The sequence below is a fragment of the Phenylobacterium sp. LjRoot225 genome (assembly GCF_964252855.1).
Classification (GTDB): Bacteria; Pseudomonadota; Alphaproteobacteria; order Caulobacterales; family Caulobacteraceae; genus Phenylobacterium.
In genome coordinates this window covers 1,108,670-1,334,130 of sequence record NZ_CAXUPL020000001.1, presented here as the reverse complement: position 1 = coordinate 1,334,130, position 225,461 = coordinate 1,108,670, and the positions used below count along the sequence as shown (strand labels likewise).

The window sequence follows — 225,461 nt, the reverse complement described above, 5'->3', positions numbered from 1 at the left end:
TCGGACCGGTGAAGGTGGAGTCGGACTATTCGGGCGTGCTGCCGGCGTTCAACGCCGTCTTCGAGGCGAGCGACAGCCTTCAGATCCGTCTGTCGGCGGCCCAGAACATCAACCGGGCGCCGCTCACGGCCTATGCGATGAACGGCACGGTCTCGTTCGACAGCACGACCAACTTCCTGTCGGTCAATGTCGGCAACGCCGACCTGAAACCCTACACCTCGGACGAGTTCGACATCGCCGCGGAGTGGTATTTCGGCGATGTCGGGATGGTCGCGGTCGGCGCCTTCTACAAGGACATCGACGGATTCGTGGTGAGCCAGAAGGTCACCAACGTCAGCTACGCCACGACCGGGCTGCCGGACAACCTGGTCGCCGGCGTGACGCAGTCGAGCACGGTCAACGAGTTCACGCGGCCGATCAACCTGAACAAGGCGAAGCTTTCGGGGGTGGAGGTCAGCATCCAGAGCGATTTCGTCTTCCTACCCGGCCCCCTGAAGCACCTGGGCGTGGTGGCCAACGCCACCTTCATCGATTCCAAGACCACCTACGCCAACGGCGCGACCGGGCCGATCTACGGCATGTCGGACCTCAACCACAACGTCACGCTGTACTACGAGACGTCCCGGTGGGGCGCGCGGGTCTCGTCCAACTACCGCTCGCGCTACCCGATCGACGGCGGCGGCTTCAACGCCACCACCTATGTCGACGCCGCGGCCTTCATCCAGCTGACGCCGCGCGTCCGCCTGACGCTCGACGCCGTCAACCTGACGGACGAGCGCGAGGAGCAGTTCCAGGACGCCGCCGCCCGCCGCCTATGGAACACCACCACCAGCGGCCGGACGTTCTTCGTCGGCGTCAACATGCAGTTCTGAAGTCGCGGCGGACGAGCGTCCGCCGCGATTTCGCGAGCGCGATCGAGGCTGACCGCTGCGCTCGGCGCGCAGCGGAGTCAGCCTGTCGACGCCAAGGCGGCGGCAGGGATGATTCGACTTATCGAGGCTTGGGGCTGCGAACCTTGGGGTCGCCGCGTGGGCTCACCTCGGCGGGCAGCCCTTGAAGTTGCCGACCTTGACGGCGCTTAGGGTCGCGAGGTTCAGGGCCTTGATCGGGTTCATCGAGGCGGCGCTGAAGCCGGTGAAGAGGTCGATGCGCTGGCCCTTGATCGCCCCGCCGGTGTCGGAAGCGTACCAGTAGCCGTCGTGGGGCGAGCCGTCGGGCATCTTCAGGCCGACGGTTTCCTTGATGAACAGCACCGAGCCCTTGGGGATCAGGTTCTTGTCGACGGCGGCGGTGCGCATGGCGACGACCTTGCAGCCGAGGGAATCGAGGTTGCCCACGCCCTTGGCGCCGGCATGGTAGAGCGTGGCCTTGACGCTCCAGCCCGGGGCGCCCGGCATCGAGCCGGTGACCACGGACATGATCATGTCGCCAATGGGGTCGGGAACGCCGGCGCTTGCGGTCGTGGTCAGAGCGAAAGCCGAAACTACGGCCAGGGCGGCGAGGCGGCGTCGCAAGACGGGCGTCTCCTTCGTCGTTAACTGGGCACCGTGAGTCTTAACGGCCACATGCCGACGGGGCAACCCCGTGCGGCAGAATGATGTCGCGTCCCAGATAGGTCGCAATGATTGACGCCGGGTTACGCAGCGGCTCTGCTGAAGATCAGCGTATTAATCCGTTCAGTGGAGCACGGGTGGTGATCACGATCTACGGCGACTCGATTTCAGGTAACTGCCTGAAGGTGAAATGGACCGCGGATCATCTCGGCGTCGCCTATCGATGGCTTGAGACCGGGGTCCTGAATGGGGAAACCCGCACCGCGGAATTTCTCGCGATGAACCCCGCCGGGCAGGTCCCGCTGGTGCTGCTGGCGGATGGACGGCCGCTGGCCCAGTCCAACGCCATCATCCTGCACCTGGCCGAGGGCTCGCCGCTGATTCCCGCCGACGCCTATGAGCGCGCCCGGATGTTGGAGTGGATGTTCTGGGAGCAATACAGCCACGAGCCCTATGTCGCCGTGGCCCGCTTTCAGGTGCGCTACCTGGAAAAGCCGGTGGGCGATCTCGAGCCGCGAATCGTCGAGCGCGGTCTCCAGGCCCTGCAGCGGCTGGAGGGCGGGCTCGCGACCTCGTCCTTCCTGGTCGGCGAGCAGCCGAGCCTCGCCGACGTGGCCCTGGTCGCCTATACCCGCGTGGCCGGGGAGGGCGGCTTCGACCTTGACGCCTTTCCGCGCGTGCAGGCCTGGATCGCCCGCGTTGAGGCGGCCCTGGGCATCGCCTGAGGGGTGCGTGAAGATGGCGTGACGCCGGCTTGCGCGGGCGATGATCTGGACGCACAGGGGAGGGATGCGCCGTTTGCTCGCTCTCCCGCTCGCCGCCGCCCTCATCGCGGCCGCGCCGGCCCAGGCTTTGGCGTGGGGGGCGACCGGGCATCGGATGATCGGGCAGCTGGCGGTAGAGACCCTGCCGGCCGACGCGCCGGCCTTCCTGCGCACGCCCAAGGCCGCCGACGACGCGGGCGAGCTGTCGCGCGAACCGGATCGCTCCAAGGCCTCCGGCAAGATCCACGACAGCGACCGCGACTCGGCGCACTTCCTCGACCTGGCCGACGACGGGACGGTGCTGGGCGGGCCGCGGCTCGACGCCCTTCCGCCCACCCGTGCGGACTATGAGACGGCGCTGCGGCCCGCCGGCGTCGACAGCTGGAAGGCCGGCTATCTGCCCTATGCGATCGTCGACCGCTGGCAGCAACTGGCGCACGACTTCGCCTACTGGCGGGTGCTGACCGCCGCCGAGAAGAACCGCGCCTGGGCCGGCCATCGCGCCTGGTACGCCGCCGACCGCCGCCGGCGCGAGGCGCAGATCCTTCGCGACATCGGCGAGCTGTCGCACTTCGTCGGCGACGGCGCCCAGCCGCTGCACGTGACCCTCCACTTCAACGGCTGGGGACCGTATCCGAACCCCGCCGGCTACACCCAGGCCAAGGTGCACGGACCCTTCGAGGGGGATCTGGTGCGCGCGGCGGTGCGCAAGTCCGCCGTCGCGCGACGGATGGCGCCGCTCCGGCTCTGCGGCTGCGCGATCGAGCAGCGGGCGGTCGACTATCTGGCCGAGACCAACCGCCGGGTGGTCCCCTTCTACGAGCTGGAGAAGGCCGGGGCCCTGCAGCCGGCCGATCCGCGCGGTCCCGCCTTCGCCCGCGAGCAGCTGGCGCGCGGCGCCTCGGAGCTGCGCGACCAGATCGTCGAGGCCTGGAACGCTAGCGCCGGCCTGCAGGTCGGTTGGAAGCCGGTGGCGGTGGCCGACGTCGTCGCCGGCCGCGTCGATCCCTATCCCTCGCTGTACGGAGCCGACTGATGAGCACGCCCCAGTTCGGCGCGGCGGAGCCCGGCCGCGACTATCCCGATCGTCCCGCCGCCTTCGTGGTGCTGGAACACGAGGGCCGCATAGCCTGCATGCGCGTCGCCTTTCGCCGCGACGGACCGAAGATCGACCTGCCGGGCGGCGGGCTCGACCCGGGCGAGACCTATGTCGAGGCCGCCGCCCGCGAATGCGGCGAGGAGGCCGGGTTGAAGGTGACCGTCGAGGACCAGCCCTTCGTCTGCGCCGACCACTACTTCATCAACGGCCAGGGCAAGAGCCACAACACCCGCGGCCAATTCTTCGTCGGGCGGCTGGAGGCGGAGGCCCCGGAACTGCAGATCGAGGACGACCATGAGCTCGTCTGGCTGGAGCCGCTGGACGCGCTGCGTCAGCTCGACCGCGAGTCGCACGCCTGGGCGCTGGCGGCCTGGCTGCGGCGGTAGCGGCGCCTAGCCTGCGGCCCGCTTCGCGCTGGGTGTCGCCGGCTTGCGCGAGCGGCCGACGGCCGGGCGCTTGCCGTGACGACTGCTGGCCCGGGCGCGCTTGAGGACCTCCGGGCGGTGCTTCTCGCACTGCGCCAGGATGTCCTCGAGCTCCTTGTCCGAGAGGTGCTCGATGCCGATGAACTCGTTCTTCGCCTTGGTCACCAAGATCAACTCGTCGAGTTTGGCCTGCAGGGCGGCGTTGTCGCGGTTCTGGGTGTTCTGGATCAGGAAGACCATCAGGAAGGTGACGATGGTCGTGCCGGTGTTGATGATCAGCTGCCAGGTGTTGGAATAGCCGAAGACGGGTCCGGTCATGCCCCAGATCACGACGATCAGGCAGCAGGCCAGGAAGGTTAAGGGCCGACCCGCCCAGCGGGAGACTTCGCTGGCGATCGTGGCGAAGGTTTCGCTGAAGCCGCTCATGGAGCCGACCACTCCTTCCAGAGGTTTGCGTCGTCCAGCCTGAACGGCTACTTCGGGGCCACGTTCCGGAGGTCCCATGGCTGAGCTCGCGCTTCCCGCGAAACTGATCGACGGCAAGGTCTATGCGGAGCGCCTGCGCGGCCAGGTCGCTGAGCAGGTGGCCGAGCTGAAGCGCCTCCACGGCATCCAGCCGGGCCTGGCGGTGGTGCTAGTGGGCGAGGACCCGGCCAGCCAGATTTACGTCCGCTCCAAGGGCGAGCATTCGCTGGCGGCCGGCATGCATTCGGTGACCCACCGGTTGCCAGACAATACCGAGCAGCACGAGCTGCTGCGGCTGATCGCCGAGCTGAATGAAGACCCGCTGATCCACGGCATCCTGGTGCAGCTGCCGCTGCCCAAACACCTCGACGAGAAGTCGGTGCTGGCGGCGATCAACCCGGACAAGGACGTCGACGGCCTGCACGTGGTCAACGCCGGGCGCCTGGCGAGCGGCCTGCCGGGCCTCTATCCCTGCACCCCCATGGGCAGCATGATCCTGTTGCGCGAGACCCTCGGCGACCTGACCGGCAAGCGCGCCGTGGTCGTCGGCCGCTCGGTCCTGGTCGGCCGGCCGATCGCCCAGCTGCTCCTGCAGGCCGATTGCACGGTGACCATCGCCCACTCCCGCACGGTGGATCTGCCGGCCGTCTGCCGCGAGGCCGACATCCTGGTCGCCGCCGTCGGCCGCCCGCGGATGATCCGCGGCGACTGGATCAAGCCGGGCGCGACGGTGATCGACGTGGGCATCAACCGCGTCCCCTTCGACGACCCGGAAAAGGCCGCCGCCGGCCGCACCAAGGTGGTCGGCGACGTCCACTTCAAGGAAGCCAGCCAGGTCGCCGGCGCGATCACCCCGGTGCCGGGCGGCGTCGGCCTGATGACCGTGGCGGTGCTGCTGCAGAACACCGTGACCGCGGCGAAAAGGCTGGCGGGCCTGGAATAGGGGGCGACGCCGAACGCCTCAGGGCGAACGACCGCATTGAATTCATTAGTCCGTCATCCCGGCCGAAGCGCAGCGTAGAGCCGGGACCCAGGGCGGTGCGCACGGCCCTGGGTCCCGGATCGGTCTTGCAGACCGTCCGGGATGACGCGCGTTTTGTGTAGGGCGTTTGGCGAGCCTACGCCCGCGTCTCCCGCCCGGTCCGCTCTGCCCAGTCGGAGATCAGCTCGTCGTAGAGGTCCTGTTCGATCAGGGCGTTCTTGCCTTCCAGGTTGAGGTCGGCGGTGACCTTGCCGGTCTGCATCAGCTCGGTGGCGCGCTCCAGGTGCAGCTTGGCCGCGCCCAGCCAGCCCCAGCCGGTGTGCAGGGTGCAGGCCGTGCCGGGAATCGGCAGGCCCAGCACGACGATCGGTTTCGACAGCGCCTTGCCGAGCTCGGCGGTCTGCTCCGGGCTGGCCATCGGGAACACCAGGGCGTCGGCGCCGGCCTCGATGTAGGCCTTGCCGCGTTTGATCGCTTCGTCGAGCGAGCCGCCGCCGCCGCCGCGCCGGGCCTGGGTGTAGAGCTCGTCGCAGCGGGCGATGATCACCAGGCCTGAGTCGCCGCGGCCCTTGACGGTGGCCTCCAGCCTAGCCTGCATGTCAGCGATGGACGCCAGGGGCGCCGCATAGGTCGAGTGTTTGGGATTGATCTCGTCCTCGACATGGATGCCGGCGACGCCCGAGCGGGCGTAGCGGCGCGCGAAGTGGAAGGCGTCGGCGATCGTCTCGCCCAGGGTGTCGGCGTCGGCGATCAGCGGAATGTCGATGGCCGCGGCGATCCGCGAGGCCTGCTCGAGCTGCTCGACCTGGGAAAAGACTCCGTTGTCCGGCACGGCGTAGTGGAAGGCGCTGCAGGCGTGGCCGCCCAGATAGGCCGCCTTGAAGCCGACCTTCTCGACGATGCGCGCGGTCAGCGCGCTGTAGGCGTCGGCGGCGATGAAATGCTCGCCGCTGGCGAACAGGTCGCGGAGTTTCTGCGCCTGGGTTGTCATGTGTCTCTCCTCCCGAGTTTGGCGGCATAGTTGCGCGCTCGCGCGCCGCTGTCAGCCGTCGGGCGCCAAGATCGCCGCCGCGGTTTGGGCGGCGCGTGGGGCTAGGCGCCGGACGGGTGCTTGGCGCCGGTGGCGCAACGCTCCCCGCCCTTCGGGTCGAGACGGCAGAGAAAGGTCCAGGCCTCCTTGGTCCATCGCGCGTCGGCCAGGGCATGGTGCCGGGCGCCCGACTGATGCGGCAGCTCCGGGTCGCCGAGCGCGATGGCCCACTGCTTGATGTCCAGGCAGAGCTGGGGATAGCGGAACGGCAGCTCGGTCATGCCGCCGAACAACCAGCTGAAGGCGACCCAGTCGTAGGCCGGAAAATAGCCCCAGAAGACCGGGTGCTCGTCGCCATCGGTGAACCGGCGCACGGCGTAGCCGATCTCCTCGCGCGGCATGCCTGCGCCCTCGAGCTGGGGTCGCACCTGCTGCTGCGTCCAGAGGCTGGCCTTCGACCAGTCGACCTCGCTGCTCTCGGCGTAGAATTCGCGCCCGTCCTCCGCCACCAGGCCCAGACTGATCAGGTCGATGCTGTAGGGGCGCTCGATGAACTCGGTGTCGATCCAGTATTTCACGGCGCGGCGGCTCCCGGACGGCCGGCCGGTTTTACGCTTCGGAGGTGGGCCTGTCCGCCGAGGCCGTCGGGGATCGCCCACAGATCGTCGAAGCTGCCGCCGGATTGATCGCGCTCAGGCCGTGGTCGCGGGACCGGCGCCTCGGCCTGGGGGCGGCGGCTTGATGCGGATGTAGACGCCGCCGGCGTCGTTGCGGCTGACGTCGAAGCCGCCGGCCTGTTCCACGAGATCGCCGAGCTTGGCCTGGCCGTAGGTCCGGGGGTCGAAGTCGGAGGCCAGGATCGCCAGCCGCTGGCCGACCCGGCCGAGCGTCACCCAGCCGTCGTCGCCGTCGTCCAGCTGGGCGATGGCGGTGCTGATCAGGTCCTTGGCCGCGCTCGGCGGCTTCAGCGTGGGGGCTCGGCGCGCGTCGGCGCGGACCGGCCGGTCGGGCGCCGGCGCCTCGGGCAGCAGGTTCTCCGTGTAGACGAACCGGCGGCAGGCCTGGCGGAAGCTCTCCGGCGTCTTTTGTTCGCCGAAGCCGTAGACGTCGACGCCCTGCTCGCGGATGCGGGCGGCGAGCCGCGTGAAGTCGCTGTCGGACGAGACCAGGCAGAAGCCGTCGAACCGGCCCGAGTGCAGCAGGTCCATCGCGTCGATGACGAGGGCGATGTCCGAGGCGTTCTTGCCGGTCGTATAGGCGAAGTTCTGATGCGGCATGATCGCGTGGGTCGCGAGCACGTCGGCCCAGCCCTTCAGGCGGGTCCCCGAAAAGTCCCCATAGATCCGCCGCACGCTGGCTTCGCCGATCTTGGCGATCTCTTCGAACAGTCCAGGCGCGATGCGCGGCGAGGCGTTGTCCGCATCGATCAGAACGGCGAGGCGGGGTGTTCTGGGTTCGGCCATCCGCAAGGATAACGCCAATGGGGCGCGGAGCCACGGCTTTCGATCGTCTGCGCCACTCGTTCTGGCCCGAAGCGTCGCCATATAGAGGCCGAGGGGCGCGAGGCCCCTGCGGCCTGGGAGGATCCAATGAGCTTCACGATCTATGACGCGTCCGCGCCCGTGTTCATCGCCAGCCTGACCAGCATGCAGGCCTGGCTCGACAAGGCGCTTGGCGAAGGCAAGGACGAGGCGGCCCTGCTGGCGGCGCGGCTCGCGCCCGACATGCGGCCCTTCACCGCCCAAATCCAGATGGCCTCCGACAGCGCCAAGGGGGCGGTGGCGCGGCTCGCGGGCGTGGACGCGCCGTCCATGCCGGACACCGAGGCGAGCTTCGCGGAGCTCAAGGACCGCTGCCAGCGCACCATCGACTTCATCCGCAGCGTCGACCGGTCCGCCTTCGACGGCGCCGAGGATCGCCAGGTCGAGCTGAAATTCCCCAACGGCTCAGGCTACCGGTTCAAGGGCGGCGACTACCTGACCGGCTTCGCCCTGCCGAACTTCTTCTTCCACGTCACCACGACCTATGCGCTGCTGCGCGCGGAGGGCGTGGCCCTCGGCAAGCCGGACTTCCTGCAGCACCTGGGTCCGCCGAACATCAGCGCAGCCGCCTAGGCGCCGAGAGACGCGCCGGCCCGCAGGCGAGGTCGGCGCGTCGTCCTGCGACGCCAGGCCGGGGCGTTGACATCCTGCCGCCGACGTCTCATCTAGCGTCCATGATCCGCACTGCCGGCCAATATTCGTTTTGGTATTTCGGCTATCCGACGCTCCTGGCGCCGGCAGTGGATCGTTCGGCCTAAGCGCAAGCTCTCCGCCGAAGTCCAGCAGCCGCCAGGGATTGGCGGCTTTTTTCATGGCCGCATTCCCCAAAAGATCCCCCGCCGAACCTCACGGGAACCGCCATGCCTTCCAAGACCGACGACCTCCGCATCGAACATCTCGAAGTGCTCTCGCCTCCGGCCCAGGTGATCGGCGAGCAGCCGGCCACCTCGCTCGTCGAAGAGACGGTGAGCGGTGCGCGCCAAGCCATCCAGCAGATCCTGCATGGTCCTGACGACCGACTGCTGGTGGTGGTCGGGCCGTGCTCGATCCACGATCCGGCCGCAGCGATGGACTATGCGCGCCGCCTGAGCGAACAGCGCCGCCGCCATGCCCGCGAGCTGGAGATCCTGATGCGGGTCTATTTCGAGAAGCCGCGCACCACGGTGGGCTGGAAGGGGCTGATCAACGACCCGGGCCTGGACGGCAGCTTCCGCATCGACGAGGGACTGCGGCTGGCGCGCCGGCTGCTGCTGGACATCAATGCGCTGGACCTGCCGGCGGCCTGCGAGTTCCTCGACCTGATCACCCCGCAGTACCTGGCCGACCTGGTGGCCTGGGGCGCGATCGGCGCGCGCACCACCGAGAGCCAGATCCACCGCGAGATGGCGTCTGGCCTGTCGTGCCCGGTCGGCTTCAAGAACGGCACCAACGGCGACGTGAAGATCGCCGTCGACGCGGTGCTGGCGGCGGCTCATCCGCACCATTTCCTGGCTGTCGACAAACAGGGCAGGGCGGCGATCGCCGCCACCCGCGGCAACGCCGACGGCCACGTGGTGCTGCGCGGCGGGGCCAGGCCCAACTATGACGCGGGCGCCATCGCCGCCGCGGCCGCCGAACTCGCCAAGGCCGGCCTGCCGACGCGTCTGGTGGTCGACGCCAGCCACGCCAACAGCGGCAAGAACCCCGCCAACCAGCCGGCCGTGATCGCCGATCTCTCAACCCAGGTCGCCGCCGGCGCGCAGCACCTGCTGGGCGTGATGATCGAGAGCCACCTGGTCGAGGGCCGCCAGGACCTCGTGCCCGGCCGGCCGCTGACCTACGGCCAGTCGATCACCGACGGCTGCGCCGGATGGGACGCCACCGAAGCGATGCTCGACCAGCTGGCCGGGGCGGTGCGAACCCGCCGCGGAACGGCGGCGCGCCGGCCTGAGGCGGCCGCCTCAGGCGGCTGAGCTGTTGGTCCAGGCTACGATGTCGCCGAGCACCTTGCCGAGGGCGGTGTTGTAGGCGGCGACGATCGCGGCGACGCGATTGCGCTCCGCCGGCGCCCGGGCCTCGAAGATCCGCTCGGCGACCGCGGCGCGGTCGCGCACCAGCACGGCGCGAATGCGGATCAGCACCACCGGATCGCGGCCCTCGCCGTAGCGGGTCTCGAAGTTGCGCACGTCCAGCCTGAGCGCCAGGTTGGCGTGCGCCGGTTCGCCGCGCGGGATCAGCCGCACGCGACCCGGCGCGCTGTCGAAGGCGGCGGAGACCGCCTCGTCGAACAACGCCTCGGAGGGCGCGACCCAGCGGGTCTCGGCGATGTAGGACGCCCGGTCGCCGGTGATGGTGAGGATCCGGTCGCCCGCCGCTTCGCGCTGGAAGAGGCCGCCGGCGCGGAACACGCCGATGGCGTCCGGTCGGTCCGGCGCCTCGGCCACCGGCACGCCGAAGCGATAGAGCTGTGAAGCCTTGACCTTCGGCAGCAGCGAGATGCAGCCCGAGAGGCTGAACGCCAGCAGGCCCGCAAAGGCGAGTTTCAGGAGGGCGGGTCGGGTCATGGCTTCACCTTCATTTCCTCGCCGGCCGGCTTGCCGAGCGCGCCCGTCGGGCTGGACTGCACGTCGTTGAGCAGGCGCTGGAGCGACTGGGCGGCGTTCTGAAGCTCGATCACCGCCTGGGTGATCTGCGGCAGGCCGTTGTTGGCGAAGTCCTGGGTCGGCCCTTGCAGCTTGGTGATCATGGCGTGGGCCTCGGCGGCGGTGGCCTTGGCCTCCTCGGCGGCCTCGGCGACGTTCTTCAGCGTGCGCCGGCCATCGCCGTTCAGCATGTCGTCGGCGTCGGCGGCGATCTTGGTGATCTGCTGGGCGGTGGCGTCGATGTCCTGCAAGGTCTTCTGGGCGTCGGCGAAGAGCGCCTTGCGCTGGCGCAGCTCCGCCGTCACCGCCTGGGCGTCCGAGACGACGGCGGAGAAGTTCTTGATGTTCTGCTCGGAGAGCACGCGGTTGACGCGGTCCAGCGCCTCGATCGTCCGGGTCAGCACCGTGCCGCCGCCCTCCAGCAGGTCGGAGAGCGCGCTGCGCTGGCTGCGGATCACCGGGATCTGGTCCTTCGGCACGGTCTTCTTCAGCAGCGGCCGGGACGGCGAGCCGGCGGTGATCTGGATGTAGTTCACCCCGGTGATGCCCTGCGGCTCCAGGGTGGCGTAGGAATCCACCCGGATCGGCACGTCGGAGGTCACCCGTGTCCGGGCGATGACCCGCGATGGATTGGTCCGGTCCAGCGCGATCTTGGTCACGTCGCCGACCTTGATGCCGTTGAAGTGCACCTCGCCGCCCTGGGTGAGTCCGCGGACCGGGCCCTGGAACAGGATGTCGTAGGTGTCGTAGTCGCGGGTCAGCTGCAGTCGGGCGAGCCAGACCACGAAGACCAGCATGCCCACGAAGAGGATCAGCGATGACGCGCCCACCAGGGCGTAGTTGGCGTTCTTTTCCATCAGGCTTTCGTCCTCGCCGCGCCGGCGGCGCGGCCGCGGGGTCCCAGGAAGTATTCGCGGATCCAGGGGTGATCCGACTTTTCGAGCTCTTGAACCGGGGCGACGGCGACCACCTTCTTGTCGGCGATCACGGCGACCCGGTCGGTGATCTCGTAGAGGGTGTCGAGGTCGTGGGTGATCATGAAGACGGTCAGGTCGAGGCTGTCCGAAAGATCCCTGAGCAGCTCGTCGAAGGCCGCCGCCCCGATCGGGTCGAGGCCGGCGGTGGGTTCGTCGAGGAACAGGAGCTCGGGGTCGAGCGCCAGGGCGCGGGCCAGGCCGGCCCGCTTGCGCATGCCGCCGGACAGCTCCGCCGGCTTCAGCGACCCGGCGTCGGCGCGAAGCCCCACCAGGGCGATCTTCAGGTCGGCCAGCTCGTAGATCTGCTTCTTCGGCAGCCGGGTGTGCTCGAACATCGGAGCGGCGACGTTGTCGCGGACGCTGAGGTTGGAGAACAGCGCGCCCTGCTGGAACAGCACGCCCCAGCTGCGGTTGATCGCGCCCCAGCGCCGGCGTGTGGCGTGCTCCAGGTCCTGGCCGAAGACCCGCACGGCGCCGCCCTGCGATCGGCGAAGCCCGATGATGGTGTTCAACAGCACCGACTTGCCGGCGCCCGAGCCGCCGACCACGCCCATCACTTCGCCGCGCTCGACCGTGAGGTCCAGGTGGTCGTGCACCACGTGGTCGCCAAAGGCGTTGACCAGGCCGCGGACCTCAATCGCCGGGCCCTGGCCGTCCAGCAGCTCGGCGTCGGCGAGCGCGTCGTCGTGCGCCTGGCCGCTCAAACGTCGAGCTCCATGTAGACCAGGGCGAAGGCGGCATCGATGACGATGATGGCGAAGATGGCGTGCACCACCGCGGCCGTCACACGCCGGCCAAGCGATTCGACGTCGCCGCCGACTTCCAGGCCCTGGCGGCAGCCGATGCCGGCGATCACCATGGCCATGACCGGCGCCTTGGAGAGCGCCACCCAGAAGTGGGTGACGCCGACGTTGTCGACGATCCGCTGGAAGAAGAAAGCGGGCCCCAGGCCCAGCACGGACCAGGTCACCACCAGGCCGCCGAACAGGCCCGCCACGGTGGCGACGAAGGTGAGCAGGGGGATGGTCAGGAGCAGGGCGGCGAACCGCGGGAAGACCAGAGCCTCGTAGGGGTCGACGCCCATCACCTGCATGGCGTCGATCTCCTGCTGCATCTTCATCGAACCGATCTCGGCGGCGAAGGCTGAGGCGGAGCGGCCGGCCAGCAGGACGGCGGTGATGATGATGTTGAACTCGCGCGTCACCGCGATGCCGATCAGCTCGACGGCGAACACCTCGGCCCCGAACTGCCGCAGCATGTTGGCGCCCAGCAGGCCGACCACCGCGCCGATGAAGAAGGAGGTGGTGGCGACGATCGGCAGGGCGTCGAATCCAGCCCGCTCCATCAGCGACACCAGGGCCGGGAGGCGGATGCGGCCGGGATTGAAGACGGCGCGGACCACCACGACCAGCAGGTGGCCGAGGAAGACCATGGTCTCGGTGGCCTCGCGGGCCATGTCCACCACGGCCTTGCCGATGCGGATCGTGAGCTGGTGAAGGCTGTGCGGTTCCGGCGGCGGCGTCGCCTTGGCGGTGCGCGCGGCGCGCACCAGCTCGAGAAGCCTGAGGTTCTCGGGCCGGGCGCTGACCTGGGCCAGGTCGAAATCCTCGCCCAGCGCCCGCAGGACGGCGTAGGCGCCGGCGGTGTCCAGCCGGTGGACGCCCTTGAGATCGATCGAGACGCCGGTCGCGGCTGCATCCTTCGCGGCGTCCGCCAGGCGCGCGTCGGCCCCGGCCATATGGGCGGCGGTCCAGTCGCCGCTCAGGGTTAGTTGCGAACCTTGCGCCGAGGTGCTGAGGCTGAAGTCGGCGGCTCTGTCCATCAGCGGCTGGAAACTCCGTGGGCGCGGCGCACAGCCGGCCCGTCACGCCCGCTTGCAAGGCGCACGTTAGCAAAAGGGGTGCAAGCGGCGAACGCCCCATGGCCCAGGTTGTTCCGTCGGGCTCCCCGGCCCGCTAGGCGCGACATCGAGTCACGGTCTCGCACACGACGGGCTTGCGGCCAAGGTGAGCCACCTTTTGGCCCCACTCCCGCAGGAAGCATGCCCCAATCGGGCGTCGGCAGGACGCCCGGGCCGACAAACAGGGGTGGAGAGTAGCTTTGAGCCGCCAGATTGAACTCGCCGGCAAGTCCGGCGCCCGTTACCGCTACACGCCGCTGGAGGAGGATCGCTCCATTCCGCCGGCTGGCGCCAACTATGTCATCGCCGAGCTGACGCCCCAGGGACCCAGCGTGGTCTATGCGGGCGAGACCGACAACCTGGCGAACCGCGCCTGGCGGGAGGCCCTGGACGAGGCGCGCAAGACCCACGCCGAGGCCAAGGTGCTCACCCGCCTGAACGTCACCCGGGCGGTGCGCGAGGCCGAGCGTGCAGATCTGGTCGAGCAGTATCAGCCGCCGATGAACCAGGACGTCCCGAACTAGCAGCGGCCCGACCGCCGCCGGCGATCGGGCGACTGTCACGCGTGGGCTGATCATCGCGTCGGACACGTCACGCCTCTTCGCAGGCCCCCGCTCGGGCCCGGTTGGAAAACATCGGGCCGACGTCTAGCCGGCCTGTGTTGAGGCGGCATGGAGGCTCTGCGGACCTTCAACCTTTTGCGCCGGCCTCGGCCTTCCTCGCCGCAGCAAGACCGACGAAGTCGAAGAGGACGTCGCAGACCCGCGGGTCCGAAGCCGGACCACCTCGCCCAGGTGGTCGGCGCGCCGGCCCCCGGCGGCGACCTTTCGGCCACGACGACGTTGGGCCCATCAGAGACGACGCGAACCTGAGCGCCAGATGAACGAGCTGGACGGATCTCAGTCAGGCTCGGCGGCGCAGGATGGCGGCAATGGAAATGGAGATCACGATGAAGAAGCTAGTCATCGCCGTCATGGCGGCGACCACGGCGCTTACGGGGGTGATGTCCGCTGGCGTCGCCGCTGCGCAGCCCGGCTACTACGGCGACCGCGACCGCGATCGTGGCGACCATGACCGGCGCGACCATGATCGGCGCGACCGTGACCGCCGCGATTACCGCGACCATCGCGACGACCGCCGGAATTATCGCGACCACCGCAGCTATGAGCGGAATTGGGACCGCTGGTACCGCCACGACCGCTGGTCGCGCGGCGACCACCGCTATTACGGCGGCCGCTACGGCTATAACGGCTACCGCGGTCATTGGCGGAGCGGCGAGCGCTACCCCTACTGGCGCGAAAACCGCTACGTCATCAGCGACTACCGCGCCTATCGCCTGCCGCCGCCGCGTCCGGGCTACCGCTACTATCGCGACGACAACGGCGACATCGTCATGGTGGCGATCGCCTCCGGCATCATCGGCATGATCATCGGCAGCTCCCTCAACGACTAGAGCCGATGACCAGGGAGCAAGGGACGGCGCGGTGGCGCCGTCCCTTCGCATGTCTACAGATTCCCACTGGCGAGGGCTGGCCGACGGATGTTAGGCGCGGGCCATGACGACGCCGATCACCCTGTGGCTCGAGATCTCCCATCACGCCGCCTTCCGGGTCGGCGGCTGGGCCCATGTGCGGCGCGAGCCGGACGGCGCGGTCCAGGGCTACGCGGGCGGTGAGCGGCGTATCGACGCCGAACGCGCCGCGCTGCTCGGCCTGATCGCCGCGCTGAAGGACACGCGCGGCGCGGCGCCGGTCCAGGTCCGGACCACCTCGCCGCTGGTGGCGGCGATCCCGGCGCGCCTCAAGGCCGCCCAGGCGGGAGAGGATGCGCCGTCCGAGAATCTCGACCTCTGGGCGCAGCTGACGACCGCGCTGTCCGCGACGCGCGTCGAGGTGGTCGCCGGAGCGGCCCAGGACCGCCCCACAGTCTTCGCCGCCGCCTGGGCCGAGGTCGGGCGCGACCGGGCGAAGGACAAGGGAAACTTCACCGCGGCCATCCCCAAGCCCAATCTCGCGAAGGCCGGCGTCGGCTAATTTGGAGCCGCTCCTGGTTTCGTCTTTGCGAAAAAGACGAGCCGGATCAATGTCGGGCGAGATGAGTCCGGATGCCCCGATATCAACCCTGCGCTTCGCCCTGCGCGTCGCGAACGCCTTTATCGTGGATATGCTCGTCGTTTCTCGGGGGACGCGCGACTTCACCGACGCCCTGATCCTGACCACGCTGGTGCAGAGCAATTCGGCGCCGCTGGCCGGGGACTATGAGCTGCAGCAACGCTATGCGGCGTTCGACACGCCGCCGCCGGAAAGTCTGCTGCGGCCGATCAGCATCAATGCGGTCGCCACCTCGCTTGGCCTGCCCTTCGAGACCGTGCGGCGCAGGACCAAGCGGCTGATCGCCGACGGCGTTTGCGAGGCCGTGGCCGAGGGGATCCGGTTCCGGGAAGAGGCGCTGCGCTCGCCGGAGCAGCGGCGAATGATCGACGCCACCTATGCGACGGTGCGCAACCTCTATCACCGTATGAAGCGCAACGGCTGTCTCGACATCATGGAGCTGCCGGGCCGCCGGGCGGCGATCCGGTCGGAGGAGGGGGCGCCCGTACGGATCGTCTGGCGTGCAGCTTCGGCCTACACGCTGCGGATGATGGAGCATCTGCTGCCGGCCGTTCCCAGCCTCTCGCGAGCCTTCATCATTCTGGCGGTGTTCCGCACCAACACCGATGAGCTGCCGGACGGAATTCGCGGCGGCGAGGGCGTCGCGGTCGAGGATTTCGTGCCGGACTCCTTCCGCAGGCCGGCGCGCGCCAGCGACGTCGCCGCCATGCTCGGCCTGCCGCACGAGACCGTGCGCCGCCACCTGGCCGCCCTGATCGAGAACGGCCGTTGCGTCAGGGTCCGCGACGGCGTGGTGGTGCCGGCCGCGGTGCTCGCCCGGCCCAATGTGCTCAGCGCCTGGGGGGCGAACTTCCGCTACCTCAACCGAATGTTCGCCGAGCTCGCCGAGATGGGCGTGCTGGCGCTCTGGGACGCCGAGCTGGAAGCCCAGAACGCCGCCTGAGCTCAACTCCGCCCTGGTCGCCGAAGACGCGGCTCAGCGCCCCAGCACAGCGGCCGTCATCCCGCCGTCCACGAGAATGTCCCGGCCGCTGATGAATGAGGCGCCCGGCGAACACAGGAAGATGGCCACCGAGGCGATCTCGTCGGGCGTTCCCAAGCGGCCGAGCGGGGTCTTCTCCAGCATGACCTTCATCTGCGGGCTCGCCGCCTGTTCGGCGCGGCTCATCTGGGTGTCGATGAGGCCGGGCGCGATCGAGACGATGCGCGCCTTGCGCTCGCCGAAGGCGGCCGCCTGCCGCGCCACCAGCTTGATCACAGCGCGCTTGGAGATCGGATAGGCCATCTCAGGCTTGGTCGCGAACTTCATCAGCGAGGCGGAATCGTCCTCGTCGGACAGTTGGTCGATGGCGGCATCGATCTCCGGGACGTTGACCAGATAGGCCGACGACGAGCTGATCAGCACGGCGCAGCCGCCTTCCGCCATCCTCGGCCGGGTCGCATTCACCAGCCGCACCGTCGCGTCGTAGTTGACGGAGAAGATCCGGACGGCGTCGCCCATGGTCGGCGAAAGCCCGGCGGTGTGGATCAGGGCGCCGATCGGTCGATCCCCAAGCGTCGCCAGAATGCGGGCGGGGAAGGCCGGGTCGGCGATATCGCCGGCCAGAACATCCACCTGCTGACCAGGCGCGCGCAATGCGCCGGCGCTTTGCTCCAGCCGCCCGAGATCGATGTCGCACAGGATCAGCGACCAACCCTGGGCCGCGAGCTGGGCGGCGGTCGCCGAGCCCATTCCGCCGGTGGCGCCGGTGACGATGGCCAGGCCCGGCTTGCCTTGCTGCTGGGTCATTTGGATCTCCCCCCTAGGGTCGCGAAATGGTTGGCGCCTCCAGGGCGAACGGCCTGGCTGGCCTCGACTAGGGTGAGGAGAAGCCGGGGTCTTCACAATGGCGGACAATGTCGAATGCGGGTCGTGCACGCCCGGAGCGGCCGAAAACCGCCGCGATGGCGCTGGACCGCCGGCTCAGTTCTTCTTCACGAACTCCGCGCGCAGCACGAGCCCCTTGATGCTCTCGTGGCGGCAGTCGATCTCCTGGGCGTCGCCGGTCAGGCGAATCGAGCGGATCACCGCGCCGCGCTTCAGGGTCTGGCCGCCCGCGCCCTTGACCTTCAGGTCCTTGATCAGGGTGACGCTGTCGCCGTCGGCCAGCAGGTTGCCGACCGCGTCGCGGACCTCGACCTGGGCTGATGCGGCGGACCGCTCGGCGGCCTCGGCCGCGCTGATCCATTCCCCCGTCGCTTCGTCGTAGACGAAGTCCTCGCCGCCCCCGGTCATTGGAGTCTCCTCTGTAGGCCGCCGGCTTAGAGGCCCGGCCGGGTCGGGACCAGCGGATTCGACTGAGAGGGCGGGCTCAGCGCTTGGCCTTGCCGACCACCACGCCGACCCCGGCGCCCACGGCTGCGCCGATGGGACCGCCCACCACCAGACCCGCCGCAGCCCCGGTCGCGGCCCGCTGTTCGGTGTTGTGCCCGCAGGCGCCGAGCGCCAGCAGCGCCGCGCCGGCCGCCAGGAACGTCAGGGTCTTGGGCATCGTCCGTCATCCTCCGAGCTGTCGATGCGGCTTGACCATGAGATTGGGTCAGGAATCCGGCGGGGTCTCCCGGCGGCGGCTATTCGCCCGGCGCGAGGCCGGGTTGCAGCCGCCGCGCCGGTCGCCAGCGCTCGGCGACAGCGAGCAAGACCTGGGTGATGGCCGGCAGCACCACCAGGGTGAGGGCGGTGGCCGTGATCAGCCCGCCGATCACCACCATCGCCAACGGCTTCTGCACCTCGGCGCCGGTTCCATGGGCCAGGGCCATGGGAATGAAGCCGATGGCGGGCACGAGGCCGGTCATCACGACCGGACGGACTTTCTCCAGCATGCCGTCCTGGATCGCTTCGGCCGGTGGAAGGCCAAGGTCCAGCCGGCGCCGGATGGCGCTCATCACCACAAGACCGTTGAGCACCGCGACGCCCGCCAGGACGATGAAGCCCACGGCGGCGGACACCGAGAAGTTGATCCGGGTGAGCGCCAGGGTGAATACGCCGCCGGCGAGACCCAGGGGGACTGCGGTGAAGATGGCCAGCGCCAGAGCGAGATTGCCGAGCGCCAGGTAGAGCAGGGCGAAGATGGCGGCGAAGGCGATCGGGATGACGATCGACAACCGCTGCGAGGCCGCCTGCAGGTTCTGGAACTGGCCGCCCCATTCGATGTAGGCGCCCGGCGGAAGCGCGACCGCCGCGACCTTGGGTCTGGCGGCATGGACGAAGGAGCCGACGTCACGCCCGCGCACGTTCGCCTGCACCACCACCACCCGCTTGCCGTTCTCGCGGCTGACCTGGTTCAGCCCCTCGGTGTAGCGGAACTGGGCCAGCTGACTGAGGGGCGCCGAGCCGCGAGGGTGTCCGTCCGCCCCGCCTGGCAGCATGACCGGCAGGGCGCCGAGCGCGGCCAGGTCGTTGCGGCTGCTCAACGGCGCCCGAACGACGACGTCGAAGCGGCGATCGCCTTCGAACAGCAGCCCCGCCTCACGCCCGGCCATGGCGGCGGCGGCGGTGTCGGCGACCTCCTTCACCGTAAGGCCGTAGCGGGCGATGGCCGCACGGTCGAACTGCACGTCGAGGGTGGGGGCGCCGTTCACCTGTTCGGCGCGGACATCGGCGGCGCCGGGGACGGACTGCAGCGCCGCCGCGACCCGGGCGGCGGCCGCGCTCATCTTGTCCAGATCGTCGCCGTAGATCTTCACGGCCACGTCGCCGCGGACGCCGCCGATAAGCTCATTGAACCGCAACTCGATGGGCTGGCTGAGTTCGTAGCCCTGGCCGATCAGGGCGCCGGCCTTGCTCTCGACCCGCGCGATGACGTCCTCCTTGCTGTCGACGCCCTTGGGCCAATCCCTCCGGGGTTTGAGGATCACGAAGCCGTCGGAGATGTTCGGCGGCATCGGGTCGGTGGCGACCTCCGCCGTGCCGGTCTTGGAGAACATCATCTCGACCTCGGGCAGGCTCTTCACGGCGCTCTCGACCTGCCGCTGCATCCCCAGGGACTGTTCCAGCGACACCGAGGGGATGCGCTGGGACGCCAGGGCGAGGTTCTTTTCGTCGAGCTGCGGAATGAACTCCTGGCCAAGGAAGCTGAAGGTGATGGCGGAGAGGGCGAAGACGCCCGCCGCCGCGCCGATGACCGGCCATGGGCGCGCAACGGCGCGCGTCAGAAGCGGCGCGTAGCGCGTCTTGAGCCAGGCGATCGAGCGGACGTCCTTCTCCGCCACCTTGCCGCGGATCAGCAGCGCCACCATGGCCGGCACGAAGGTCAGCGACAGGATGAAGGCGGCCGCCAGGGCCAGCATGAGGGTGATGGCCATGGGGCCGAAGGTCTTGCCCTCCACGCCCTGAAAGGTGAGCAGGGGGGCGAACACCAGGAGGATGATGGCCTGGCCATAGATGGTCGGGCGGATCATTTCCTGGGAGGCGAGCACGGTCTCGTCGAGCCGTTCCCGGAGCGTCAACAGCCGTCCTTCCTGGTGTTGTCGCTCGGCCAGCCGCCGCAGGCTGTTCTCGATGATGATCACCGCGCCGTCGACGATCAGGCCGAAGTCGAGCGCGCCCAGGCTCATCAGATTGCCGGAGACCCCCAGGGCGTTCATCCCGATCGCCGTCATCAGGAATGAGACCGGAATGATCAGCACGGCGATCAGGGCGGCCCGGGCGTTTCCAAACAGCAGGAACAAGGCCGCGGCGACCAGCACCGCCCCCTCCGCCAGGTTGCGCTGGACGGTGGCGATGGTGGCGTTGACCAGCTTCGAGCGGTCCAGCACCGGTTTGACGGCGACGCCGGCCGGCAGGCTGCGCGTTATGGTCTTCAGCCGCGCGCCCGCGGCCTTGGCGACCGTCCGGCTGTTCTCGCCGATCAGCATCAGGACGGTGCCGACCACCACCTCGTGACCGTTCATGCTGGCCGCGCCCATGCGCAGCTCGCCGCCCAGCCGCACATTGGCGACGTCCCGCACGCGCACCGCCACGCCGCCGCGGGTGGCGATCACCGCGTCGGCGACGTCGTTGAGCGAGCGGATCCGCGCATCGGCCCGCACCAGGTAGGCCTCGCCGGCTCGTACCAGGAAGTTCGCGCCGACCGACAGGTTCGACGCTTCGAGCCCCTCGGCCAGGTCGGTGAAGGAGATCCCGTAGGTCGTCAGCCGAACCGGGTCGGGTTCGACCACGTATTGCTTTTCGAAGCCGCCGATCGAGTCGATGCCGGCGACGCCCTGCACGGTGCGCAGCTGGGGCGCGATGATCCAGTCCTGGACCGTGCGCAGATAGGCCGCGCGGGAGACCTCGTCGGTGAGATGCTCCCCCTCCGCCGTGAGGAAGCTGCCGTCCGATTGCCAGCCGGGCTGGCCGTCGCGCACCGGGGCGCCGCGACCGCCAGGCTGGGCGAAGTCGACGCTGTACATCAGCACCTCGCCCAGGCCGGTGGTGACCGGGCCGACCTGCGGCAGAACTCCCTCGGGAAGGCTGTCGCGCGCCTGGTTGAGTCGCTCGCTGACCTGCTGGCGTGCGAAATAGAGGTCGACGTCCTCCTTGAAGACGGCGGTGACCTGCGAGAAGCCGTTGCGCGAGATCGAGCGGGTGCTTTCGAGCCCGGGAATCCCGGCCAGCGCCGTCTCCACCGGGAAGGTCACACGCTTTTCCATCTCCGTGGGCGAGAGCCCCGGATCGACGCTGTTGATCTGCACCTGCTTGTTGGTGATGTCGGGCACGGCGTCGATCGGCAGCCTGCCGAGCTGCCAGACGCCGACCGCCGAGATCAGGGCGACCACGAAGAGCACCGTCCAGCGCGCCCGGACGGAAAGGGCCATGAGGCCGGCGATCATTGGAAGCCTTCCATGAGCATGTGTCGTGGGCCTGCGCCTCCGGCGAGGCTGGGCGCCGTCAAGGCGCGGCCTGGCGCGCCGTCAGGGTCAGTGCGCATCGCCGCCTTCCGCCTTTCCGAGCTCGGCCTTGAGCAGGAAGGCGTTGCGGATGGCGATCGCCTGGCCCGGGGCCAGGCCGGCGACAATCTCCGCGCGCCCGGCGCTGCGCTGCCGGACCGTGACCGGTCGCGCCTGAAATCCCTGGGCTGTGCGGACGAACACCACGTCGCGGCCGTCGACGGACTGCACCGCCTCTTCCGGGACGATGAGGGTGGTCGGTCCGTGCGCGGCGTCGGTGACGATGCGGGCCCGGAGCTGCTGGCCCGGCTGCAGGCTTGCCGCGGGGAGATCGAGCGTCGCCGTGGCCGCGCCCGTCTCCGGGTCCAGCGCCGGCGTAATGGCGCGCACGCGCCCCTGCAGGGTCTGGCCGTCCGCCGTCTCGACGATCGCGCGATCGCCGGGGCGCACGCGCGGCGCGTCGGCGCCGCTGATCGCCGCCTCGATCTGCAGCCGGGATGGATCGGTGACGCGGAACAGCTCGGTCTCGGGCTGAACGAAGGCGCCGAGGGTCACCGGCGCGGCGGTGATCCGTCCGGCGATCGGACTGGAAGCCGTCACGCCGCCGCCGTCGGCCGTCACCTTCGCCGCGCCGGCGGCCATCCGCGCCCGGCGGACTTCCGCATTGGCGGCGGCGGCCTCAGCCTCGGCCTGCTCATAGTCCTGACGCGCCGAGACCCGCTGCTCGAACAGCCGGCGCTCGCGGGCGAGGGTCTTGTGGGCCAGGTTGGCGCGCGCGGCCGCGGTCGTCCGGTCGGCCGCCAGCTGGGCGGCCTCGCGGCTCTCGACGACCGCAAGGACCTCGCCCGCCCGGACGGAATCGCCGATGCGCCTGTGGATCCGCGTTACCGCGCCTGTGGCGCGGGCGGTGAGCACGGCCTGGCCATCGGGCGCTGCGGCGACGGTCGCCTGGGCGATGATCTCTCCCGCCAGGCCGCCCGCGGCGGCGGCCTGGACGACGATGCCCGAGGCGCGAACCTGGTCGGCGCTCATCACCACGGCGCCTTCTGGCCCCTCGTGGTGGGCCTGCGCCGCCTCGGCAGGCGCGGCGGCGGCGTCAGCGTCCATCAATCGGGCGAGCCCGAAGCCGCCGAGGCCGGCGACAAGCACCGCGCCGGCGACTGCGCCATAGAGGCGAGTCCTGTCGTGTCTCATGGCTGGTCTCCTAGGAGGGCGCCGCCGTTCAGGCGCGCGAGCGCGGCCTGGGCGCTCACGCTCTCGACGGCTGCGGCGATGGTCTGGGTTCGGGCGTCGGTCAGGGCGCGCCGGGCGTTCAACAGTTCAATGAGGGCCAGCTTGCCGCCCTCGTAGCCGATGCGGGTGAGCCGGTACGCCTCGTCGGCGGTCCGCTCGCCCTCCTGGGCGGAGGCCAGGCGGCTCTCGGCGGCGGTGAGGCGCGCGGCGCTGGAGCGGGCGGAGGCTTCCGCGTCCAGGCGCGCGGCGTTCAGCCGGGCCTCCGCCGCGGCCACCTCGGCGCGGGCGGCGCTGATGTTCCCGCGATTGCGATCGAACAGGGGCAGGGGCGCAGACAGGCCGGCGACGAAGGCGGTGGCGTCGTCGTCCTGGAAACGTCGCAGGCCGACGGAGACGGACAGGTCCGGAACGGCGCGGGTGCGCTCGACCCGGAGCCGGCGCGCAGCCGCGTCGCGTTCGGCCTCGGCCGCCAGGTAGGCGGCTGTTCCGCTCGCGGCGGGGTTGGCTGTGGCGAACAGCGGTCGGCGCTGATCGAGAAGGCTGACCGGGACGGAGGTGATCGGCGCAGGTGCGCCGGCCAACGCCGTGAGGTTGTCGAAAGCGGTCGCTCTGGCCGCGCGGGCTTCGTCGATGCTGGCGCGCGCCGCCTGCAGGGCGCCCCGCGCCTGGACCCGGCGAAGATCAGCTTCGCGGCCTGCGTCCACGAGCGCGCCGGCGACCCGCGCGTCTTCCTCCGCCAGGGCCGCGGAATCCGTCGCCAGCCGCAGACGGCGATCGGACGCCTCGGCCTCGGCGTAGGCGACCGCGAGGTCGAAGGCGTACTCCCCGCGGATGCGAACGGCGCGGCGGCGCGCCGCCTCGACCTCCGCGCGACCAGCGCTCGCGCGGGCGCGCCGCTTTCCGCCGAGCTCGAGGGTCTGTTCGAGGGTGGCGGTGGTCTCCGCCAAGTCCGCGCCGCGGAACGGGCCGGAACCGGAGAAGTTCTCGACCTCCAGCCCGAGCGTCGGGTTCGGACGGGTCCCCGCCTGCTGCGAGAGCCCCTCGGCGCGCGCGATCTCGGCCAGGGCTTCGGCCAGCCGCGGCGCGCGCTGCTGGGCTTCGCGCAGCAGTTCCGCAAACGGTGGGGCGGGCTCTGCCGCGGCTGCGCCGGCGCAGAGTCCCAGGGCGCTCAGCCCCAGGGCGGCCGCGCGAAGCGGCCGTCGATGATGGATCGGATGCATGAACCTTCTCGCCAATGACAACGGAGCGCGCAGGGCGCGCGTCGGTCGTCAGGCGCGAGGGGGTCGCTTCAATCCAAAGCGCGGGTCCGAGGTCGGCAGGACGTCCGTGAGGCGCTCATGCAGCACCGACGGCGGCAGAGGCGCATCGGCGGCGACGGCCTCGACCGGGACGTAGGGCGAGGCGTGGTGACAATGCCCGTGCAGGCAGGTCCCGACCCCGTCGTCGTGGCTCGCCCCGGAGCGTTCGGCGTCCGGCATGGCGACGACGGTCGATTCGGCGGCGACGGCGCTCAGGCCGCCCCCTTCGTCATGGCAGACGATGCGGTCGAGGCTCGGGCCGAGCGTGAGCACAACGAGCGCCAGGGCGAAGAAAATCCGCCCCAGCCTGCGCCATGTGCCGCGTCCAACCATGCGCCCCTATACCCAAGGTGGGGCTCCACGGGAATGCGTTACAAAATCACATTGCGGACCCGCGCAGGCGACAGCCTCAGGCTTCGATGTCGACGTCCTTGGTCTCGCGCAGGAACAGGATGCCGACCACCGCGGTGATGGCGGCGACCACCACCGGGTACCAGAGGCCGTAGTAGATGTCGCCGGTGGCCGCCACCATGGCGAAGGCGGTGGTCGGCAGGAAGCCGCCGAACCAGCCGTTGCCGATATGGTAGGGCAGGCTCATCGAGGTGTAGCGGATGTTGGTCGGGAACATCTCGACCAGCATGGCCGCGATCGGCCCGTAGACCATGGTCACCAGGATCACCAGGGCGGTCAGCACGCCGATGGCCAGCGGCACGTTGACCTTGGCGGTGTCGGCCTTGGCCGGATAGCCCGCCTGTTTCAGCGCTCCGCCGACCTCAGCCTCCCAGGCCTTGTTGCGGGCCGTGAAGGCGGTCTTGTCCATCTTGTCGCCGGCGAAGGAGGGAATGACCGTGGTCCCGATCTGCACCTGGGCCACCGATCCCGCCGGGGCGGGGCGGTTGACGTAGGTGACGCCGGCCTTGGCCAGGTAGGACTTGGCCAGGTCGCAGGAGGTGTTGAAGACCGTCTTGCCGACGGGGTCGAACTGGAAGGAGCAGCTGGCCGGGTCGGCCACAACGGTGACCGGCGAGCTCGCCGTGGCCGCGGCCAGGGCCGGGTTGACCGCCGTGGTCAGGGTCTTGAACAGCGGGAAGTAGGTCAGGGCCGCGATCAGGCAGCCGGCCATGATGATCGGCTTGCGGCCGATCTTGTCCGACAGCCAGCCGAAGACCACGAAGAAGGGGGTGCCGATCAGCAGGCTGCCGGCGATCAGGCCATAGGCCATCGTCCCATCCAGCTTCAGCATCTTCTCCAGGAAGAAGAGGGCGTAGAACTGGCCGGTGTACCAGACCACCGCCTGCCCGGCGGTCAGTCCGACCAGGGCCAGCACCACCAGCTTCAGGTTGGCGGCCTTGCCGAAGGCGTCGGCCAACGGCTGTTTCGAGCCCTTGCCCTCGGCGATCATCCGCTGGAAGGCCGGGCTTTCGTTCAGCTGCAGGCGGATCCAGACCGAGGCGGCCAGCAGCACGATCGAGACCAGGAAGGGCAGGCGCCAGCCCCAGGACTTGAAGGCGTCTTCGCCGAGCTGGGTGCGGGTGATCAGGATGACCACCAGCGACAGCAGCAAGCCCACCGTGGCGGTGGTCTGGATCCAGCTGGTGTAGAAGCCGCGCTTGCCGTGGGGCGCGTGCTCGGCGACGTAGGTCGCCGCCCCGCCGTATTCGCCGCCCAGAGCCAGGCCCTGCACCAGGCGCATGAAGACCAGCGCCACCGGCGCGAGCACGCCGATCTGCTCGTAGGAGGGCAGAAGGCCGACGACGAAGGTCGAAAGCCCCATCAGGACCATGGTGACGAGGAAGGTGTTCTTGCGGCCCCAGAGGTCGCCCAGGCGGCCGAACACCAGGGCCCCGAACGGCCTGACCGCGAAGCCTGCGGCGAAGGCCAGCAGGGCGAAGATGTAGCCGGTGGTCTCGTTCACCCCGGAGAAGAAGTGGTGGGTGATGAAGCTGGCCAGGGAGCCGTAGAGATAGAAGTCGTACCACTCGAAGACGGTGCCGACCGAAGAGGCTGCGATCACCAGACCGTCCTTGCGGTCGACCTCGTGCTCCTCGGTCGCGGGGGCCGAATATGTGCCTGTCGTCGCCATCTTTGCTCCTTGGCGGCGTCGCCCCGCCTTCTGACCTGCCGGCGCAGATTTCCGATGGCGTGACCTTGACAGCTTCGCCGTCAGTCGGGGAGGCCGACTTTGGTCGAAATCCGGCGGGCGGGCGCGTGCGGCCTATTCCGCTGGCTGCGGCGCGCCGGCGGGGGCGCCCTGGACCACGCGGCGGCGCTGGCGCAGCACCCGCGCCTGGCGCTTCTTCCACCAGATCACCACCCCGGTGACGCTCAGCGCCGCCACCACCAGGCCGGTGAAGGAGATCAGGATACGGCCCGGCAGGCCGAGGATCCGGCCCGAATGCAGCGGGAACTGGGCCTGGACGAAGATGTCCGCCGCCGTGCCCTTCCAGGGCTGGCGCTGGCCGAGCAACCGGCCATCGACCCCGTCGTAATAGAGGTAGGGCGGGCCGACCCCGCCGGCGCCGTGATCGCCACCAGGCGCATAGAAGCCGACGCCATAGATGCCGAAGTCGGGCGAATAGAAGACGCCGCCGGCCGGCGCGGGCCAGCCGCGCCGCGCCGCCTCGGCCCGGGCGGTCTCGATCACCGGCCCGTAGGCGATCTTCGGGACGACGGGGTCGTGGCGGTCGTGCGGCGTGCGCTGGTCGAACGGGGTCGGCGTCACCTGCGAGACCTTGGACATCACCGGATAGAAGACTTCGCTGTAGAGGTTCAGCGAAAAGGCGGTGAAGGCCACCGTGAACAGGATCCCCCACAGCCACAGGCTGAAGGCGCGGTGGACGTCGACGTTGACGCGGTAGGCGCTGCCGGAGGTCTTGATCTTCCAGGCCGGCTTCCAGCGGGTCCAGAAGCTCTGCCGGGCTGCGCCCTTGGTCGCGGCGGGCAGGGTCAGGTAGAAGCCGACGAAGCAGTCGATCGTCCAGAGCAGGGCGATGACGCCCATCAGCCAGACGCCCCAGCGGTCGATGCCCCACATCTCCGGAATGTGCAGGCTGTAGTGCAGCACATAGAGGAAGGAGACGAAGGTCTCGGTGGTGATCGGCCAGACCGCGCCCCAGTTGCGCCGGCCGAGCTCCTCGCCGGTCGCCGGGTCGAGGAAGACCTGGTTGTAGCCCGGCTCGATCTGGCGGCCGGTCTTCGGATCCACCCGCCCGGTGACTCCCAGCGCCAGAGACTCGCCCGGCTCCGGCGCCAGCGGCAGGAAGGTGACCTGCACCCGCGGGTCGCGCGCCTCGACCTGGGCGGCGAGCGTCAGCGGCGCGAGCGGCGCCCCCGCGACCTTGGCGTGCATCAGGTGCGGATTGAGCAGGTCGTCCAGCTCGTGGTCCCAGGAGATCACCGCGCCGGTGACGCCGGAGACGAACAGGAAGCCGGCGGTCAGCAATCCGACCCAGCGGTGCAGGAAGCCAAAGACTGGGCGCATGGTCGTTCGCTCGGCTCGGGACTGCAGGACGCGTCTCCCAATACAGGGTTGTTTATGCGGTTGCGAGTTGTTTGCAACTCCTCCTAATTCGCCGATGGCTACGGCTGGCGCGAGATCGAACCAGCGTGCGGGGATTACCGTCTCAACTGCGCGTCGGGACGTGGCCATAGGCGCTCCCTGTTTCTCCTCCAAATTCAATGCGAGGTAGCGCTATGCCTAAGACCAACAACATCGTCCTCGTGCATGGCGCCTTCGCGGACGGCGCCGGCTGGCGGGGCGTCTACGACATCCTGAAGAAGGCGGGCTTCAACGTCAGCGTCGTCCAACACTCGACCGAGTCCCTGGCGGCGGACGTCGCCAGCACCCGACAAGTCATCGACGCGCAGTGATCCTCGTCGGCCATTCGTATGGCGGCGTCATGATCACGGAAGCGGGGACCGATCCCAAGGTTGCCGGCCTGGTCTACGTCGCCGCCTTCGCCCCGGACAAGGGGGAGTCCGTCAGCAGCCTCATCGCCAATCCCGTGCCCGGAAACGACGCGCCCCCAATATTGCCGCCGACGGGCGGATATCTCCTGCTCGACAAGACGAAGTTCGCCACGGCGTTCGCCGCTGATGTGGACGCGGAAACCGCGGCCTTCATGGCCGACGCACAGGTTCCGTGGGGCGTCGACGCCCTTTCCGGCGCGGTCACCGAGCCTGCCTGGAAGTCCAAGCCAAGCTGGTACCTCCAGGTGCGCGACGACAAGATGATCCCGCACCCCGCCCAGGAATTCATGTCGAATCGGGCCGGCGCGATCGGCGTCGAGGTCCCTGGCAGTCACGCCATCTACGTTTCCAATCCGAGAGCGGTCGCCGACATCGTCCAGCAAGCGGCCAGCAGCGTGGAATCGGCCGAGACGTAAGCATTTGACGCCGTAAGCCTCGGCGGATCAGCCGGCTGAACAACGCGGCCGTGCGACGCTTGCGTGCCGGCCGGAGGCCGCGGCTTGAGTTCAATCTTCAGGTGGCGTTCAGCCGGCGCGCCGGGCCCGGGGGATCACGCGCAAACCGGAGCGTGTTCCTATCCGAAGTTGCGGGAGCGGTACGAAGCAGGGCAGGGCCCGGCGCCGCGGATCCAGGCCCTGCCGATCAGCGAAACGCCGAGCGGCCCGGGGAAGGTCTCGGGGGGAGCTTTGCCTTCACCAGCTTGTGTGGGCGCGCGGAATTGACCGGGGCTGGCCGCGGCACCACAATCTATCCGATAGTCCGATCAAAAAACCCGCCCGCAGATCTCGGGCGCCGACGCGTTCATGAGGTGGGTTTATGGCGGCTGCGGAGCCCTTTGCGGCGTCCAACTTCATCACGGGTAAAATCCTCAACAAGGAGAGCGGGCAGGGCGTCCCCGACCTGCTGGTCGAGCTCTTCGACCTGGAGGCCTGGCCGGATCCGGAGGGACGCGAGGGAGGCGACCGCGTCGCGGCGCCGCCCGCCTTCGACGGTGATGTCGGCAACCTCTACAAGTTCGCCGAGCGGATCGGCTCGGAGATCACCGACCGCAACGGCCTTGTCAGCTTCCAGATCTCGCCGGCCGACTTCAATCTGCCGGGCCGCACCGAGCAGAAGCCCGACCTGATCATGGTGGTTCTGGCGCCCGACGAGCCGGGGCTGACGCTGGCTGAGCGGCTGCTGCACCTGACCCGGGACGTCTATCTCAATGCCGGCCGCCGCGAGGCCTACGTCATCCGGCTGCCGTCGGCGCTGCTCGTCAAGCACGAGATCGCCACCGGCCAGCCCCGGGCCGAGAGCGAGGCGGAGGGCCGGGCGCGCGCCGGCGTGTTCCTCGGCGCGCGCGAGGGCGAGCGGCTGTTCGACCAGGAGGTGGCCGCTGCCCGGGCGGTGCAGGTCCACATGGAAGGCGAAGCGCGCAAGGCCTTCCGCAACGAGATCAAGGCCGCCATCACCCGCGACCTCGCGCTTGCGCCGCCGCCGGGCGAGGTGGCCGACGACACCCACACCATCGCCGAGAAGAACGAGACCACCACCGCCAGCGGCGTGCAGCGGCTGAACAAGGTGCTGGGCCCGCAGAGCGACGCCGGCGTGCCGGTGAACCTCTATCTGACGCCGAAGGACCTAGCCGACCTCGCCCCGCATTTCGCCAACCCGGTCGACGGCCTCGTGACCATCGACGCGGCCGAGATCGACGGCCTGCTGTTTCGCACCAACAGCTCGGAGAACATCGGCACGCTGCTGGTCAACGCCAACCCGATCGCGGCCTTCTGCGCCGAGGGGAGCTTCGACGAGACTTGCGCGCGCCGCCACACCGGCATGCCGGGTGGCGAGCACCACGAGGGCGAGGAGGGCTCGGAGGAAGAGGAGGCGGAAGAGGTCGAGGCCGGTTCGGACGTCGAGACGATCGGCGACGACGATATGCCGACCTATATCGCCCGGCTGATCGGCAACATGCCGTCTCCGGATCGGGTGCTGCAGCCGGAGCTGATCAGGAAGCGGGCGACGCCGGAGGATCTGCAGGCGGACGTGGCCAGGTTTACTCTTCCCAAGGGCCCGGCCGAGGATCCGGCGAAATACCACTTCTCGACGCTGGAGATCGCCTTCGAGCACGTCTGGAAACAGCTGTTCGACGAGACCATCCCCGACCTCGCCTTCACCGCCAATACCTTGGGCGAAAGTCGGCTGGGGGTTCCCAACCTGGTGCAGTCGGCCTTCCTAAGGGGGGCGCTGATCAACGCCCTCTTCACCGTCACCCCGACCGAGGTGCCGCCGGAGGTCGCCAAGCACTTCGACGTCACCAAGAACGAGTACAACGAGCTATCGCACAGCCACCGCGATGAGCTGGCGAAGATCGCCGGCGAAATCAGCCGCCGGCTCGCCGGACGGGCGGCGCGCGCGCCGGGCGGGACGATCATCAGCATCCTGCCTGTTCCCGACGGGCCGACGGCGCTGGATCTGCGCCTTATCCAGCGGCTGACCGAGCAGGGCGACCGGCTGATCGAAGCGGTGCGTCACGACGACCACCACACCCTGCACAAGACCCTGCGCGAGCTGAACGACCGCCTCAACGGCGCCTACGAGTTTACCGTGTTCGCCGCCGACAAGGACTTTCACAGCGTCAACTTCGGACTGATCTGCACCTTTGAGCAAGAGTGGACGCCGCTGGCGATCCAGCCAGGACGGCTGGTCAAGACCATCCCGCTGACGCCCAAGGAGGAGCGCCGCTACGTCATCAAGACCAAGCGGACCGAGAAGCGCGCCAGCAAGGAGGCCAAGAAGAACAACTCGGCGCTGACCAGCGAGCAGACATCGATCTCGCGGGTCGAGGCCGAGATCATGGCCAAGGCCCACACCAAGACCAACTTCGGGCTGACGGCGGAGGGCGACTACGACATCGGCTTCGCCTCGGGCAAGTCGACGACCACCTTCGGGGTCGAGGCGGCCAACGATTCCTCCCAGACCCGCAAGGACTTTCGCGAGGCGGTGCTGAAGGCGGTGCAGGAATACCGCAACGAGGTGAGCTTCGAGGTTTCGACCGATACGGAGCTGACCGTCGAAACCGAGGAGAGCGGCCTGATCACCAACACCAACGACGAGTTGTCGGTCACGCACCTGTTCTACGAGCTGCAGAAGCTCTACCGGCTCGCCGAGCGCCTCTACCGGGTGATGCCGGTTGTGCTGGTGGCCCAGGAGGTCCCCTCGCCCGACCAGATCACCCCGGCCTGGGTGCTGGCCCACGACTGGATCCTCCGCCGCTCGCTGCTGGACGACAGCTTCCGCCCGGCGCTGGACTACCTGGCCAACAACAGCGTCGGCGATGACTTCGCGCTGCGTGAGATGCGCAAGAACCTGCGCCAGCAGCGCAACTTGGTGGAGACGCTCAGGGTCGAGTTCTCCGTCGCCAGCGTCGAGGCCGACAACCGCTACACGGCGCTGGCGCGGACGATCGAGGCGCGGATTGAGGAGGAGCACGCCGAGCGCAGCGACGGCTTCTTCTCCGACGTCGGCGACTTCTTCGGCGGCGGCGGCCAGGACCCGGAGGCGGCCAAGGCCCGCGAGCTCGCCGCCAAGGACGCCCACCAGTATGCCCTCGAGCGGGCCGAGAAGGCGGCCGCGGCGCTGCGCGAGGAGATCAACACCCTCCATTCGCTGACCACCGCCTACAACAAGACGGTGCAGACCCGGCTCGACAACGAGACCAAGGTCAAGCGGCTGCTCGTCCATATCCGCAACAACATGCTCTACTACATGCAGGCGATCTGGAGCCTGGAGCCGCCGGACCAGCGCTTCCTGCGCCTGCACAAGGTCAAGGTGCCGGTGCTGAAGCTGGCCAGCCGCAGCTACAAGGTGGCGGTCGATCCCGAGCCCGCCGACATCTTCGCCCGCTTCCGCGAGCCGGGCACCCAGAAGCACAAGGCCTTCCTCAAGGGCACGCTGGAGGAGCTGCCGGACGAGGGGGGCTTTGCGACCGCCTCGCTGGTGGAGGTGGCCGACATGACGCCGGTGGGCGCCTTCGGCAACTACCTGGCCTTCCGGCTGAAGGCGCACAACGCGCTGACCGAGTTCATGGCCGCGCCCTACATCGACCGCGCCTTCGGGGCGATGGACCCGGACGAACTCGCCAACGTCAGCCTCGACCAGTTCAGCAAATACATCTGTTGCCTGCACGACCGGCTGACGCCCGAGGCGTTCGACGAGCTCAAGGACGAGTTGCGCGAATGGCTCGAGAAGCTGATGGCCTCGCCGCTGCGCAACGGCGACGAGATCGTTGTTCCCACCGGCTCGCTGTTCATCGAGTCCCTGGTCGATCCCAACCCGGTGCTGGAGGACTTCAAGCTCAAGCACCGCGAGCTCGACGTCTACAAGGTGCAGGAAGAGGTCAGGAAGGCCGGGCTGGAGAACCTCAGGCTGGCCGCGCGCCTGCTCAACGACGAGCGCGAAGACCCACAGATCGACAAGAAGATCCTGGTCGAAGGCGGCCTGATGCCCAGCATCGACGTCGACGGGCCGCCGTAGGGACGCCGCCGCAATGGCGCCCCGGCCGTCCGCCAAGCCGCCGCCGGTCCCGGCCTCGGTCAAGGCCTTCGAGGCCGGATATCAGCCGGCGCTCACCTCCGAGGCCGGCCACCGGCGGCTGGTCGGCGTCATCGGCAAGATCGCCTCGCCCGCGGAGATATCGGCCTGCCTCGATGCCTACTGCCGGCGCTACGATCCGGCCCGTCCGCCGAGCGGCCGGGGGCCGGCGACCTACGCCCGGGTGATCGGCTATCTGCTGTTCGGCAAGGCGGCCGACCTGCTCGGCCCGTTGAACGCGCTGCGCACCCAGCTGGCGGCGGTGGACGCGATCAAGCCCCCGCCGCCCGACGACGCCGGCCGTGGCCAGGTCGAAATCTGGGCCCGCCGCTGGTGGAGCCTGGAGGACGGTGAGCGCAGCCTCGTTCGCCAGCGGCTGGTTCTTGCCCTGGAGAAGCTCGCCAAGGCCCGCCCCGTCCACATGCTGCCCCACCTCATCGAGCGGTTCGGCAAGGACAAGCCCGGGGTCAAGCCGACGGTCGAGGCGCTGATCGACTTCGATCCCGGCACGTCTCAGCAGAAGGCCGATTTCGAGGCCTGGGCGGCGCCGGTGAGGACCGCCTGGGGCGCCTATCAGAACCTCAAGGGCCGGCCGCCGCTGGCGCAGAACTTCGAGGAGATCGAGGCGGCCTTCGCCGCTTTCCGCAAGCAGATCGACAAGGCGATGACGACGCCGATCGACTTCTTCCGGATGCTCAAATATGTGCGCGACCGCCGCCTGGAAGGCGACGTCTGGGGCTTCGACCACGAGATCTACCTGGAGGTCGCCGCCATGGGCCTCCACAAGGCGCTCGCCCAATGGATCATCAAGAGCGCCGACGCCTCACGCGCCTTCGTCGGCGACGACGACGCCTTCGTCTTCGAGGGCATCCGCCGGGGCCAGCACGGCCGCGCGCGCCAGCTGATGCGCCTGCGCCTGGAGTCGATGAAGAAGGGCCCGGCCCAGATCCAGGCCGAGAGCCAGGCACGCCGTCGCGTGATCATCGCCGGCGCCTATCAGTCGCTGACCTGGCTCGACGAGTTGGACACCCGCGACCTGCTCGACGTCATGAACCTGGCCTGGACGGCCAATCCGCTGGAGGTCGTCGGTCGCTGGATCTATGCGCCCAGCGGCCGCGAGGTCTTCAAGCAGCGCTACTGGATCAACCAATCGGTCGCCGACGGCTTCACCATCGTCTGGATCGATCTCGCGAGAGACGGCAACCGCTGGGCTTTCATCGAGATCCATTCCCTGCCGGGCTGCATCTATCGCTGCAATGGCGGGGCGCTCACTGCGCTCAACGAGAAGGCCTTCTACAAGGCGCTCGCCAAGAATGCCCAGGCCCTGGCCGCCTTCCTGCTGGCCTACCTGGAGGTGTTGGGTTGGGTGGCCGACATCGCCACCGCCGGCATCTCCGGCGGCTTCCGCCATATCCTTTGGGAGTTCGCCAAGGAGCGGATCAAGGACAAGGTCCTCGAGAAGGGGATGAGCGCGCTCGGCGTCGACAATCCCTGGCTGCAGACGGCGGCCGGCTTCGGCGTCAACTTCGTCCACCTGCTCAGGCGTCGCCCCAAGATTTCCGGCGCTGTCGAAGCCCCGTCGCCGACGCCGAGCCGCGGCGTGCCGGACAGGCCCGACACCAGGCCCAGGGGGGCCGACGAAGCCGCCATCGCCCGGACCGAGACGGTCGACCCCGGCGGCGGCGTCGCCGGCAAGACAGGCCAAACGTCCGTCGCCGAGCCGCCTCGGCGCAAGGCGCTCGAGGACGAGACGTCCCGCCAGCCGGAGCCGGCCGACTGGGTCAAGGCGCTGAAGGATCAGGGCGTCATCGATCTCGCCGCGCGCCGCCGCCAGAGGGCCAAGCCCGAGCCCGAACCCGTCGCCGATCCGGCGCCCGCGCCCACCTCCGGCGCCGACGAGGCGCTCGACGCGCGGGCCAGGGCGACCGGCCAGAAGCCCTGGAGCGAAGCCGACCGGGTGCGAATGGACCAGAGCAAGGTCAGCGACATGAGCCAGTTCGAGGCCCGGCGGGCGCAGGCCCAGCAGGCCGAAGTGGCGGTCGGCGAGCAACCGGTGGCCATGGGCCAGGCGGGCGGCGGCGGCCAGGCGCGGGTCGGACACGCGGCCCCGGCCCGGGGCGGCGGCGGATCGTCGAACGCTTCGCGCGGGATCCCGGACAGGCCGCCGGTCAAGCCGGCCAAGCCACTGCCGCCACCGCCGTCGATGAAGAAGCTGCTGACCGCCGAGCGCTGGCCGCACTACGACACCTACGGCGCGCTCGCGAGCGACGCGGGCAAGGAGCTGGTCAAGCGGGGGCTGCGCAAATCCCGTATACCGAAGAAGAAACTCAGCCAGGACGGCTACAAGTACCAGCGCGCCGTCTGCGGCGAGGTGGAGTACGAGCTCAAGATAGAGCCCGGCGGCTACTGGAAGAAGAGGGAGCGCATCGTGCAGCCGGACGGTGTTGCGCACGCCAAGGACGCGCCCGGCAAGCTCGACCTGGTGGAGGCCAAGTGGGAGGCGGACCACGTCACCCACGACAACTTCGACTTCGTCTCGCAGAACTGGCGCAACCACGGCGACAAAGTCGACCAGATGACGCGCTACGCAGAGGCTGTGCGGCAGAATTTCGACATCTTAGACAAGGCCCGCTACTGCTGCAGCTCGAAGGTGGTCCACGACGCCTTCGTGATCCTGCGCGACCAAGCCCTTCACCCGAACCTGCGCAAGTACGTGGTGATCGAGCTCGATCGGCGGCACTTCCCTCCGTCGGCCCGCAAGTGAGCTGCGACGCCGGCGCTCTCGGCGCGTTCGCAGCTGCAGCATCAGACGCTGCCGGCGGGCGCGGACCCTCATGAGGCGCCGAGCCCGACCGCCGCGCGACAGACGCGTCGCCGACGATGAGTTGCCGGATCATGGGGCGGGTGAAGAACCGGGCCGGAAAGATCGGCGTCGGCGCGCGCGCAGCCGGGGCCCGGGCGATCGGAGCTCAGGCCCGTGTTCCGCGGGCGAAGAGGCGGCTCGTCAGCGTGTCGTAGCTGGCGTCCTGGCCCGGCTCCCGATTGGCGATCTCCACCTTCTCCGCCGGGCGGGTCCTGCGCATGTCGAACTCGACGACGCGTTTGGCGAACTTCCAGCGGCCGTCTTCCTTGCGGTAGCGGTCGACGTAGCGGACCGCCTGCAGGTCCTCGAGCAGGCCGCCCTTGCCGTCGGGGATGATGTGGTAGGCGAGCGCATAGACCTCGCCTTCGCCCTCGTCGCCGTCCACCGAGACCAGGTGGTTGCAGATGTGGTGCCCGGCGTAGGGCATGTGCGGCATCGAGCGTTCCAGGAAGTCGCAGTAGGCCTCGGCCGTCCCCTGGAAGAACTGGCCGTGAAGGTCGACGCCGTCCTTCGTATAGAGCGAGCGCAGCAGCGCCGGATCCTTGCGGTCCACGCCGCGCGAATAGAGCATGGCGAGATCGCGGATTTCGTCCTTCGCGATCAGGATTGAGAGCGCGTCTTGGCCAGAGCCCATGGTGTCCTCCCGTTTTTCCGCGGCTCTCCGACGGAGCCGGTCGCCGATCAGTCGGCGGTGATGCCCTTGTCGATATTGATGCAGGCGCCGTGGAAGCTGCTGGCGGCGGGCGTGGCGAGGAAGGCGGTCATCTCGGCGACCTCCTCGACGTCGACCATCCCCCGCAGCGGTGCGACGCGGCCGAACAGCGAGCGATCGATGTCGGCCGGCAGCTTCATCTTCATGGCGATGTTGGTCATCATCCCGCCGGGCGCGATGGCGTTGAAGCGGATCGGCCTGTTCATGTATTCCATGGCCAGCGCCTTGGTCATGTGGCTGAGCCCGGCCTTGGCGGCGCAATAGGCGGCCGAATAGGCCTGCGCCCGGTGGGCCGCGCAGGAGGTCACATTGACCACCGCGCCGTTCGCTTCGAGCAGGTGCGGGATCGCCGCCTGGATCAGGTAGAAGGGCGCGGACAGATTGACCGCCAGCGTCTTCTCCCAATCGGCCGACGGCATGTCGGCCGCGTGATCGGTGAAAAGCACGGCCGCGACGTTGCAGAGCGCGTCGAGCCGGCCGAACGCCTCGACGGCGGCCGCGACCGCGGCGGGGCAGGCTTCGCGCCGCGAGAGGTCGGCGGCGTGGGGGAGGGCCCTGACGCCCAGGGCCCGCACTTCCGCGGCGACGGCGTCCAGCCCGTCAGCATTCAGATCGACCAGGCAGAGGTCGGCGCCGGCCTTGGCCAACTGGATCGCCGTGGCGCGTCCCAATCCCCCGGCGGCGCCGGTCACCAACGCTGCACGGCCGTGCATGTCACCCGGCTGGGGCATTCCGTTCCTCCGTGACGCCTTCCCGTCTGTCACGCGAACGCGTGGTCGGCAGGCCTTGGCGGGAACTTACGGCATCTCGGCGAAATTCCAACACCATCGTGGAATAATGCCGGCGCCTCCCGGGCGCCAACAATGACTCGCCGAACGAATCCCCTGACGCTGCAAAGCCAGACATGACCAGTTCCAAAGCCCTCCCGCAGCGACGTCACAAGTCGTTCGAGGCCACCCACCAGGAAATCATCGAGACGGCCGTCCGTCTGATCTCCGAACAGGGTGTGGGATCGCTGTCGATCTCGGCGGTGGCGCGGGCTCTGGGGATCGACCGAACGACGGTCTACTACCACTTCGACGGCCGCGAGGCCCTGCTGGCCGCGGTGAAGGTCTGGTCCTCCGCGGAGCTGGCCAAGGCCTTCAACCAGCCCGATGTGACCCAGCAGGAGCGGATCGACTACACCACCCGCTATGTGCTGGAGAACCCGGAGCTGACCAAGCTCTGGATGGACGACTTCCTCGCCGGCGTGGACATCCGCAAGAGCTATCCCTTTTGGGACGAGTTCGTCGCGGTCGTCCGGGACTCCGGCGCCTACGAGGGCCGTGATCCCGTCGACGCGGAGGTCTACTGCATCAACATGCTGACCAGCGCCGTCTTCGGAGCCTGGGCCTTCCGCAACAGCATCTGTCCGACCGCGTCCACCGAGACCATCGTCCGGCGCTTCGGCGACGAGCGCCGGCGCGTGCTGCGGCTCAGCTCGCTGCTGCGCGATTAGGGGGAATGGCCCTCTTCCCGCTTGCGGGGAGAGGGCTCAGCTATGCGGCGACCGCGCCCCATTGGCGGCGCTGAGGATCGCCCGGACCGAGGCGGTCGCCACGTCGGCGTCGACGCCGACCCCGAAGACGACGCCGCCGTCCTGGGTGCGGCACTGGAGATAGGCCGCGGCCTGGGCGTCGCCGCCCGAGCCGATGGCGTGCTCCTGGTAGTCGACGACGTCGAGGGCGAGGCCGCAGTCGCTCTCCAGCGCCGCCAGGCAGCTGGAGATCAGGCCGTTGCCGCGCCCCTGGATGGTCACGGGCTTGCCGTCGACCTTCAGTTCGCCGACGAACACCCGCTGCTGGTCGGCCCTCGAGGCGCCGGTTTCCTCGAAGCCGATTAGTTCGAAAGGCTGGCCGGGCGTCAGGTGGTAGGCCCGCTCGAAGGCTTCCCAGATGTCGGCGGTGGTCAACTCGCGGCTGGTCTCGTCGGCCAGCTGCTGGACCACGCGGCTGAAGTTGGCCTGCATCGGCTTGGGCAGCTTCAGGCCCTTGTCCTGCTGCAGGACCCAGGCGACGCCGCCCTTGCCGGACTGGGAGTTGACCCGGATCACCGCCTCATAGGTGCCGCCCAGGTCCGCCGGATCGATCGGCAGATAGGGCACGTCCCAGAACTGGTCGTTGCGCCGGCCTTGAGCCTCGAAGCCCTTCTTGATGGCGTCCTGGTGGCTGCCGGAGAAGGCGGTGAACACCAGCTCGCCCGCATAGGGGTGGCGCGGATGGACCGGCAGCTGGTTGCAGTACTCCACAGTCTTCACGACCGTCTCGATGTCGGAGAAGTCGAGGCCCGGCGAGATCCCCTGCGTGTAGAGATTGAGCGCCAGGGTCACCAGGTCGACGTTGCCGGTGCGCTCGCCGTTGCCGAACAGGCAGCCTTCGACGCGGTCGGCCCCGCCCATCACCGCCAGCTCGGCGGCGGCCACGCCGGTGCCGCGGTCGTTGTGCGGATGGACCGAGATGACCACGCAGTCGCGGCGCGAGATGTGGCGGCACATCCACTCGATCTGGTCGGCGTAGATGTTGGCGCTGGCCGCCTCGACGGTGGCCGGCAGGTTGAGGATCACCGGCTTCTCGGGCGTCGGCTGCAGCACGTCGAGGACGGCCTCGCAGACCTCCAGGCTGAAATCGAGCTCGGCGGTGGAGAAGGTCTCGGGGCTGTATTCGAAGCGCCAGTCGGTGTCCGGCCGCTTCTCGGCCTGCTCACGCAAGATCTTGACGCCCTCGACGGCCAGGGCCTTCACGCCCGCGCGGTCGAGGTTGAAGACGATGTTGCGCCAGGCCGGGGAGACGGCGTTGTAGAGGTGCACGACCGCGGTCCGTGCGCCCTCGAGGCTCTCGAAGCTCTTCTCGATGAGGTCGCGCCGCGACTGGGTCAGGACCTGGATGACGACATCGTCGGGGACTTTGTTATCGCGGATCAGGCCCTGGATGAAGTCGAACTCGGTGGCGCCGGCGGAGGGAAACCCGACCTCGATCTCCTTCAGCCCGACCTTCAGCAGCAGGTCGAAGAAGCGCTGCTTCTTCTCAGCGTTCATCGGGTCGGCGAGCGCCTGGTTGCCGTCGCGCAGGTCGGTGGAGAGCCACCTGGGCGCCTTGGTGATGGTCTTCGACGGCCATTGGCGGTCGGGCAGGTCGACTTGGGGGAAGGGGCGGTACTTGACCGAAGGGTCGCGCAGCATCGGGTGCAGCTCTCGCTGAAAGGCGAATAGGACGTCGGGTCAGCCTGTTGCGTCGCCGCCGGAGCAGCCGTCTAGATCCGGCGGCCGCCGGTAAGTCGCGCACGCGCGCGGAGCTGGGCTGCGAAGATGCAGGGCATGGGCCGCTTTTAGCTGCGGAAGGCGGCCAAGGCTAGTGTTCCGATGTCTCGGCGAAAGGCGACGGGCCCTTCTCGTCTCGCCGCACATTCAAATCAAATTACGCTTATGGGAATTATAGAAAAATTCCGGTGTGTCCCGGCGCCGCTTCGGTCAAGTAGCCGAGGGCGAACCCGCACTTACGGGGCGACGCTCAGGCTGAAATACTGATCGCAACACGCTGAAGAGCTGCGCTGAATCGCCTTGGCGCGGCCGTCTGGGAGGAAAGCGCCGTGACGGCCGACACCCTCGAACCGCGGCCCGATGTCCGAAGACCGCCGGGCGCCATCTCCAGCCGCATCCGCGCCGGATCGGAGCGGCTGATCCGCGAGCCGCTGGTCCATTTCTTCGCTGCGGGCCTCGTCCTGTTCGCCGCCTATGAGCACCATAGGGCGGACACTGACCTCTATCGCATCGAGGTCACGCCTCAGCGGGTCGCGCAGCTGGTCGCCGGCTACCGCGCCGAGTTCGGCGGCGAGCCGTCGCCGCAGCGGGTGAACCAGCTCGTCGACCGCTACGTCGACGACGAGGTGCTCTACCGCGAGGGCTTGGCGCGCAAGCTCGACCGCGACGACGAAATCGTCCGCCGCCGGGTCGTGCAGAAGATGCAGTTCCTGCAGCAGGACCTCGCCGCCCCGGCCGAGCCGACGGAGTCCGAGCTCGCCGCCTACTACCGCGCCCACCGCGCCGATTACGTGGCGCCGGCCGCCGTCGGCTTCAGCCACATCTTTTTCGCCGATGGCGCCGGCGGCTCGGAGATCGCGCGCCGCCGGGCGCTGGCGGTGCTCGCAAGCCTTTCGGACGCCGCGACGCGGGCGCCGGACCGCGGCGACAGCTTCCCCGACCTCTACGACTACTCGGGCTTCAGCCCGGACGCGGCGCGCCGTCTGTTCGGCGACAGCGAGCTCAGTCGCCGGCTGTTCGCCCTTCCGCCGGGCCGCTGGGCGGGACCGTTCCGCTCCAGCTACGGCTGGCACCTGGTGCGCGTGCAGACGGTCGAGCCGGCGAAGATTCCCGCCTTCGACGCGGTGCGCCCGCGGGTGCGCGACGCGATGGTCGCCAGCCGTCAGGCCGCCGCCAACCGCGAGAGCTTCCAGGCGCTGCGCGCCCGCTTCACCGTGGTGCGGGACGGACCGGTCCGATGAGGCGGCGCCTGCTCGCCCTGCTGGCCGTCCTGTCGCTCGGCCTCTTGGCGGCGCAGGCCGCGGCCGCCCACGAGGTGCGCCCGGCCTATCTGGAGATCCGCCAGGAGGCGCCCGACCGCTTCCTGGTCACCTGGAAGCAGCCGACCGCCGGCGACGTGGCCGTTCGCCTCGCGCCCCGCCTGTCGAACGGCTGGCTGGAGACGGCGCCGGCGGAATCCTTCGCCAGCCCCGGCTTTCTGATCCGCGCCTGGCGGGTGCGCGACGAGGGCCCCGATCCGCTCGCCGGCCGCACCCTGGCGATCGAGGGGCTCGACCAGACCATCACCGACGCCCTTGTGCGGGTGGAGCTCGCCGACGGCCGCAGCCTGGAGACCATCCTGCGGCCCGACAGCCCGCAAATAACGCTCGCCTTCCAGGGCGGGCCGGGGCTGGCGGTCCCGGCCTATTTCCGGCTGGGGATGGAGCATATCCTCACCGGCATCGACCATCTGATGTTCGTCCTGGGTCTGCTGCTGCTGGTCGGCGTCCGCTGGCGGATGCTGCAGGCGATCACCGCCTTCACCGTCGCCCACAGCCTCACGCTCGGCGCCAGCGCCCTTGGGTGGGTGACCGCGCCCTCGGCGGTTATCGAGGCGCTGGTGGCGCTCAGCATCGTCTTCGTCGCCTGCGAGCTGGCCAACAGGCTTCGCGGCCAGGCTGGGCTGACGGCGCGTTTCCCCTGGCTGATCGCCTTCACCTTCGGCCTGCTGCACGGCTTCGCCTTCGCCGGCGCCCTGGTCGAAGTGGGCCTGCCGAAGGACGCGATCCCGCTGTCGCTGCTGCTGTTCAATCTCGGCGTCGAAGCCGGCCAGCTGATCTTCGTCGGCGCGGCGATCCTGGCCATCCTCGCCCTGCGCCCGGTGCGGGCGAGGCTGCCCGCCATCGCCGACCGGCTGGCCCTGCGGCTGCCGCCCTACGCCATCGGCTCTTTCGCGGCCTTCTGGGTGCTCGAACGGACGGCCGCCGCCTTCGCCTGACCCCCGCTCAGTGGCTCAGCAGGACGAAGCGCTCGGGATTGTTCAGGAGGTCGCGGGTGACGCCGCCGAAGATCCATTCGCCCAGCCGGGTGTGGCCGTAGCCGCCGGCGACGATGAGGTCGGCGCCGATCGCCTGGGCCGCGACGTGCAGCTCGGTGGCGACGCGCTCGATGGGCGCGACCACGACGCCGGCCTGGGCCTTGATGTCGTGACGCTGCAGCCCGGCGACCACGGACTTGGTGCGCTGGTCGGCGTCGCCCGCCTCGTCCTTGCCGCAGACCTCCATCACCAGGACCGCCTCGGCGAGCGCCAGGAGGGGCAGGGCGTCGGCTAGGGCGCGGCGGGATTCTCGGCTGTCCTTCCAGGCGACCACCACGGCCTTGGCCTTGAGTTCGCCGCCCTCGGGCGGGGCGATCAGCACCGGTCGGCCGGAGAGCAGCATGGCTTCGGCGGCTTTGCAGGTGCGGTAACGGTCGTCCTGGCCGAGCGGCTGGCCGCCGACGAGGATCAGGTCGGCGGCGCGCGAGGCCCGCGCGAGCGCCGGAGCGGGCATGTCCTCGATCCAGGCGAAGTCGGTCTTCACGCCCTTGGCGGCCGCACGGAAGGTCTCGCGGGCGAGCTCGAGGTTCCTCTGCACCTGGCCGCGCATCTCCAGAAACCACTCGCCCTCCACCAGGCCGGTGGGATCCATCGCGCCGAGCGGCGGGATCATCTCGGCGGCCAGGCCGAAGAGGGTGGCGTCCAGCTTGCGGGCCAGGGCGACGGCGCTCGCCAGCCGGGGCGCCGCGTGCGCGTCGGGGGAGACATGCACCAGCAGGGTGCGGATCGAGGTGGGGACCGCCTTCTTCGCCGGCGAGGCCTTGGGCGCGTCCTTTGCGAGAGTGGTCATCGGGGGGTCCTTTGCAGATCCAGCGCGGAAGGAGGTCTGGAGCGTCAGGCGGCCATCTCTTCGAGGGCCTCCCAACGCTTCACCTTGAACTTGCGGCAGCCGTCGAACTCGACGACCGAGGCGCCCTGCAGCTGCGTCAGCATGCGCGAGACGGTCTCGATGGTCAGGCCGAGATAGTCGGCCATGTCCTGGCGGCTCATCGGCATGGAGACGCGGCCGGCGACGCCTTCGGGGCGCTCGCGCTGGGCCAGGCTCATCAGGAAGCTGGCGACCTTCTCGCAGGCGGTCTTGCGGCCGAGCACCAGCAGGTGGTCCTGGGTGCGCTCCAGCTCGCGGCGGGTGGCTTCCCAGATGGCGCGGTCGACCTGGTCGTCGCCGGCGAAGGCTTTCAGCGCCGCGCGCCGGACCACCAGGACGACGGCGTCGCAGATCGCCTCGGCCGAGAAGCGGTGGACCTCGCTGGTCTCCAGGCCGACCAGGTCGCTCGGATAGTAGAAGGCGCCCACCTGGCGGCGGCCATCGCTCAGCAGCCGGGTGGTGCGAACCGCGCCCGAGACCACCAGATGCACAAGGTCCGCCTCATCGTCCTGGGCGAAGATCTCCTCGTCCTTGGCGTAGGCCATCTTCACGCCCAGGCGCTGCATCACCTCGGCGATCGCTGGAGGAGCGGCGGTCCCGTCAGTGGCGTAAGCGAGGGTCATCGCAGTTCCTTCCAAGCCATGACTGGAAGGTGCCGGAGAGGCCCGGGCGGCGGTATTCGGGTCGTTCCCCTAAGTAGTCCTACGTAGGAGGGCCGCGCCTCGCGGACTTCTAGGCGACCGTCGTGGCGAGGCCCCAGACCACCAGCAGGGCGCCGGCGGCTCGAGCCGTCCAGCGACCCGCCGGCAGCAGCTTCTCGGCCATGACCAGCAGGGCCAAGGCCGCAATCCAGGCGAGGTTCATCACCCCGCCCACGAACAGCAGCGCCATCAGCGCCCAGCAGCAGCCGACGCAATAGGCGCCGTGCAGGATCCCGAGGCGCAGAGCGCCCGCGGCGCCGGGCCGCCAGTGGCGGCTGAGGAAGGCTGCCGGGGCGCGGCACTGGGTCAGGCACAGGTTCTTCAGCGGCGAGAACTGGTAGAGGCCCGCCGCGATGAGGACGCTGGCCGACAAGGCGCGGCTGGTGGAGCCCATCAGCGCCGCCGAGACGAGGGCGGACGCCTGCAGCGCCGCCTGCAGGCCCGCCGCGGCGACCGAGAAGAGCAGCCAGACGAAGAGATAGCCGGCCGCGAAGACGGCGCTGGGGGCGACGCCGGCGCCGCCCTGGCTGATCGTGTGGCGGCGCACCTGGGCGTAGAGCAGGATCATGGGCGCGGCGCTGGGCGCCATCATCGCCACCATCATGGTCCACCACATGACGACCGCCAGCAGCCACAGCCCGGGACCCCAGGGCGGTGCGGGCGTCATGCCCGACATGTCCATGCCGCCCATGTCCATGGTCATGGCTGCGGGCGGCATGGCGGGGGGCGCGGCGAGCCGGTGGGGAAACAGCGAAAGCCGCGTCATCTCCCAGGCGCTTGCCCCCATGCCGGCGCCGCTGAGCAGATAGACCCAGGCGAGCGCCGCCAAGGCCGCGAGGCCGGCGGCGACGATCACCCGGTCGCGCCGGAGCAGGCGCTCCAGGGCCGAAGCTTCCCCCACGCCTGCGCCCTAGGCCGCGGCGCGCGCGCGCACCACGCCGTGGTTGTTCAGATGAAGCCATGCGAACTGGCCGTATTTCTCGGCGATCTCGACGCGGACCGGGCCGCCCGTCCGGCTGCTGGCGCTGCCGATCTCGGCGACCTCGTACTCGAAGCCGTCGGGCAGATCGATCCGCGCGCGAGTCTCCGCGCCGGTCACCGGATTGCGGATCGGCCGGCCGGTCATCTCGATATAGTCTCGCACGAAGGCCCGGCCCGTGCGGCCGTCCACGTCGATGTCGAGCTCGATGTCGGTGAAGACCGGCGCGTGCATGACCGTCACCGTCGAGGCGTAGACGGCGAACATGGTGGCGAAGGGATCGGTGTCCTGGCCGGTCATGATGCGCAGCAGCGCCTCGCGCTGGGCGTCGTCTGCGTGCTGGTCGACGAAGGCGATGGCCTCGCCGTTCCCTTCATGGATGGGACCCGGCCATCTGAAAATCGCCGCGATCTTGAGACCATCCAGCCGCGTCTCGCCGAAATGGCCTTCGTCTAGGACGATCGCTGCGACGGCGTGACAGTGACCCTTGTCCGGCAGGGCGTTGAACTGGCAGTTGCAGCCGTATTCGCACGTGCAGTTGACGAGTTCGCGGCCCTTGAACTCCCACGGCGTCATCGTGGCGCTCCTCTCGTGACCCTACAGCGACTTGGTCTTCATAGAGAACGCCGTTATCGAGCAGCGGCAAGACACGACGGCGTGCGCAGGGCCGTCGTCGGCGCTCAGGGCTGCGTCAGCGGCAGGATCTCGTGGAGGCGCGTCAGCAGGGCGTCGCCCAGCAGCGGTATTTCGATCACGCTGGCCTGGACGCGTCGGGCGCGGAGATGCAGCTCCGGATGGGCGTAGCTGGTGATCAGGATCGCCGGCAGGGTCACCTGGCGCTGGCGCAGCTGCTCCAGGGCGTCGAGGCCGTTGAGCGTGGCCAGCTTGTCGTCGATCACCAGGCAGGCGGCCTGGGACGGCAGCTCCAGCTCGACCAGCTGCTCGCCAGTGCGGCAGGTCCCGACCTGGTAGCCCTCGATCTCCAGCGAGAACTTCAGGGCCTCGCGCAGGCCCTCGTCGTCGACGACGAGCACCACCAGCGGGGCGGGGCGCACCCGGGCGGTGGGCGTGTCTGTCGCAGCGTCGGGCATCGGATCCTTAGGCCAGATGCGCGGACGGACGGCTTTGATCCATCTCAATCGTCGATGCGACCCCGCGCCGAGGGCCGGAGCGGAGGCTCAGGGCATGCTCTCCCCCCTCAGGCCGCGCCGCCGACCTTCAGGCGCTTGGTGAGCCAGGCCTCGTCGGGGAACGGCATCTTGCCCAGCTGGGCCAGGCGGACGCCGGTGCAGGACATCTTGAGGTGGGTGAAGTCCTCGTACCATTCGACGTCGGCGGCGGAGATCCCGGTCAGTTCGCGCCAGAGCGCGATCGTCTCCTCCCGCGTGCCCATCCCTTCAAGCGGCCGGCCCGAGGCCGCGCCATGCATCGTCTCCGACAGCACCAGCCACCAGGCGAGGTCATGCAGGGCGCCGCCGAGCGACGGCTGCTCCCAGTCCATCACGGCGACCACCTCGAAATTGTCGTCGAACATCATGTTGCCGAGGCGCGCGTCGCCCCAGACCAGGCCCGGCGGCTGGTTGGACGGCCAATTCGCCCGCAGCCGTTCCAGGCCCTTCTCCAGCACGGGCCAGGGCCGGTCCCGGCTGACCCAGGCGACGAAGCGGACGTACTTGTCCCATTCCTGGGCGAGGCCTTCCTCCGCGCCCTTCGGGCCGCGCAGGAACTGGACGGAGTCCAGCGGCGTGCTCTGGACGGCGGCTAGTTGGCGCACGCCGTTCTCCCACATCCGGGCGCGCTGCGCCGGCGTCGCCTCCGCCACCCAGCCCTCCTTGGCGTAGGGCGGGACGCTGACCGCAACGCGGCCGCGCACCCGCTCCATGACGAAGAAGGGCGCGCCCAGGAGCGAGGCGTCGTGCTCGAACCACAGCGGCCGGGCCACGCGCACGCGTCCCTGCTCGTGCATCACCTGCATCACCCGGTACTGCTGCTCGAACAGGTCGTCGGGAAACACCGTGTGGCGCATCGGCTTGATGCGCACGACGCAGCTCTGCGTCTGAGGCCGCCCGTCAATCGACCAGCGGGCGTCGAACAGGATGGTCTCGTGCGACCGCCCGGCGCCGTGCGGGTAGGCGAGGTTCTCGACGCGCACGTCGTCCGAGCCGGGAATCCGCCGCGACAGCCAGGCGGCGAGCTGGACCGCCAGACCGTCGAGGTCGCGGGTTTCCGGCGCAACAATCACTCCCACCTGTCAAGCTCCCTGAATGTTCATGACCTGGACCTGCTGGTAGACCCGCAGCCCCTCGACGCCGCGCTCACGGCCCAGCCCGCTCGACTTCCATCCGCCGGAGGAGGCGTAGGGGCTGAACATGCCGCCGTTGATGTTGACCGTGCCGGTGCGCAGGCGCGAGGCGACCGCCAGCGCCTGTTTGGTATCCTTGCCGATGACGTAGCCGGACAGGCCGTAGACCGTGTCGTTCGCCATCTCGACGGCGTGGTCGAGGTCGCGGTAGCCGATCACGCTGACGACCGGACCGAAGATCTCCTCCTGGGCGGCCGGGTTCTTGTTGTCCGGCGTGTCCAGGATGGTTGGCTCGAAGATGAACCCCTTTGCCGGGCGGTCGGGCCGCTTGCCGCCGCAGACCACCTTGGCGCCCGCCGCGACGGCGAGATCGACGAAGCTCTGGCAGCGATCCCGCTGGGCGGCGCTGATCACCGGCCCAAGGGTCGTTTTCGGATCGGCGGGGTCGCCTGCGACCGCCCCTGAAAGGGCCGAGGCCATGGCGTCCATCGCCCGGGCCTTCTCGGCCTCGGGCACGAAGATGCGCGTGCCGAGCACGCAGCCCTGGCCGGCGTGGGCCAGGCACACCTGGGCTGCGGCCGTCGCCGCCTGGGCCAGGCTGTCGGGCAGGTAGATCTGCGCCGACTTGCCGCCCAGCTCCAGCTGGAGGCGCTTCATGGTGGGGGCGGCCTGCGCGATCAGCTGGCGGCCGACGGCGCTGGAGCCGGTGAAGGCCACCATGTCCACGTCGGGATGGGTCGAGAGCGTCACCGCGCCCTCGGCGCCCGCCTCGGCGATGACATTGAGCACGCCCGGCGGAAGCCCGGCCGCTTCGGCGGCCTCGGTAAAAATCAGGGCGGACAGCGGGGTGAGGGGGCTGGGCCTCAGGATGACGCAATTGCCGGCGATCAGCGCCGGCAGCACCTTCCAGACGTTGATGTAGAAGGGCGCGTTGTAGGCGGAGATCGCGGCGACCACGCCCATCGGTTCATAGCGCCTCAGGCTCTGGATCGCCCCCCCGCGCGGCGTGATCCGCTCGGCGAACGGCAGCGGGTTCTCCTCGAACTCCGGCAGCTTCAGAAAGAGGTCGATCACCTCGAGGCCGTGCTGCAGGGGCGCATGGACCTGGGCGAACATGGTTCCCGACCCGACCGGGCAGCCGCCTTCGGCGACCACCAGGCTGACGAGCCGCTCCCGTTGGCTGGCCAGATAGGCCATCAGCCGTCGCAGCGCCTGGGCCCGCTCGGAGGCTGGCAGGCCGCTCCAGACGCCGCTGTCGAAGGCGCGCCGGGCCGCCGAGATCGCCGCCGTCACCTGCGCCGCCGAGGCGCCTGCGATCTCGGCCACCACGGCCTCTGTGCCAGGATTGACGACGGTGAAGGTCTCGCCCGCGCCGTCGACCGCCTCGCCGCCGATGAACAGCCGGTGTCGGGAGGGATCGGGCATGGCGGACCTTTGGTTCTGCAGCGGCCTCGCCGCCATGGCGACGCGCCTATTGCGCAAAAGCCTATCGGCCAGCCGGCCCGGCCTCAATCCTTTTTCTTTATTGCGAATTTAAATTCTCTAAGATGGACCCCGAGGGGCGAGACGGGAACGGATCGACATGGACGAACCAACGCAGCCTGCCGCCGTGCCGGGAACGGACCTCAGCCTGCTGGGCGCGGAGCATGTCCGGCTCTACCGGGAGACCAACGGCGAGACGGGCTATCTCTGGAACGGGGTTCCGACGCTTCTGCTGACCACCACGGGGCGCAGATCGGGAGAGCCGCGAACCATCCCGATCATCTTCACCCCGCACGGGGACAGCTATGTGATCATCGCCTCGAAGGGCGGGGCCCCGACGCACCCGAAATGGTACCTGAACGTCGAGGCCGATCCGCATGTCCAGGTGCAGGTGAAGGCTGACAGGTTCGACGCCGTCGCCCGCACGGCGGAGCCGCCGGAACGCGAGCGGCTGTGGCGCGAGGCCGTGAAGGCCTGGCCGAACTACGACATCTACCAGTCGCGGACGTCGCGGCGGATTCCGGTCGTGGTGCTCGAGCGGCGCAGCTAGCGGGTCAGAGCGTCTTCTCCAGCTTCACGAAATCGAGGTCGTCGCGCAGCGGCTCCCCGAAGCGGCGGTCCTCGTAAGGGAAGGGATCGCGTTCGCCGGTGAGCGTGTAGCCGCGCCGCTCGTACCAGGCGATCAGGCTGTCGCGAACGCCCACCACGGTCAGGCGGATGCGGCGCGCGCCGAGCTCGGCGGCGTGGCGCTCCGCGGCTTCGAGGATCTCGCGCCCCAGGCCGCGGTCCTGCAGGTCGGGCCGCACGGTCAGCATCCCCAGGTACCAGGCCTCGGCGGCGTCCGGTTCCAGCCAGACGCAGCCCAGGAGTTCGCCTGCCGGCGCGTCGCGCCAGCCCAGGATACGTGCGCCGGGCGTCGTTCCCAGATCCTTCGTGAGCATGGCCAGGTCGGTGCGCTGACCGGCGAGGTAGTCCGCCTCGTGCGTCCAACCGGCCTTGGCCCCGTCGCCACGGTAGGCGGCGTTCACGAGGCGTACGATGTCAGGAAGGTCGGCGGAGGAGACGGCGAACAGAGGCATGGCGGCCTAAGGCCACTGCTCCATCGGCGAGTCCAGAGCCTGGCGCCCTGATTCCGGCGGATCGGATGTCAGGATCGCGCGAGCAGCACCATCCGGACGAGGTCGGATAGCCCGCGGGCGCCGGTCTTCGACATGACGTTGGCGCGATAGACCTCGACGGTCCGCGGGCTGATCCCCAGTTCGTGGGCGATGACCTTGTTCAGCTTGCCCTCGATCACGCCGTCCAGCACCTCGTGCTCGCGCGGCGAAAGGCTCTCCAGGACCCGGCGGATTCCGTCGCGCTCGGCCTGGTCCTCGTCCGCCCGGGAGCTGTCGGCCAAGGCCGAGCGGATCGCCGCCAGCAGGCTTTCCGCCTCGAAGGGCTTCTCCAGGAAGTCGACGACGCCGGCCTTCATCGCCTCGACCGCCAGGGCGACGTCGCCGTGGCCGGTGATCATGACGATCGGCAGGGCCACGTCGCGCGCCTGGAGCCGGCGCACCAGCTCCAGGCCGCTCATGTCCGGCATGCGGACGTCAGTGACGATGACGCCGGGCAGCGAGGCGTCCAGCTCGTCGAGAAAGCTCACCGCCGATTCATAGGTCCGCGCGGTCAGGCCCGAGGTGTCGAGCAGGAAGGCGAGCGACTCGCGCATCGCGTCGTCGTCGTCGATCACATGCACAACCGGCTTATTCATTCGGCTCCAACTCCTCCTTGCGGACGGCGCGCAGGGTGAAGTGGAACACGGTTCCGCCCCCCTTGCGAGGTTGGGCCCAGATCCGGCCGCCGTGCGATTCCACGATGGTGCGCGAGATCGACAGCCCCACGCCCATGCCGGTCTCCTTGGTGGTCATGAACGGCTGGAACAGGGTCTCGGCGATCTCCGGCGCGATGCCGGGGCCGCTGTCGGAGACCGTCACCTCGACCATGTCGTCCGGCGCCGGACGTGCGGCGACGATCAGCTCGCGCCGCGGGGAATGCTCCATGGCGTCGATGGCGTTGCGCATCAGGTTGAGCACCACCTGCTGCACCTGAACCTTGTCGGCGAGGACCAGCTCGATGGTGCGCGGGATGTCGAACCGCAGGTGCACGCCGCGCTCCTTCGCCCCGATCATCGCCAGCGCGCCCGCCTCCTCCAGGAGCTTGGGCAGGTTCTCGATGCGCCGCTCGGCTTCGCCCTTGGCCACGAAGTCGCGCAGCCGCCGGATGATCTGCCCGGCGCGGAGCGCCTGTTCGGCGGCGCTGGAAAGGGCGCCCTTGATCTTCTCCCTGTCCGGAGGATCGACCGCCAGCAGCCGCTCGGAGCCCTTCACATAGTTCGCGATGGCCGACAGCGGCTGGTTGAGCTCGTGGGCCAGGGCTGACGCCATCTCGCCGAGCGCGGTCAGGCGCGAGACATGCACCAGCTCCGACTGCATGTCGTGCAGCCGCCGTTCGGTCGTCTGGCGCTCGGTCAGGTCGCGGACGAAGCCGGTGAACAGCCGCTGGCCGCGGGACCGCACCTCGCCGACCGAGAGCTCCATGGGGAAGGTCGAGCCATCCCGGCGCTCGCCCACCACCACCCGGCCGATGCCGATGATCCGCCGCTCGCCGGTGGCCTTGTAGCGGTCGAGATAGTCGTCGTGCTGCTCGCGGTAGGGTGTCGGCATGAGGGTGGAGACATTGCGGCCGATCGCTTCCGCCGCGGTCCAGCCGAACAGCCGCTCGGCCGCGGCGCTGAACGAGCGCATGATCCCGCGGTCGTCGATCACGATCATCGCGTCGGGCACGGTGTCGAGGATCGACTGCAGATGGGCCTCGCGCTCCTCCAGGTGCTGCAGGGCCTCGCCGGCCTGGGTCGAGCGCAGGTTGAGCCGGCGCCCCGCCAGGCCGAAGGCGGGGCCCAGGGCCAGGAACAGCAGGGCGTCGATCAGGTTGGCGGTGTCGTTCACCAGCGCCCAGCCGCTGAAGAGGGCGGTCGCGGCGAGGCTGAGCAGGGTGGCGATCACCGCCGGCCCCATGCCGCCGAGCGCGGCGGAGAAGATCACCGCCGGCACGAAGACGATCATCAGCGTCCGCTCGTGGAACACCGGCTGGAGCGCCAGGCGGAAGCCGGCCGAGACCAGCGTCGCCAGGATCGCCAGGACGTAGGGGAACCACGGCTGCGCGCGGATCCGCTCCACGAGCCGGTTCGGCGGAAGGGGCGGGGCGCTGGGCGGCATGGCGGTGGTTTAAGCGCCGCCGCGGTCTTTTCAAAGCGCATCGCCCCCGTGCGGGCCCTCGGCGGGGCAACCGCCCCGCGGCTCAGGGGTTACCGTGACGACACAAGCCACGAGGAGCGTCTAATGCCCCACAAGCAGACCGAAGACGAAGCCGCGCGCTCTTTCAGCCACGGCTCCAGCGGCTCGACCGCGGACATGGCGGTCGAGGGCTTCCCGAAGACGGAAGACCGTCACATCGACGTGCCGCACGCCCGCGAGGTCCCGCCTCTCCCCGAAGGCGAGAAGGTCGACCATCTCGCCGACAAGAAGACCCAGGCCGAAAGCCACCAGGAAGCCCTGCTCGACGAAGCTCTCGAAGAGACCTTCCCCAGCAGCGACCCGATCAGCCCCAAGCACATCACCTGAGGTCGGATCCACCTTTCCCGCAGTGGCGAGGGAGGTGGAAGCGCCTCTACGATCTCCCCTGCGCCTTGCCGACCGTGTCCGCCATGGTCGCCCGGCGCAGGCCCATCGGCATGGGCGCGCCGGTGGTGGTGTCGACGGCGGTCTGGTGCTCGATCTCGGAGTTCAGCTCCGCCCCGGCCAGCATCACCACTGTGGACAGATAGATCCACATCATGAAGCCGATCACGGCGCCCAGCGAGCCGTAGGTCTTATCGTAATGGGCGAAGTTGCCGACGTAGGCGGAGAATAGCGCCGAGGCGGCCAGCCAGAAGAGGACGACGGCGCCGCTGCCCCAGGTGATCCATTTCCACCGCGCCGGATCGCGACTGGGCCCGAAGCGGTAGAGCAGGGCGAGACCCAGGGTCAGGGCGACCAGCAGCACCGGCCAGCTGACCCAGCCGAACAGCGCAGCCGCCCGCGGCCCGGCGAAGGCCTCGATCGTCGGTTGGGCGGCCAGCAGGGCGACGGCGGCGATCAGGAACACCAGCAGGCCGAGGGTGAAGGCCAGCGAGATCAGCGTCCTCCTCACCAGGCTGCGGCGCTCCTGTTCCTCATAGGCGATGTTGAGGCCGGTGATCAGCGCCTTGATCGCGCCGTTGGCGCTCCAGATCGAAGCCAGCAGGCCCAGCCCGAAGGTCAGGGTCTGGCCGCCCTCGCCGGCCTGCGCCAGGCGGATCATCTCCGCGCCGAGGAAGCCCACGGCCGCCGGCGGCAGGATGAAGGACAACAGGTGAAGATGGCGCTGGACCTCGGCGACGTCGGCGAAGAGGCCGTAGAGCGCGACGAAGGCCGCCAACCCCGGGAACAGGGCGAGCAGGGTGTAGAAGGTCACGCCGGCCGCCACCATCGGCGCCTGGTCCTCAGCGAATTCCGACCGGGCGCGCAGCAAGATGTCCTTCCAGCCGCGACGGGGGATCTCGCCCGGCGAGCGGGCCCTGCGGCCGCGGCCGGACTCGAAGCGCCGCCATCTTCCGTCGCCGGGCGGCTGCAGCAGCGCCACGCCGGCGCCGGCCAGCACCATCAGCGGCGCAAGGTCCCAGGCGAGGCTCAGGTCACGCCGACGCGCCGGCTGTTTCTTCGGCCCCCGCCTGCCCATCATCGCCGTTTCCCTCAAGCTCCGAACGGGGCGGCAATGCGCGAAGCTCGATCCGGGTTCCGGCTTGTAAGTCAGACGGTTGCGCGCAACGCCTCATAGGCTTCCTGGGCCTCGAGCCACTCGCGCTCGGCGGCCTCGACCGTGGCCTCGACCGCGTCGCGCCGACGCCCGAGTTCGGCCGCCTTGGAAGGGTCGCTGGTGAAGGCGCCGGGGTCGGTGAGCGCCGAGTCGATGCGGGCGAGCTCTTCCATCGCCCGGGCGAGCGCCGCCTCGGCGTTCTCGGCGCGGCGGCGCGCGGTGCCGGTCGGGACCTTGGCGCGGGGCTGAGGCGGCGGCTCGGGCGCCTTCTCCGGCTCCTGGCGAACCTGGGTGGGCGCGCGGCTGGCGACCCGCGCCCGGTCGAGGACGAAGCGGGCGTAGTCGTTCATGTCGCCGTCGAACGGCGTGATGGTCCCGTCGGCCGCCAGCCACAGCCGGTCGGCGACCAGCTCCATCAGCGAGCGGTCGTGGGTGATCAGGATGACCGCGCCCTCGTACTCGTTCAGCGCGTCGAGCAGGGCGCGGCGGCTGTCGATGTCGAGGTGGTTGGTCGGTTCGTCGAGGATCAGCAGGTGCGGCTTCTCCATGGCGACCATGTTGAGCAGCAGGCGCGCCCGCTCGCCGCCCGACAGGTTGGCGACGGTGGTCTCGACCTTCTCGACGCCGATCCCGAAGGAGGCGAGCACCGCCCGGCGCTTGGCTTCCGACGCCTCGGGGAGCGCGCGGCGGATGATGTCCAGCGGGGTGTCCGTCGGGTCCATCGCCTCGATCTGGTGCTGGTGGAACCAGCCGACCTTGAGCTTGCCCGAGCGGTGCAGCTGGCCGGACTCGAGCTTCAGCGCGCCGGCGGCGAGCTTGGCGAAGGTCGACTTGCCGGCGCCGTTGACCCCCAGCAGGCCGATCCGGTCGTCGATGTCGAGCCGCAGGTTCATCCGCTTCAGGATCGGCGGTCCGCCATAGCCGGCGACCCCGTCCTCGATGCGCAGGATCGGCGGCGGCAGGGGGCGTTCGGGGGAGGGCAGGACGAAGGGCGCGACGCGCTCCTCCACCACCGCGGAGATCGCCGGCAGCTTGGCCAGCATCTTCAGGCGCGACTGGGCCTGGGTGGCTTTCGACGCCGTGGCTCGGAAGCGATCCACGAAACTCTGCAGGTGGGCCCGCTTGGCGTCGACCTTGGCGCGATTGGCCTCCTGCAGGCGCAGCTTCTCGCTCAGCTGTCGCTCGAAGGAGTCGTAGCCGCCGACGTAGAGCTCGAGCTTGCCGTCCTTCAGGTGCAGGATGTGGTCGCAGGAATTGTTGAGCAGCTCGCGGTCGTGGCTGATCACCATCGCCGAGTGCGGGTACTTCTTGAGCCGCGCCTCCAGCCAGAGCGCGCCTTCCAGGTCGAGGTAGTTGGTTGGTTCGTCGAGCAGCAGCTGGTCGGGCGCGGCGAACAGGGCTGCGGCGAGCGCGACCCGCATCCGCCAGCCGCCGGAGAATTCGGCCATCGGCCGCGTCAGGTCTTCCTGGCTGAAGCCGAGGCCGCTGAGGATCTCGGCGGCGCGGGAGGGCGCGCGGTCGGCGTCGATCTCGATCAGCCGGGCCCAGATGTCGCCCATTTCGTCGGGCTCGGCGGTGTCCAGCCGGCCGAGCAGGGTGGCGCGTTCCTCGTCGGCGGCCAGCACCGTCTCGATCAGGGTGACCGGAGTGGCCGGATGTTCCTGGTCGACCGAGCCGATGCGCGCCGCCCGCGGCAGGCTGATGTCGCCGCCGCCGGACTGCAGCTTGCCAAGGATCAGCTTGAAGAGGGTGGACTTGCCCGCGCCGTTGCGCCCGACCAGGCCGACCTTGGCGTCCTTGGGAATGTTGACGCTCGCCTGGTCGAAGAACCGGCGGCCCCAGGCGTCGAAGGTGAGCTCGTTGATCTGCAGCATGGGTTTTTGGGTCGGTCGGAAAGGGGCGCACGCGTCCGCGCGCGCCGGAATTGCGGGGAGGGTAAGGAGATCAGGCGATTGGGGAGCCGCGCCCCTGATCGCGGGGGGGCATAGCAGAAGACCCGGCGTTCGTCATGCTGCAGTGCGGCCGTCTCCGCGGCCGCTGCGAACTGCCGACTTTGCAACCAAGGCGCGCGCGCTTGCGAATCTGCCGTCGACCGCCTTGGCGAGCGAGGGCCTTGACGCTATAGAGCCGGCCACTTCGCGGTCCGCCGCGCGCCTCCTATCAAAAGCGAATTTAGAGCCCATGACCGAACGCACCTTCTCGATCATCAAGCCGGATGCGACCAAGCGGAACCTGACCGGCAAGGTCAATGCGGTGATCGAGGACGCCGGCCTGCGCATCGTCGCGCAGAAGCGCATCCAGATGAGCCGCGCCCAGGCGGAGACGTTCTACGAAATCCACAAGGAGCGCCCGTTCTTCGGCGAGCTCGTGGACTTCATGATCTCGGGCCCGGTCGTGGTGCAGGTTCTGGAAGGCGAAAACGCCGTGGCCCGCTATCGCGAAGTCATGGGCGCCACCAACCCGGCCCAGGCCGCCGACGGCACCATCCGTAAGCTCTACGCCGAAAGCGTCGGCGAGAACTCGGTCCACGGCTCCGACAGCCAGGACAACGCCAAGCTCGAGATCGTCCAGTTCTTCACCGACGCCGAGATCGTCGGTTAAGCAGAAACCGGGGCGCGCCGAGGGGGTTTCCCCTCGGCAGTCCTTTCTAGCCTTTCTAACGAACAGTTTGAGATGAGAGAGCCCAAGATCGGGGGCTTCACCGAACGTCTGTCGGCCCAGGCCGAGGCGCGGAAGGCCCTACTCGCCAAGATGAAGCCGAAGCCGACGGTGCGTCCGGAGGTGTTCGAGACCAGCGCCCAGAAAAAAGAGCGCGAACTGGAAGAAGTTCGCGCCCGCCGGGCGGCTGAGAAGGAAGAAGCCCGCAAGCGCGCTGAAGACGCCGAAGCTCAGCGCCTGTTGGCGCTTGAGAACGACGAGCAGCATCAGCTCGAGCTGAAGCGGCAGGAACGCAAGGATCGCAAGGCCCAGGCCAAGGCCGACGCCCGCGCCAAGCGCGAGGCGAAGTCGTCGCAGCGGCGCGGCTAGCGCCTAGTCCTCGCCGCCGCCTGTCAGGCGGCGCGACAGGTCGCCGTAGTAACCCTGGATCAGGAGCTCGACGGCGTCGCCTCGCTCTTCGGCTTCGAAGGCGAGGTCCTTGGCCATCTGAATGGCGGTCGAGCGCGACATGCCGTGCTCGATCACCTTCCCGTCCTGGAAAACGGTCCAGTCGCCATCTTTCAGCGTCACCGCGTATTGGACCATGCGACTCAACCCTCGCGACAGAAGCTGCAGCGTACAAGCGTTCCAAAGGTTCCCGAAGCAGCATTGTTTCGATTGAGCGATTCGGCGAGTAACGGCGTTCCATCTGTTCCACGTCAGATTTCATTCTGGTGTGCGGTCAACCGCGACTGGACTACCGAAAGGCGTGCTGGGTTCCCGCGCTTATCTTCGGTGTAGTGGCGCGCGGCGTGCGGGAACACTTGGTCGACGTGCTCGAAGCAGCGGCCGCCTGTGCGGCAGGCCGCGCGGAAAGGTGATCGGCGGCCCTCCGGCGTGACCGTGACCTGGACGGCGCTGGCTGTAATGGTGCCCGGCGTCTTCGAAAGGCCGCTCCGTGGACGGACCGCACCTGATCTACTTCGCCGACCCGATGTGCTCGTGGTGCTACGGCTTCTCACGCGTGATCGACGAGATCCGGGCGGGCTTCGCCGGCGCCCTGCCGATCCGGCTGGTGATGGGCGGGCTTCGTCCGGGGGCGGAGCAGCCGGTGGCCGAGGCCGCGAAGGCGGAGATCGAAGGCCGCTGGCGTCAGGTGCAGGAGGCGACCGGGCTGACCTTCGACGCGACCGCCTTGCGGCGCAAGGGTTTCATCTACGACACCGACCCCGCCGCGCGGGCGGTGGTGGTGGCGCGGCGCGAGGATCCGGACCTGGCCGTGCGCTATCTGGGGCGGGTGCAGTCCGCCTTCTACGGCGAGGGCCGCGACGTGACCCGGGTCGAGGTGCTGGCCGAGCTGGTCGCCGAGTTCGGCCTCGACCCCGCCGCCTTCATAGACGCCTGGTCGAGCGAGGCGGCCCAGCAGGCGACCTGGCGCGACTACGCCATCTCCCAGCACGCAGGGGTCACCGGCTTTCCCACCCTGGTGGCGGGCCCCAATGAGGACGGCGTGTTCGGCGTGGTGACCCGCGGCTATGCGCCTCCGGCCCAGGTCGTGGGCGTGTTGCGCGACTGGATCCAGCGCATCGCGGCCTAAGAGAGGCGCGCCGCCTACTTCATCCTGGGCGGCGGGTTGGCGCCCAGCTCCATCATCAGCTTGGTCAGCAGGTAGAGCCTGGGCGTCAGCGTGCCGAGCTCCAGATATTCGGCGTCGGAGTGGAAGCCGCCGCCGACCGGCCCGAGCCCATCCAGCGCCGGCACGCCGGCGTCCGCCGCCAGCGCCGATTCCGAAGCGCCGCCGTTGCCGCCGCGTCCGAGCGTCAGGCCAAGGCCCGCGTAGATCGCCTGGGCCTGGTCGGCCAGGGCCTCGGTCGCGGCGTTGGAGGGCAGGGGCGGGTAGGCGCTCTCGCGGGTCACGGCGACGGTGGCGTCGGGCGTCCGGGGCTTGGCGGCGTTCGCCCGGTAGGTCTGCTCGACCTTTTCGAAGTCGGCCTTCTCGCGGACGCGCACATTGATCTGCGCCTCGGCGTCCTCGGGGATGATGTTGTGGCGCGTTCCGGCGCGCATCACGGTGAGGTTGGCGGTGAGGCCGGGCCCCGACTTCGGAAAGACGTCGTTCGCCTCGATCTGGTGGATCAGCTCGACGGCGGCGTTGCGGCCGTCCTGGGGCGCGACGCCGGCGTGGGCCGCGCGGCCCTTCACGGCGATGTGGAAGGTGGTCGAGCCCTTGCGCCAGACCGTCAGCATGTCCGGCGGATCGCCGGGCTCGAGGTTCAACTCGACGTCGGCCTCGGCCAGCAGGCGCGCGATCAGCGCCCGCGTGCCTGGCGAGCCCCGTTCTTCTGAACTCTCAATGAGGAAGGTGATCGACTTGAAGTCGGTGAAGCCCCGCTCGCGCAGCAGCCGGATCGCCTGCAGGCCCTGAACGACGCCGCCCTTCTCGTCGGCGACGCCAGGGCCGTAGGCGCGGGCCTGGTCGATACGGAACGGCCGTTTGGCCACCGTTCCAGGGCCGAAGACGGTGTCGAGGTGGGCGATCATCAGGATCCGGCCGCGGCCCTTGCCTTGCAGCCTCGCCACCAGATTGTCGGGCAGGCCGGGCGCTTCGGCCGGGACGGTCTCGACGGTCATGCCGAGCGCCTGCAGACGCGGCGCGAGGATGGCTGCGACCTTACGTCCTCCGTCGACGTCGCCGGTCCCGGAATCGATGTCGACGATCTGTTGCAGCAGGGCGATCTGGTCGGCGCGGGCGTTGACGGCTGCGCGCCACAGGGCGTCGTCGCGCTTCGCCGGGGCGGCCTGGCCGGGGCTCGCCAGAGCCGCTGCGGCCGCCAAGGCGGCGATTCCCGCGATCCTCATCCGAACTCCTGCTGCCGTCTCGAGCCTTGACCATGGCGGCCCGGGAGGCGCGCCGCCAGCGGAAACGGCGACCTGACGCCCAAGCCGCCTTGCGCGCGGCTCGCGGGCACGCGATATCCAATGCGGCGCGCGCCGTTCGGCAGGCGCGCGTGAGATTCCAGAAGGGCTTCCTCCATATGCGTGACCCCGTCACAACCGCGCTGGGCCTCGTGCCGATGGTCGTCGAGCAGACGAGCCGAGGCGAGCGCGCCTACGACATCTTTTCCCGCCTGCTGAAGGACCGGATCATCTTCCTGGCCGGCCCGGTCGAGGACGGCATGGCCGCCCTGATCTGCGCGCAGCTGCTTCACCTGGAAGCGGAGAATCCGAAAAAAGAGATCCAGATGTACATCAACTCCCCCGGCGGGGTGGTGACGTCCGGTCTCGCGATCTACGACACCATGCAGTACATCAAGAGCCCGGTGATCACCCTGTGCCTCGGCATGGCGGCCTCGATGGGCTCATTCCTGCTGATGGCCGGCGAGAAGGGCAGCCGTATCGCCCTGCCGAACTCGCGCATCATGGTGCACCAGCCGTCGGGCGGCTTCTCGGGCAAGGCCTCGGACATCGAGCGCCACGCCGAGGACATCATCAAGACCAAGAAGCGGCTGAACGAGATCTACGCCAAGCATACCGGCAAGCCGATCGAGGTCGTCGAGGAGACCCTCGACCGCGACTATTTCATGAGCGCCGAGGAAGCCCGCGACTGGGGCATCGTCGACCACGTCTGGGAAAAGCGCGAAAGCGAGGGCTGAAGTCCTGGTCTAACTCCGTCATCGCCCGACTCGTTCGGGCGACCCACCCCAAGGTCGATCTGCATCAGCTGCGGTCGGCGTTTTGGGCTGGGTGGCCCGGACGTACCGGGCCATGACGGAAATAGCGGAGCTATGAAAAAGGCCTGGGCGGCTCCGCTCGGCCTTTCGTCATTCAAGGGCGAGGCGGCCTCAGACCCAGGTGTCGAGGTTCTCGCCCGTGCCCGGCTCCAGCGTGCGGCCGCGGCGCGGCTGTTTGCGGTCGCTGGCCTTGCGAACGGACTCTTCGTCGACCTTGCGCGTCACCGGCTTGATCGGCGTTATCGGACGGTAGGTGACCGGCTGGAGCGCCACGACGAATCCTCGCGAATCTTACGCTTCCAGCATCGCGCAGAGCTGTTAACCGGTGGTTAGCCTGCGGCCGGCGGTCGAGCCTGGGCGCTAGCTGAAGACGAAATCGCCTGCGGACAGCTGGTCGACGGTCACGCCCCGGACGAGAACATCGTTGTTCGCGTCGAGGCTGATCAGGACGCCATTGGACGTGGCCTGGAAGTGGCTGGACAGGTCCGCAAAGTCGCTGAAGCCGAAGCCGTCGAGCTCGATCCGGTCCTTCCCCGCCTCGAAGTCCATGATCTGATCGTGCCCGCCGCTCGGGCTAAAGACGAAGAGATCGGCCCCGGTCGTCGCGGTCGCAGCGACGGTCGCGGCGTCGCCCCACATTTGATCGGCCCCGGTCCCACCGACCAGGGTGTCGTCGCCCCCTTGGGCGGCGCCCAACAGCTCCGCGCCGTCGCCGTAACGCAGATTGGCGCCGGGGGGCGGATTAATGGTGTCATATCCCAGCAGCAGATCGTTCCCGCCCTGGGCGTTGTCCGTCAGCGACTCGGCGTCTCCATAGGCCGTGCGGCCGGTCACCGTGTCGTCGCCGCCCTGCGCATGGCCCGACAGCGTCGCGCCGTCGCCGTAAGCAAGACTGTAGTTGAAGTTCGGGTAGGTGAAACCGCCCTGCACCAGATCGTCCCCGCCCTGGGCGTAGTCCGTCAGCGACTCGGCGTCTCCATACGCGACGATGCCCCCCACCGTATCGTCACCCCCCACGGCATAGCCGCTCATGGTCCTGGCGTCGCCATAGCCCCAGGTGTCGTGGCCGGCGTGGCCCAACCAGGTGGGCTTAACCAGGTCATTGCCCCCGTGGGCATGGTCCGTCAGGGAATTGGCGTCTCCGATCGCCACGGATCGCCTTAGGCCGAGCGCGACCACGTAGTCGTCGCCGCCGGTGGCGTAGCCGCTGAGCGTCAGGGCGTCTCCCAACGATGTCGCTATGCCGGCCCCATTGTCGGCCACGGCCTTGACGTAGTCGTCGCCGCCGCCTGCCTGGTCCGCGATGGAGAGGGCGTCTCCGATCGCCATGGCCGAGTTGGAGCGCCTAAGCTCCAGGTTGTCGTCGCCGCCCTGAGCCTGGTCCGAAAGGCCCCGCACGTCGCCCACCAGGCCGGTGGCTTGGGCGGTGCTCCAGGTTTGCCCTTCCGCGGCGGCGTCGCCGTCAAGAATGGTGTCGCCGTCGAGGAACCTTAGGAAGAGCCCGCTGACGGTCCAGGCGACCTCGGCTGGGGTGGTCGTCGTCCCGTCGAAGACGCCGTAGGCCACCCTCACCGTGGTCTCCTCGCCGGGCGCCAGCTGGTCGTAGACCGCTGCGGTCGAATCCAGCGTGAAACTGTGGGTCGCGGCGTCGTAGGTCACCCCCTCCGGCAGCACGGCCGGCAGGTTGACGACCGTGCCCGAGGGATCGGGCAGGGCCTCCAGCGTGGCTGCCGGACCGTCCGCTTGCACCGCCGCCACATTGAAGAGCGAGATCGCCGTCGCCTTGTTGCCCGCGGCGTCGGTCGCGGTGATGGTGAAGCTGTTGGGCTTGTAGGAGTAGCGACCAGCGTCTGCGCTCCAGTCGCCGTTGGCGTCGGCGATGACGGTGGCCACCTTTGTCCCGCCCTCGAAGATGGTCAGGACCGAGCCCGGTTCGCTGACGCCGCTCAACCTCACGTCCTCCCCCGGGGCCTCCATGTGGGCGATGACGACGGGCGCCTGGGTGTCGACGGTGAAGGCCAGGGCTGCGCTGGGCGCGCTGGTGTTGCCGGCCTGGTCGGCGGCCGTGGCGGTGAGGCTGTGGTCGCCGTCGGCGAGCTTGCCCAGGGTATAGCTCCAGTCCCCCGTGCCGCTGGCCTGGACCTGGCCCAGCTTGGTCGCCCCATCGTAGACGGTGACGAAGGCGTAGGCCTGGGCCTTGCCGGTCAGCGCCTGGTTGGCGACGTCGCGGGCGGCGTTGACATAGCCGCCGACGATCTTGGCGTCGGCGAGGTTGGTGGGGGCGCCCGGCGCATGGGTGTCGACCGTGAAGGCCAGGATGTTGCTGCGGTCGCTGGTGTTGCCGACGATGTCGGTGGCGGTCGCCGTCAGCTTGTGGGCGCCCTCCGAGAGCTGCCCCAGGGTGAAGCTCCAGGTCCCGTCGCCGCTGGCCTTGACGGTCCCCAGCTGGGTTTCGCCGTCGTAGACGGTGACCGTGGCGCCCGCGTCGGTCTTGCCGGTGAAGGCCTGGCTGGCGGTGTTGTGCTCGGCGTTGACGTAGCCCTTCGAGATCGCGGCGTCGGCCAGGGTGTCGGGCTTGGACGGCGGCCGGGTGTCGACCTTGAAGCTGAGGATCTCGCTCGCGGCGCTGACGTGTCCCGCCGCATCGACGGCGGTGGCGGTCAGCTTGTGCGGACCGTCCGCCAGCCGCCCCAGCGTGAAACTCCAGGCCCCGCTCGCGTCGGCGGTGGTGGACCCGAGCTGGGTCGCGCCGTCATAGACCCTGATCGTGACGCCGGCGTCGGCCAGGCCGGTCAGCGCCTGGCTTGCGGTGTCGCGGACGTTGTTGACGTAGCCGTTGACGATGGCGGAGTCCGCAAGGCCGCTCGGCGGCGCAGGCGTGGACGAGCTCGAAGTGGTCGTCGGCATCGTGGCCCCCCTCACGTGTTTTATTGCTAGTGAGGTTAATGCCGTGTGCAACTTATAATTGTCAAATCGTATCTATGTTGCCCTAGCTCAGAGCGAGACACATTTTGCTCTGTGAAAGACCTATTTTCGCCATGGTGTCGCCATGCTGGAACTCGCGTTCGCAGCAAACCTGCCAGCGAGCATGGCCATTTATCCCGCCGGGCGACAGTGCGAAAACGTCCGCTGAGCGTTTTCAGCGGCTTGCGGCGGCCCACTTGGGCGGCCCGGTCGAGATATCCGCTCGCGACCGGCGAAGACCGCGCTTAAAGGGACGCTGACATGAGCAAACCCTTTCGACCGACCTTCCTGCCGCGCCGCCTCCAGATGGCGTCCGCGGCTTGAGCGACCCCGTGACGGCCTGCGTGTACGGCGCGCCCCCGCCGGCCCTGGCGACGGCGCCCGCGGGCGCGCAGCAGGTCTCGCCCCTGGTTCCCGGGGCCGAGCCGATCGAGGCCCTGGCGCCGGCCAGCCTGTCCGCCGCCGTGATCGCCGCGCCGCCGGGCACGCTTGAGCGTCGCTATGCGCTGGCCCTGGCGCTGCGCGCCCTGCAGCCGGGCGGCGCCCTGACCGCTCTGGCGCCCAAGGAAAAGGGCGGTTCGCGCCTGCGCAAGGAGCTGGAGGCCTTCGGCTGCAAGGTCGAAGAGGAGGGCCGCCAGCACCAACGGATCTGCTACGCCGTGCGGCCCGAGACGCCAGAGGGTCTGGCGGCGGCGATCGCCGCAGGCGGTCTCCAGCGGCTCGGCGACAACGGCTTATGGACCCAGCCGGGCGTCTTCAGCTGGGACCGTGACGACGCCGGCAGCCAGCTCCTGATCGCCGCCCTGCCGGCCTTGAGCGGCAAGGTCGCCGACCTCGGCTGCGGGATCGGCGTGCTGGCGAGCGCCTTGCTCGCCAGCCCGAAGGTGAAGCGGCTGGAGCTGGTGGATCTCGACCGCCGGGCGCTGGAGGCCGCGCGTCGCAACGTCGAAGACCCGCGCGTCGCCTTTCACTGGGCCGACGCCCGCAGCGGCCCCGACCTGACCGACCTGGATTTCGTGGTGATGAACCCGCCCTTCCACGACAGCGGCCAGGAGGACAAGGCGCTGGGGCAGGCCTTCATCCGCAGAGCTCGCCAGATGCTCCGCAAGGGCGGGACGCTGTGGCTCGTGGCCAACCGGCACCTGCCCTACGAGACCGTGCTCGGCGAGCAGTTCAGCCGGGTTGCGCCGAAGAGCGAGGGCAAGGGCTTCAAGATCTACGAGGCGCGGACATGAGCACGACCATGCGGCTCGACCGACTGCTGGCGAACATGGGCTACGGCTCCCGGCGCGATGTCCAGCAGATGGTCCGCCACGGGTGCGTCGTGCTCGACGGCGCGGAGGTGAAGAACGCCGAGATGCGGCTGCCCATCGGCCCGGACCTGGTCGCGCGCATGCAGGTGAACGGGGCCGCCCTCGACCCGCCGCCCGGCATGGCGATCATGCTGCACAAGCCACTGGGGGCGACCTGTTCGCACAAGGAGGCCGGGGCGCTGGTCTATGACCTCCTGCCGGCGCGCTGGCGGTTGCGCGACCCGGCCGTCTCCACCGTGGGACGGCTCGACAAGGAGACCTCCGGCCTGCTGCTGCTGACCGACGACGGCGGGCTGCTGCACCGGATCATCTCGCCGAAAAAGCATGTGTCGAAGCGCTACCTGGCCACCCTGGCGCGGCCGCTTGAAGGTCACGAGGCCGGACAGTTCGCCTCCGGCGAGCTGATGCTGGAAGGGGAGGAGAAGCCGCTCCTGCCGGCGAAGCTGGAGCCCCTGTCCGAACGCCAGGCCTGGCTGACGATCACCGAGGGCCGCTACCACCAGGTGCGCCGGATGTTCGCCGCCATCGGCAATCACGTGGAGGCGCTGCACCGCGACCGGGTCGGCGGCCTCGACCTGCCGGCGGACCTGGCGCCGGGCGAGATCCGGCTGATGGGGCCGGACGATGTCGCCGCGGTCTTCGCAGGCGGCCCGGCATGATCCGCTGGGAGCAGCTCGACACGGCCAAGATCCCCGACGGCGGCGAGCTGAAGCTGATGCGGCGGGGGACCGAGCTTTCGATCATGTCCGGCTCCATCGAGCTGATGAACAGCCGCCTGAGCGGTTCGGAAGAGGCGCTTGCGAGCCTGACGTGCACGCCGCTCGCGACACAGCCGAAGCCGAAGATCCTGATCGGCGGCCTGGGCATGGGCTTCACCCTGCGCGCGGCGCTCGCCGTCCTGCCGCCCGGGGCCGAAGTGGTGGTGGCCGAGCTGGTGCCCGCGGTCGTCGCCTGGGCGCGCGGCCCGATGGCCGAGCTGTTCGCCGGCTCCCTGGACGATCCGCGGGTGAGCGTGCGCCTGGGAGACGTCGGCGAGGCCATCGCCGCTAGCCGGGGCGCCTACGACGCCATCCTGCTGGACGTGGACAATGGGCCGGGCGGCCTGAACCGCGAGGCCAACGACGGCCTCTATAGCGCCGCCGGCCTGGCCACGGCGCGCGCGGCGCTTCGCCCGGGCGGCGTGCTGGCGGTGTGGTCGGCGGCGCCGGACGCGCCCTTCGTCGGGCGCCTGCGCAGAGCCGGCTATGCGGTCGATGAGAAGCAGGTCCGGGCGACGCGCAGCGGGAAGGGCGGCCGCCACGTCATCTGGCTGGCTGCCCGCCCCTGAGCGATCGGGCTCCGGCGCGCGACCGGACGTTTCCCAAGATCGACGACCCCGTTCCCGCTTGGGGTGATGAGCCTTGGCCGCCGCGCGCCTATTCTGTAAGGGAACGGCTCTGGGCGGATGTGGCGGAACTGGTAGACGCACTGGATTTAGGTTCCAGCGCCGCAAGGCGTGGAGGTTCGAGTCCTCTCATCCGCACCAGGTGACGGGCTCAGGGGGCGCCAGCTGGGCCACGGCTTTTGGCTTTGACGCCGGGGCGGGCCATGACATAAGTCGCCGCCTTCCGCCCCGGCTTCCGTGGGCGGGTTCCTTTTCCATGTGAGAGGCGGTTCGCGGCGTGCAAGCGTCCGCACGAGCCCCGGAAGTCAAGAATGTCGATGCAGATCGTTGAAAAGTCTGGCGAAGGCCTGAGCCGCGTCTTTGGCGTGACCGTCCCCATGGCGGACCTTGCCGAAAAGCTGGAGGCGCGGATCGCCGAGATCACGCCGACCCTCAACATCAAGGGATTCCGCCCCGGCAAGGTGCCGACGGCCCACGTGCGCCGCCTCTACGGCAAGGCGCTGATGGGCGAGGTGCTGGAGCAGACCATCACCGAGACCAGCCAGAAGGTCATCTCCGACAACAACCTGCGTCCCGCGGGCGAGCCGGACCTGAAGCCGGAAGGCGACCTCAACGAGGTCGTCGACGGCAAGGCCGACCTCTCCTACGAGCTGGCCATGGACCTGATGCCGGACTTCACCCCGGTGGACGCCGCGACGCTGGAGCTGAAGCGCCCGGTCTATGAGCCGAGCGACGCCGAGGTCGACGAGGCCGTGGCCGAACTCGCCAAGCAGAACCGCACCTACGAGCCCCGCACGGGCAAGACCGTGAAGGCCAAGGACGGCGACATGGTCGTCATCGACTTCGTCGGCAAGCTGGACGGCGAAGAGTTCGCCGGCGGCTCGGCCACGGACGCCGAGCTGACCCTGGGCTCGGGCCAGTTCATCCCGGGCTTCGAAGAACAGCTGGTCGGCGCCAAGCCCGACACCGACGTCGAGGTGAAGGTCACCTTCCCCGAGGGCTATCAGGCCGCCCACCTCGCCGGCAAAGAGGCGGTGTTCGAGGTCAAGGTCAAAGAGGTCAAGGCGCCGGTCGACACCGTGGCCGACGACGCCTTCGCCGAAAAGCTCGGCATCGAAAACCTCGAGAAGCTGCGCGAGCTGCTGAAGGCCAACCTGGCCGAGCAGTACACCCGCGCCAGCCGCTTCAAGCTGAAGCGCGCCCTGCTCGACCAGCTCGACACCAAGCACGACTTCCCGCTGCCGCCGAAGATGGTCGAGGCTGAATTCGCCTCGATCTGGAACCAGGTCCAGCAGGACAAGACCAACGGCGCCCTGCCGGCGGACGACGCCGAGAAGACCGACGAGCAGCTGCAGACCGAATACCGTAAGATCGCCGAGCGCCGCGTGCGCCTGGGCCTGGTGCTGGCCGAAGTCGGCCGCGCCGAGAACGTCCAGGTCACCGACCAGGAGCTGGCCGAGGCCATGCGCCAGGAGGCCATGCGCTACGGCGCCCAGGCCCAGCAGATCTTCGACCTGTTCCGCCAGAACCCGAACGCGCAAGCCCAGCTGCGCGCGCCGATCTTCGAGGACAAGGTGGTCGACCTGATCGTGTCCAAGGCCAAGGTCGAGGACGAGCAGGTCTCCAAGGAAGAGCTTCTGAAGGAAGACGACCTGCCGGAAGGCTACGGCGAATAGGCCCCAGTCTCACCGATCGAAAAGAGCCCCGGTCTCCCGCGAGACCGGGGCTTTTTCTTTGGGCGTCAGCAGCTCGCCCTCGGCAGGATGCTCGCCGCGGCGATCTGGTCTCGGGAACTCAAGCGAAGCTCCGACATTCTGATGTGAGCTGGGCCATGGGGGATGGCTTCCGAAAAAAGCTGACGTTGGAGGAGACGATGATGAAGTCGGGCCTGATGGCGAGCGTCGCCATATTAGCGGCGCTCGCGACAAGCGGTTGCGCCAGCCACAAGTTCGTTCGAAAGCAGGTGGGCGTGGCCGAGGCCCACACCACCCGGGTCGAAGGCACCGCCCGCGACGCCCTCGACCGGGCGAACGCCGCGCACAAGCTGGCGGAAGGCAAGTTCCTCTACCAGGTCGTGCTGTCGGACGATTCCGTGAAGTTCCCGGTCGACCAGCACGCCCTGTCGCCGGAAGCCCAGGCGCGGCTGTCGGAGCTGGTGCAACGGCTGAAGGCGGAGAACCGCAACGTCTACCTGGAGGTCCAGGGGCACACGGATTCCACCGGCGACGCCGCCTACAACGAAACCCTGGGCAAGGCGCGGGCGGAAGCCGTTCGGCGCTATCTCAACGAACAGGGCGTGGCGCTGAACCGGATGGCGACGATTTCCTACGGGAAGGACGTGCCGGTCGCGCCGAACGATACGCCCGAGGGGCGGTCCCAGAACCGGCGGGTGGTCGTCGTCGTCCTGTCTTAGGCGAGGTGAGGAGATGCAGCCCTCGCGGGCTGCGTCTCAGACCTGCGGCGGGGCCGGCTTGGCCGCCGGCTCGCCCCACTGCGATGCGGTGACGGCCGCGCCCAGCGTCTGGCAGAGCCGCAGATTGTCCATCAGCTGCGGATAGAGCGGATCGGTCTGCGGGAAACTGCCGGGCTCCCAGGCCGCCGACGCGCTGGGCGTGGCGTCGCCCAGCACCAGGAAGGGACGGCGGGCCTGGCCAGGAAGGTCGTAGGCGCCGCAGAGCAACCGGAGCCCGCCGCCCGCGCTCAGCACCTTCAGATCCGAGATCTGCAGATCCTGCGGCGCGGACTTCCAGCGGTAGAAGAAGTCGACGAAGAGCGACGGAAGCGGGTCGGCGGCGCGCACGTCGGCCGGCGTGGAAGCCAGACCAGGAACGGCGCTCAGCAGGACGGCCACGGCCGAGCACACGGTAGGAATTCGACAGTTCATGTGGCGAGATTGCGGCCGCTCCGCGGCGCCGGCAATTCGCCGTTATGGTCAAGCTTCAAGATGACGCGGGTGGGCCGCCTTCCGCCGCTTCGCGGGGGAGGTAGCCGCGGCGCTAGGCGGCCGCCAGTTCCCCGATGACGAAGGCGTCCTCGCCGGCGCGCACCAGGCCTTCGAGCACGTCGGGAAGCTCGTGCGGATCGACGATCAGCATCAGGCCGACGCCGCAGTTGAAGGTCCGGCGCAGCTCGTGCTCGGAGACCCCGCCGGTCTCCTGCAGCCACTGGAACACCGGCGGCAGGGCCCAGGCGTTCCAATCGAAGCGGGCTTCCAGGCCCTCGGCGATGGCGCGGGGCGGGTTTTCGATCAGGCCGCCCCCGGTGATGTGCGCCAGACCCTCGACGCGGCCGGCCTTCAGGTGCGGCAGCACCGTCCGGACATAGATGCGGGTGGGGGCGAGCAGGGCCTCGGCGAGGCTCTTGCCGGGCTCGAACGGGGCGTCGGCCTCCCAGGCCAGGCCCGAGCGCTCGACGATGCGGCGGATCAGCGAATAGCCGTTGGAGTGGGGGCCCGAGGAACCCAGGCCGATCAGCAGGTCGCCGACCTTCTGGTCGCCCAGCCGCGGCAGCACCTTGTCGCGGTCGACCGCGCCGACGCAGAAGCCGGCCATGTCATAGTCGCCGGGCGCATACATGCCCGGCATTTCGGCGGTCTCGCCGCCGACCAGGGCGCAGTTGGCCTGCCGGCAGCCCTCGGCGATGCCGGCGACCACGGTGGCCGCGGCCTCCACGTCCAGCTTGCCGGTGGCGAAATAGTCGAGGAACAGCAGCGGTTCGCCGCCCTGGGCCAGGAGGTCGTTGACGCACATGCCGACGAGGTCGATGCCGACGGTGTCGTGGCGGCCGGCCTCGATGGCGACCTTCAGCTTGGTGCCGACGCCGTCGGTGGTGGAGACCAGCAACGGATCGTCGTAGCCGGCGGCCTTCAGATCGAAGAGGGCGCCGAAACCGCCCAGGGAGACCTCGGCGCCGGCCCGGCGCGTGGCCTTGGCCAGTGGCTTGATCCGCTCCACGAGAGCCGCCCCCGCGTCGATGTCGACCCCGGCTTGGGCGTAGGTGAGACCATTCGGCCGCTCGGACATTGAGGTAACGCCTTCAACGAAATAATGGACCGCGCACACAGCGGGCCTTGCAGACTCGCGCCCGCGCGGGGCTATAGCTAATCGATGACGCCTATTACCACCACCGCGGAACTTGCGCGGTATTGCGAGACGATCAAGGGCCAACCGTTCGTCGCCGTGGACACCGAGTTCATGCGCGAGACGACCTACTGGCCGAAGCTGTGCCTGATCCAGGCCGCGGCGCCCAATGCGCACGCCGTGATCGATCCGCTCGCCGAGGGCATGGATCTTGAGCCCTTCCTCGACATCCTGCGCGACGAGTCGATCCTGAAGGTGTTCCACGCCGCCCGGCAGGACGTGGAAATCTTCAACAATCTGCAGGCCATGCCGCGGCCCTTGTTCGACACGCAAGTGGCCGGTATGGCCGCGGGCTTCGGCGAGCAGATCGCCTATGACGCCCTCGTCCGGCAGATGCTGAAGATCGAGCTCGACAAGTCCAGCCGGTTTACCGACTGGGCGCGCCGTCCGCTGTCGGACAGTCAGCTGACCTATGCGCTCGCCGACGTGACCCACCTGGCCGACCTCTATCCCAAGCTGCGCCAGCGGCTGGAGCAGGACGGCCGCCTGGCCTGGGTGACCGACGAGATGGCCGTGCTCACCGATCCGGCGAACTACGACGTCGATCCGGAGAACGCCTGGCGCCGGCTGCGCCCGCGCAAGCACACCACCAAATATCTGGCGGTCTACCGGGCCGTCGCCGCCTGGCGCGAGCGCACCGCCCAGCTGCGCGACCAGCCGCGCGGCCGGATCCTGAAGGACGAGGCGATCGACGAGGTCGCCACCCAGGCGCCGATCGACGCCGACGGCCTCGACCGGCTGCGTTCGGTGCCGAAGGGCTTTTCCGGTTCGCGCTTCGGTCCGGACCTGCTGCTGGCCATTCGCGAGGCGCTGAAGGATCCCGAGGCCTATGCGCCGGTGATCGAGCGGTCCAAGGTCCCGGCTTCGCCGGCGGCCGGCGCGGTGGTCGAGTTGCTCAAGGTGCTTCTCAAGGCGCGGGCGGAGGAGGCGGGCGTCGCCTCCAAGCTGATCGCCACCGTCGCCGACCTGGAGCAGATCGCCAACGACGACGACGCCCCGACCTCGGCGCTGAAGGGCTGGCGGCGCGAGGCCTTCGGCGAGGACGCGCTGAAGCTGAAGCGCGGCGAGCTGGCCCTGGTGCTGGACGGCGCGCGCGTGCGGGTGGTGGAAGTCCGTCGTGCGCCCAAGGCGGCGACCGCCGAGTAGAAATCTGGAGATATTCGCAACCGATTGAAGTTGCGGATATATCTCTATCCGTCCACGGCCGGTCCACAGCCGTTCCACAGGCTTTTGCACAGGGCTGCTCCCCTGGAATAACGACGGTCTCTTGTCGCGCCGATCCGATCGATGGACGCTGTGTCCTGCAACGAGGGGCTGAGGCGCGGCGCACCGCAAGGGCGTCAAGCGGGCAGACGGTTCCGGCAAGCTGAAGGGCTCGGGGCGACCCGGCTTCCTCCCTCGCCGGATGCGTGGACGACCTTGACGCCTGCACGGGGGCGTTCAACTCGAGGCGCAGATTCCCAACGGATCTGTAAGAGCGGCGTTCGGGCTCCCCGGCGTCGCTCTTTTTCGTGGCGCCGAAAAAAATTCTGCTGCATCGCAGCAAATGCTGCGTTGCAGCATTATGTTTGGTCTGCCGAGAGCGTCGGCGTGGGGACCATGGAAATGTCTGGACTTGGTGAGACGACGGCCCGGCTCGCGGGACTCCGCAAGGCGATGGAGCACCCGCCGGGCCCGGGCGACGACGCCGGCCTGACCGAGGTTCGTGGCTTCGGCTTCAATCCGGGCGGTCTCAGGATGCTGGCCTATGTTCCCGCCGGCCTCGCCCCGAACGCGCCCCTGGTGGTCGTCCTGCACGGATGCACCCAACGGGCCGGCGCTCATGCCCGTTCCGCCGGCTGGATCACCCTGGCGGACCGCCTCGGCTTCGCGGTGCTCGCGCCGGAGCAGCGGAACGAGAACAACCCCAACCGTTGCTTCAACTGGTTCGAGCCCGTCGACATCGCCCGGGACTCCGGGGAGGCGGCCTCGATCCACGCCATGAGCCAGCACATGGTGCGGGCCCACAAGCTCGACCCGGCGCGGGTGTTCATCACCGGGCTCTCGGCGGGCGGCGCGATGACGTCGGTGCTGCTGGCGACCTATCCGGAGACCTTCGCCGCCGGCGCCGTGGTGGCCGGTCTCCCGTTCGGCGTCGCCCGCAATGCGCAGGAGGCGTTCGGCGCCATGCACGGCGGGACGCGCCTGGACGGCAAGGCGCTGGGTGGCCGGGTCGACCGCGCCGCCCCGCCGCCACGGCGCAGGCCGCGTCTGGCGATCTGGCACGGCGAGGCGGACGCCGTGGTCGTCAGCGGCAACGCCCAGGCGCTCGCCCGCCAATGGGCGGCCTACCTCAGGCTGGACGAGCAACCCGACGAGGTCCAGGCGCGGGCGCGCTGGACCCGCTCGGTGTGGCGCGGCTCGGACGGCGAGCCGATCATCGAGATGAACCTGCTGGCGGGCCTGGGCCACGGGACGCCGCTGGCGGCCAGCGGCGTCGATCCGATCGGTCAGGCGGCGCCCTTCATGCTCGAGGCGGGGGTCTCGTCGTCGCTGGAGATCGCCCGCTTCTGGGGCCTCGCCCCGCCGGAAGCCGCCGCGCAGGCCGAGGCCTGGAGCGATCTCGGCCCCGCGCCCAGCTCGCATGAACCGCGCTCTCGGCGCCTCGGCGACAAGATCATGGCGACCATCTCCCCGCACGTGCCCGAAGGCGTGCAGCAGGTCATCGCCAAGGCGCTGACCTCCGCCGGCCTGATGGGCTGAGCCTGTGGCGGCTCAGGCGACCTAGATTCGCAGCCGAAGCGCGGCGGCCAGCGTCTGGGCGCGCTTGGCCGTCTGTTCGCCGAGCAGCAGGTCTTCCCAGCCGGGCAGAGCTTTCAGCAACAGCCGGTCGCCGGAGATGGAGAGGGTGGCGTTGGGCAGGAGCTGGGCGTTGCGGCCGGAAAGGTCGCAGCCCAGCCGGATCGCCGCGCCGAGCGCCCGGGCGCGCTGGCGGCGCTCCGGCGTCAGCAGGCGGTTGATGGTCGAGGCTTCGGGCGGGGTAGCGGTTGCGGAGTGGCGCGCGAAGGCGGCGCAGGCCAGGAAGGCGCGCTCGGCGTGGCTCATGCCGGCGATCGGCGCGCGCAGCACCTCTTCGAAGGCGATGTCGGCGCGGTGGTCCGGGTGCAACCGCGCGCCGACGTCGGCCAGTCGGCAGGCCGCGGCGGTCAGCACCGGGTCGCGGCTGGCGAACAACGGCGGCAGCTGGCCGAAGGCCGGGCTGACCCAGGCTTCCAGCGCAGCGCCAAGCTCGAGCGACAGGCCGCGCACCGCCGTCAGCGCCTCGCAGCCCTCGATCAGGGGATCTCGCGCCCGCACGCTGGGGGACATGGCGTCGAGCAGCAGGCCTTCGCGCACGCCATAGGCTGAGATCGTCACCCGTTCGACGCCGAGCCGCTCGATCACCGCCTCCAGCACCAGGGCGGCGTAGGGCAGGGTGTCGAAGCGCTTCTTCGAAAGTCCTTTGATGCTTTCCAGCGACGATTTCGACAGCCGCTCGACGAAGCGGGCGACATCGACGGCGTCGCTGCGGCTCATCTCGTACTGGTGGGCGACGCGCAGCGGGTAGTGCGACATCTCCATGTGCAGCAGGGCGAGATTGCGCCAGGCGCCGCCGACGGCGTGGAAGCTGCGGGCGCGGAAACGGCCGGCCACCGGACCCAGCTCCGCCTCGATGGCGCGTCGCGTCCGGTCGATGTCGAGGGGGCGTGGCGCGCCGAGCGCGAACGGGCCCAGCGCCAGGGTCGCCCCATCCTGCGGCGCGCCGTCGGTCAGGCGCACCAGCTCCAGGCTGGACCCGCCCAGGTCGCCGACCACGCCGGCGGCCGTGGGATCGCCGGCGAGAACGCCGAGCGCCGCATAACGCGCCTCCTCCTCGCCGGAGAGGACCCGCACGTCGAGGCCGGTCTCGGCCTTGACCCGGCGCAGGAAGGCCTCGCCGTCGGCGGATTCGCGCACGGCGGCGGTCGCCGCGGCGGTGATCTCCTCGGTTCCCCAGCCGTTCAGCAGGGTGCGGAAGCGGTGCAGGGCGGCCAGCGCCACCTCCACCCCCTCGGTCGAGAGGCGGCCGGTGACGGGCAGGTCTCGGCCCAGGCCCGCGAGGGCCTTCTCATTGAAGACCGTCCAGATCGCCCGGCCCTCGACCCGGTAGATCACCAGGCGAACCGAGTTCGATCCGAGGTCGATGACCGCGGCTTGGCGCGCGTCGAGACGGTTATCCGCGCGGAGCCACATCTTCGATCGCGCGCGGCATGTCCTTAACCCTTTGGCCTCGACCCGACAGGCTGGGATTGGTCATGAAGTACTCATGCGCCGAGAAGGCGTCCGGATGATCCCAGGCCGGGTCACGCGTATAGCGGCCCTCGCTGTCCGCGGTCCAGCTCTGAGCTTCATCGCGCAGGTTGGCGACCATGATCTGATTGAGCACCTGGCGGTGCACGGTGGGGTTCTCGATCGGCGTCAGGGCCTCGACCCGGCGGTCCAGGTTGCGCGGCATCCAGTCGGCCGAGGAGATGAACAGCCGCGCCTCGGCCGAGGGCAGGGGCTTGCCGTTGGCGAAGGCGACGATCCGGCCGTGCTCCAGAAAGCGGCCGACGATGCTCTTCACGCGGATGTTCTCGGAGAGGCCGGGGATGCCGGGCCTGAGGCAGCAGATGCCGCGGATCACCAGCCGGATATCGACGCCCGCCTGGCTCGCTTCGTAGAGGGCGTCGATGATCTGCGGATCGACCAGGGAGTTCATCTTCGCCCAGATGCCGGAGGGCTTGCCCTGGCGGGCGTGCTCGGCCTCCTGGGCGATCAGCGCCAGAAGGTCGCGCTTCATCGTCACCGGGGAGAAGGAGAGCTTCTCCAGCCGGTCGGGCTGGGCGTAGCCGGTCACGAAGTTGAAGAGGCGGGTCGAGTCGCGTCCCATCGCCTGGTCGGTCGTGAACAGCGACAGGTCAGTGTAGATGCGCGCGGTGACCGGGTGATAGTTGCCGGTGCCGAAGTGGCAGTAGGTGCGAAGCGCGTCACCCTCGCGCCGGACCACGGTCGAGAGCTTGGCGTGGGTCTTGTACTCGACGAAGCCGAAGACGACGTGGACGCCCACACGCTCCAGGTCCCGCGCCCACTTCAGGTTCGCTTCCTCGTCGAAGCGGGCCTTGATTTCGATCACCGCGGTGACGTTCTTGCCCATTTCCGCCGCCTCGATCAGGGCGGCCACGATCGGGCTGTCCTTCGAGGTCCGATAGAGGGTCTGCTTGATCGCCAGCACGTTGGGGTCGCGGGCGGCCTGGCGGACGAACTGCACCACCACGTCGAAGCTCTCGAACGGATGGTGGACCAGGATGTCCTTCTCGCGGATCGCGGCGAAGCAGTCGCCGCCGTGGTCGCGGATCCTCTCGGGGAAGCGCGGCTCGAAGGGCTTGAACTTCAGCTCCGCCCGGTCCGGCGGGATCAGCTGGCTGAGCTCGTCGAGGCCCAGCAGGCCGTCGATCAGGATGATGTCCTCGGGCTGGGCGTGCAGGTTCCCGACGATGAAGCCGCGCAGCTCCTCGGGCATGGCGGCCTCGAGCTCGACGCGCACGACCGAGCCCATCCGCCGCTGCTTGAGGGCGGCCTCGAACTCGCGGACCAGGTCTTCGGCCTCTTCCTCGATCTCGACGTCGCTGTCGCGGATCAGCCGGAACACGCCCTGGCCCTCGACCTCGCAGCCGGGGAACAGGTGGTCCAGGAACAGGGTGACGAAACCCTCAAGCGAGAGGAACCGGCGCTCGGTGCGCCGGCGTCCGGCGCGCGGCAGCTCCCAGAAGCGCGCCACCTGGGCGGGGATGGGCACCAGGGCGTAGAGCAGTCGCCCGTCGCTCACCCGTTTCAGCTTGAGCACCAGCGAAAAGGCGAGGTTCGGGATGAAGGGGAAGGGGTGGGCCGGGTCGATGGCCAGCGGCGTCAGCACCGGGAACAGCTGGGCGGCGAAGATGTCCTCCAGCGCCTCCTTTTCCCGCTCGCTCACCTCGCTGGGCCCGACCAGCCGCAGGCCCTCGGCCGTGAGCTCGCCGCAGATCTGACGCCAGCGGCGCTGCTGGGCGTCCATCAGGTCGGCCGCTTCGGCGTTGACCCGCTCCAGCTGCTCGGCGGCGGTCAGGCCGTCCTGGCTGACGACGCGCACGCCTTCGCGCACCTGCGCCTTCAGGCCGGCGACGCGGACCATGTAGAATTCGTCGAGGTTGTTGGCCGAGATCGCCAGGAAGCGCAGCCGTTCGAGCAGGGGATGGCGCGGGTTCTTGCTCTCGGCGAGCACCCGGCGGTTGAACGACAGCCAGGAGAGCTCGCGATTGAAGAAGCGCTGGGGCGAGTCCGCCAAGGCGTGGGCGGCCGTATCCGGCGTGCGCGCCTCCTCGGGGATCGGATCCGAGGCGATGGGCGCGACATAGGTCATCGAGGAAACTCCAGAGGCGCCGGCGTGGGCCCGTTGTTGGGCCTGGTTCCATAGCCGGACAAGTCTTCACTCAAAAAGATCAAGGTTTTGAGACTCCTCCTCAAGGACCGCTCTGGCAAGCAGTCGCGAGATCGGTCCGTCTGCCGATTCATCCATCCGCCGGACCACCTCCTGCGCCTCCGGAATGGACCTCGGCATGCGCCGCAGCAGGTAGGGATAGACCTCCTGGGGCGGGCGGATGCTGCGTTCGCGGAACAGTTTGCGCAGCACGCCTTCCAGCACGTCGTCGTCCGGCGCCTCGATCTCGGCGACGAACAGGGCGTTCAGCCGCGAGCGCAGGTCGGGCAGGTCGGCCGGCCAGGCCGCCGGCCGGATGCGGGCGGTCATTAGCAGGCCCGCGCCCTCGCGGCCGGCCAGGTTGATCAGGTGGAACAGGGCCTCGGCCGGGACGCCGCGATCGACATCCTCCAGCAGGGCGGGACGGCCGTCGGCCGCCGCCAGGTCGGGCGCCTCCCGCGACAGGATCACAGCACCCGTCTCGGCCGCCCATGCGCGCGCCAGGTGGGTCTTGCCGACGCCTTCCGGTCCCGCCAGCACCAGGCAGCCGCCGGGCCAGCGCGGCCACGAATCCACGGCCGCCAGCGCCTGGGCGTTGGACGCCCCGGCGATGAACTCCTCGCGCGTGTGGCGGGGTTGACGCTGAAGCCTCAGGCGAAGTTGCTGGGCCATGCGCCGGATCCGAAGGTGGCGATCACGATGACAATCTAGGCGCCCGGGCCGGCCAAAGCCACAACCGACGGCCGGCGTCCCCGGGTTTCACAGGGGCAGGCCCCAGGCGCCCCTCCCGTCGCGCGGGAACTTCGCCGCGAGCGCGGGGTTCATCAAGCCGGCAGATCTCCGTCGCATCCTGGCGTCGGGGGAGGAATTGGCGGTCGATCTCCTGCAAGGGAAGGAACGACCATGCTCGAATCAAGAGCTTCATTCAGGACTTGGATTTGCGCGGCGCTCGCGGTCGGCCTGACGGCCGCGGCGGCTCCGGTGATCGCCCAGACGGTGGGCGAGCTCACGGTGACCGGCCGCTACGGCGTCGGCCCCGACGTTCGCAGCCTCTCGGCTCCGGTCAGCTACCGCGACCTGGACCTCACCACCCAGGGCGGCCGAGATGTTCTGCGCGAGCGCGTACGTATGACCGCGCAGGATCTCTGCCGCCGCCTGGGCGAGGCGGGGGCCGGCGGCACGGCGCTCCTGCCGTCCTGCGAACGGGACGCGGTCAACAGCTCCGCCGAACAGCAGCGCATGGCCTTCGCCGGCGCCAAGTCACAGGCCTATGCGGTCAACCCGCCCGCCGAGCCCTCTGCGGCTCCGGTCGGGCCGACCGCCGCGATCGAGCCTGCGCCCGCCGCCGAGACCTACGGCCAGACCGCCAGCGTCACGACACAGACGGTGACCAGCGGCCCGGTGCCGGACACGCCTGAGAATCGCGCGCGCTTCGGCGGCCCGATGTCCCGCCGCGGTCAGCACACGGCGCCTGCGGGGAATTGATGGCCTGCGGGGAATTGATGGAATGAGGCGAGGGCGGCGGGTTCTGGCGGAGGCGACGTTTGTCGCCTCCCGGCAGACATGACCCGACGTCCTCGTCGGAGGGCCGCTTCAGCCCTCCGTCTCGACCTTCAGGTCGCGGCTGGACATCAGGGTCCAGCCCTCGGGCTTCAGAAGCTCGATGGGGGAGAAGCGCACCTTGTAGTCCATCTTCTCCGAGCCGCGGACCCAGTAGCCCAGGTAGACGTAGGGCAGGTTGGTCAGGCAGGCCTGGATGATGTGGTCGAGGATCACGAAGGAGCCGATGCTGCGGCGCTTCTGGGTGGGGTCGTAGAAGCTGTAGACCAGCGACAACCCGTCGCCCATCAGGTCGACCAGGGCGCAGGCGATCAGGTCGCCGGGACCGCCGTCCTTCGACTTGGCGCGGTATTCGATGATGTGGGTGCGGACCGCGGTGTCCTCGACCATGGCGACGTAGTCGGGCCAGGTCATCTCGGCCATGCCGCCGTCGGCGTGGCGGGTGGTGAGGTAGCGCCGCAGCAGGTCGAACTGCTCCATGGTGGCCTCGGCCTCCACCAGGTGTCGCTCGAGGTCGTCGTTGCGGTTCAGCACCTTCCGCTCGGAGCGGGAGAAGATGTAGTCCGTCGCCGGCAGCCGCGCCGAGACACAGGCGGTGCAGGCCTCGCAGGCGGGGCGATAGGCGATGTTCTGGGACCGGCGGAAGCCGACCTGGGTCAGGCTGTCGTTGACCGTCGCCCCATCCGACAAAGGCAGATGGGCGAAAACCTTCCGCTCGAACCGCTCGGGCAGATAGGGGCAGGGAGATGGGGCAGTCAGGAAAAACCTGAGCTGTCTTGTCGCAAAATGCTGCGTCACGGACTCCGGTCGCCCTTAACCCTGTTTGAGATGATTAGGGGGCATGCGCGGCGCTTGTGCAAGACGGTTCGCATGCTCCCTGGTCACAGTGCCGGTGATGGCGGAAGCACCGGGGCTTCGCGCAGCAGCACAATGGCGATGCGGCGGTTGCCGGGAAGGCCCGGATCGTCCGGATACAGCGGCTCGGACGTGGCCTTTCCCGAGACCTGATAGACGCGGTCAGGATCGACGCCGGCGTCCTGCAGGATCTTCCGCGACGCATTGGCGCGGGCCGCCGACAGGGTCCAGTCGCTCTCGGCCTTGGAGCCGCCGGGGTTGGCGCTGGTATGGCCGTAAATGCTGATCCGGTTGGGCAGCTGGTTGATCACCTTGGTGATCGCCCGCAGCAGGATCTTGGCCCGGTCGTTCGGCTGGACCGAGTTCTCGTTGAACATCGAGCGGCCTTCCTGGTCGACCAGCTGGATGCGCAGCCCTTCCGGGGTCTGGTCGACGACGATGTTCTTCGACAGCTCCGCCAGCTCGGGCATGTCCTGCAGCGCCTGGCGCAGAGACTGGGCGGCGGAGGAGAAGGCGGCGTCGTCGCGGCGCTTCAGCGCCTCGCGCATCGCCTCGGTCGAGGCGTCCGCCGAGAGCGCGGCCTTGGCGCCGTCTGAGCTCTTGCCATCGTCGGGGTTGCGCGATTCCGGGGACAGCTCCTGGATCACCGAGCTGGAGCCCTTGGACTGGGCGCCGTCCTTGCCCAGAGCGGTGCCGCCGAGGATGCCGCCGGAGCCGGAGGTGGTCTCGGAGACGCTGGCCGGCGCGAAATAGTCGGCGATGCCCCGCTTCTGCTGCGGCGAGGTGGTGTTGATCAGCCACATCAGCAGGAAGAAGGCCATCATCGCGGTCACGAAGTCGGCGTAGGCGACCTTCCACGCGCCGCCATGGTGGCCGTCGCCGCCACCCTTCTTGACCTTCTTGATGATTATCGGGCGTTCGCCGGCGACGGCCATTGGGGGATCCCGAGTGAGGCTGTTAGGACGGCAGGGTGCGCGAGTCCCCGTTAAGATGGGGTTGCGCAAGGATCGATCGGGAGTTTGGCGGCGATGAAGCTGGCGTTCGCGGGGCTTGGGGTGATGGGCTTTCCGATGGCGGGACACCTCGCCCGGGCCGGTCACGAGGTGGTGGTCTACAATCGCAGCCCCGAGAAACCGGCGCGCTGGGTCGAGACCTATGGCGGCCGCTCGGCGGCCACCGTCGCCGAGGCCGCGCGCGAGGCCGAGGTCTTCCTGCTCTGCGTCGGCGCCGACGACGACGTGCGCGCGGTGGTCGGCGAGGCGCTGACGGTCCTGCCCAAGACCTCCGTGGTGGTCGACCACACGACGACCTCGGCGGTGGTCGCCCGCGAGATGGCCGAGCGCGCCGCCGCCGGCGGCCTGGCCTTCGTCGACGCCCCGGTTTCCGGCGGCCAGGCAGGCGCGGAGAACGGCCAGCTCACCATAATGTGCGGTGCAGACCCTGCGGACTTCGCCCGTGTGCAGCCGGTGCTGGAGATCTACGCCAAGGCGCTGAAGCTGATGGGCCCGGTGGGCTCGGGTCAGCTGACCAAGATGGTCAACCAGATCTGCATCGCCGGCCTGGTCCAAGGGCTCGCCGAAGGCCTGCATTTCGCAAAGAGAGCCGGGCTCGATCCGGCGGCGGTCTATGAGGCGATCTCCAAGGGCGCGGCCCAGTCCTGGCAGATGGACAATCGCTGGAAGACGATGAGCGAGGGGAAGTTCGACTTCGGCTTCGCCGTGGACTGGATGCGCAAGGACCTGGGTCTGGTCCTCGACGAGGCCGGCCGCAACGGCGCGGCGCTCGACGTGACGCGGCTGGTCGACGGGTTCTACGCCGAGCTCCAGGCCCAGGGCCGCCGCCGCTGGGACACCTCCAGCCTGGTGGCCAGGCTCGAGAAGCCGCAGTGACCGAGCTGCGGACCGCCCGCCTGACGCTCTCGCCCGTCGTCGAGGATGATGCGGCCTTCGTGCTCGAGCTGCTGAACGACCCGGGCTGGATCCGCAACATCGGCGACCGGGGCGTGCGGTCTCTGCAGGAGGCCCGGGCCTATATCCGCGACCGGTTCGGAAAGACGCTGTGGCTGGTGGCGCGCGACGCCGCCGGCGAGCGGCTCGGCATGTGCGGCCTCGTCCAGCGGGAGATCCTGGACAGCCCTGACCTCGGCTACGCCTTCCTGCAGCGTCACAGCGGCCAGGGCTACGCGACCGAGGCGGCCGCGGCGGTCCTGCAGCATGTGCGCGAAGTGCTGCGTCTGCCGAAGCTCGCCGCCATCATCGATCCCGAGAACCGCGCATCCCGGCGGGTCCTGGAGAAGATCGGCTTCCGCTACGTGGAGACGCGCGACCTGCCGGACCTGGGCGCCAGCGCCTACTTTCTCGCCTGAGCCGGCGTCAGCGAGAGCATCGCGCCCAAGTCCCAAGATTCCCGGTCTCAGCCGCCGGGGCCGAAGCCGGCGCGGGTGAGCCGAAGTTGGCGCAAGTCGACGCCCATCTCGTTTCGGAAGCGCGCGACCGCCGCGTCGGCCAGCTTGCGCTTTAGCGCGTCATCACGGGCGCCCATGGCGTGCTCGTAGGCCGCCTGCTGGGTGATGAAGTTCAGCATGAGCACCTCGGCCATTTCCTGCCGCTGGGCTTCGTTCAGGCGTGCGAACGTGGGGTTGGAGACAAGGGACCGTCGGATCTGCTCCGCGACGACGCGGCCGGAGGCGCCGCTGACGTCGACCAGGCCGTTGGCCATCAGATAGTTGAGCATCCAGTAGGCGGCGAGGGCGTCGGCGGCGTCGCCGGCGCGCAGGCCCTCCGGCGCGACGAGCTGCGCCCAATTGGTCACGAAGTCTCGCCGCGCCAGCGCGGTTTCGTACTCCCCCGCGGCTTGCGGCCCGAGCGATTTGCCGATGAAGGCGATGTACTGGCGCTTCACCCGATCTGTGACCGTGGGCGAGGCGCGATAGCGCGTAGAGGGGACGGAGGCGCGGGATGGCGGGGTTGCGGCGGCGGGGCCCGGTTTGGCCGCGCCCACGGCAGAGCGGCTGATCGCCTGGGCTACGGATTCCCGCACCGGCTGCATCATCAGCTGGTTCATCGCCATGGCCGGCGCGATGCCGCCCCCGGCGGTGAACATCTGGGCGGCCGCGGCGACGGGCGTCGTGATTCCAACAAGGGCGACGGCGGCCCTGAGCCAGACGTTGCGCACCGGAAACCTCCTCTGCCTCGGGCGCAATCCTCGGTCGTGAAAGCGGCGAAAGACAGGCGTGGGGCGTGCGGCCCGTCGGTTCAGGCGCTGGACCGGACGAGCTCGGCCATCACCGAGCGCCAGCCTTCTTCGTCGCCCGGCCCGGCGCGGTCGAAGGCCGACTGCAGCAGCTCCATCTGGGCGCCGGTGAGCTCGGCCTCCAGGCGCTCGCCTTCCGCGGTGAGGCGCAGGTTCTTCGAGCGGCGGTCGACCGGGTCGCCGACGGCGCTCACGAGGTCCATGTCGAGCAGCTGCCGCAGGGGCGCGTTCAGCGCCTGTTTGCTGACGGCCAGCAGATCCAGCAGGCCGCGGACCGAGACGTCCGGGCGGCGGCCGATGAAGTAGAGGATGCGGTGGTGCACGCGGCCGAGGCCGCGCCGCTCCAGGATCCGGTCGGCCCGGTCGGTGAATCCCCGATAGGCGAAGTAGAGCAGCTCGATCGCATTTCGCAGCTCCTCTGGGCGCAGCTCTTCCTGGCGCTTTAGGTCAACCATATTGACGTGGATAGCCGCTTCGGCTTAACGATGTCGATAGGTCAATATCATTGACATTGTGGAGCCCTCGATGGCGCGTCTCTCGATGCGGACCGGCGATCTGCACGCCTCGCCGGTCCGCGACATGCTCAATGTGGCGATGCGGCCCGAGGTGATCTCCTTCGCCGGCGGGCTGCCTGCGGCGGAGACCTTCGCCGGCCTCGATGTTCCCACGGCCCCGCGCGAGCTTCTCCAGTACGGCCCCACCGAGGGGGAGCCGGAGCTTCGCGCCCGCATCGCCGAGGAATTGAGCGGGCTGGGGATCGACGCCTCGCCCGAGCGGGTGCTGGTGCTGTCGGGGTCCCAGCAGGGCATCGACCTGGCGGCCAAGCTGGTCGTCGATGCGGGCGCTGGCGTCGCCGTCGAGGAGCCGGCCTATCTGGCGGCCCTGCAGGTGTTCCGCTTCTTCGGCGCGCAGTTTTCCGGGCTGGATCGGGCCGACCCAGCACGGGGCTGGGACCAGGCGCCGCCGAGGCTGGCCTATGTGACGCCGACCTTCCAGAACCCGACGGGGATCTGCTGGACCGCCGAAGAGCGGCAGGCGCTCGCCGGCGCCTGCGACCGCCATGACGTGATCCTGTTCGAGGACGATCCCTATCGCGATCTGGCCTACGAGGCCTGCGAGCGCCGGCCGGCCGTCGCGAGTTGCGAACGGGCGTCCTGGATCTACCAGGGCTCCTTCTCGAAGACGGTCGCGCCGGGGCTGCGGCTGGGCTTCCTGGCGGCTTCCGAAGACCTCTTCACCTATCTGGTGCGCCTGAAGCAGGCCGCCGACCTGCACACCAACCGGCTGAGCCAATGGATGGTGCTGCAATACCTGAACGCGCCGGACCGCGCCCAGCGGATGGGGCGGGTCACCGCCTTCTACCGTGAGCGGCGCGATACCTTCGACCGGGCGCTGCACCGCCACCTCGGCGGCCTGGCGGACTGGACCGCGCCGGCCGGCGGCCTGTTCTTCTGGGTGACCCTGCGCGGCGGGATCGACGCCCAGGCGCTGCTGAACAAGGCGCTCGAGCGAAATGTGCTCTTCACGCCCGGCGGCCACTTCATGGCCCAGGGCGGCGCCAGCGCCTCCATCCGCCTGAACTTCAGCCTGGCGGCCCCGGACGACGCCGAGCGGGGGCTGCGGATCCTGGGCGAGCTGCTGCGGGAGGCGGCGGCCTGACGCCGTAGCCGTCCTGCCGGGGCCGCCGAACCCGATCCCTGTGGGCGGCGTGGCGCGCACGCGCGCCCTATCGAGTCCCTGGCGCGAAATGTCGATACGTCTGCTCACTTTTAGGCGCCGCTTCATCGGATCAACGAGAAGCTGGCCAATCCGGAGAAACAATCCGGCACGGCGGCAAGGGGAGGGCTGCCTATGGACCGCCGTTCAAGCAAGCTGCGCCTGCTCGTGGGAGTCGCGCTTACGAGTCTGGGGCCTGCGATCCCGGCTCTGGCGCAGAGCCAGGAGGCTGCAACCACCCTCGGCGATGTCATCGTTACAGCGCGCCGCACGCAGGAACGCCTGCAAGACGTGCCGATCTCGATCACCGTCTACAGCGAAGAGCAGATCGCCAACCGCAACATCGTCACCGCGACTGACCTTGGAACCTATACGCCCTCACTGTCGGTCAACCAGAGATTCGGTCCGGAGAAGAGCTCCTTCGCCATTCGCGGCTTTGTCCAGGAACCGAGCACGGCGCCTTCGGTCGGCGTCTATTTCGCCGACGTCGTCGCCCCGCGCGCGCAGGGCGGCACGACGTCAGGCAACACAGCCGTCGTCGGCTCGTTCATGGACCTGCAGAACGTGCAGGTGCTGAAGGGGCCGCAAGGCACACTGTTCGGTCGCAACACCACCGGCGGCGCGGTGCTGCTGGTGCCCAACAGGCCCGTCGACAGCCTCGAGGGCTGGGTCGAGGGCCAGGCCGGCGACTACAACATGTGGCGCGCCCAGGGCGTGCTCAACGTACCGGTCAATGACAAGCTGAGGTTTCGTCTGGCCCTCGATCGCAACAAGCGCGATGGCTATATGAAGAACAAGTCGGGGATCGGGACCGACAACTACAATGACGTCAACTATTTCGCGGGCCGTCTCAGCGCCATTGTCGATCTGACGCCGGATCTCGAGACCTACACGATCGGAACATACAGCAATTCATTTTCCCGTGGCTACGGGACGCGTATCGCTGTGTGCAATCCCAATGTGACCCCGGCGAGCGGCGGCGCCATCTTCACCGCATTGCCGGCCTGCGACCAGATCGCGCGAGCGGAAGCCCGGGGTGACGGCCCGCTCGACGTCGACATCAACAACCCGGATCCGTATCTGAAGCTGCGCCACTGGGCGGTCATCAACACCACGACCTGGCGGGCGAGCGACACGCTGACGATCAAGAATATCGTCAGCTATCAGGAGTTCCGCGAACGGGCGAGCTTCAGCCTCAACGGCGACAACTTCACCTCCCGGTTCCCGGCCGGTTTGCCGGCCTCGCGGTTCCCGAACGGCGTGCCCTTCAGCTATATTCTGCTCAATCCAGCGGGCGACGGAAACAATTCGGCGCAGTCGACCTTCTCGGAAGAACTGCAGTTCCAGGGACGGGCCGCCGACGATCGCCTGACCTGGCAGGCCGGCGGCTATCTTGAGCAGAGCGATCCGATCGGCTTCAGTGCGGGCTATACCGGCATTCTGGCCACCTGCACGAACCCATCCATTCTGGCCTGCACCAATCCGTTCGGATCCGGACAGATCTCCGCCTCTGCGACCAAGTTCTGGTTCAGAAACAAGGGGGTCTATGCTCAGGCGACCTATGAGCTGACCGACCAGCTGAGCCTGACAGGCGGCATCCGCTATACGTGGGACAAGACCCGGGCGCTCGCCCAGAGCACCCGGATCGCCCCGCAGGCGGACGGCAGCTTTGTCGAGACCTGCAACGACGTCGTGCGCTTCTTCAACGGCGCGCCGGGTGTTCCGCTGGTCGTGACCGATCAGGCTCAGTGCCGCTTCCAGCCGCCGGCAGAGAAGTCGAAGAAGCCGACCTGGCTGATCGACGTCGATTACAAGCCGACTGACGATGTCCTGCTCTACGCCAAATATGTGCGCGGCTATCGCGCCGGCGGGATCAACATGACCTCGATCGGGCTGGAGGGCTGGGGGCCGGAAAAGGTCGACAACTATGAGGTCGGGGTGAAGACCGGCTTTCGCCACGGCGCGGTGCGCGGCAGTCTCAACGTCGCCGCCTTCTACAACAAGCTGAGCAACCAGCAGCTCAACGTCAGTGCGCCCTCCAGCGTAGCCGGCTTCGCGGGGGCCCAGCCCACTGTCAACGCCGGCAAGTCGAAGATCCAGGGCGTCGAGGTCGATGGCGTCGCGACCTTCTTCGACAGGCTCAGGTTCGAACTGGGCTACACCTACCTCGACACCGAGCTGATCAGCATCAACGTGCCGCCGATTCCCGCAGGCGCACCCTATTCGGCGTTGATCCCGACCGCCGTCGCGGGCGGACCGCTCGCGCTCGCGCCGAAGAACCGTGTGTCGCTGACAGGAACCTATACGCTCCCGCTGTCTGACAGAGTCGGGGAGGTCTCTCTGGCGGCGACGTTCGTTCACACCGACAAGCAGACGATTACGCAAGCCACGCTTCCCGACTTCCGGGAGGTGCCTGCCACCGACCTGCTCAACCTGAACGTCAACTGGAACAACGTCATGAGCAAGCCGATCGACCTGGCCTTCTTCGTCACCAATGTGACGAACGAGAAGTACCCGGTCTCCGTCGGCAGCACCTATAATTCGGCCGGCTTCGAGAACCTTCTCTATGGCGCGCCGCGCATGTGGGGCGTCCGGCTGCGCTACAGTTTCGGCGGCTGAGTGGGCGCTGGCGGTCCTGTTTGGACCTCATGCCTTTCCGGGCATGTAGCCGTCGCTCCGAGGTCTGTCGGGTCGACGGCCGCCGCCGTGAAAGCGCCCGCGGATGACGCCCCAACTGCGCCTCAGCGTTGCAGCAGGTCACGAAGTGAAGGGACGAGCGACACCACCAGAAGCGCAGCCATCGACAGGTTGAAGGCGCGCAGAACGCCCGGCCGGGTGAGCGCTCCCCTGAGCCCGACGCCGAAGCCCGTCCATGAGGCGATGCACGGCAGGTTGATGGCCGCGAACACGGCGCCGATCAGCAGCACATTGGCGACATAGGCGTCTTGCGGCGCAAAGGCGGTGACGGCTCCAAGAGCCATCGCCCAGGCCTTCGGGTTGACCCACTGAAACGCCACCGCTTCCCAGAATGTCTGTGGGCGCGCGGCCGACGCCTGGCTTCCGCCCAGGTGCTTCGAGGCGCCGATCTTCCACGCCAGCCATAGGAGATAGGCCGCGCCGATCACCGTCAGCACGTCGTGCAGGGCGGGGTAGGCGTGGAACAACCCGCCCAGGCCGAGGCCTACCGCGAGCACCAGCACCAGGAAGCCGATCGAAACGCCCGCAAGGTGCGGACGCGTGGCGCGGAACCCGAAATTTGCGCCCGAGACCATGAGCATGGTGTTGTTCGGCCCGGGCGTGATCGAGCTGGCGAACGCGAAGATCGCGAGCGCGCTCAGCAGATCGGGCGTCAGGGTCGGACTGGGAAACGTAGGCATCGGAAGCTCCTGGGCTGGAGACTCCGACTGCGGATCAGGATCGGAACCGAAGCCCCCCGCCGTCGGAGGGGCTGCGGACTCGTTCGGCTAAACCGAATTCAGATCCCGCCTTCCTCCCATGCGCCTGCCGTCCGCCAGGCGATTGCCGGGCGGCTCATAGCTTTGGCTACGGCGCGCTGGAGGGAGTGGATCATGCGCAGCCGCATAACACGGTCATGCAAGCTTGGCCACATGTCGCTTCTGGAATCCGGTGCGGGAGGGCGAAGATCTGCCTTCGACCCGGCCGGACTATGTCGGCCATTGGAAATCACGAGGCGCTACCTGCCCGCCGACCAGCTTCTGATGGCCGAGGCTATGCCGTGGGCGTCTTCCTCGAGCGCGAAATGTCCGGTGTTAAAGTACCGGATCTCGACGTCCTTGACGTCCCGCCGGAAGGCTTCGGCCCCAGCCGGGGTGAAGCCCTGATCGTTCTTGCCCCACACGACCAGCGTCCTCGGCTGGAACCTTCGCAGGTAGTCCTGCCACTGCGGATAGAGGCGGATGTTCGTGCGGTAGTCGGCAAGCAGGGCCGTCTGGATGCGGCGCGCCTCCGGCCTTTGCAGCGCCGCTTCATCCACCGTCCAGGCGTCAGGATTCAGCCCCGCGACGTCCCGGGCGCCGGTCTGGTACATGAACCGGATGAAGCTTGGGGATACGAGGCCGGCGTCTTCCGATCGGCCGGCCGGCTGTGGCGGAAAGCCCTCTACATAGGCGTTTGCATTCTGCACGATCAGGCCGCGGACCCGGTCGGGGCGGGCGACCGCCATCCTGAAGCCGACGGGCCCGCCAAAATCCTGGACGTAGAGCACGTAGGACTTGACCCCCACCGCCGCGACAAATTTCTCCATCATCGACGTCAGCTCGGAAAAGGTCGGTGCGAAGACGTCTGATCGCGGCGCATCGCTGTAGCCGAAGCCAGGATAGTCAGGCGCCACCAGGTGGAAGCGGTCGGACAGCAATGGCATCAGGTCGCGAAACATGTGCGATGATGAGCTGAAGCCATGCAGGAGCAGGATGGTTGGACGCTTGGGGTCTCCGGCCTCGCGGTAGAAGAGGCGGACGCCGTCGACCCCCACCCAGCGGTAGCGGATGCTCGTCTGATCCTCGATCCGCGTCACATCGCGGGCGGGGCGCTGCGCCTCGGCGGAGGCGGCCGTCGACACGGACGCCGCGGCGATCGCCGCGGCGAGCAGGAGGACGAGGGCTCTGGGACTCGGCGACGCAGGCGCGGCCATCAGCTGAATCTCCGACCGTGGCAGGGGTGCAAAAGGGAGCACGACCGCACGGGCGGACATATCCAATTCATCTTGTCGACTTGATCAGCGCGGCTGAGCGTAATCCGCGGCCGAGCCGAAGATCGGGGCGCCATCGCCGCTCACGTCAAAGCCTAGGCCCCCAGCAACCTCGCCGCCCGCGGGGCGAAATAGGTGATCACGCCCGCCGCGCCGGCGCGCTTGAAGGCGCCCAGCGTCTCCAGGATGGCGCGCTCCTCGTCCAGCCAGCCGTTCTGGGCGGCGGCCATCAGCATCGCGTACTCGCCGGACACCTGGTAGGCGAAGGTGGGGACCTGGAAGGCGTCGACCACCTGGCGGACGATGTCGAGGTAGGGCAGGCCCGGCTTGACCATGACCATGTCCGCGCCCTCGGCGATGTCGAGGGCGACCTCGCGCAGCGCCTCCTGATGGTTGGCGGAGTCCATCTGGTAGGTCTTCTTGTCGGACGGCGCGCCGCCTGTGCCCAGCTTGCCCGAGCCGATGGCGTCCCGGTACGGACCGTAGAAGGCCGAAGCGTATTTGGCGGCGTAGGACATGATCATGACGTCCGTCAGACCCTCGGCCTCGAGCGCCTGGCGCAGGATCCCACAGCGGCCATCCATCATGTCTGAGGGCGCAAGGATGTCGCAGCCGGCCTTGGCCTGCATCAGCCCCTGTTCGACCAGCCGCTCGATGGTGGCCTCGTTGTGGATGCGCCCCTCGCGGACGATCCCGTCGTGGCCGTGGTCGGTGAAGGGGTCGAGCGCCACGTCGCACATGATCCCGACCTCGGGGGCGGCGTCCTTCATCGTCTTGACCGCCCGGGCGATCAGGCCGTCGGGGTCGTGGGCCCCGGTTCCGACCGCGTCCTTCTTGGCGCCGTCGATGTGCGGGAAGACGGCGATCGCCGGAATTCCCAGGGCCTTGGCCTCCTTGGCCGCGGCGCCGACGTCCTTCAGCGACAGGCGCGAGACGCCGGGCATGGAGGCGACGGGGATCTGGCCTTCGCCCTCGTGCACCACCATCGACCAGATCAGGTCGGCCGGCGTCAGGACGGTCTCGCGGACCAGACGGCGGATCCAGTCGGCCTGGCGCAGCCGGCGCAGGCGCAGGGCGGGATAGGCGGCGAGGGGCGCTTTGCTCATCTTGCGGGTCCTGAACCTTCCGCCGTCGAGGTGCAAGACTTCCGTTATTGACAGGCGTCCAGGCTCGCGCCAGTTGCGACCCATGGATTTCAATCTCACCGAAGACCAGCGCGCGATCCAGGACATGGCTCGCGACTTCGCCGCGGCTGAGCTTGCGCCGCACTCGGCCCACTGGGACGAGGAAAAGGTCTTCCCGGTCGAGGCGCTGCGCGCCGCCGCCGCCCTGGGCCTGGCGGGCATCTATATCAACGAGGACGTCGGCGGCTCCGGCCTCGGCCGGATGGAGGCCTCGATCATCTTCGAGGCGCTGTCCTACGGCGACGTGGCGACGGCGGCCTTCCTGTCGATCCACAACATGTGCGGCTGGATGATCGACAAGTTCGGCGCCGACGAACTGCGCCAGCGATTCCTGCCGAAGCTGACCACCATGGAGCTGGTGGCCAGCTACTGCCTGACCGAGCCGGGCGCCGGATCGGACGCGGCCTCGCTGTCGACCCGCGCGGTCAAGGACGGCGACGCCTATGTGCTGACCGGCTCCAAGGCCTTCATCTCCGGCGGCGGCGTCTCGGACGTCTATGTGGTCATGGCCCGCACCGGCGGCCCCGGGCCAAAGGGGATCTCGGCCTTTGTGGTGGAGAAGGGGACGCCCGGCCTGTCGTTCGGCGCCCAGGAAAAGAAGATGGGCTGGAACGCCCAGCCGACCGCCCAGGTCAATTTCGACGATTGCCGGATTCCAGAGGCGAACCGTATCGGGGCCGAGGGCGACGGCTTCAAGTTCGCCATGGCCGGCCTCGACGGCGGGCGCATCAACATCGCCTCCTGTTCGCTGGGCGGGGCGCGTCTCGCGCTCGACACCGCCAAGGCCTATCTCGAGACCCGCAAGCAGTTCGGCCAGCCGCTGAAGGAGATGCAGGGGCTGCAATGGCGCATCGCCGACATGGCGACCGAGCTCGACGCGGCCCAGCTGATGGTGCGCCGCGCGGCCTTCTCGCTGGACAACAAGCTGCCGGAGGCGACCAAGCACTGCGCCATGGCCAAGCGGTTCGCCACCGACGCCGGCTTCGAGGTCGCCAATCAGGCGCTCCAGCTGCACGGCGGCTATGGCTATCTGAAGGACTATCCCCTGGAGCGGATCGTGCGCGACCTGCGCGTCCACCAGATCCTCGAAGGCACCAATGAGATCATGCGCGTGATCACCGCGCGCGAGATGTTCCGGCAATGAGCGAGCCCCCCATGAGCGCGATTGGCTTGAACGAAGCGGAAGTCCTGGTCCGCGTCGAGGGACGGGTGGGACGCCTCACGCTCAACCGGCCCAAGGCGCTGCATTCGCTGACCCTGAACATGTGCCGCCTCATGACTGAGGCGCTGCTGGCCTGGCAGGACGACGCAGGCGTCGAGCTGGTGCTGATCGACAACAGCGGCGAGCGCGGCTTCTGCGCCGGCGGCGACATCCGGGTGCTCTACGACAGCGCGGCCGACGACGGCCGGCTGGCCCGCGAGTTCTTCTTCGTCGAGTACCAGCTCAACGAGCTCCTGTTCCGCTACGCCAAGCCGGTGGCGGCGATCATCGACGGCGTCGTCATGGGCGGCGGCGTCGGCATCTCCATGCCGGCGACCTTCAGGGTGGCGACCGAGCGAACCACCTACGCCATGCCGGAGACCGGCATCGGTCTCTTCCCCGACGTCGGCGGCGGCTGGTGGCTGCCGCGCATGCCCGACCACATCGGCATCTGGCTGGCGCTGACCGGGGCCCGCATCAAGGCCGCCGACTGCGAGCTGGTCGGCGTCGCCACCGACTATGTGCCAAGCGCCCAGATCGAGGCGCTGAAGGCCGCCATCATCGCCGATCCGGCCGCGATCGAGACCCTGCTCACCGAGTTCGAAGGCGACGCCGGCCGGCCGACCATCGCCGCCCACCAGGACGAGATCGCCCGGATCTTCTCCCTGGACGGCGTCGAGGCGATCGTCGAGGCCCTGAAGGCCGCCGACACCGACTGGGCGCGCCAGCAGCTGGAAGTGCTGGCCACCAAGTCGCCGCAGACCGTCAAGGTCGCCTTCCGCCAGCTGCAGCTGGGCGGCCAGGCCAAGACCTTCGCCGAGAACATGGCGATGGAGTACCGCATCGGCGCCCGGGTGGTCATGCGGCCCGACTTCACCGAAGGCGTGCGCGCGGTGATCGTCGACAAGGACAATGCGCCGCGCTGGAACCCGCCGACCCTGGAAGGGGTGACCGAGGCGCTGCTGGACGAGATCTTTGCGCCCCTGCCGCCAGAACAGGAATGGACGCCGCTGCCGTAAACTGGCGTCCTGCACGGCGTCGTTTGGATCTTCGGAGACTTGGATGTCACGCAAGCTGTTGATGGCCGCCACCGCGGCGCTGGCTGTCGCCCTGAGCGGCGGCGCCTTCGCCGGACCGCACGAGGCCCACCATGGCGCGGCGGCCCAGGCGATCGCCGATCCGGGCCGTCCGGCCGCCGACGTGGCGCGTGACGCCGACCGCAAGCCGGCCGAGATGCTGGCCTTCGCCGAGGTGAAGCCGGGCGAGGTGGTCGCCGAGCTGCTGCCCGGCGGCGGCTACTTCACCCGGATCTTCTCCAAGGCCGTCGGTCCCAAGGGCCGCATCTACGCCGTGGTCACCGAGGCGCAGGCCAAGGCCGAGAAGCCGCCGGCGGTGAACGCGATCGCCGCGGATCCGGCCTATGCCAATGTGAAGGTGGTCGCCGCCCAGTTCGCCGCCCTGGCGCTGCCGGAAAAGGTCGACCTGATCTGGACGTCGCAGAATTACCACGACCTGCACCTGGCCAAGTACAACGACGACGTCGCGGCGGTGAACCGGGCGATCTACCAGGCGCTGAAGCCCGGCGGTCTCTATGTCGTGCTCGACCACGCCGCCGCGGCCGGGACCGGCCTCGACATTCCCGACAAGCTGCACCGGATCGACCCGGCGATCGTCCGGCGCGAGGTGGAGGCCGCGGGGTTCCGGTTCGAGGGCGAGAGCTCGGTGCTGCGAAATCCTGCCGACGACCACACGCTTCAGGTGTTCGATCCGGCGATCCGCGGCCACACCGACCAGTTCGTTTATAAATTTCGAAAGCCGAAGTAAGGCCTTGGGCGGACGATCGGCGAACCTTCGCGGCGCGATGCGGGCGCTGCTTCTGGACATGGGCCGCGCGCGGTGCGAAAAGCCCCGCAATTGCACGGGAATCCCGCCGCGCGCGAGATCGCCGAACGCTGGGCGGATTGCATAGGTCGATGGATTACAGAGACGCCTTCCGGGTTGCTTTGGACAAGGTCCGGGGCGAGGGCCGCTATCGTGTGTTTGCGGACCTGAAGCGCCACCGCGGGGATTTCCCGCGGGCGACCTGGACGCGTGGGGACGGGACGACGGCGGAGGTCGTGGTCTGGTGCTCGAACGACTATCTCGGCCAGGGCCAGAATCCGGTGGTGCTGGACGCCATGCAGCGGGCTTTGGAAGAGGCCGGCGCGGGCTCCGGGGGCACGCGGAACATCTCGGGCACCACCCACTATCACGTGGAGCTTGAGCGCGAGCTGGCGGACCTGCACGGCAAGGAAGCCGCGCTGCTGTTCACCTCGGGCTACGTCTCCAACGAGGCGACGCTGTCGACCCTGTTCAAGATCCTGCCGGGTCTGATCGTCTTCTCCGACGCGCTGAACCACAATTCGATGATCAGCGGCATCCGGCTGGGCCCGAAGGCGCAGCGGCGGGTGTTCCGCCACAACGACCTTGAGCATCTCGAGGAGCTGCTGCGCGAAGCCCCGGCCGACGCGCCCAAGCTGATCGCCTTCGAGAGCGTCTATTCGATGGACGGCGACATCGCCGACCTGCCGGCCACGGTGGCGCTGGCCAAAAAATACGGCGCGATGACCTACCTCGACGAGGTGCATGCGGTGGGCATGTACGGCCCCCGCGGCGCGGGCGTGGCCGAGCGCGACGGGGTGATGGGCGAGATCGACATCGTCGAAGGCACCCTGGGCAAGGCGTTCGGGGTGATGGGCGGCTATATCGCCGCCGACGCGGTGATCGTCGACGCCATCCGCAGCTACGCCGACGGCTTCATCTTCACCACCTCGCTGCCGCCGGCGCTGGCGGCCGGGGCGGCGGCCTCGATCCGCTGGCTGAAGGACCACAATGAGGTGCGCGTGGCGCACCAGGCGCGGGCCGCGACGCTGAAGGCGCGGTTCGCCCAGGCGGGCCTGCCGGTGATGGCCTCGGCCAGCCACATCGTCCCGGTGCTGGTGGGCGATGCGCATCACTGCAAGCTGATCTCGGACATCCTGCTGTCGGACCACGGGGTCTACGTCCAGCCGATCAACTATCCGACGGTGCCGAAGGGGACCGAGCGGCTGCGCTTCACGCCGTCGCCCGGCCACACCGACGCGATGATGGACGACCTGGTCGCGGCCATGGAAGCCCTCTGGGTCCGCTGCAACGTCGCCCGCATGGGCGGGATCGCCGCCTAGCCGCGGCGTCCCACCCGCGCCTGAGCCCGCCCACCTCAGTATCGATAGCCGTAGCCGTAGCCGTAATAGGGTTCGCGCTCGTACCGCCTCGAGTAGCTGTCGTGGCGGTGGTGACGACGGCGATTGTCATACCGATCCCATTGGTCCGGCCGACCGTCGCGGTCCCGATCCCGGCCCCATTCCACGCGGTCCGGGACGCCGTCTCGATCGCTGTCGCGGTAACCGCGGCGATAATGCCCGCCGCGGGATTCCCAGCCGTAACCGTAAGCCGGCCGATCGTAGTAGGAGCCGCCATAATAGCCATGGGGATGGGCCATCGCCGCCCCGCCCATGAGGGTCATTGCAGCCGCCGCTGCGGGCAGAAGCCACTTTTTCATCGGGAGACCTCCTCAGTGTCCGCCCGCAGACTGCGCCACCCCGCCTGAACGTGGGCGGGGTGGCGAATTCATCAGCCGTTCACCCCGTCGGCGGTGGCCTGTCGCCGCAGTGTCCACCCTTGGACTTGACCTGTGCAAAGATGAGGCGCCATTGCGCATCTCGTAGGCGATTTCGTGCGTCAGCACGGCTTCTCCATGACGTAGCTCGGATCAGGGACCTCACCTCTGCTTAGTCGCCCCGGTATGCGAGTCTTGGTGGTTGATCCTGATCCCGCCCGCGCCGCCCTGGTCGTGGAGGGCTTGGCCGGCGTGCATCCGCTTGAGGTGCGCCACGCCACCGTCTTCGACGAGAACGAGGCCGCGGTCTTCGAGCCGGACGTCGTGGTGGTGGCCGCCGACAGCCCTGATCGCGACACCCTGGAAAATCTGCAGGATGCCAGCGTCCTCAATCCGCGTCCGGTGGTGATGTTCGTCGACCGTTCGGAGCCGGGGCTGGCCGAAGCCGCCGTGCGAGCCGGCGTCGCCGCCTACATCGTCGACGGCCTGGCGCCGGCCCGGGTGCGCGACATCCTCGAGGTGGCGATGAGCCGCTTTCGGCTGATGCACCAGCTGCGGCAGGATCTGGAGAAGGCCAAGGCGGACCTAGCTTCTCGCAAGACGGTCGAGCGGGCCAAGGCGCTCCTGATGAAGGAGCGGGGCCTTGAGGAGGAGCAGGCCTACAAACTGCTCCGCAAACTTTCGATGGACACTGGCCGACCGCTCGGCGCGGTGGCCTCCGACCTGCTGGCGTTCGCGGGCGTGCTTAAGGGAGACGGAGCGTGAGCCGGGCGAGCGACCTTACCCTGGGCTTCGTGCCCCTCAACGACGCCGCGCCGCTGGTGGTGGCGCAGGAGCGCGGTTTCTTCACCGCCGAGGGACTGTCCGTGCGGCTGAGCCGCGAGGTTTCCTGGGCGACGGTGCGTGACAAGGTGGCGGCCGGCGCGCTCGACGGCTCGCACATGCTGGCCCCGATCGCGCTCGCCTGCACCCTGGGCGCCGGCGGCGATCCGCAGCCGATGATCGCGCCCATGGCGTTGAACCGCAGCGGGGCCGCCTTCACCCTGTCGCGACGGCTGACGTCGACGTTCGCGCCGGGCGAGACCCGGCGTGCGGCCCTGGCCCGGGTGATCGCCCAGCGCCGCGCCCAGGGCGAGGCGCCGCTCGTCTTCGCCGTGGTCTTTCCCTATTCGATGCACAACTACCTGCTGCGCTACTGGCTGGCGGATGGAGGCATCGACCCCGACCTGGACGTGCGCATCACCGTCGCGCCGCCTTCGCGCATGGCCAGCCGCCTGGCCGCCGGCGAACTCGACGGCTTCTGCGCCGGCGAGCCCTGGAACGCCGTCGCCGAGGATGGAAACCTGGGCGAGGTGGCGGTCCGCGCCTTCGAGGTCTGGCGGGATGGGCCGGAGAAGGTGTTCGGCGTCACCGCCGACTGGGCGACGCGCAATCCGGAGGCGCTCCAGGCCCTGTTGCGTGCGCTCTTGAAGGGCGCCGCCTGGGCCGACGATCCGGAGAACCGCGCCCAGCTGGCGCAGATCCTGGCCCAACCGGAATATGTCGACGCGTCGGTGGGCAGCATCGCCCGATCGCTGCCGACCACCAGCTTCCACCGCAACGCCGCCAACGCGCCCCTGCCGGTCCAGGCCGGCTGGCTGCTCAGCCAGATGATGCGCTGGGGCCATGCGCCGCCTGATCTCGACATCCGGGCCATGGCAGAGGCGGTTTATCGGCTGGACCTCTACAATCAGGCCGCCGCGGATCTCGGCTGGTCCACGGTCAGTGCGCCTGAAGCCGCCGACGGCTTCGCCGACGGCCGGGTCTTCCGGCTCGGCGAGGCGCAGGCTTACGCCCAAAGCTTCACGCTCGGCCGGCTGATCGGAAGCTGACGTCCTGACCCCTGGGGCGATCCCGGCGCCTGGCGGCCGAAAGGCGCCCTGGAGTCGCTAGGAGCAGCCTTCGGCGTAGCGTCGACGTCCTCCTCGGCTCGCCTTCGGCCGAACGCCTCGGTCTTCCGTCGCGAAGGACGGGCGACCTGCCAATCTCCGCACATCCTTGCGACGCCGGCCCGGCCGACTTGCGCGCGCCTGCGAACCTGCCCGCCTGCCGGTATTAGGTCGTTTCCCGATACTCTTTCACCTCGCGTCGGTGATCGTTCAGTGGGCTTTGATGGATCGGTTGGCGATATAATGAGCAACGTCGGCGCGGCTTGCCTGGGCGATTCTTGCTCACGCCGCGAGTTCCACCCCGGTTGTGCCTCAACATGAGTCAAAAATGCGCTCTCGAACCTTGGCGCCCACTTGGCGCCCACGATCTGAGCGCTGGAATCTGCATTATATTTGGGCGGCGCCGGCGTTTTCGGCGCCGCGGAGCTGGGCAGATTCGCCAAATACCCGCGGTTTGAGCGTTGCGGGTGCGAAGGAATATTGCCGTCCCCGTCGGGCCAGGGCGACATCACCCGGCGATCGCGGGGCAACGAAGTCTCGCGACGGCCAAAAGGCCTTCGGCGCAGCGATTGCGCCGAATTCATCGGACACCGACGTCCGCACGGGGCTTTACGCCCCGCGCGGGCGTTTTTTTTGGCTTGGGGGATAAGCCTTGAAACGACTGAAGACAGCGCTCGTCGCGAGCGCCGCCGGCGCCGCTTTGACCTGGGCGGGGCTCGCCCAGGCGCAGACTACGACGCAGGCCACGCCGCCGGAAGCGACGGCCACCGCGGACGCGGACGGCCTGGGCGAGGGGACGGCGGCGACCGCGCCGCCGGCCGCCGAGCCGGTCATTGCGACGCCCGAACCGGCCGCCGCGCCGGCCCCGCCGCCGACGGTCAGCGACGCGGTCGCCGCCGGGAAGGTGATCCTGGAAGTGCGGGCGCGCTACGAGTCGGTCGATCAGAAGAAGACCGCCACCCTGACCCGCGACGCCGAGGCCTACACGGTGCGCACCCGGCTGGGCTGGGAGACGGGCGCCTGGCACGATGTGAAGGGCCTCGTCGAGTTCGAGGACGTCCGGCTGATCGGTCCGGAGCACTATGCGGTCAACGTGCCCGGCGCGACGACCGCGCCGCTGAACGGGGCGAACAAGGCCAAATACCCGCTGATCAACGATCCGAAGGTCACCGAGCTCAACCGGCTGCAGCTGACCTGGACGCCGAACGCCGCCTTCTCCGCGACCATCGGCCGGCAGCGGATCCTGCTCGACGACCAGCGCTTCGTCGGCAACGTCGGCTGGCGCCAGGACGAGCAGACCTTCGACGCCCTGCGACTGGACGGCGCCTGGGGCCGCTTCAAGGGGACCTACGTCTACGTCAACCGGGTGAACCGGATCCTGGGCGAGCTCAGGGACTGGGACTCCGACAGCCATCTGGCCAACCTGACCTGGTCGCCGGCCGAGCAGCTGCGGCTGCAGGGCTTCGTCTACGCTCTTGATTTCGAGAACTCGCGGCCGAACACCTCGCTGACCTACGGGGTGAAGGCGGGGGGCAAGACCTGGGTCGGTCTCTACCAGCTGGCCTACAACGCCACCTGGGCGCGGCAGAGCGACTACCACAACGCCACCCCCAAGTACGAACTGGACTACTGGGGCGCGGACCTCGCCGGGACCTTCGACATCTACACCGCCAAGGTCTCCTACGAGTCGCTGGAAGGGAACGGGACGCGCGGCTTCACCACGCCTCTGGCCACCGTCCACGCCTTCCAGGGCTGGTCCGACGCCTTCGTCCAGCCGCTGGGCGGCAACAAGGGCTTCGTCGACGGGCTGAAGGACTTCAACGTCAGCCTGAACGCCAAGCCGCGCTTCAAGCGGACCTACTTCTTCAACTCCGACATCATCGTCCGCTACCACATTTTCGAGGACCAGCGGACCGGCGCCAGCCTCGGCAGCGAGTGGAACGTCCAGCTGCTGGCTGCGATCACGCCCAAGCTGACTGCGGCCCTGAAGTACGCCGACTTCGAGCGCGACAATTCGGTGCCGCTCGGCACGGCGGCCCCGCCGCCTTCCCGCACCAAGGTGTGGTTCACGCTGGAATACAAGCTGTGAACCGAAACGCCTCCAATTCCTCAAATTCGCAGGACATTTCCATGACCGATCCGAAACCGACCGGCCTCACGCGTCGAGGCGCGATCACCGCCGCGGCCGCCACCATCGCCGCCGCCAAGACCCTGCTGCCGTCGGGCGCCTTCGCCGCCGGGCCCGGGCCCGAAGTGGCCAAGGCCAAGCTGGGCTTCATCGCGCTCACCGACGCCTCGCCGTTGATCATCGCCAAGGAGCGCGGCCTGTTCGCCAAGTACGGCATGCCCGACGTCGAGGTGCTGAAGCAGGCGTCCTGGGCGGCCACCCGCGACAACCTGGTGCTGGGCTCCGGCGGCGGCGGCATCGACGGCGCGCACATCCTCTCGCCGCTGCCCTATCTGATCACCACCGGCCAGGCGACCGGCGGCCGGCCGATGCCGATGAACATCCTGGCCCGCCTGAACACCAACGGCCAGGCGATCAGCGTCGGCAACGACCTGAAGGCCGTGAAGGTCGGGCTGAACAGCGCCGGCGCCAAGGCCAAGTTCCTGCAGCTGAAGGCCGCCGGCAACATGGCCAAGGTCGCCATGACCTTCCGTGGCGGCACCCACGACCTGTGGATCCGCTACTGGCTGGCGGCCGGCGGCATCAACCCCGACGCCGACGTCTCCACCATCGTCATCCCGCCGCCGCAGATGGTGGCCAACATGAAGTCCGGGACCCAGGACGCCTTCTGCGTCGGCGAGCCCTGGAACGCTCAGCTGGTCAACCAGCGCGTCGGCTACACCGCCTGCCTGACCTCCGAAATCTGGATGAACCACCCGGAGAAGGCGCTCGGCATGCGCGCCGACTGGGTCGCCAAATATCCCCGCGCCGCCCAGGCCATCACCATGGCGGTGATGGAAGCCGCCATCTGGTGCGACAAGATGCAGAACCGCCCGGCGATGTGCTCCATCGTCTCTGGCCGGCAGTACATCAACGTGCCGATGAACGACATCCTGCCCCGGCTGCAGGGGAACGTCGACTACGGCGACGGACGCAAGGCCCAGGGTTCCGGCCACGTCATGAAGTTCTGGGCCGACAACGCCTCCTTCCCCTTCAAGTCCCACGACCTGTGGTTCCTGACCGAGGACGTCCGCTGGGGGGTGCTGCCGCAGTCGACGAACAAGATGGCCCTGGTCAACAAGGTCAACCGCGCCGACATCTGGCGCGCCTCGGCCAAGGCGCTGGGCGTTCCGGCGCCGGCCTCCGACAGCCGCGGCGTCGAACGCTTCTTTGACGGCAAGGTCTTCGATCCGGCGAACCCGGCTGCCTACTTGGCGAGCCAACCCATCAAGAAGCTGGTCTGAGAGGAGGCTGAGCCATGGCTCTACGCGCCGTTTCGATGAACCCTGACCCCGCGGCCAAGGCGCCGGCGGAGATCCTTCCCATGCCCACGCCCAAGCGCCCGTCGCGCCTCGTCGTCAAGTTCGGGGAGGCGACGCGTGAGACTCTTGGCCTCGTCCTTCCGCCGCTGGTGACCATCAGCATCCTGCTGTTCTTCTGGCAGATGATGGCGGTCAAAATGCCCGCCGGCCTGCCGTCGCCGACGACGATCTGGACCGACTCTCGCGAGCTGATCCTGCATCCGTTCTTCGACAACGGCGGGGTCGACAAGGGGCTGTTCTGGCACGCGCTGACCAGCCTCAAGCGCGTCGCCATCGGCTTCAGTTTCGCGGCGGTGGTCGGCATCGCCTTCGGCGTGCTGGTCGGCTCCAGCCGACTGGCGCACCGTGGTCTCGATCCGATCTTCCAGGTGCTGCGGACGGTTCCTCCGCTCGCCTGGCTGCCGATCTCGCTGGCGGCGCTGCACCAGGCCAATCCCTCGGCGCTGTTCGTGATCTTCATCACGGCGATCTGGCCGGTGATCATCAACACCGCCGTCGGCGTCCGCAACGTGCCGGAAGACTATCGCAACGTCGGCCGGGTACTGCGGCTCTCGCCCACGGGCTATTTCTTCAAGATCCTGCTGCCGGCGGCCACGCCCTACATCTTCACCGGCCTGCGCATCGGGATCGGCATGAGCTGGCTGGCCATCGTCGCGTCCGAGATGCTGCTCGGCGGCGTCGGCGTCGGCTTCTTCATCTGGGACCAGTACAACGCCTCCCGCATCTCCGACATCATCGTGGCCCTCGTTTGGGTGGGACTGGTGGGCTTCGCCCTCGACCGTCTCGTCGCCCTGCTTGGCCGTATCGTCTCCCGCGGCGCGTCGGCGGGCTGAAGGAGCACATCATGGTCAAATCCTATCTCTCCATCGAAAACGTCGGCGTGACCTTCAAGGGGCGCGGCGTGGTCTCCGAGGTGCTCCGCGGCATCGATCTGCAGGTCGATCAGGGCGAATTCGTCTCGATCATCGGCCACTCGGGCTGCGGCAAGTCCACCCTGCTGAACGTGGTGGCGGGCCTGGTGCCGGTCAGCATGGGAGCGGTGATCCTCGACAAGGTCGCGGTCGAAGCTCCGGGGCCCGAGCGGGCGGTGGTGTTCCAGAACCACTCCCTGCTGCCCTGGCTCAGCGTCTACGAGAACGTCCGCCTGGGCGTCGACCAGGTGTTCAAGGGGACCCGCAGCCGGACCGAGCGGCACGAATGGACGCTGCACAACCTCAACCTCGTGCAGATGACCCACGCCAAGGACAAGCGGCCGTCGGAGATCTCCGGCGGCATGAAGCAGCGGGTCGGCATCGCCCGCGCCCTGGCGATGGAGCCGAAGGTCCTGCTGCTGGACGAGCCGTTCGGCGCGCTGGACGCCCTGACCCGCGCCAACCTGCAAGACAGCGTGATGGAGATCCACGCCAAGCTCGGCAACACGGTGATCATGATCACCCACGACGTCGACGAGGCGGTGCTGCTGTCCGACCGGATCGTGATGATGACCAACGGACCGGCGGCCACGATCGGGCAGATCCTTCCGGTCGATCTGGCCCGTCCGCGGCGCCGGCTCGAGGTCGACATGACGTCGACCTATGTGACGGCGCGCCACGCGGTCGTGGCCTTCCTGCATGAACGAGCCCCTGGGGTTCGTGCGGCCGCGTGAGCCCAAAACGGAGGCGCCCGGTCTCGACCGGGCGCCGTCTTTTTGCGCTTCGGTAAGGAAGTGCTTGTGAATTGACGTTTGAGGCATGACCCGCCGCCGTGGGCATGCTTCTTCTTCAGTCAGGCCCAGTGAACAACGGCGTTCGCAGCCAGACCGGTTCGAAGACGAACCGATCAAACCCAGGCGACGCCGCCGCTCCACCGCAATCGCACGGGGCACTCACATGCTGAGCCGTTCATTCCTGAAAGCCGGCCACGCGCCGACACTGTTCTCCGCCTTCCTGTATTTCGACCTGTCCTTCATGGTCTGGGTGCTGCTGGGCCCATTGGGCGTGGCGATCGCCAAGGACTTCCATCTCGATCCCGCCCAGAAGGGCCTGATGGTGGCGCTTCCCGTGCTGTCCGGTGCGCTGCTGCGCCTGGTCGCCGGCGTCATGGTCGACCACGTCGGCCCCAAGAAGACCGGGATGATCGGCCAGCTCATCGTGCTGAGCGGCCTGCTGGTCGCCTGGAAGCTCGGCGTCCACAACTATAACCAGGTGCTGGCGCTGGGCGTGTTGCTCGGCGTGGCCGGCGCCTCCTTCGCCGTGGCCCTGCCGCTGGCTTCGCGCTGGTATCCGCCGGAGCACCAGGGCCTGGCCCTGGGCATCGCTGGCGCCGGCAACTCGGGCACGGCGCTCGCCGCCCTGTTCGCGCCGGGCCTCGCCCAGCACTTCGGCTGGAGCAATGTGATCGGCCTAGCCGCCCTGCCGCTGGCCGTCGCCTTCATCGTCTACATGATCTTCGCCAAGGACGCGCCGAACCGGCCTGCGCCCAAGAAGCTCGCTGAATATCTCGACGTGCTGAAGATCGGCGACGCCTGGTGGCTGATGTGCCTCTACGGCGTCACCTTCGGCGGCTTCGTCGGCCTGTCGTCCTCGCTGACCATCTACTTCAACGCCGAGTATGGCCTGCCCGCCGTCACCGCCGGCTTCTTCACCGCCGCCTGCGTGTTCGCCGGCTCCTTCATCCGCCCGGTGGGCGGAGCGATCGCCGACCGCATCGGCGGGGTGCGGACCCTGACCGTGGTCTATGTGCTGGCCGCCCTGGGCCTCGCGGTGGCGAGCTTCAAGATGCCGAACACCTGGATGGCGCTGGGCGTGATCATGTTCGTCATGGCGAGCCTGGGCGCAGGCAACGGCGCGGTCTTCCAGCTCGCCCCGCAGCGCTTCGGCAAGGAGATCGGCGTGGTGACCGGCTTCGTCGGCATGACCGGCGGCGTCGGCGGCTTCTATCTCGCCTCCAGCCTGGGCTGGGCCAAGCAGGTCACCGGCTCTTATCAGGTCGGCCTGCTCGCCTTCGCCGGCCTCGCCTTGCTGGCGCTGGCGGGTCTCACCGGGGTGAAGGCGCGCTGGCGCCGGACCTGGGGCGCCGACGCCACCGCAGCCGTTCGTCTCTAGCATCGGGGATCAAGCGTCATGACTAAGGAACGTCTGGTCGTAATCGGCAACGGCATGGCCGGCTGCCGGGCGGTGCAGGAAGTGCTCAAGCGCGACCCGAACCGCTACGAGATCGCCATCTTCGGCGCCGAGCCCCGGGTCAACTACGACCGGATCATGCTCTCGCCGGTGCTCGCGGGTGAGAAGGCCTTCGCCGACATCGTCATCAACGACGAGGCCTGGTACCGCGATAACGGCATCACTCTGCACTCAGGCCACAAGGTCACCGGCATCGACCGCGCGGCCAAGGTGGTCCGCGCCGAGGGCGGCGTGGAAGCGCCCTACGACAAGCTGCTGCTGGCGATGGGGTCGGACCCCATCCGCCTGCCGCTGCCGGGCGCGGACCTGAAGGGCGTCGTCACCTTCCGCGACCTCGACGACGTCGAGGCGATGATCGAGGCGGTCAAGCCCGGCGCCCGCGCCGTGGTGATCGGCGGCGGCCTGCTGGGCATCGAGGCGGCCTACGGCCTGGCCCGCAGAGGCATGGGCGCCACGGTCGTCCACCTGATGGACGTGCTGATGGAGCGCCAGCTCGACGCCTCGGCGGGCTTCCTGCTCACCCAGGCGATGGCCGAGCGCGGCGTCGACACGGTGCTGGGCGCCAATTCCGAGGAGATCGTCGGACAGGACGGCCGGGTCGCCGGCCTGAAGCTGAAGGACGGCCGCACGCTGCCCTGCGACCTGCTGGTGATGGCCGTCGGCATCCGCCCGGCGACTGCGCTCGCCAAGGCCGCCGAGCTGGAGACCGGCCGCGGGATCATCGTCGACGACGCGATGCGCACCTCCGACCCCTCGATCTACGCCGTCGGCGAATGTGTCGAGCACCGCGGTCAGGTCTATGGCCTGGTCGCCCCGATCTGGGAGATGTGCAAGACGCTCGGCCTGTCGCTGACCGGCGGCGACGGCGCCTACGAAGGTTCGGTGCTGTCGACGCGGCTGAAGGTCTCCGGCGTCGATGTCTTCTCGGCCGGCAAGTTCGCCGGCGGGGAGGGGTGTGAGGACATCATCTTCCGTGACGCCGGCCGCGGTGTTTACAAGCGGATCGTGCTGGAGGACGGCAAGGTCGCCGGCGCGGTGCTGTTCGGCGACGCCGCCGACGGCGGCTGGTACTTCGACCTGATGCGCTCGGGCGAGCTGGTCGGCGACATCCGCGAGACCCTGGTGTTCGGCCAGGCCGTCACGGAGGGCCTTCGGGGCCTCGACCCTAGCGCAGCCGTTGCCGCCATGGCCGACGAGGCTGAGATCTGCGGCTGCAACGGCGTCTGCAAGGGAACCATCACCAGCGCCATCGCCGAGCAGGGCCTGACCACGCTGGAAAGCGTGCGCGCGGTCACCAAGGCGTCGGCCTCCTGCGGCTCCTGCACCCCGCTGGTCGAGAAGATCCTGATCGCCAGCCTCGGCGACGCCTTCCAGGTCCAGACGGGACCGAAGCCGGTCTGCGGCTGCACCGAAAAGGGCCACGACGAGGTGCGCCGGCGGATCGTCGCCGAGGGCCTGAAGTCCATGCCCGGGGTGATGCAGGCGCTGGAATGGAGCACGGCCGACGGCTGCGCCTCCTGTCGTCCGGCGCTCAACTACTACCTCCTCTGCGCCTGGCCCGGCGAATACCGCGACGACAAGCAGTCGCGCTTCATCAACGAGCGGGTGCACGCCAACATCCAGAAGGACGGCACCTATTCGGTGGTGCCGCGGATGTGGGGCGGGGTCACCACGCCCGACGAGCTGCGCGCCATCGCCGACGTCGCCGACAAGTTCAAGATCCCGACGGTGAAGGTGACCGGCGGCCAGCGCATCGACCTGCTGGGGGTCAAGAAGGACGACCTGCCGGCGGTCTGGGCCGACCTGAACGCGGCCGGCATGGTCTCCGGCCACGCCTACGCTAAGGGCCTTCGGACCGTGAAGACCTGTGTCGGCTCCGAATGGTGCCGGTTCGGCACCCAGGACTCCACCGGCCTGGGCGTCCAGTTGGAGAAGATCATGTGGGGCTCCTGGGCCCCGGCCAAGGTCAAGCTCGCGGTCTCCGGCTGTCCGCGCAACTGCGCGGAAGCCACCTGCAAGGACATCGGCGTCATCTGCGTGGACTCCGGCTACGAGATCCACATCGGCGGCGCCGCCGGTCTCCACATCCAGGGGACCCAGGTGCTGACCAAGGTGGCGACCGAAGAAGAGGCGATCTGGGCGATCTGCGCGGTCATGCAGCTCTATCGCGAGAACGGCTGGTACCTGGAGCGGATCTACAAGTGGATGGCCCGCGTCGGGCTGGAGAGCATCCGCGCCGAGATCGAAAATCCCGAGCGACGCCGCCAGCTCTATGACCTCTTCGCCTACTCGCAACGGTTCGCCCGCATCGACCCCTGGGCCGAGCGTGTGGCGGGCCGCCACGCCGACGAGTTCAACCCGCTCTCGCGCCGCATGGAGTTCGCATGAACGCGCTCATGACCGACCTCGCCGACTGGATCCCCGCCGACTGGACGGACGTGGGCGCGGTGACCGACATACCGCTGCGCGGTGCGCGCCGCGTGCCTACGCCGAAGGGCGACGTGGCGGTGTTCCGCACCGGCGACAACCAGCTCTACGCCCTGGTGGATCGCTGCCCGCACAAGGACGGTCCGCTCAGCCAAGGGATCATCCACGGCCGGGCGGTGACCTGTCCGCTGCACGCCTGGAACATCGACCTCGCCACCGGCCAGCCGTTGGGCGCGGACGCCGGCAAGGGCTGCACCCCCGTGGTGCCGCTGCAGATCCGCGACGGCCGGATCTTCCTGGGGCAGGCGTAAACCGATGACCGAGGGGCTCGCGCGCTCGGTACGCACCACTTGCGCCTACTGCGGCGTGGGCTGCGGGATCTCGGCCCAGGCCGAACCCGACGGGCGCAGGCTCGAGCTCGTGGGCGACGGGGCGCATCCGGCCAACTTCGGCCGGCTGTGCTCCAAGGGCAGCGCGCTGGGCTCGACGGTCAGCCTCGACGGGCGGTTGCTGCACCCGATGATCGGGACCAAGCGGGCGGGCTGGAACGAGGCCGTCTCGCTGGTGGCGCGCCGCTTCAAGGAGGCAATCGCCAAGCACGGGCCGGACTCGGTCGCCTTTTACGTCTCCGGCCAGCTGCTGACCGAGGACTATTACGCCGCCAACAAGCTGATGAAGGGCTTCATCGGCTCCGGCAACATCGACACCAACTCCCGGCTCTGCATGGCCTCGGCGGTGGTGGCGCACAAGTTGGCCTTCGGGGCCGACCTGGTGCCGGGCTGCTACGAGGACCTCGACCTCGCCGACCTGGTGGTCTTCTCCGGCCATAACGCCGCCTGGACCCATCCGGTGCTGTTCCGCCGGATGGAGCAGGCCAAAGCCCGTGGCCAGAAGCATGTGGTCATCGACCCGCGCCGCACCGACACGGCCGAGGGCGCCGACCTGCATCTGCCGCTGAAGTCGCAGATGGACGTGCGGCTGTGGAACGGCCTGCTGGCGGACCTGATCCGCCGCGGCGTGGTGGATCGGGCTTACGTCGCCGCCCACGTGGCGGGCTTCGAGGCCGTCGAGGCCGAGTTGTCGGCCGCCGACCAGTCGGTCTCGGCGGTCGCCGCCGACTGCGGCCTCGCCGTCGCCGACCTGGAGCTCTTCTTCCGCTGGTTCGCCGAGACGCCGCGGACCGTCAGCCTCTTCTCCATGGGCGCCAACCAGTCGGCGCAGGGGGTGGCCAAGGGCTCGGCCATCATCAACGCCCACCTGGCGACGGGCCGGATCGGCAAGCCGGGCGCCTGTCCCTTCTCGATCACCGGCCAGCCGAACGCCATGGGCGGGCGCGAGACCGGCGGCATGGCCACGACGCTCGCCGCCCACATGGACTTCGACGCGGCGAGCCGCGCGCGGGTCGGCCGTTTCTGGGGCGCCGAACGGGTCGCCGAAAAGCCCGGCCTGAAGGCCGTCGAGATGTTCGAAGCGGTCCGCGAGGGGCGCATCAAGGCGCTCTGGGTGATGGCCACTAATCCGGCCGTCAGCCTGCCGGACGGCGAGCGGGTGCGCGAGGCGCTGGCCAAGTGTCCCTTCGTCGTGGTCTCCGACTGCATGGCCGAGACCGACACCACGGCCTATGCCCATGTGAAGCTGCCGGCCATGGGCTGGGGCGAGAAGGACGGCACGGTCACCAATTCCGAGCGCCGCATCTCGCGCCAGCGGGCGCTGTTTCCCGCCGTGGGCGAGGCCAAGGCCGACTGGCGGATCGTCGCCGAGGTCGGGACCGCCATGGGTTTCGCCGACGCCTTTTCCTGGCGCACGCCGGCTCAGGTGTTCCGCGAGTACGCGCGGATGACCGCCTACGAGAACCCGAACCGCTTCCTCAACCTCGGCCCCTTCACGGGCCTGACCGCCGACGGCTACGAGGCGCTTGAGCCGGTGCAGTGGCCGGTGACGGCCGAGGGCGGGACAGCGCGCCTGTTCACCGACGGCCGGTTCCAGACGCCGGACGGTCGCGCGCAGATGGTCCCGGTCGCCGCCGCGGGCCCGGCTGAAGCCGTCGATGCGGTCTATCCGCTGGCGCTCAACACCGGCCGCGTCCGCGATCATTGGCATACGCTGACGCGCACCGGCCTGGCCCCCGAGCTCTGCCGTCATACGCCCGAACCCTATGTCGAGATCCATCCTGAGGACGCCGCCCCGCTCGGCGTCGCCGACGGCCGGCTCACCCGGGTGCAGACCCGCCAGGGCGAGGCCATCGCCATCGCCCGGGTCAGCGACCGCCAGCGGCCCGGCTCGGTCTTCATGCCGATGCACTGGACGGCGGTCTACGCCGCTCAGGGACGCTCCAACACCCTGGTCGCGCCCAAGGTCGACGCCCGCTCCGGACAGCCGGAGTTCAAGCACACCCCGGCGCGGGTGCGGCCGTACCGCGAAACCTGGCGCGGCTTCTTCCTCGCCCGGCAGGGCTGGGCCGCGCCCGCGGGGCTCGACCTCGTCTGGCGGCGGATTCCCCAGGCCGGGTGCCAGCTGCACGAGTTCGCCGGTCGTGGCGACGAGGCCGAACGCGAGGCCCTGCGCCGGGCCCTGACCCGCGAGGCCGGCGCCGACGTGCTGCGCTTCGAGGACGCCAACAGCGGCGCCCTGCGCGAGGCCTATTTCTCCGGCGACCGGCTCGATCGCGTCCTCTTCACCACGTGTGGCGGCGCCCTGCCGCCCCGGGAGTGGCTGGCGGAGCTGTTCGCCGCCGAAGCGCTCACGCCGCTGGACCGCGCCGTCCTGCTGGTCGGCCGTGCGCCGGGCCAGCCGGTCGAGACCGGTCCGGTGGTCTGCGCCTGCCGCGGTGTGCGTCAGGTAAAGATCGAGGCCGCCATCGCCGGCGGCTGCGGCACCGTCGACGCCGTCGGCGACGCCACCGGCGCGGGGGCCGCCTGCGGCTCCTGCCGTCCCGAGATCGCCCGTCTCCTTGGCAAGGCCGCCAAACCGGAGGTGCGGCATGCCGCGTGAGGTGAAGCCCGGCTTCGTCCAGCTGGTGGGCGCGGGCCCCGGCGCGGCCGACCTTCTGACGCTGCGGGCGCTGCGGGCCATCGAAGGCTGCGAAGCGCTGCTCTACGACGCCCTGATCTCGGAAGAGGTGCTGGCGCTCGCGCCGAAGGACTGTCTGAAAATCCAGACAGGGAAACGCGCCGGACGCACCAGCATGAAGCAGGAGACCATCAACCGGCTGATGCTGCGCCTGGCGCGTCGCGGCCTGCAGGTGGTGCGGTTGAAGGGCGGCGATCCCTCGGTCTTCGGCCGGGTGGGGGAGGAGGCGGACTTCCTGAACGCCCACGGGATCGGAACCGCGGTGGTGCCGGGCGTCACCGCGGCCTGCGCTGCGGCCGCCCAGTTCAACTTCCCGCTGACCCATCGCAAACAGGCCCGGCGGGTGGTGTTCACCACGGCCCGGCTCGAAGCCGGCGCCTTGCAGGCCGACTGGTCGTCAGCAGCGGATCCCGAGACCACGCTGGCCATCTACATGGGCGGCGGGGCGGCCGCGGAGCTGAGCGCTCGGCTGATCGACGCCGGCCGCGCCGCCAGCACCCCGGCCCTGGCCGTGGAAAGCGCCGGCACGCCGCGCGCGCGGCTGCGGCGCGGCACGGTCGGCGAGCTCGCCCGGCTGGTCGAGGACGGCGAGGGCGGCCCGGTCCTGTTGGTCATCGGCGAGGTCGCAGCCCTGGCTGACGCGCGCGAGATCAGCGACGAGCTGGACGCCGCGCGGGCGCTGAGCGCGTAGCATTTCGCCCTTCTCCTATCAGGAGAGATAGTATGTCGAGCGTCGGCGTTCGTGCTTAGGTCGGCGCGTGGCGCTAGGCCATGACAGCGCTTGGCCTTTTCCGCAGCGGCGATGTCACAGGGTCGCTCGTGCGCGGCTCTGGACGGGAGCTGCGTCCAGGCTCTAAAGCGACGTTACGAATCGGAAATCCCGGCTTCCTAGAGCGCGGATAGCGTGACCGGGGGCGGGGATGTCAAAAGCGGGCGCGGAAACGCGTCCGGCGTCGGAGTAGATTGAGGCATGCACACCGCGCTCCTTCTCGAGATGGCGTCTGACGCCGCGCCGGAACGGATCATCCTGGGCGAGCTCAGCAGCGGCGTGACCCTGGCCGAGCTGGGCGCGCGCGCGCGCGGCGCGGCCGCCTGGCTCGCCAAACAGCCCGGCGAGACCGTGGTCTTCCTGGGTCTCAACAGCGTCTATCTGCCGGTGACGGTGTTCGCCTCCGGCCTGGTCGGCAAGCCGTTCGCGCCGATCAACTATCGCCTGTCCGACGAGGAGCTGCGCCGGCTGCTCGCACGGACCGCGCCCTCGGTGGCCGTGGTGGACGACGCCATGCTGCCGCGCGCCGAAGGCGTTCCCGGCGTCCAGACGGTGGCGCTGAGCGCATTCAAGAAGATCTGCGCCGACCCGGCGAACCGCGCCGAGGAACTGCCCTACGCCGATCCGGACATCGGCGTCCTGCTGTTCACCAGCGGCACCACAGGCGAGCCGAAGGCCGCGGTGCTGCGCCACCGCAACCTGACCTCCTATGTCATTTCGACGGTGGAGTTCCTGGGCTCGGACGCGCACGAGGCCGCCCTGGTCAGCGTGCCGCCCTACCATATCGCCGGGATCTCGGCGATTTTGACCGGGATCTACAGCGGCCGGCGCATCGTCCACATGCCCGCCTTCACCCCTGACGGCTGGGTCGGTCTGGCCGCCCAGGAGAAGATCAGCCACGCCATGGTCGTGCCGACCATGATGGGCCGGATCCTCGACCTGATCGAGCAGCGCGGCGAGAAACTGCCCCACCTCAAGGCCCTGTCCTACGGCGGCGGACGCATGCCGCAGGTGGTCATCGAGCGCGCGCTGAAGCTGCTGCCGCACGTCGACTTCGTCAACGCCTACGGCCTGACGGAGACCAGCTCGACCATCGCGGTGCTGGGCCCCGAGGATCACCGCATCGCCATCGCGTCGGACGACCCGGTCGTCCGCCGCCGGCTGGGCTCGGTCGGCAAGCCGCTGCCGACGCTGGAGCTGGAGATCCGCGGGCCGAACGGCGAGCTGCTGCCGGCGGGCCAGTCCGGCGAGATCTATGTCCGCGGCGAGCAGGTCTCCGGCGAATATCTGTCGAAGAAGGTGATCCGCGAGGACGGCTGGTTCCCGACCAACGACGGCGGCTGGATCGACGAGGAGGGCTTCCTCTACGTCGAAGGCCGGCTGGACGACGTCATCGTCCGCGGCGGCGAGAACATGTCGCCGGGCGAGATCGAGGACGTGCTGCGCGCCCACCCGAACGTCGCCGACGTCGCCGTGCTCGGCGTGCCGGACAACGAATGGGGCGAAAAGGTCGCCGCGGTCGTGGTGATCAAGGACGGCCAGCCGACGGCGGAGGAGTTGGCGGCCTGGGTGAAGGCGCGGCTGCGCTCGTCCAAGACCCCCGAGATCTGGGCGTTCCGCGAGGCTCTGCCCTACAACGACACCGGCAAGCTGCTGCGCCGCGTGCTCAAGGCCGAGCTGTCCAAGCCGGCGGGCGAGCTGGCGGGCGCCTGAGCAGGACGAAGCCCCTGTCCCCGGCGGTCGGAGAGCTTTTCGCAGCCCTGACCGATCTGGGCGGGGCGGGGCTGGTGACGGTCGACCTGGCGGCGGGGCGCGCCGCGCCGTCCCGGCCGGGCCCCGGCGTCGTCCATGTAGGCGTCCATCGCGGCGGCGCGCTTCCGGATGCCGCCCTGGACGATTTCGACATCCTGCTGAGCGTCGAGCCGTCGGCGCCGGCGCCCTGGGTCGGTCTTCCGCCCGAGCGCCTGGAGGCTGCGCTGCAGCGGCTGCGCGAAACGGTCGAGGCCCAGCCCGCCGCCGCCGCCGTGGCGGCCCAGATCCTGCGCATCTCGCTCGAGATCTCCTTCGACCAGGCCCTCGTCGTCGAGTCGCTCGGCTATTCCATGCTGCTGGCGACGGACGGCTTTCGCGCCTGGCGGGCGACCACCCCCGCGCCAGCCCGGAATGATCAGGACCAGTCCCGCGTCGCCGTCTCCCGCGAGGGCGAGACGCTCGCGATCCGGCTCACCCGGGCAGGCGCCCACAATGCGGTCGACGCGCGCATGCGCGACGCGCTCTGCGAGGCGCTTGAGTTCGCCCTGATCGACCCCGACCAGGCCCCGGTCGTGCTGAGCGGGGAGGGGCGCTGCTTCAGCGAAGGCGGCGACCTCGCCGAGTTCGGCAGCTTCGACGATCCGGGCCGCGCCCATCTGGTCCGGACGCTGCGCGCGCCCGCGGCGCTCGTGCGGCGCCTCGGCCCGCGGGCGACGGCGAAGGTCCACGGGGCCTGCATCGGATCTGGAATTGAGATCCCCGCCGCCGCGGGCCGGGTCGTCGCCAGGCGCCACGCCTGGTTCCGCCTGCCGGAGGTCTCCATGGGCCTGATTCCGGGCGCCGGGGGCACGGCGTCGATCCCACGGCGGATCGGCCGCCAGCGCGCCTGCTTCATGGCCGTCTCCGGGCTCGACATCCGCGTTTCAACGGCGCTCGACTGGGGCCTGGTGGACGCGGTGGAGAACCCCTGATGAGCCCCGTTGCGGGTCTGCTCGCCAAGCTGGCCGCACAGATCGCCGCGCTGAGCGGCGACCTCGGGCGCCGGGCCACGCTCGACCTGCCGGGCCTGACCGAGCGGATGGGCGACTTGCCGCTGGAGACGCCCGGGCTCTGGTCGCCGAACCGGGCCTGCCGCCTGGTCCAGGCGGCGGACGGCTGGATCGCCGTGAACCTGGCGCGTGAAGACGATGTGGCCCTGGTTCCGGCCTGGCTGGGTTGCGAGCCGACGGACGAGCCGTGGCCGGCGATCCTGGCGGCCGCGCGGCGGCGCGCGTGGCGCGACCTGGTGGACGGCGCGCGCCTTTTGGGCCTGCCTGCGGCCGGCGTCGGCGAGGTCGCGGCGGAGACCATGACGTCGCCGCTGCTGCCGGCGGGACGGGCCGCCGCGCACGGCGGGCGAGACCTGCGCGTGGTCGATCTCTCGACGCTGTGGGCCGGACCGCTCTGCGGCGCCGTGCTGGCGGCGACGGGCGCCTCGGTGACCAAGGTGGAAAGCCGTCGCAGGCCCGATCCCAGCCGTGTCTCGACCCCAGACTTCTTCCGCCGGCTGAACGGCGCCAAGGCCGATCTCGTCCTCGACTTCGCCGAGGCGAGCGATCGCGCCCGGCTGCGGGAGATGATTGTCTCCGCCGAGGTGGTGATCACCAGCGCCCGGCCGCGGGCCTTCGAGCAACTGGGCCTGGCGCCGGCGGACCTCTTCGCCGAGCGGCCGGACCTGACCTGGGTGGCCATCAGCGGCTACGGCTGGACGGGCGAAGCCGCCGAGCGGGTGGCGTTCGGCGACGATGCGGCCGCGGCGGGGGGCCTGGTGCGCTGGACGCCAAGCGGCGAGCCGAACTTCCTGGGCGACGCCCTGGGCGATCCGCTGACCGGACTTGCCGCCGCGGCGGGCGCGCTGCGGGCCCTGGCGCAGGGCGGCGGATTGATCGTCGATGCGGCCCTCGCCCGGACCGCCGCGGGAGCCGCGGCCGAGCTCGGCCTGCGGGCGGCCGCCTGATGGAAGATCGCGACCTGATCCTGCGCAACGTCGAGGTCGCCGGCCGGCCGGGGCAGGACGTGCGGCTGGCGCGCGGCCGGATTGCGGAGATTGGCGAGCGGCTCTGCGGGCCGGGCGACAGCCTCGACGGCCGCGGCGGCGCGCTGCTGCCGGGTCTCGTCGACCATCACATCCATCTGCTCGCCAGCGCCGCCCGGGCGCAGTCGGCGCTCCTCGAGCGCTCACGCGACGCCGTCGAGTTCGAACGAACGCTGCGCGAGGCGCTGGCCGCCCGGCCGGCGGGGGCCTGGCTGCGCGCCACCGGCTATCACGAGCGGATGGCCGGGGACCTCGACCGCGATGTCCTGGACCGTATCGCGCCCGGCCACCGGCTGCGCGTCCAGCACCAGACCGGATCGTTGTGGATCCTCAACAGCCTGGCCCTCGAGAAGGTCACAGCCCAGGGGGCACCCCCAGAGGCGGAGCGCGACGCCGCGGGCCGGCTGACCGGCCGCATCTGGCGCGGCGACGCCTGGCTGCGTGCGCGGCTGGCGAACGATCCGCCGGACCTGTCGGCGCTTGGCAAGACCCTGACGGCCCATGGGATCACCGGCCTCACCGACGCCAGCGCCACCACGGACGGCCAGGCGGCGGGGCTGCTCGCCCAGGCGCACCGCCTCGGCGTGCTGCCGCAGCGGCTGACCCTGATGAGCGCCGGTCCGCTGGCGGCGCCCGAGGACGGCGCCTTCGAGGTCGGGCCGGTGAAGGTGCTGCTCGACGACGCGCGGCTTCTCGACCTCGCCGCCTTCGTCGAGCGGATCGTCGAGGCGCGGCCGCAGGGGCGGGCCGTCGCCGTCCACTGCGTCACCGCCGGCGAACTGGCGCTGACTCTCGCCGCATTCGAAATCGCCGGCGCACGGCCAGGCGACCGGGTCGAGCACGGCGGGGTCATCCCGGCCGACGCGATTCCGGTCCTGAAGCAGCTGGGCCTGACGGTGGTCACCCAGCCGGCCTTCGTCTTCGAGCGCGGCGACCGCTACCTGGCGGAGGTCGATCCCGCCGAGCAGGGCGACCTCTATCGCTGCGCCTCGCTGCTGGCGGCGGGCGTGCCGACCGCGGCGAGCTCGGACGCACCCTACGCCTCTCCCGATCCCTGGAGCGGAATCCGGGCGGCGATCCGGCGGCGAACGCGCGACGGCCAGCCGATCGGGACGGCCGAGCAGGTGGGCCCGATGACGGCGCTCAACCTCTACCTCGGCGAGCGCCGCGCGCCGGGCGGCCAGGCAACCTCGATCGCGCCTGGCGCTGCGGCCGACCTGTGCCTGCTCTCGGCGCCGCTCGCCGAAATCCTCGCCGAGCCCAGCGCCGAGCGGGTGCGGGCGACGATCGTCGCGGGCCGGGTGGTCTTCGCGGCGAACTAGGCAGCAGGATTCCGGAGACGCCCTTGTCGACAGTCCAGGCTCGCGCGCCGCTCCGCTGGCTGGTCCTGCTCTGGCTGGGCTGGGCGGTGCTGATCCTGGGCTACCAGGCGGTGGCGGCCGGCCGGTTCGAGCCGCAACGGCCCGACCGTTCGACCCCCTGGACCGCGGGCGAGACCCTGGCCGGCAGCCACAAGGGCCAGCCGGACATCCTCGATCCCTTCCTCAACGCCCAGGTGGCGTGGGATTCCGAATTCTACATCTCCATCGCGCTCCACGGGTACGACGACCCGCAGATGCGCTCGGCGGCGCCGGGCTCCGACCTGGGCGACGAGACGCTCGGGCCGCATGGCGCCCACCCCCGCTGGACCTCGCTGAACGCGGCCTTCTTCCCGGCCTATCCGCTGGCGATGCGCGCCCTGGCCTGGCCAATGAAGCCGCTGGGCCTGACGCCGATCGCTTCCGTCACCTTGGCGGGCGTGCTGATTTCGCTCGCCGGGACGCTGGCGGCGATGATCGCCATCGCCGACCTCGCCGCCGAGGAGGACGGGGCGGGGGCGGGCGAGGGGATGCGGGCGGCGGCCTATCTGCTGGTCTGGCCGGCGAGCTTCTTCATGGCCCAGGTCTACACCGAGGGGATGTTCCTCGGGGTGTCGTTCGGCGCCCTGGCGCTGGCCCGGCGAGAGCGCTGGCTGTGGGCCGGGGCCCTGGCGGCGGCGGCGACCTTCACCCGTTCGACCGGCGCGATCCTGCTCCTGCCGCTCGGCTGGATGTGGCTGGCGGGCGGCGGGCTCGCGCGGCTGCGCGCGCGGCCCTGGTCGATGGAGCTCGCGAACCTGGCGGCGGTGGGGGCGCCGGCGGCCGCCTACCTCGTCTGGCGGGCGGTGTTCGGGGCGCATTTCGACTTCATCGAGACCCATTTCTTCGGCCGCGGCCTCTTGTGGCTGTCGCTCTCCTGGAGCTCCTGGCGCGAGGCGTTCGACCTGGTGGCGAGCGGCGAGCCGCAGGCCCGCGCCTACTATCTGGTGGAGGTCTGGGGCGTCCTGGCGGCGGGAGTCGCTTCGCTGCTGCTGCTCCGCGGCGATCCGGCCCTGGCGCTCTACGGCCTGGCCATCCTGGGCGTGGCGCTCACCAGCGGGGCGGCCCAGGGCATGCACCGCTATGTGCTGAGCCTGCCCGCGCTCTTCCTCATTCCCGCTCGCCTGGGCCGACAGCCGGTGTTCGATCGGCTGTGGACCCTCGGCAACACCCTGGCCCTGGCGGTCCTCGCCCTGGCCTTCTCCTGGGACTTCTGGGCAGGCTGAGCCCGGCCATCGTCAGGCGATCGGGGTGGGGACCACCTCGTCGAGCGCGGCTTCCTTTTCCGCCGCCGTCAGCTGGCCGTGGTGACGTTCCTTCAGCAGCAGGATCAGGCCGCCGCCGATGAGGACGACGACGCCGACGCCCAGCAGAGCCGGAGCATAGCTGCCGGTGACTTCCTGGGTCTTGGCGATGGCGAAGGGCACCAGGGCCGAGATCGGGATGAAGGCCATGGCGAGGCCGAAGGCCCGGCCGAAGCCCTCGGCGCCGAACTCCGCCGCCATCCCCGCGGCCAGCAGAGTCGCCCAGCCGCCGCCGAGGCCGATCAGGGCGGCGCCGATGAAGGCGAGCGGCAGGCTGGAGCCGAAGGCGAGGGTCGCCGCGCCGGCCGCGACCACCAAGGCGAGGCCCGCGAACGGGATCCGGTTGCCGAAACGGTCCGACAGAACGCCCAGCCCCAGGGTGGCGACCAGGTGCGCCAGGCTGAACACCGAAATCAGCGCCCCGGCCATGTCCGTGCTGAAGCCGTGGCTGGCGGCGTAGGGCGCCAGGTTCTGACCGACGCCGCCGTTGATCGCCATGATCGGCAGCCAGGCTGCGATGAGCAGCCAGAAGGCCTTGCGCTTGAGGACGTCGCGCGTGCCCAGCGTGCTGGGGCCGCCATGGCCGTGGCCGTGGTCAGCGGCCGCCGCGCCGTCGCCGGAGAGATAGTGCAGCCCCTCCTTCTCGGTCGGCTGGTTGCGGATGATGAGGAGGACAGTCGGAAGCACGACCACGACGGTGAGCAGCGCCCCGGCCTGCCAGATCGCCCGCCAGCCGATCGCCGGCAGGGCCGCGGCGATGATCGGCGGCAGCACGACGCCGGCCATGCCGATGCCGAAGGCGCTCAGGCCCAGCGCCAGGCCCCGGCGCTTCACGAACCAGCGCGAGATCAGCGCATTGGCCGGGATCGCCGTGGCGCAGCCGAGCGCGAACGGCACGAGGCCGGCGTAGAGGGCGATGAGCTGCCAGGTCGCCGTCGCGAAGCTGATCCCCACCATGAAGAGGGCCATGCCGAGCAGGCCGAAGGCGAAGATCCGACGCGGCGGCGTCTTGTCGGCCAGGGCGCCGATGAAGGGCGAGGTGAGGGCGCACATGACGCCCATGCCGGCGATCGGCAGCTGCAGCAGGCTGATCGGCGTATGCAGCTCCTCCGACCAGCTGCGCAGGAAGAGCGAGTAGGCGTTGTAGGTGAGGCCGTTGCAGGCCACCTGCGACAGAATGCAGGCCGCGACGATGTTCCAGCCGTAGTACCAGCCGCCCTTGGGCCCGGCTCCTGCCGCTGACGCCATTCCCATTCCCTCCCGAGCGCAGGTCGAGCCGCGCTATCCGATTTTCGTTGCCGGGCACTGTGCGACGGCCGTCGCGTAAAGCAAACCGTCGGCCGGCCTTGAGAGTCGAATGCGTCCGGATTTCGGCGCCCGTCCCGATCTCGAAACTTATCGAGTTTTGACGCCCAGGCTTGGGGCGATCGCGCGCGGCGAGCGAGATGGCTCAGGCGGGGAAGTAGTCCCGCATGAGGCGCTGAACCTCGTCATCCGGCGGATTGCCGTCGGTGGCCACCGCCCAGAGCTCGAAAGCGCGGCGACGTACGCCCACGCGGCCGAAGCCTGCGGCCAGCAGCGCCTGTATCAGGCTCGTGCGGGTGAAGCCGCAGCGGTGGGCCATGTGCAGATAGCCGCGGGCGAGCTGGGTTCCGAAGCCGTAGAGGGTGTCGTGGGGCGTGATGCCGCCGGCCCGGGATTGGTAGGCGGGCTCGTGCAGCTTGTCCTCGGCGATCAGCGCCGCCATCGACTGCAGGTCCGGACAGCCGATGACGGCGAAGCCGCCGGGCTTCAGCACCCGGCGGAATTCGCGAAGGGCGTCTGGCACCTGGTGGATGTAGAGGTGCTCGATGTTGTGCGAGGAAAACAGCGCCTCGACCGACGCCGAGGCGACCGCCGACATGTCGGTCATGTCCGAGACGACGTCCGGGGCGACGCCCGGATCGATGTCCAGGCGGATCTCCGACCACTCGGGCCGGTCGAAGCCGGCGGACGTCTGGGCCTTGCGCTTCTCGCCGCTGCCGACGTGCAGGAAGGTGGGCATGACTAGTTCACCGCCGCATGTTGTCTGGCCCAGAGCGGCGCGAGCGCCTGGGTGTCGTGGATGACTCGGTCGAGGACCGAAGTCCAGTCGCCGGGCGCAGGCTGCCGATAGAGCCGCATCGTCGGATACCAGCGCGAATAGGTCCCGCTCGCGCCCCAGCGCCAATCCAGCTTCTTGTGCGGCAGCAGCACCCAGCATCGCTTGCCCATGGCGCCGGCGAGGTGGGCGAGCGCGGTGTCCACCGTGACCACCAGGTCGAGGTCGGCGACGATCGCCGCCGTCTCCATGAAGTCCTTCGCTCCGGTGGCGTCCGGCGCCAAATGCCGACCGAGCGACAGAAGCCGTTCGGCGGCCTCCGGCGGAAGGGAGCGGTTGGCGTCGTTGCCCAGCAGGGGACTGCCGAAGGTCATCACGCCGATCCCGCCGCCGGCGCCCAAGGGAACATCCAGATAGACCGGCGGCGGCGGCAGGCTGAGGCCCAGCCGATAGGGCAGGGAGCCGATCAGGGCCCAGTAGTCGGTCTGCGGCAGCGGCGCGTTCGTGTAGAGCGTGGTGGTGGAGAAGCCGGCCTTGCCGAACACGGGCGCCACCAGCGGGTGGCAGGCGACGATGATCTTCGCCCCGCGCTGCCTGAGAATCGGCAGGTAGCGGCCGAACATCATCTGGTCGCCGAAGCCCTGCTCTGCGGAGACGGCGATGGTCCTGCCCTCGAGATCCTCGCCCGCCCACTCGGGGCAGAAGACCTGGGGCTCGAAGATCGGCGGCTTGCTGAAGCGCCGGCGCGCTTCGAACAGCGGCCAGGCTTCGGTGAACTTCCCGTCCGCGAGAAGGCGCATCGATTGTCCGTAGGGGCTCACGGGCGCGAACCTATCGGCCGCGCCTGCGTCGCTCAAGTCGCAGTGTCGCGGCCGTCAGAGCCAGCCGGCCCCGTGCACGCCGTCGTAGGCCGGTAGCAGGCCGTCCAGGATCCGGGTCCAGCCCTCGCGGTTGCCGTCGACGTAGTCTTTCGGCACGCCGTCGTTGGTCAAGGTCAGCCGGCAGCCGTCGCCGTCGGGGACGATGTCGATGGTCACGGTGGTCATTCCCGGATCGAACTGCGGAACCCCAAAGCTGAAGACCAGCCGGCGCGGGCGGTCGATCTCCAGGTATTCGCCGACGTGACGCACCTCGCCCATATCCGGCCGGCGCTCGATGAAGACGTAGCGGCGGCCGATCCTGGGATCGATCTCGGCGGCGATCATCTCGCCGGTGGCCGTGGCGAACAGGAAGCGCCGCGCGATGTTCACGTCGAGGAAGGCGTCGAACACCCGCTCCGGCGAGGCGGCGTAGCGGTGCGTCACCACCACGGACTGAGTGGTCGTTTCGGTCATGGCGTGTCCTCCTTAAGAATCCGGTCGAGCTCGGCCAGCCGCCAGGTCCACAACGCGCGCTGTTCCTCGATCCACGCCGCCGCAGCGTCGAGCGGCTGGGGATTGAGCGCCAGCAGATGCTCGCGCCCTTGCCGGCGTCGCCGCACCAGGTCGGCGCGCTCGAGAATGCGGATGTGTTTCGAGACCGAGTTCAGCGAAATCGGAAACGGGGCGGCGAGGTCGGTGACCCGCGCCTCGCCGGCGGCCAGCCGGGCCAGGATCGCCCGCCGCGTCGGATCGGCGAGGGCCAGCATGGTGTCGTCGAGTTGATAATATTCACCCATAGGGATGAATATGCGTCGGGATCGGCGCGCCGGCAAGCCCGGTCAGGTCTGCAGGCGTCCCCATGGGCCGGTGATGGCGAGCGTCAGGCCGGGCCAGTAGACGTTGAGGAAGAGGGTGGTCCCGTCCGGCGAGAAGCAGACCCCGGCGGTCTCTGTGTTGGCTCCGACGTCGCTGGCGCCGGGAGCGGCCTGGCGGCCGACGGTGTAGACCTTTCCCTGCGGCGTCACGGCGCGCAGGTAGTTGACCGAGTTCTCGCCCACCTTGTCCTCGCAGACGAACAGGTGGCCCCAGGGCGAGACGGCGATGTTGTCCGCCATGTCCATCACCTTGGGATCGGTCGGCTCGACGAAGAGCTGCAGGCGGCCCGGGTCGTCGCGTTCGCCCGGCTTGCCCTCCTGGGGGCTCGGCCGGTAGCGCATGATCTGGCCCTTCCGGTTCGGGCCGCCGATCGTGCAGGTGAAATAGAGCTCGTCCCGGCCGAAGAAGATCCCTTCGCCGCGGGCGAACCAGGCCGCGCCCTTGGCGTGGCCGCGCGCCCGGAGCGTTTCGTCGGGGTTGTCGGTCCCGTCGAGGTCGACCCAGAACACCTTGCGCCAGTCGCCGACGCGCCAGTCGGTCTGGTCCCAGTTGCGGCTGTCGCCGTATTCGCGGTTGTCGGCGAAGCCCAGGGCCTGCAGGCGGCCGCCCTTGTGCAGGTCCGTCCGGTCCTCGGGCAGGAAGCGGTAGAACAGGCCGTAGCCGTCGCCGTCGTCCTCGGTGAGGTAGACGACGCCGGTGCGGGGATCGTTGCACGTCGCCTCGTGGCGGAAACGGCCGAGGCCAAGGATCGGCCGCGGCTCGACCGGTCCGCGCGCGGCGCTGGGGACCTCGAACACCCAGCCGTGGGACTTCAGCACGCCACGCCCATTGGGCTGGATCCCGGCGGGCTGGGTGGTCTCCTCGCAGGAGAGCCAGGAGCCCCAGGGCGTCACCCCGCCGGCGCAGTTCTTCGACGTGCCGGCCAGGCTGAGGAAGGAGCTCTCCAGCGTCCGCTTGCGCAGGTCGTAGACCAGGGTGGTGGTCCCGCCGGTCAGCAGGCGGCCGTCCTGGTCGCGGTCGTAGACGCGTGCGGCGTCGACCTGATTGGCCAGGCGCTGGGAGACGCCGGCGGCGCCGTAGTCGACGTCCTCGGGGGCCAGCTCATGGTTGCGCACCAGGACGACGCGGTCGTTGTCCAGCCGGAAGCAGCCCATGCCGTCCATCTTGTAGGGCGTGACCAGGCCGTCGCTCATCCGGTCGCCGGCGCGGGAGATCACGGTGTAGGAGAAGCCCTCCGGCAGGTCGAAGACGCCGAACGGATCGGTCCGCAACGGGCCGTAGCCGGCGACCTCGCTGGCGTAGCTGTCGGCCTGGATGTCGGCCGGATAACCGGCGGCGGCGGCGAAGCGGGAAAAGCCGGCGAAGGCCGCGCTCGCGGCGACGCCGGACAGCAGATGACGACGGGATGTGAGCATGGCCGAGCTTATCAGGCAGCCCTGTGACGGCGCCATGACGGACGTCCGTCGAACGGGTTCCTGGGGGCGGGCCCGGAAAGGGCGCCGACTGCAGGGCAGCGCCGTGGTAGGTTTTCGGCTCGTCTCGCAAGGGTGGAGCCTTCACCCCGGGCGCGGCCGGAAAGGCCTCTCATGAAACCCCAACCTTCTTACGCCGCGACCCCGGTTCGTCGCGACCTGCTGGATTCGCGCTCCACTGGCGGCCCGGCGCCCCAGACCAACCGCAAGACCCTGCTGAACGACCGGCGCAGCACCCGCTGACGGGCCCTTCTTCCGGCCTGGGCGCGTCTCAGGTCGGGAACGGCGCCTCGTGGCTGGTGACCTCGAACTTGACGAGGTCCGCGACCCCGAAGGTGGCGGCGATGGGGACGTCGACGGCGTCGCGGCCGCGGGCGATCAAGACCCGCGCCATCCGCGGCATGTTGTTGCGCGCATCGAAGGTGTACCAGCGGCCGCCGAGGTAGACCTCGAACCAGGCGCTGAAGTCCATGACGCCGACGACGGGCACGCCGATGTCGCCCAGGTAGCCGGTGCAGTAGCGCGCCGGGATGTTCATGCAGCGGCAGAAGGCCACCGCCAGGTGGGCGTAGTCGCGGCACACCCCGGAAGCCTCGATCCAGGCGTCATAGGCCGTCTTGCTGGGGCGGGCGTGGGCGTAGTTGAAGACGATGTGGTTGTGCACATAGTCGGTGATCGCCTGAACCCGGGCCCAGCCTGGAGGCGTGTTCTGAAAGAGCGACCAGGCGGCTTCGGTCAACCGATCCGTCTCGCAGTAGCGGCTGCCCAGCAGGTAGAGCAGGGCGTCGTCAGGCAGGTCCTCGACCGGGTGCTGCACCGCCTCGGGGGCGTATTCGTCGATCAGCCCGGTGTCGCGGATGATGAAGTCGGCCGAGAGCGTCAGCCGGCCGGCGGGGGCCAGCACGCGGCTGCAGATGTTGCCGTAGCCGTCAATATATTGGCGCACGTCGAGCGGCGGCTCGGTGCGCAGCCAGTCGGGCGTCTCCAGGTCGTCGCGCCGGGAGGGATGCACGCTGAGCATCAGCAGCATCGGCACGGGCGCGGGGCATTCGTAGGCGATCTCGAAACCGGTGGTGATGCGCATCTACGGCCTCCCACGGCATGGACGGAAAAGTCGGGCGCGCTGAAGGTGTCGCGACGGCGGTCGATCCACTGTGGAATGGAATGCGGTCAACCGGTCAGCTTCCTCCGGATATCAGGGCGTCGAAATCGAGGATGCTTCTTTTGAGATCTGCGATGGCGGCTTCCGAGACATTCACATCGTTCGATCGCAGCGTCAGAGCGCCGGTCTCGAACATGTCGAGCTGCTGGATCAGCATTTCCCGCAGGTCCCGCCACCGCTTTGCGAGCTGCTCGTGAGTTGGGACGAAGGCGTCGCTCACGGACGCTGCAATTTGCCGACGCAGGCGCGCAACAGCGAGACGCGATGCGACGGCAGGCCCGGCGTCTTGAGTTCGTCGAGCGCACCTTCGAGCGGCCAACCCTGGTGGCGCGTTCCGAGATTCCAGATCTCAGCCCGGATCTCGGCGTCGGTGACTTGAGGGCCCGGAAGCCAGGAGAATAGGCTGGTCCCCGCGGCGGGCTTCTTCGGCCGGATGATTTTCCAGCCGCCTTGGAAAAACGCCAGCAGGCGGGCGCGGCGCAGCTTCGCCGCGTCGCGGGGATCTTGTGGCTTCAAGGCTTTTGCCTCCAGCCAAGGAGATCAAAGATGCGCGGCAGGACAAGGACGCTCAGCACGCTGAACGCGGACGCTAGAAAGAGCGTGGCCATCGGGTCTCTGGACAGCGTCGCGTCGGGAAGGATCGACCGCTTGCCTGGCGGCACACGCTCGACGGCGCGCCCTATAGGTGGGGGTTTCGCCGGGAAATAGCCAGCGTCGCCGCAGATCGTCCGCCCACGGCGAGGCAACTCGCCACGGGCGCAGGACTTCAAGCTGGTCTCATGGGCGCCGGTTCGTCGCGCGCGGGCAGGCGTAAGACTACATCCCCATTCGCTTGAGGATCAGCATCGCGCCGGCCACCACCAGGCCGCACAGGGCCGCGGCGACGGCGAAGCCGCTGGCCGAATGCTCGAACGGGATGCCCGGCACGTTCATGCCGAAGGCCCCCGTCACCAGGGTCGGCGGGATCAGCAGGGTGGAGATGATCGTCAGCGCCCGCATGCTGCGGTTGGTGGCGTTGTTGATCTGGGTGTCGATCTCCTCGTGCAGCAGCCGGCCGCGCTCCTGCAGGACGCCGGCGTCGCGGTCGACGTCCTCGACCGAGGCGATCAGGTCGGCGAGGTCCTCGCTGAGCGCCGCCACCCGACGCCCCTGGCGACCGGCGTGGGCGCGGGCGAGCGCGCTGCGCAGGCCCTGCAGCTCGCGGCGGCGTCGGGCGATGTCGCGCCGCAGCGGGCCAAGCTCGGTGTCGCGCGGGTTCGCAGGCTCGGTCAGCACATAGTCCTCGACGGCGGCCAACTGATGGCCGGTCGTCTCCACCAGCATCTCGACCTGGTCGATGTAGAAGGCCGTGCAGGCCACGACGGCGGCGGCGGGGGCCTCGAAGGTCTCGCCGCGCTCGACGGCGCGACGCAGGTCGTCGACGGCGCGCAAAGGGTGCAGGCGCGCGGTCACCAGCCGTGCGGCGTCGAAGGCGAAGACCAGCCGTCCGGCGTCCTGCGGCCGGCCGGAGAGGTCGCGCTCGAGGTCAGGCAGGACGCCGAAAACCCAGCCGGCCTCCTCCGCAATCTGCACCCGGGTCTCGCCGGTGAGGAACAGCTCCAGAGCGTCGGCCGGCAGGTCGGCGATCCCGCGGATCATCGCCAGGGCGCGGACGTCTCCCAGTCGAAAGTGCGTCCACGACCAGTCGCCGGGCGCGCCGACGACCGCGCTCAGCTCCGGCGTGCGCACGGCGCTTGCGGTTCCGCCGCTGAAGCGGAAGCTCCAGATCACGCCGGAGGCCGGCCCCTCCCAGGATTCGAAGCCGCCGAGGGACAGATCAGGCGCCCGTGGTCTGGCGGCGCCGAGCGGCGCGGTCGCGTCCTGACATCCTGGAGATTCGCAGCTTCACGGCGCGACCCTGCGCGCGCTGTAAGACACTAATGCGACAGGCGGCCAGGGAGGTTGCGGCGGCCCCTTCCTGCTCAGCTCGACCCGCTCGCCGCCACAGCGGCTATTCGGCGGCGCGCTTCGGGTCCTCGGCGCCGAGCTCGGCTGGGCGGTCGGCCAGCACCCCTTCGACATAGACCATCTTGGTCAGCACATAGACCACCACCGCCAGCGGCGTGGCGAACAGCACGCCCAGGGGGCCCAGCAACACGCCCATCGCCAGGACGGCGAACAGGGTCACCGCCATCGGCAGCTGCGCCAGGCGCCGCAGAATGAGCGGGGTGATGAGGTTGGCCTCCAGCTGCGAGGCGGCCAGATAGACCGCCCCGGCCCACAGGAAGGTCTGCGGCCCGGCCGCCAGGCTGACCAGCAGGCCCGGCACGGTGGCCGCCATCGGGCCCACGACCGGCACGAACTGGCCGATGCCGGCGATGACGCCGAGCGCGAAGGCCGAAGGGACTCCGACCAGAGCCAGCCCCACGCCGGTGGTCACGCCCACCAGGATCATCGAGAAAAGCTGGCCGACCAGCCACTGCTTCAGCGCCAGGCCGGTCGCTTCGAGAACCGTCCTGGCGCGCGCCCGAAGCCTGGGCGGAAAGAGCCGCAGGAACCCTCTGAGGTAGGACTCCGGATGATAGGCCAGGTAGAGGCCGGCGAAGAAGACGATCACCGTCCCCGCGACCGCTCCCGCCGCCTGAGCGGCCACCTTGGGGCCCAGGTCGATCAACCATCCCGCGCCAAAGCGGTCGTCCAGCTCGCGCAGCATCGCCGCGCCCAGGGGGGAGGCGCTCAGGCGGGCCTGCAGTTGCACCCAGGCGCGTGGCAGCAGATCGCTCAGGCTGGCGAACTGCGCCTCGACCTGGCGGCCGAACGTCCAGACGGTCGCGACCACGGCGAGGGCGACCACCAGCACGGCGACGGTGAGGGCGGCCGTGCGACCCATTTTGGCCCGGCGCTGCAGCGGCTCGGCGATCGCGTGCAGCAGCACCGCGATCAGCCCCGCGCCGAATGTCATCAGCAGCACATCGGCGAGGCGCACCGCCAGCAGCCCCAGCGCCACCAGGCCCAGGACCAGCAGGACGCCGCGCTGGAGGTCGTCGCGCGGCGACGATGAGCGGGGAGGCTCCATGCCGCCAGCCTTGCGGCCGCGCCCGCCCGGCCGCCTTGAGGCGTATCAAATCGTGTGATCCGGAAGTTGGATAGGATCCTCGTCTTGCGACTGGGGAACGATGCTGAGCAATACGGAGCCCCCGATGAGCCTCGCCGACATGCTGCTGCAGATCGACGCCTATCCGGACGTGACGCCGAACGCGTCGATCGACCAGGCGGTGGAGTTCGCCAGGCTCGTCGGCGGGGGGCTGGCCGCGCTCGCGGTGGCGGTTGACCTGCCGGTGAAAAGCAATCGGCTGGCGGACTATCTCGTGGGCTTGACCAAGCTCGAGAAGGACGAGGAGGCCAAGAGCCTCGCCGCCGCCCGCGGGGCCATCGACCATTTCACCGTCCAGGCCAAGACCGCCGACGTGTTCACCGCCGCCGTTGTCGAGAAGGCCGCGCTCTACCGCGTCCCGGAGCTCGTGGCGAAGCGGGCGAGGACCCGCGATTTTTGCATCGTGCCGCTCGGCGGCCGCTTCGATGGCCAGGCGGAGGTCGCCGTTACGGCCATCTTCGATTCCGGCCGCCCCGTCCTGGTCTACAAGGGCGAGAGGCAGAACTTCACCCGCGGCGCCCTGGAAGAGGTTGTCGTCGCCTGGGACGGCGGGCGGAGCGCGGCGCGCGCGCTGGCCGACGCCCTGCCGATCCTCCAGCGCGCCAAGGCGGTGCGGCTGCTGACGATCGCCGGCGAGAAGCCCGACCTGCCGCGTTGCGGCGGCGCCGATGCCGTGCGGCACCTGCGAAGCTATGGGATCGAGGCCGCCGCCGATCGGGTGGCAGGCGAAGGCCATCCGATCAGCACGACCCTCGGCGGTTATCTGGACGACCGTTGTCCGGACCTGCTGGTGATGGGCGCCTACGGCCATTCCCGGCTGCGCGAATTCATCCTCGGCGGGGCGACCGAATTTGCGGTGCAGAACGCCCCGGTCCCGATCTTCTTCTCGCACTAGGCGGTATCGACCTAGGCCGACGGCGCGTGGGCCTGGCCCCCGTCCTTAAGCCGAGGCGCAGCGATGGTCGGGCTGGCGCGAGGCCCGGACCGCGACCTGAACCGTCAGGATCTCCGCCGCGACAAGTCTGCGCCGTGAGACGTGATGCACAGTATTCGCCCGACTACAGCCTCGTCGAACTTTGCTCTGCATCCCCGCGAAACCGCAGCTGTCGCCCTGTCGCGGGGGCGACGCAGGTACTCGTCATAGTCGTAGTTTTACGTCTCCGCAACTTGAAGACATGAAGAGATGCCGGTCCGTCAGCCGCGGGAAGGATGGGCGCGGCGGGCGGTCGCGCTCCATTAAGAATGTCTATAGCATCCGATGTGAACGGTCACTTTGTGTGTCAGTCCCTCCCGACCGCCCGGAGGAAATTCACCAACCTATATCCCACGATAACTTGTTAACAAGTTCGTGAATTCAGTCTAACCTTTGGTTGTGACAAGCTCATGTCTGCTGGGTGGACGCAAAAAATAAGCACCTCGTGTCGAAGATTTTGCGTACGCGAGATCTGTGATGTTGCAATGCAACGAAAGTTTTTCGCGACCAAAGCCGTTGTCACTGGAAGGGGACTGCGATGTCTATGGTGCTCGAAGGCGAAATCAAGGCGCGCGGCCGATCCATTACTTCTCTCGGCGCGGAAGAATCTTCCGTCGACGTGAAGACGGCGCGGAGCTTCTGGCGGGCGGTTGAGAGAATACAGCCCGGCGCCAGCATCTCCAGCGGGCCAGCCGGTCGAGAGCGGACGATTGTCGTCGTGTCGGGCTGGGTGTCGGAAACCCGGATTTTGCCGGATGGTCGCCGGCAGATCTTCTCCTTCCTGTTGCCAGGCGACGTGGCGGCCATGACCCACGCCTCGAATATCGGCAACCGCGGACTGGTGGCGCTGACCAACGTGGAGATCGCCGACGCGGGCGCCTTGGGCGGCGGCGAGGCCGGGGAAGGTCCCGGCGCCTGGCTGACGGACGCTTCGCGGCGGCGTGAGGAGCGCCTCTTTGAACAGATCGTGCGCATCGGACGCCTGTCGGCGAAGGAGCGGGTGCTGAACCTGCTGCTTGAACTCTACGACCGGCTGGACGCCATCGGTCTTGTGAAGGAGTCCGCGTTCCGGATTCCTCTGACGCAGGAGGTCTTCGCCGACGCTCTCGGCCTGAGCGTCGTCCATATCAACAGGACCCTGCAGCAGTTGCGTCGTGAGGGCATGGTGACGATGGGGCGCGGAACGGTGATGCTCCACGACCGCCAAAGGCTCGCCAGCTTCGCCTGCTATCAAGCAGAGATCCATCATGGCGGCTTCGACCAGTCGCGGCGTGCGAGCGCGGCCCGATCCAATTGAGGGCCTGCGCCGGGGCGGGGGAAGGTAAACCCCCGCCAGGCGGCCAAACCACTGTCCGTATTGGCGAATGATAAGGAAGCTGCGCTCCGAAGCCTGATCTTGGAACCGTGTTCTGCAGGCGCAGGTGTCGCGCGCTGCAGCCGGATCCGACAGATGCAGCAGCCGAGCGGCCTCCACAGAACCGACGCCGAGCACGCCCTCGCGGGATTGGTGAGCGTCTCCGGGATGTCGGGCTTGAGCGCCGAGACCTTGCGGCGACTGATCGGTCCGATCGAACGCTATCCCGCCGGAGCCGTCCTGAGCTCCATCTCCCCCGCGCCAAGATTGAAGTGGATCCTCAGCGGCTGGGTCTGCGAAATGCGCGTTCTTCCCGACGGCCGCCGGCAGATCTTCTCCTTCTCCACGCCGGGCGACGTTGTGCTTTCCCGGCCCGTCAACGTCACCAGTCCCTGTTCCGTGGTCGCGCTCACCGGGGTGGAGTGCGTGGACGTGGCGCAGACCCTCGCCCGGGCGAAGGAAGCTGATCGCGCCGAACTCTGGCGGGCGATGTATCTCGCCCTAACGGTCGCGGAGGAGCGCCGGTATGAGGAGATCATCCGCCTGGGACGGCGATCCGCCCTCCAGCGCCTGGTGGATCTGCTGATCGAACTGCATGACCGGCTTGACCAGATCGGCATGGTGAAGAATGGCAGCTTTAGCCTTCCGATCACCCAAGAGCATATCGCAGACGTGCTCGGGCTGAGCGTCGTGCATGTGAACCGCAGCCTCAAGACGCTGCGCCTGAAGAACTTGGCGACCTTTCGCTTCGGTCGCGTCAGCGGGCTCGACCGGGCCGGCCTGGAGCAGTACCGCGAGGGCTGAGCGCAGGCCTCTAGTCGCGGTCCTGCGCCTGGTAGGCGGTGATGACGGCGCGCAGTCCGGCGTTCGGGTCGGTGGAAATCGACATCTGGGGCTGGTCTTCCACGGTCTTGAAGTCGCCGGCCGCGTAGGGTTCGCCGCCGAGGTCGAAGCCGCCGGCGAGAACGAGGATTTCCGCCATGCCAATCGGCCTGTGCAACGGAATCTTGGCGGCGGGAACGGCGCGAAGCATGTAGACGGTCTCGCCGATCCCGCTGGCTGAGGGAGCCGTCGCAACCTCCACCCCAGGGGCGATGCTGGTCCACGGTCCCTGAGGACCGATTGCGGTCGGCGACCCCGCCGCGCCCATCTGCTGTATAAGGCTGCGGCAGTGGGGGCAGATCTCGAAGTGCAGGCCCAGCAAGGCCGCCGTTCCCGAGGAGCAGTCGCCAATCAGGTAGTCCGCCAGCGCCTGGGGCGCGGGATGGTGATTGGGCGTCATCGGCAGGCCGTCGCCAAAGGGCCGGAAAAGCGCTTGGCTAACCGTCTGCACGTCCTGCTCCTGAGCGGTCTGTCGCGTAGCATCTGCCTCGATCATTTGGCGTTCGCAACCTCAAGGCTGTGGCGCAGGCCACATCTCGCAACCGGTGCTGCAGATAAGTCGTTCTGCGCCGTCCATCGCCGGGTTTGTGCTTATTCGCCAAAATTCGTCCAATGCAAAGGCCCCGCCCAAGCCGATTTCGGCACGCGCTGGAGGTAACTTTGTGTCCTTCGAATCCAAGCTGTGCAGTTTTCTGCCCTTTGGCCATGTTTCCCGGATGCGCGCCCGACCGCTTGAAACCTGCGGTGGGCGCCGGGCGGGGTGATGCGTCGTCGCCGCCGCCTTCTTCGGGATGGGTTCGCTGCGCCATTCGAACCGGGCGGCTGGGCTGGCGCTTAATCTCGAAACGCGATGTCCAGTCGCGCGGACGTCGCAGCAAGCCGGCCACTGATCTCTTGGCGGGTTCGGAAGATCCGCCTTCGGTATTCGTCCGGCACCAAGCTGTCGGCTGCTCTGGTTCTGATTTCCGAGCGATGTTCGAAGATTCGCCCCTGAAGCCGGGTCCTCGCTTCGAGAATTGATGAACAGCAACGGGCCGTTGGTTAGCGCTCTGGATCCCCGCAAAAGTCAAAGTGCACGGATTACGCGTGGTAAATTGGCGAAAGACAATTGTAGGTAATTATCATCACGGCTTGGTGAATTTGTTAGGATTGGAGGGGGTGACACTCTGAATCCCATACAAATGCTGCATTCAGGAAACCGGGGCTGTCGTCAATATCGCGTATTCGTAGCGTTAATCGGCGCTTCTCACGGTATTGGTGTGGAAGGGGTTGTTTATGGACATGTTGCGTGACGTCGGCGTCGTCTCGTGCGACGGCAGGTCTAGGTCCGTCGGAGGGCCTGACCTCCGAGAGGTTGACGTCGGACAGGTAAAGAACTTCTGGCGGACCGTGCAGAGGATCCCAGTCGGCGCCAGCGTGACCGCAGATCCTGGCGGTCGGAAGCGCCAGCTTGTGGTGGTCTCAGGATGGCTCTGCGAGGTGCGGATCCTTCCGGACGGCCGGCGGCAGATCTTCGCCTTTCACTTGCCCGGCGACGTCGCGAGCTTCAGCGGCGTCTCCGACGTGGGCGACCGTGGCCTCGTGGCCTTGACCAACGTCGAAATCGCCGACGCCATAGCCTTGGTCGCCGGTGAGCGGGCGTCCGCCTCCGTTGCCGATGCGGTCCGCCGAGGCGAGGACCGGCTCTTCGACCATATCGTGCGGATTGGGCGGTTGACGGCCCGGGAACGGGTGCTGAACCTTCTGTTCGAACTTCACGACCGGCTGGAGGTGATCGGGCTCGTCAAGGCGGGCGCCTTCCGCCTCCCCCTGACGCAAGAAGTGTTCGCAGACGCGCTGGGACTAAGCGTGGTGCACATCAATCGAACGCTGCAACGGCTACAGCGCGAAGGGTTTCTGACAATCGGGCGTGGCATGGTCACGCTGCACCAGCCTCAGAAGCATGCGGCGGCGGCCTGCTACCAGTCTGAGGTCGAGCAGGTTCGTCTCGAGCGTTAGCCGCGGCCCAGTGACATTTCGGGGTCAATCCAAGCCGACAGAGGACTGTTCGCCAACCGGGTGCAGTCCTTTGTTGTCTTCGTAAATATCCAAACGCCGAGTTGTATTCCTACGTTCAAGATGGCGAATGTTAGTGAGGTCGCCACCCCAGACTGCTCTTTCAGGACGCGCTCTGTCGCCCCGTTTCAAGCGCCAGAATCGGAAAGAAAGAGATGCCGACGTCGAGCGGGACTTCCGAATCCCTGGCGCACCCGGCGGCCGAGGGGCTGATCCGGAACGCTGGATTGCCGCAATCCATGGCGGAAACCTTCACCGAGCTGATCCGTCCCATAGAGCATTATCCCGCAGCCGCGGTGATCAGCTCGTTCGCCCGGACGCCGCGCCTGAAGTGGATCCTGAACGGCTGGACCTGCGAGATGCGCGTGCTGCCGGACGGAAGGCGGCAAATCTTCTCCTTTGGGATCCCCGGGGACCCGGTGCTCTCGCGCCCGGTGAATCGCGCCAGACCGTGCTGCGTGGTCGCATTGACCAGCGTCGAATGCATCGACGTGGCCCAGACCCTGGTCCGGGCCAAGGACGCGGAGCGGGTCGCGATCTGGAAGGCGATGAACGACGCGGTCGGCCTCGCCAGGGAGCGGCGCTACGAGGACGTGGTTCGGCTCGGCCGGCGCTCGGCGCTGCAGCGCCTCGCCGACCTTCTGCTCGAGTTGCATGATCGGCTGGACCAGATCGGCGTGGTGAACGAGCGCAGCTTCTACCTGCCGCTGACCCAAGAGCACCTCGCCGACGCGCTTGGCTTAAGCGTGGTGCACGTGAGCCGAAGCCTCAAGGCCCTGCGGCTTCAGGGTGGCGTGACGTTTCGCTTCAGCCGGGTCAGCCACGTTGATCGCGCCCGTCTGGTCGAACTGGCCCAGGGGCTGCATCGGGCGGACCACGCCGACGTGCTTCCGAGCCCCACGCAATAGCGGCAAGCGTGCCGCCGCTCGCCCTTAGGGGCTCTATCTTCTGATCGCCGAAGGCGTCGCCCGGGCGACGAGCGCGGCCCTTCAAGCTGTGGCGTCACGCCATTGAGCCGGCGCCGTTTTCCGTTTCACGCAGACGTGAGGGCGGCCCGCGGGGGCGCCTATCTTCTGGTGTGTCGGGGAAGATCACCGACGAGCACATCACATCCTTGGGTGCGAACTTGGCGCTGCCCAACGCCGCAGCTGTGCGCGAACGGCGCCGGCGCCGCAGCACTGGATGGGTAGATGGCGACCTACACGTTCGAGACGATCACCTCCGCCCAGGCCGCGAGCTACTCGGCGGCAAGCGACACGCTGCAGTTCGCAACCGCCGGGGCGAACGCCAAGCAAGCCAGTCTCGTCTTCAACCCTGATGGGGCGTTTGGTGGATCGCCACTGTACGTGACCATCACCCTGGGCGGCCGTTCCGTGGACTTCGGCTTCGGCATCCATGGTAGCGACGCTCGCTTCCCGGATGGAAGCCTGCTGTTCGTGGGGTGCCCGTTCAGAGAGGATTGGTGGCTCGGCAGTGCGGCCGGCGACGCAATGTATGGCGTCGAGGGCAACGACAGCCTCTCGGGTCTCGCAGGAGCCGACCACCTGCTGGGTGACGACGGGCGGGACACCCTGATCGGCGGAACGGAGAATGACACCCTCGACGGCGGAGCGGGCGCCGACACCCTGGACGGCGGCGCGGGCGCCCTGGACGTGGCGAGGTTCTCCGGCGACAGCACCGATTACGTGGCCAGCGACCTCGGCGGCGGCGTCCTGGGGATTTCAGGACCGGATGGCTTCGACCGGCTCACCGGGATTGAAAGGCTGGCGTTCGACGACGGCGTCTTCGGCGAGAACGAGGCGCCGTCCGGCGCGGACTTTAGCAGCACGCTCGCGGCCGGGACGTCGCACACGCTGGCGGTGAGCGACTTCGGCTTCAGCGACGGCCAGGGCGACGGGCTTGAGGCTGTCAAGGTCGCCACCCTGCCGGCCAGCGGCCAGCTTACGCTGAATGCGACGGCCGTGACCGCGGGCCAGGTGATCAGCGCGGACGACATCCAGGCGGGCGACCTGGTGTTCACGCCGAGCGGCGTCGGAACCACCTCCTTCACCTTCCAAGTGCGCGACGACGGCTTCGTCGGCTGGGGCGAGAACGAGGACGCCACGCCCAACACCATGACGTTCACCGTGCCGGAGCCGCCACCGCCACCTCCACCGCCACCTCCACCTCCACCTCCACCTCCACCTCCGCCGCCTCCGCCTCCACCGCCACCGCCACCGCCACCGCCGCCAACCGACGGCGGCCCGACCGTCATCACCGGCGGCTCCAGCGGCACCGCCGAATCCGACGTCGTCCAGCTGGGAGCCTCGTCGGACCACTTCTCCGCCGGGGAGGGGGGCGACACCGTCACCAGCGGCGGCGGCAATGACTGGGTGCACGGCAACGGCGGCTTCGACAGCATCGCGGGGGGCGCAGGCGACGACACGGTTCTCGGCGGCCGCGACAGCGACCGCATCTTCGGGGACGACGGTGGCGACCAGCTGTTCGGCGACGCCGGCGACGACAGCGTCTACGGCGGCCTGGGCGACGATCGGATCGAGGGCGGCGACGGGGCCAACTACCTGCGCGGCGAGGACGGGAACGACCTCGTCGTGGGCGGCTCCGGCGCCGACAACATCCACGGCAACATCGGCGAAGACACGGTCCGCGGCGGCCTGGGCGCCGACTGGGTGCTCGGCGGTCAGGGAAACGACCAGGTGTCCGGCGACGCCGGCGACGACATCATCAACGGCAACCTCGGCTCGGACACCTGCGCGGGCGGGGACGGGGCGGACATCGTCCGCGGCGGTCAGGGGGACGACCTGCTGGACGGCGGCGCCGGCGACGATTGGCTGTCGGGCGATCGCGGGAATGACGTCCTGACCGGCGCCGCCGGGGCGGATGTCTTCCACATTTTCGCCGGAGGCGGCGTCGACCGGGTGCTGGACTTCAGCGTCGCCGAGGGGGATCGGGTCCAGCTTGCGCCCGGTCAGTCCTACAGTCTGAGCCAATCAGGCGCGGACACGGTGATCGACCTCTCCGGCGGCGACCAGCTGGTCCTGGTCGGCGTGCAGCTCTCAAGCTTGCCGGGCGGGTGGATTTTCGGCGCCTAAGACACCCACCCCAAGCCGACGCTCCTGGATGATGTCCACAGTCTCCGCCGCCAACCGCGGCGAGACGCCTGAACGATAGTTCCCCCGGTCCTCTGATCCCCATCGAGACTGGCGCCGCACTCGCGGATGGAAGGCGTCTTGGCCGTCAGCATCGGGAAGATTTCGGTGCGTCGTGCTGCCTCATCCGGAGAAATACGGGGGCAATCCCCCGGAATTTCACCGGCACATCAATTGATGGACATTGGCTTCGACGGGCGCTGATCACCACGCCGATCAAGTTGAACCGTCAGTCGGGGAAATACAGGGGGTTGGTCATGTCTATGGCGAGTGAGGTTAGCGTCGTTTCGCATAGCGGGGGGTTCACGTTCGCCGCAGCAACTGACGTCCGACAGGTCAACGTTGGACGCGTGCAGAACTTCTGGCGGACCGTGGAGCGGATCCCGGCCGGCGTCGGCGTCTCCGCGGATCCCGAAAGCCGGCGCCGCCAGATCGTGGTGGTGTCAGGATGGATCGCCGAGACGCGGATCCTTCCGGACGGCCGGCGGCAGATCTTCGCCTTTCTCCTGCCAGGGGACGTCGCGAGCATCAGCGGCTCCTCGGACGTGGGCAGCCGCGGCCTGGTGGCCTTGACCAATGTCGAAATCGCCGACACAGCGGCCCTGGCGACCGGCGAGCAGGTCTCCGCCTCCATTGCAGACGCCATCTCTCGACGCGAGGCGCGGCTCTTCGACCAGATCGTGCGGATCGGGCGGCTGACGGCCAAGGAGCGGGTGCTGAACCTTCTGCTCGAACTTCACGACCGGCTCGAGGTGATCGGGCTCGTCAAGGCGGGCGCTTTCCGCCTCCCTCTCACTCAGGAGGTGTTCGCAGACGCGCTCGGGCTGAGCGTGGTGCACATCAATCGAACCCTGAAGCAGCTGCGGGGCGAGGGGTTGCTGACGGTCGGACGCGGCAGGATCACCCTGCACCAGGATCACAGGCTCGCGGCCCTCGCCTGCTACCGGTCTGACTCCGAGCAGGTCCGACCCGAGCGTCCGCGCTGGCCCAGCGCGGTTCGGGACTAAGCCCAGCCGGCCAAGTCCCAAATGCGGGTCGCCACCTCGCGTGGCCACAAAGCGGGCGGGCGCAGGGATCCAATCTTACGCGTGACGTGGGCTGAAGAATTATTTCCGCTCATTATTGTCGAACGTCTCACGCGGACGTCGTCCGAACTCCGTCGGGCGACGCTGACGGCGAGGTATCGGGTGATGTGCTGCAATTAATAGTCTGACGGAGCAGGTTCCACGGAACAGAAGCATCCGCGTCAGGGTTATGTGCTGCGTTGCCGCTCAACGTATCGTTGCGTCGGGCTAGGCAATTCGGCCCGCTGCGCGGGCGTTTCGCGAGGAGCTTCCCATGGCAGACGTTCAAAACACCGGCCCCACGCTCGCCTCGAAGAATGGCGGTGAAGATGCCGCGGAGGCCGCCCGTCGTGTCGCCAACGCAGGTGCGCGCCAGGCCAAGGAGGGCCTCCGCGCCGCCGAAACGGTGGCGGACAAGAGCGCCGAGGCGAACGGCGCCGCAGCCAAGGCCAACAGCGAGATCCTGCGCATCCAGCTCGAGACCGCCCAACAGGCCGTGCACTCGAGCCTCGAGGTGGGGATTCGCAGCTTCGAGGGCCTGACCCAGAACTTGACACGCGCACTCGACGTCGCGACGCCGAACCGGGATCTGAGCGAGCAGTCGGCGCAGAACGTCCAGGCGGTGTCGAAGGCGTCCAGCGCGCTCGCCAAGGGAGCCCAGGACGCGTCCCGCGCCTGGTTCGAACTGACCCAGAAGACGGTGCGCACCAACCTCCAGGCCTTCGGCCGGTTGGCCGGCTGCCGGACCCTGCAGGACGTGGCGGCCCTGCAGAGCAACCTGTTGCGCGACAACCTGCAGCTGGTGATCGAGAGCAGCGACATCGTCGCGCGGACCCAATCCGACGCGCTTAAAGAAGCCACCCGGGCGATCCAGCCGCGGGCCCAGCCCGCAGCCTGAAACGACTAAGGCGGCGGGTTCTGCGGGCCTTGAGGCGCCGGGCCCGCCTGCCACTGCGGCTGCACCGGCATAGGGCGGCCGGAACATCGCATTCATCCGACTCCGCGCTTTGCTTTTGATCGATCACCCCAGGTCGACCTGCGGCAGGCTGATGACTTCAGCCTATCCGGCCGCGCCCATGGATGCGCCGCGGCTTCCGGGGATTTGCCAATGGCGAAGAGATCGATCGATACGCTGCAGGACACCATCGCCGCCGCGCGCTCCGCCGCCCAGCACTCGGGCGCCGAACCGCGCCACGCCGACCTATCGCCCGCCGACGCCGGGCGCGATCACTTGGTAGAAGCGCGTCTGAAGCCTGAACCCGGGCGCGAGCGCGTGTGGGACGTCCGCACGGCGGTGCACAGGCGCTGAGCACATGCGCCTAAGCCGCGCTTCCGTGACATCTCGATTCTGAATGAGCAGCCGGGCTGGCTTCGCCGAAGCCGGCGAACGCATCGCCGCGACGGGTCAGCGGCGGAACGATCCGTGGAGAAACTCGACGTGAACGGACGACGAGACGTTGCAGATGAATCGGCGCCCAGCGGCGCCGTCGTCGCCACCCCCGGCAAGGCGCGGCCCTATGCGGTCGTGGTCTGCCTCAAGCGGGTGATCCTGCGCAGCGAGCCGGTCGAGAGCATCGACCAAGGCAACCGCCTCTTGCTGCGTCTGCTGACCGAGGCGGCGGGGGAGACGAATCCGCCCGTCGAAGACGCCGGCAGCGACGGCTGACCAGCGCCCGCCGCCCATAGGGTCCGGCCCGGCACAATCCCGCCGCTGTCGCCGAAAAAATCCTGCACGTCGCCGCCCGCGGGGCCTGGCCCATGATGTCTGGTTTCAGCGGCGCTACCTGCGGTGTTGCGGCGAGGTCCGCTCTGCGGAATGCTGTCGTCCATGCCCCCGGCTCGACCCGGCGGCGGGGAGGAAAAGATGACGGTGATGATGCAGGCCAAGGACGCCCGTACGGGGGACGTGCCGTTTCTAATCGACGATCCGGAGTTCATCCCGTCGCGGCGCTACTACGACGAAGCCTTCTTCAAGCTGGAGTGCGAGCGCCTGTGGCCGCATGTCTGGCAGATGGCCTGCCGGCTGGAGGAGGTTCCGAACGTCGGCGACTGGGTCGAATACACCCTCCTCGACAAGTCGATTATCGTGGTCCGGACGCAGACGGGGGTGAAGGCCTTCCACAACGCCTGCCGCCATCGCGGCGTGAAGTTCGCCAACGGCAGCGGCAACTGCGAGGTCCAGGGCTTCAACTGCCCCTTCCACGGCTGGCGCTGGAACATCGACGGCAGGAACACCTTCATCTACGAGCGCCGCTACTTCAGCGAGGACGCCCTGACGCGAGAGGACGTCAATCTGCTGCCCTGTCGGGTCGAGCTGTGGGGCGGCTGCGCCTTCATCAACTTCGACGACGATGCGCCGCCGCTGCGCGAGAGCCTGGGCTCCTTGGCGGACCGGCTGGAAGCGCACAATGTCGACAAGCTGAAGGTGGACTGGTGGCATTCGGCGGTGCTGCCGGTGAACTGGAAGCTCGCCATGGAAGCCTTCATGGAAGGCTATCACGTCATGCGGACCCACCCGCAGCTCCACGTCCTGACTCCGCCGGGCATGAGCCTCTACGGCTCCGAAGGGGCGAGCACCAAGGCGCCGCCTGGCCGGGTCAAGTCGGTTCGGGACTATGTCGAGCTGATGATCGACTTCATGCGCAGCCTGCACACCGGCATGGCCGGGATGATCGACCCCCGGGAGATGGCGATCATCGAGGGCCTGCGCGACGTCGAACTGCCCGACGACCTGGCGACGGCGCCACAGGCCTTTTTCGGCCGCATCAATGGCGAGATCACCCGGCAGGGCCGGGAGCAGGGGATTCCGACGCCCGACCTGAACACTGTGGCCGCGACGCATCCGATCTCGGCGGTCGAATACATCTTCCCGCATTTCTTCCTGCTGCCGTTCTTCAGCGCGATGTCGTCCTATCGGGTCCGCCCGCTCACGCCGGAAACCTGCCTGTTCGAGATCTGGGCGCTCTCGCTGCACCCCGAAGACGAAACCCGCGAGCCGCCCAAGGCGCCCGCGCCGAAGTCGCACGACGACCCGAGCTTCCCGGAGATCCCGCAGCAGGACTATTCCAACCTGCCGCTCCAGCAACTCGGCCTGCACAGCCAGGGCTTCAACTACATGCGCCTCTCCAAGGACGTGGAGGGCATGATCAGCAACTACCAGCGGCTGATCGACGGCTATCTGACCGGGGTGGATGCGGCCAGGCTGTCGAAAGCGACCCAGGTCGTCTGCAGCGGCTACGACAGCCCGATCCGCGACCTGGGGTTCTGACGCCCGCTGCGCCCCTTCCCGGGCCGGAGGGTACGGCGCTCAGCGCGCGGGGCGAAACTGGATCTGGGACACCGCCCGACGGCCTTCGCTGCGCGTGAGCTGGATGAAGATGTCGACAACGCCGCGGACGTAGGCGGCGATCTCCGCGCGTCCGAGGTTGAGCCCGGCCTGGAGGACCATGAGGCTGAGCTGTTCGACCGCGCCTTCCGGGCTGTCTGCGTGCAGGGTGGTGATCGAGCCGGGGTGTCCGCTGTTGACCGCGCGCAGGAAGCTCGCAGCCTCGCGGCCCCTGAGTTCGCCCAGGATGATACGGTCGGGGCGCATGCGCAGGCAGGCCTGCAGCAGGTCCTCGGCCGCGACCTTGGCCTCGCCGGTTTCGCCGCGCACCGCCAGCAGGCCGATCGCGTTGGGATGCTCGATCCGGATCTCGGCGGCATCCTCGATCAGGATCAGCCGCTCGTGGCGCGGGATCTCCTTCAAGAGCGCGTTGACGAAGGTGGTCTTGCCGGTGGAGGTGCCGCCGGCGACGACGATGTTCTTGCGCTGGCGGACGGCCTCGCGAAGGAAATCGGCGGTCAGGCCGCCGTCGAGCAGCCGGCGCAGCTCCGCATCCACCGCCTCGACCTGGGAAACCCCGTCGGTCCGCACGCGGGCGAAGAAGCCGTCGCGCGCGTAGTCGTCCAGGCTGAGGTCGGCGACCACATGTTTGCGCACCGCCACCGCCATCGGGCCGCGCGTCGCCGGTGGGGCGATGATCTGCACCCGGGCGCCGTCGGGGAGGGTGGCGGACAGTAGGGGGTGCTCGCGGTTCACCCCCTGGTGCGAGAGGCTGGCGATCTGGCGCGCCAGCCGCCAGAGCGTGGTCTCGTCGAGCCCTGCGGCCTCGTGGCGTTCGAGCCCGCCCTGAAGGGTCTCCACCCAGACCTCGCCCGGGCGGTTGACGTAGAGGTCGGTGACGTCGGGGCGGGCGAGCAGGGTCGCGATCGGCGCAAGATAGGTGGTCAGATAGACGGCGGCGGGCTGGGCGTTCACCACCCCGTTCCCGCATTGATCGGGCCCGCATTGACTGGGGCCACGGCGGAGAAGTCCAGGTCGCGGGCGACGAAGATCCGGATCGCCTCGCCCTGCGGGACCTTGATGGTCGGAGGAACGGATTCCGGCTGGACCAGGGAGGCGGCCGCAGCGGCCTGACCGGGGGAGCCGATGGCGACGGTGGTGGTCGGGCCCTTGGCGATCGAGGCGACCCCGGCGTTCAGCACCGACAGCAGGATCGAGCCGCCGAAACGGGTGAAGAAATGCCGGTCGACGTCGCCGGTAAGCCCGCCGCGGCCGAGCTGATCGGTTCCGGGCGAGCCGATCTGCACGGTGACGCCGTCGGGACGGGTGACACGCGACCAGATCACGAAGGCCCGGGATTGACCCAGTGAGACGGCGCTGCGGTATTGGCCGATCAGCCGGCTGCCGCGCGGGATGAGCACCGTCCGGCCGTCGAAGCTGCGCACGTCGCGGCTGACGATCGCGCGCGTGTAGCCCGGCAGGTCGGAGTTGATCGCCGTCTCCAGCACGGCTGGAATGACCGCGCCTTGCGGGATGACGAGGCCAAGGTCGCCCATCTGGGTGGCGATGGCGGCGCCCGGGGTCGAGCCGCCGAGCTGCAGCCGCTGGGCCATGCTTTCCACCGCGCCGGGACCGGGCTGGCCTTCCAGCGCCTGCGCCATGGCGGCGCTCGCCGAGGTCTCGCCGGTCGCCGCGGGGCGCGGCGGGGCCGCCGCCTGGGCCAGGGTGAGGGGCCGGTTCTGCCCGCTGAGATCGACGACCACGGCGGGCGCGCTGAGGCGGGTCCTGACATCGCTGGCGACGGCGGGCGGGGGCGAGGCGGGCGCTGGGGCCGGTGACGGCTGTGGGAGCGCAGGCTGGACGGGCGCGGCCGGCGGCGTCTCCGACGGTGCGGCGGGGAGTTGTAGCGGAGCGGCGGGCTCGCTGGGCGCGGCGTCGGGGGCGGGCGCCGTCAATGAGCGGGCCTCGGCCTGGCTGCGGCGGCCGTTGAGGACCAGGAAGAGCGCCACCGCCAGGACGATGAAGGCGGCGATGATCAGCGGCGTGGGCAGGCCGCCGCTGGTGCGCGCGACGCTCAGGCGGGGCTGCAGCTCGAGGGTTTCGGGATCGGCGCTCGGGGGCGTCATCGTCACCTCTGCGCCGTCTGTTGCGTGGGATAGCCGCCGTTGACCACCGTCGCGACCTGTTTGCCGTTGCGCAGGACGAAGCGCGGCGCCAGCTGCTGGACGACGACGTAGGGGCCGCGCACCGCGTAGTTGACCATGCTCTCCGACCCGTCGCCGGCGACGGCGAAGATGGCCGGCGCGGCGCTCTGGGGCGGCCATTCGAAATAGGTCATCTCGCCGTCGTCGAAGATCCGCGACGGCGCGTTCTCCGGCGAGCCGGTGACCGTGTAGGCGGCGTTGGCCACCCGAGGCTCCGGCTCGCGCTGGGGGATGACCGCCGCTGTCGCCGGCGCGGGGTAGAGGAAGCGGACGGTGTAGGCCGGCGACGCCTTGGCGCCCTTGGCCGCGAGGCGCAGGTCGAACAGATAGCGGCGGGCGTCGGTGACCACCGTCATGTTGGTCGCGGTCCCGTCGATCGGCTTCAGGAAGACGATGTTGGCCCGCCGGTTGGGCGTAACCTGCCAGCCGAGGGAGTCGCCGATCGAGACGTTCTCGATCCGCTCGTCGGGCGCGAACTCAATCATCAGCTGGTAGCCGAGAGCGGCGCGGATCGGCGTCACCTTGTCCGGGTCGAAGTCGACGAGCTGCACCCGCCGGTCCAGGCCGGCCGCCTGGGGTCGCGGTTGCGCCGAGGCGGGGCCGGCGACGAGCGCCGCCAGGACCAGGAGGATCCCCAGGCGCTTCACGGCGCAGTTCCGGTCATGGCGGGCTGGACGACGCCGGGCGTCGGGGCGCCGACCGTCTCGGAGTCGCGGCGGTAGGCAGTGACCTGGAAGCCGAGCGGGTTCAGCAGCCGGTCCTCGTTGCGCATCGGCGCGCCGGTGTAGCGGAAGCCGACGACGGCGGCGTAGGCGCGGCGCTCGCCGGCGAGGTCGCCGTCGCGGCGTTCGGTCTCGAACCGCACCAGGGCGGAGTTGGAGGCGATCAGCGAGACGCTCTTGAGAGTCGTCTGAACGACGGTGGTGCGGCTGTAGAGGGCCGTTGGGCTCTGTGGGTTCTGCGGCTGCATGGCGTGGATGTACTGGCTGCGCGCAGGTCCCTGCGACCAGGCCGTCACCTTGCGATAGTTGGCCTGCAGGTCGTGGGCGTCGAAGGTCTCGCGCGCCAGGACGTACTGGGCGAGGAAGGCCTGGGTCACGGCGGCGTCCTGCGACAGGTCGCCCGCCTTCAGGGCATGGGCGGTCTCGATGTAGCCGGTCTGGCGGTCGACCAGGATGGTGTAGGGGACCACCGTCTTCAGCGGCGCCAGCGCGGCCAGGGCTGCAGCTTCCAGCGCCGCCACGCCGACCGCTACGCCGGCGATGATCCAGGCCAGGCGGCGTGAGGCGCGCAAGGCGCCGTGCACGTCCTGGGCCCAGGTCGCGGCCTGGGCGTAGTAGGCTTGGCGGTCGGCGGCCGCGGGCTTTTCGATCTTCATCGGTCTCTCCGCAGGCTGCTCGCCGACGCCGGCGGCTGGGCCGATCTGCGCCGGCTGACGCCCGCCTGGCGCGTGAACTCCGAGGCGCCCTGTGGGCTATAGTTTGAGACGCCGGCGGGCCGGCCATGACCGGCCTGCTCGAGCAGAAGGCGGCTGTCGCGGCGCTCCAGAGCCGCCGCGGCCGAGGCGACGGCGGCGATTCTGGGCGGCGGCTCGAAATCGGTCGGCGGCGCAGCGGCGCGCTCAACCCAGGCGGCGCCGGCCGCAGCCCCCGTTGCGCTGGTCGGTGCCGCCGAGGCGGAGCGTCCGAGCGGCAGCCTCAGGCTGAAGCCCACGACGCCGGACGTGGCGAGGCCGGCCAGCGTCACCATCGCCGTGGTCAGGGTGATCACCAGGACGGCTACGGCCGGCCCGGCCCCAGCATCCGCGCCGCCCTGGGCGCGCATCGCCGCCAGGTCTGCCAGGTGCGGCTGCACGAGCTGAAGCTGGAGAACCAGGGCCAGCAGGGCGAACAGAGGCGCCAGCGCCAGGCCGATCGCCGCGCGCAGCCAGCCGACGAAGATCCCGCGCGTGCTCTGGAACAGGAAGAAGCCGAGGAAAACCGGGCCGGCGACCAGCAGGGCGGCCAGGACGATCTTCAGGCCCAGCAGGACGCCGAGGGTCGAGACCAGCATCAGCACCGAGGAGAGGTTGAGGGCGGCGGCGCTGAACCCTGCGCCCCCCAGCCAGGGCGAGGCGCCGCCTGGCGTCTTCTGAGCGTAGACGTGGGCGGCGGCCTGCATCTCGTCGAAGGCCAGCTGGAGGCCCCCGCGCAGGGCTTCGATCGGCTTGCCCGCGGCCGATCCCATCAGGAGCTCCCCGGCGAGCTGCTCGGGGCCGTGGAACAGGGTCTCGAAGACCAGCCGATGGTAGAGCGGCCAGTTGGTGGCGAGCGCCAGGACGACGCCGATCTTGACCGCCGCCAGGGTGAGGTCGCCCACTCGCAGCGCGCCGAGTCCCAGCATCAGCCGCAGGCCCAGGAGCGCGACATAGATGGTCAGCACGGCCGTCAAAGCCGCGATGAGGTGCGACTCCGGCCCGGCCAGCGCCCCGTAGCCGGTCTGCACCAGGTCGGCGATGTGGCAGTCGGTCGAGCTCAGCAGCCCCTCGACCAGCCCGGTCTGGTTCGCCGCCGCGGCGCAGGCGTCGGCCATCACGCCCGCTCCAGCAGACGCGGCAGCCAGGCGTCGGGGCTGTCGCCGACACTCTGGAGGATCTCGTCGAGCAGGCGCACCGTCCGCTCGCGTCCCGACAGGATGGTGAGGAGTTCGGGTTCGCCGGCAAGGTTGAGCCGGGCGACGACGCTGTCAGTCCCGTGCTTGATCAGGAAACAGCGCGAGGTGTCCGGCAGCGAGCGCACCAGGCCGAACTCGTGCTCGGTCAGGCCGAAGCCCTCCATGTAGTCGCGCGCCTGGGCCTTGGGATTGGCCATGAAGATCTGGGTCGCGGCCTGTTCGACGATGGCCGAGGCGATGCGGCTCTCTAGCGCGTCCTGGGCGCTCTGAGTGGCGAAGCCGACGACCCCGTTGCGCTTGCGGATGGTCTTTTCCCAGTCCTTGATCCGGGCGACGAAGACGTCGTCGTCCAGCGCCTTCCAGCCCTCGTCGATGACGATCAGCGTCGGATGTCCGTCGAGGCGCTGCTCGACCCGATGGAACAGGTACATCATCGTGGGCGTGCGCAAGGACGGCTCATCCAGCACCTGGGTCATGTCGAACCCGAGGGTGCGGACGTCGAGGTCGAGCGCGTCCTCGGCGTTGTCGAACAGCCAGGCGAGATCGCCTTCGCCCCACCAGGGGCGCAGCCGGGCGGCGATGTCGGCGCCGTGCGGGCGGCGGTCGCCCCGGAACAGCTCGGCGAAGTAGCGCAGCCGGCGGAACTCGGGCAGCTGGGCGAAGTTGGCGTCCACCGCCTCCTTGATCCGCTCGACGTCCTCCTGCGGCAGCACCTCGCCAGGCTGGGTGACTAAGCGCCGGCTCCAGTCGACCAGGAAGGCGCGGTTGGCCGGGGTGTCGGCCAGTTGCAGCGGGTTGAAGCCTGTGGGCCGGCCGGGCCGGATGACGTCGTATCGCCCGCCGATCGCGCGCAGGAAGATCTCGGCCCCGCGGTCCTTGTCGAAGAAGACGATGCGCGGGTCGAACTTGCGGGCCTGGGCCAGCAGGAAGGCCAGCACCACCGTCTTGCCCGAGCCGGACGGACCGATGAGGGTGAAGTTGCCGAGGTCGTTCTTGTGGAAGTTGAAATAGTAGGGACCGGCCGAGGTGGTCTCGAGCAGGGTGACCGCCTGGCCCCAGTGGTTGTCCTCCGCCTGGCCCAGCGGGAAGTTGTGGCCTGAGGCCAGGCCCGCGAAGTTGGCGGTGGAGATCAGGGCGCGGCGGGCGATGTCCTTGAAGTTGCCCGGGAACTGCGCCCAGAAGGCGGCTTCGAGATTGACGTCCTCGCGCACCGCGATGACCCCCATGTCGGTGAAGGCGGCCTGGACCTCGGCGCAGGCCTCGTTCAGGGCGGCGAGCGACGACGCCCGGACCATCGCCGTCAGATGGTGTTCGCCGAAGGCGGCGCGGCCGGCGGCCACCTCGTCCTTGGCGGCTATCAGGCCCTGGCGCAGGGAGACCGCCTCGTCGTCGGCCGCGCGCATGCGGCGCAGCGCCAGGTTCATCCGGCCGAGGCTGGCCTGGCGGTCGACGAAGCCGAAGCTCTGGCTGATGGTCAGCTCGCAGGGCAGGCGCAGCAGGTCGTCGAGCATGCCGGCGGCGGTCTGCGGCGGGTAGTCCTTCACCGAGATCATGGCGGCGAAGGCGCGCGGCAGGGCGCCCGCGGCGGAGAGCTCCAGGGCCTCGGCGCCGAAGCTGACCCGGCGATAGGGCAGGTGCCGCCCGAGGTCGCACGCCGGCAGCAGCACGGGGCGAACCTCGCCGTTGAACAGGGTGGACAGAAACTCCAGCGGCTCGGAGCAGGGGCCGTGCGCCGTGTCGTAGACCTGGAGGGCGCGGGCTCCGTAGGGCGCAAGCGCCGCCGTCAGGGCGTCGCGCGCGGCCGCCAGTTCGCGCAGCTCGATGGCCTGGTCGGCCTGGGCGCGGGCGGCCGAGGCGCCGCCCAGACCGCGCATAAGGGTGTCAAGCACGCCCACCTTTCCCTGAAGCGGCCGGCGCACCAGGGTCAGATAGAGGTCGTTCACATAGAGCTTCTTGGCCGACAGCCGTCGGCGCCAGGCCGCGTCCAGCTCACGGCTGAAGGCGTCAGTGAACTCCGCCTCGAGCCGCGGGGCGACCTCGCGGCGGACGATGTGGTGATAGAGGGCGAAGCGGGAGCTGGCGATCGTGCGCAGGGCCGCGTCGCGCAACGCCTTGCGGTAGTTGATCTCGTCGTTGTCGACGGTCTCGAAACGGAGACCGTCCAGGCGGGTGAACTGCATCAGCAGCCCGTCGCGGGTCTCGATCGTCAGATCGTCCAGGTGACGGGCGTAGGGCAGGCGGTCGCCGGCGGCGGCCTCGCGTCGCGGATCGAGGTCTCGGGTCATGGCCGGTACGAATTGCAGCGCCACGCCCGCCAGTTCCGGACGCGGGGGTGGCGGGTGAGCCGGGTGATCCAGAGGTCGAAGATCCGCGGCTCCTTCAGGCAGGCCATATAGCCGATCACGTGGAGCAACAGGGCCGCCAGCAGCGCCCAGGGCGACTTGGTGATGAGGAAGATCTCGGTGGTGACCACCGCGTTCAGCACGAAATAGCCATAGGTGACGCCGGCGAACATCTGCGGCCGCGTCAGGGCTCCGAAGACCAGGTCCTGCTGGAGCTGGGCCACGGCTCAGAAGCCTGTCGCGGTCTGCCGGATGCCGGCGACGATCGCCGTGGCGCCGAACAGGATGAAGCAGCCCAGCACCACCGTCGCGGCGTGCCTCCAGTTCATGCGGCCGGTGAGAGTCATGAAGCCCACGGCCGCCACTGCGATCACCGCGGCGACGGTGGCCACGGTGCCCAGCAAGGTGCCCTGAAGCCACCCCAGAGCGCCGGAGATCGCGCCGGAGCCGGCGGGGTCGAGCGACTGCGCCTGCGCGACGCCGGCGAGCCCCATGGCGGGGAGGGCGACGACAAGTCGGATCACGGATTTTGCAATGCGCATGGCGAGCCCCCTTAGATCCGCCCGTTGCTGCCTCAATCGTGTGACGGTTTGATCCCGCTTCCTTCGAAGTTTTGTGACGATGCGCCGCGGCGGTCATTCCGTCGGCGATTGACCGTCTACGGAGTTGTCACGCTGTTGTTGTCGTGGCGTCACAAAAACTTGGAAATCAAAGGATAGGCATCCCCGGACCGCGCATTAGCGCAGGCATACTGTTTCCGGGGGCCACGTGAGCAGAAATAAAGATCTGAATCATTCCTATACGGATGGCATCCTGGACACGAATGTCTCGGAAAATGCTAGCCTTCAGGACATTGTAGACGCTCGCTATTCCCGGCGTAACCTGCTGAGGGGTGGATTTACCGCGACGGCGCTCGCGGTGTTCGGCGGCCTGCCGTTGGCGGCCTGCGGCGGCGGCGGCGACGATGCGCCAACGGTCACCGCCGGTCAGTCGGCGACCACCAGCTCCGGCAAGGCCGTGTCGCTGGCGGGCACGGCGACGGACGACGGGACGGTGTCGAGCGTCGCCTGGACGCAGATCTCCGGGCCCACGGTCGCCCTGAGCAACGCCAACACCACGACCGCCACCTTTGTCGCGCCCAGCGTCACCGCCGCGACCGCCTTCGCCTTCCGCTTCACGGCCACGGACAGCGGCGGCAAGACCAGCTTCGCCGAGACGACCATCACCGTGCAGCCGGCGCAGCTCGGCTTCACCGCCGTGGCCAAGAACCTCAACGACATCGTCACCGTGCCGGCCGGCTACACGGTCACGGTGCTCTATCGCCTGGGCGACCCGCTGACCGCGGCGACGCCGGCCTACGCCAACGACGGCACCGACACGGGCTTCTCGTCCCGCGCCGGCGACCACCATGACGGCATGGCCTATTTCGGCCTGGCCGCCAGCGGCGCGACCCGCGACGACAGTTCGAACACCCGCGCCGTCCTGGCGATGAACCACGAGAACATCACCCAGCGCTATCTGCACGCGAACGGCGCCACCACCACCGCTGGCGTTCGGCCCGAAGCCGAGGCGCTCAAGGAGATGGAGGCGCACGGCGTCAGCCTCGTGGAAGTCACCCGCGGCGCCTCGGGGTGGGGCTATGTGCAGAGCTCGACGCTCAATCGCCGGATCACCCCGCTCACCGTCATGACCTTCACTGGACCGGTCGCCGGTTCGGCGCTGCTGCAGACCGTCTATTCGCCGACGGGGACGCAAGGGCGCGGCACGATCAACAACTGCGCCGCCGGCGCCAGCGGCTGGGGCACCTATCTGACCTGCGAAGAGAACTGGGCGGGCTATTTCCGCCGCGCCGCCACCGACAATGCGGCGCGCACGGCCAAGGAGGTCACCGCGCTGACCCGCTACGGCGTCGCCCAGGGCGCCAACGGCAACTTCGGCTGGAGCACGGTGGTCCCGGCCGACGCCTCGAGCACCATCTACGCCCGCTGGAACGCCTCGGCGACGGGCGCCAGCGCGACGGCGGACTTCCGCAACGAGCCCAACCAGTACGGCTGGGTGGTCGAGATCGACCCCTACATTCCGAGCGCCGCGCCGCGCAAGCGCACCGCTCTGGGCCGCATGGGCCACGAGAACGCCCGCCTTTCGCTGCTGAAGCCGGGCGTGAAGCCCGCCGTCTACACGGGCGACGACTCGCGCAACGAGTACCTCTACAAATTCATCTCCGGCACGGCCTGGAGCGCGGCTGACGCCACCGCCACCGATCGTCTGGCGATCGGCGACAAATACCTCAATGCTGGCGTGCTCCACGTCGCCAAGTTCAACGCGGACGGCAGCGGCCAGTGGCTGCCGCTGGTCTTCGGCCAGAACGGGCTCACGGCCGCCAACGCCACCTACGCCTTCGCCGACCAGGCCGACGTGCTGGTGAACACGCGCCTCGCGGCGGACGTTGTGGGCGCCACCAAGATGGACCGACCCGAGTGGGTCGCGGTGAACCCGGTGAATGGCGAGGTCTATCTGACCCTCACCAACACCAACTCTGCGTCCCGCCCGATCACCGCCACCGACGCCGCCAACCCGCGCTTCTATAACGACCCGAAGGGCGCCAGCGCGACCGCCCAACTCGGCAACCCCAACGGCCACATCATCCGCCTGCGGGAGACCGGCGACACCACCGAGGCGACCAGCTTCACCTGGGACATCTACGCCTTCGGCGCCGGCGCCGACCTCAACGCGGCCAACATCAACATCTCGGGCCTGGACGCGACTAACGACTTCTCAAGCCCGGACGGGCTATATTTCTCGCGCGCGACCAACCCCGCCGGCCTGGTCTCGCCGCTGCTGTGGATCCAGACGGACGACGGCGCCTATACCGACGTGACCAACTGCATGATGCTGGCGGCCATGCCGGGGACGGTGGGCGACGGCTCGACGAAGACCATCACCAACACCAGCGGGACGACGACCGCGACCCAGGCCACGCGAGTCGGCAAGGCGCCTGGGGCCACGCTCCGTCGCTTCCTGGTCGGACCGAAGGAGTGCGAAATCACCGGCATCGACACGACGCCGGACGGCCGCACCGTCTTCGTCAACATCCAGCATCCCGGCGAAGACACCTCCACCGGCTTCCCGAACACCTTCCCGAGCAACTGGCCGGCCAGCCAGACCAACGCTTCGGCGGTGTCGCGGCCGCGTTCGTCCACGATCGTCATCACCAAGGACGACGGCGGCGTTGTCGGCCTCTAGGCTTAGATCTCCGCAACGACAGGGGAGGCCCGCTTCGGCGGGCCTCTTTTGCGTTCAGCGGGGTGTCTGGCCGAGGCGTGTGAGGATGGCGCTGACGTAGCGCTGGGTCTCGGCGAAGGGCGGCACGCCGCGGTAGCGGTCGACGGCGGCGGGACCGGCGTTGTAGGCGGCGAGGCTGAGCCGCAGGTCTCCGTCGTAGCGGCGGAGCAGTTGGGCCAGATAGGCCGCGCCGCCCGAGATGTTCTGGGCCAGATCGAGGGGGTCGACGCTCAGCTCGCGCGCGGTGGCCGGCATCAGCTGCATCACGCCCAAGGCCCCTTTGGGGGAGACGGCGCGATGCTGCAGGCGCGATTCCTGCCAGGCGACCGCCTCCACCAGCTCGCGACTGACGGCGTATCGATCCGCCGCCTGGGCGATGGCGGATCGGATGGCGCCTACATCGTCGGACCTCGGAGACGGCCGGGCCCGCGGCGCGACGACAGCGGTCGCGCCGACGTCGGTGTAGACCATGGCGCCTCGATAGGCGGTCACGGATCCGTCGTCGGCGATCGCCAGCACGTCGGCGCGGGCGGGCGTCGCCATCGCGCAGAGCCCTGCAAGCGAAGCGCTTATCGCCACCGCCGATCGCCACTGCGGACGCATGTTTCGCCCTCCACCCTAGTGGGCGGGACCTGGCGCACGGCTGTGACGCTATGATGAAGGCGCCGTCAGCGCAGCCGAGATGGAGCCTGGAGCGACCAACTTCGTCCACCTTTCCGGGGCGGATCAGCAAGCGAACTTGGGGATTGTTCGTGCGTTTCCCTGGCGCGAGGTGGACCATGCACGATCACAGCACTGAAGGCTCGGACAGGCCTCTCGACGAACGTCCCGCCGAGGAACGCAGCGGAACGCCGCTGCGCGGTCCGGCGATCGTTCCAGGTGCGGGGCTGCTGAACGTGACGCGCGAGACATCCGACGAAGACCACGGCGCGGGGGCTGATATGGGACCGTACGGGCCTGACGGCGCTGGCGCCGCCGAGAACCGGGACGACTAGATCTGTGCGGTCGCGGAAGACCCTAGACCACGCTTTCAAATCGCCGAGGCTACCGGCGCTCGTAACTTGATCCCGCCAGCCACAGGGTCGAAGCGCCGCCTTCCGCGCTCGTCATGGCCGTCAGGCCTTCGGTCCGGCCGTCGTCGTACCGCAGGACAAGGACCCACCCCTTGACCTGGTAGCGGCCGCTCCGGGTCTTGCTGGAACGGCTGGCGACGCCGCCGGCGTTGGTCCCGGCGTTCGTGTTGAGCGCAAACCCGCCGTCGTTGGAGAGAGTGAGGGTGCGCGAAGCCGCCACCATGGGACCGCCCGCGCCGCCAAAGCCCGACAGGCGCTCATAGGTTCCGCTCGTGCGCCATCCGTCGCCAAGCGGCTTGGCTTGCACCCTGAACGTGACCGGCCGCCATTTCTCCGCCCACTTGACCTGCAGGCCATCCCCGGCCTGCCTCCACGCGCCCATGGCCTCGGGCCGCCGCCGCCGCAGGTCTGAAAGGTCGAGGGATGCGAGGTCCTCGTCGAGGCAGCGACACGCCACGCCGCCGCTCAACAGCATGACCGGGCGAACCTGCATCGCCGCACCGCCAAAGCCCGCGGTCACGCTCATGTCGAAGACGATGCGGTCGACGATGACGCCGCCGCCTGCTGCTTGTGACCTTGTCGTTGGCGCAGGCGGCGGCGCGGGGACGGCGGCGGCCCGGCCGGCGCCGGCGAAGCGCAGCCCGCGGCCGTCCACTGTGAGCTCGTTGGCGGCCCGGCCGACGAAGCTGGCCAGATAGGTCTCGCTGACGGCGCGCAGCTGTCTTTCGGCCGCTACGTCCGGCCGCTGCTTCAAGGCGCTCCTGGTGACGGCGATGTAGGTTCCGAGGATCGCCAGCCGTTCATAGGTTTCCCGCTGCCGGTCCGGGCTGATTTTCCGAAAGCCGGGCGAGATCATCGTTCGCAGCTGCCGGTGCAGGATCCGGAAGTCCGCATCCGAAACATCCCGGTCCTGATCGGCCATGTATCCGGCGGCGATCAGCGCAGCGGCGGCGCCGGCCACGTCGCCTTCCGCAATTCCCAGCCTTGCCTCCAGCTGATGGTAGCCGGCCAGGAGTTCGGTGAAGAGCTGCTGCGCCTTGGGACGCTCCGCGGCTGGATAGGCCGCCGCCAAGCTCGCAGCGCCGCCTCCCTTGCGGCCGGAAGCCAGGGCCGCGCTCGCCGGCGGGAGGAGGGCCGCTCGCCCGACGAGGTCCGCAAGGTCGCCGCCGAAGACCAGAAGACGGTCGCGCTCGAGAGCCGCTCGCGCGGCATGGGTCCCGCCCGCAGCGGCTGCCAGATCCGGCCTTGGAGGCGTCGTCCGGGCGTGTCCCGTCAGGGGCGTCAGAGCTGTGGCGGCGCTCAGGAGCAGAACGGCCGGCCACCTGCGCATCACCGCCGCGCCACCGGGGTCCGTCGCATCTCTTCGATCGCGGATTGACCACATGCTCAAGTCCCCCGGAGGGTCCATCTCTACGGAGCGGCGCATTGCGCCGACGCCAGTGCCGCCTGCGCCACAACTCAAGGTCGATCTTTTGGTCGAAATGACGTCCGTCGCCATGGGAAGGCCCGCCGGGCGAGCTGACACGCCTCCGGGTCGTGCGCCGGCCGGCGAAGGTCCGGTTTCCGGACGGACGCGAATGTCTGCAAATTGGCGGCGCGCGGACCTGGCCGGTTCATTCGAGCCAGTCGCCGCAGCCGACGTTCGGGACGACCGGGGAGGGGGCCGCTGCTCTCGCTAACCTCCGAAGATCCATCCCGCGGGCAGGCTGCTCAGGGTGACCCCGCTCAGCACAGTTGCGCTGCCGTCAGCGAAGGTGATGACCGTGTCGGCGCCCGATTGCTTCAGGCTGTAGGTCGAGCCCCCGTCGACCGCTACCCTGTCTCCCGCGGCGGCATTGAACTCTGTGATGCGGTCCATGCCGCCGCCGTTGAAGGCGCGGAAAATGTCTGCGCCGGCGTCGCCAGTCAGGGTGTCGTCGCCGAGGTCGCCGGTGATCCAGTCGTTCCCGACCCCGCCCGCCAGCATGTCGTCGCCCTGGCCGCCCCGGACAGAATCATCGCCCGGGCCGCCGTCGCAGGTGTCGGCGCCGAGATTGCCGTTCAGAATGTCCGCGCCGTCATCGCCGTAGAGCAGATCGGCATCTTTGCCGCCTAAAACCCAATCGTCGCCGCTCCCACCGCGGACGGTGTCGCGCCCCACATTGCCGTTCAGGTCGTCAAAAGCGCCGCCGCCATCAAGGCGGTCGTCGCCGGCGTCTCCACGGAGGCGGTCGAACCCTCCGCCGCCTTCCACGGTGTCATTCCCGTCGCCGGCGAGCACGCCCCCAGTCACGGCGCCCGAGACGCTCGTGTAGTTGTCATCGCCAGCCCCTAAATCGACGCGCCCGTCGATCCAGCCGTTGTTGGCCAAGCGGTCGGAATAGTCGCCTAGGCTGACGTTCCCAATTATCCGTCCACCGGCGCCGTTCGTGAGGTAGGTCACGCCCGCGCCGTAAGGGTTTTCGTAGACCGCGTCCTTGGCCACGATGAGGCCGGTGTTCGTGACTTGGGCGCCGTCGCCGCCGGGCAGGAGCTCCACGCCGCGGGGCCGCATATTTGGCAGGGTCGATTCAGCCCTGATCTCCCCCGTGTTGATCACGGTCCCGCCGCGGAGCAATTGCACGGCGGTTGCTTCGAAACTGTGATCCGACGTGGAGCTGAAGGCTGCGACGTAGCCCGAGTTCTCCACGCGCGCGGAATTGCCGAAAATGATTGCGTTGGTTTCGCCGTCGCTGCGGGCGACGATCTCGCCCGAGTTTCGGATCTGCGGGTCAACTCCATCCCAGCTCTGGAACGCCAGCGCATAGCGGTGGCCCTCGACCACCAGCCTGCCGGCGTTCAGCAGATCAGGCCCCCAGCTGAACGCCCAATATCCTCGGGCCTCTCCGTTGGGCGCCCTGGCGATGAGATCTCCGTGGTTCTCCCAGGTTGTCGCGGACCAGAATGAACTCGAGTAGTCGACCCAAAGGAGGATTACCTCGGCGTTCGGGTCATCGCTCACGTATTCAACGGAGCCGTAGTTCCGGAAGACTGGATCCGCCCCACCTTCCGGGCGGATCATCTGAAAGGCCATGTTGCCCTGGCCCTCAGGGAAAACACCAAACCGCCACACAGGACGCACGACTTCCCCTGAAAGAACGGTGACGTCGCTTGTGTATCGGGTCATGGCCCCTCCCACCCGACCACACCCTTAGGTGGTTTTATTGTCAAGCCGGTGGGGTCGGTCCTGGTCAGGTCATCGGAATATCGGGCCGATATGTCTCGGCGGATGTGCAATATGGGACGCTCGTAGCCCTCGCGGCCGGCTTGCGACCGTCGTGCCTCCGGAAGGGTGCGAAGGTCCGCAATCGGCGCATCTCGCCTGATGAGCGAGTTCGAGCGGCGCAGCGGCCGCTCGGAGCGTCAGGCGGGGGGAGCGGATCTCTCGGCCGTCCTCATTTGGGCAGCGGGACCAAATCGAACTGTAGATAGCTCAGGACCTGGCGCCGGATCCGCCATTTGCCGTCGGCGCACTTCACATATTGCTCGCGGTAGTGCCCGTAGCCGGTGTGCCCGAGGTCGCCCATCGCCTCAATGCGATCCTCGCCCCAGGCCACCCGATCGTTCATGGCCCAGATCACGTCGGCGCTCTGGCCGTCGGCGGCGAAGGTGATTTCGGGGTTGTGGACCTGGTGCGCGGTCTTGGCCGTCTCGACCGAGCGCCGGATGGTCCGGATCGCCTCGTCGCGACCCTCGACCTTATAGCCGCCGGCCGGGCTGGTATCGAGCACGAGGTCTTCGGTGAAGACGTCCGCGTAGCCCTCCCAATCCTTTGTGTCGAGGCAGCGGCAATACCTCGCCTTGGTCTCGCAGATCGCCACCCAGTCGGCGAAGTTTGCGGTCATATCCCATTCTCCTTCTGTTGCTACGCGGGCCGGAAGTAGGCGGCCGTCGCGGCGAAGGCCGAGACGTCCAGGCCCGCCTCGGCGGCGCTGGCCATCGCCGTGGCGACGTCCTTCTCGAGGTACGGACGCGTCGCCGCGAGCACCGCCGCCGGCGGGGCGGGCTTCTGGAACAGCCGCATCGCGAAGCTTGCGCCGCTGCAGGCCTGCAGCACCTCGGTGACCACCGAGGGCTCGAACCCCTCGCTCTCCGCCAGCCGGCGCAGCTCCGCGGCGTTCATCATATTGGTGGCGAACAGGAGGTTGTTCAGCAGCTTGAGCCGCTGGCCGTGCCCGAGCGGACCCACGTGGTGGATCTGCCCCGCATAGGCCTCCAGCGCGGGTCTGGCGCGGCCGAAGGCGTCGCCGTCGCCGCCGACCATCACCGTCAGCTCGCCGCGTGCGACCTCGCCCGGGCCGCCGCTGAAGGTCGCGTCCACGACGCTCACGCCGTGCGGCGCGCGCTCGCCGATCTCGCGCGCCAGGGCCGGCGAGCCCGTCGTGTGTATGACCACCACGGCGCCGGCGGGAACGGCCGCGAGGGCGCCCTGGTCGAATAGGACATCGCGCACCTGGGCGTCGTTGAACAGGCAGACCACCAGCAGATCGCGGCCGCCGGCGACCCGCGCGTAGTCGAGCGAAGTTTCGGCCCCCGCCGCCTCGACGTCCGCTAGGCCGGCGCCGCGGGCATAGGCCGTCAGGTCGTGGCCCGCGGCCAGCAGGCGCCTGGCCATCTGCGCGCCGATGGCGCCCAGCCCGATCCAACCGATCTTCATTCCGTCACGTCCCCATAGCCTCAGGCTTGTTCATCGACGCCGGTCTCCAGCAGGAGCCGTGTCAGCCGGTGCTCCTTGATCAGCCAGCGGCCGTCGCGCTTCTCGTAGACCTGGCGGTAGTGGCCGTATCCCCGCATCCAATGCCGCTTGCCGTCGCGCATCCGCGAGAGGACGTCGTTGAGCGGCCAGACGCCGGTCGCGCTCTCCGACGACAGGATCTCAATCTCCGGGGCGTGGACCTGGTGGGCCGTCGTCACGTCGTGAAGCGCTGCGGCGACGCGCTCGGCGATGATTTGAGCGCCGATGATCTTGTCGTCAGGCGCTTCGGGGCGAACGAAGGAATAGGACACCGCGTCGGGCGTGTAACAGGCAGCGAAGCCCTCCCAGTCCTTCTCGTCGAGGCAACGGACTCGCCGCGCCATCAGAGCGCGGATCTCTTCCAGCGCGATAAGCTTCTCGACAGGGTCCATGTGTCCTCTAGAGGTCAGGCGCGCTGCGCGCGGTCGACGGCGGCGATGAGATCGTCGCACCGCGCCACCAGTTCGTCCCGGTAGGCGCCGTGGCTAACGATGAACCGCTCGTTGGCGGCCAGCTCGGCGAGGAGATTTCGCGTGGCGTGCTCCGGCGTGGCGACATGCTCGGCGGTGTCGACCTTGCGGCTCGCCATCATCACGTCGATGTCCTCGCGCGCCAGAACCGAAGGCCCAAGCTCGGCCGGCCGCGCCAGCCGGCTGCTTTCCAGGTGGCGCGACCGCATGCCGGCCGGGAAGAACACCGAGACGCCGATGTCTTCGGGCGCGAGCTCCATCCGCAGCGTCTCGCCATAGCCCATGACAGCGTACTTGCTGGCGATGTAGGCGGCCATGCGCACGCCCGGCACCAGCACCGAGGACGAAGCGGTGACGACGACCCGCCGCACGCCTTCGCTTTTCCGCAGCAGCGGCAGGAAGGCGCGCACCGTGTGCACGACGCCCAGAACGTTCACGTCCAGCACCCAGCGCCAGTCGTTCTCGGTCAGCTTGTCGATCGCGCCGAACTGCTGGACCCCGACATTGGCGCAAAGGACGTTGCAGCCGCCGAACTCTTCGCGCACCGCCGCGACCGCCTGCTCCAGGGCCGCCGGATCCGCGACGTCGACGCGCATGGCGATCGCCCGTCCGCCTCGGTCGCGGACCGCCTGCGCCTGCTGTTCGGCGCGCTCACCGTCGATGTCCAAGGCGACGATCGACATGCCTGCCTCGGCGAAGCGATCCGCCATCGCGGCTCCGAGGCCCGATCCGGCCCCCGTCACGACGGCGGTTCCAGTCCAGAAGTGGTCGGAAGAGGACATGGCGGGTTCGCTTGTGCTGATTGGGGCGACGCTCTGGAGCGAGCTGAGCCCCGCATCTGATCTGCGACGCCATGCGATCGCAACGACTTCGAACCGCAGGATGTCGCCGGATTATCGAGATCTGGCCGCCGTCTTCATGTTCGAAGCTTGCCGAGGCGGGAGCCTGACTGCGCGCGGTACTCGCGCGGGGTCAGGCCCGTCGATCGGCGGAAGGCGTAGGTGAAACTCGCCGGCGAACTGAAGCCGAGACCGCGCGCGACCGCTTTGACGCTGTCCGGGCCTTGCAGCTTGCGCTTCGCCAATTCCGCGCGCCGCTGGGCGATGTAGTCCCCGACGGTGCATCCCCGGCTGGCGCGGAACGCCCGGAGAAGCTGGCGGACGCTCAGGTTGCAGAGCTCGGCCAGCTCCGAAAGCGACGGAGATCGCCCGTCTTCCGCCAGCCGCTCGTCGATCCGGCGCAGCCGCCATGGCGCAAGCCCCGCGCCGCCCTGCGCCCCGCGGCCCTCAACGCAGAACCGGCCGACTTCGAGTGCAAGCTGCGCCGTCACCATTTCGATCATGCTGTCATGCGCCAGGCCCGGCCGGCGCAGCTCCTCGACGATGCGCCGCATCAGCGGTCGGAACCTGGACGTCCCGGCGCTCAGGCTGGCCCGACGATGGCCGTCCGACCACACCACCTCCTCGCCCAGCCATTTCGAAACCTGGTCGGCCCGCAGTTCGCAGACCAGGGAGCTGGTGATGCTGGGGACGCACTTCACCTGCAGCGCCTGGTGCGGGGCCAGCAGATAGACGCCGCCAAAAGGCTCGAACTCGTTGGAACCCCAGTGATCGCGGTAGCGCGCCAGCGCTCCCGACGGACGCGGCGTCAGGCACATGTCGAGGCGGTAGACGTGCTCGTTCAGCAGGAGGCGTTCATCGGGTTCCGAGATCTCGAACCGGGCGACCTGCGTCCTCGCGAACGGCAGGGTGCGCTCCCGTTCGATCTCGACGTGTCCGCGCAGCGGTGTTCGCACGCCAACCATTCCTGCCCTTGCGACTTATTATGGCGGACGTGAGCAGTTCGCCTGAGACCATCGATAGGCGCTCGCGCGCCGCAAGCGCAAGGCCGCCGCCATGCGATCGCCGCCGGAGGCGAACCCGTGCGGGCCGCTTGCGGCGGGGCGCAGGGTCACGGCAGGCTTCAGCGTAAGAGCACGGCCGTTACGCGGTTCACGGGGCGGAAGCCCTGGTCGGCGCCGCCTTGCGGGGCTTCGTAGCAGAGGCGGCTGGCGAGGCGCGTGACGAGTGCGATGCCAAGACCGCCCTCCGGCGCGCTGGCAAGGTCGGTGAGCGGGGCGGGCGCCGCTCGGGCCAGGGGATCGAAGGGAAGGCCGTCGTCTTCGACGACCAGGGTCAGCGCCTGCGCGTCCACGGCGGCGCAGATCCGGACCTGCTGGCGCGAGCCTTGGACGAAACCATGCCGGATGACATTGGACGCCAGCTCCTCGAAGATGACCTCGAACCGATTTTGCAGGCGGGGGCCGAGCTGCGCGCCTTCGCCGAAGGCCTGCAGGTTCGGCAGGGCCGCCGCGATCTCCTCGATGTCGTTGTCGAGCGTCAGGACCAGGCGGTCGGGGGCGAGCTGGACGTCGCGCACCAGGCGTGGCGCGCGCCTAGAGCATGCAGCCAGGCGCAATCGCCCGACCGCTCACGCGTGCTCTGAAACAGGGAGATAGCGCCTCGTCTGGTCGCAACACGGTCTCCACCTGGCGGAAAGCGCTCTAGCCCCGGATCAAGGCGAGGGCGGCGCTTTCGTCCGCCACGACGGGAATGATCTCTCCCAGTCCCATCACCTCGATGATCTCAGCCACCTCGGGCGTGGCTCCGAACAGGACCATGCGACCGCCACGCGCCGCCAGGACGCGGCCGGTGCTGATGAACATGCGCACCGCGAGGGACGCGAGGAAGGATACGGCCGTCAGATCGACGATCACCGGCTTGGCGGCGGCGCCGACCTGGGCGCTGAACGGCATTTCGATCCGGCCGACCCCAGCGGTGTCGAGGCGGCCGTCGAGTGCGATCCGCACGACGTCGTCGAGATTTTGATTGTCAATCTGCATGGCGAGCCCCTTAGACGAGCTGGACTATGACAAGAGAGAAGTCGTCGTCAAGTTCGGTCGTTCGAGATTTCGCCGTCACAGCCTGGAATATCCGTTGGGCTTCGCCAGAGATGTCGCCCGGATCTGTTAGAAAGTCTGTCACAAAACTGTCAATATTCCCTATCTCGCCACTGGGGCCGACGGTCTCGAAGACCCCGTCGCTGAACAGATAGATCAAGGCGCCCGGGGCGACCGTGACGCTTTCTGATCTGTACTGGCGCGCGGGAATGGCGCCGATAATCGGGTTCCGGGCCTGAAGCGGCGTCGCCTGGTCGCCCCACGGGGGGGAAAGGTAGGCCGGATGGTGGCCGGCGGCGGCGTAGGTCAGCTGACGGGTGGTCGCCTCATACACGCCGTACCAGATGGTGAAATACATGTCGGCGTGCTGTTCCATCGGGAACAGGCTGTTGAGCGCGGCGAGAACCGAGCCCGGATCGGCCATGTCTGCGCCAGGGAGCATGCGCTGGCGCAGGACGTTCATCACGCTGACGGCGTGCAGGGCGGCGCCGGCCCCATGTCCCGACACGTCGATCACGTAGAAGGCGAAACGGTCCGCATCGAGGAAGGTGTAGCCGAAGGCGTCGCCGCCGAGCTGGGTGCTGGGGACGTAGCACCAGTCGGTCCGGATCGGCCCCTGGGCCAGCGGCGGGGGAAGCAGGGCCTTCACATAGGCGGTCGCGGCGGCGACCTCGCGGTCCATCTCCGAGGACTTGCGAAGCTGGCGTTCCGTGAGCAGCTCGTGCTTGAGGATCCGCGTTCCGATCCGCAGCACCGCGCCGACCGGCAGGGCGACGGAGCCGGTGACCCGAACTTCGTCGACGAAGGTGCCGTTGGTCGATCCGAGGTCGGTGACGACCAGCCCGCTCGAATTTCGCGTCAGGCGGCAGTGTGCGCGCGATACGTCGGCTTCCGGCAGAATCAGGTCGGCCGGCGCCAGGCGCCCAATGATCAAGCCCGCGTCCGGAACGTTGACGCGCCGTCCGGCGTCCGCCCCGCTCAGATGCTCAAGGCAGTGGGCCCGGGCGCGATCCGACAGGTCGGCGTTGGCCGGCAGGGCGTAAAACGTCGTCCGTTCAGCGACCACGCGCGCGCCTCCTTACATACAATCGGCAGTTTACAACCTTGCGCGGTATACCATCCCGACGCAAGTTCCGGACGCACACCCCTGGATCGTCTGGATGAGCCTGACGAACATCTACAACGCGGGCGCTTGATCAAGCATTGAAGCGCGGCAATTTCCGGCGCCTGACGGCTCACCGCCGTCCTGAAATGGCGCTGAAGAAGCTGGATCCGGCGTTGGTCGCGTCGAACGGGTGCATGCCCAGGTTCTCGGAAAGGTGGATGCAGCACAGTTTCCCGCGCACCGAGTTTCCGACCTCGTCCAGGCGCGGCGAGAAGACGCCCACGCCCAGCTGGCGATTGACCACGCCCATGATGCCGCCGCCGACACCGCTCTTGGCGGGGAGCCCCACGCGGGTCGCCCAGTCGCCGGCGCCGTCGTACATGCCGCAGCCGAACATCACCGAAAGGGTGTCCCGCACGGCCTCCAGCCCGAAGACCGGATCGCGGGTCACCGGATGGGCGCCGAGATTGCTGAGCGTCGCGCCCATCATGGCCAGGTCTTCGGCGGTCACCAGGACGGAGCACTGACGGAAATAGAGGTCGAGCACCTCGTCGACCGAAGCGTGGAAGACGCCGGCGGCGCGCAACAGATGACCGATCGCGCGATTGCGGTGGCCCTCCTGCCGCTCGGACTCGAACACCTTCTCGTCGACGTCGAGAGCTCGCCCAGCCGCGCGCGAGAACGTATCGAGGATCGCCTCGAACGCATTGGGGCCCAGAACCTCCCGGAGCCGGCCGGCCACGGCGATGGCGCCGGTGTTGACCATCGGATTGAACGGCCGGTTGGTGCGCGGATCCAGGGTGATGGCGTTGAACGGGTCGCTGCTCGGTTGCACGCCCACCAGACTGTAGATGCCCTCGCGTCCGATCAGGTCGAGCAGCATCGGGAAGGTATACACCTTCGAGATCGACTGGATGGTGAAGGGGTAGGAGGCGTCGCCCACGGCGACCGTGCGTCCGTCGTGCAGGGTGACGGCGATGCCGAACAGGTCCGCCGGCGTTTTCGTGAGCTCCGGAATATAGTCCGCGACCTCTCCCTCCCGCAGGTCGCCATAGTGCTCATGCTGCCAACGCAGGAGCGACTCGATTTCCGCTATCACGGGATCGTTCATCGCGGCGGCCTCGACATCCTGCGGGATCTGGATCGCCTCACCTGCTCGTAGCAATCGCGCGCCCCCGACCCCTAAGACAGAAAGCCCCTTTCTGTCACATTGAGGCTTCAGGTCGCTGCCCGGCCCAGGCAAGGCGAGAGATGCCTCACCGTTGACAGGTCGCGCCGTTCGCGCGGAGCTGCCCAATAATCGGGCGGAGCGTGGCCGCGAAGCGCGTTGAGGCGGCGCCGCTCGGGGTTGCGGGGGGGTCCTGCCCAAACTGCGTCCATTCGCCGGCGACGCTGCGGTCGTGAGTGCGGCTCAGCCCTTGCCCTGCTGAACCGTCCGATACCAGACCATATCCGTCTTCCAGCCGCCCTGGGCCGCGGCGCTGCGGAAGCTCTCGGGCCAGTCCGCGCCGCGTGCGGCAGGGTCGCCTTCAATCAGCGCAGGATCGACGGGCGCCTTGCCGGTGATCAGAAGCAGGCCCGACCAGCCAGTATGGTCGGTGTTGACCACCAGGCGGTAGGCGCCGCCGCCGAGCTCGGAAATCGTGCCCGCGGCGACCGCAGCGTCGAAATCGGCGCGGCTCTTGATCAGGACGGTCATCTTGCCGCTGGGCTCCAACCCCACCAGAGCCACCTCTTGCGAGCGATCGGGCGGGCGCATGTTGATCACCGCGCGCGCCTCCAGCTTTCCGTCGTCGGACTGGCGGGTGATCTCGAACTTGCGCTGCGGGATGCTGATGCCGTCGGTTGTCGCCGCGCGCAGCGGGCGGAAGACGTCGAGCGGTGCGCAAAGCGCCTCGCCGACCGGCGCCACCTCGTCGAGGTTGAGGTCGGCGAGGGTGGTTCCCGCTCGGCCGGTCGCCCCGGTGATCGCGTTCTGCGCGGCGCCGGGCCGCCCGGCGACGCCCTTCAGCCGCACCGCCGCCCCAGCCGGGCTCGCCTGCACATCTCCCACGTCCAACCAGCTGCAGCCCACGGTCGGCAGGGTTTCTTCGACGCTTCGCCGCAGGCTCGCGGTCATTTCCGAGGCGACCGCGGCGGGCTTGGGTCGGTTGGTCATCAGGAAGACGGCGCCGCCGCCCGCGAGCAGGACCGCTGCGGCCGCGCCGAGGATCAGCGGCGTCCGGTTCGCCTTGGGCTTGGCGGCGGGCAGCGTCGGTTCGAACGTCGCCGGCGGCGCGGCGAGGGGACGATCGCCGTCGAGGGCGGCGATCACCGCCTCCATGGACCGCAAGCGCCGAGCCGGGTCGGCCGCCAGCATGCCGGCGAGAACCGGCCGCAGCTCCGGCGGGGCGACCGACAGGTCGGGACCCGCGCGGCGCTTGTCGATCGCCTCGACCAGGGTGGTCCCCATGTCGACGTCGCGGCCTTGCGCGGCGGCGAGGATCACCAGACCGAGGGTGTAGACGTCCGTCCACGGACCGACCTGCCGATCAAAGGCGCCGAACTGCTCGGGGGCGACATAGCCGAGCTTCCCGGCGAAGCCGTCGCCGACGATGGTGCCCTTCGACGGGTCCATGTCCTTGGCGATGCCGAAGTCGATGATCTTGGCATGCTCGATCCGCCCGTCCGGCAGCAGCACATTGTCGGGCGACATGTCCCGGTGCACCGCGCCCAGAGCATGGGCGGCGCCCAGGCCCTTGGCCAGTCGCCGCGTCAGGAGCTTCAGCTGGACGGGCGTCGGCTGCAGGGTCGGCAGGAGTTCGGACAGCGTGGCGCCCTCGATGAACTCCGTGACGATGTAGAAGATTCCAAGCGCCGGCTCCTGCGCCAGCACCCGATATTGCACGACCGCCGGATGGTGCAGCCGGGTGAGGGTGCGCGCCTCCTTGAAGAACATCGCCTGGACATTGCGATCGGCGGCGAGGGCGGGAAGCATGACCTTGATGGCCACGCGTTCCTCCGTGTTGACGTTGAAGCCTTCGTACACCTCCCCCATGCCGCCGCGGGCAAGGAAGCGTTTCACCTCGTAGATGTTGTTGAGCACGCTTCCCGGAGCGACTTGCGGGCGCGGAGCTGGAGCGGCGTCCGGCGGCGCCGGCCACTGACCGGAGGCGGGCATAGGCGCCGCCGTCCATTGGGTCGCGCCCGGCCGCCCCCCCTGGGCGGGTCCGGCGGGCTCCTCGGGGGCCGGCAGGAAGACCGTCCGCTCGGAACCGCCAGGTGCGTCCGGATCGCCGCTCATCGCGCTCTCCCCTGACCCGATCGGCGGCTCATGCGAGCGCCAGCGAGGTGGTCGCCTCGCAATGTACGATGACGACGCTCACATTGTCCGGCGCGCCTCGCTCGAGGCAGACCGCCACCATCTGTTCGGCTGCGACCGCCGGCAGCTTGCCCTTCATCATGGCGGCGATTTCCGGATCCCCGACCACCCGCGTGAGCCCGTCGCTGCACAAAAGGAAGGCATCTCCGGCGCGGGCCTCGTCCGCCACCATTTCGAGGTCCAGCTGCGCCTGGGCGCCCACCGCGCGCGAGAGCACGTGGGCCATGGGGTGGGTTGCGGCCTCCTGGGGGGCGAGGCGGCCCGTCGCCACCAGGTGCTGCACATGCGAGTGGTCCGTGGTGAGCTGGCGGATCACGCCATCGCGCAGCAGGTAGCAGCGGCTGTCCCCGGCCCACAGCACCACAAAGCGCGGGCCGTGCAGCAGCAGGGCGGCCACGGTCGAGCCCATGGGCCTGCCGACCGTCTGAGCCTGGGCCCAGATCCGGCTGTTGGCCGCGTGCAAGGCGTCGGAGGCGGCGCGCGCCCGGGTCTCCTCGTCGCCGTCGCCGCTCGCCTGCTCCAACGCGGCGACGACCGTCTGCGAAGCCCACTGCCCGTTGGCGTGTCCGCCCATGCCGTCGGCGACCGCCCACAGGCCCTCGCGGGGGCGGGCGAGGACGGAGTCTTCGTTGACCTCGCGCACCTTGCCCTGGTGGCAGCGAGCGGCGTCGTGGATTCGCAGGTCCTTCTGACCCATGGCCACCCTCCTGTGGGTTCGCGGCCGCAGCACCAGCAGCCCGCCGACGATGAGGCTCAAGACGAGGGTGAGCGCAAGGCTCCCGGTCAGCCCGTCCGGGCCGCCGCTCCAGACGGCGCGTCCCACGAGATCAAGATCCACCAGCGCTCCGAACGGCCCCAAGCCCGGATTGGGGTCGAGACCGAGGCCGCAAGCCTCGATCCAGTTCCAGCCGGCGTGCGCGCCGAAGGCCGCCCAGAGCCCGCCGCTGCGCAGCGCCAGGAGGCCGAACATGAGGCCGGCGAGCATCAGGTTGAGGATCGCCAACTGCCCGTGCGGGGCGCCGGCGAGGTGCAGGAGGCCGAAGCTCGCCGCCACCGTCACCAAGCCGATCCAGGGGCCGAAGCGCGCGCAGAGCACCGGCTGCATCCAGCCGCGGAACAACACCTCCTCCGCCCCGGCCTGATAGCCGAAGACGAGCAGGCCGAGCGCCACGCCGACGGCGCTGGTCGTTCCGCCGTCGATCGCTCCCCCGCCGGCGCGGACCACGCCCGCGCCGGCGGCCAAGCCGACGGCGATGGCGAATCCACCGAGTGCGAGCAGGAGGCCGGCGGCCCCCGCGAGCACGGCATGGCGTTCGGCGCGCCAAACCACGCGTCCCTCGGCGAGGCCGCCCAGGCCGGCCGTGACCCACAGCGGCAGGAAGACCACAAGGTACAGGGCCGCGACGCCGAGCATCACGCCGATGGCGCCGGGCATGTGGGCGGAAACGGCGGCCGGTATTTCCGGGCCTAGTCCTCGGGCAAGCGCCCCAATGGCGACCGCGCTCGACACGCCGACCAGCAGGACAAGCCACGGCGGCGCGGCGCGGCGCCCGCTGCGCACGCCAACGATCCAGGGATTGTCGAAGGCCAGCCGCTGCAGCGACGCCTCGGCGCGTGCGCTCATGGCGGTCTCCCGCGCCTTGCGATCAGTTGATACGCAGCCCCTCCACGCGCCGGTTCGTCGGCGAGTTCGGATGGCGGGGATCGGCCTGACGGGTCGAGCCGTAACCCTTCGCCTCCAGCCGGGCTTCATCGACGCCTTCGGCCACCAGGAACGCCTTCACGGCCTGGGCGCGGGCGTTTGAAAGGACCTGGTTTCGGCTCACGGAGCCGCTGGCGTCGGTGTGGCCGCCGATCGCAAAGCGGTGACCGGAGAGCTCCGGCGTCTTCAAGGCGGCGGCGAAGGCGCGGGCGTTGGATCGGGCCTGAGGGGTCAGATCAGCGGAACCGAGGCGGAAGCCGATCAGCAGGTCCCCCGGCTTCGCGCGCGCCATCAAGGGCGCGCTCGCAGCGTAGACGCCGTGGCTCGCCCGCGCCGGGCCCGTCCGCTTCGAGGCGCCCGCCTTCGGAGCCCCAGGCGTCGCCAGGCTGAAGCCGCGGGTGCGCACGACGGGGTCGCAGCTGCCGTCCTCCGCGGCGACGGTTCCGGGCGCACAGCTCGCCGCCGCCGCGCCGCTGTAGGCCTTGACCACGTCTTCCGGCCTGTACTGCGCCGGCGGATCGGCCGCGTGCGCCGCGCCTGCCGAAATCACCAGGGCCAGCCCGGCCAGCCTCACCCAGGTCTTCATCGATCTGCGCCCCGTTAACCAGCCCGCCCGCAAGCTATGCCTAGGCCGCAACGGCGGCAACCCGCCTCTGTCCTAAGGGGGCGAGGTCGGGAAGGGGGGTGAAACGCATCGGAACGCGTTGCTTCAATATAGGCCTTCGATGTGGCGAGGTTGATTAAGGTTATATCCAGTTAATCAAGTCGGTTCGGCCTCTATCAAAGTTTCCGCGGAATAGTCACGGTCTGATGGAGCCTGAGGGGCCGTCGACATGGTTCGCGGAAATCGATCGGTTCTGGCGGCGATTGCGCTGCTGTCGATCAGTGCAGGTCTGACCTCAACCGCATGGGCGGCCGACGGCGGCCAGAGCATGGGCGCTTCGCCGTCCGAGCGCCTGGGCCTCGCGGACTGGCGCGGACAGGCTTTCGACGGCCGAACCACAGCCAATGGCGACCGGTTCGACATGTACCAGCTCACGGCGGCCAGCGCCGACCTGCCGCTGAACAGCTATGCGGCCGTCACCAACATGGCGACGGGCGAAAGCGTGGTGGTGCGGATCAACGACCGACTGCCGACCACGGCTGGTCCGGCGATCACCCTCTCGTTTGCGGCGGCCCATCGTCTTGGGGTGGATGCGCCAGGGGCGGCTCCGGTGAGGATCAGCACCCTCGGCGCGCCGCCGTCGCTGGTGAAGCCTGCGAGACGCGTTACCTCCGTGGCGATGAATCCGGCGAGCGGCGGCTGGTTCGCGGGCCTGCGTCTGGCCCGATTGAGCGACGAACTCTCCGGCGACGTGCTCGATGAAGCGCGGCAGGAGGGGGCGCGCGCGTTTCTTCGCGGCCGCGGTCGGCGCCAGCCGCTGATGGTCACTTGGGCCGAGGACACGCCTGTTCCGCTGCCCGGTCTTTAGGGCGCGTCACAAGCCGCCAAGGGCCTTTCCTGCATTCTGAGCCTGCCGGGCCGTTGGCCTTGCCGCCTGCGGCATCGCTCGAGCGCTGTCGCCGACGATGGAGAAGGCCGCCCAGTAGAAGGGATGCGAATAGGCGTCGCGGCGCGCGATGAATACCTGTTGCGCCGCCTTCATCGCCGCGCCCTGGGTGGCCGCCTGCGATTTGAAGAGGGTGCTCATCAAGAGCTCGGTCGCCTTGGAGTCGACCATCCAGTTCGACACCAGCAGATTGCGCGCGCCGGCATAGGTGAAGGTGGCCACCAGGCCGCCGAGCGCCGCCCCGCCGCCGCCCGCGCCGTCGCTCGACTGGCCGGTGTTGCACGCCGAGAGCACGACCAGGTCGGCGTCGAGCTTGAGGCCGGGGATCTCCTTGGCGTCGAGCAGACCGTCGCCGCCCTGCAGGCCCGGCGACGTCACCAGGGATGGCTGCAGGCAGCCGTTGGTCTGGGGCAGCAGGCCATGGGTCGCAAAGTAGAGCACCCGGTACTGGTCGAGGTCATCGCTTCCGCCCATCTGCTTGACCCGGTCGTCGGTGAAGGCCGCACCGAGAATGATGCTCTGCGGTGCGCCGATGGCGTCTGCGACGGCGCTGACCTCCGTCGCCGTCTCCGGCAGCCGGGGCAGCTGCATCAGCTGCCGCCGCATGCCGGCGCAGAAGTCGACGCCCGAGCTGCGGACCCAGGCCGCAGGGGCCGCGACGCTCGCAAACGCCGTCGTGGAATGGGCGTCGATCACCGGATCGGCGAAGCCCAGGAAGGGGCGTGGCGCGTTGGATTCACGTACACGGCGAGCGTTGACGAAGGCGGCGGTGGAGACCGAGACGGAAACCTGAACGCGGTCGGCGAGCCATGATACGCCGTGATACGAAAGCGTGGACTTGGTCCGGACGGCGGTCTGGATGTTGTCGCGCATCACCTGAAGGCTGGCGTCATCCGTCACCAGAGCGCCGATCGGCGCCCCGACGAGGGTGGGATCCGGCTGGTAGATCAGTGTCTGGACGCCGGCGAGCTGGGTCTCCACCGGGCCGAACAGCTTGAGGTAAAGCGCCCGGGCGAGCGCCACGTCATATCGGCCGAGGCGTCCCGTGCCCGCCTCATCGAACGGCTTGCGCAGCCGGGCGGCGAGCTCACGCGCCTGGGCGCGGCTGAGCTCGACGGCGTAGGGCCGGCTCTCCGTCGGCGTGATGAACAGGCCGTAGCCACGGTTCGCCAGGATCAGGATCTTCGCATAGGCCTCGCCCGGCCGCAGCGTGGCCTGCAGGTCCGCCAGGAGCGCATTGGTCTTGAGCGCGGTGCGATATCGGGGATCGGCGGCGAACATCCGCTGCTCGAGGTCGTTGGCCTGCACCCTGAGAGCCTCGATGGCGCTGGCGGACTGCTTGCGCTGGTCGGCGGTCAGCGTGCCGGCCTGCTGGGCCTGGCGCACCTCGAGCAGCTTGTCGTCGATCTGGCGCAGGGTCGCATCCCGGGTCCGGGCGAGGCCGGCGGTCGCGGTGTCGCCGGACGTCAGGCGCTCGGCGAACTGCAGGGCGGCGGCGGCCGTGGACTCGCCCACCAGGGCCTCGGAGCTCTCGAAGAAGCGTCGCACCTCCACTGGATGGGCGGCGGGATTGTCGCCGATGCGATGCAGCAGGATGTCGAAATAGGCGCCGGCGATGTCCGCCGACGGTCCGAGCGATCCACGCTTGTCGCGGAAGATCTGGAAGGCGTTCTCATAGTCCACGAGCGCCTCGTCGTCCTGCCCGGCGGCGGCCTTGGCGCGGGCCAGCTCGATCAGGAAGTGACCCGTGACCAGCGAGGCCGGATCGCGCCCGCTGTAGGCGTCGATGGCGTTCTGCAGGCGTCTCACCGCGGCGCCCGCATCCCCGCGGTTGCGGTCCTGGCGGGCGAGGTCGGCCTGGATGCGCGCGGTGAGCCAGGGCGCGTACTCGCCCAGGCGGCGCCCGCCCCATGTCTGCTCAAGCGTGGCGGCGGCGGCCTGCAGGCTGGCGCGGGCCTCGGTCTCGCGGCGCAGCGCTTCCTGGGAGGTGCCGATCACCTGCAGCGCCTGGGCCTTGCGGATCAGCGCCTGCTGGTGCTCGCCAAGCTGGATGTTCAATCCGCGGCCCTGAGCGTTCAGGGCGGCGGCCGCGGATTTTCCGAACTCGACGTCGCCGTCGCCCGTCCGGCTGATGTCCAGGCCGCTGCTGACGGTCTCGGCTTCACGGATCGCGTTGGCCTGCTGGGCGAGGACGATGGCCTCCTCGAACTTGCGCTGGTTGCGCGCGTGAGCAGCCTTGTCGTTCAACGCGAGCGCGGTCAGGGCGTTTGACCGCGCCTGCTGCACGATCGGATCGGCGGCCTTGAAGTAGGCGTCGGCCTCGACGAAACGCTCGGCGTTCGAGGCGTTCATGGCGACGTTGAGATAGGCCTCGGCCCGGTCCGCCGGACTCATGTCGCCGGAGACCTCCGCCAGGCTGCTGAAGCGCGCCTCGGCCGCGCCGAACCGCCAGGAGTGGGCCTCGCGGTAGGCCGCTTCCCGCTGCTTGTCGACGGAATCGACGCTGGAGTCGGCGGCGGCGTTGAGGCTCTCGATCTCGCCAGTCACCCCGGTCCCGCCCTGGTCGGCGATCGCCGCGGGCGGCTTGCTGCGTCCGGCGGCGACCTGGAGGCCGGAGGCGAGCACGTCCGCCACGCCCGAGAACCCCTCGGCGACGATCAGGCCGCGACCTTCACGGACGCTGAAGACCACATAGCTGGCGCTGGCCGGCCGGCTCTTGCAGCTGAGCGCCGTGGCGCCTGCAACCTTCGGCAGGTCGGCCTTGCTGGACGGATCGCAGGCGGCGCGGGCCGCCAGCGCCTTGCGCCAGTCCGCCTCGCCGGCCTCGCTGTCACGCTGGAGGTAGTAGATGCGGCCAAGCGTCTGGGACCAGCCGCGGCAGCGGACCTGCCACGCCCGCCGTCCGGCGCCCGTCCCCAGGACGTCGTCGAAGTCGCGCACGGCCTGGCAGACCGCGCCGCTGATGCTGCTGCGTCCCAGGTTGAAGTCGTCGCGGGGGGCGGCGGCTTGGGCGGGGCTCGCGGCCAGGACGGCGGCCGCGATCGCGCCGGCGAAACCGCAGACCTTGGGGAACGCCTGGCCGAAGGTCATGGGCGTCATTCCGGATCGCGCCAGATTTCTTCGTTGGTCGCGCTGGCCACGGTGGGATCCTCGGCCACGCCTGCGTCCTGCGGGTCGATCAGCTGCAGCGTGGTCAGACGGTTGGGGGAGAAGCCGGTGTCCGGCGTGCCGCCCTGGGCGCTGCAGGCGCCGGTCTGCAGGATCACGCAGCTGTTCAGCCGGTAATAGGGGTCGGGCCGGTTCAGGTTGATCAGGTTGGTGAGCGCCGCGCTCTCGTTGACCAGCACGACTGAGCCGTTGTTGATCGCGCCCGAGAGCTCGATCAGCTCTGGCCCAACCGCGTTCGCGCCCGGCTCGGTCGTGCCGAGGAAGAGCGGGCCGTTGATGTAGATGCCGGTGCGGGTCAGCGAGGTCGGATTGCTCGTGTCCTGCTGGCCGATCCGACCGGCCCGCAAGGAGAGCGATCCAGCCGTCAACAGCATGAGCGGTCCATTCTCGCCCTGCGGCGCGCTCAGGGCCCTGACCAGCGCCGGCACTTCGTCCGGCGTGGCCGTCGCGAGACGGTCGATGAAGCTCTGATAGCCCATCAATATGCTCTCGCGCGCGTTCAGCTCCACGGCGCCGAAGGCCCTGACGCCCGTGAAGATCCGGCCGTCCGTCGTGGTTGATTGGCCGATGGATCCACCGTCGTCGGCGATGATGCGGATCGAGCGCGGCGTCCAGTTTCCGACCGTGGCGTCGGCGGCGCCGATCCGCAGCAGGGTGCTGTTGGCCGCCTCGGTCGACGGCGCAAAGGCGCGCGTGATCAGCACGTCCGCGTTCGATCCTGCGTAGAGTTCCAGCCGGCTCCGGATGCGCGCCAGGTCCACGGAGAGGGCGCCGATGGCGAGCCCCGCGCCGCGCATGGCGCCGGAGGTGTCGCCGGCGAAGATCTGCACCGTGTCGGCGTCCAGCTTGTTGAACTGCGCATTGGTCAGGATCGCCGCGCCGGCCGGCGCGCTCGCCCCGTCGCCGAGGACCAGGCCGGTGGGCGAGGTGGCCTCGATCCGCACCGTCGAGGCCCGCCAGTCGCCGCCGATGGTCAGCCCGCTCGCTCGGACGAAGATCAGCCTGCCGGCGGTTATCGAGGCCAGCGAGAGCTCGCCCGGGGTTTCGAAGCGCGCGCTGGGGCCGCTGGCCTGGACGGCGCCGCCGACGCTCACCCGGCCGCCGCCACGCACGTCGATGGCGCCGCCCGAGCTGTCGAAGCTGCTCACCTGGTCAAGCGCCGCCGAGTCCGCCGCCCAGCGGATGGCGCCGCTCGCCGCCAGCAGGCGGTCGCCGGCGCCTGCGGCGTCCGCCGGACCCGACGTGAGGCCGCCGCTGACCGTCACGTCCTGCGCCGAGCGAAGGATGATGTCGTCGCCGGCGGCGGCCGACTGCAGGGCGACGCCGCCCGTACGCGCGCGCACCGCCACGTCTCCGGAGGCGGCTTCGACCGCGCCGGCCGTCGCCGAGGCGCCGTCGAGCAGGATGTCGCGGCCGGCGGTGACGGCCGCGACCTGGACTGCGCCGTCGCCGGCGGTCTGCAGCCGCGCGTCGCGCGCGGCCGAGATGGCCCCGCCCACCACGATCGGCCCGTTCGCCGACCGAATGTCCACATCCGAGCCGGCGAGATCGAAGTCGCCGGAGAGGCTGGTGCGATCGGCGCCGAACAGGGCGTCGGCCGCGCCATCGCCGTCCGCCGTTCCCTTGCTGACGAGGGCGCCGGCCGCCTGCACGCCGCCTGCGCCGCGCAGGACGAGATCGTCGCCCGCCGAAGCCCGGTCGAGCGTCACGCCGGCGCCCGTCGAGCGCAGGGCGACATCGCGATCGGCCGCGATCGCGCCGGCTCGCACCGCGCCTGTCGCGTCGATCAGCACGTCGCGCCCGCCCGTCACGCCGGCCAGGGCGATGGCCCCGGTCGATTGGAGGCGCACGTCGGCGCCTGCTGTCGCGTCGGCCCCGACGCTGACGCCGGCGCCGCGGACGTCCAGGGTGTTGCCCGTCAGGTCGAAGTTGCGCCCGGCGACATTGATCGCCCCTTCCACGCTGACGAGCTGGTCGCCGGCGCCCGCAACGTCCGAGCCGCCGTTCGCCGTCAGCGCGCCGAGCGCAGCGAACGCGCCTGCGGCGCGCACGACCAGATCGTCGCCGGCCGCCGCGGAGCCGACGTTCACCCCGCCGTCTCGCCCGCGCAGGGCGATGTCGCCGCCGGCGGCCAGGTCGCCGGCGCGGACCGAGTCGGCCCCGCCGCCGTCCAGCAGGATGTCGCGACCGGCGGTGACCGCTGCGACGTGCACCCCGCCGGAGCCGACGGTCTGGACGCGGACGTCGACGCTCGCGGCGGCTGCGCCCGAGAGCGTCACGCCGCCGCTGCTGGTCTTGACGTCGATGTTGGCGCCGCTCAGGCCGAAGTCCGCCGACAGGCGGCTGCGGTCGGCGCTGAAGATGAGGTCGCCGACGCCCTCGCTCTCGCCTGCGCCCGCGGCCGAGAGCGTCCCGGCGGCGCTGATGTCGCCGGCGGCGCGCAGCACGATGTCGTCGCCGGCGCTGGCCTGGTCCAGGGCGACGCCCGCGCCGCTGGAGCGCACGCCGACGTCGCCGCCGGCGCTCAGGCGGCCCATGCTGATCGCGCCGCCGGCGTCGGCCAGCACGTCAGCCTCGGTGGCGGCGACATCGCCTGTGGCGATCGCCCCGGCCGCCTGGAAGCGGGCGTCGGACCCGGCGGTCGAGACGCCGGTGACCGCGATTGTCCCGGCCTTCAGGTCGATGTCGCCGCCGCTCAGGCCATAGCTTTGACCCGCGAGCGCAACCGCGTCGGCGCCAGCCAACAGGTCGCCGGCCTGGTCCGCGGCGGCGGAGTCGGCGCCGGCGGCGCTCAGAGCGCCGTCGACCTGGATCGCCTGCTCGCCGCGCAGGACGACGTCGTCGCCTGCCGCCGCGCTGGCGATGACGAGGTCCGACGTCGCGCCTGTCGAGCGGATCCCGACATCGCGCCCGGCGCTAAGTCGGCCCATGCTGATCGCGCCGCCGGCGTCGGCCAGCACGTCGGCCTCGGCAGCGGCGACATCGCCCGTGGTGATCGCCCTGTCCGCCTGGAAGCGGGCGTCGGACCCGGCGGTCGAGACGCCGTTGACCACGATCGTCCCGGCCTTCAGGTCGATATCGCCGCCGCTCAGGCCATAGCTCTGACCCGCGAGCGCAACCGCGTCGGCGCCAGCCATCAGGTCGCCGGCCTGGTCGCCGGCCTGGTCGGCGGTGGCGGCATCGGCGCCCCCGGCGCTCAGAGCGCCGTCGACCTGGACCGCTTGCACGCTGCGCAGGACCACGTCGTCGCCGGCCGCTGCGCTGGCGATGACCACGTCCGACGTCGCGCCGGTCGAGCGGATCCCGACATCGCGACCGGCGCTGAGGCGGCCCATGCTGATCGCGCCGCCTGCGTCGGCCAGCACGTCAGCCTCGGTGGCGGCGACATCGCCTGTGGCGATCGCCCCAGCCGCCTGGAAGCGGGCGTCGGACATGGCGGTCGAGCCGCCAGCGACCGCGATCGCCCTAGCCTTCAGGTCGATATCGCCGCCGGTCACGCCGTAGCTGTGGCCCTGCAGCGTGATCGCATCGGCCCCGGCCATCAGATCGCCGGCTTGGTCGGCGGCGGCGGAATCCGCGCCCGAGCCAGCGCTCAGGGCGCCGTTGACCCGGATCGCATGCTCGCCGCGCAGGACCACATCGTCGCCGGCCGTCGCGCTGGCGATGGCGACATCGGAAATGGCGCCGGTGGAGCGCACGCCCACGTCGCGTCCGGCGCTCAGCGCGCCCGTTCCGACGGCGCCGCCGGCGTCGATCAGGACGTCGCCCACGGCGGCGGTGACAGCGCCGGTCGTCACGCCGGCTGAGGCCTGCAAGCGTGCGCTCGATGCGGCCGTCGTCGAGCCGCTGATGTTGATGTCCTGGCCCTTTACGTCGACGCTGCCGACCACGGTGGCGACATCGTAGCGATGGCCGGAGAGCGTCAGCGCGCCGCCCTTGCTTGCGAGCACCAGCTGGTCGGCCCCGCCGCCCGGGCCGGTGCCCAAGCCGGAGCCGGCGCTGATGGTTCCGCTCACGGCGACCGAGCGCGCCGCCCGGATCGCCACGTCGTCGGTCGCAGAAAGCGCGCCCAGGGCTGCGCCGCCGTTGCGGCTCCACACCGCCACGTCGCCGCCGGCGGTCAGGCCGCCCGTCGTGATCGTCGCGATCGGTCCGGAATCTGCGCCGAAGGCCTGGAGGCGAACGTCGCCGGTCGTCGCCGTGGCCAGCCCGCCGAGGCGGATCGTATCGCCGGGGCCCTGGGCCAGCGAAGAGCCGGATTGAATGCGGACGGAGCCGGCGGCGGCGACGGCCCCATCCAGGTCGACGCCGCGCCCGACGACGACCACGTCGCCGGCGCCGCTGATGAACGGCCGGCTCGCGTCGTCCAGGTCGAGATAGCGGATGTAGGCGGCGAGGCGCTCGGCTGCGCCGTCGCTCGTGTCGCCGGTCGAGTCCGGCTGGAATTGCGGGTAGCTGTGGTGCGCCGTGACCGGCCCCAGGACATGGTTGCGACCCCAGACGCTGTACATGACCACATGGCGCCCGGCGGCAGCCGAGCCGATCGTGGCGCCCAGGCCATGGGAGAGCGGATCGGTCTCGGTGGTCTCGTCGAGGCCCCGGGCGAGAACCGCGACGTCCTGTCCGGCCTTGAGCGCGCCCGCATCGACGCCGCGGCGGGAGTCGATCTGGATATCGCGCGTCGCGGTGACGTCGCCCACCAGGATGGAGGCGGCGAGCCCCGCCGTCGCCAGGCTCTGGCCTCCGCTGCGCAGCCGCACGTCGGACGGCGTCGTGTCGCGCAACGTCGCCGCATCGGGATTGTCGCCGCCCGGCTGCTGCACCCCGGCGACGATGGCGCCGGTGACCTTGATGGCCTGCGCCTGGATGTCGACGTCATGGCCCTTCAGCACGAAGTCGGTCGTCGAGGCGGGGTCGAAGTCCGGGAAGTTGGCGCCGGCCACGACGCCGTCGGCCGCGCCGCCCGGATCGTCCGTCCGCGTCACCCCCGGCATGTCACGGCCGGACTTGACGTCGCCGGTGACCGTGACCCTGCCATAGAGGGCGCGGATGGCGACATCGTCACCGGCGGAGACAGACGCCAGGGTGACGCCGCCGTCGGCGGAGGCGACGCCGACGTCCGCGCCGGCGGTCAGGGGGCCCGCGGTGATCGAGCCGCCGTCGCCCGCCGTCCCTGCGCCGAGATCGGTGTCGCGCAGCAGAATGTCCTTGGCGGCGGTCACAGCGCTCACGCTCAGCATGCCGTGGCTCGCGGTCACCTTGACGCCGCCATTGGCGGCGACCAGCGGGCCGCTGATGTTCACCGAGCGGCCGCTCAGGACCAGGTCGCCGGTCGTCGTGGCCGCGCCCGCGCCCGTGATGTCGCCGGCGGTGGCGGCCAGGGTCAGGGACGTCGGCGACGTCAGGGTGGCGAAGCTGACGGCCGCGCCAGTGACCGAGACGCCGCCCGAGCCGCCATCCAGCGGGCCGTCCAATGTCAGCGCGCTGGCGTCCACCACGTCGACGCCGCCGGCGCCGGTGTTGGTCACCGATCCCAGACGGCTGAAGGTGTTCGCCTTGTCGAGGGAGAACCCGCCCGCCGAAGCGCCGGTGATCGTCCCGGTGCTGACGACGCCCCCGCTCTGAAGGATCGCCCCACCGGCGACCAAGGTGGTGGTCCGGCCGGCGCCGGTCGTGACGTTGGCGCCGAGCGTAAGCGCGCCGCCCCCCGTGGTCGTCAGCGCGATGTCGCCGCTCGTCGCGGTCAGCGCGCCCGAGACGGTCAGCGCGCCGCCGCCCTGGGCCGTGATGGAGAGATTGCGCGACGCGGTGAGCGCGCCAGCCGTCAACGCGCCGCCGGTGTCGACGATCGTCAGGTCGCGCCCGGGCGAGGCCGCCAGCGCCGCGCCGACGAAGTCCTGCGCCGTGACCGCATAGTCGCGGCCGGCCGAGACGGCCCCGGCGACGCCGAGCGCGCCGGAGGCGGTCAGGCCGGCGTCCTGGCCGGCGGACACCGACCCCAGGCTGGCGCCACCGCCGGTCGCCTTGACGACGAGATCGCGTCCCGCAGTCGCCGCGCCGTTGAGGACGATGGTCGCCCCCGTCAGCTTCAGGTCTCCGCTCGCCGCCGCGCCGGACGCGCCGGTCAGCGCGCCGCTGGTCGCATCCAGCGTCAGGTTCTGCTCGGCATTCAGGGAGGTGAAGGTCAGGCCCGCGCCGGAGAGGCTGATGGACTTGCCGGCCACCGGGCCGTCGATCGTCAATGCGTCGGCGTCGACGATGCTGATGGATTGGCCCGGCGCGCTGGTCGCGCCGAGGTGGCTGAAATGGTTCGCCTGCGTCAGGCTGATCGCGCCGCCAGCTTCGGCCAGCAGCACGCCGGTCTTGATCGCGCCGCCGCTCTGCGAGATCGCGCCGGCCGCGCTCAGCGAGACCTGGGCGCTCGACGCGGTCGAGATCCCGCTGGTCAGCGAGAGCGCGCCCGCGCTGGTATGCAAGGCGACGTCGCCGGCCGTGGCCCTGACGCCCGCCACCCCATCCACCGCGCCGATCGACAGCGTCCGGGAATTGGTGAAGTCGAGGCCGCCGCTGGCGATCGAGGCGGCCAGGGTGCTGATGCGATTGGTCGCTGCAAAGGTCGCCGTTCCCGCGCGGACAGCAAGTCGCGTCCCGCTCGAGCCCGCAGTCCCGACGGCGCCGTTGAAGCTCGCCGCGCCGGAGCCGACATCGGCCGACAGGATGGCGTCTTTCGCCATGGCCACGGCCTGGAAGGTCGCGCCGCCGGCGGTGATCCTGCGCGTGCCGGAACCGGTCAGAGCCGCGGCGCTCAGGAAGTCCACCTCGTTCAGAGCCGAGATGTCGCCCTTCAGCGCGATCGGGCCGCCGCCGGCGAAGCTGGCCGACTTCAGGCGGCCGCTGTGGCCGATCCCGCCCAGCGTGAGCGTCGATCCGGCGGTGATGGCGAGGTCGTTGAGGTCCGCCGTCGCGCCGCTGATGTCGCCGGCCTCGAAGGCGCCGCCCGCGGAGAAGACCACAGCGCCGGCCCCGCCGAGGCTGACGCCGTGAAGCGTGACGTCGCCGGTCGCGGTGATCGCCGCCCCCTTGAACAGCAGCGGGCCGGCGCCGACCGTCAGGCTCGCCAGCGGCGTCGTCGCGCCGATGTCGTCGGCGATGGTGGTCTGGCCGGGCGTGCTGATCGTCAGGTCGCCTGGGCCATCCACCGTCGAGGTCAGCGACACCTGGCCGCCGGCTGTGAGGGTGGACCCGCCGGCGCCGACGACGACCGGGCCCTGGAGCGTCAGCTTGCCCGCCGCCGTGGCGGCGGAAACTGCGATCGAGCTTCCCTGGACGGTCAGGTCGCCGGCGGTCGCGGTAAGCACGCCGGCGTCGACCTCGCCGGTCGCCGTCAGGCTGACGGCGCCGCCTTTCGCCGTCTCGACGGTCAGCGTGGCGCTTGACGACAGGACGATGTCGCCCCCGAGGGCGACCTCCGCCGTATCCGCCGGCGTCACGTCGCCCATGCTGATCAGGGCGGCGCTGCCCTGGATCGCCGCCATCGCGCCGGAAAGGTCGCCGGAGCCGAGAAAGGCGCCTTCGTTCAGCGTCCCGTTGCTCATCAGCACGCCGCCGGCGGCCGAGATATTCCCGCCGTTCACCAGCACGCCGCCCGGCGAGAGAAACCACAGGGCGCCGCCGCCGGTGACCGAGCCCTCGATGACCATCCTGGAGGTTGCGCGGTTCACCGCGATGTCGCCGGCGCTCATCCCACCGAAGGCGACGGTCGAGGCGCTGCCGACGTTGAAGCTGTCCCAGGTGATGATCGAGCGGCTGGAGCGGACATCGACTGTCAGCAGGTTCGGCGCGGTGGTGAAGCCGGGGGCGGCTCCCACGCCGGAGCCGCCCGGGCCCAGGGCCCCAAACGCCGTCGTCGCGCTCGCGGCGTCCGGCAAGGCGCTGGGCGGAAGGATCGCGCCGGCCAGCGCCGGTTGCACGAACAGCGCCGCCGCCCCGCAGATCGCAGAGCCGCCCAGCAGCCGGCCGCGCTTACGAGAGGGGAGCGGGAGCGGGGGATGCGTCATCAGCGGACCATGACCAGCTGGACGATGATCCGATTGCTCGGCTTCTTCGGTTGGTTGGGAAAGGGCCTGTCGAAAGGATGGGCCCAGGCAAGGTGCGCCCGCACAGCGTAGGGACTACGCACGTCGACGCCGACGCCGGCGGATCGCAGCGTGCGGCTTCGCGAGCCAGGATCGAGGTTCTCGACCCGCGAGGCGTCGCAGTAGGCGAAGGGCGTGACCCCCCAGTTGTCGCCGAAGCGCAGCTCCTGCGGGCTTAGCTTCAACTCCCCCGCCACGACCCGCTCGCCCGAAAGCACCGCCGGCTCATAGCCGCGGCCGATGCTCAGGTCGCCCACCGCAAGCTCCTCGTAGGAGAGCAGCGGCTTGCCCGCGTATTGCGCCTGAAGTCTCAGCCCGAGGACGCCGAGGCGGTTGGCGATCTGGTTGTCGCTCTCCAGGCGGACCACCCAGGCGTCGGGTCGCCCCTCGATCCGCGAGAGATCGGCGTCGCCCGTCTTGCTGGCGCCCAGGCCGGAAAGACCCTTGCGCAACTGCAGGTTCGCCTTGCCCGAGGCGAACGCACGGTCCGCGAACAGCGGCTGCTGGTACTCGCCGGCCAGGCTCGCCCAGGCGACCCGCAGCTTGTCGTTGGCCAGCAGGCCGCCGCCGGGGAACTTGGTCTTCTGTTCGACCAGGTCGAAGCCGGCGCCGGCGTTCAGCGTCGCTCGCTTGAGCTTGACGATCGGGTATTGGATTTCGGGCGTGAAGATGAGGGAGTCGCCCTGCAGCGAGAGCGGCTTCAGCACGTCGCCGGGATGGGATTGGCCGTAGGCGAGCGCGACGCGGCCGAGCAGGCCGGAGGTTCCGAACCGGGCTTCCTCGATCACCTGGACGATCCACTGCTCGTCCTGGGGCAGGGAGCGATAGGCGATCAGGGTCGTGCGCTCGCCAAAGCGCGTAAAGCTGTTCAGGTCCACGCGCGCCAGCGCGCTCCAGGGGCCGAGGGCGTCCGAGCCCGAATTCTGGACGGCGCCGACGGCGTCGTAGGCCCTGCGGCTCACCTGCACGTCGAGGTCGATCGCGCCGCGTCCTTCCGAAGACGGACGCAAGGCGGCGCTGATCCGCACCCCCGGCACGTCGTTGGCGAGCAGGAGATAACGCTGCGCGGTCCGCAGGTCGAAGGGGGCGAGGCCGCGGAGCTTGTCGAGGTAGGCTTCGACCTTGTCCTGGGCGGGGCCGATGTCGCCCCGCACGCGGACGGAGACGATCCGAGCTTCGACCACCACCAGCTTCAGACGCCCGCCCGAGATGGTCTGGGCCGGGGCCTCGACGCGCGCCAAAAGCCCTCGCCGGAAGAGGGCCAGGGCGAGTCGGTCGCGGATCTGGCAGATCACCGAGACGGGGACTATCGAGCCGATCAGGTCCTGGTAGGCGGGCGTGAGCCTGCCAGGCGAAACGGTCGCCCCGGCGATCTCGACGCTCTCCAGCCTGAAGGTGACCTTGGAGCCGGCCAATGGACAGGGCAGGGCGGCAGGCGCGGAGAACAGGTCCCTGGAGCGGGTCTGCGGCGCGGGCGCCTGGCGTTCCGGATCGAGCTGTTCGCGCGACGGTTGGCGGACGCCGGACGGAAGGGGACCGGGCGGCGTCTGCGCCCGCGCAGGTTCCACGAATGTCGTCGCGCCGATCGCCGTCATGGCTCCCAGCGCTGCAAACGTGCGGCCCCCAACGCCCCCCAATTCCGCCCCTAGCCTCGTCTGAAAGACCCGCCTGCGCCCCAACGGCCGCAGGCTAGCCCGCGCGTTTGACTTCCACACGGCGGTTGGCCGCCGCCCCGGGGTCCGACGGGACGGCCAGATCCCGCGACCCGACGCCGCGGGCTTCCAGCCTGGCCGCCTCCACGCCTTGCTGCACGAGGAAGGCCTTGACCGCCTCGGCGCGCGCCAGGGACAGCTTTCGGTTCAGCTCGGTCGAACCGGTCGCGTCGGTGTGCCCGACGATCTGGAAGACGCCGCCGACGAGGCGCGGGTCGTTCAGCGCCTGGGCGAAGTTGCGGGCGTTCGCCGCGCCCTCCGCGGTCAGCTCGGCCGAGCCGCGCCGGAAGGTGAGCCGCAAATCGGCCGCCGAAACCCGCGCGGGGCCGAGGGAGGCCACACGGGCGCCGGGCGCGCGGGCGGTGCGTGGCCCGGACTTGGCCGTCGGGGCCGCGGGCGTCAGCGGCCGCGCCGCACCCGGCGTCGCCAGGCTGAAGCCGCGGAGATGCTCGACCTGGCCCTCGCAGGTCGGGCAGTCGAGGTTCATCAACGCATCCGCGTAGTCGCTGGCGGTGGGGTTCGAGGTCGCCGGACCGGCGACGGCCGTCGGCGAGACCGGCGAGGGCTGGGCCAGAGCGGCGCCCGTGTAGCCGACGCACCCCGCCAATATCAGCGCGCCTAGCGTCCTCATGTCTTAACCCCCAAGTGGTAAACCTTACTATGCGATAACCAATGGGTGTAAAATTGCAAGCTTAAGGTATGAGAACGTCAGCGAATTCAGCATTTTGGCGTGTAACATAGTAAATTGTGACGTTTCATGCCGAGAAACTCTCCATCGAACCCAGATGAAGTCGCTGAGTGCTGGTGCTCCGGAGACCGTCGTGCACAGTCGAGGCGAACGTCTCGCTCCGTCGCCGATGGCGTTTGAGCCTTCTCTGTCGCTGTGAGGTTTGGAGGTGGCCGACGCGGGGCGGTGGCGAGCTTCCGTGCGTCCAGCTGACGGTCGCGCGTCGACGCCCCACGAGGGCAAGAGATTCTCAGACAGCGGCCGAATTCAGCTGGGCGATAGAAGCGGTCCGCTGCTCTAAGCAACCGCGCAGGTCGAGCCGCCAAGTGTTGGAAGAAGCGGGGAAAAGAATGGTGGATGCGACAGGGATTGAACCTGTGACCCCCTCGGTGTGAACGAGGTGCTCTGCCGCTGAGCTACGCATCCGCCGGCGCGGTCGGTCTGGCCGCCGCGAGGGAGGCGCATATAGCCTGGAGACTTATTCGCCGCAAGCGCCCAACAGCCTCGCGCAGCCTTCGACGAGTTCATCGAAGTGGTCGATGAGGAGGTCGGCGCCGAGGTCGCGGGCGGGGACCTCGGTGTAGCCGAAGCTGACGAGGATCAGCGGGGCGCCTGCGGCGCGTGCGGCGCCGGCGTCGGTGCTCGCGTCGCCGACCAGGATGGCCTTCTCCATGGTCCCGCCGGCGGCGGCCACGGCGGTGGTGAGGTGGCGGGGGTCCGGCTTGCAGGCGGGCGTCGCGTCGGCGCCGATCACCGCGTCGAAGCGGCGCGTCAGGTCGAGCGCGTCGAGCAGGGCCAGGGAGAGGCCGGTGAGCTTGTTGGTGCAGACCGCCAGCCTGGCGCCCTCGGCCCTGAGCAGGTCGAGCGCGGCCTCGACGCCGGGGAAGGGCCGGCTCTCGTCGGCGATGTGGTCGAGGTAATGGGCGATGAAGCGGTCGAACAGCTCCGGCGCGCGGGCCTCCTCCAGGGTCGCGCCGGCGGCCTGGAAGCCGCGCTCGAGCATCCATTTCGCGCCGCGGCCGATGAAGGGCCGGGCCTCGCTGAGCGGAAACGGCGGCAGCCCCTCCTGCGCCAGCAGCACGTTCAGCGTGCCGATCAGGTCAGGGGCCGTGTCGACCAGGGTGCCGTCGAGATCGAAGGCGATGGTCGCGCCCCTGAGAGAGGAGGGGGGAAGAGAGGAGGGTGGTTTCGCCATGCTTTCGCGCTAGCCGCCGCAAGGATGCGGCGCAAGCCTTCTCGCGCACGGCCGAAAGGCTTGGTAAGGCTCGGCCGACCTTGCGCCTGAATCGCGGCGCCTGACTCGCCCGGAGGCTTGCCGCCATGACCGCCCGCGCCGCCGTGATCCTCGCCGCCGGCCAGGGAACGCGGATGAAGTCCGCGACGCCCAAGGTGTTGCACAAGGTGGGCGGCCGCACCCTGCTGGACCGGGTGATCGACACCGTCGAACAGATCGGCTGCGAGCGCGTGGTCGTCGTCGTCGGGACCCATAGCCCGGCGGTGCGCGACCTGGTGGAACGGCGGCTGGGCGCAGGCGCGGTCGCCGTGCAGGATCCGCCGCTCGGCACCGGCCATGCGGTGATGGCCGCAGGCCCGGCCCTGGAGGGGTTCGAGGGCGACGTCCTCGTCACCAACGCCGACTGTCCGCTGCTGCTGCCGGCGGACCTCGAGCCGCTGTTCTCTATGCGCGCGGACGGCGTTCACCTGGCGCTGCTCGGCTTCGAGCCGGCCGACGCCCTGCTCTATGGGCGGCTGATCCGCGGCGCCGAGGGCCAGGTGCTGAAGATCGCCGAGCCCAGGGACGCCAGCCCCGAGGAGCTGGCGGCCCGGTCCTGCTACGCCGGCATGCTGGCGGCGGAGAAGAACGTCCTGATGGGCTGGCTCGGCCGCACCGGCAACAACAACGCCAAGGGCGAGTACTATCTGACCGAGATCGTCTCCCTGGCGGTCGGCGACGGCCTGGCCGTTCGCGCGCACATCGCGCCGGAGAGCGCGGTGATGGGCTGCGACACCCCCATGCAGCTGGCGGCGGCCGAGGCGGTCTTCCAGCAGCGGGCGCGGGCCCAGGCCCTGGCCGACGGCGTCGCCCTGCAGGCGCCGGAGACCGTCCACTTCGCCTACGACACCCGGCTCGCCGCCGGCGTCACGGTGGAGCCCTTCGTGGTCTTCTTGCCCGGAGTCGCGGTGGAGACCGGCGCGGTGATCCGCTCCTTCAGCCATCTGGAAGGGGCGACCGTGCGGGCGGGCGCGAGCATCGGCCCCTACGCACGGCTGCGGCCCGGGGCGGACATCGGCGAAGAGGCCCACATCGGCAACTTCGTCGAGGTGAAGAAGGTGACGCTCGGCAAGGGCGCCAAGGCCAACCATCTGAGCTATCTCGGCGACGGCACGGTGGGGGCGGGCGCGAACATCGGCGCCGGCACCATCTTCTGCAACTACGACGGCTTCGACAAATACGAGACCCATGTGGGCGAGGGGGCTTTCATCGGCTCCGACACCGCCCTGGTGGCGCCGGTCAGGGTGGGGGCGGGCGCCTTCACGGGCACCGGCTCGGTGATCACCCAGGACGTGCCGGACGATGCGCTGGCCCTGGCCCGGGGTCTGCAGGTGGCCAAGCCCGGCTGGGCCGCCAAGTTCCGCGAACGCAAACGGGCCGAGAAGGCCGCACGTTTGAAGAAGTGATGGGGAAAGACGTGAGCGACGCCGACAGTCAGAAGCGCGCCGCCGGCGAGGCCGCCGCGGCCCTCGTCGAGAACGGCATGGTGGTGGGCCTGGGCACCGGGTCGACCGCCGCCTGGTTCGTGAAGGCCCTGGGGGCGCGGAAGCTGGACGTCACCTGCGTCTGTACCTCGCAGGCCACGGCCGACCTCGCGCTCAGCCTCGGCCTGAGGCTGGGCGAGCTGGGCGAGACCGCCGAGATCGACCTGACCGTCGACGGCGCCGACGAGATCGGTCCGGGGCTTTCGCTGATCAAGGGCGGCGGCGCGGCCCTGCTGCGCGAGAAGCTGGTCTGGGAGGCCTCCAAGCGCTGCGTGGTGATCGCCGACGCCGCCAAGCGCGTGGCGGTGCTGGGCAAGTTCCCGCTGCCGATCGAGGTGGTGGCTTTCGGGCACAAGACCACGGCGCTTCGGATCTGCGACGCCCTGGTCGAATGCGACATCGGCGCGGCGCCGCGCCTGAGGATGAAAGACGGCCAGCCGGTGCGAACCGACGGCGGCAACCTCATCTATGACGCAGCCTGCGGACGGATCGCGGAGCCGGCCCTGCTCGCCGAGGCGCTGAAGAGCGTCACCGGCGTGGTCGACCACGGCCTGTTCCTCGACCTCGCCGACCAGGCGCTGATCGGCGCGCCCGAGGGCGTGCTCACCTTCGAGCCCTAAGGAGCCCGCCTTGGCCAAGTACGACTGCGACCTCTTCGTCCTCGGAGCGGGCTCCGGCGGGGTGCGCGCCGCGCGGCTCGCGGCCATGTCCGGGGCCAAGGTGCTGGTGGCCGAGGAGCACCGGGTCGGGGGCACCTGCGTGATCCGCGGCTGCGTACCCAAGAAGTTCATGGTCTACGCCTCGGAGTTCGCCCATCACTTCAAGATGGCCGAGGGCTATGGCTGGACCGTCGGCGAGAGCCGCTTCGACTGGCCGGGCTTCATCGCCGAAAAGGACAAGGAGATCGCCCGGCTCTCGGGGATCTATGTCCGCAACCTGCAGAACGCCGGCGCCGAGCTGGTGCATGGCAAGGCCCGGCTGGTCGACGCCCACACCGTCGAGGTCGAGGGACATGGGACGGTGACCGCCGACAAGATCCTGGTCGCCGTCGGCGCCCGGCCCTGGATGCCGGCCGAGCTGCCCGGCGTCGAGCACGCCATCTCCTCCAACGAGGCCTTCCACCTGCCGGAGCTGCCGAAGCGGATCGTCATCGCCGGCGGCGGCTATATCGCGCTTGAGTTCGCCGGCATCTTCAACGGCCTGGGCGTCGACACCACCCTGGTGCACCGCGGCCCCAACGTGCTGCGCGGCTTCGACGACGACGTCCGCGCCCATATCTCCGACGAGATGGAAAAGCGCGGGATCAAGGTGATCCTGGCGACTCAGCACGCGGCGATCGAGAAGACCGCAACCGGCTTCGTCAGCCGCTTCACCAACGGCCATCACTGCGAGAGCGACGTGGTGATGTTCGCCCTGGGCCGCGAGCCCTATGTCGAGGGGCTGGGCCTCGAGGCTGCGGGCGTCAAGCTGGCCGAGAACGGCGCGGTGGTGGTCGACGACTATTCGCGCACCAACGTCGAGAACATCTGGGCCGTCGGCGACGTCACCAACCGCATCAACCTGACGCCGGTGGCGATCCGCGAGGGCCATGCCTTCGCCGACACTGTCTTCAACGACCGGCCGACGAAGTTCGATCACGAGATGGTCGCCTCGGCGGTCTTCTCGCAGCCGCCGATCGGCTCGGTGGGCCTCTCCGAGGCCGACGCCCGCCACAAGCTGGGCAAGGTCGACATCTATCTCGCCCGCTTCAGGCCGATGAAGTACGCGTTCACCTCGAGCGCCGAACGCTCGCTGGTGAAGCTGGTGGTCGAGGCCGCGACCGAGAAGGTGGTCGGCTGCCATGTGGTGGGGCCGGACTCGCCGGAGATCATCCAGCTGGCCGCCGTGGCCATGAAGATGGGCGTCACCAAGAGCCAGTGGGACTCCACCTGCGCGGTGCACCCGACGCTGGCCGAGGAACTGGTCACCCTGCGCGAGAAGTACACGCCGCAAGGTTTGGGCCAGGCGGCGTGACGACGACGCTTGCGAGCGCCCCGCAGCTGGAGCGTGCGGCCCCCGAAAGCCCGACCGGCGGGCGTCTGGCGACCTGGTGCGGCTGGGTCATGGTCGGCGCCGCCGGCCTGACGCCGCTGCTCGCCTGGCTCTCGCCGCTCGGCTTTGCGCCGCTGCTCGCCTTGATGGGCCTCCTGTGCCTGCCGGCCTTCCGCATGACGGACGAGGATCGGCCGCTGGCGATCGTGCTCCTGGGCGCCCTGGTCTGGGCCGCGGTCTCCTCGACCTGGAGCCCCTTCCAGCCCAAGCCCGGCGGACACAGCGTCGTGCTGGAGGTCGCGCTCGGCCTGCCGCTGTTCTGGAGCGCGATCTGCGGCGCGCGCCGCGCCGATCCCCGCCTCAACACGCTGGCGCTGAACGTGCTGGCCTGGGGCGTAGCCCTGGTGGGCGCAGTCATGGTGGTCGAGAGCTTCACCGGCGCCGCCCTCTACCGCCGCCTGCACGAGGCCTATTACCAGCCGATCCGCATCGACCTTGCCCAGACCAACGTCGCCCATTCCTGCTTCGTCCTGGCCATCCTCTGGCCGGCCGTCCTGGTCGGCGGCCTGCGCCGGGCGTGGCAGATTCCGCTGCTGTTGACGGCGGTCGCGGGAACCGTGCTGGCGGCGCACACCTTCCTCGCCGACGCCCCGGTTCTCGCCCTGCCGCTGTCGGCGGTGGCCATGCTCGTCGTCTGGCTCGCGCCCAGGGTTGGGCCGCTGCTGATGGCGGGCGGGGCGGCGGCCATCGGCTTCCTGATGCCGGCCCTGGTCTGGGCTGTCCGCGCCACCGGCGACTATGGCCGGCTCGAACAGGACGTGCAGCTCTCCTGGTCCGCGCGGATGAGCTACTGGAGCCGCACCCTCGACTGGATCGAGGCGCAGCCGGTTCGCGGCTGGGGCGTCGACGCCAGCCGCGCTATGGGGCCCGGGATCCAGCTTCATCCTCATAATGGCGCCTTGCAGGTCTGGCTGGAGCTGGGCCTGATCGGCGCGGTCGCGGCGGCGGCCTTCTGGGGGCTAAGCCTGATGCGGCTCTCGCGGGGCGCGTCCAACCTCGGAATGGCTGGGGTCGCCGGCTCAACGGCGGCCTACATCATGTTCGCCTGGGTCAACTTCGGCCTCTGGCAGCAGTGGTGGCTGGCGCTCGGCGCCCTGATATCTGTCCTGGCGGCCATGCTGGAAAATCGTGTGGCTATCCCGAAGTCGACCTGACCGGCCTATCGGAGTAGAAGGCCCGCTCGCCCCGCGGCCCCGCGCGGGGGCTGGAGCCTGTTCGAGACGACGATGGAACACTGGACGCCCGCTTCCTGGAGAGCGAAGCCCGCCAAGCACCTGCCCACGGACTATCCCGATCTGGCCGAGGTGGCGAAGGTCGAGCAGATGCTCCGGGCCATGCCGCCCCTGGTCTTCGCCGGCGAAGCGCGCCGTCTGAAGAGCCTCTTGGGCGATGTCGCCCAGGGTCGCGCCTTCCTGCTGCAGGGCGGCGACTGCGCCGAGAGCTTCAAGGAATTCCACGCCGACAACATCCGCGACACCTTCCGCCTGATCCTGCAGATGGCGGTGGTGCTGACCTTCGCAGGTGGAAAACCTGTCGTGAAGGTGGGCCGGATGGCCGGCCAGTTCGCCAAGCCGCGCTCGGCGCCGATCGAGACGCAAGGCGAGACGACCCTGCCGTCCTACCGCGGCGACATCATCAACGGCATGGACTTCAGCGCGGAGGCCCGCACGCCGGACCCGAGCCGGCTGATGCAGGCCTACGGCCAGTCCGCGGCGACGCTGAACCTGCTGCGCGCGTTTGCGACCGGCGGCTACGCCGACCTGCACAACATCCATCGCTGGACCCTGGGCTTCGTCGCCGGCTCGCCGCAGGGCGCGGCCTACGAGGAGCTGTCCAAGCGGATCAGCGAATCGCTGGCCTTCATGGAGGCCATCGGCGTCACGCCGGAGAGCCATCCCAGCCTGCACCAGGTGGAGTTCTTCACCAGCCACGAGGGCCTGCTGCTGGGCGTCGAGGAGGCGATGACCCGCGTCGATTCCACCTCGGGCGAGTGGTACGACACCTCCGCCCACCTGCTGTGGATCGGCGAGCGCACGCGCGAGCTGGACGGCGCCCACGTGGAGTTCTTCCGCGGCATCCGCAACCCGATCGGGGTGAAGTGCGGGCCGACCATGGAAGGCGACGACATCCTGCGCCTGATGGACGTGCTCAATCCCAAGGACGAGCCCGGCCGCTTGACCCTCTACGGCCGCTTCGGCGCGGACAAGATCGCCGATCGACTGCCGAAGCTGCTGCGCGCCACCAAGGCCGACGGCCGCAGCCTCGTCTGGGCGATCGATCCCATGCACGGGAACACGCTGACGGCAGCCAACGGCTACAAGACCCGGCCGTTCGACCGCATCCTCTCTGAGGTGAAGAGCTTCGTGGAGATCTGCAAGGCCGAGGGCGTGCACCCCGGCGGCGTGCACCTGGAGATGACCGGCCAGAACGTCACCGAATGCCTGGGCGGGGCGCGCGCGCTGACCGAGGGCGATCTGGCGGACCGCTACCACACCCATTGCGACCCGCGCCTGAACGGCGAGCAGGCGCTGGAACTGGCGTTCCTGGTGGCCGAAAAGCTCAAGCACGAACAGGGCGAGCCGGCGCAGCGCGCGGTCGGCTAGGCAAGATCCTCTCCCCACAAATGGGGAGAGGGGCCTTGCGGCGCAGCTTCGCAACCCCAATGTCCCCCGCCTCTTTGACAACCCGGCAGCGCGTCCATGGACCGTCCCACGGCCCAAACGGTCTCCGTCGCCGGAGGCCGACATGATCCCGTCCGCATCGAACTCGCCCAGCTGCTGAAGCTGGCGGGGCCCGTGGTGATGGCCCGGCTCGGCATCATGACGATGGGGCTGAGCGACGCCATCGTCGTCGGCCGCTATTCGGCGGCGGAGCTCGGCTATCACGCCCTGGGCTGGGCGCCGACCAATGTGGTCATCACCATGGTGGTGGGCCTGCTGAGCGGGGTCCAGGTGATGACCTCGCGCGCCGTCGGCGAGGGCCGGCCCCAGGAGGCGGGCGCGGTGCTGCGGCGCGGCCTGGTCTACGCCTTCTGGGTCGGCCTGGCCTCGACGGCGGCGCTGCTGCTGGCCGGACCGGCCTTCCTGCATGCGATCGGCCTGGGCCAGGAGCTCGCCGACGGGGCGACGCCGCCGCTGCTGATCTTCTCCCTGTCGCTGCTGCCCTATGCGGTGAGCGTCGCTGCCAGCTTCTGGCTCGAAGGCCTCTCGCGCCCGGGCCCCACGGTCTGGGCCATGTGGGTCGCCAACGCCTTCAACCTGGCCCTCGACCTGCTGCTGGTCCCGGGAACCTTCGGCTTGCCGGCGATGGGTGCGGTGGGCGGGGCCTTCGCCACCCTGGGCGCGCGCACGGCGCTCTGCATCTTCACGCTGATCTACATCGCCCGGATGCGGGAGGCCGAGGCGCTGGGGGTCTTCGCGCGGCCGCCGCGCGACCGGGCGGCCGAGGCCGAGCAGCGCCGGATCGGCTTCGGCGCAGGCCTGTCGAACGCCTTCGAGGTCACCGCCTTCAACAGCCTCAACATCATCGCCGGCTGGATCGGCGCCCTGGCGGTGGCCGGCTGGGCGATCGTGCTGAACGTCACGGCGGTGATCTTCATGGCGCCGCTAGGCCTGGCGACCGCCGCGGCGGTTCGGGTCGGGGCGGCTTACGGCGCGCGAGATCCGGCCGGCGTGCGGCGCGCCGCGGGCGTCGCGATCGGGGTGACCAGCCTCTACGGCGTGCTGCTGTCGCTGGTCGTCTGGCCGCTCGCCGGGCCGATCGTCGGCCTCTACACCAGCGACGCCGAGACCCTGGCGATGTCGGGCGCCGGCCTGGTGCTGGCCTGCCTGATGTTCCTGCCGGACGGGCTGCAGGTGGTCACAGCCCAGGTGCTGCGCGCCCGCGGCGACGTCTGGGTTCCAACCGGCACGCACCTGATGAGCTATATCCTCGTCATGGCGCCGCTGGCCTGGCTCCTGGCCATACCGCTGAAGATGGGCGTGCAGGGCATGGTCTGGGCCATCGTGATCGCCAGCGTGATCTCGTGCGCCCTGTTGCTGGCGCGGCTGTGGGCGCTCGGCCGGCGCGACGCCTGAGCCGCCGGTTTTTGCGCTAGGCGCCGGCCCCCAGGATCCAGCCTTCCTCGCGTTCGGCGTCGAGCACCACGTCCGCCGGCGTGCCGGCCGGCGGCGCGAACAGGGCGCCGAGCTTGTTGGCCTCGTCTAGCTTGGCGAAATGCTCCGCCGCAGCGCGGACTTGCGCCAGATCCTTCACCTCGCCGGGCGCGACCTGGACCTTCAGCAGCGAGGGATAGACCTCGGCCACCACCACCTCGACGCCCGCGAGCGAGTCTTCGGTCAGCGCGTGGAATCCGGTCTCGAACGGCCAGGCCTTCACCCCTTCGCCGCGGGCGAGTTTCAGGCGGCGCACCGCCGGGATGCCGAGGATCGACTGACCGCCGACCGAGCCGTTGTAATAGAGCTTCCAGATCGAGGCCGCGCCCTTGGCCGCGAGGTCGGCGTGGCGAAACTCCGGCAGGTCGTCGGGTCCGTGGGCGCGGACGCGCTTGGGCTGCAGCGTGGTCAGGGCGTCCTTCGGCGGGCAACCCCAGAAGGGAAAGGGACCGCCGGTGATGCGCCGGTTGATCTCGGCGCCGACGCCGAAGCGGTTGTTGGTGTTGTCGGCCTTGTCCTTGGCCATCTTGTCGATCTGGTCCCAGACCGCGCGCCAGGGCGGATCGCCGCCCAGCTTCAGCGCCGCGGCGAAGCCGCGCGGGAACCCCAGCGAGAAGTCGAAGCCGAGCAGGGCGCGCTCGCCGCGCTTCTTCAGGTCGTCGAGGATGATCGCCAGCCGTTTCTCGGCGTCGGCGCGGGTCGGCGGATTGTAGCTCTCGAACGCCATGCGGAAGCGCACGTCGCGCTTGAGGACGCCGATCCAGATGGAGTCAGCGCCGGCGGTCGGCTTGGAGGCTGCGCTCCAGTCGACGATGATGAAGGCGCTGAACAGGCGCGGCACGAGAGGCTCCGATCGAGGTGAAGGATGGGTTCTACCCTGCAGGCGGGGGCAGGGGAATTGCCTTCGGGTGGCGCCGGCCGCTTTGACCTGCTAGGCGCACCGGCGCGATCCGGAGTGTACCATGGCTGAGTCATTGCGAGGCGGCGTCATCGGCGCGGGCGTTTTCGGGGGCTATCACGCGCGCCAGTACGCCAAGCAGGACGGGGTGGTGCTGTCGGCGGTGCTGGACACCCATCCGGAGCGTGCGGCCCTGGTGGCCATGCCGCTCGGCGGACGCGCCTTCCACGAGATCGACGCCTTCCTGGAGGCTGTGGACGTGGTCACGGTCGCCTCGCCGGGCACGCGGCATGCGGAACATGCGCTCGCCGCCCTGGCCGCCGGCAAGCCGGTCTATGTCGAAAAACCGATCGCCGTGGTTATGGCGGAGGCTGAGAAGATCCGCGCGGCGGCGGAGGCCGGCGGCCTGATCGTCGCCTGCGGCCATCAGGAGCGGGTGGTGTTCCGCGCCATGGGCCTGTTGGACGTGCCCGAGCAGCCGCTGCGCCTGGAGGCCCTGCGCCATGGCCCGCCCTCGGCGCGCAGCCAGGACGTCTCGGCGGTGCTCGACCTGATGGTGCACGACATCGACCTGGCGCTGTCGCTCTCCGCCGCCCAACCGAACGGCCGCGACGGCCGGTTCAGCGCCTCGGGCGGCTGGGATGAGATCCAGGCGGAAATCGGCTTCGACGACGGCTTCACCGCCGTCTTCGACGTCTCGCGCCAGGCGCCGGCGCGCAAGCGGACCATGCGGGTGGTCTTCCCCTCCGGCGAGGTGGAGATCGACTTCCTGGCCCGCACCTTTCGCAACACCACGCCCTTCGTGCTGAACCCGGACTTCGCCGACACGCCGGCGGGCCGCGATCCGCTGGGCGCCAGCGTGGCGAGTTTCCTGATGGCGGTGCGCGGCGAGGCGCCCCGGCCGGTGGTCGACGCCGACGAAGCTATCCGCGCCCTCGACCTGGCGCTGGCCGTCGAGCAGGCGATCAACTAGGGAGCGACCGGCCCTTCGGCGCGGCCAGGGGGCGGTCGAGCATCTGCAGCAGCAGGACGTCCCAGCCGTAGACGTCCGGGCGGAAGGCGATGTGGTCGCCCTGCGGGAAGGCGGTCAGGTAGATCAACCGCACCGGCGTCTTGTGGGTCAGCTGGATGTGGGTCGTCTCGCCCGACGCAATGACCTCGTCGACGCGCTGCGGCGACCAGCCCGGCTCGTTGGAGAGCAGGAGCTTGGCGAAGTCCACCGCCTGGGCCAGCCGCACGCAGCCGTGGCTGACCGCTCGCTGGGTGCTGGAGAAGGCGGCCTTGGCGGGGGTGTCGTGCATATAGACGGCGTAGGGATTGTCGAAGTCGAACTTCACCAGCCCGAGGGCGGCTTCGGGCCCGGGCTGCTGCACCAGACGGCCGTCCTTCGTCACGAAGCCCTTGGCCCGCAGATAGGCCTGGCCCTTGGGGATGATCTCCTCCTGGGCAATCCCCTCGGGAACGTTCCACGGCGGGTTCAGCACGATGCGGTCGACGGCCGAGGCTAGCATCGGCGTCTCGTCGCCCGGCTTTCCGGAGGTGGCGAGCATGTGGACGACGAGCTTGCCGTCTGCGAAATAGTCCATCTGGGCGGCCGGGATGTTGACGTCGATGCGTGTCGGCGGGTCCTGTCGCGGCAGCCAGCGCAGCCGCTCCAGGCTGGCGCGGATCTGGGCGGCGCGGCCGGCCGCAGGCACGTTCAGCTGCTCTATCGTCGGGGCGTCCAGCTGGCCGGTCGCGCCCAGGCCGTGGGCGGCCTGGAAGCGCTGCAAGGCTGCGACCAGCTCGCCGTCGCCCAGACCCGCGGCCGGACGCGCGGCGAGTTGCGGATCCTCGAAGGCGAGGCGCTGACGCAACGCCGCGGCCTGGGTCGGGTCGGCGCCCGGTTGCGGCGAGGTCACGACCACCATCGGCCAACCGCCGCCGGCCTGGATCTTCAGATAGGCGACATAGGCCTTCTGCAGCGCCTGATATTCGGCCGAGGCGGGCGGTTGCGCGTCCAGCCAGGTCTGGAGCCTTCCGTCCTGCAGGGCCTGGGTGAGGCTGGCCTCGGCATCGTAGGCCGCGGGCTTCAGGCTCCAATCCTTTGGAAAGGCCCGGCTCGGAACGGTCAGGCCGTGCTGGGCGCGGGCGTAGTCCACCAGGGCGGCGCGCAACTCGCGTGCGCCTTCGGCCTTGTCGCGGCCGTTTGTCGAGGCCAGCAGCGTCTCGATCCTGTCGACGTGGAAGCGGTCCGCCGGAATGCCATGCGCCGGGGCGGTCTTCAGCGTCTCCAGCGCTAGGGCGGCGGTCTTGCCGGCAAGGACATCGGGTCTCTGGCAGGCGCCGAGCGCCAGCAGGCCGGTCATCGCCAGCGCCAGGCCGGCAAGGTGATACGAGCGGAAACGCGCCATCGGCGGCCGCCGAACGACAGAGGCAAGCAAGGTCATGGGGGCGCAACGCGCGAGCGCGGCCATGGGCGCCAAACGGCCTTTGGACGATCCGCTACGGGCCTTTTCCGATCCTCGCGCGCTTAAGATGTTTGCCCCTTCTGCGGAGAGCCGAAGATGCATCGCAAGCCGGACGGCGGCTGGGACAAGTCGCGCCTCCCCAGTCGTCACGTCACCGAAGGCCCGGAGCGGGCGCCGCACCGGTCCTACTACTACGCCATGGGACTGGGGAGCCGGGAGATCGGCCAACCTTTTGTCGGCGTGGCCTCCTGCTGGAACGAGGCTGCGCCCTGCAACACCACCCTGATGCGCCAGGCGCACGCCGCCGCTGACGGCGTGAAGCGGGCCGGCGGCACGCCGCGGGAATTCGTCACCATCACCGTCACCGACGGGATCGCCATGGGCCACGAGGGGATGCGCTCGTCCCTGGTCAGCCGCGAGGTCATCGCCGACAGCGTCGAGCTGACGATGCGCGGCCACGCCTATGACGCCCTGGTCGGGGTCGCCGGCTGCGACAAGAGCCTGCCGGGCATGATGATGGCCATGCTGCGGCTGAACGTGCCGAGCGCCTTCATCTACGGCGGCTCGATCCTGCCCGGCCAATGGCGCGGCCGCGAGGTCACCGTGCAGGACGTCTTCGAAGGCGTCGGCAAGCACGCGGCCGGCCAGATGAGTCTGGAGGATCTCTGCGACCTGGAGCGCCACGCCTGTCCCGGCGACGGCGCCTGCGGCGGCCAGTACACCGCCAACACCATGGCCTGCGTCTCGGAAGCCATCGGCCTGGCGCTGCCGTTCTCCTCGGCCCTGCCGGCGGCCTACCTCGACCGCGATCGGTACGCCCAGGCGACCGGCGAGGCGGTGATGAAGCTGATCGAGCAGAACATCCGCCCGCGCGACATCTGCACCCGCGAGGCGTTCGAGAACGCCGCCGTGATCATTGCGGCGACCGGCGGCTCGACCAACGGCGGCCTCCATCTGCCGGCGATGGCGCACGAGGCGGGGATCGCATTCAGCCTCAGCGACGCCTGCGCTATCATGAAGCGGACGCCCTATCTCGCCGACCTGATGCCCGGCGGGCGCTATCCGGCCAAGCGGATGGGAGAGGCGGGCGGCGTGCCGATGCTGCTGCGCACACTGTTCGACGCTGGCCTGATCCACGGCGACTGCCTGACCGTCACCGGCAAGACCATCGCTGAGAACCTCCAGGGCGTGGTCTGGCGCGACGACCAGGATGTAATCCGGCCGGTTTCGAACCCGCTCTCGCCGACCGGCGGCGTGGTCGGCCTGTGGGGCTCGCTCGCGCCCGACGGAGCGATCGTCAAGGTGGCCGGGCTGGAGCACCGCCAGCACCGCGGACCCGCGCGGGTGTTCGACGGCGAAGAGGCCTGTTTCGCCGCGGTCCAGGCGGGCGACTACAAGCCTGGCGACGTGCTGGTGATCCGCTACGAAGGTCCGCGCGGCGGGCCGGGCATGCGCGAGATGCTCTCCACCACCGCGGCCATCTACGGCCAAGGGATCAGCGACAAGATCGCCCTGATCACCGACGGCCGCTTTTCCGGCGCGACCCGCGGACTCTGCATCGGCCACGTCGGCCCCGAGGCCCAGGCGGGCGGGCCGATCGCCCTGGTGCGAGACGGCGACATCATCTCGATCGACGCCGACGCAGGCGTGCTCGATCTGGAGGTCGATCCCATCTCTCTGGAGCACCGCGCCCGCGAGTGGACCGCGCACATGACCGGCTACAATTCCGGCGCGCTGTGGAAGTTCGCCCAGCTGGTCGGGCCGGCCTACCTGGGCGCCGTCACCCACCCCGGCGGCAAGGCCGAGACGCACATGTATGCGGACATCTGAACGAGATGCTCCCCCTTAGGGGAGCATCGGGTCAGAGTCGGGCCTGGTCGTCGACGTCCTCGTCCCACGGCGCTTCGCCCTCTTCGAACGGCAGCTCCTGGCGGCCGCCGGGCGGCGGGGTCGGACGATGCGCCGGGGCGGCTTGCGCCTGGGCGGGCGCGGTGGCCTGCGGCATGGCTCGCGGGGTCGAACGGCGGGCGGCCTGAGGCGACAGCGGGGCGGGCTTGCGGCGGAACACCGACTCGACGCGTGCGAGCCAGCGGTTGCCCTCTTCGACCGCCTCGTTGGCGTCCGGCGCGCCCCGGCGCCGGGCGCGCGCCGCGCTCCACAGCTCGAGGACGAAGTCGGCGTGCCTGGGGTCGTCGAACACCAGCCGCAGCACCACCTGGCGCTCGGCGCCGCCCAGCACGTCCAGCGGACGCCGCGGCTCGCCGCGGTAGGCGCGTCCCGCGACCTGGCCGTCGACGATCAGCTCCAGGCCCAACAGCTCCTCGACGTGATAGATCAGGCACCAGCTGCCGGCGTCCCAGGTCACCGCCATGGTGTTGCTGGTGAAGTTGAAGCCCGCGCCACGGCCGCTGCCGTGGGCGATGATCTGGGCGTGCGGATCGCCCTTCAGCACATGGCGCAGTCCGCGCCGCATCCGCCGGTTCTCCTGGTTGAACCAGGCCACCATCGCGCCGAGCGCGGCCAGGGCCACGGCCGCCAGGCCGATCAGAACCAGAAAAGGGCCGAGCTGAGTCATTTTGCGGAAGCTAAGCCGTTTCGCTCCGCTGGAAAATTGGAATTGGCGGCCTGCGTGCTTCGGCCGCTTCGGCGGTCAGATGTCGAGCTCGATGACCAGCGGAACGTGGTCGGACGGCTTTTCCCAACCGCGTACGTCGCGGTGGATCGAGACGCCGCGCAGCCGGTCGGCGGCCTGGGGGGAGAGCAGGGCATGGTCGATGCGGATGCCGTTGTTCCGCTGCCAGGCGCCGGCCTGGTAGTCCCAGAAGGTGTAGGCGCCCGGCGCGCCGTCGGCCTGAAGATAGGCCTCGGTCAGGCCGAGCCACTTCAGGCTGCGGAAGGCCGCGCGGCTCTCCGGCTGGGCGAGCGCGTCCTCGACCCAGTTCTGCGGGAATTCGGCGTCGCGATCCTCGGGGATGACGTTGTAGTCGCCCACAAGGGCCAAGGGCTCCTCGAAGGTCAAGAGGTCCTGGGCGTGGCGGCGCAGCCGCTCCATCCAGGCGAGCTTGTAGGCGAACTTCTCCGTGCTGATCGGATTGCCGTTCGGCAGGTAGATGGAGGCGACTCGCACCGGCTCCGGGCCCGAGACCACGGCCTCGATGTAGCGGGCGTGATCGTCGCCATCGTCGCCGGGCAGGCCGCGCCGGACGTCCTCCAGCGGACGCTTCGAGAGAATGGCCACGCCGTTGTAGCTCTTCTGGCCATGGATGGCGATATTATAGCCAAGTCGTTCAAAGGCTTCGGACGGGAACTTCTCGTCGACGCACTTGATCTCCTGCAGGCAGGCGACGTCGGGTTGAGCCTCTTCGAACCAGCGCACGACGGTCTCCAGACGGGCGTTGACCGAGTTCACGTTCCAGGTGGCGATGCGCATGATGACTCCAGGGTGGCGGCGGCGAAGCTAGTGGTCGCGCGGGTCCGGCTCAAGGCGGCTTGCCTCACCGCGATGGAAACGCTTAAGTCGTGACTTAACAAATCTGCGAAGGACGCGGCCCATGGCGCTTGAACTGCATCTGCATCCCCTGTCGTCCTACTGTTGGAAGGTGCTTATCGCTCTCTATGAGCAGGGGACGCCGTTCGAACCTGTGACCGTGAACCTGGGCGACGCCGAGATCCGGGCGGCCTACCTGCAGATCTCGCCGTTCGGCAAGATCCCGGCGCTGGTCGACACCGAACGCGACGCGACGGTGTTCGAGACCAGCATCATCATCGAGTACCTGGACCAGAACTATCCCGGCGCCACGCGGCTTATCCCGCAGGATCCCGAGCGGGCGCTGGAGGTGCGGCTCTGGGATCGCGTGTTCGACCTCCATGTGATGAACGCCTTCCAGCCGATCGTCGACGACCGTCTGCGTCCGGAAGGGCGGCGTGACGCGCTGAGCGTGGAGATGGCGCGCGCCAAGCTGCGGCAGGCTTACGAGGTGCTGGAACGGCGCCTCGCCGGACGGACCTGGGCCGCGGGCGAGGCGTTCAGCCTGGCCGATTGCGCCGCGGCGCCGGCGCTGTTCTACGTCGCCCTGGCCGAGCCGCTGGACGGCCATCCGACGCTGGCGGCCTACCGTCAGCGGCTGCTGGCCCGGCCCAGCGTCGCCCGGGCGATCGAGGAGGCGAAGCCCTTCTTCCACATGTTCCCGGCGACCGAGGCGGAGCGGGCGCGGATGCCCGGCTAAGCGTGTTCGTCGTCCGTCGCGTCAGATTTCTCGACGGCGGCCTGCAGGCGCGAAATCAGGTCGCCGACGTTGGTGAGCCGCGGCGCTTCCTGCCGCAGCACGCAGGCCAGGGCGCGCGTTTTGAGCGCGGCTATGTCGAGGCCGGCGTCGGCGATCGGCTTGGCGGCGGTGCTCGCCAGAATGTCGAACAGGCGATCGACGGCGTTGAGCCGGCCCCAGAGGTAGTCGTTCTCCCGCGTCGAGCGACTGAAGAAGCCGCCGAAGCCCGCCAAGGTGCCGCCTCGAAGGATCGGACCCTCGTTTTCGACGCGCAGGCTCGCGGCGTCCTCAGGGCTGATCCGGTCGACGCGAATTTCCTCAAGCGTGATCGCGGTGCTGCCCGTCGGAACCATCGGCAGCAGCACCATGTCCCAGAAGAGGTAGCCGATGTAGCTGATCAGCAGCTCGCGCTGGCAGGCGGCGCCGAGCGCCGCCACGCTGGGGGAGGCGAGCAGGGCGTCGAGCTCTTCGTCCAGTCCCGCCAGGTCACATTCGTCGCCCAGGCGGTCGAGGATCGAGGAGATCGTGTCCCGGTGTTCCTGGACGAAGACCTCCGGGTTCGGCAGGGCGTCTTTCGCGTCCACCTCCGCAAGGCGACCGAACAGATCCTGGATCCGCCACATGAGTTCGGCGCTAAGAAATTGAGCGTCATCGTAAATGTTCAGCGCATCCAGGCTGCGATATAGCCTTCGCTTTACGACATCTAGGTCTTCGGACGCGACGTAACATGAATCGCTTGCGGCCCGATGGTACAGGCGATTTGTAGACTGGATGATGAAAGAGTTTCGCCGCTTCTTGTAGAAGACGCTGAAGTTGGCCACGAACCTTGCGTAAAGCGGGAGCTCGGCTTCTCGTCGGACGGGCGGATGGATGCGGCTTTCGGAATAGATTCCGACGCTTCGGGCCCAGGCGTCGATAACCTCTTCAATCCAGCGAAGGCGCGGCGAGACTTCTGGATAGGCGCAGGCCTGGCAGATGAGCTGGGCGACGACCTTGATGGCTTCGATGGTCATCAAACGAAGCCAGCTGACGCCGCTGAGGTTGGCGCCCGGCTGGATGCGAGGACCATTCAGCCGCCATTGGCGAACGCTGGCCTCGTCGACCTCCTGGGGGAACTCGCCTCCGGTGATCAGCGTGACCAGGGCGGACACCTGATCACGGGTGGCTTCGACCACGGCCCGGCGCTGGCGGATCTGGTCGTTGAACGCGTCGATCTGGGCCAGCTCGTCATAGATCGGCTCGTTGCGCGGCAGGTCGGAGAGCGCCCCGCGCAAGGTCGCGAAGAAGCCGGGCGTGCGGTGGGGGCGTGCGGTCTCCTTGTAGGGGTGCGGGTCGATGTAGACGAGGCGCCGGTCGACCTCCCGGAAGGCGCTGTGCGTTCTGGCGGCGGCGATGGTTTCCGACAGCGGCTTGTTGTTCAACACGCTGCCGTCCACCAGAACGGCGTCTTCCGGCATGAGGCCCGCGTCGGTGTAGTGGCGGAAGTTGGCGGCGATGAACCGCCCGCGGCCGGGCCAGGCCTCGCGCCGCCTGGCCAACAGTCCGTCCATCTCGCCCAGCTGCGCCGGCGGGAAGGCTCCGGGATAGGAGGCCGTGGCGCGGGCGGCGAAGGCCAGGGAGGGGACGTGATCGCGTCCAAAGTCGCTGACCGGCGCGCCGCCCGGGGGATGCTCGAAGGCGAAGCGCAGCACATGCCGGTGCTCGCGCTCGCGAACGATCGGAGGATCGTGGACGAAGATCGCGCGCGCCGAGCCGTAGAAGTCGGTGACGGTCACGACCAGGTCCAGCCTGTGCCCGGCCGGCAGCAAGGATCCGCTCTCCGATCGCCCCCCGCCCATCGCCTGCAGGCCGGTGAGCAGGCGCGCGGTGAAGCCCGGCCCGTCCAGCGGCGGATGGAACCAGCGCGACCGCAGGAAGGTGGAGATCGCCGAGCGCATCTCGAGGTCTGGGGCGGCGGGCAGCACGCCCTCGCGGCCAAGCCGGCCCAGCAGCGGCGTGATAAAGGGCAGGAAGTACCACTTGCTCCATTGCCGGGCCTTCGCCTCGGGAGCCAGCAGCCGCTGGATGTCGGCCTCGGAGAGCCACATGTCGGTGAGCGGGTCGAGGGTCAGGTCGTGCGCCAGGGCGCGGGCCAGGGTGATCCCGTTCACGCCGCCGGCCGACGATCCGGCGATGACGTCGACGACGACGCGCAGGTCCAGGGCCGCGCCGATCGCCTTCAGCAGGTCGAAATAGACCTCTTCGGTGCAGCTGTCGGGCGCGTCGCCGTCGCGCGGCGCGAAGCGATAGGTCGGCGCCTGGCGCGCGGAGACGTCGGGAATGGCGTGATAGGCTCGCGAGGCCCTGACGAGATTCAGGATCTCCTTGGTGATCCCGTGCTCGTAGAGGGCCAGGGAGACGCCTCCGTAGCAGACGAGCGCGAGCCGAAGTTCCTTCTCTTTCAAAGGCGGCGCCTTTCCTGGCGGCTCCCTCTAAAACGCTGGAGCTTGCAGAAAGTCGCCGAAGGCTCTGGGCTTGGCGTCAGAGCGTCAGATCGAGAAGCTGACCCCGCAGCCGCAGCTGGACTTGGCGTTGGGATTGCGGATGCGGAACTCCGCGCCGGCGAGTTCGTCCACGAAGTCGATCTCCGAGCCCTTCAGCAGGGCCAGTGAGACTTCGTCGATCAGGGCGGCGGCGCCGTCGCGCTCGATCTTCAGGTCGTCGGGCTGGGCCTCGTCGACCAGGTCGAACAGATACTGGAAGCCCGAGCAGCCGCCGCCTTCCACCGACACGCGCAACATCAGGGCTCGGCCTTCGGCCGCGCCGATGGTTCGGATCCGCTCAGCGGCGGTCGGGGAGAGGGTCAGATCGAGACTGGCGGTCATGGGCCTTCGATGAAAATCCGGGCTCTTCGAGGAATATCCGGCTTAGCCTATATGATGTCCCCTGCGGCTTCGACCAAGAGGCCTGTTTCACGAAGGCTCAGATGCCGCTGATTCCCGACCGCGCGCCGTATGCCGAAAATCCCTCTCGCTCGCGCGGCCGCAAGGTCCCCGAAGCCGAGAGCCGCACGCGCACCGCCTTCGCCCGCGACCGCGACCGGATCATCCACACCAGCGCCTTCCGCCGGCTGAAGGAGAAGACCCAGGTCTTCGTCGCCCACGAGGGCGATCACTTCCGCACGCGGCTGACCCACTCGCTGGAGGTCGCCCAGATCGCCCGCTCGGTGGCCACCGCCCTGGGACTCGACGGCGATCTCGCCGAGACGGTGGCGCTCGCCCATGACCTCGGCCATCCGCCGTTCGGCCATGCCGGGGAAGACGAGCTGCAGATCCAGATGCAGGACTTCGGCGGCTTCGACCACAATGTGCAGACCTTCCGGGTGGTGACCCGGCTGGAGCGGCGCTATCCGCGCTTCGAGGGGCTGAACCTCACTTGGGAGACCCTGGAAGGGATCATCAAGCACAACGGTCCGGTCGTCGATAAGCTGGACCGGCCGTCGTGGCGGGCGATCGCCGAGTTCGACGCCCAGTACGATCTGCGGCTTTCCGGCTGGGCGTCCGCCGAGGCCCAGGTCGCCGCCCTGGCCGACGACATCGCCTACAACAACCACGACGTGGACGACGGCGTGCAGGCGGGGCTCTTCAACCTCGACGAACTGCGCCAGGTCCCGCTGATCGGGCCCAATGTGGAGAGCTCGCTCGCCGACTTCCCGGACTGCGATCCGACGATCATCCGGCTGGAAGCCGTGCGGCGGATGATCGGCGCCATGGTCGACGACGTGCTGGCGGAGACCGGCCGGCGGGTGGCGGCCGGCGGGGTGGAAAGCGCCGAGGACGTGCGCAACCTCGGCCACGCCCTGATCAGTTTCTCTCGCGACATGGCCGAGGATCTGTCGGCCCTGCGTCTCTTCCTGATGGAGCGGATGTACCGTCACTGGAAGGTCAACCGCACGCGCAGCCAGGCGCGCCGCATCCTGGCGGAGATGTTCCAGCTGTTCATGGCCGAGCCGGAGGTCATGCCGACCGAATGGTTCCAGCGCGCCCAGGGGCGTGACGAAGCCGGCCGCGCGCGGCTGATCTGCGACTATATCGCCGGCATGACCGACCGCTTCGCGATCGAGGAGCACCGCAAGCTTTTCCACCTCGAAGTCTGGAGCTGAGGCCCTTGCGCCTGCGGCGGCGAAAAGCCCCCACAGGAAATGGCTTATCAGCAGTTCGACCGGGCGCGGGGTCCGCTAGAGTTCCGCCTTGAAAGCGTGCGATTCGCAGCGTTTGCCTGCGCACGTCTGAAATCTCGGAGCTGGTGGATGTCCGAACACGACCTCGGCGCCTATGCGCCCCCGACGGCTGACGCGCCGCTGTCGTTCGACGCGCGTCATCCCGTGCGCGGGGCCAGGCCGTTTCCGGCGACCCTGGTCATCAGCGGTCTGGTGCTGCTGGGCCTGGTGGTGGCCATCTTCCTCTTCTACCGCTCCGGCGTGCGCGAGGCTGGACAGGCGCCGAAGACTATCGGAACGCCGGTGGCCGAGATGAAGAGCGCGCCGCCCGCCGACGCCCAGCCGCAGGATCCGGCCGCGGGCCTGCAGATCTATCAGACGGAAGGCGGCCAGCCGCAGGGCGCGACCCAGCCGAACTTCGTCGCGCCGCCCGAGCAGCCGACCGCCCGGCCGGAGCCCTCCTTCGTCGCACCGCCTCAGGCCGCCCCGACGACGCCGGTTGCGGCCGCGTCCACCCTGCGGCCAGCCCTGCCGCCTGCGCCGCCGCCGCCGGCCGCGCTGACGCCTCAGCCCGCCCCCAAGCCGGTGCAGATCAAGCCGGTCGCCCCGCCGCCGGCGAAAGCCGCCGCCGTCAAACCCCTCCCGGTGAAGCCTGCGCCCGTGAAGGCGGCTGCGTCCGAAGCCGCCTCCGCCAAGCCGGCTGCCCCGGCGCGGACCGCGGGCGTCGCCGCCGTGCAGATCGGCGCAGTCTCTTCGACGGCGCTCGCCGACAAGGCCTGGAACGATGCGGTGGGGCTGGCCCCCGGCCTCGCCGCCGGCAAGGGCAAGGGCGTCGAAAGGATCGAGAAGGACGGCCATGTGCTCTACCGCACGGCGGTCACCGGCTTCGCCAGCCGGACCGACGCGGCCGCCTTCTGCGCCAAGCTGAAAGCCGCCGGAAAGGCCTGTTTCGTCAAGTGAGCCAGCGCGCCTGCATCCTCGGCTGCTTGTCCACGACGCTCAGCCGCGAAGAGACCGCCTTCTTCCGCGATGTGAAGCCCTGGGGCTTCATCCTCTTCGCGCGAAACGTCGAGACGCCGGACCAGGTCCGCCGGCTGGTCGACGCCCTGCGCGAGACGGTCGGCCGGGACGACGCGCCGGTGCTGATCGACCAGGAGGGCGGCCGGGTCCAGCGGCTGAAACCCCCGCATTGGCCGGTCTATCCGCCCGGCCGCGTCTACGGCCAGCTTGCCGGGAACGATCCGCTGCTGAAGCGCGAGATCACCCGCCTCGGCGCGCGGCTGATCGCCCACGACCTGGCGAGCCTGGGGATCAACGTCGACTGCGTGCCGGTGCTCGACGTACCGGACCCGCAAGGCCACGAGATCATCGGCGACCGCGCCTACGGCCAGACGCCGGACGAGGTGGCCTATCTCGGCCGCGCCGCCGCCGAGGGCCTGATCGCCGGCGGGGTGCTGCCGGTCATCAAGCACATCCCGGGGCATGGCCGCGCCAAGGCCGACAGCCACCTGGAGCTGCCGGTGGTGGACGCCAGCTACGACGAATTGGACGCCCGCGACTTCGCTCCCTTCCGGGTGCTTTCGGACATGCCGATGGCGATGACCGCCCACGTCATCTATTCGGCGATCGACCCGAAGCGGCCGGCCACCACCTCGAAGAAGGCCATGCGCAAGGTGATTCGCGGGGCGATCGGCTACGACGGCCTGGTGATGAGCGACGACCTGTCGATGAAGGCGCTCAGCGGCGACTTCGGCGAGCGGGCCGAACAGGCGCTCGCCGCCGGCTGCGACGTGGTCCTGCACTGCAACGGCGACATGGACGAGATGAAGGCGGTGGTGGACGGGACCGGCGCGCTGAAGGGCCACGCCAAGCGCCGCGCCCTGGCCGCGCTCGGCCGTCTCGCCCGGGTCCCGGAGCCGCTTGATCTCGACGAGGCGCGGGCGCGGTTCGCCGCGGCGCTCGGGGCGGCGTAGGATCCGGCGCCCATGAGCCAGCCGTTCCAGCCGAATCTGGACTTCACCGCCGCGGCGAGCGCCGCGGAAGACGGCGAGGCCCTGATCATCGACCTGGACGGCTACGAAGGGCCGCTGCACGTATTGCTGGCGCTGGCCCGCAGCCAGAAGGTCGACCTGCTGCAGCTCTCGGTGCTGAAGCTCGCCGAACAGTACCTGGCCTTTGTCCAGCAGGCGCGGCGGGTCCGCTTTTCTCTGGCCGCGGACTATCTGGTGATGGCCGCCTGGCTGGCCTACCTGAAGTCGCGCCTGCTGCTGCCGAAGCTTGAGCGGCCCAAGGCCGAGGAGCCGCCGGCCGAGGAGATGGCGGCCCGGCTCGCCTATCGGCTGGCCAAGCTCGACGCCATGCGCAACGCCGGCGAGGCGCTAAAGACCCGCCCGCAGCTCGGCCGTGACGTCTTTGTCCGCGGCGACCCCGAAGCCATCAAGGTGATCCCATCGGGCCAGATCGAGGGCGACCTCTACGGACTGATGAGCGCCTACATCGGACAGCGGGCGAAGGCGGTCGCCCGCCACTACACGCCGCGTCCGCCCCAGGCCTATCCGCTGGAGGACGCCCGCGAGCGGCTGCGCCAGCTGCTGCCGGATCTGGAGCGCTGGACATCGCTCGTCGGGGTGGCGCCGACAGGGTCGGGAGGGCAGGGGCCGTCGCGCGCCTCCTATGTGGCCTCGACGCTGTCGGCGAGCCTGGAGCTGGTCAAGGAAGGCGCCATGGAGGCGCGCCAGCTGGAGGCCTTCGCCGACATCTACATCCGGGCGAAGGAAAGGCGGCCGCATGCGCCGTTCGGCGCTGGCGAGGGCCGCGTATGACCGGGCTTGATGAGACCGAGCGCGAGGTCGAGGCGCTGTTGTTCGCCGCCGCCGGCCCGCTGAGCGAGGCCGACCTTGCGCGCCGCCTGCCGGAAGGCGCCGACGTGACCGGCGCGATCGCCGCCCTGCAGGCCCGTTACGCGGGCCGCGGGGTGGAGCTGGCCTGCGTCGCCGAACGCTGGCGCTTCCAGACCGCGGGCGACCTCGCCTGGCTGATGACCGAGGAGCAGCAGGAGCCCCGGCGTCTCTCCAAGGCGGCCCAGGAGACCCTGGCGATCATCGCCTACCACCAGCCGGTGACCCGGGCCGAGATTGAGGCGGTGCGCGGCGTTCAGGCCAGCCGCGGCACCCTCGACGTCCTGCTGGAGCTGGGCCTGGTGCGGATGCGCGGCCGCCGGCGCGCGCCCGGCCGGCCGGTGACCTTCGGCACCACGGACGCCTTCCTGGAGCACTACGGCCTGGCCAGCCTCGCCGACCTGCCGGGGATGGCGGAGATGAAGGCCGCCGGGCTGCTCTCGCTCGACCTGCCGCCGGACTTCGAGATGCCGAACCCTGAAGGGCCGATCCTCGACGAGGACCCGCTGGAGGTCGAGGCGCCGGAGTTCCACGTCGATTTCATGGGCGGAGACGAGCCGGGACGATAGGCCGCTTCCCAACAGCCGTGGCGCATCCCGTCGCGAGCGACTATATACCCCGCTGAATCTTAGCGACGCGCGTGCAGGTTAGCGCCGCCGCACATGGAGTTTTCGCCGTCATGGGCTCTCTTTCCATCTGGCACTGGCTGATCGTTCTGGTGATCGTGGCCCTCGTCTTCGGTGGCCGCGGCAAGCTTTCCGGGCTGATGGGCGACGCCGCCAAAGGCATCAAGGCCTTCCGCGAAGGCCTGAAGGACGACGAAAAGCAGGAGGCGTCAGCCAAGCCGCTCCCCAAGGAAAACGAGAAGGACAAGGCGCACAGCTGAGAGCACGCGCCGCCCCCGCTTTCCCCGCGGCGGCGAAGCGCGTAGAGCCACGGCATGTTTCCTGAAGGACGCGCCCTCGAGTTCCTGTTGGCTGCGGTCATCGCGCTTGTGGTGGTCGGGCCCAAGGACCTTCCCATCCTGATGCGCAAGCTCGGCCAGTTCGTCGGCCGGATGCGCGCCATGGCGGCCGAGTTCCGCGCCAGTTTCGACGAGATGGCCCGCCAGTCGGAGCTCGACGAACTGCGCAAGGAGGTCGAGGCCATGCGCCGCGGCCAGTTCGCCGACGTGGCCGCCCAGGCCGGTCAGGCCGAGGTCCACGACGCCTTCGTCGACATCCAGCAGAACCTGAGCGGCGTCACCGCCGACCTGCAGGGCGTCTCGAGCCCGCCCTATGCGGAGCCCTACGCTCCGCCGGAGCCGGAGCCGGAGCCTGAGACGCCGCCCGCGCCCAAGCCGCGCGCGAGGCGCAAGACCGCGGCCGCCCCGAACAAGGTGGTTCCGAACAAGGCGGTTCCGGCCAAGGCCGCTCGGGCCAAGGCTGCGCCGAAGACAACCCGCAAGGCCAGTTCGGCCAGCGTCGCGGCGCCAAAGACGGCGCCGGCCAAGCCGCGAACCCGCAAGACGCCGGAGCCCAAGGCGTGAGCTTCGAGCCTGACGAATCGGAAATCGAGGCGTCGCGCGCGCCGCTGCTCGATCACCTGATCGAGCTGCGCAAGCGGCTGGTCATCTGCCTGCTGGCGCTCGGCCTGGCGTTCGGCGTCTGCTTCGCCTTCGCCACCCAGATCTTCAACTTGCTGCTGCATCCGTTCTCGATCGCCGCCCAGCTGCTGGCGATCCGCGAGGCGGAAGCGCACGCCGGAGCCTTCGACTTCATGGCCGTCATGGTCGGGTCGAAGAACATGTTCCTGGCGCTGACCGGGGCGATCGACCTGCCGGCGGCGCCGGGCAAGGTGACCAGCCTGGTGTTCACCGCGCCGCTGGAATTCTTCTTCACCAAGGTCAAGCTGGCCGGTCTGGGCGCGGTGGCGCTCGCCTTCCCGGTGCTGGCCTGGCAGATCTACGCCTTCGTGGCGCCGGGGCTCTACAAGCGCGAACGCCACGCCTTCCTGCCGTTCCTGCTGGCCGCGCCGCTGCTGTTCATTCTGGGCGCGGCCCTGGTCTACTATATGATCCTGCCCTTCGTGCTGTGGTTCTCGCTGTCCCAGCAGATCGTCGGTGCGGGCTCCATCTCGGTGCAGCTCTTGCCCAAGGTCTCGGAATACTTCGACCTGGTGACGAACCTGGTGATGGCTTTCGGCCTCTGCTTCCAGCTGCCGGTGGTGCTGACCCTGCTCGGCATGGCCGGGATGGTGTCGTCGAAGACCCTGATGAGCGGCTGGCGCTATGCGGTGGTCGGGGTCTTCGTCGTCGCCGCGGTTGTGACCCCGCCGGATCCCATCAGCCAGACGCTGCTCGCGCTGCCGATCATCCTCCTCTACTTCGTCTCCATCGGCTGTGTGAAGCTCATCGAGCAGCGCCGCGCGAAGGACGAGGCCGGGCAGGACGTGGTCGCAATTTGAGCTGATCGCGCAGGCTGCCACTCTGGACTTGGCCGGCTCGCCAACGCGCTCTAGACAGGGCGGCCCTCTACGTCGCCAGCGGTCCCATGCACGACATTCGAGCCATTCGCGAAACTCCCGAGCTCTACGAAAAGCATTGGGCGGCGAAGGGCCTGTCCGGCCGCGTGGCCGAGCTGCTGGATCTCGACGGCCGGCTGCGCGCGGCCCAGACCACGCTGCAGGCCGCCCAGGCCGAGCGCAACGAATCCTCTAAGAAGGTCGGCCAGGCCAAGGCCCAGAAGGACGAGGCGCAAGCCACGCGCCTGATGGCCCACGTCGAGACCCTGCGGAAGACCCTCGAGGAGCAGGCCGAGGTCGAGCGTGAGGTCGGCGAGCAGCTGCGCCAAATCCTGGCCGCCCTGCCGAACCTGCCGGTCGCCGACGTCCCGCCGGGCGAGGACGAGGCCGGCAATGTCGAGGTCCGCCGCTGGAGCGAGCCGCGCAGGATCAACGCCCCGAAGGACCACGTCGACCTGGGCGAGGGCCTGGGGATGCTGGACTTCGAAGCCGCCGCCCGGATGAGCGGTTCGCGCTTTGTCATCATCAAGGGCCCGCTCGCCCGGCTGGAGCGGGCGCTCGGCCAGTTCATGCTCGACCTGCAGACCGCCGAGCACGGCTACACCGAAGTCTCGCCGCCGATCCTGGTGCGCGACGAGGCGCTCTACGGCACCGGCCAGCTGCCGAAGTTCGCGGAGGACCTGTTCCACACCACCGACGGCCGCTGGCTGATCCCCACCGCCGAGGTTTCGCTGACCAACCTGGTGCGCGGACAGATCACCGCCCAGGAAGAGTTGCCGCTGCGGCTGACGGCGCTGACCCCCTGCTTCCGCTCGGAAGCCGGCGCCTCAGGGCGCGACACCCGCGGCATGATCCGCCAGCACCAGTTCTACAAGGTCGAGCTGGTCTCGATAACCGCGCCCGAGCAGTCTGAGGACGAGCACGAGCGGATGGTCGACTGCGCCGAGGCGGTGCTGAAGCGGCTGGAGCTGCCCTTCCGCACCATGCTGCTCTGCGCGGGCGACATGGGCTTCTCGGCGCGCAAGACCTACGACCTGGAGGTCTGGATCCCGTCGGAAGGCCGCTATCGCGAGATCAGCTCCTGCTCCAACTGCGGCGACTTCCAGGCCCGCCGCATGGACGCCCGCACCAAGGCCGCCGGCGAGAAGGGCACGCGCTTCGTGCACACCCTGAACGGCTCGGGCTTGGCGGTCGGCCGCACCCTGGTGGCGATCCTGGAGAACTACCAGGACGAGGGCGGGCGGATCGCCGTGCCGGCCGCGCTGCAACGCTATCTGGGCGGGCTGACGCACATCGAGGTGGGCCGTTGAGGATCCTCCTCACCAACGACGACGGGATCAACGCCCCGGGGCTGGCGGCGCTCGAGCGGATCGCCCGGCGGCTCACCGACGACGTCTGGACCTGCGCGCCGGAGTACGAGATGTCCGGCGCCAGCCGGGCGCTGACGCTGGCCGACCCGATTCGCGTGCGTGAAGTGGGCGAGCGGCGGTTCGCCACCACCGGCACGCCCACCGACTGCGTCATGCTGGCGATCCGCGAGCTGGTGTCGGGGACCAAACCCGACCTGGTGCTCTCGGGCGTCAACCGCGGCGCCAATCTGGCCGAGGACGTCACCATGTCCGGCACGGTGGCCGGCGCGATCGAAGCCATGGCGCTCGGCGTGCCCGGCGTGGCCCTCTCGCAAATGGGCGGCTACGAGCATGGCGACAGCTATTTCGAGGTCGCCGAGACCTTTGCGCCGGGCATCCTCAAGCGGCTCGTCGAGGTCGGCTGGCCCAATGACGTGGTGATGAACCTCAACTTCCCGAGTGCGCCCATTGCGGAGGTGACCGCCGTCGAGGTCACCCGCCAGGGCTTCCGCGACGTGCAGGTCCGCCACGCCGAAAAGCGCACCGACCTGCGCGGCCGCGACTATTATTGGATCGGCTTTCGTCACGAACTTTCCAAACCCGCCGAGGGCACCGACCTGCGCGCCCTCTACGAAAACCGCATCTCGGTGACGCCGCTGCACATCGACCTGACCCACCTGCCCACCGTCCATGATCTCAAGGGCGTTCTGGGCGGGGCGCCGCCGAGGCTCTGAAGACATGAGCGAGCCGCACGACGACACGCCGCAATCGCGCATGGCGCGCCTGATCCTGGCGCTCCGCACTCAAGGCGTGACCGACGCCAAGATCCTGAAGGCGATCGAAAGCACGCCGCGTGAGCTCTTCACCCCGGAGCTCTTCAAGGAACGCGCCTTCGAGGATTCGGCCCTGCCGATCGCCTGCGGCCAGACCATCAGTCAGCCGTTCATCGTCGGGCTGATGACCCAGGCGCTGAAGCTCGATCGCCGTTCGCGGGTGCTCGAGATCGGCACCGGCTCCGGCTACCAGACCGCGATCCTCTCCAAGCTGGCCCGGCTGGTCTACACGGTGGAGCGCTACCGCACCCTGATGCGGGAGGCGGAGGCGCGCTTCAAGGAGCTCGGTCTCACCAATGTGATCACCCGCTTCGGCGATGGCGGGGACGGATGGCCCGAGCAGGCGCCTTTCGACCGCATTATGGTCACGGCGGCGGCGCCGAGCGAGCCCACAGCCTTGCTTCAGCAGCTCAAGCCTTCGGGGATCCTCGTCGCGCCGATCGGCCGCGGGCCTGTCCAGACGCTGCGCCGCTACACCGGCGACGCCAAGGGCGGGTTCCAGGTGGAAGACCTGATCGATGTCCGCTTCGTACCGCTGCTGGAAGGCGTGGCGAAGGAACCCTAGTCCTGACGGCGGTTTGGAGGGTGGCTCGGGGGCGCGGGCTGACCGATGATCGCCACGCTCCCCGATTGATTCTCTCCAACGCCCTAAGCCCAACTCCGGAGCGGTGATGACGCATTTCCTGCAGCGGACGGCCCTGATCGCGCTGGCGAAGGCCGCCGTCCGTATCCGTCGTCGAACACGCGCCGATCGTCGCCGCGCCCGCGGCCCCCGTCGAGCAGCGTCCGCTGGAGGCGCTGCCGCCTGCACGTCCGACGACACCAACGCCGCCGCCGCCGCAGCGCGCCGTCACGCCGCCGCCTGCGCCGGTCTACCGCACCGTCACCACCCGCTCGGTCACCGGCAAGGTGGTCGAGGTGGAGGGCCGCGCCGTCACCTACAGGGTCAAGAAGGGCGACACGCTCGACGAGATCTCCGACAAGCTGGGCACGACGGTGCGCCAGCTGCGCGAGGACAACGACCTTTCCAAGCGGGCGAAGATCCACCCTGGCGACGTGCTGAAGGGCCCGCGGCGGACGGCCCGCGCCTATGTCACGGGGCCGGGCGACACCCTTTATTCGATCGCCAAGCGCTTCGGCGTCACCGCCGACGCGATCCGCGACGAGAACGATCTCGGACGTAACGCCGGCCTGCGTCCCGGCCAGAAGCTGCGCCTGCCGACCGGCTATCGCGATCACGGTCCGCTGACCTCGACCAGCCGTGTGCTGGTCGCCGGCGGCGCGCCCGCGTCTACGGCCGAGGACGCCGCGCAGGACATCGAGGACGCGCCGCAGGCGCCGCGCGCTGCGCCGTCGCGGCCTCAGACCTCCTATCCGGCGCCGTCCGGGCCGAGCTATCGGACCGTCACCGTCCGCTCGGTCACCGGCAAGGTGGTCGAGGTCGAAGGCCCGGCGGCCACATACAAGGTCAAGAAGGGCGACAACCTCGAGAAGATCGCCCGCAAGCTCGACACGACCGTCAGTCAGCTGCGCGACGACAACGACATCGGCCGCCGCGAGGCCATCCAGCCCGGCCAGACGCTGAAAGGCCCGCGCACGTCGGCCAAGGCCTATGTGGCCGGGGCGGGCGACACCCTCTATGCGATCGCCAAGCGGTTCGGCGTGACGGCTGAGGCCTTGCGCGCCGAGAACGACCTGTCGCGCAACGCCAGCCTGCGGTCGGGCCAGAAGCTCCGGCTGCCGGACGGCTACAAGGACCAGGGGCCGCTGACCTCCACCACCCGCGTGCCCGTCGCGCCGCCGGTGAGCCAGTCGCCGCCGCCCGCGCCGGCGCCGCGACCCTATTCGCCGCCGCCCGCGCCGCCGCAGGCCGCGCCCCAAACCCCGTCAACCGCTCAACCGGCCCCGCGTCCCTACGCGCCGCCGCCCGCGATCTCGGTCCCGCGGCCTTACGTCCCGCCGCCGCGTCCCTATACGCCGCCAGCGCGGCCCTACGCGCCGCCGCCGGTCTATACGCCCCCGGCTGGCGGCCAGGGTCCGGCCGCCGGGCCGACCTCGGCGCCGACGCCGGCGGACGCCCAGCTGTCGGAACTTGGACGCGGCCGGTTCGTCTGGCCGTTGCAGGGGTCGATCATCTCGGACTTTGGACCCAAGGCCCCGGGCCAGCGCAACGACGGGATCAACATCGGCGCCCAGGTCGGCGCCTCGATCCGCGCTGCGGCGGCGGGCGACGTGGTCTACGCCGGCGACCAGGTGCCGGGCTTCGGCAACCTCGTGCTGATCAAGCACGCCAACGGCTGGGTGACCGCCTACGGCCACCTGTCGCGGGTGATGGTGAAGATGCAGCAGAAGGTCGCCCAGGGGCAGGAGATCGGCCTCGCCGGCGCCACCGGCGGCGTCTCCGAGCCGCAGCTGCACTTCGAGGTCCGCTACGCGCCCAGCCCGCTGGAACGCGCCAAGCCGATCGATCCGAAACTGGTGCTGCCGAGGTAGGGGGCGGGAAGCGCCCCAACGCCCCCTCAGTCGCTTCGCGACAGCTCCCCCGCAAGCGGGGGAGCAGCTGGGCCTCGCTCCTCCACCGCGAAAGCGGGGGAGGTGGCTCGCGAAGCGAGACGGAGGGGGCGTTCGCTGCCTCTACAGCGGCAGCGGCTTGCCCAATTCCCCCGCCAGATCGCGAATGAACTGCCAGGCGATACGGCCCGAGCGGCCGCCGCGCAGCTGGGCCCATTGCAGGGCGCGACGATCGAGGTCGGCGATCCCCAGACCGTAGCGTCCGGCGTAGCCCTGGACGGCGGCGAGATAGGTGGTCTGGTCCATGGCCTGGAAGCCGATCCACAGGCCGAAGCGGTCGGAGACGCTGACCTCTTCCTCGGCGTCCTCGGCCGAGGCGATGGCGCCACGGTCCTCGGTGTGGGTGCGCGGCATCAGGTGGCGACGGTTAGAAGTGGCTACAAAGAGCACATTGGACGGGGGGCCGGAGACGCCGCCTTCCAGCGCCGACTTCAGCGCCTTGGCCGCCGCGGCGCCCTCCTCGAAGGAGAGGTCGTCGCACAGCACGACGAATCGCTCCGGCCGCTCGCGTAGCTGGTCGAACAGGGCGGGCAGGGCGGTGACCTGGTCACGGTCGACCTCGACCAGCTTCAGCGCCGGATCGGCGAGGCTGGCGGCCATGAAGGCGGCCTTGGCCATCGAGCTCTTGCCGGCGCCGCGCACGCCCCAGAGCAGGGCGTGGTTGCAGGGCAGGGCCCGGGCGAAACGCTCCAGGTTCTCCAGGAACCGCGCCTTCTGCCGGTCGACGCCGACCAGGCTGTCGAGCGCCAGGGGATAGTCCGGCGCCGGGTGGAAGGCCCCGGTCGCCGGTTCGTGGCGAAAGAATCGGGCGCTTGAGAAATCCGCGGTCGGCGGCGCAGGCGGCGCCATCCGCTCCAGGGCGTCTGCAATGCGGATCAGCAGGGAGTTGAGCTCGGCGTCCATGGCCGGACGCTTAGCGCTCCAGCGGTTCCATTGCAAAAGCAGGGCGCAGCGCATAGCTTCCGCCGACCTTAAACGGGGGCCGCAATTCGCCCCCCAGATCGCGCTTCCGGAGAGGCCATGTTCTCGACTCCCGCCTACGCACAAGCCGCCGGCGCCGCCCCTGTCGGCGGGCCCCAGGACATGCTGATCCAGTTCCTGCCCCTGATTGGCCTGGTGGTGCTGTTCTATTTCCTGATGATCCGGCCGCAGCAGCGGCGGGTGAAGCAGCACCAACAGACCCTCGCCGCCCTGAAGCGCGGCGACACGGTCGTCCTGTCGTCCGGCGTGATCGGCAAGGTCGTCCGCGTCGAGGACAAGGAAGTCGGCGTCGAGATCGCCACCGGCGTGACCGTGAAGGTCCGCAAGGGGATGATCACGGAAGTCACCACCCGCGGCGAACCGGCCGCGGCGAACGATTCGAAGAACTAGGCGAAACGCCGCGCCATGATGAACCTTTCGCGCTGGAAGGTGATCCTCGTCGTTCTGGCGACGATCTTCGGCGCTCTCTTCACCCTGCCCAACATGCTGCCGCCGGACGTGCGCGACCAGCTGCCGGGCTTCCTGCCGAAGAAGGCGCTGAACCTGGGGCTCGACCTGCAGGGCGGGTCCTACCTGCTCTATTCGGTGGACACCCAGGCGCTTCGCACGGAGCGGCTGACCAACCTCACTGAGGACGTGCGCAAGACCCTCAGCGACGCCGAGATCCCGTTTACGGATCTTGGCCAGGTGAGCGGCGCGCTCTCGGTGCGGATCACCGATCCGGGCCAGGTCAACAAGGCGCAGAACGCCCTGCGCGAGGTCGTCGGCGCGCCGCTGCCCGGCGCGGCCAGCGGGCGTGACGTCACCGTCAATGCTCAGGGCGATCAGCGGCTGAGCATCGCCTTCGCGCCCGAGGCCTTCGACGCCGACGCCTCGCGCGCCGTCGAACAGTCCATCGAGATCATCCGCCGCCGGATCGACCAGCTCGGCACGCGCGAGCCCAACATCGTGCGCCAGGGCAAGGACCGGATCGTCATCGAGGCCGCCGGCGAGAGCGACCCCGAGCGGCTGAAGAGCGTGATCGGCCAGACCGCGAAGATGACCTTCCAGATGGTCGACGACAGCGTTTCGGCCCAGGAAGCCGCCGCCGGCCGGGTCCCGCCGGGCGCCGAGCTGCTGCCCTCCACCGACGGCTACGCGCCCGCCTATGTGGTCAAGAAGCGCGCCGAGGTGACCGGCGAGATGCTGGTGGACGCCCAGGCCCGCTTCGACCAGGAGACCGGCCATCCGATCGTTCAGTTCCGCTTCAACGGCCAGGGCGCGCGCCGGTTCGGCGACGTCTCCAGCCAGAACATCGGTCGGCGCTTCGCCATCGTGCTCGACAAGAAGATCATCTCCGCCCCGGTGATCCAGGGCGCGATCACCGGCGGCAGCGGCCAGATCACCGGCAACTTCACCGAGGCGACCGCCAACGACCTGGCCATCCTGCTGCGCGCCGGCGCGCTTCCCGCTCCGCTGAAGGTCGAGGAGCAGCGCACCGTCGGCGCCGAGCTTGGGGCCGACGCCGTGCGAGCAGGCGCCGTCTCCGCGATTATCGGCCTGGCCGGCGTCATCGTCTTCATGATCGTCATGTACGGCTGGCTGTTCGGCGGGGTCTCGATCCTCGGCCTTGTCGTCAACGGGCTGATGATCATCGGCCTGATGAGCGTCACCCAGGCGACCCTGACCCTTCCGGGGATCGCCGGCCTGATCCTGACCCTCTCGGTCGCGGTCGACGCCAACGTGCTGATCTACGAGCGGATGCGCGACGAGTTGCGCGCCGGCCGCAACGTGATCACCTCGATGAACGCCGGCTTCTCGCGAGCCATGGGCACCATCATGGACGCCAACATCACCCACCTGCTTTCGGCGGCCATTCTGTTCGGCTTCGGCGCGGGACCCGTGAAGGGGTTCGCCTGGACCCTGTCGATCGGCGTGCTGACGACGGTGTTCTCCGCAGTGCTGGTCACCCAGATCCTGCTCGCCTGGTGGTTCCGCGTCACCCGGCCCAAGACCTTGCCGATCGCGTGAGAGGGCCTCAACGATGAAATCCTGGCCCCTGATCAAGGTCCTGCCGGTCCGTACGAACTTCAAGTTCGTGCGCCTGGCGAAATACTTCGCGCCGATTTCGGTGCTGCTGGTCCTGGCCGCCTTGGCCGTCACCGCCTATCCGTTCAAGCCGCCGTGCTTCGGCATGGCCTGCGGCATCGATTTCAAGGGCGGCTCCGTCCTGGAGATCTCGACGGCGCCGTCGGCGGTGGACGTCGGCCGCGTGCGCGCCGCACTGGGTTCGATGAACCTCGGCGACGTGCAGGTGCAGGGCTTTGGCGCGCCGTCCTCGGCGATGATCAAGTTCCAGACGCCCGAAGGCGCCAGCGCCAGCCATACCGCCGACGCCGTCCGGGCCAAGATCGCCCAGACCATCTCGCCGGTCCGCTTCGTGCGGACCGACGTCGTCGGACCCAAGGTCTCCAGCGAGCTGCTGACCAAGGGCCTGCTGGCGCTCGGCGGCGCCATCCTGCTGATGCTGGTCTACATCTGGTTCCGTTTCGAGCTGCAGTTCGGCCTGGGCGCCGTCGCGGCCCTGTTCCACGACATCTTCCTGACGTTCGGCCTGATCACGCTCGCGCGGATCGAGTTCAACCTGACGGCGGTGGCGGCGCTCCTCACCATCATCGGCTATTCGATGAACGACACGGTCGTCGTCTTCGATCGCTTCCGTGAGAACCTGCGCAAATACAAGCGCATGCCCGTGGCCGAGGTGATCGATCTGTCGATCAACGAGATGCTGAGCCGGACCATCATCACCAGCCTGACCGGCATCTTCGCCCTGATCGCCCTGGCGCTGTTCGGCGGCCCGTCGCTCTGGGGGCTGTCGGTCATCATGCTATTCGGTCTGCTGATCGGCACCTACTCCTCCATCTACATCGCCGCTCCGGTGATCCTGCTGTGGGGCGTCAAGCGCGGCGGCGAGGACGAGGCCGAGGCGCTGAAGCCCGCCAAGGCAAGGCCTTAAGGCGCGCGGGAGAGGCCGCCATGTCCCGGGATGCGCCTTCCATCGACGCCTACGGCGAGGGTGGCTTCCGTCTCGACGGGGCGCGTCATGAGGGCTCGCTGCTGATCGTCAGCGACGAGGCGCGCAACTGGCCGGTGCGGGCGCTGCCTGAGCTGACCCCGGAGAGCTTGGCGCCGGTGCTGGAGGCCGGCCGGGCCGAGGTGGAGTTCCTGCTGCTGGGCGTCGGCGCGCGCAATGCGATGCCGCCGCGCGCCGTGCGCGACGCCCTGCAGCGCGCGGGCATCGGCCTGGAGTTCATGGACACTCCGGCTGCGGCCAAGCTCTACAATGTTCTGACTGCCGAAGGACGCCGGATCGCGGCGGCCCTGATCGCCGTCTGACGAGGCGCGGGAAGCTTCCCGCCCGCGACGAAACGCCCTATACCTGACCGCCACGGTAGGAACTCCGAGGGGGACTCGATGGCTGGACTACTCTCCAATCTGCGCAACACGGTGATCGTCAGCTTCGTCCTGGCGCTGATTATCATCGTTGGTTACGCCATGCATTACGGCTCGACCGATGCGATCTTCTTGCAGGCGGTGTTCCGCTGGCTGCACGTGCTGTTCGGAATCATGTGGATTGGGTTGCTCTACTATTTCAACTTCGTCCAGATCCCCACGATGCCGAAGATCCCGGCGGAGCTGAAGCCGGGCGTGTCGAAGTACATCGCGCCGGAAGCGTTGTTCTGGTTCCGCTGGGCGGCCCTGTTCACCTGGGTCATGGGCGTGATCCTCGCCTTCAACCGCGGCTATCTGGTGGAGGCGTTCACCCTGGGCGCCACCGAGGGCTTCAAGGTCCCGCAGCATAGCTTCATCGGCCTGGGCATGTGGCTCGCGACGATCATGTTCATCAACGTCTGGGCCTTCATCTGGCCGGCGCAGAAGATCGCCCTGGGCCTGGTCGAGGCCGACGCCGACGCCAAGGCCGCGGCGGCCCGCAAGGCGATGCTGTTCTCGCGGACCAACACCCTGCTGTCGATCCCGATGCTGGTCACCATGACCATGAACCAGACGCTCTTCGCCTGATCCAAGGCCGAAGGGACTGCGAAAGGCCCGCCGGCGACGGCGGGCCTTTTTTATGCTCCGCAGCTTCGCGAAACCGGGATGGCGCCCGAATGGAAACGCGACGGCGCGAACGAACTGGCCGTTGACGAACATCGCGCGAGGCTTCAGGGCAGCGCGCCATGGCCAGCGACGCACCCTCTGATCCGGACGACCTCGACGCCCTGGTGCGGCGCGTCGATCCCGACCGCTGGCTGTCCAGCCGCTTCATCGCCGATCCGGGCCAGCGGGCGGACGTGATCGCCCTCTACGCCTTCGACCACGAGCTGGCCCGCGCGCCGCGCATCGCCTCCAACCCGCTGCTCGGCGAGATCCGCCTGACCTGGTGGCGCGAGGTCCTGGAGGAGATCTTCGAGGACCGCGCCGTGCGGCGGCATCCGACCGCCCAGGCGCTGGCCGGCGCGGTCGCGCGCCGCGGCCTCGCCCGCGAGCCGCTCGAGACCATGATCGACGCCCGCTATCGCGAACTGGACCCGGAGCCGCTGAGCGCGGCCGAGGCGGTGGCCTGGGCGCGGGACACGGCGGGGCGGGCGGCGCAGGCGGCCGTCGCCGCCCTCGATCCGGCCGCATCAGGGGATCAGGCGCTGGCCGCCGCCGGGGCCTGGGCGCTGGCCCGCCGCGTCGCCGAGCAGCCGGACCTGCGCGGCGCCTTCGAGCGATTGCTCGCCGAGGGGCGGCGCGAGGCGGCGCGGCTCAGTCCGGCGGCCTTTCCGGCGGTGGCGCATGGGGTCTTCGCCGCCGCCCGGGCGCGCGGCCGGACGACCGAAGACCTGGGGAGCCGGTTGAGAATCACTCTCGCCGTGGCCCGGGGCCGGATCTGAGGCCTATTCCGCGGGCTCCAGCGCCGGGGCCCCGGCTCGCCAGGCGTCGAGGTCGGCCAGGGCGCGCTCGCCGACCAGCCGCTTCTTGGTCCGGCCCTTTTCCTTCGAGCCGAGCCTGCGGCCGTCGTCGGCGCGTTTCGGCAAGTCGTCGATCGGCGGCATCAGGCCGTAGTTGATGTTCATCGGCTGGAAGGAGCGGGCGCCGGCGTCGAGGTGGCCGCCGGTGATGTGGCCGACCAGGGCGCCCAGGGCGGTGGTCGGCGGCGGCGGCGGCAGCGTGCGGCCCAGCCGCTCGGCCGCGGCGTAGCATCCGGCCAGCAGGCCCACCGCGGCGCTCTCCACATAGCCTTCCACGCCGGTCACCTGGCCGGCGAAGCGCAGCCGGCCGTCGGCCTTCAACCGCAGTTGCGCGTCAAGCAGCCGGGGGCTGTTGAGGAAGGTGTTGCGGTGCAGGCCGCCGAGCCGGGCGAAGACCGCCTTTTCCAGCCCTGGGATAGTGCGGAAGATCTCGGCCTGGGCGCCGTGCCTCAGCTTGGTCTGGAAGCCCACCATGTTCCAAAGGGTGCCGAGCGCATTGTCCTGCCGCAGCTGGACGATGGCGTGGGCCTTTACGGTGGGGTTGTGGGCGTTGGTCAGCCCGACCGGCTTCATCGGCCCGTGACGCAAGGTCTCGCGGCCGCGCTCGGCCATCACCTCGATCGGCAGGCAGCCGTCGAAGTAGGGCACGTTCTCCCATTCCTTGAACTCGGACTTGGGGCCGGCCAGGAGGGCGTCGATGAAGGCGTCGTACTGGGCCTTGTCCATCGGGCAGTTGATGTAGGCCGCGGCCTCGCCGCCGGGGCCTTCCTTGTCGTAGCGCGACTGGCGCCAGGCGACGTCCATGTCGATCGAGTCGAGGTGCACGATGGGGGCGATGGCGTCGAAGAAGGAGAGCTGGTCCTCGCCGGTCAGGGCCAGGATCGCCTCGGCCAGGGCGGGCGAGGTGAGGGGGCCGGTGGCGACCACCACGCTGTCCCAGTCCGCCGGCGGCAGGCCCGCCACCTCTTCCCGCGCGATGGTCACCAGGGGATGGGCTTCCAGCTTCGCGGTGACCGCCTCGGCGAACCCCTCGCGATCGACGGCCAGGGCGCCGCCGGCCGGCACCTGATGGGCGTCGGCGCAAGCCAGGATGACCGAGTCCAGCCGCCGCATCTCGGCGTGCAGCAGGCCGACCGCATTGCCGGACCAGTCGTCGGCGCGGAAGGAATTGGAGCAGACCAGCTCCGCCAGGCTGTCCGTCTGGTGCGCCTCGGTGCCGCGCACGGGCCGCATTTCGTGCAGCACGACGGGGACGCCAGCCTGCGCGATCTGCCAGGCCGCCTCAGATCCGGCGAGGCCGCCGCCAATCACATGTATCGGTTTCGTCGTCATGCGTGGCTAACTAGCAACGTTGCGCTCGCATCGCGAGCGGGGCCTTGCGCCAGGCACGGCCGCACCCGAATTTGCAGCCGAAGGTGTCGTCGATTCGTTCTCCTGAACGTTTCGCGCCAAGGGATGGGAATGATCAGATTTTCGGCGAGCGAAGCCGCGCTCGAGGGCTTCCGCCTGACCCGGGAGCGGCCGGGGACGATTTTCGGTTGGGGCGTGGTCTACGCCGTCTGTGTGTTCGTCATCGGCCGGCTGATGCTGGTCAGTCTCGATCCCCAACTGATCGAGCTGACCCGCAAGAAGGATTTCGACCAGAAGGACATCGATCAGATCTCCAGCCTGCTCGCCCAGTCCTGGCCCGCCTTCCTGCTGGTCGTCGTGCTGCTGTCGGCCCTGTTTTCGGCGCTGATGGGCGGCATCTACCGCCTCGTGCTCCGGCCGGGCGAGAAGGGGTTCCTGCACCTGCGCTTCGGCAAGGACGAGCTGCGCCTGACCCTCGTCAACCTGCTGCTGATCGCCTTCGGCATGATCTGCCTGACCGCCGAATTGGCGGCGGTCGCAGCCGCCGACCAGCAGGGCGGGATGGCCACTGTGGCGGCCCTGGTGCTGCCGGTGGTCACCGTCTGGCTTGGCGTCCGGCTGTCGCTCGCCACGCCGATGACCTTCGCCCTGCATCGCTTCGCCATCCGCGACTCCTGGCGGGCTTCGCGCGGCAAATTCTGGTCGCTGTTCGGCATGATCGCCCTGGCGGTGATCTTCTACGTCATGGTCTGGCTGTTGATCAGCGTCATCGGCGCGGCCCTGATCGGCCTCGCCGGCGGCGCCGACGCCCTGGCCAACATCCGCAGCCTGGCCGGGCCGGCGATCATCGGCGTGGCGCTCTATTTCTTCCTGCAGCTGATCCTTCAGGTCATCCAGCTGGTGATGATCTATGCGCCTTTCGCCGTCGCCTATCAGCAGCTCCATGGCGATCAGCCGGCGAATCCGTTGAGGGCGCGGTCAGAGGACAGCTAAGGTTTGGGCGGCAGCGCGTCCCGCAAAGGTGGAAAACCGATTTCAGAACGCGCGCAGACTGTTGATAGGAGCCATCCCCGATCAATCTGATCGGAACTGGCTCGGGGCTCAGGGACCCGACATGACCGAGTTTTCCGCCAGCGACGCGGCGCTGGAGGGCTTCCATCTCATCCGGCGGCGCTGGCGCGTGGTTCTGGGCTGGGCAGGATTCACCCTGCTGGCCCTGGTCATGATCGTGGTGCTGTCGGCGGTGCTTTCGGTCGTCGCCTCAGCGGTCGGCGGCGGCGGCGACGCGGCGCGCAATCCTGCGCTCGGCGTGGCCGGCGTGATCGTGCTGTGCAGCTTCCTCTTCACCCAGGCGATCCTCGTGGCCGGCGTCTTCCGGCTGGAGATGCGCCCCGAAGAGCCGGCCTTCATGCATCTGCGGCTCGGGCGCGATGAGCTGCGCCTGCTGTTGGTCTGGCTGATCACCATCACCGGCGCCTGGGTGCTGGGCTGGCTCGCGGCCGTGATCGGTCACGCCCTGGGCGCCGGCGGCGTCGGGCTCGAGCTGCTGGCGGCGGTGCTGGCGATCTATCTCGGCCTGCGCTTCGCCCTGGCTGCGCCGATCAGCTTCGCCGAGCGCAGGATCGATTTCTTGCGCTCCTGGCGGCTGACCCGCGGCCGGGTGCTGAGCCTGTTGGGCATGAGCGCCCTCAGCCTCTGCCTCATCCTCCTGGTGACGCTGACGGTCTTCGTCGCCCTGGTGCTCGTCGCCCTCGGCTTCGGCGGCCTGGACGGCCTGTCCGGCGTGTTCGGCGGCAGCGAGGCGCTGCAGAGCCACCCCGGCATCTTCCTCCTGGCCTTCGTCATCCAGATCGTCCTGGCGCCGGTGGTCTGGACGCTGGGCATGGCGCCTGTGGCGGCGGCCTATCGGGCGTTCGCCGACGGCGACGGCCCTAAGACGGAACCGGCCTGAACCGCGGCCATGACCGGGGACGGCGGTGGATCAGGCCCGCTTCCGCGCCTCGACCCGCCGTTCGCGGTGGCGCTCCAGCAGTTCGGCCAGGTAGCGGCCGGTCCAGCTCTGGGGTGCGTCGGCGACCTGTTCGGGCGTGCCGAAGGCGACGATCTCGCCGCCGCCGTCGCCGCCCTCCGGGCCGAAGTCCAATAGCCAGTCGGCCGTCTTGATGACGTCGAGGTTGTGCTCGATCACCACCACCGTATTGCCCTGGTCGACCAGTTCATGCAGCACCTCGAGCAGCTTCTTGACGTCTTCGAAGTGCAGGCCGGTGGTCGGCTCGTCGAGGATGTAGAGGGTCTTGCCGGTCGCCCGGCGTGACAGCTCCTTGGACAGCTTCACCCGCTGGGCCTCGCCGCCGGACAGGGTGGTGGCCTGCTGGCCGACCTTCACATAGCCCAGGCCGACCCGCTTCAACGTCTCCATCTTGTCCCGGATCGGCGGGACCGCCTTAAAGAAGTCGGCGGCTTCTTCCACTGTCATATCAAGCACATCGGCGATATTCTTGCCTCTGAACATCACCTCGAGGGTTTCGCGGTTGTAGCGGTGGCCGTGGCAGACGTCGCAGGTGACGTAGACGTCCGGCAGGAAGTGCATCTCGATCTTGATCAGTCCGTCGCCCTGGCAGGCTTCGCAGCGGCCGCCCTTGACGTTGAAGCTGAACCGGCCGGGGCCGTAGCCGCGCGCCTTGGAGTCCGGCAGGCCGGCGAACCAGTCGCGGATGGGCTGGAAGGCGCCCGTATAGGTCGCCGGGTTGGAGCGTGGGGTGCGGCCGATCGGCGACTGGTCGATGTCGATGACCTTGTCGAACAGCTCCAGCCCCTCGATCCGCTCGTGCGGGGCCGGCGCGTCCGAGGCGTTGTGCAGCCGCCGCGCCGCGGCCTTGTAGAGGGTCTCGATGGTGAAGGTGGACTTGCCGCCGCCGGAGACGCCGGTGATGCAGGTGAAGGTGCCGACCGGGATCTCGCCGGTGACGTTCTGCAGGTTGTTGCCGGTCGCGCCGACGACCCGCAGCATCTTCTTCTTCGAATAGGCCCGGCGCTGTTCCGGCACCGCGATCTCGCGCACGCCGGAGAGGTACTGTCCGGTGATGCTGCGCGGCTCGGCCATGATGTCGGCGGGCGCGCCTTGGGCGATGATCTCGCCGCCATGGATGCCGGCCGCCGGGCCCATGTCGATGACGTAGTCGGCGGTGAGGATGGCCTCCTCGTCGTGCTCCACCACCAGCACCGAATTGCCGAGGTCGCGAAGGCCCCGCAGGCTGTCGAGCAGCCGGCTGTTGTCGCGCTGATGCAGGCCGATGGAGGGCTCGTCGAGCACATAGAGCACGCCGGTCAGGCCGGAGCCGATCTGGCTGGCCAGCCGGATCCGCTGGCTCTCGCCGCCGGAAAGAGTGCCGGAGCCGCGGCTGAGGTTGAGGTAGTCCAGGCCGACGTTCACCAGGAAGCGCAGCCGGTCGTTGATCTCCTTCAGGATCCGCCGGGCGATCTCCATCTGCTTGTCGGAGAGCTGGTCGTGCAGGCCCTCGAACCACTCGCGGGCGTGCTTAATGGCCAGCGTCGAGACCTCGCCGATATGCTTGCCGTCGATCTTGACCGCCAGGGCCTCGGGCTTGAGCCGGTAGCCGGAGCAGGCTTCGCACGGCGTCTCGGACTGGTAGCGGCCGAGCTCTTCCCGGACCCAGGCGCTATCTGTTTCCCGCCAACGCCGCTCGAGGTTCGGCAGCACGCCCTCGAAGGTCTTGTTGACCTCGTACTTGCGGGCGTTGTCGTCATAGACGAAGCGGATCTTCTCCTTGCCGGAGCCCTGCAGCACCACCTGGCGGGCGGCGTCGGAAAGCTTCCACCAGGGCTCGTCCATCGAGAAGTCGTAGTGGCGGGCGAGCGCCTGCAGGGTCTGGGTGTAGAGCGGCGAGGGGCCGCGCGCCCAGGGGGCCACCGCGCCCTTGTGGAGGGTCTTGTCCTTGTCCGGCACGACCAGGTCGGCGTCGAAGGCCAGCTTGGCCCCCAGGCCGTCGCACACCGGGCAGGCGCCGTAGGGATTGTTGAACGAGAACAGCCTGGGCTCGATCTCGCTGATGGTGAAGCCGGAGACCGGGCAGGCGAACTTCTCGGAGAAAATCAGCCGGCGGGGCTCTTCCTCTTTGTCGGTGCGTATATCGGCCCATTCGGCGACGGCGATGCCATCGGCCAGCCGAAGCGCGGTCTCCAGGCTGTCGGCATAGCGCTGTTCCTGGCCCGGCTTGGCGACCAGCCGATCCACCACCACGTCGATGTCGTGCTTGAACTTCTTGTCGAGGGTGGGCGCGTCCTCGATCGGATAGAATTCGCCGTCGATCTTCAGCCGCTGGAAGCCGGCCTTCTGCCACTCGGCCATTTCCTTGCGGTACTCGCCCTTGCGGCCGCGGACCACGGGGGCCAGCAGGTAGAGGCGGGTGCCCTCGTCGATGGCGGACAGCTTGTCGACCATCTGGCTGACGGTCTGGCTCTCGATCGGCAGGCCGGTGGCCGGCGAGTAGGGCACGCCCACCCGCGCCCACAGCAGGCGCATGTAGTCGTGGATCTCGGTCACCGTGCCGACGGTGGAGCGCGGGTTGCGGCTGGTGGTCTTCTGCTCGATGGAGATGGCCGGCGACAGGCCCTCGATCAGGTCGACGTCGGGCTTGCTCATCAGCTCCAGGAACTGGCGGGCATAGGCCGAGAGGCTCTCGACGTAGCGGCGCTGGCCCTCGGCGTAGATGGTGTCGAAGGCGAGCGAGCTCTTGCCCGAGCCTGAAAGCCCGGTCAGCACCACCAGCTCGCCGCGTGGAATGTCCACGCTGACGTTCTTGAGGTTGTGCTCTCGCGCGCCACGCACGCGGATCTGGTTCAGCTGCTCGGCCATCTTGTTCCGGAAACTCGGTCGGCCCGCCGGGGGTCCCGGCGGACGTGGGCTAATGTAGGTCCGTGACTCCTGGATATCACCAGAACGCAACCGGAACAAAGCGGCTGCGGTCAGGCGCCGCGGGCTGCTGACACCACGCTGGCAGCAGGCGCCGGCTTTCTGGCCCCAGGTTGTCTCAGCTTTGGGCGCGTCGCGCCGTCCAGCCGTAGAGCAGCAGCGCCGTGGCGGCGTAGACGGCCAGCGCCAGCGGCGTGGCCGGACCGAAGTCCTCCGGAACCACCGCGAGCGGCGCGCCCTTGCCGGTGGCGACGATCAGGCCGGCGTAGGCGACGTTCAGCAGGCTGTCGCCGACGATGTAGCCGGAGACCAGCAGGACGCCGAGCCGCTTGGTCGCTTCGGGATTGGGCCGACGCTGGGCGGCGCGGTTGAAGGCCCAGCCGGCGAAGGCGCCGAGGATCACCGGGACGGTGACGCTGGAGGGCAGGTAGATGGCCAGCGCCGCGCCGAGCGGCGGCAGGCTGTAGCGGCCTCCGCGGCGCAGCAGCTCGTCGACCACCACCAGGGCTGCGCCGATCAGGGCCCCGACGCCGATCAGGCCCCACTGCAGGTCGCCGCCGACGACTCCGGAGGCGATGGTGCTGATCAGGGTGGCCTGGGGCGCGGCGAGCGGGCTGTCGGAGATGGCCTGGCCGGGCGCGCCGGCGAAGCCGTAGGCCTTGTTCAGCAGGTTGAGGATCACCGGGATCGCCGCCGAGCCGGCGATCACCCCGATGATCAGCGCCACCTGCTGGCGCCAGGGGGTGGCGTCGACCAGCTGGCCGGTCTTCAGGTCCTGGAGGTTGTCGTTGGCGGCGATGGCGACCGAGATCAGCACACTGGTGACCAGCAGGGCGAAGGCGACCAGCGGCCGGGTGTCGCCGCCCTTCAGCACCGGCAGGCCGATGGCGGCGATCAGCAGGGCCGCGCCCAGCACCGACAGGATGGCCATGCCGGAGACCGGGCTGTTGGACGAGCCGATCAGGCCGGCCATGTAGCCGCAGACCGCGGCGACGGCGAAGCCGGCGATCACGATGTAGAGCACCGCCCCGATCGTCAGCGGCACGACCAGCCCGCCGAGCGGACCGCCGGAGAGGAAGGTCGCCAGCACCACGGCCACCGGGACCAGGCAGATCAGCGAGATCACCAGCATCACCCCGATCGGGATGTCCTGCTCGACCCGCGTCAGGCTGGCGGCATGGCCTTCGCCGCGACGGCGCTGGGCGGCGAGCGCGCCCGTGACGCCGGTGATCAGGGGACCGGCCAGCTTGGCGAGGGTCCAGATCGCCGAGACGCCGATGGCGCCGGCGCCCAGGAAGCGGACCTTCTGGCTCCAGACGCTGAGGGCCAGGTCGGCGGCGTCGCCTGCAACCGGCGCGGCGGCGGTGAGGACGGGGACGGCCGCGCCCCAGGCGATCACCAGGCCCACGAGCATGGCCGCGCCGACGGCCGGGCCCATCAGGTGCCCGGCGCCGAAGAGGGCCAGCGACATCTGCGCGCCCAGCCCCGTCGCTCCGCCGTTGGCGGTGCGGAAATAGGCGCCCACCTCTCCGGTGAAGATCCGCATGGCCGAGAAGGCCGCATAGACGGCGGCGGCGATCGCGCCCACCGAGATCGTCAGCAAGCCGAGCCGGCTGTCGGCCTCGGCGTCGACGGTGTCGCCGTATGCGCCGGAGCCGACGATCAGCACCTCGGCGGCGGCGACGCCTTCGGGATAGGGGAGGTTTGAATTGGTGACCAGCGCCCGGCGCAGGGGGATGGTGTACATCACCCCCAGAACGCCGCCCGAGGCGCAGACCCCGAAGGTGGTCCAGAACGGAAAGCCGGTCCAGGCGCCGATGATCACCAGGCCCGGCAGGACGAAGACCACCGAGGCCATGGCCCCGGCCGCCGACGCCACCGTCTGGACGATGTTGTTCTCGACGATGGTGGCGTTGCGGGTGAAGGCGCGCAGCACCGCCATTGAGATCACCGCCGCCGGGATCGAGGTGGCGAAGGTCAGGGCCACCTTCAGCCCGAGGTAGACGTTGGCCGCAGTGAAGACGAGGGTGATCAGCACCCCCATCACCACCCCCCGGATGGTGAGCTCCAGGCGGGAAGTTTCGGTGTGGTCCGCGGCGGCTGCGGTCATACGGCGTTCCGACTCCTGAAACGGGCGAAATCAAGTCCCGTCCGCTGTTAGAGCCGGATGCGCGCGCGGGCTCAAGCTCGCTCGCGTCAGTTGCGGGCCGAGGCTCAACGCGCGTCGTGAAAAATGACGCCCAGGGCGAAGCGCCGGCCGGAGCGGATCCGGCTGACGCCATGGCGAAGGGTGACGCGATAGACGCCCCGCGTCCCGCGGACCGGGCGCTCGCGGACTGGAAAGACGACGGCGTCGCCCTGGCGCAGGGGAACGACCTCGACGCGCGACTGCATGCGCGGCCGCTGCTCGGTCAGGACGAACTCGCCGCCCTCGAAGTCGCGTCCCGGCTCCGACAACAGGATCGCGACCTGCAGCGGAAAATGGTGCTCGCCGTAAAGGTCCTGGTGCAGGCAGTTGAAGTCGCCCGGCCCGTAACGCAACAGCAGCGGCGTCGGCCGGGTCTGGCCGGCGGCGTGGCAGCGGCGCAGGTAGGCGGCGTGCTCCGACGGAAAGCGATCGGCCGCGCCGAGCGTCTCGGCCCAACGATTGGCGATGGCGGCGAGCGGCGGATAGAGCCGCTCCCGCAGGTCTCGCACGGGCGGCGGCAGGGGATCGGCGAAATAGCGGTATTCCCCCCGGCCGAAGCCGTGCCGGCCCATGACCACCGTGCTGCGGAACCGTTCGGCGGCATCGTACCAGCCCGCTGCGGCCTCGCACGCGAGCGGCGTCAGCAGGCGCGGAATCCGGGCGCAGCCATGGGCGTCGACAGCTTCGGCGACCTCAGGCCAATCCGGCTCGGCGAACGGCTCAGCAAACGGCGGGGCGAGGGGGGCGTTCATCCGCAATCAAATCGCGGAAGATCCCCGTCGTCTCAATGCGGATTTCGAAACACAGGTCCGAAACCCGCCAGCCGCGGCCGAGCCGGTTCAGGCCCGCCGATTGAGCGTGATCGCGGTTGCCGCGCCGGACGACGACGGCGTCCGCGCGCCCGGACCGTAGCCGGCGAGCTGGTCGCGCTGACTGGCGACTTCCTCGGCGATGACGCGGACCAGGCCCTCGGTGACGAACTTGGCGGCCATGACGGCGCGGCCATGGCGCGCCAGCACCGCGTCGAAGGCTTCGGTGGCGCGGATCAGCCGCTGGCGCAGCTCGACCGGGGCGGCGATCACCAGGCCGGGATCGGCGCGCACCCGCATCGACTCATGCCGATAGAGGTTGGCCAGCCTGCCGGCCTCCTCCATCAGCAGGCCGGCGTCCTGCGGCCGGTGCTGCTCGAAGCAGAGGCTCTGCTTGGCGATCACGTCCGTCAGGCGTTCGGTCAGAATGGTCAGTTGGTCGACGCGTTCTGTGGCGTCATTGGCGGCGAGAGCCATGGGCGGTCTCCTTACTTCAAACCCTGCATCTTGAGCATTTCGCGTTGGACCTGGGCGGCGATGCCGATCCCGCCGGTCTTGGCCACTTTCTGGGCCATGGCTTCCGTGAGGAAGGACTTGAACATCTTCTCGCCCTCGCCGCCGCCGAACGGGGCGGCGACCTCAACGTCCTGGA

General features: G+C 69.4%; 203 protein-coding genes and 2 tRNA genes (2 of these 205 running past the window's edge). 101 read left to right on the top strand and 104 right to left on the bottom strand.

Features of this window, described 5'->3' with window-relative positions; translation table 11 throughout:
* A protein-coding gene (locus tag ACSQ2B_RS06430; RefSeq protein ID WP_436048333.1) for a TonB-dependent receptor crosses the window boundary here: on the top strand, window positions 1-872 show its end. 1,798 nt of this gene lie to the left of the window's left edge; the window shows 872 of its 2,670 coding nt (coding positions 1,799-2,670); its start codon lies beyond the left edge, outside the window; the stop codon is at window positions 870-872.
* Between the two features lie 162 nt (window positions 873-1,034).
* Here ACSQ2B_RS06430 and ACSQ2B_RS06425 read toward each other — a convergent pair whose 3' ends face one another.
* On the bottom strand, window positions 1,035-1,514 hold the full coding sequence (locus ACSQ2B_RS06425; protein WP_436048332.1) for a 3D domain-containing protein: 480 nt from the start codon (window positions 1,512-1,514) through the stop codon (window positions 1,035-1,037).
* Between the two features lie 176 nt (window positions 1,515-1,690).
* Between ACSQ2B_RS06425 and ACSQ2B_RS06420 the strand changes: the two genes are divergently transcribed.
* The 3 genes from ACSQ2B_RS06420 (at window position 1,691) to ACSQ2B_RS06410 (ending at window position 3,802) form a co-directional block, all read left to right on the top strand.
* Complete coding sequence (locus ACSQ2B_RS06420) at window positions 1,691-2,278, top strand: glutathione S-transferase family protein (protein ID WP_436048331.1); 588 nt, start codon at window positions 1,691-1,693, stop codon at window positions 2,276-2,278.
* A gap of 64 nt (window positions 2,279-2,342) precedes the next feature.
* Complete coding sequence (locus ACSQ2B_RS06415) at window positions 2,343-3,353, top strand: S1/P1 Nuclease (protein WP_436048330.1); 1,011 nt, start codon at window positions 2,343-2,345, stop codon at window positions 3,351-3,353.
* Window positions 3,353-3,802: an NUDIX domain-containing protein gene (locus ACSQ2B_RS06410; RefSeq protein WP_436048329.1), complete on the top strand. Its 450-nt coding sequence runs from the start codon at window positions 3,353-3,355 to the stop codon at window positions 3,800-3,802. The genes ACSQ2B_RS06415 and ACSQ2B_RS06410 overlap by 1 nt, the downstream gene beginning before the upstream one ends.
* Window positions 3,803-3,808: 6 nt before the next feature.
* On the opposite strand, the gene ACSQ2B_RS06405 is transcribed toward ACSQ2B_RS06410, so the two are convergent.
* Window positions 3,809-4,267, bottom strand: a complete 459-nt coding sequence (locus ACSQ2B_RS06405; protein ID WP_436048328.1) for a low affinity iron permease family protein — start codon at window positions 4,265-4,267, stop codon at window positions 3,809-3,811.
* A gap of 76 nt (window positions 4,268-4,343) precedes the next feature.
* Here ACSQ2B_RS06405 and folD point away from each other — a divergent pair, with 76 nt between their 5' ends.
* A complete protein-coding gene (gene folD / locus ACSQ2B_RS06400; RefSeq protein ID WP_436048327.1) occupies window positions 4,344-5,249 on the top strand; it encodes a bifunctional methylenetetrahydrofolate dehydrogenase/methenyltetrahydrofolate cyclohydrolase FolD in 906 nt (301 codons plus the stop codon).
* Window positions 5,250-5,424: 175 nt separating this feature from the next.
* Here folD and ACSQ2B_RS06395 read toward each other — a convergent pair whose 3' ends face one another.
* The 3 genes from ACSQ2B_RS06395 to ACSQ2B_RS06385 all read right to left on the bottom strand — a co-directional run bounded on the left by ACSQ2B_RS06395 (window position 5,425) and on the right by ACSQ2B_RS06385 (window position 7,781).
* Complete coding sequence (locus ACSQ2B_RS06395; RefSeq protein WP_436048326.1) at window positions 5,425-6,279, bottom strand: isocitrate lyase/PEP mutase family protein; 855 nt, start codon at window positions 6,277-6,279, stop codon at window positions 5,425-5,427.
* 101 nt (window positions 6,280-6,380) lie between these two features.
* Window positions 6,381-6,896 (bottom strand): 3'-5' exoribonuclease domain-containing protein, encoded by a 516-nt coding sequence (locus ACSQ2B_RS06390; protein WP_436048325.1) that lies wholly within the window; start codon window positions 6,894-6,896, stop codon window positions 6,381-6,383.
* Window positions 6,897-7,010: 114 nt separating this feature from the next.
* Entirely contained in the window at window positions 7,011-7,781 is a 771-nt protein-coding gene (locus ACSQ2B_RS06385) for an NYN domain-containing protein (RefSeq protein WP_436048324.1), read from the bottom strand.
* 126 nt (window positions 7,782-7,907) lie between these two features.
* On the opposite strand from ACSQ2B_RS06385, the gene ACSQ2B_RS06380 reads away from it, so the two are divergent.
* Window positions 7,908-8,432 (top strand): DUF1993 domain-containing protein, encoded by a 525-nt coding sequence (locus tag ACSQ2B_RS06380; RefSeq protein WP_436048323.1) that lies wholly within the window; start codon window positions 7,908-7,910, stop codon window positions 8,430-8,432.
* 287 nt (window positions 8,433-8,719) lie between these two features.
* Window positions 8,720-9,811 (top strand): 3-deoxy-7-phosphoheptulonate synthase, encoded by a 1,092-nt coding sequence (locus ACSQ2B_RS06375; protein WP_436048321.1) that lies wholly within the window; start codon window positions 8,720-8,722, stop codon window positions 9,809-9,811.
* Here ACSQ2B_RS06375 and ACSQ2B_RS06370 read toward each other — a convergent pair.
* Genes ACSQ2B_RS06370 through ACSQ2B_RS06355 form a run of 4 tightly spaced genes read right to left on the bottom strand, consistent with a single transcriptional unit; the run spans window position 9,800 to window position 13,279 of the window.
* The gene (locus tag ACSQ2B_RS06370) at window positions 9,800-10,402 is read right to left on the bottom strand and encodes an ABC-type transport auxiliary lipoprotein family protein (RefSeq protein ID WP_436048320.1); all 603 of its coding nucleotides are present in this window, start codon (window positions 10,400-10,402) and stop codon (window positions 9,800-9,802) included. The genes ACSQ2B_RS06375 and ACSQ2B_RS06370 overlap by 12 nt on opposite strands.
* On the bottom strand, window positions 10,399-11,337 hold the full coding sequence (locus tag ACSQ2B_RS06365) for an MlaD family protein (protein WP_436048318.1): 939 nt from the start codon (window positions 11,335-11,337) through the stop codon (window positions 10,399-10,401). Before ACSQ2B_RS06365 ends, ACSQ2B_RS06370 begins: the two co-directional genes overlap by 4 nt.
* Entirely contained in the window at window positions 11,337-12,119 is a 783-nt protein-coding gene (locus ACSQ2B_RS06360) for an ABC transporter ATP-binding protein (RefSeq protein WP_436049599.1), read from the bottom strand. The genes ACSQ2B_RS06365 and ACSQ2B_RS06360 overlap by 1 nt, the downstream gene beginning before the upstream one ends.
* A gap of 38 nt (window positions 12,120-12,157) precedes the next feature.
* Window positions 12,158-13,279 (bottom strand): MlaE family ABC transporter permease, encoded by a 1,122-nt coding sequence (locus tag ACSQ2B_RS06355; RefSeq protein ID WP_436048317.1) that lies wholly within the window; start codon window positions 13,277-13,279, stop codon window positions 12,158-12,160.
* A gap of 278 nt (window positions 13,280-13,557) precedes the next feature.
* Between ACSQ2B_RS06355 and ACSQ2B_RS06350 the strand changes: the two genes are divergently transcribed.
* From ACSQ2B_RS06350 to ACSQ2B_RS06335, 4 genes are all read left to right on the top strand, one after another.
* A complete protein-coding gene (locus tag ACSQ2B_RS06350; protein WP_436048315.1) occupies window positions 13,558-13,881 on the top strand; it encodes a hypothetical protein in 324 nt (107 codons plus the stop codon).
* A 425-nt stretch (window positions 13,882-14,306) separates the two neighbouring features.
* Window positions 14,307-14,810 carry an RcnB family protein gene (locus tag ACSQ2B_RS06345; protein ID WP_436048314.1) on the top strand — a complete coding sequence of 168 codons (504 nt, stop codon included), beginning with the start codon at window positions 14,307-14,309 and terminating at the stop codon, window positions 14,808-14,810.
* A 103-nt stretch (window positions 14,811-14,913) separates the two neighbouring features.
* A complete protein-coding gene (locus tag ACSQ2B_RS06340) occupies window positions 14,914-15,390 on the top strand; it encodes a hypothetical protein (RefSeq protein WP_436048312.1) in 477 nt (158 codons plus the stop codon).
* Between the two features lie 61 nt (window positions 15,391-15,451).
* Window positions 15,452-16,411, top strand: coding sequence for a hypothetical protein (locus ACSQ2B_RS06335; RefSeq protein ID WP_436048310.1), 960 nt, complete (start codon window positions 15,452-15,454; stop codon window positions 16,409-16,411).
* 33 nt (window positions 16,412-16,444) lie between these two features.
* Here ACSQ2B_RS06335 and ACSQ2B_RS06330 read toward each other — a convergent pair whose 3' ends face one another.
* The 9 genes from ACSQ2B_RS06330 to ACSQ2B_RS06290 all read right to left on the bottom strand — a co-directional run bounded on the left by ACSQ2B_RS06330 (window position 16,445) and on the right by ACSQ2B_RS06290 (window position 27,390).
* A complete protein-coding gene (locus ACSQ2B_RS06330; RefSeq protein ID WP_436048309.1) occupies window positions 16,445-17,257 on the bottom strand; it encodes an SDR family NAD(P)-dependent oxidoreductase in 813 nt (270 codons plus the stop codon).
* Between the two features lie 174 nt (window positions 17,258-17,431).
* A complete protein-coding gene (locus tag ACSQ2B_RS06325) occupies window positions 17,432-17,692 on the bottom strand; it encodes an alkylphosphonate utilization protein (protein ID WP_436049597.1) in 261 nt (86 codons plus the stop codon).
* 127 nt (window positions 17,693-17,819) lie between these two features.
* The gene (locus ACSQ2B_RS06320) at window positions 17,820-17,999 is read right to left on the bottom strand and encodes a hypothetical protein (RefSeq protein ID WP_436048307.1); all 180 of its coding nucleotides are present in this window, start codon (window positions 17,997-17,999) and stop codon (window positions 17,820-17,822) included.
* A gap of 79 nt (window positions 18,000-18,078) precedes the next feature.
* Window positions 18,079-21,321 (bottom strand): efflux RND transporter permease subunit, encoded by a 3,243-nt coding sequence (locus tag ACSQ2B_RS06315; RefSeq protein WP_436048305.1) that lies wholly within the window; start codon window positions 21,319-21,321, stop codon window positions 18,079-18,081.
* Between the two features lie 87 nt (window positions 21,322-21,408).
* Window positions 21,409-22,572 carry an efflux RND transporter periplasmic adaptor subunit gene (locus ACSQ2B_RS06310; RefSeq protein WP_436048303.1) on the bottom strand — a complete coding sequence of 388 codons (1,164 nt, stop codon included), beginning with the start codon at window positions 22,570-22,572 and terminating at the stop codon, window positions 21,409-21,411.
* Window positions 22,569-23,831, bottom strand: coding sequence for a TolC family protein (locus tag ACSQ2B_RS06305; protein ID WP_436048301.1), 1,263 nt, complete (start codon window positions 23,829-23,831; stop codon window positions 22,569-22,571). Before ACSQ2B_RS06305 ends, ACSQ2B_RS06310 begins: the two co-directional genes overlap by 4 nt.
* Before the next feature lie 48 nt (window positions 23,832-23,879).
* Window positions 23,880-24,242 (bottom strand): hypothetical protein, encoded by a 363-nt coding sequence (locus ACSQ2B_RS06300; RefSeq protein WP_436048299.1) that lies wholly within the window; start codon window positions 24,240-24,242, stop codon window positions 23,880-23,882.
* A gap of 76 nt (window positions 24,243-24,318) precedes the next feature.
* Window positions 24,319-25,992, bottom strand: a complete 1,674-nt coding sequence (locus tag ACSQ2B_RS06295) for an MFS transporter (RefSeq protein ID WP_436048298.1) — start codon at window positions 25,990-25,992, stop codon at window positions 24,319-24,321.
* Between the two features lie 132 nt (window positions 25,993-26,124).
* On the bottom strand, window positions 26,125-27,390 hold the full coding sequence (locus tag ACSQ2B_RS06290) for a PepSY-associated TM helix domain-containing protein (RefSeq protein ID WP_436048297.1): 1,266 nt from the start codon (window positions 27,388-27,390) through the stop codon (window positions 26,125-26,127).
* 212 nt (window positions 27,391-27,602) lie between these two features.
* Between ACSQ2B_RS06290 and ACSQ2B_RS06285 the strand changes: the two genes are divergently transcribed.
* The 4 genes from ACSQ2B_RS06285 (at window position 27,603) to ACSQ2B_RS06270 (ending at window position 35,217) form a co-directional block, all read left to right on the top strand.
* Window positions 27,603-27,779 carry a hypothetical protein gene (locus ACSQ2B_RS06285; RefSeq protein WP_436048295.1) on the top strand — a complete coding sequence of 59 codons (177 nt, stop codon included), beginning with the start codon at window positions 27,603-27,605 and terminating at the stop codon, window positions 27,777-27,779.
* A 29-nt stretch (window positions 27,780-27,808) separates the two neighbouring features.
* Window positions 27,809-28,294 (top strand): alpha/beta fold hydrolase, encoded by a 486-nt coding sequence (locus ACSQ2B_RS06280; RefSeq protein WP_436048294.1) that lies wholly within the window; start codon window positions 27,809-27,811, stop codon window positions 28,292-28,294.
* Between the two features lie 400 nt (window positions 28,295-28,694).
* Window positions 28,695-32,396: a hypothetical protein gene (locus tag ACSQ2B_RS06275; protein ID WP_436048293.1), complete on the top strand. Its 3,702-nt coding sequence runs from the start codon at window positions 28,695-28,697 to the stop codon at window positions 32,394-32,396.
* 13 nt (window positions 32,397-32,409) lie between these two features.
* Window positions 32,410-35,217 (top strand): hypothetical protein, encoded by a 2,808-nt coding sequence (locus tag ACSQ2B_RS06270; RefSeq protein ID WP_436048291.1) that lies wholly within the window; start codon window positions 32,410-32,412, stop codon window positions 35,215-35,217.
* Between the two features lie 205 nt (window positions 35,218-35,422).
* On the opposite strand, the gene ACSQ2B_RS06265 is transcribed toward ACSQ2B_RS06270, so the two are convergent.
* Both ACSQ2B_RS06265 and ACSQ2B_RS06260 read right to left on the bottom strand, forming a co-directional pair.
* Entirely contained in the window at window positions 35,423-35,950 is a 528-nt protein-coding gene (locus tag ACSQ2B_RS06265; protein ID WP_436048290.1) for a nuclear transport factor 2 family protein, read from the bottom strand.
* A 47-nt stretch (window positions 35,951-35,997) separates the two neighbouring features.
* On the bottom strand, window positions 35,998-36,759 hold the full coding sequence (locus ACSQ2B_RS06260; RefSeq protein ID WP_436048289.1) for an SDR family NAD(P)-dependent oxidoreductase: 762 nt from the start codon (window positions 36,757-36,759) through the stop codon (window positions 35,998-36,000).
* A gap of 173 nt (window positions 36,760-36,932) precedes the next feature.
* On the opposite strand from ACSQ2B_RS06260, the gene ACSQ2B_RS06255 reads away from it, so the two are divergent.
* Entirely contained in the window at window positions 36,933-37,526 is a 594-nt protein-coding gene (locus ACSQ2B_RS06255; protein WP_436048288.1) for a TetR/AcrR family transcriptional regulator, read from the top strand.
* Window positions 37,527-37,562: 36 nt separating this feature from the next.
* Here the strand turns inward: ACSQ2B_RS06255 and leuA are convergent, their stop codons facing one another.
* Entirely contained in the window at window positions 37,563-39,245 is a 1,683-nt protein-coding gene (gene leuA / locus ACSQ2B_RS06250) for a 2-isopropylmalate synthase (RefSeq protein WP_436048287.1), read from the bottom strand.
* A gap of 407 nt (window positions 39,246-39,652) precedes the next feature.
* On the opposite strand from leuA, the gene ACSQ2B_RS06245 reads away from it, so the two are divergent.
* Complete coding sequence (locus ACSQ2B_RS06245) at window positions 39,653-40,564, top strand: peptidyl-prolyl cis-trans isomerase (protein ID WP_436048286.1); 912 nt, start codon at window positions 39,653-39,655, stop codon at window positions 40,562-40,564.
* Complete coding sequence (locus ACSQ2B_RS06240; protein ID WP_436048285.1) at window positions 40,561-41,580, top strand: HupE/UreJ family protein; 1,020 nt, start codon at window positions 40,561-40,563, stop codon at window positions 41,578-41,580. The genes ACSQ2B_RS06245 and ACSQ2B_RS06240 overlap by 4 nt, the downstream gene beginning before the upstream one ends.
* Before the next feature lie 7 nt (window positions 41,581-41,587).
* Here ACSQ2B_RS06240 and ACSQ2B_RS06235 read toward each other — a convergent pair whose 3' ends face one another.
* The 7 genes from ACSQ2B_RS06235 to ACSQ2B_RS06205 form a co-directional block, all read right to left on the bottom strand.
* Window positions 41,588-42,469 carry a universal stress protein gene (locus ACSQ2B_RS06235; protein WP_436048284.1) on the bottom strand — a complete coding sequence of 294 codons (882 nt, stop codon included), beginning with the start codon at window positions 42,467-42,469 and terminating at the stop codon, window positions 41,588-41,590.
* Between the two features lie 44 nt (window positions 42,470-42,513).
* Window positions 42,514-43,170 (bottom strand): helix-turn-helix domain-containing protein, encoded by a 657-nt coding sequence (locus ACSQ2B_RS06230; RefSeq protein ID WP_436048283.1) that lies wholly within the window; start codon window positions 43,168-43,170, stop codon window positions 42,514-42,516.
* A gap of 109 nt (window positions 43,171-43,279) precedes the next feature.
* Window positions 43,280-44,149 (bottom strand): DUF2182 domain-containing protein, encoded by an 870-nt coding sequence (locus ACSQ2B_RS06225; RefSeq protein ID WP_436048281.1) that lies wholly within the window; start codon window positions 44,147-44,149, stop codon window positions 43,280-43,282.
* Window positions 44,150-44,158: 9 nt separating this feature from the next.
* The gene (locus tag ACSQ2B_RS06220; RefSeq protein ID WP_436048280.1) at window positions 44,159-44,803 is read right to left on the bottom strand and encodes a DUF1326 domain-containing protein; all 645 of its coding nucleotides are present in this window, start codon (window positions 44,801-44,803) and stop codon (window positions 44,159-44,161) included.
* Between the two features lie 104 nt (window positions 44,804-44,907).
* The gene (locus ACSQ2B_RS06215; protein ID WP_436048278.1) at window positions 44,908-45,318 is read right to left on the bottom strand and encodes a response regulator; all 411 of its coding nucleotides are present in this window, start codon (window positions 45,316-45,318) and stop codon (window positions 44,908-44,910) included.
* A 107-nt stretch (window positions 45,319-45,425) separates the two neighbouring features.
* A complete protein-coding gene (locus tag ACSQ2B_RS06210; protein ID WP_436048277.1) occupies window positions 45,426-46,475 on the bottom strand; it encodes a phosphotransferase family protein in 1,050 nt (349 codons plus the stop codon).
* Between the two features lie 3 nt (window positions 46,476-46,478).
* Window positions 46,479-47,954, bottom strand: a complete 1,476-nt coding sequence (locus ACSQ2B_RS06205) for an aldehyde dehydrogenase family protein (RefSeq protein WP_436048276.1) — start codon at window positions 47,952-47,954, stop codon at window positions 46,479-46,481.
* A 157-nt stretch (window positions 47,955-48,111) separates the two neighbouring features.
* Between ACSQ2B_RS06205 and ACSQ2B_RS06200 the strand changes: the two genes are divergently transcribed.
* Entirely contained in the window at window positions 48,112-48,561 is a 450-nt protein-coding gene (locus tag ACSQ2B_RS06200; protein WP_436048274.1) for a nitroreductase family deazaflavin-dependent oxidoreductase, read from the top strand.
* A gap of 4 nt (window positions 48,562-48,565) precedes the next feature.
* Here ACSQ2B_RS06200 and ACSQ2B_RS06195 read toward each other — a convergent pair whose 3' ends face one another.
* The 3 genes from ACSQ2B_RS06195 to ACSQ2B_RS06185 all read right to left on the bottom strand — a co-directional run bounded on the left by ACSQ2B_RS06195 (window position 48,566) and on the right by ACSQ2B_RS06185 (window position 51,268).
* Window positions 48,566-49,090 (bottom strand): GNAT family N-acetyltransferase, encoded by a 525-nt coding sequence (locus ACSQ2B_RS06195; protein WP_436048272.1) that lies wholly within the window; start codon window positions 49,088-49,090, stop codon window positions 48,566-48,568.
* 68 nt (window positions 49,091-49,158) lie between these two features.
* Window positions 49,159-49,764, bottom strand: coding sequence for a response regulator FixJ (gene fixJ, locus ACSQ2B_RS06190; protein ID WP_436048271.1), 606 nt, complete (start codon window positions 49,762-49,764; stop codon window positions 49,159-49,161).
* Window positions 49,757-51,268, bottom strand: coding sequence for a PAS domain S-box protein (locus ACSQ2B_RS06185; protein ID WP_436048269.1), 1,512 nt, complete (start codon window positions 51,266-51,268; stop codon window positions 49,757-49,759). Before ACSQ2B_RS06185 ends, fixJ begins: the two co-directional genes overlap by 8 nt.
* 123 nt (window positions 51,269-51,391) lie before the next feature.
* On the opposite strand from ACSQ2B_RS06185, the gene ACSQ2B_RS06180 reads away from it, so the two are divergent.
* Window positions 51,392-51,673, top strand: coding sequence for a hypothetical protein (locus ACSQ2B_RS06180; RefSeq protein ID WP_436048267.1), 282 nt, complete (start codon window positions 51,392-51,394; stop codon window positions 51,671-51,673).
* A 46-nt stretch (window positions 51,674-51,719) separates the two neighbouring features.
* Here the strand turns inward: ACSQ2B_RS06180 and ACSQ2B_RS06175 are convergent, their stop codons facing one another.
* Window positions 51,720-52,811: a YihY/virulence factor BrkB family protein gene (locus tag ACSQ2B_RS06175; RefSeq protein WP_436048265.1), complete on the bottom strand. Its 1,092-nt coding sequence runs from the start codon at window positions 52,809-52,811 to the stop codon at window positions 51,720-51,722.
* Between the two features lie 68 nt (window positions 52,812-52,879).
* Complete coding sequence (locus tag ACSQ2B_RS06170; protein WP_436048263.1) at window positions 52,880-54,760, bottom strand: ABC-F family ATP-binding cassette domain-containing protein; 1,881 nt, start codon at window positions 54,758-54,760, stop codon at window positions 52,880-52,882.
* A 307-nt stretch (window positions 54,761-55,067) separates the two neighbouring features.
* Here ACSQ2B_RS06170 and ndk point away from each other — a divergent pair, with 307 nt between their 5' ends.
* Both ndk and ACSQ2B_RS06160 read left to right on the top strand, forming a co-directional pair.
* Complete coding sequence (gene ndk, locus ACSQ2B_RS06165; RefSeq protein ID WP_436048261.1) at window positions 55,068-55,487, top strand: nucleoside-diphosphate kinase; 420 nt, start codon at window positions 55,068-55,070, stop codon at window positions 55,485-55,487.
* 72 nt (window positions 55,488-55,559) lie between these two features.
* Complete coding sequence (locus ACSQ2B_RS06160) at window positions 55,560-55,913, top strand: DUF6481 family protein (protein WP_436048260.1); 354 nt, start codon at window positions 55,560-55,562, stop codon at window positions 55,911-55,913.
* Window positions 55,914-55,916: 3 nt separating this feature from the next.
* Here ACSQ2B_RS06160 and ACSQ2B_RS06155 read toward each other — a convergent pair whose 3' ends face one another.
* Window positions 55,917-56,129, bottom strand: a complete 213-nt coding sequence (locus ACSQ2B_RS06155; RefSeq protein WP_436048258.1) for a hypothetical protein — start codon at window positions 56,127-56,129, stop codon at window positions 55,917-55,919.
* Window positions 56,130-56,481: 352 nt separating this feature from the next.
* On the opposite strand from ACSQ2B_RS06155, the gene ACSQ2B_RS06150 reads away from it, so the two are divergent.
* On the top strand, window positions 56,482-57,120 hold the full coding sequence (locus ACSQ2B_RS06150) for a DsbA family protein (protein ID WP_436048257.1): 639 nt from the start codon (window positions 56,482-56,484) through the stop codon (window positions 57,118-57,120).
* A gap of 14 nt (window positions 57,121-57,134) precedes the next feature.
* Here the strand turns inward: ACSQ2B_RS06150 and ACSQ2B_RS06145 are convergent, their stop codons facing one another.
* Window positions 57,135-58,382 carry a glutamate carboxypeptidase gene (locus ACSQ2B_RS06145; RefSeq protein ID WP_436048255.1) on the bottom strand — a complete coding sequence of 416 codons (1,248 nt, stop codon included), beginning with the start codon at window positions 58,380-58,382 and terminating at the stop codon, window positions 57,135-57,137.
* Window positions 58,383-58,558: 176 nt separating this feature from the next.
* Between ACSQ2B_RS06145 and ACSQ2B_RS06140 the strand changes: the two genes are divergently transcribed.
* On the top strand, window positions 58,559-59,176 hold the full coding sequence (locus tag ACSQ2B_RS06140) for an ATP-dependent Clp protease proteolytic subunit (RefSeq protein ID WP_436048254.1): 618 nt from the start codon (window positions 58,559-58,561) through the stop codon (window positions 59,174-59,176).
* Window positions 59,177-59,365: 189 nt separating this feature from the next.
* On the opposite strand, the gene ACSQ2B_RS06135 is transcribed toward ACSQ2B_RS06140, so the two are convergent.
* Together ACSQ2B_RS06135 and ACSQ2B_RS06130 are read right to left on the bottom strand one after the other, a co-directional pair.
* Window positions 59,366-59,527, bottom strand: a complete 162-nt coding sequence (locus tag ACSQ2B_RS06135; protein ID WP_436048252.1) for a hypothetical protein — start codon at window positions 59,525-59,527, stop codon at window positions 59,366-59,368.
* An 87-nt stretch (window positions 59,528-59,614) separates the two neighbouring features.
* Complete coding sequence (locus ACSQ2B_RS06130) at window positions 59,615-62,161, bottom strand: Ig-like domain-containing protein (protein ID WP_436048250.1); 2,547 nt, start codon at window positions 62,159-62,161, stop codon at window positions 59,615-59,617.
* A gap of 377 nt (window positions 62,162-62,538) precedes the next feature.
* Here ACSQ2B_RS06130 and ACSQ2B_RS06125 point away from each other — a divergent pair, with 377 nt between their 5' ends.
* From ACSQ2B_RS06125 to ACSQ2B_RS06100, 6 genes are all read left to right on the top strand, one after another.
* A complete protein-coding gene (locus ACSQ2B_RS06125; protein ID WP_436048248.1) occupies window positions 62,539-63,453 on the top strand; it encodes a class I SAM-dependent methyltransferase in 915 nt (304 codons plus the stop codon).
* Window positions 63,450-64,190: an RNA pseudouridine synthase gene (locus ACSQ2B_RS06120; protein WP_436048246.1), complete on the top strand. Its 741-nt coding sequence runs from the start codon at window positions 63,450-63,452 to the stop codon at window positions 64,188-64,190. Before ACSQ2B_RS06125 ends, ACSQ2B_RS06120 begins: the two co-directional genes overlap by 4 nt.
* Window positions 64,187-64,858: a spermidine synthase gene (locus ACSQ2B_RS06115; protein WP_436048244.1), complete on the top strand. Its 672-nt coding sequence runs from the start codon at window positions 64,187-64,189 to the stop codon at window positions 64,856-64,858. Before ACSQ2B_RS06120 ends, ACSQ2B_RS06115 begins: the two co-directional genes overlap by 4 nt.
* 113 nt (window positions 64,859-64,971) lie before the next feature.
* Window positions 64,972-65,056 (top strand) — tRNA-Leu (locus tag ACSQ2B_RS06110).
* 176 nt (window positions 65,057-65,232) lie between these two features.
* Window positions 65,233-66,591 (top strand): trigger factor, encoded by a 1,359-nt coding sequence (tig, locus tag ACSQ2B_RS06105; RefSeq protein WP_436048242.1) that lies wholly within the window; start codon window positions 65,233-65,235, stop codon window positions 66,589-66,591.
* A 197-nt stretch (window positions 66,592-66,788) separates the two neighbouring features.
* A complete protein-coding gene (locus ACSQ2B_RS06100) occupies window positions 66,789-67,328 on the top strand; it encodes an OmpA family protein (protein WP_436048240.1) in 540 nt (179 codons plus the stop codon).
* Window positions 67,329-67,364: 36 nt separating this feature from the next.
* On the opposite strand, the gene ACSQ2B_RS06095 is transcribed toward ACSQ2B_RS06100, so the two are convergent.
* Window positions 67,365-67,778 (bottom strand): hypothetical protein, encoded by a 414-nt coding sequence (locus ACSQ2B_RS06095; RefSeq protein ID WP_436048238.1) that lies wholly within the window; start codon window positions 67,776-67,778, stop codon window positions 67,365-67,367.
* A gap of 133 nt (window positions 67,779-67,911) precedes the next feature.
* Window positions 67,912-68,937 carry a phosphoribosylformylglycinamidine cyclo-ligase gene (purM, locus tag ACSQ2B_RS06090; protein WP_436048236.1) on the bottom strand — a complete coding sequence of 342 codons (1,026 nt, stop codon included), beginning with the start codon at window positions 68,935-68,937 and terminating at the stop codon, window positions 67,912-67,914.
* Window positions 68,938-69,021: 84 nt separating this feature from the next.
* Between purM and rnd the strand changes: the two genes are divergently transcribed.
* Window positions 69,022-70,200, top strand: coding sequence for a ribonuclease D (gene rnd, locus ACSQ2B_RS06085; RefSeq protein ID WP_436048235.1), 1,179 nt, complete (start codon window positions 69,022-69,024; stop codon window positions 70,198-70,200).
* A gap of 459 nt (window positions 70,201-70,659) precedes the next feature.
* Window positions 70,660-71,796, top strand: a complete 1,137-nt coding sequence (locus tag ACSQ2B_RS06080) for an extracellular catalytic domain type 1 short-chain-length polyhydroxyalkanoate depolymerase (RefSeq protein WP_436048233.1) — start codon at window positions 70,660-70,662, stop codon at window positions 71,794-71,796.
* Window positions 71,797-71,817: 21 nt separating this feature from the next.
* On the opposite strand, the gene ACSQ2B_RS06075 is transcribed toward ACSQ2B_RS06080, so the two are convergent.
* The 3 genes from ACSQ2B_RS06075 to ACSQ2B_RS06065 all read right to left on the bottom strand — a co-directional run bounded on the left by ACSQ2B_RS06075 (window position 71,818) and on the right by ACSQ2B_RS06065 (window position 76,219).
* The gene (locus ACSQ2B_RS06075) at window positions 71,818-73,305 is read right to left on the bottom strand and encodes a Ppx/GppA phosphatase family protein (protein ID WP_436048232.1); all 1,488 of its coding nucleotides are present in this window, start codon (window positions 73,303-73,305) and stop codon (window positions 71,818-71,820) included.
* Window positions 73,286-75,490 carry an RNA degradosome polyphosphate kinase gene (locus ACSQ2B_RS06070; RefSeq protein ID WP_436048230.1) on the bottom strand — a complete coding sequence of 735 codons (2,205 nt, stop codon included), beginning with the start codon at window positions 75,488-75,490 and terminating at the stop codon, window positions 73,286-73,288. The genes ACSQ2B_RS06075 and ACSQ2B_RS06070 overlap by 20 nt, the downstream gene beginning before the upstream one ends.
* Before the next feature lie 66 nt (window positions 75,491-75,556).
* Window positions 75,557-76,219, bottom strand: coding sequence for a DnaA ATPase domain-containing protein (locus ACSQ2B_RS06065; protein ID WP_436048228.1), 663 nt, complete (start codon window positions 76,217-76,219; stop codon window positions 75,557-75,559).
* Between the two features lie 231 nt (window positions 76,220-76,450).
* Here ACSQ2B_RS06065 and ACSQ2B_RS06060 point away from each other — a divergent pair, with 231 nt between their 5' ends.
* Window positions 76,451-77,032 (top strand): UrcA family protein, encoded by a 582-nt coding sequence (locus ACSQ2B_RS06060; protein ID WP_436048226.1) that lies wholly within the window; start codon window positions 76,451-76,453, stop codon window positions 77,030-77,032.
* Between the two features lie 108 nt (window positions 77,033-77,140).
* Here ACSQ2B_RS06060 and ACSQ2B_RS06055 read toward each other — a convergent pair whose 3' ends face one another.
* Together ACSQ2B_RS06055 and ACSQ2B_RS06050 are read right to left on the bottom strand one after the other, a co-directional pair.
* On the bottom strand, window positions 77,141-77,905 hold the full coding sequence (locus tag ACSQ2B_RS06055) for an arginyltransferase (protein WP_436048224.1): 765 nt from the start codon (window positions 77,903-77,905) through the stop codon (window positions 77,141-77,143).
* A gap of 83 nt (window positions 77,906-77,988) precedes the next feature.
* The gene (locus tag ACSQ2B_RS06050; RefSeq protein WP_436048222.1) at window positions 77,989-78,897 is read right to left on the bottom strand and encodes a flagellar motor protein MotB; all 909 of its coding nucleotides are present in this window, start codon (window positions 78,895-78,897) and stop codon (window positions 77,989-77,991) included.
* Window positions 78,898-78,990: 93 nt separating this feature from the next.
* On the opposite strand from ACSQ2B_RS06050, the gene ACSQ2B_RS06045 reads away from it, so the two are divergent.
* A complete protein-coding gene (locus tag ACSQ2B_RS06045; protein ID WP_436048221.1) occupies window positions 78,991-79,851 on the top strand; it encodes an NAD(P)-dependent oxidoreductase in 861 nt (286 codons plus the stop codon).
* Window positions 79,848-80,327 (top strand): GNAT family N-acetyltransferase, encoded by a 480-nt coding sequence (locus ACSQ2B_RS06040; RefSeq protein WP_436048219.1) that lies wholly within the window; start codon window positions 79,848-79,850, stop codon window positions 80,325-80,327. The genes ACSQ2B_RS06045 and ACSQ2B_RS06040 overlap by 4 nt, the downstream gene beginning before the upstream one ends.
* Window positions 80,328-80,374: 47 nt before the next feature.
* On the opposite strand, the gene ACSQ2B_RS06035 is transcribed toward ACSQ2B_RS06040, so the two are convergent.
* Together ACSQ2B_RS06035 and ACSQ2B_RS06030 are read right to left on the bottom strand one after the other, a co-directional pair.
* The gene (locus ACSQ2B_RS06035) at window positions 80,375-81,136 is read right to left on the bottom strand and encodes a DUF6683 family protein (protein WP_436048218.1); all 762 of its coding nucleotides are present in this window, start codon (window positions 81,134-81,136) and stop codon (window positions 80,375-80,377) included.
* Window positions 81,137-81,216: 80 nt separating this feature from the next.
* A complete protein-coding gene (locus tag ACSQ2B_RS06030) occupies window positions 81,217-81,669 on the bottom strand; it encodes a MarR family winged helix-turn-helix transcriptional regulator (protein WP_436048216.1) in 453 nt (150 codons plus the stop codon).
* A gap of 70 nt (window positions 81,670-81,739) precedes the next feature.
* Between ACSQ2B_RS06030 and ACSQ2B_RS06025 the strand changes: the two genes are divergently transcribed.
* Window positions 81,740-82,873 (top strand): PLP-dependent aminotransferase family protein, encoded by a 1,134-nt coding sequence (locus ACSQ2B_RS06025; RefSeq protein WP_436048214.1) that lies wholly within the window; start codon window positions 81,740-81,742, stop codon window positions 82,871-82,873.
* A gap of 192 nt (window positions 82,874-83,065) precedes the next feature.
* Complete coding sequence (locus tag ACSQ2B_RS06020; RefSeq protein ID WP_436048213.1) at window positions 83,066-85,549, top strand: TonB-dependent receptor; 2,484 nt, start codon at window positions 83,066-83,068, stop codon at window positions 85,547-85,549.
* Between the two features lie 122 nt (window positions 85,550-85,671).
* Here ACSQ2B_RS06020 and ACSQ2B_RS06015 read toward each other — a convergent pair whose 3' ends face one another.
* From ACSQ2B_RS06015 to hemB, 3 genes are all read right to left on the bottom strand, one after another.
* The gene (locus ACSQ2B_RS06015) at window positions 85,672-86,307 is read right to left on the bottom strand and encodes a LysE family translocator (RefSeq protein WP_436048211.1); all 636 of its coding nucleotides are present in this window, start codon (window positions 86,305-86,307) and stop codon (window positions 85,672-85,674) included.
* Between the two features lie 317 nt (window positions 86,308-86,624).
* Window positions 86,625-87,581 (bottom strand): alpha/beta fold hydrolase, encoded by a 957-nt coding sequence (locus ACSQ2B_RS06010; protein WP_436048209.1) that lies wholly within the window; start codon window positions 87,579-87,581, stop codon window positions 86,625-86,627.
* Window positions 87,582-87,733: 152 nt separating this feature from the next.
* Window positions 87,734-88,744, bottom strand: a complete 1,011-nt coding sequence (hemB, locus tag ACSQ2B_RS06005) for a porphobilinogen synthase (protein WP_436048207.1) — start codon at window positions 88,742-88,744, stop codon at window positions 87,734-87,736.
* 82 nt (window positions 88,745-88,826) lie between these two features.
* On the opposite strand from hemB, the gene ACSQ2B_RS06000 reads away from it, so the two are divergent.
* The 4 genes from ACSQ2B_RS06000 (at window position 88,827) to hemA (ending at window position 93,226) form a co-directional block, all read left to right on the top strand.
* Window positions 88,827-89,966 (top strand): isobutyryl-CoA dehydrogenase, encoded by a 1,140-nt coding sequence (locus ACSQ2B_RS06000; RefSeq protein ID WP_436048205.1) that lies wholly within the window; start codon window positions 88,827-88,829, stop codon window positions 89,964-89,966.
* Window positions 89,967-89,977: 11 nt separating this feature from the next.
* Entirely contained in the window at window positions 89,978-91,042 is a 1,065-nt protein-coding gene (locus tag ACSQ2B_RS05995) for an enoyl-CoA hydratase/isomerase family protein (protein ID WP_436048204.1), read from the top strand.
* A gap of 43 nt (window positions 91,043-91,085) precedes the next feature.
* On the top strand, window positions 91,086-91,847 hold the full coding sequence (locus tag ACSQ2B_RS05990; protein ID WP_436048202.1) for a class I SAM-dependent methyltransferase: 762 nt from the start codon (window positions 91,086-91,088) through the stop codon (window positions 91,845-91,847).
* A gap of 149 nt (window positions 91,848-91,996) precedes the next feature.
* Window positions 91,997-93,226 (top strand): 5-aminolevulinate synthase, encoded by a 1,230-nt coding sequence (gene hemA, locus ACSQ2B_RS05985; RefSeq protein WP_436047754.1) that lies wholly within the window; start codon window positions 91,997-91,999, stop codon window positions 93,224-93,226.
* 35 nt (window positions 93,227-93,261) lie between these two features.
* On the opposite strand, the gene ACSQ2B_RS05980 is transcribed toward hemA, so the two are convergent.
* Complete coding sequence (locus ACSQ2B_RS05980) at window positions 93,262-93,603, bottom strand: hypothetical protein (RefSeq protein ID WP_436048200.1); 342 nt, start codon at window positions 93,601-93,603, stop codon at window positions 93,262-93,264.
* 255 nt (window positions 93,604-93,858) lie between these two features.
* On the opposite strand from ACSQ2B_RS05980, the gene ACSQ2B_RS05975 reads away from it, so the two are divergent.
* The 16 genes from ACSQ2B_RS05975 (at window position 93,859) to ACSQ2B_RS05900 (ending at window position 114,952) form a co-directional block, all read left to right on the top strand.
* Window positions 93,859-94,425, top strand: a complete 567-nt coding sequence (locus ACSQ2B_RS05975) for an ANTAR domain-containing response regulator (protein ID WP_436048198.1) — start codon at window positions 93,859-93,861, stop codon at window positions 94,423-94,425.
* A complete protein-coding gene (locus ACSQ2B_RS05970; protein ID WP_436048196.1) occupies window positions 94,422-95,531 on the top strand; it encodes a CmpA/NrtA family ABC transporter substrate-binding protein in 1,110 nt (369 codons plus the stop codon). The genes ACSQ2B_RS05975 and ACSQ2B_RS05970 overlap by 4 nt, the downstream gene beginning before the upstream one ends.
* Window positions 95,532-96,240: 709 nt before the next feature.
* Window positions 96,241-97,677 carry an alginate export family protein gene (locus tag ACSQ2B_RS05965; RefSeq protein WP_436048194.1) on the top strand — a complete coding sequence of 479 codons (1,437 nt, stop codon included), beginning with the start codon at window positions 96,241-96,243 and terminating at the stop codon, window positions 97,675-97,677.
* 41 nt (window positions 97,678-97,718) lie between these two features.
* Window positions 97,719-98,999 (top strand): CmpA/NrtA family ABC transporter substrate-binding protein, encoded by a 1,281-nt coding sequence (locus ACSQ2B_RS05960; protein WP_436048193.1) that lies wholly within the window; start codon window positions 97,719-97,721, stop codon window positions 98,997-98,999.
* 14 nt (window positions 99,000-99,013) lie between these two features.
* Complete coding sequence (gene ntrB / locus ACSQ2B_RS05955; RefSeq protein WP_436048191.1) at window positions 99,014-99,910, top strand: nitrate ABC transporter permease; 897 nt, start codon at window positions 99,014-99,016, stop codon at window positions 99,908-99,910.
* An 11-nt stretch (window positions 99,911-99,921) separates the two neighbouring features.
* Window positions 99,922-100,722, top strand: coding sequence for an ABC transporter ATP-binding protein (locus tag ACSQ2B_RS05950; RefSeq protein WP_436048190.1), 801 nt, complete (start codon window positions 99,922-99,924; stop codon window positions 100,720-100,722).
* A gap of 223 nt (window positions 100,723-100,945) precedes the next feature.
* Window positions 100,946-102,160, top strand: a complete 1,215-nt coding sequence (locus tag ACSQ2B_RS05945) for a nitrate/nitrite transporter (RefSeq protein WP_436048189.1) — start codon at window positions 100,946-100,948, stop codon at window positions 102,158-102,160.
* Between the two features lie 18 nt (window positions 102,161-102,178).
* Window positions 102,179-104,626: a nitrite reductase large subunit NirB gene (nirB, locus tag ACSQ2B_RS05940; RefSeq protein ID WP_436048187.1), complete on the top strand. Its 2,448-nt coding sequence runs from the start codon at window positions 102,179-102,181 to the stop codon at window positions 104,624-104,626.
* Window positions 104,623-104,976, top strand: a complete 354-nt coding sequence (gene nirD, locus ACSQ2B_RS05935; protein WP_436048185.1) for a nitrite reductase small subunit NirD — start codon at window positions 104,623-104,625, stop codon at window positions 104,974-104,976. Before nirB ends, nirD begins: the two co-directional genes overlap by 4 nt.
* A 4-nt stretch (window positions 104,977-104,980) precedes the next feature.
* Window positions 104,981-107,656 carry a nitrate reductase gene (locus tag ACSQ2B_RS05930; RefSeq protein ID WP_436048184.1) on the top strand — a complete coding sequence of 892 codons (2,676 nt, stop codon included), beginning with the start codon at window positions 104,981-104,983 and terminating at the stop codon, window positions 107,654-107,656.
* A complete protein-coding gene (gene cobA / locus ACSQ2B_RS05925) occupies window positions 107,646-108,425 on the top strand; it encodes a uroporphyrinogen-III C-methyltransferase (RefSeq protein ID WP_436048182.1) in 780 nt (259 codons plus the stop codon). Before ACSQ2B_RS05930 ends, cobA begins: the two co-directional genes overlap by 11 nt.
* A gap of 279 nt (window positions 108,426-108,704) precedes the next feature.
* Window positions 108,705-110,216: a class I adenylate-forming enzyme family protein gene (locus ACSQ2B_RS05920; RefSeq protein ID WP_436048180.1), complete on the top strand. Its 1,512-nt coding sequence runs from the start codon at window positions 108,705-108,707 to the stop codon at window positions 110,214-110,216.
* A gap of 74 nt (window positions 110,217-110,290) precedes the next feature.
* Window positions 110,291-111,226, top strand: coding sequence for an enoyl-CoA hydratase/isomerase family protein (locus ACSQ2B_RS05915; protein ID WP_436048179.1), 936 nt, complete (start codon window positions 110,291-110,293; stop codon window positions 111,224-111,226).
* Window positions 111,226-112,251 carry a CoA transferase gene (locus ACSQ2B_RS05910; protein WP_436048177.1) on the top strand — a complete coding sequence of 342 codons (1,026 nt, stop codon included), beginning with the start codon at window positions 111,226-111,228 and terminating at the stop codon, window positions 112,249-112,251. The genes ACSQ2B_RS05915 and ACSQ2B_RS05910 overlap by 1 nt, the downstream gene beginning before the upstream one ends.
* The gene (locus ACSQ2B_RS05905; RefSeq protein ID WP_436048175.1) at window positions 112,251-113,651 is read left to right on the top strand and encodes an amidohydrolase family protein; all 1,401 of its coding nucleotides are present in this window, start codon (window positions 112,251-112,253) and stop codon (window positions 113,649-113,651) included. The genes ACSQ2B_RS05910 and ACSQ2B_RS05905 overlap by 1 nt, the downstream gene beginning before the upstream one ends.
* 23 nt (window positions 113,652-113,674) lie before the next feature.
* Window positions 113,675-114,952 carry a hypothetical protein gene (locus tag ACSQ2B_RS05900; RefSeq protein WP_436048173.1) on the top strand — a complete coding sequence of 426 codons (1,278 nt, stop codon included), beginning with the start codon at window positions 113,675-113,677 and terminating at the stop codon, window positions 114,950-114,952.
* A gap of 12 nt (window positions 114,953-114,964) precedes the next feature.
* Here ACSQ2B_RS05900 and ACSQ2B_RS05895 read toward each other — a convergent pair whose 3' ends face one another.
* The 6 genes from ACSQ2B_RS05895 to ACSQ2B_RS05870 form a co-directional block, all read right to left on the bottom strand.
* Window positions 114,965-116,278, bottom strand: a complete 1,314-nt coding sequence (locus ACSQ2B_RS05895; protein ID WP_436048171.1) for an MFS transporter — start codon at window positions 116,276-116,278, stop codon at window positions 114,965-114,967.
* A 202-nt stretch (window positions 116,279-116,480) separates the two neighbouring features.
* Window positions 116,481-117,074 (bottom strand): class I SAM-dependent methyltransferase, encoded by a 594-nt coding sequence (locus tag ACSQ2B_RS05890; RefSeq protein ID WP_436048169.1) that lies wholly within the window; start codon window positions 117,072-117,074, stop codon window positions 116,481-116,483.
* A 2-nt stretch (window positions 117,075-117,076) separates the two neighbouring features.
* Window positions 117,077-117,910, bottom strand: coding sequence for a glycosyltransferase family 9 protein (locus ACSQ2B_RS05885; RefSeq protein WP_436048167.1), 834 nt, complete (start codon window positions 117,908-117,910; stop codon window positions 117,077-117,079).
* Window positions 117,911-117,985: 75 nt separating this feature from the next.
* Entirely contained in the window at window positions 117,986-118,444 is a 459-nt protein-coding gene (locus ACSQ2B_RS05880) for an SRPBCC family protein (protein ID WP_436048165.1), read from the bottom strand.
* Complete coding sequence (locus tag ACSQ2B_RS05875) at window positions 118,441-118,767, bottom strand: ArsR/SmtB family transcription factor (RefSeq protein ID WP_436048163.1); 327 nt, start codon at window positions 118,765-118,767, stop codon at window positions 118,441-118,443. The genes ACSQ2B_RS05880 and ACSQ2B_RS05875 overlap by 4 nt, the downstream gene beginning before the upstream one ends.
* 42 nt (window positions 118,768-118,809) lie before the next feature.
* Window positions 118,810-120,261 carry an alkaline phosphatase PhoX gene (locus tag ACSQ2B_RS05870; protein ID WP_436048161.1) on the bottom strand — a complete coding sequence of 484 codons (1,452 nt, stop codon included), beginning with the start codon at window positions 120,259-120,261 and terminating at the stop codon, window positions 118,810-118,812.
* A 171-nt stretch (window positions 120,262-120,432) separates the two neighbouring features.
* Here ACSQ2B_RS05870 and ACSQ2B_RS05865 point away from each other — a divergent pair, with 171 nt between their 5' ends.
* Entirely contained in the window at window positions 120,433-120,561 is a 129-nt protein-coding gene (locus ACSQ2B_RS05865; RefSeq protein WP_436048159.1) for a hypothetical protein, read from the top strand.
* A 28-nt stretch (window positions 120,562-120,589) separates the two neighbouring features.
* On the opposite strand, the gene ACSQ2B_RS05860 is transcribed toward ACSQ2B_RS05865, so the two are convergent.
* From ACSQ2B_RS05860 to ACSQ2B_RS05840, 5 genes are all read right to left on the bottom strand, one after another.
* Entirely contained in the window at window positions 120,590-121,402 is an 813-nt protein-coding gene (locus ACSQ2B_RS05860; RefSeq protein ID WP_436048157.1) for a transglutaminase-like domain-containing protein, read from the bottom strand.
* A gap of 94 nt (window positions 121,403-121,496) precedes the next feature.
* Window positions 121,497-121,700: a hypothetical protein gene (locus ACSQ2B_RS05855; RefSeq protein WP_436048155.1), complete on the bottom strand. Its 204-nt coding sequence runs from the start codon at window positions 121,698-121,700 to the stop codon at window positions 121,497-121,499.
* Complete coding sequence (locus ACSQ2B_RS05850) at window positions 121,697-121,996, bottom strand: hypothetical protein (RefSeq protein ID WP_436048154.1); 300 nt, start codon at window positions 121,994-121,996, stop codon at window positions 121,697-121,699. Before ACSQ2B_RS05850 ends, ACSQ2B_RS05855 begins: the two co-directional genes overlap by 4 nt.
* Before the next feature lie 300 nt (window positions 121,997-122,296).
* The gene (locus ACSQ2B_RS05845) at window positions 122,297-123,250 is read right to left on the bottom strand and encodes a CorA family divalent cation transporter (protein ID WP_436048152.1); all 954 of its coding nucleotides are present in this window, start codon (window positions 123,248-123,250) and stop codon (window positions 122,297-122,299) included.
* Between the two features lie 220 nt (window positions 123,251-123,470).
* On the bottom strand, window positions 123,471-124,535 hold the full coding sequence (locus ACSQ2B_RS05840; RefSeq protein WP_436048150.1) for an AI-2E family transporter: 1,065 nt from the start codon (window positions 124,533-124,535) through the stop codon (window positions 123,471-123,473).
* 124 nt (window positions 124,536-124,659) lie between these two features.
* Here ACSQ2B_RS05840 and ACSQ2B_RS05835 point away from each other — a divergent pair, with 124 nt between their 5' ends.
* The 3 genes from ACSQ2B_RS05835 to ACSQ2B_RS05825 all read left to right on the top strand — a co-directional run bounded on the left by ACSQ2B_RS05835 (window position 124,660) and on the right by ACSQ2B_RS05825 (window position 127,744).
* A complete protein-coding gene (locus ACSQ2B_RS05835) occupies window positions 124,660-125,508 on the top strand; it encodes a universal stress protein (protein WP_436048148.1) in 849 nt (282 codons plus the stop codon).
* 622 nt (window positions 125,509-126,130) lie between these two features.
* Entirely contained in the window at window positions 126,131-126,883 is a 753-nt protein-coding gene (locus ACSQ2B_RS05830) for a Crp/Fnr family transcriptional regulator (RefSeq protein WP_436048146.1), read from the top strand.
* 153 nt (window positions 126,884-127,036) lie between these two features.
* Window positions 127,037-127,744 (top strand): Crp/Fnr family transcriptional regulator, encoded by a 708-nt coding sequence (locus tag ACSQ2B_RS05825; RefSeq protein ID WP_436048144.1) that lies wholly within the window; start codon window positions 127,037-127,039, stop codon window positions 127,742-127,744.
* Between the two features lie 10 nt (window positions 127,745-127,754).
* Here the strand turns inward: ACSQ2B_RS05825 and ACSQ2B_RS05820 are convergent, their stop codons facing one another.
* The gene (locus ACSQ2B_RS05820) at window positions 127,755-128,273 is read right to left on the bottom strand and encodes a cupin domain-containing protein (protein ID WP_436048142.1); all 519 of its coding nucleotides are present in this window, start codon (window positions 128,271-128,273) and stop codon (window positions 127,755-127,757) included.
* A gap of 1,028 nt (window positions 128,274-129,301) precedes the next feature.
* Between ACSQ2B_RS05820 and ACSQ2B_RS05815 the strand changes: the two genes are divergently transcribed.
* The 8 genes from ACSQ2B_RS05815 (at window position 129,302) to ACSQ2B_RS05780 (ending at window position 137,358) form a co-directional block, all read left to right on the top strand.
* Window positions 129,302-129,820: a Crp/Fnr family transcriptional regulator gene (locus tag ACSQ2B_RS05815; RefSeq protein WP_436048140.1), complete on the top strand. Its 519-nt coding sequence runs from the start codon at window positions 129,302-129,304 to the stop codon at window positions 129,818-129,820.
* Between the two features lie 212 nt (window positions 129,821-130,032).
* A complete protein-coding gene (locus tag ACSQ2B_RS05810) occupies window positions 130,033-130,785 on the top strand; it encodes a Crp/Fnr family transcriptional regulator (RefSeq protein ID WP_436048139.1) in 753 nt (250 codons plus the stop codon).
* 282 nt (window positions 130,786-131,067) lie between these two features.
* Window positions 131,068-132,969 (top strand): calcium-binding protein, encoded by a 1,902-nt coding sequence (locus ACSQ2B_RS05805; protein WP_436048137.1) that lies wholly within the window; start codon window positions 131,068-131,070, stop codon window positions 132,967-132,969.
* A 407-nt stretch (window positions 132,970-133,376) separates the two neighbouring features.
* Window positions 133,377-134,033 (top strand): Crp/Fnr family transcriptional regulator, encoded by a 657-nt coding sequence (locus tag ACSQ2B_RS05800; RefSeq protein ID WP_436048135.1) that lies wholly within the window; start codon window positions 133,377-133,379, stop codon window positions 134,031-134,033.
* A gap of 331 nt (window positions 134,034-134,364) precedes the next feature.
* Window positions 134,365-134,988 (top strand): phasin family protein, encoded by a 624-nt coding sequence (locus tag ACSQ2B_RS05795; protein WP_436048133.1) that lies wholly within the window; start codon window positions 134,365-134,367, stop codon window positions 134,986-134,988.
* 210 nt (window positions 134,989-135,198) lie between these two features.
* Window positions 135,199-135,399, top strand: coding sequence for a hypothetical protein (locus ACSQ2B_RS05790; protein WP_436048132.1), 201 nt, complete (start codon window positions 135,199-135,201; stop codon window positions 135,397-135,399).
* Window positions 135,400-135,528: 129 nt separating this feature from the next.
* On the top strand, window positions 135,529-135,756 hold the full coding sequence (locus ACSQ2B_RS05785) for a hypothetical protein (protein ID WP_436048130.1): 228 nt from the start codon (window positions 135,529-135,531) through the stop codon (window positions 135,754-135,756).
* 198 nt (window positions 135,757-135,954) lie between these two features.
* On the top strand, window positions 135,955-137,358 hold the full coding sequence (locus ACSQ2B_RS05780) for an aromatic ring-hydroxylating oxygenase subunit alpha (protein WP_436048128.1): 1,404 nt from the start codon (window positions 135,955-135,957) through the stop codon (window positions 137,356-137,358).
* Window positions 137,359-137,397: 39 nt separating this feature from the next.
* Here the strand turns inward: ACSQ2B_RS05780 and virB11 are convergent, their stop codons facing one another.
* The 8 genes from virB11 to ACSQ2B_RS05740 are packed head-to-tail and all read right to left on the bottom strand — an operon-like array spanning window position 137,398 to window position 145,155.
* Window positions 137,398-138,390, bottom strand: a complete 993-nt coding sequence (gene virB11, locus ACSQ2B_RS05775) for a P-type DNA transfer ATPase VirB11 (protein ID WP_436048126.1) — start codon at window positions 138,388-138,390, stop codon at window positions 137,398-137,400.
* Window positions 138,387-139,541, bottom strand: coding sequence for a type IV secretion system protein VirB10 (gene virB10 / locus ACSQ2B_RS05770; RefSeq protein WP_436048124.1), 1,155 nt, complete (start codon window positions 139,539-139,541; stop codon window positions 138,387-138,389). The genes virB11 and virB10 overlap by 4 nt, the downstream gene beginning before the upstream one ends.
* Before the next feature lie 2 nt (window positions 139,542-139,543).
* Window positions 139,544-140,266: a TrbG/VirB9 family P-type conjugative transfer protein gene (locus ACSQ2B_RS05765; protein ID WP_436048123.1), complete on the bottom strand. Its 723-nt coding sequence runs from the start codon at window positions 140,264-140,266 to the stop codon at window positions 139,544-139,546.
* Entirely contained in the window at window positions 140,263-140,997 is a 735-nt protein-coding gene (locus ACSQ2B_RS05760; RefSeq protein ID WP_436048121.1) for a virB8 family protein, read from the bottom strand. Before ACSQ2B_RS05760 ends, ACSQ2B_RS05765 begins: the two co-directional genes overlap by 4 nt.
* Complete coding sequence (locus tag ACSQ2B_RS05755; RefSeq protein ID WP_436048120.1) at window positions 140,994-142,190, bottom strand: type IV secretion system protein; 1,197 nt, start codon at window positions 142,188-142,190, stop codon at window positions 140,994-140,996. Before ACSQ2B_RS05755 ends, ACSQ2B_RS05760 begins: the two co-directional genes overlap by 4 nt.
* A complete protein-coding gene (locus ACSQ2B_RS05750; protein WP_436049596.1) occupies window positions 142,190-144,556 on the bottom strand; it encodes a VirB4 family type IV secretion/conjugal transfer ATPase in 2,367 nt (788 codons plus the stop codon). The genes ACSQ2B_RS05755 and ACSQ2B_RS05750 overlap by 1 nt, the downstream gene beginning before the upstream one ends.
* Window positions 144,553-144,837 (bottom strand): type IV secretion system protein VirB3, encoded by a 285-nt coding sequence (locus ACSQ2B_RS05745; RefSeq protein ID WP_436048119.1) that lies wholly within the window; start codon window positions 144,835-144,837, stop codon window positions 144,553-144,555. Before ACSQ2B_RS05745 ends, ACSQ2B_RS05750 begins: the two co-directional genes overlap by 4 nt.
* 3 nt (window positions 144,838-144,840) lie before the next feature.
* Window positions 144,841-145,155: a TrbC/VirB2 family protein gene (locus ACSQ2B_RS05740; RefSeq protein WP_436048117.1), complete on the bottom strand. Its 315-nt coding sequence runs from the start codon at window positions 145,153-145,155 to the stop codon at window positions 144,841-144,843.
* Window positions 145,156-145,381: 226 nt separating this feature from the next.
* Here ACSQ2B_RS05740 and ACSQ2B_RS05735 point away from each other — a divergent pair, with 226 nt between their 5' ends.
* A complete protein-coding gene (locus tag ACSQ2B_RS05735; protein ID WP_436048116.1) occupies window positions 145,382-147,856 on the top strand; it encodes an alkaline phosphatase PhoX in 2,475 nt (824 codons plus the stop codon).
* Window positions 147,857-147,910: 54 nt separating this feature from the next.
* Here the strand turns inward: ACSQ2B_RS05735 and ACSQ2B_RS05730 are convergent, their stop codons facing one another.
* Window positions 147,911-148,498, bottom strand: coding sequence for a lytic transglycosylase domain-containing protein (locus ACSQ2B_RS05730; RefSeq protein WP_436048114.1), 588 nt, complete (start codon window positions 148,496-148,498; stop codon window positions 147,911-147,913).
* Between the two features lie 176 nt (window positions 148,499-148,674).
* On the opposite strand from ACSQ2B_RS05730, the gene ACSQ2B_RS05725 reads away from it, so the two are divergent.
* Window positions 148,675-148,890 (top strand): hypothetical protein, encoded by a 216-nt coding sequence (locus ACSQ2B_RS05725; RefSeq protein ID WP_436048112.1) that lies wholly within the window; start codon window positions 148,675-148,677, stop codon window positions 148,888-148,890.
* Between the two features lie 49 nt (window positions 148,891-148,939).
* On the opposite strand, the gene ACSQ2B_RS05720 is transcribed toward ACSQ2B_RS05725, so the two are convergent.
* From ACSQ2B_RS05720 to ACSQ2B_RS05655, 14 genes are all read right to left on the bottom strand, one after another.
* Entirely contained in the window at window positions 148,940-150,298 is a 1,359-nt protein-coding gene (locus tag ACSQ2B_RS05720; RefSeq protein WP_436048111.1) for a DUF6683 family protein, read from the bottom strand.
* Between the two features lie 345 nt (window positions 150,299-150,643).
* Window positions 150,644-152,113 (bottom strand): calcium-binding protein, encoded by a 1,470-nt coding sequence (locus tag ACSQ2B_RS05715; protein WP_436048109.1) that lies wholly within the window; start codon window positions 152,111-152,113, stop codon window positions 150,644-150,646.
* A gap of 268 nt (window positions 152,114-152,381) precedes the next feature.
* Entirely contained in the window at window positions 152,382-152,831 is a 450-nt protein-coding gene (locus ACSQ2B_RS05710) for a nuclear transport factor 2 family protein (protein ID WP_436048107.1), read from the bottom strand.
* Window positions 152,832-152,851: 20 nt separating this feature from the next.
* Complete coding sequence (locus ACSQ2B_RS05705) at window positions 152,852-153,643, bottom strand: NAD(P)-dependent oxidoreductase (protein ID WP_436048105.1); 792 nt, start codon at window positions 153,641-153,643, stop codon at window positions 152,852-152,854.
* Window positions 153,644-153,663: 20 nt separating this feature from the next.
* Window positions 153,664-154,113 (bottom strand): nuclear transport factor 2 family protein, encoded by a 450-nt coding sequence (locus tag ACSQ2B_RS05700; protein WP_436048103.1) that lies wholly within the window; start codon window positions 154,111-154,113, stop codon window positions 153,664-153,666.
* 14 nt (window positions 154,114-154,127) lie between these two features.
* On the bottom strand, window positions 154,128-154,973 hold the full coding sequence (locus ACSQ2B_RS05695; protein ID WP_436048101.1) for an SDR family NAD(P)-dependent oxidoreductase: 846 nt from the start codon (window positions 154,971-154,973) through the stop codon (window positions 154,128-154,130).
* Between the two features lie 134 nt (window positions 154,974-155,107).
* Window positions 155,108-155,986, bottom strand: a complete 879-nt coding sequence (locus ACSQ2B_RS05690) for a helix-turn-helix domain-containing protein (RefSeq protein WP_436048099.1) — start codon at window positions 155,984-155,986, stop codon at window positions 155,108-155,110.
* A gap of 167 nt (window positions 155,987-156,153) precedes the next feature.
* Window positions 156,154-156,609 (bottom strand): ATP-binding protein, encoded by a 456-nt coding sequence (locus tag ACSQ2B_RS05685; protein WP_436048098.1) that lies wholly within the window; start codon window positions 156,607-156,609, stop codon window positions 156,154-156,156.
* 124 nt (window positions 156,610-156,733) lie between these two features.
* Window positions 156,734-157,072: an STAS domain-containing protein gene (locus ACSQ2B_RS05680; protein ID WP_436048096.1), complete on the bottom strand. Its 339-nt coding sequence runs from the start codon at window positions 157,070-157,072 to the stop codon at window positions 156,734-156,736.
* A gap of 10 nt (window positions 157,073-157,082) precedes the next feature.
* Window positions 157,083-158,195, bottom strand: coding sequence for a PP2C family protein-serine/threonine phosphatase (locus ACSQ2B_RS05675; RefSeq protein WP_436048094.1), 1,113 nt, complete (start codon window positions 158,193-158,195; stop codon window positions 157,083-157,085).
* Between the two features lie 169 nt (window positions 158,196-158,364).
* Window positions 158,365-159,399, bottom strand: a complete 1,035-nt coding sequence (gene glsA / locus ACSQ2B_RS05670) for a glutaminase A (protein ID WP_436048092.1) — start codon at window positions 159,397-159,399, stop codon at window positions 158,365-158,367.
* 246 nt (window positions 159,400-159,645) lie between these two features.
* Window positions 159,646-161,517: a serine/threonine-protein kinase gene (locus ACSQ2B_RS05665; RefSeq protein WP_436048091.1), complete on the bottom strand. Its 1,872-nt coding sequence runs from the start codon at window positions 161,515-161,517 to the stop codon at window positions 159,646-159,648.
* Between the two features lie 28 nt (window positions 161,518-161,545).
* Window positions 161,546-163,219, bottom strand: a complete 1,674-nt coding sequence (locus ACSQ2B_RS05660; RefSeq protein ID WP_436048090.1) for a CPBP family glutamic-type intramembrane protease — start codon at window positions 163,217-163,219, stop codon at window positions 161,546-161,548.
* A 22-nt stretch (window positions 163,220-163,241) separates the two neighbouring features.
* Window positions 163,242-163,883 (bottom strand): OmpA family protein, encoded by a 642-nt coding sequence (locus ACSQ2B_RS05655; RefSeq protein ID WP_436048089.1) that lies wholly within the window; start codon window positions 163,881-163,883, stop codon window positions 163,242-163,244.
* Between the two features lie 247 nt (window positions 163,884-164,130).
* Here ACSQ2B_RS05655 and ACSQ2B_RS05650 point away from each other — a divergent pair, with 247 nt between their 5' ends.
* On the top strand, window positions 164,131-164,769 hold the full coding sequence (locus ACSQ2B_RS05650) for a septal ring lytic transglycosylase RlpA family protein (RefSeq protein WP_436048088.1): 639 nt from the start codon (window positions 164,131-164,133) through the stop codon (window positions 164,767-164,769).
* 6 nt (window positions 164,770-164,775) lie between these two features.
* On the opposite strand, the gene ACSQ2B_RS05645 is transcribed toward ACSQ2B_RS05650, so the two are convergent.
* The 6 genes from ACSQ2B_RS05645 to gph all read right to left on the bottom strand — a co-directional run bounded on the left by ACSQ2B_RS05645 (window position 164,776) and on the right by gph (window position 179,784).
* The gene (locus tag ACSQ2B_RS05645) at window positions 164,776-167,946 is read right to left on the bottom strand and encodes a CHAT domain-containing protein (RefSeq protein ID WP_436048086.1); all 3,171 of its coding nucleotides are present in this window, start codon (window positions 167,944-167,946) and stop codon (window positions 164,776-164,778) included.
* Window positions 167,943-176,072, bottom strand: coding sequence for a beta strand repeat-containing protein (locus ACSQ2B_RS05640; RefSeq protein WP_436048084.1), 8,130 nt, complete (start codon window positions 176,070-176,072; stop codon window positions 167,943-167,945). The genes ACSQ2B_RS05645 and ACSQ2B_RS05640 overlap by 4 nt, the downstream gene beginning before the upstream one ends.
* Window positions 176,072-177,745, bottom strand: coding sequence for a ShlB/FhaC/HecB family hemolysin secretion/activation protein (locus ACSQ2B_RS05635; protein WP_436048083.1), 1,674 nt, complete (start codon window positions 177,743-177,745; stop codon window positions 176,072-176,074). Before ACSQ2B_RS05635 ends, ACSQ2B_RS05640 begins: the two co-directional genes overlap by 1 nt.
* A 94-nt stretch (window positions 177,746-177,839) precedes the next feature.
* Window positions 177,840-178,493, bottom strand: coding sequence for an OmpA family protein (locus ACSQ2B_RS05630; RefSeq protein ID WP_436048081.1), 654 nt, complete (start codon window positions 178,491-178,493; stop codon window positions 177,840-177,842).
* Between the two features lie 447 nt (window positions 178,494-178,940).
* Window positions 178,941-179,015, bottom strand: a tRNA-Val gene (locus ACSQ2B_RS05625).
* A gap of 52 nt (window positions 179,016-179,067) precedes the next feature.
* Entirely contained in the window at window positions 179,068-179,784 is a 717-nt protein-coding gene (gene gph, locus ACSQ2B_RS05620; protein ID WP_436048079.1) for a phosphoglycolate phosphatase, read from the bottom strand.
* A gap of 125 nt (window positions 179,785-179,909) precedes the next feature.
* On the opposite strand from gph, the gene glmU reads away from it, so the two are divergent.
* From glmU to ACSQ2B_RS05590, 6 genes are all read left to right on the top strand, one after another.
* A complete protein-coding gene (glmU, locus tag ACSQ2B_RS05615; RefSeq protein ID WP_436048078.1) occupies window positions 179,910-181,268 on the top strand; it encodes a bifunctional UDP-N-acetylglucosamine diphosphorylase/glucosamine-1-phosphate N-acetyltransferase GlmU in 1,359 nt (452 codons plus the stop codon).
* An 11-nt stretch (window positions 181,269-181,279) separates the two neighbouring features.
* Window positions 181,280-181,966: a ribose-5-phosphate isomerase RpiA gene (gene rpiA, locus ACSQ2B_RS05610; RefSeq protein WP_436048077.1), complete on the top strand. Its 687-nt coding sequence runs from the start codon at window positions 181,280-181,282 to the stop codon at window positions 181,964-181,966.
* A gap of 10 nt (window positions 181,967-181,976) precedes the next feature.
* A complete protein-coding gene (gene gor, locus ACSQ2B_RS05605) occupies window positions 181,977-183,359 on the top strand; it encodes a glutathione-disulfide reductase (protein ID WP_436048076.1) in 1,383 nt (460 codons plus the stop codon).
* Window positions 183,356-184,591: an O-antigen ligase family protein gene (locus ACSQ2B_RS05600; protein WP_436048075.1), complete on the top strand. Its 1,236-nt coding sequence runs from the start codon at window positions 183,356-183,358 to the stop codon at window positions 184,589-184,591. Before gor ends, ACSQ2B_RS05600 begins: the two co-directional genes overlap by 4 nt.
* Window positions 184,592-184,663: 72 nt before the next feature.
* Entirely contained in the window at window positions 184,664-186,040 is a 1,377-nt protein-coding gene (locus ACSQ2B_RS05595; RefSeq protein ID WP_436048074.1) for a class II 3-deoxy-7-phosphoheptulonate synthase, read from the top strand.
* A 96-nt stretch (window positions 186,041-186,136) separates the two neighbouring features.
* Window positions 186,137-187,513, top strand: a complete 1,377-nt coding sequence (locus ACSQ2B_RS05590; protein ID WP_436048073.1) for an MATE family efflux transporter — start codon at window positions 186,137-186,139, stop codon at window positions 187,511-187,513.
* A gap of 16 nt (window positions 187,514-187,529) precedes the next feature.
* On the opposite strand, the gene ACSQ2B_RS05585 is transcribed toward ACSQ2B_RS05590, so the two are convergent.
* Complete coding sequence (locus ACSQ2B_RS05585) at window positions 187,530-188,432, bottom strand: cobalamin biosynthesis protein CbiG (RefSeq protein WP_436048071.1); 903 nt, start codon at window positions 188,430-188,432, stop codon at window positions 187,530-187,532.
* A 121-nt stretch (window positions 188,433-188,553) separates the two neighbouring features.
* On the opposite strand from ACSQ2B_RS05585, the gene ACSQ2B_RS05580 reads away from it, so the two are divergent.
* On the top strand, window positions 188,554-189,462 hold the full coding sequence (locus ACSQ2B_RS05580) for a Gfo/Idh/MocA family protein (protein ID WP_436048069.1): 909 nt from the start codon (window positions 188,554-188,556) through the stop codon (window positions 189,460-189,462).
* Here the strand turns inward: ACSQ2B_RS05580 and ACSQ2B_RS05575 are convergent.
* Entirely contained in the window at window positions 189,455-190,882 is a 1,428-nt protein-coding gene (locus tag ACSQ2B_RS05575; protein ID WP_436048067.1) for a L,D-transpeptidase family protein, read from the bottom strand. The two genes, ACSQ2B_RS05580 and ACSQ2B_RS05575, sit on opposite strands and share 8 nt — an antisense overlap.
* Window positions 190,883-191,035: 153 nt before the next feature.
* Here ACSQ2B_RS05575 and ilvD point away from each other — a divergent pair, with 153 nt between their 5' ends.
* Window positions 191,036-192,769 carry a dihydroxy-acid dehydratase gene (ilvD, locus tag ACSQ2B_RS05570; RefSeq protein ID WP_436048065.1) on the top strand — a complete coding sequence of 578 codons (1,734 nt, stop codon included), beginning with the start codon at window positions 191,036-191,038 and terminating at the stop codon, window positions 192,767-192,769.
* Window positions 192,770-192,800: 31 nt separating this feature from the next.
* Here ilvD and ACSQ2B_RS05565 read toward each other — a convergent pair whose 3' ends face one another.
* Entirely contained in the window at window positions 192,801-193,514 is a 714-nt protein-coding gene (locus ACSQ2B_RS05565) for a hypothetical protein (protein WP_436048063.1), read from the bottom strand.
* Between the two features lie 75 nt (window positions 193,515-193,589).
* The gene (gene xth, locus ACSQ2B_RS05560; RefSeq protein ID WP_436048061.1) at window positions 193,590-194,369 is read right to left on the bottom strand and encodes an exodeoxyribonuclease III; all 780 of its coding nucleotides are present in this window, start codon (window positions 194,367-194,369) and stop codon (window positions 193,590-193,592) included.
* A gap of 121 nt (window positions 194,370-194,490) precedes the next feature.
* Between xth and ACSQ2B_RS05555 the strand changes: the two genes are divergently transcribed.
* On the top strand, window positions 194,491-195,165 hold the full coding sequence (locus ACSQ2B_RS05555; RefSeq protein ID WP_436048059.1) for a glutathione S-transferase family protein: 675 nt from the start codon (window positions 194,491-194,493) through the stop codon (window positions 195,163-195,165).
* Here ACSQ2B_RS05555 and ACSQ2B_RS05550 read toward each other — a convergent pair.
* Window positions 195,162-197,648: a patatin-like protein gene (locus ACSQ2B_RS05550; protein WP_436048057.1), complete on the bottom strand. Its 2,487-nt coding sequence runs from the start codon at window positions 197,646-197,648 to the stop codon at window positions 195,162-195,164. The two genes, ACSQ2B_RS05555 and ACSQ2B_RS05550, sit on opposite strands and share 4 nt — an antisense overlap.
* Before the next feature lie 84 nt (window positions 197,649-197,732).
* Entirely contained in the window at window positions 197,733-198,068 is a 336-nt protein-coding gene (erpA, locus tag ACSQ2B_RS05545) for an iron-sulfur cluster insertion protein ErpA (protein ID WP_436048056.1), read from the bottom strand.
* 101 nt (window positions 198,069-198,169) lie between these two features.
* Between erpA and ACSQ2B_RS05540 the strand changes: the two genes are divergently transcribed.
* From ACSQ2B_RS05540 to ACSQ2B_RS05485, 12 genes are all read left to right on the top strand, one after another.
* Window positions 198,170-199,345: a deoxyguanosinetriphosphate triphosphohydrolase gene (locus tag ACSQ2B_RS05540; RefSeq protein ID WP_436048054.1), complete on the top strand. Its 1,176-nt coding sequence runs from the start codon at window positions 198,170-198,172 to the stop codon at window positions 199,343-199,345.
* 147 nt (window positions 199,346-199,492) lie between these two features.
* Window positions 199,493-200,362, top strand: coding sequence for a cell division protein FtsN (ftsN, locus tag ACSQ2B_RS05535; RefSeq protein WP_436048053.1), 870 nt, complete (start codon window positions 199,493-199,495; stop codon window positions 200,360-200,362).
* Entirely contained in the window at window positions 200,359-201,375 is a 1,017-nt protein-coding gene (nagZ, locus tag ACSQ2B_RS05530; protein ID WP_436048052.1) for a beta-N-acetylhexosaminidase, read from the top strand. Before ftsN ends, nagZ begins: the two co-directional genes overlap by 4 nt.
* Window positions 201,376-201,387: 12 nt before the next feature.
* Window positions 201,388-202,224: a segregation and condensation protein A gene (locus ACSQ2B_RS05525; RefSeq protein WP_436048051.1), complete on the top strand. Its 837-nt coding sequence runs from the start codon at window positions 201,388-201,390 to the stop codon at window positions 202,222-202,224.
* Entirely contained in the window at window positions 202,221-202,868 is a 648-nt protein-coding gene (gene scpB / locus ACSQ2B_RS05520; protein WP_436048049.1) for an SMC-Scp complex subunit ScpB, read from the top strand. The genes ACSQ2B_RS05525 and scpB overlap by 4 nt, the downstream gene beginning before the upstream one ends.
* A 110-nt stretch (window positions 202,869-202,978) precedes the next feature.
* Window positions 202,979-203,185 carry a twin-arginine translocase TatA/TatE family subunit gene (locus ACSQ2B_RS05515; protein WP_436049594.1) on the top strand — a complete coding sequence of 69 codons (207 nt, stop codon included), beginning with the start codon at window positions 202,979-202,981 and terminating at the stop codon, window positions 203,183-203,185.
* Window positions 203,186-203,239: 54 nt separating this feature from the next.
* Window positions 203,240-203,827 carry a Sec-independent protein translocase protein TatB gene (tatB, locus tag ACSQ2B_RS05510; protein ID WP_436048048.1) on the top strand — a complete coding sequence of 196 codons (588 nt, stop codon included), beginning with the start codon at window positions 203,240-203,242 and terminating at the stop codon, window positions 203,825-203,827.
* Entirely contained in the window at window positions 203,824-204,744 is a 921-nt protein-coding gene (tatC, locus tag ACSQ2B_RS05505; protein ID WP_436048047.1) for a twin-arginine translocase subunit TatC, read from the top strand. Before tatB ends, tatC begins: the two co-directional genes overlap by 4 nt.
* A gap of 86 nt (window positions 204,745-204,830) precedes the next feature.
* Window positions 204,831-206,111, top strand: a complete 1,281-nt coding sequence (serS, locus tag ACSQ2B_RS05500; RefSeq protein WP_436048046.1) for a serine--tRNA ligase — start codon at window positions 204,831-204,833, stop codon at window positions 206,109-206,111.
* On the top strand, window positions 206,108-206,884 hold the full coding sequence (gene surE, locus ACSQ2B_RS05495) for a 5'/3'-nucleotidase SurE (protein WP_436048045.1): 777 nt from the start codon (window positions 206,108-206,110) through the stop codon (window positions 206,882-206,884). The genes serS and surE overlap by 4 nt, the downstream gene beginning before the upstream one ends.
* A 4-nt stretch (window positions 206,885-206,888) precedes the next feature.
* Window positions 206,889-207,548 (top strand): protein-L-isoaspartate(D-aspartate) O-methyltransferase, encoded by a 660-nt coding sequence (locus ACSQ2B_RS05490; RefSeq protein WP_436048043.1) that lies wholly within the window; start codon window positions 206,889-206,891, stop codon window positions 207,546-207,548.
* A gap of 353 nt (window positions 207,549-207,901) precedes the next feature.
* Window positions 207,902-209,476 (top strand): LysM peptidoglycan-binding domain-containing protein, encoded by a 1,575-nt coding sequence (locus ACSQ2B_RS05485; RefSeq protein WP_436048041.1) that lies wholly within the window; start codon window positions 207,902-207,904, stop codon window positions 209,474-209,476.
* A gap of 141 nt (window positions 209,477-209,617) precedes the next feature.
* On the opposite strand, the gene ACSQ2B_RS05480 is transcribed toward ACSQ2B_RS05485, so the two are convergent.
* Window positions 209,618-210,457 (bottom strand): ATP-binding protein, encoded by an 840-nt coding sequence (locus ACSQ2B_RS05480; protein ID WP_436048039.1) that lies wholly within the window; start codon window positions 210,455-210,457, stop codon window positions 209,618-209,620.
* Window positions 210,458-210,574: 117 nt separating this feature from the next.
* Here ACSQ2B_RS05480 and yajC point away from each other — a divergent pair, with 117 nt between their 5' ends.
* From yajC to ACSQ2B_RS05450, 6 genes are all read left to right on the top strand, one after another.
* Complete coding sequence (gene yajC / locus ACSQ2B_RS05475; protein WP_436048037.1) at window positions 210,575-210,925, top strand: preprotein translocase subunit YajC; 351 nt, start codon at window positions 210,575-210,577, stop codon at window positions 210,923-210,925.
* 15 nt (window positions 210,926-210,940) lie between these two features.
* Window positions 210,941-212,545 carry a protein translocase subunit SecD gene (secD, locus tag ACSQ2B_RS05470; protein WP_436048036.1) on the top strand — a complete coding sequence of 535 codons (1,605 nt, stop codon included), beginning with the start codon at window positions 210,941-210,943 and terminating at the stop codon, window positions 212,543-212,545.
* Window positions 212,546-212,558: 13 nt separating this feature from the next.
* Window positions 212,559-213,530, top strand: a complete 972-nt coding sequence (gene secF, locus ACSQ2B_RS05465; protein WP_436048034.1) for a protein translocase subunit SecF — start codon at window positions 212,559-212,561, stop codon at window positions 213,528-213,530.
* A 20-nt stretch (window positions 213,531-213,550) separates the two neighbouring features.
* Window positions 213,551-213,910 (top strand): Mth938-like domain-containing protein, encoded by a 360-nt coding sequence (locus ACSQ2B_RS05460; protein WP_436048032.1) that lies wholly within the window; start codon window positions 213,551-213,553, stop codon window positions 213,908-213,910.
* 78 nt (window positions 213,911-213,988) lie between these two features.
* Window positions 213,989-214,594 carry a urate hydroxylase PuuD gene (locus ACSQ2B_RS05455; RefSeq protein ID WP_436048031.1) on the top strand — a complete coding sequence of 202 codons (606 nt, stop codon included), beginning with the start codon at window positions 213,989-213,991 and terminating at the stop codon, window positions 214,592-214,594.
* A 158-nt stretch (window positions 214,595-214,752) separates the two neighbouring features.
* Entirely contained in the window at window positions 214,753-215,451 is a 699-nt protein-coding gene (locus tag ACSQ2B_RS05450; RefSeq protein WP_436048029.1) for a squalene/phytoene synthase family protein, read from the top strand.
* A gap of 3 nt (window positions 215,452-215,454) precedes the next feature.
* Here ACSQ2B_RS05450 and trmFO read toward each other — a convergent pair whose 3' ends face one another.
* Window positions 215,455-216,861 (bottom strand): methylenetetrahydrofolate--tRNA-(uracil(54)-C(5))-methyltransferase (FADH(2)-oxidizing) TrmFO, encoded by a 1,407-nt coding sequence (gene trmFO / locus ACSQ2B_RS05445; protein ID WP_436048027.1) that lies wholly within the window; start codon window positions 216,859-216,861, stop codon window positions 215,455-215,457.
* Window positions 216,862-216,990: 129 nt separating this feature from the next.
* Here trmFO and ACSQ2B_RS05440 point away from each other — a divergent pair, with 129 nt between their 5' ends.
* Window positions 216,991-217,872, top strand: coding sequence for a hypothetical protein (locus ACSQ2B_RS05440; protein WP_436048025.1), 882 nt, complete (start codon window positions 216,991-216,993; stop codon window positions 217,870-217,872).
* Window positions 217,873-217,993: 121 nt separating this feature from the next.
* The gene (locus ACSQ2B_RS05435; protein ID WP_436048023.1) at window positions 217,994-218,830 is read left to right on the top strand and encodes a hypothetical protein; all 837 of its coding nucleotides are present in this window, start codon (window positions 217,994-217,996) and stop codon (window positions 218,828-218,830) included.
* Between the two features lie 30 nt (window positions 218,831-218,860).
* On the opposite strand, the gene uvrA is transcribed toward ACSQ2B_RS05435, so the two are convergent.
* The 5 genes from uvrA to ACSQ2B_RS05410 all read right to left on the bottom strand — a co-directional run.
* On the bottom strand, window positions 218,861-221,755 hold the full coding sequence (gene uvrA, locus ACSQ2B_RS05430; RefSeq protein WP_436048022.1) for an excinuclease ABC subunit UvrA: 2,895 nt from the start codon (window positions 221,753-221,755) through the stop codon (window positions 218,861-218,863).
* A gap of 175 nt (window positions 221,756-221,930) precedes the next feature.
* Window positions 221,931-223,922 (bottom strand): OPT family oligopeptide transporter, encoded by a 1,992-nt coding sequence (locus ACSQ2B_RS05425; RefSeq protein WP_436048020.1) that lies wholly within the window; start codon window positions 223,920-223,922, stop codon window positions 221,931-221,933.
* 104 nt (window positions 223,923-224,026) lie between these two features.
* Window positions 224,027-224,752, bottom strand: a complete 726-nt coding sequence (locus ACSQ2B_RS05420) for a 2OG-Fe(II) oxygenase (RefSeq protein ID WP_436048018.1) — start codon at window positions 224,750-224,752, stop codon at window positions 224,027-224,029.
* A gap of 87 nt (window positions 224,753-224,839) precedes the next feature.
* Window positions 224,840-225,286 (bottom strand): flagellar basal body protein, encoded by a 447-nt coding sequence (locus ACSQ2B_RS05415; protein WP_436048016.1) that lies wholly within the window; start codon window positions 225,284-225,286, stop codon window positions 224,840-224,842.
* Between the two features lie 11 nt (window positions 225,287-225,297).
* A protein-coding gene (locus ACSQ2B_RS05410; protein ID WP_436048014.1) for a rod-binding protein crosses the window boundary here: on the bottom strand, window positions 225,298-225,461 show its 3' portion. Its footprint extends 160 nt past the window's final position; only the last 164 of its 324 coding nucleotides appear in the window; its start codon lies beyond the right edge, outside the window — the gene reads right to left on this strand; its stop codon occupies window positions 225,298-225,300.

Bases quoted from the DNA above. Each gene is read 5' to 3' on its own strand.
- ACSQ2B_RS06415 (WP_436048330.1), top strand. From the start codon at position 2,343: ATGCGCCGTTTGCTCGCTCTCCCGCTCGCCGCCGCCCTCATCGCGGCC.
- ACSQ2B_RS06410 (WP_436048329.1), top strand. From the start codon at position 3,353: ATGAGCACGCCCCAGTTCGGCGCGGCGGAGCCCGGCCGCGACTATCCC.
- ACSQ2B_RS06405 (WP_436048328.1), bottom strand. From the start codon at position 4,267: ATGAGCGGCTTCAGCGAAACCTTCGCCACGATCGCCAGCGAAGTCTCC.
- folD (WP_436048327.1), top strand. From the start codon at position 4,344: ATGGCTGAGCTCGCGCTTCCCGCGAAACTGATCGACGGCAAGGTCTAT.
- ACSQ2B_RS06395 (WP_436048326.1), bottom strand. From the start codon at position 6,279: ATGACAACCCAGGCGCAGAAACTCCGCGACCTGTTCGCCAGCGGCGAG.
- ACSQ2B_RS06385 (WP_436048324.1), bottom strand. From the start codon at position 7,781: ATGGCCGAACCCAGAACACCCCGCCTCGCCGTTCTGATCGATGCGGAC.
- ACSQ2B_RS06380 (WP_436048323.1), top strand. From the start codon at position 7,908: ATGAGCTTCACGATCTATGACGCGTCCGCGCCCGTGTTCATCGCCAGC.
- ACSQ2B_RS06375 (WP_436048321.1), top strand. From the start codon at position 8,720: ATGCCTTCCAAGACCGACGACCTCCGCATCGAACATCTCGAAGTGCTC.
- ACSQ2B_RS06370 (WP_436048320.1), bottom strand. From the start codon at position 10,402: ATGACCCGACCCGCCCTCCTGAAACTCGCCTTTGCGGGCCTGCTGGCG.
- ACSQ2B_RS06365 (WP_436048318.1), bottom strand. From the start codon at position 11,337: ATGGAAAAGAACGCCAACTACGCCCTGGTGGGCGCGTCATCGCTGATC.
- ACSQ2B_RS06355 (WP_436048317.1), bottom strand. From the start codon at position 13,279: ATGGACAGAGCCGCCGACTTCAGCCTCAGCACCTCGGCGCAAGGTTCG.
- ACSQ2B_RS06345 (WP_436048314.1), top strand. From the start codon at position 14,307: ATGAAGAAGCTAGTCATCGCCGTCATGGCGGCGACCACGGCGCTTACG.
- ACSQ2B_RS06340 (WP_436048312.1), top strand. From the start codon at position 14,914: ATGACGACGCCGATCACCCTGTGGCTCGAGATCTCCCATCACGCCGCC.
- ACSQ2B_RS06335 (WP_436048310.1), top strand. From the start codon at position 15,452: ATGAGTCCGGATGCCCCGATATCAACCCTGCGCTTCGCCCTGCGCGTC.
- ACSQ2B_RS06330 (WP_436048309.1), bottom strand. From the start codon at position 17,257: ATGACCCAGCAGCAAGGCAAGCCGGGCCTGGCCATCGTCACCGGCGCC.
- ACSQ2B_RS06320 (WP_436048307.1), bottom strand. From the start codon at position 17,999: ATGCCCAAGACCCTGACGTTCCTGGCGGCCGGCGCGGCGCTGCTGGCG.
- ACSQ2B_RS06315 (WP_436048305.1), bottom strand. From the start codon at position 21,321: ATGATCGCCGGCCTCATGGCCCTTTCCGTCCGGGCGCGCTGGACGGTG.
- ACSQ2B_RS06310 (WP_436048303.1), bottom strand. From the start codon at position 22,572: ATGAGACACGACAGGACTCGCCTCTATGGCGCAGTCGCCGGCGCGGTG.
- ACSQ2B_RS06305 (WP_436048301.1), bottom strand. From the start codon at position 23,831: ATGCATCCGATCCATCATCGACGGCCGCTTCGCGCGGCCGCCCTGGGG.
- ACSQ2B_RS06300 (WP_436048299.1), bottom strand. From the start codon at position 24,242: ATGGTTGGACGCGGCACATGGCGCAGGCTGGGGCGGATTTTCTTCGCC.
- ACSQ2B_RS06295 (WP_436048298.1), bottom strand. From the start codon at position 25,992: ATGGCGACGACAGGCACATATTCGGCCCCCGCGACCGAGGAGCACGAG.
- ACSQ2B_RS06290 (WP_436048297.1), bottom strand. From the start codon at position 27,390: ATGCGCCCAGTCTTTGGCTTCCTGCACCGCTGGGTCGGATTGCTGACC.
- ACSQ2B_RS06285 (WP_436048295.1), top strand. From the start codon at position 27,603: ATGCCTAAGACCAACAACATCGTCCTCGTGCATGGCGCCTTCGCGGAC.
- ACSQ2B_RS06280 (WP_436048294.1), top strand. From the start codon at position 27,809: ATGATCACGGAAGCGGGGACCGATCCCAAGGTTGCCGGCCTGGTCTAC.
- ACSQ2B_RS06275 (WP_436048293.1), top strand. From the start codon at position 28,695: ATGGCGGCTGCGGAGCCCTTTGCGGCGTCCAACTTCATCACGGGTAAA.
- ACSQ2B_RS06270 (WP_436048291.1), top strand. From the start codon at position 32,410: ATGGCGCCCCGGCCGTCCGCCAAGCCGCCGCCGGTCCCGGCCTCGGTC.
- ACSQ2B_RS06265 (WP_436048290.1), bottom strand. From the start codon at position 35,950: ATGGGCTCTGGCCAAGACGCGCTCTCAATCCTGATCGCGAAGGACGAA.
- ACSQ2B_RS06260 (WP_436048289.1), bottom strand. From the start codon at position 36,759: ATGCCCCAGCCGGGTGACATGCACGGCCGTGCAGCGTTGGTGACCGGC.
- ACSQ2B_RS06255 (WP_436048288.1), top strand. From the start codon at position 36,933: ATGACCAGTTCCAAAGCCCTCCCGCAGCGACGTCACAAGTCGTTCGAG.
- leuA (WP_436048287.1), bottom strand. From the start codon at position 39,245: ATGCTGCGCGACCCTTCGGTCAAGTACCGCCCCTTCCCCCAAGTCGAC.
- ACSQ2B_RS06240 (WP_436048285.1), top strand. From the start codon at position 40,561: ATGAGGCGGCGCCTGCTCGCCCTGCTGGCCGTCCTGTCGCTCGGCCTC.
- ACSQ2B_RS06235 (WP_436048284.1), bottom strand. From the start codon at position 42,469: ATGACCACTCTCGCAAAGGACGCGCCCAAGGCCTCGCCGGCGAAGAAG.
- ACSQ2B_RS06230 (WP_436048283.1), bottom strand. From the start codon at position 43,170: ATGACCCTCGCTTACGCCACTGACGGGACCGCCGCTCCTCCAGCGATC.
- ACSQ2B_RS06220 (WP_436048280.1), bottom strand. From the start codon at position 44,803: ATGACGCCGTGGGAGTTCAAGGGCCGCGAACTCGTCAACTGCACGTGC.
- ACSQ2B_RS06215 (WP_436048278.1), bottom strand. From the start codon at position 45,318: ATGCCCGACGCTGCGACAGACACGCCCACCGCCCGGGTGCGCCCCGCC.
- ACSQ2B_RS06205 (WP_436048276.1), bottom strand. From the start codon at position 47,954: ATGCCCGATCCCTCCCGACACCGGCTGTTCATCGGCGGCGAGGCGGTC.
- ACSQ2B_RS06200 (WP_436048274.1), top strand. From the start codon at position 48,112: ATGGACGAACCAACGCAGCCTGCCGCCGTGCCGGGAACGGACCTCAGC.
- ACSQ2B_RS06195 (WP_436048272.1), bottom strand. From the start codon at position 49,090: ATGCCTCTGTTCGCCGTCTCCTCCGCCGACCTTCCTGACATCGTACGC.
- fixJ (WP_436048271.1), bottom strand. From the start codon at position 49,764: ATGAATAAGCCGGTTGTGCATGTGATCGACGACGACGACGCGATGCGC.
- ACSQ2B_RS06185 (WP_436048269.1), bottom strand. From the start codon at position 51,268: ATGCCGCCCAGCGCCCCGCCCCTTCCGCCGAACCGGCTCGTGGAGCGG.
- ACSQ2B_RS06180 (WP_436048267.1), top strand. From the start codon at position 51,392: ATGCCCCACAAGCAGACCGAAGACGAAGCCGCGCGCTCTTTCAGCCAC.
- ACSQ2B_RS06175 (WP_436048265.1), bottom strand. From the start codon at position 52,811: ATGATGGGCAGGCGGGGGCCGAAGAAACAGCCGGCGCGTCGGCGTGAC.
- ACSQ2B_RS06170 (WP_436048263.1), bottom strand. From the start codon at position 54,760: ATGCTGCAGATCAACGAGCTCACCTTCGACGCCTGGGGCCGCCGGTTC.
- ndk (WP_436048261.1), top strand. From the start codon at position 55,068: ATGACCGAACGCACCTTCTCGATCATCAAGCCGGATGCGACCAAGCGG.
- ACSQ2B_RS06160 (WP_436048260.1), top strand. From the start codon at position 55,560: ATGAGAGAGCCCAAGATCGGGGGCTTCACCGAACGTCTGTCGGCCCAG.
- ACSQ2B_RS06155 (WP_436048258.1), bottom strand. From the start codon at position 56,129: ATGGTCCAATACGCGGTGACGCTGAAAGATGGCGACTGGACCGTTTTC.
- ACSQ2B_RS06145 (WP_436048255.1), bottom strand. From the start codon at position 58,382: ATGAGGATCGCGGGAATCGCCGCCTTGGCGGCCGCAGCGGCTCTGGCG.
- ACSQ2B_RS06140 (WP_436048254.1), top strand. From the start codon at position 58,559: ATGCGTGACCCCGTCACAACCGCGCTGGGCCTCGTGCCGATGGTCGTC.
- ACSQ2B_RS06130 (WP_436048250.1), bottom strand. From the start codon at position 62,161: ATGCCGACGACCACTTCGAGCTCGTCCACGCCTGCGCCGCCGAGCGGC.
- ACSQ2B_RS06120 (WP_436048246.1), top strand. From the start codon at position 63,450: ATGAGCACGACCATGCGGCTCGACCGACTGCTGGCGAACATGGGCTAC.
- ACSQ2B_RS06115 (WP_436048244.1), top strand. From the start codon at position 64,187: ATGATCCGCTGGGAGCAGCTCGACACGGCCAAGATCCCCGACGGCGGC.
- tig (WP_436048242.1), top strand. From the start codon at position 65,233: ATGCAGATCGTTGAAAAGTCTGGCGAAGGCCTGAGCCGCGTCTTTGGC.
- ACSQ2B_RS06100 (WP_436048240.1), top strand. From the start codon at position 66,789: ATGATGAAGTCGGGCCTGATGGCGAGCGTCGCCATATTAGCGGCGCTC.
- purM (WP_436048236.1), bottom strand. From the start codon at position 68,937: ATGTCCGAGCGGCCGAATGGTCTCACCTACGCCCAAGCCGGGGTCGAC.
- rnd (WP_436048235.1), top strand. From the start codon at position 69,022: ATGACGCCTATTACCACCACCGCGGAACTTGCGCGGTATTGCGAGACG.
- ACSQ2B_RS06080 (WP_436048233.1), top strand. From the start codon at position 70,660: ATGTCTGGACTTGGTGAGACGACGGCCCGGCTCGCGGGACTCCGCAAG.
- ACSQ2B_RS06075 (WP_436048232.1), bottom strand. From the start codon at position 73,305: ATGTGGCTCCGCGCGGATAACCGTCTCGACGCGCGCCAAGCCGCGGTC.
- ACSQ2B_RS06070 (WP_436048230.1), bottom strand. From the start codon at position 75,490: ATGACCTATGTCGCGCCCATCGCCTCGGATCCGATCCCCGAGGAGGCG.
- ACSQ2B_RS06065 (WP_436048228.1), bottom strand. From the start codon at position 76,219: ATGGCCCAGCAACTTCGCCTGAGGCTTCAGCGTCAACCCCGCCACACG.
- ACSQ2B_RS06060 (WP_436048226.1), top strand. From the start codon at position 76,451: ATGCTCGAATCAAGAGCTTCATTCAGGACTTGGATTTGCGCGGCGCTC.
- ACSQ2B_RS06050 (WP_436048222.1), bottom strand. From the start codon at position 78,897: ATGGCCGTCGCCGGCGAACGCCCGATAATCATCAAGAAGGTCAAGAAG.
- ACSQ2B_RS06045 (WP_436048221.1), top strand. From the start codon at position 78,991: ATGAAGCTGGCGTTCGCGGGGCTTGGGGTGATGGGCTTTCCGATGGCG.
- ACSQ2B_RS06030 (WP_436048216.1), bottom strand. From the start codon at position 81,669: ATGGTTGACCTAAAGCGCCAGGAAGAGCTGCGCCCAGAGGAGCTGCGA.
- ACSQ2B_RS06025 (WP_436048214.1), top strand. From the start codon at position 81,740: ATGGCGCGTCTCTCGATGCGGACCGGCGATCTGCACGCCTCGCCGGTC.
- ACSQ2B_RS06020 (WP_436048213.1), top strand. From the start codon at position 83,066: ATGGACCGCCGTTCAAGCAAGCTGCGCCTGCTCGTGGGAGTCGCGCTT.
- ACSQ2B_RS06015 (WP_436048211.1), bottom strand. From the start codon at position 86,307: ATGCCTACGTTTCCCAGTCCGACCCTGACGCCCGATCTGCTGAGCGCG.
- ACSQ2B_RS06010 (WP_436048209.1), bottom strand. From the start codon at position 87,581: ATGGCCGCGCCTGCGTCGCCGAGTCCCAGAGCCCTCGTCCTCCTGCTC.
- hemB (WP_436048207.1), bottom strand. From the start codon at position 88,744: ATGAGCAAAGCGCCCCTCGCCGCCTATCCCGCCCTGCGCCTGCGCCGG.
- ACSQ2B_RS06000 (WP_436048205.1), top strand. From the start codon at position 88,827: ATGGATTTCAATCTCACCGAAGACCAGCGCGCGATCCAGGACATGGCT.
- ACSQ2B_RS05995 (WP_436048204.1), top strand. From the start codon at position 89,978: ATGAGCGCGATTGGCTTGAACGAAGCGGAAGTCCTGGTCCGCGTCGAG.
- ACSQ2B_RS05990 (WP_436048202.1), top strand. From the start codon at position 91,086: ATGTCACGCAAGCTGTTGATGGCCGCCACCGCGGCGCTGGCTGTCGCC.
- hemA (WP_436047754.1), top strand. From the start codon at position 91,997: ATGGATTACAGAGACGCCTTCCGGGTTGCTTTGGACAAGGTCCGGGGC.
- ACSQ2B_RS05980 (WP_436048200.1), bottom strand. From the start codon at position 93,603: ATGAAAAAGTGGCTTCTGCCCGCAGCGGCGGCTGCAATGACCCTCATG.
- ACSQ2B_RS05960 (WP_436048193.1), top strand. From the start codon at position 97,719: ATGACCGATCCGAAACCGACCGGCCTCACGCGTCGAGGCGCGATCACC.
- ntrB (WP_436048191.1), top strand. From the start codon at position 99,014: ATGGCTCTACGCGCCGTTTCGATGAACCCTGACCCCGCGGCCAAGGCG.
- ACSQ2B_RS05950 (WP_436048190.1), top strand. From the start codon at position 99,922: ATGGTCAAATCCTATCTCTCCATCGAAAACGTCGGCGTGACCTTCAAG.
- ACSQ2B_RS05945 (WP_436048189.1), top strand. From the start codon at position 100,946: ATGCTGAGCCGTTCATTCCTGAAAGCCGGCCACGCGCCGACACTGTTC.
- nirB (WP_436048187.1), top strand. From the start codon at position 102,179: ATGACTAAGGAACGTCTGGTCGTAATCGGCAACGGCATGGCCGGCTGC.
- nirD (WP_436048185.1), top strand. From the start codon at position 104,623: ATGAACGCGCTCATGACCGACCTCGCCGACTGGATCCCCGCCGACTGG.
- ACSQ2B_RS05930 (WP_436048184.1), top strand. From the start codon at position 104,981: ATGACCGAGGGGCTCGCGCGCTCGGTACGCACCACTTGCGCCTACTGC.
- cobA (WP_436048182.1), top strand. From the start codon at position 107,646: ATGCCGCGTGAGGTGAAGCCCGGCTTCGTCCAGCTGGTGGGCGCGGGC.
- ACSQ2B_RS05920 (WP_436048180.1), top strand. From the start codon at position 108,705: ATGCACACCGCGCTCCTTCTCGAGATGGCGTCTGACGCCGCGCCGGAA.
- ACSQ2B_RS05910 (WP_436048177.1), top strand. From the start codon at position 111,226: ATGAGCCCCGTTGCGGGTCTGCTCGCCAAGCTGGCCGCACAGATCGCC.
- ACSQ2B_RS05905 (WP_436048175.1), top strand. From the start codon at position 112,251: ATGGAAGATCGCGACCTGATCCTGCGCAACGTCGAGGTCGCCGGCCGG.
- ACSQ2B_RS05895 (WP_436048171.1), bottom strand. From the start codon at position 116,278: ATGGCGTCAGCGGCAGGAGCCGGGCCCAAGGGCGGCTGGTACTACGGC.
- ACSQ2B_RS05890 (WP_436048169.1), bottom strand. From the start codon at position 117,074: ATGCCCACCTTCCTGCACGTCGGCAGCGGCGAGAAGCGCAAGGCCCAG.
- ACSQ2B_RS05885 (WP_436048167.1), bottom strand. From the start codon at position 117,910: ATGCGCCTTCTCGCGGACGGGAAGTTCACCGAAGCCTGGCCGCTGTTC.
- ACSQ2B_RS05880 (WP_436048165.1), bottom strand. From the start codon at position 118,444: ATGACCGAAACGACCACTCAGTCCGTGGTGGTGACGCACCGCTACGCC.
- ACSQ2B_RS05875 (WP_436048163.1), bottom strand. From the start codon at position 118,767: ATGGGTGAATATTATCAACTCGACGACACCATGCTGGCCCTCGCCGAT.
- ACSQ2B_RS05870 (WP_436048161.1), bottom strand. From the start codon at position 120,261: ATGCTCACATCCCGTCGTCATCTGCTGTCCGGCGTCGCCGCGAGCGCG.
- ACSQ2B_RS05865 (WP_436048159.1), top strand. From the start codon at position 120,433: ATGAAACCCCAACCTTCTTACGCCGCGACCCCGGTTCGTCGCGACCTG.
- ACSQ2B_RS05860 (WP_436048157.1), bottom strand. From the start codon at position 121,402: ATGCGCATCACCACCGGTTTCGAGATCGCCTACGAATGCCCCGCGCCC.
- ACSQ2B_RS05840 (WP_436048150.1), bottom strand. From the start codon at position 124,535: ATGGAGCCTCCCCGCTCATCGTCGCCGCGCGACGACCTCCAGCGCGGC.
- ACSQ2B_RS05835 (WP_436048148.1), top strand. From the start codon at position 124,660: ATGAGCCTCGCCGACATGCTGCTGCAGATCGACGCCTATCCGGACGTG.
- ACSQ2B_RS05830 (WP_436048146.1), top strand. From the start codon at position 126,131: ATGGTGCTCGAAGGCGAAATCAAGGCGCGCGGCCGATCCATTACTTCT.
- ACSQ2B_RS05825 (WP_436048144.1), top strand. From the start codon at position 127,037: ATGCAGCAGCCGAGCGGCCTCCACAGAACCGACGCCGAGCACGCCCTC.
- ACSQ2B_RS05810 (WP_436048139.1), top strand. From the start codon at position 130,033: ATGCCGACGTCGAGCGGGACTTCCGAATCCCTGGCGCACCCGGCGGCC.
- ACSQ2B_RS05805 (WP_436048137.1), top strand. From the start codon at position 131,068: ATGGCGACCTACACGTTCGAGACGATCACCTCCGCCCAGGCCGCGAGC.
- ACSQ2B_RS05795 (WP_436048133.1), top strand. From the start codon at position 134,365: ATGGCAGACGTTCAAAACACCGGCCCCACGCTCGCCTCGAAGAATGGC.
- ACSQ2B_RS05790 (WP_436048132.1), top strand. From the start codon at position 135,199: ATGGCGAAGAGATCGATCGATACGCTGCAGGACACCATCGCCGCCGCG.
- ACSQ2B_RS05780 (WP_436048128.1), top strand. From the start codon at position 135,955: ATGACGGTGATGATGCAGGCCAAGGACGCCCGTACGGGGGACGTGCCG.
- virB10 (WP_436048124.1), bottom strand. From the start codon at position 139,541: ATGACGCCCCCGAGCGCCGATCCCGAAACCCTCGAGCTGCAGCCCCGC.
- ACSQ2B_RS05760 (WP_436048121.1), bottom strand. From the start codon at position 140,997: ATGAAGATCGAAAAGCCCGCGGCCGCCGACCGCCAAGCCTACTACGCC.
- ACSQ2B_RS05755 (WP_436048120.1), bottom strand. From the start codon at position 142,190: ATGGCCGACGCCTGCGCCGCGGCGGCGAACCAGACCGGGCTGGTCGAG.
- ACSQ2B_RS05750 (WP_436049596.1), bottom strand. From the start codon at position 144,556: ATGACCCGAGACCTCGATCCGCGACGCGAGGCCGCCGCCGGCGACCGC.
- ACSQ2B_RS05740 (WP_436048117.1), bottom strand. From the start codon at position 145,155: ATGCGCATTGCAAAATCCGTGATCCGACTTGTCGTCGCCCTCCCCGCC.
- ACSQ2B_RS05730 (WP_436048114.1), bottom strand. From the start codon at position 148,498: ATGCGTCCGCAGTGGCGATCGGCGGTGGCGATAAGCGCTTCGCTTGCA.
- ACSQ2B_RS05725 (WP_436048112.1), top strand. From the start codon at position 148,675: ATGCACGATCACAGCACTGAAGGCTCGGACAGGCCTCTCGACGAACGT.
- ACSQ2B_RS05720 (WP_436048111.1), bottom strand. From the start codon at position 150,298: ATGCGCAGGTGGCCGGCCGTTCTGCTCCTGAGCGCCGCCACAGCTCTG.
- ACSQ2B_RS05715 (WP_436048109.1), bottom strand. From the start codon at position 152,113: ATGACCCGATACACAAGCGACGTCACCGTTCTTTCAGGGGAAGTCGTG.
- ACSQ2B_RS05710 (WP_436048107.1), bottom strand. From the start codon at position 152,831: ATGACCGCAAACTTCGCCGACTGGGTGGCGATCTGCGAGACCAAGGCG.
- ACSQ2B_RS05705 (WP_436048105.1), bottom strand. From the start codon at position 153,643: ATGAAGATCGGTTGGATCGGGCTGGGCGCCATCGGCGCGCAGATGGCC.
- ACSQ2B_RS05700 (WP_436048103.1), bottom strand. From the start codon at position 154,113: ATGGACCCTGTCGAGAAGCTTATCGCGCTGGAAGAGATCCGCGCTCTG.
- ACSQ2B_RS05695 (WP_436048101.1), bottom strand. From the start codon at position 154,973: ATGTCCTCTTCCGACCACTTCTGGACTGGAACCGCCGTCGTGACGGGG.
- ACSQ2B_RS05680 (WP_436048096.1), bottom strand. From the start codon at position 157,072: ATGCAGATTGACAATCAAAATCTCGACGACGTCGTGCGGATCGCACTC.
- ACSQ2B_RS05665 (WP_436048091.1), bottom strand. From the start codon at position 161,517: ATGAGCGGCGATCCGGACGCACCTGGCGGTTCCGAGCGGACGGTCTTC.
- ACSQ2B_RS05660 (WP_436048090.1), bottom strand. From the start codon at position 163,219: ATGAGCGCACGCGCCGAGGCGTCGCTGCAGCGGCTGGCCTTCGACAAT.
- ACSQ2B_RS05655 (WP_436048089.1), bottom strand. From the start codon at position 163,883: ATGAAGACCTGGGTGAGGCTGGCCGGGCTGGCCCTGGTGATTTCGGCA.
- ACSQ2B_RS05650 (WP_436048088.1), top strand. From the start codon at position 164,131: ATGGTTCGCGGAAATCGATCGGTTCTGGCGGCGATTGCGCTGCTGTCG.
- ACSQ2B_RS05645 (WP_436048086.1), bottom strand. From the start codon at position 167,946: ATGACGCCCATGACCTTCGGCCAGGCGTTCCCCAAGGTCTGCGGTTTC.
- ACSQ2B_RS05640 (WP_436048084.1), bottom strand. From the start codon at position 176,072: ATGACGCATCCCCCGCTCCCGCTCCCCTCTCGTAAGCGCGGCCGGCTG.
- ACSQ2B_RS05635 (WP_436048083.1), bottom strand. From the start codon at position 177,745: ATGACGGCGATCGGCGCGACGACATTCGTGGAACCTGCGCGGGCGCAG.
- ACSQ2B_RS05630 (WP_436048081.1), bottom strand. From the start codon at position 178,493: ATGAGGACGCTAGGCGCGCTGATATTGGCGGGGTGCGTCGGCTACACG.
- gph (WP_436048079.1), bottom strand. From the start codon at position 179,784: ATGGCGAAACCACCCTCCTCTCTTCCCCCCTCCTCTCTCAGGGGCGCG.
- glmU (WP_436048078.1), top strand. From the start codon at position 179,910: ATGACCGCCCGCGCCGCCGTGATCCTCGCCGCCGGCCAGGGAACGCGG.
- ACSQ2B_RS05595 (WP_436048074.1), top strand. From the start codon at position 184,664: ATGGAACACTGGACGCCCGCTTCCTGGAGAGCGAAGCCCGCCAAGCAC.
- ACSQ2B_RS05590 (WP_436048073.1), top strand. From the start codon at position 186,137: ATGGACCGTCCCACGGCCCAAACGGTCTCCGTCGCCGGAGGCCGACAT.
- ACSQ2B_RS05580 (WP_436048069.1), top strand. From the start codon at position 188,554: ATGGCTGAGTCATTGCGAGGCGGCGTCATCGGCGCGGGCGTTTTCGGG.
- ACSQ2B_RS05575 (WP_436048067.1), bottom strand. From the start codon at position 190,882: ATGGCGCGTTTCCGCTCGTATCACCTTGCCGGCCTGGCGCTGGCGATG.
- ilvD (WP_436048065.1), top strand. From the start codon at position 191,036: ATGCATCGCAAGCCGGACGGCGGCTGGGACAAGTCGCGCCTCCCCAGT.
- ACSQ2B_RS05565 (WP_436048063.1), bottom strand. From the start codon at position 193,514: ATGACTCAGCTCGGCCCTTTTCTGGTTCTGATCGGCCTGGCGGCCGTG.
- xth (WP_436048061.1), bottom strand. From the start codon at position 194,369: ATGCGCATCGCCACCTGGAACGTGAACTCGGTCAACGCCCGTCTGGAG.
- ACSQ2B_RS05555 (WP_436048059.1), top strand. From the start codon at position 194,491: ATGGCGCTTGAACTGCATCTGCATCCCCTGTCGTCCTACTGTTGGAAG.
- erpA (WP_436048056.1), bottom strand. From the start codon at position 198,068: ATGACCGCCAGTCTCGATCTGACCCTCTCCCCGACCGCCGCTGAGCGG.
- ACSQ2B_RS05540 (WP_436048054.1), top strand. From the start codon at position 198,170: ATGCCGCTGATTCCCGACCGCGCGCCGTATGCCGAAAATCCCTCTCGC.
- ftsN (WP_436048053.1), top strand. From the start codon at position 199,493: ATGTCCGAACACGACCTCGGCGCCTATGCGCCCCCGACGGCTGACGCG.
- ACSQ2B_RS05525 (WP_436048051.1), top strand. From the start codon at position 201,388: ATGAGCCAGCCGTTCCAGCCGAATCTGGACTTCACCGCCGCGGCGAGC.
- scpB (WP_436048049.1), top strand. From the start codon at position 202,221: ATGACCGGGCTTGATGAGACCGAGCGCGAGGTCGAGGCGCTGTTGTTC.
- ACSQ2B_RS05515 (WP_436049594.1), top strand. From the start codon at position 202,979: ATGGGCTCTCTTTCCATCTGGCACTGGCTGATCGTTCTGGTGATCGTG.
- tatB (WP_436048048.1), top strand. From the start codon at position 203,240: ATGTTTCCTGAAGGACGCGCCCTCGAGTTCCTGTTGGCTGCGGTCATC.
- serS (WP_436048046.1), top strand. From the start codon at position 204,831: ATGCACGACATTCGAGCCATTCGCGAAACTCCCGAGCTCTACGAAAAG.
- ACSQ2B_RS05490 (WP_436048043.1), top strand. From the start codon at position 206,889: ATGAGCGAGCCGCACGACGACACGCCGCAATCGCGCATGGCGCGCCTG.
- ACSQ2B_RS05480 (WP_436048039.1), bottom strand. From the start codon at position 210,457: ATGGACGCCGAGCTCAACTCCCTGCTGATCCGCATTGCAGACGCCCTG.
- yajC (WP_436048037.1), top strand. From the start codon at position 210,575: ATGTTCTCGACTCCCGCCTACGCACAAGCCGCCGGCGCCGCCCCTGTC.
- secD (WP_436048036.1), top strand. From the start codon at position 210,941: ATGATGAACCTTTCGCGCTGGAAGGTGATCCTCGTCGTTCTGGCGACG.
- secF (WP_436048034.1), top strand. From the start codon at position 212,559: ATGAAATCCTGGCCCCTGATCAAGGTCCTGCCGGTCCGTACGAACTTC.
- ACSQ2B_RS05460 (WP_436048032.1), top strand. From the start codon at position 213,551: ATGTCCCGGGATGCGCCTTCCATCGACGCCTACGGCGAGGGTGGCTTC.
- ACSQ2B_RS05455 (WP_436048031.1), top strand. From the start codon at position 213,989: ATGGCTGGACTACTCTCCAATCTGCGCAACACGGTGATCGTCAGCTTC.
- ACSQ2B_RS05450 (WP_436048029.1), top strand. From the start codon at position 214,753: ATGGCCAGCGACGCACCCTCTGATCCGGACGACCTCGACGCCCTGGTG.
- trmFO (WP_436048027.1), bottom strand. From the start codon at position 216,861: ATGACGACGAAACCGATACATGTGATTGGCGGCGGCCTCGCCGGATCT.
- ACSQ2B_RS05440 (WP_436048025.1), top strand. From the start codon at position 216,991: ATGATCAGATTTTCGGCGAGCGAAGCCGCGCTCGAGGGCTTCCGCCTG.
- ACSQ2B_RS05435 (WP_436048023.1), top strand. From the start codon at position 217,994: ATGACCGAGTTTTCCGCCAGCGACGCGGCGCTGGAGGGCTTCCATCTC.
- uvrA (WP_436048022.1), bottom strand. From the start codon at position 221,755: ATGGCCGAGCAGCTGAACCAGATCCGCGTGCGTGGCGCGCGAGAGCAC.
- ACSQ2B_RS05425 (WP_436048020.1), bottom strand. From the start codon at position 223,922: ATGACCGCAGCCGCCGCGGACCACACCGAAACTTCCCGCCTGGAGCTC.
- ACSQ2B_RS05420 (WP_436048018.1), bottom strand. From the start codon at position 224,752: ATGAACGCCCCCCTCGCCCCGCCGTTTGCTGAGCCGTTCGCCGAGCCG.
- ACSQ2B_RS05415 (WP_436048016.1), bottom strand. From the start codon at position 225,286: ATGGCTCTCGCCGCCAATGACGCCACAGAACGCGTCGACCAACTGACC.